A 230,686-nucleotide genomic window follows, 5' to 3' on the forward strand; every position below is an offset into this window, starting at 1 on the left:
CGATGGTGGTCGACGAGAATGTGTTGGTTTCCAGAATGTCAGCACCGGCCATAGCATAGGCATAATGAATTTCTTCAATCGCCTTTGGCTGGGTCAGTGTGAGAAGGTCGTTGTTGCCCTGAAGCTGGCAATCGCAGGAACCGAAACGCTCGCCGCGAAAATGCTCTTCGTGAAAGCCCAGGCCCTGGATCTGCGTACCCATGGCCCCGTCGAGAATCAGAATGCGCTCACTTGCGGCTTTGGTCAGTGCTGCAAGCACTTCCGAACCGTCCGGCTTTGCTGCCGTTGAACCAAAAAGATTATCGAGGGAAGACGTCATAGGGGATTACCGCCTGTATTATAGAGCATTCCCAGTTTATTTTGGGTCGTTGGAAAGCTCTATCTATTTGTTCAACGCACATCTTGTTCCGAAAACCGTTTCACACTTCTCGGGATGCACTCCAATACGCTTCATCGCTACAGCACCGCCCGAAATCCGCAAAGGATTTTCTGAAAATGCGATGCGCAGATTGCCTTATTGAGCGCACGTTTGATCGCTCTTAGCGAACGCGTAGCGCACAAGACCCGCTTAATGACATAAACATATCTTTATGTCAATTCTGATAGAGTAATTTCGATCGCTGTTCGCGCCTTCACCCAACTGTTGCCAGCGCGAAGAAAAAGTGAGCTTTCCCAGCCACCTACCCGCCACAATGCGGGATCAAAATCGCCTCAGGGACGTTGATAACAAAGCTACTTTATTAGGGAGAAACCAATGAAGAGATTTGCATCTTCCTTCTTCGCAGCGTGTCTGTCACTTGGCATAGGCGTACCTGCCATAACTGCTAGCGCCAATGCAGCGCAACCGACAGCACTGATAGCCCCCGCCGTCAGCCATGGTGCACAGGCACCGGTCGAAAATGTTCAATATTACGACTATCGTGGAGACAGACGTGGCTGGCGTCACCATCATCCACGATATCGCGATGGCTATAGGCACTACAGGCCGCACTACCGGAATTGGGGGCCACCACCACGCTATCGTCATCACCCACCGCGTTATCGCCCTGCCCCGATATATCGCGGCGGTGGCAATGCGCATGTACGCTGGTGCTATAACCGTTATCGGTCATATCGTGCTTACGACAATACGTTCCAGCCCAATTACGGCCCACGTCGCCAGTGCTATTCGCCCTATATTTAAAGCATGTCTCCCAAACGGTGATACCGGTTTTGGGATGAAGACATGCAATAAAATAATAAAGCCCCGGAAATCCGGGGCTTTTTCATAACGATATGTCGCGAAAATCAGGTCACGAAAGCGCCGATCGAAGCTGCGACCAGGCCAATGGCTACAGCGATCATCACGCCATAAACGCGAGGCTTGTCGAAAAGCACGGCAAAAGCAGAGAACCAGCCCACCACCGCCGCACCCAACGCGAAAAGGAAACCGGGCTTGTCGCCGTGGTAAAGATTGGCCGCCATCAGCGCACCGACAATCAGCGCACCAAAAACGATCATCAGCCCTGTGGCATAGCGTTCGTAATCGTCCATCTAAATTTCCTCGTTCCGATCACATCAAATACGCGACGGAAGATATCTCTCAATCATTTGGCCATTTGAAGACATGACCAGCTGTCATGTTCCATGGCGGGTTGTTCTCACACAATCACTATTTTCGCCGTTCTTCAACCATTTCGCTGCAATTGTTGCGACTGATCACAGAGTCGTTGCCGCAAAGCCGCGAAGATGGTGCTATATTACCGCTCATGGATTCGACCGGTATCAGCACCTTCGACACAGCTATTGGCCCCTGCGGGATCGCCTGGCATGCCGGTAAAATTATCGGCGTGGAGATCGGTGATGCCGACGAAAACGAAACGCGCTATCGGCTTCAGTCACGTTTTTCGGATACGGAAGCATTGAACCCACCCACCTATGTCAGCGAAGCGATAGACAAGGTTCGCGTGCTGCTTGATGGTGGCGATCCGGATTTCTCGCAAACACCGCTGGCGCTTGATTCGGTGCCAGACCTCAACAGACAGGTCTATGAAATCCTTCTCGAGTTGAAAGCGGGCGAGACCATCACTTATGGCGCAATCGCGCGCAGGCTTGGCGATGTCAGTCTTTCTCAGGCAGTGGGCTACGCGCTTGGCAAAAATCCATTTCCGATCATTGTCCCCTGCCATCGGGTTTTGGGCTCCAATGGCAAGGTTGGCGGTTTTTCGGCTGCGGGTGGCACGGCGACCAAGCTACGCCTGCTCAACATCGAACGCGCGAGAACATCGCTAGAGCCGGATTTGTTCGGCGGTCTGCCTTTGCAGGCACGACCAGAGGCTGAATAATCAGCCCTTGTCGGTCACGACATCAGCGGAGAAGCGCAGCTCACGCATAGGACGCACATATTGCGTGGACGCGTCATAGGTCGGATGATTTTTGTAAGCGAAAAGCGCTTCTTCATCCTTGAACTCCGCATAGACAACAAGATCAATCGCGTTGCCCATCGGGTCGACCTTGGAATTCGGCAGAACTTCAAACACGTCGGAATAAGGAATGGTGCCCAACTGCTCCAAGCCCTTGCGGACGACATCGATGTCCTGATCTGGCTTGACGCTGAAGAAAACAATGTGGCGGATCACGTCTCGTCTCCAAATCCAGAGCGGTTCGGGTCACTATGAAACCTTTAGCCGCTCTATCTTTTTTTGTGACGCATTATCCGACGCAAAACCGCTTCGCACTTTTGCTGGAAATGCTTTGACGCGTATCTACCCCATCAAGCGAACAAGCAAAACCACAAAAAGGTGATTGCTAAGAATTAGCCCGCCTTTACCCGACGCCAGGCGAACCCACCATCCTGCTGCACCGAACCACGGCCGGGCTGATAATAACCGGGCGTATCCACAAGACGCTGCTCGCCAAGGCGGCTTTGGGCCACCTTGTTTGTCACCTGAAGGCTGTCAAAACCAGTGCGCAGCATAAGCGCTGCCTGATCGATCAGCACGTCGCCTGTTGCACGCAATTCGCCTTCAAAACCTGCACGACGCAGAACTTCGGCTTTTGAATAAGAGCGGCCATCGTTGAACGCCGGAAACTCTAAGGCAATGACTGGCAAGCCTGCCAGATGATCAAGCAGTGGCTCGATCTTCTCACCCGGCGTTACCGACACGCCGATACGGCGATTGGAAGAACGGCGCTTCTCCTCATCAAGCCCCAGCCAGACGGCCAAAGGAATGATGATTGCGGGCGCATCACCTGCAATTTCCAGATCGTCCGCAAAAATATAGTCGTCTTCACGAAAGCCTTGCTCAGACCAGAGCTTCGTTTCAGGTGTTGTCTCACTCATTTCTGGTCCCAAACCCCTATATTACTTTTTTCACGCGCATCTTACCCGAAAACCGCTACACACTTTTCGGGATGCGCTTTAGGCTATCGGCAAGGCCCGTCAGATGGATGCCGCACTCGGTCTTTTCCGATCCGGCCCAACGTCCGGCACGCTGATCTTCGTCATCGCTTACAGGTCGTGTGCAGGGCATACAGCCGATTGACCGATATCCCTGCTCTGTCAGCGGGTGGACGGGGAGATCGTGCGCGCGCGCGTAGGCACGCAAATCTTCCGCACTCATATGCGCTAGCGGATTGATGCGAATACGCGGGCCGACCGATTCAAAAACCGGCAAAGCATTGCGGGTCGAAGCCTGAAACTGCTTCCGGCCGGTCATCCACGCACGATAGGGGGCGACAGCGCGCGCCATCGGTTCCACCTTGCGAATGAAGCAACAGCGGTCCTTGTCGGTCATCGACAAAGCGCCGAACGGATCATCGGCTTTCACGTTTTCCTCAAGCGGCAAGATATCCTGCACATCGAGAAGACCCAACCGATCCACGAGATCATGCCGATAATTGAGCGTTGCGCGGAAATGCTTGCCCGTGTCGAGGAACAGAACCGGCGTTGCCGGATCGATCTCGGAAATCATGTGCAGCAGCACAGCCGATTCAGCACCGAATGATGAAACGACTGCAATTCCCCCATCAAAGAGTTCGCGCGTGCTGAGCGCAATCACCTCTTGCGGAGAGGAAGCCCCATGGCTTCCCTCCAAAAGACGGGCTTGCGCCTCTGCCCTCTGATCTGCACTCAGATCTGAATTGAGATCAAGGACAGGCCGCACGGCTCACTTCTCCATAAAGCGCACGTTTGAACGGCTCCATGCCAACCCGACGATAGGCAGCAAGGAAAGTCTCTTCGTTGTTTGCGCGCAAACCGAGATAGGTATCGACCACGGTTTCAATCGCATCGACCACTTCTTCGGAAGAAAATCCGCGTCCGGTGATGTCGCCAATCGACGAATGCTCGTCACCCGAACCACCAAGCGTGATCTGGTAAAGCTCTTCGCCCTTTTTCTCGACGCCCAGAATACCGATATGGCCAACATGATGATGACCGCAGGCATTGATGCAGCCGGAAATCTTGATCTTGAGATCGCCGATTTCAAGCTGGCGCTGCTGATCGCCGAAACGCTCAGAAATGCGCTGCGCAACCGGGATCGAACGCGCATTGGCAAGCGCGCAATAGTCAAGGCCGGGACATGCGATGATGTCGGTAATCAGACCGGCATTGGCCGTAACCAGACCATCTGATTGAAGCAGATCATAGACTGCTGGAAGATCGGCCTTGGCTACATGCGGCAGAACCAGATTCTGCTCATGGCTGACGCGGATTTCATCGAAAGAATAAGTCTCGGCAATATCCGCCACCAGTTCCATCTGCTCCGCACTTGCATCGCCCGGGATACCGCCGATGGGTTTCAGCGAAATCGTGACAACGGCATAATCCGGGTTCTTGTGTGGCGTAACATTGCGCTTGGTCCATGCCGCAAAATCAGCGTCGGATTTCTGCGTGACCGCCAAGATTTCCCAGCCTTCGGGACGCTGCGGCAGATCCGGCATCCGGAAATAACTTTCAATCGCATCGATATCGCGCTGCGGCAGTTTCAGATCACCGTAACGGATCTGTTCCCACTCAGCATCAATCTCTTGCACCAGCGGCTCAACACCAGTTTCATGAACGAGGATTTTGATGCGTGCCTTGTATTTGTTATCGCGGCGTCCATAGAGATTATAGACGCGGACGATAGCCGTCACATAGGTCAGCATGTCCTCAAGCGGCAGAAAATCGCGGATTTTCTTGGCGATCATCGGCGTGCGCCCCTGACCACCACCGATATAGACGGCGAGACCGAGTTCGCCAGCTTCGTTCTTCTTCAGCTGCAGGCCAATGTCGTGCACCTGAATGGCCGCACGATCATGCTCGGAACCGACAATCGCAATCTTGAACTTGCGTGGGAGATAGGAAAACTCCGGATGCAGCGACGACCACTGACGCAGAATTTCTGCCAGCGGGCGCGGATCGGCTACTTCATCATGCGCAGCGCCGGCAAAATGATCAGCCGTCACATTGCGAATACAATTTCCCGACGTCTGGATTGCATGCATTTCGACTCCCGCAAGCTCTTCGAGAATTTGCGGCACGTCTTTCAGTGCTGGCCAGTTGTACTGGATGTTCTGGCGCGTCGTGAAATGCGCGAAGCCACGGTCATAATCCCGCGCAATGGAGCCAAGCCTGCGAAGCTGGCGGCTCGACAATGTGCCATAAGGGATCGCAACACGCAGCATATAGGCATGTAATTGCAGATAAAGGCCGTTCATCAGCCGCAAAGGCTTGAACTGGTCTTCCGTCAATTCGCCAGAAAGGCGACGCCCAACCTGATCCTTGAACTGTGCAACGCGGGCCGCAACAAAGTCGCGGTCAAATTCATCATAACGATACATATTTACTTCCGATATTCAGATCAGGAGGCTTTTTTCAGGGGCGGTTGACCAAGCGTAATGATGGTGGGCCCGGAGAGTCGGATACGTTCGCGGAGGCGAATGGGATAAAGCCCTTCGTCGCGCTCTTCGACATCGATGACATTCACGTCGACAACCAGATTGGCTTTTGCTGCCACCTTGCCAGCTTCTTCAAGTGCGCTGACGGCTTCTGCGTGACGGGCAACCAACGCACCATCGATGGTTTCCTGCCATGATCCGTCAGCGCCAAGCCACACAGCCTGTCCATCGATGAGCCGGTTTGCAGTGAGAACTTTTACAACCATTTTTCCGACTCCTGATTTAAGCAGCGACTGCAACGGGTCTAACCGCCAGCGCCTGCGCTTTGTCGATAGCGGCGCCTGCAACAGCATCGCCGATGATGACCATGACCGGACCGGAGAGTTCTTTGCGCTCTTCCAGAGACGGCAGATCTTTCAATGTTCCATGAAACAGCCGCTTATCCTTGCGGCTGGCATTCTCAACAACCGCGACAGCCGTATCTTCATGCAGACCAGCAGAGATCAGACGGCTGGCAACCGAGGCTGCAACGCTTGAGCCCATATAGACGGCAATCGTTGCCCCGGAGACGGCAAGCTTGGCCCAGCCCGGCAGCACATCGCCTGCCATGTCGTGGCCCGTCGTGAATACCAGCGAGGAGGCCACACCACGCAAGGTGAGCGGCAGTTCCATATCGGCAGCAGCAGCGAAAGCAGAGGTAATGCCCGGCACGATTTCAAAGCCGATACCAGCTGAACGCAATGCTGCCATTTCTTCGCCCGCACGGCCAAAGACCAGCGGATCGCCCGCTTTCAGACGCACCACACGCTTGCCCTCGCGACCAAGGCTGACGAGCAGATCATTGATCTCGTTCTGGCTCTTGGAATGGCATCCCTTGCGCTTGCCGACCGAAAGACGCTCCGCATCACGACGCCCCATGGCAATCACGCCTTCCGGCACCAGTGCGTCATGCACAATCACGTCAGCTTCCATCAGAACGCGATGTGCGCGCAGGGTCAGCAGATCTTCTGCATCCGGACCGGCACCAACGAGCCAGACATAACCGGCAGCATGTTCTCTTTGCTCGATTAATTCATTTGCAGCTTTGTATGCTTCTTCGCGATCACCGTTTTCAACAGCACGCGCTACGGAGCCGGAGAAGAACCCACGCCAGAAACTGCGGCGCGCCAAACCTTTTGGCAAAAGCTTTTCGACCAGCGGACGCCAACTTTCGGCATAATGTGCAAGCTCACCAAGGCGTGGCGAGAAGGCCGCATCAATGCGCGCACGCACCATCTGTGCCAGCACAGGGGCCGAGCCTTCGGTGCCAATCGCAATTGCAATCGGCGCTCGGTTCACAATGGCAGGGGTCAGGAAATCGCAGAGTGCAGGACGGTCGACAACGTTGACTGGAATTTTCAGCGCTTTGGCCGATGCTGCAATGGCGCGATCCTGATCTTCATCACCCGTGGCGACAAAAACCAGCTTCGCACCTTCAAGAAGATCGGCGCTAAAAGCTTGAGAAACATGTTCCGAACTGTGGCTTTCGATGAAGCTCGCCAAGGCTGGTTCAAGCTCTTGCGCAATGATGCGCAAACGAGCGGACGTCTGTGCCACGAGCCGCGCTTTGTTGAGCGCTTCTTCGCCGCCGCCAACAATAACCACTACCTCTTCCGAAACACGGAAGAAGGCAGGAAAATCAGCAAGAAGTCGTTGGGACGCGAGAGCCACAGCAGTATCCTTTTTAAGACTGCTGGCATTATCCCCGGGCTGGCGAAATTTTATAAGAAACGGGCTTGCGTGCGCAAATCGCGCGGAGCATCACTTTTTCTCTGAAAAGGCATTATGAGGATTTTAATTCCTGTTGGCCTCAAATTATATCCCATAATTTTTGTAGGATTAGCATTTGAGCGCCGTGCGCCCTATTGGACGCACAAAGGACGCTCAAACACTAAAAATGCGCATCGAGCTTTCCAAAAATCGATTTCGATTTTTGGGCCGATGCGTGACTAGCTATAATTGCCCGACGTAAAAAATGCTGGCAAGTGCTTTGGCCAGCGACGTGGCAGAACAGCTACGAGGTCAAAGCGCAGCGATAATTGTGCGTAGTCTTTTTGGCGTTGCAGCCACATATCGGCAGCCGCCTCGATACGACGCATGGCCTGCGGCGTGACGGCAAGTTGCGCTGCTTCAACGCTTGTCCGTGCTTTGACTTCAACAATGAGAACAAGATTGCCGCGCCGGGCGATCAGATCAATTTCGCCAAGCCGCGTGCGGTAGCGGCGTGCCACGATGCGAAAACCTTTGAGCATAAGCGCAAACGCTGCCAGTCGCTCGGCGCTGTGTCCGCGAAAGAAAGCAACACGCTTTTTCTCGCGGAGTTCACTCATCAGTCCTGCGCCTTCAATTGCATCAGGCGCTGATACAGCACTGATTTCTGCCCACCAGTCATCTTTGCTGCCTCGCCTGCAGCTTTTGATGGCGGCAATTCCTGCGACAATGACAGCAACAGCTTGTCGATATCCTCTTCGCTCTGCGGACCGGCTTCTCCTGTTGGCGGACCAACCAGCAACACGACTTCACCGCGAATACGATCTTCGCCATCAAATTGCTGCTTCAACTCACCCAGAGGTGCAGTCACGATGGTTTCATAGGCTTTGGTCAGCTCGCGGCAAAGGGCTGCTTCACGCCCATCGCCAAAGACCTCCGCCATATCGGCGAGCGTTGTCGCCGTGCGGTTGGGCGATTCATAGAATACAAGCGTTGCTTCGATATTCTTGAGGCTTTCGAGCTTGGATGTCTTCTGGCCGTGTTTGACCGGCAAAAAGCCGCAAAACATGAATGCATCAGTCGGAAGTCCGGAAGCAGCCAGTGCCGCAAGGAGTGCTGAAGCACCAGGCACCGGCACCACACGAATGCCTGCCTCACGGGCCTCGCCCACAAGGCGGAAGCCCGGATCGGACACAAGTGGCGTGCCTGCATCTGAAACGAGCGCAACACTCTTGCCGCTTTCAAGGGCTGCGATCAGCTTTGCGCCTGCCTCAGCAGCATTATGTTCGTGATAGCTGATCGGGCGGCGCGAAATGCCATAGCGATCGAGCAATACACGGGTCACGCGCGTATCTTCACAGGCCACAATGTCGGCACTCGCAAGCACTTCCAGTCCGCGAAGCGTCATGTCGCCGAGATTGCCAATCGGGGTCGAGACGATATAGAGCGCAGGTTCAATCGGACGTGCACGCTGGGCGGTGCCACCGACAACAAATTCGCGTTTCTGTTCGTCCAAAAATTCACTCATCACCAGTCCTTATGCAGCCAGATCAGCCACGAGCGCATCAAGCACCAGCGCGCCATCTGGCGTTGCACGGATGAAGCTTCCATCCATTTTTTCGATCATGCCCGATGCGACCAGCCGTTCAAGGCGCTTGCGATCGATATCGTGGCCGGTCAGACGCTGATAACGCGCAAGATCAATGCCTTCGCGCAACCGCAAGCCCATCATCAGAAATTCATCGCCCTGCGGTTCGCCATCGAGATGTTCTTCCTCGATAATACCGTGACCGTGGCTTGCCACTTTTTCCAGCCATGTTTCCGGATGCTTTTCGGTCATTGTAACGGTGCGCAAGTCGTTTTCGACAAAACGTCCATGCGCGCCGGGGCCGATGCCGACATATTGCCCATAACGCCAGTAAACCAGATTGTGCTGGGATTCACGTCCCGGCACCGCATGGTTTGAAATCTCATAGGCTGGAAGACCATGTTCCGCGGTGATCTTTTGCGTTTCTTCATAAAGAGCGGCGGCATGATCCGGATCCGGCGTGGTGAGCTTGCCCGCCTTCCAGAGATTATAGAACTGTGTGCCTTCTTCAATCGTCAGCTGGTAAAGCGAGAGATGATCGGCAGCAAGGCCGATGGCTTCTTTCAGCTCTTCACGCCAGGCTTCAATAGTCTGATTTGGTCGCGCATAGATGAGATCGAAAGACAGACGCGGGAAAATTTCACGCGCAAGCCGGATTGCGGCCTTGGCTTCTTCAACCGAATGCATACGCCCAAGACGGCGCAGATCAGGATCGTTAAGCGCCTGGATGCCAAGCGAAACGCGATTGACGCCCGCTGCACGATAGCCGCGGAAACGTTCGGCTTCCACGCTTGTCGGATTGGCTTCCAGTGTCACTTCAATATCGGACGCGACAGTCCAGCGCGACGCAATACCATCAAGCAGGCTCCCAACCGTCGAGGGCTGCATCAGCGACGGCGTACCGCCGCCCAAAAAGATGCTGGTGACGGTGCGCGGACCTGTGCGGGCACGCAAAGTGTCCATCTCACGGTTGAACGCTTCCGCAAAGCGTGGCTGGTCAACCGGCTGATGGCGCACATGGCTGTTGAAGTCGCAATACGGACATTTTGCCAGACAGAACGGCCAGTGCAAATAAACACCAAACGCCGTTTCTCCATCTGCGCGCGCAATTGGTAGAATATTCGCTGAAGCGTCAGGTGGAGAAAAATGATGGTTCATTCGGGCATATCCGAAACAACACCGAGCGCCTTTTCCGCAAACAGCTTGAAGGCACGCGCACGATGCGAAAGCGCGGACGCGTCGCCCGGCGTCCAGCCGTGCTTCTCGTCAGCAGTCATTTCGCCGAAGGTCTTTTCATAGCCTTCCGGCTTGAATACCGGATCATAACCGAAGCCAATATCGCCGCGCGGAGGCCAGATCAGTGTGCCTTCCACTTCACCGCGGTAATATTGTGCTTCACCATCCGGCCATGCAAGGCAGATAACCGAAACAAAGCGCGCCTTACGCTCGGCAGGGGTGAGAGCACCCTTTTCCTGCAGAAGATCTTCAACCTTCTGCATCGCCATATTGAAATCGCGCGTGCCGTCTTCGGTCTCCGCCCAGTCAGCAGTGTAAACGCCGGGATTGCCATCAAGCGCGTCAACCATCATGCCAGAATCATCAGACAATGACGGCAGGCCCGTGGCTTCGGCTGCGGCCAGTGCCTTAATATAGGCATTCTGCTCAAACGTCGTTCCGGTTTCTTCCGGCTCCGGCAGGCCGAGAGCCGCAACAGAACTGACCTCGAAGCCAAATGGGGCGATCAGCCCATCGAATTCGCGCAATTTGCCTGCATTGTGCGATGCAACGATCAGTTTGCCTTTTTCAAGCACCCGCATTTTTTAACTCCAAAGTTTCGGCTCAGCGAATTCCAGCGAATTGCCGGAAGGATCGCGAAAATAAATCGAACGTGCGCCATTGGGCCATTCGAAATCAGACTCGATAGCAATCCCGTGCTTTTCGAGATAGCTGCGCCAGTCATCAATCTCATGACGTGTGGCTGCAAAGCAGACATGCCCTGCACCGATCGTCCCATGCGGTGGCACCGGCAGCGATCCGGGCGCGGGTGGCTTCAAAGTTTCTTCCGCCTTAAACAACAGTAAAATACCGTCGCCACAGCGGAAGAATGCATTGCGTTCACTGACCTTGCCCACCGGCTCAAGCCCGATAATGTCGCGATAAAACGAAATCGCCTCAGCAACATCACGGACATAGAGCGCGGTTTCAAGAATGCGGGATGCCTGCATTTTCGGCCACCTCTTTCATGGAGATGGCCTTAACTATCAGGCAAGTGCTGCCTTCTGCAACTCGACGAGCTGATTGATGCCGCCGCGTGCAAGCTTCATAAGCGCTGCAAACTCTTCTTCCGAGAATGGTGCGCCTTCAGCTGTACCCTGAATTTCGACAATGCCGCCCTTGCCGGTCATCACGAAATTGCTGTCGGTTTCTGCCGCCGAATCCTCGACATAATCGAGATCAAGCACAGGCTGACCTTCGTGGATGCCGCAGGAAATGGCTGCGATATGATCTTTAAGCACCTTCTCAAAGCGGATCATCTGGCGCGCTTCCATCCAGCGCAGGCAATCATAAAGGGCAACCCAGCCGCCGGTGATCGCAGCTGTACGGGTGCCGCCATCAGCCTGAATGACATCGCAGTCAACCGTGATCTGGAATTCGCCAAGCGCCTGAAGATCAACCACTGCGCGCAGCGAACGACCAATAAGACGCTGGATTTCCTGCGTACGACCACCCTGCTTTCCAGCGGCTGCTTCACGGCGCATACGGTCGCCGGTCGAACGTGGCAACATGCCATATTCTGCAGTGACCCAGCCCTTACCTGAATTGCGCATCCAGCCCGGCACCTTTTCTTCAAGGCTTGCCGTGCACAGAACATGAGTATCGCCGAACTTAACGAGGCACGAGCCTTCCGCATGTTTGGAGACGCCGCGCTCAAAAGAGACGGCACGCATTTCATCAGCAGCGCGCTTGGATGGACGCATCGTATTTCCTCAATTCGTTTTTCGTTGCGGCTTTTTAGGCTTGTCGCGCTCGAATGAAAAGGAATTTCGCAGTATCTTACAACAGAGGTGTTGAGAGAGGTGAAACTGTAAACCCAAACCCTTTGACGCATCGGGTTGCTCGCTTATATTTATAGTCTGCAATTCAAAGGGTTCGCATTGAGACCATGATCAAGTCACCGGAACATCAGCTGCTTAATGCACTCGACCAGCGGTCGCGCGATATTTTCCGGCTGATCGTCGACAGTTACCTCAATGATGGCGATCCGGTCGGGTCGCGCAACCTGTCGCGCCTGCTGCCGCATAGTCTTTCGCCGGCCACCATTCGCAATGTGATGAGCGACCTTGAGCATCTTGGCCTCATCTATGCACCGCATATTTCCGCCGGGCGTCTGCCAACCCAGATCGGTCTGCGCTTCTTTGTCGATGCTTTCATGGAAGTGGGCGACCTGCCGCCTGATGAACGCTCCTCCATTGAGGCACAGGTGCGTTCGGCAGGCATGAACAATTCGGTAGAGAGCGTGCTGACAGAAGCCAGTCAGGTTCTTTCGGGCCTTTCGCGTGGTGCTGGCCTTGTGCTTGCAACCAAGGCCGAAGGCGCGCTTAAACATATCGAATTCGTGCGTCTTGAACCAACCCGCGCGCTTGCCGTGCTGGTGATGCAGAATGGCGATGTCGAGAATCGCGTTGTGAACCTGCCTGCTGGAATCTCCGCTTCGCAGCTGGTGGAGGCTTCCAACTTTCTCAACGCGCATATTCATGGCCATACGCTGTCGGAAGCGAAATCGGAGTTGGAGAAGCTGTCGGAAGAAACCAGACAGGAACTTGATCAGCTCTCGCAGGAACTTGTTGCACAGGGACTGGCTGTGTGGAGCGGTGCAGGTTCTGACCAGCCTGCACGCCTCATCGTGCGCGGTCGTGCCAACCTGCTTGAGAACATTCATGCACAGGAAGATATTGAACGCCTGCGCCACCTGTTTGACGACCTCGAAACCAAGGACGGCATGATCCAGCTCCTCGATCTGGCTGAATCGGGTTCTGGAGTGCGGATTTTCATCGGCTCGGAGAACAAGCTGTTCTCGCTCTCCGGTTCATCGCTAGTGGTGGCCCCTTATCGTGACAGCGAACAGCGTGTTGTTGGCGCTCTGGGCGTCATTGGACCAACCCGGCTCAACTATGCCCGCATCGTGCCGATGGTCGACTACACCGCGCAGATTGTCTCCCGATTGCTGCGCTAATTTCTGATATGAAGTGTCAGACTTGCCAAGGCTAAGAAATTAGACCTTGATTTTAACGCCGCGAAACTCGATATCCGGCCCAAACACTATTCAAGACGGAAGAAGCATTATGGCTGATGAAAAGAATACACCCGAAAACCCCGATCTTGAGCAGCGCGATATCAACAATCCTCGTGATCGTGATGCGCTGAAGCGTGCTGCCGACGATTTTCTGAAAAGCCGCAAGGCTGAGACACGCGCCGAGGTCGAAGAAGAAGCTGTTGACACCGAGAGCCTGGCTGCAAACACCATTGCAGCACTTGAAGCCGACAATGCAGAACTGAAAGATCAGATGCTGCGTCTCGTTGCAGAGATGGAAAACCTGCGCAAGCGCACACAGCGCGACGTGCAGGACGCACGCACCTATGCTGTGACAAACTTTGCCCGCGACATGCTCTCGGTTTCCGACAATCTGAGCCGCGCACACGAAGCCATTCCTGCCGACGCGCTGGAAAGCGACGCCAACCTCAAGTCGCTTGCCGAAGGTGTGGAAATGACCGAACGCGCCATGCTTCAGGCTTTGGAGCGTCACGGCGTGACTAAGCTTAACCCTGAAGGCGAAAAGTTCGACCCGAACTTCCATCAGGCTATTTTTGAAGTGCCTAACCCTGATCTGCCAGCCAATACGGTCGTGCAGGTCATGCAGGCAGGATACGCCATCGGTGACCGCGTGCTGCGCCCGGCGATGGTTGGGGTTTCCAAGGGCGGTCCAAAGGCTGCCGCCGAGACGGCACCTGAAAGCAATGCTTGATTAGCATTTCCAGCAAAAGCGCGAAGCGCCTCCGCAGGGAAATCAGTTCGCCGGACTGATTTCTTTTCCTGCTGCGATGCGTGGGATAATGCGATAAAAACAAAAAGAAAGAGCGGCGTGTTCATCGCCGCTCTTTCTTTTTGTCGCTATCCATTGGACTATCGACACACTAGAGCGTGTCGTTGTTAATTGTATCCGCTGCACCCGCTCTATTTCTTTATTTTGCGCATGTCGTTATCGGATCGTAGCGGGAACAGAAATCAGTCCAGTGGACTGATTTCCCTGCGAAGGCGGTCCCCACTTTTCCGCGACATGCTTTATCAGCTGGGAGGCCGTGCGTGACGATCTTTGATTTTGCAAACTTTGCAGGGGTTTTCGTCTTCGCTGCCACCGGCGCTCTCGCCGCATCACGCCGTCAGCTCGATATTATCGGCTTTATCTTTCTCGCCAACGTGACTGGCATCGGCGGCGGCACGATGCGCGATCTGGTACTGGGCGCACCCGTTTTCTGGGTCGTTGAGCCGTTTTATCTGCTGGCAGGAACGTCTGCCGCCATCATCGTCTATTTCACGGCACATCTGGTCGAATCACGCTATCGGCTTTTGCTGTGGTTCGACGCCATCGGTTTGTCAGCCTATACGGTTGTGGGTGCGGCCAAAGGCTTGGCACTCGGCTTTGGGCCATCCGTTGCCATCGTCACCGGCATTTTTACGGCAACGCTTGGCGGCATTTTGCGCGACATGGTGGCAGGCGAGCCATCCGTGCTTATGCGGCGCGAAATCTACGTCAGCGCAGCTCTTGCCGGTGCATGTCTTTATGTGGTGCTGGAACGCTTGGGGATTGATCCGATTTTTGCAGCGCTTGCTGCCGCACTCACAGCCTTTATCGTGCGCGGCGGTGCGCTTTATTTCGGCTGGAATCTACCGGTCTATAAAAGCCGTCCCGGCCGCACAGAGGAGGAACTCAAGCGCGACCGGATTGTCCGGATTGATCAGTAGAGCGGTTCCAGGTCACACTGAACATTGAAACCGCTCTATCTATTTGTTTTTATAGACTATCCCAAAAAAGGCAGCTTCGCACTTTTACTGGGATTGCTCTAATCAAATAAGCTTGGCCTGCGTCGCTACAGCCTTCAGATCGACCAGCGGACGTGGTCCCATCTGCTGAATAATCATACCGGCTGCAAGCGAGCCTAAGCGTGCGCAATCTTCAAGCGAACGGTCCTTGGTGTAGCCATAAAGGAAACCGGCGGCATAAAGATCACCCGCACCTGTGGTATCGATCAGCTCTTCGATCTCAATTGCTGGCACATGCAGCGTCTGATCGGCAGTGATGACGATCGCGCCCTTTTCCGAGCGTGTGACGACTGCCAGCGGGCAATCCTTGCGGATGGCTTCAACAGCTTCATCAAGCGACTTGGTTTGATAGAGCGACTTGGCTTCGTCTTCATTGGCGAAAACGATATCGACCGTGCGGCTGCGCATAAGATCAAGAAACTCATCGCGATAGCGATCAACGCAGAATGGGTCGGACAGGGTCATGGCAACCTGACGGCCGTGCTCATGCGCAATCTTGGAAGCCAGAACAATGGCTTCCTTGGCGCGTGGCGGATCCCACAGGTAACCTTCGAAATAGGTAACGCGGGCATCGGCAACTTTGGAGGTTTCGACATCTTCCGGCCCAAGCTCGACGCAGGCACCCAGATAGGTGTTCATCGAACGCTCGCCATCCGCGGTTACGAAAATCATGGAACGGGCAGTCGGTGAGCCTTTTTCCAGTGCACGCGTATCGAAGGCTACGCCCTGTGCGCGAATATCATGGGAAAAAACCCGGCCAAGATGGTCTGTTGCAACCTTACCAAAAAAGGCGGAACGCCCACCGAGGCTCGCGACGCCTGCAGCGGTATTACCAGCACTGCCACCCGACATTTCCGTGACCTGACCTTTGATGCGGCCATAGAGCAGTTCTGCCCGGTCGCCATCAATCAGGTTCATGGCGCCTTTGATGATGCCATTTGTTTCAAGGAATGCATCTTCCGTGCGCGAGATAATATCGACAATGGCGTTGCCAATGCAAAGAACGTCGAATGTAGCCATGAGCTGATCTGGGGCTCCCCTTTTTGTCTGTTGCCCGCCTCTGTACAAGGCATTCAGGCAACGGTACGGCGGCAGTCATGTGGGGCCGGTTTAGCCTTTTGCAAGTGCTTTGACCACCCTGTTAAGCCTGCCTCCTGTGGGTAGCGCATATTGTACCGATCCATCGGCCTTCCTATTTTGATCGCATAAGATCACCGAAAGTGAGCCTGAATGATCATTGAAGCGGCAATAAAAGCCCTTAAACGCCTTCCAACGCCGGAGTTTCGTTCGGTTTTGTGGAAAACACTGGGTTTGACGCTCTTGTTGCTGATCGGGCTCTGGGTCGGAATTCGTCAATTATTTTTTACTTTAGCCTGGCCGTGGATGGCGCAATTGCTGCCCGGAATGCCCGAATGGGCTGGCTGGCTCGGTATTGCTGCAGCCATTGTTGCAGGTCTGGGGCTGGCGCTCGTGCTCGCTTTAATGATTGCACCCGTCACCGCACTTGTAGCCGGTATCTTCCTTGATGATGTCGCGGACGTCGTTGAACGTGAGGACTATCCCGGTGAGCCCGCAGGCACGCCCCTGCCGCTGGGCCGTTCCGTTGTGGTGTCACTTAAGTTTCTGGGCGTGGTCGTTCTCGGCAATATCGCAGCACTTTTTCTGCTCTTCGTACCCGGCATCAATCTGATCGCCTTTTTTGTGATCAACGCCTATTTGCTGGGGCGGGAATTCTTTGAATTTGCAGCGATGCGTTATCGGTCCGAGAGCGAGGCCAAGGCACTACGCTCGCAATATGGGGTGACAGTTTTCCTCGCGGGTCTGGTCATTGCGGGATTTCTCGCGATCCCGATCGTCAATCTGCTGACGCCGCTGTTTGCGGCTGCGATGATGATTCATCTGCACAAGGCAATTTCGCAGCGAGAAATTTTAAAACTGCGGCGGTAACGGAATGAGCGCTGCGGGTACGTCACAGGTCTTTCCGGGATATTTGCAGATATCAGCGATCACGCAATTCTCGCATTCAGGCTTGCGCGCCTTACAGGTGTAACGCCCGTGCAGGATGAGCCAGTGATGCGCGTGAAACAGATATTCTGTCGGAATAACCCGCATCAGAATAGCTTCTATCGCATCCGGCGTCTTGGCTGGTGCAAGACCAATCCGATTGCCGATGCGCAGGATATGCGTGTCCACAGCCATGGTTGAGTGGCCAAAAGCCATGCTCAATACGACGTTGGCGGTCTTTCGGCCAACGCCCGGCAACTTCACCAACTCGTCGCGATCATCCGGGACTTCACCACCATAATCGCGGATAAGCGCTTCGGACAATAGAATGACGTTTTTCGCCTTGTTGCGCCAAAGACCGATGGTGCGGATATAATTGCCAACCGTGTCTTCGCCCAGCGCCAGCATTTTTTGCGGCGTGTCGGCAACCGCAAAAAGCGCACGGGTAGCCTTGTTCACTCCCACGTCTGTTGCCTGTGCCGACAAGACGACGGCGACGAGAAGCGTGAAGGCATTCACATGTTCGAGCTCACCCTTTGGTTCGGGGCGCAAAATGGAAAAGCGGCGGAAAATCTCGTGGATTTCATCAGCCGTGTAGAGCGTGCCTGCAACCCGACGCGGGCGACGAACCTGAGTTGTCGCTGCGTCATTCACGGGCGATTTGATTTTGGCGTTTTCCATTTTGTCTCTATACTTGGCTCCATCCGCGGAAAACAGTTCACAGCTTGACGCAGCCCGGAGCAAATGTGCATGCAGCATCCAGACGGCGCAAATCCAGACAGATTTGATACCCCAATTTTTGAAGCTCTGCTGACGCCTTATCGCTCATTGGGGCGAACGGGTTTTCGTGTGTTGATGGGCGCCATGATCTGCTGCTGGCTGTTTGTCTGCATATTGTTCTGGTCAATAGGCGCATGGCCGATCATCGGCTTTTTTGGCCTTGATGTGCTGGCAATCTATCTGGCTTTTCGCTGGAACTACCACGCGGCCAAGGCACGCGAGGAAATATCCGTTTCACGGTCAGAACTCTCCATCCGAAAATACGAAGCCTCCGGCAAAATGACCAGCCACCTGTTTCATCCGTTCTGGACACGATTTAATGTCGCCAGAAAACCAGATATCGGTATCACGACGATGCATATTGAAAGTCGTCAGAACAGTGTTCTCGTCGGTGGTTTTCTCAATCCCGATGATCGCGAGAGCTTTGCCACGGCTTTCGGCAATGCGTTAAGCGAAGCGCGACGCTGACATCGGCACACAGTTTTCCACATATGTTGACGGCTTTTGCTTCCAGGGCATCAGTTTTAGGATGCTTTGAGGGGAATCCACTTTCGGCCCTTGAAGTCCGGCTTTTCACAAGCCATATCAGTTGAGTGAAAGATACGCCGAAAGGGTACTTTCCATAACGGTCGCTTCTTACCAAGGACTGATGCAATGACAAGAATGACTCCGTTTTCGAGCCCTCTGTTGCTGGGCTTCGACACAATGGAAAAGACGCTGGAACGGATTGCCAAATCCGGCGACGGCTACCCGCCCTATAACATTGAACGTCTGCGTGGCGAGACGGGATCTGAACGGTTGCGCATTACGCTTGCGGTAGCAGGCTTCGCCAGTGACGATCTTGAGGTAATGACTGAAGACAATCAGCTCGTGATCCGTGGACGCCAGAGCGACGATACCGAACGCGAGTTTCTGCACCGTGGCATTGCTGCCCGTCAGTTTCAGCGCGTCTTTGTTCTGGCAGATGGGATGCGGGTCGTCGGTTGTGATCTGAAAAATGGCCTGCTTGCCATTGATCTCGACAGACCTGAACCAGAACGCCTTATCAAACGTATAAATATAGCAGTGAAGGAATGATCCCGGTTCAGACTGGGTTCATGCTGAAATCGCTATAATGGAATTGTTAAGCTCTTAAGCAGTATGATCGCAAATGATGTGCTGCGAAATTGGAGGCTAAGACCATGGACAGACACATTCTCACTGAACATGAATTCGCTCATCTGGGTGAAGGTGAATTGGCTTACGTGCGCAAGATTCGTTCCGACGATCTTACCCGCAGCTTCCCTGCCCTTCCCCCAATCGCTCCAGGTCTTGAACTCTGGGCGCTGTTTGGAGCCACCGGCGAACCCATCGTTCTTTCCGATGTACGCGCCACCGCGTTGCAGGGCGCGCATGAACACGAATTGCGCACCGTAATGCTGCATTAAGAAGTTTCGCGACCGAAACCGCTGCTATTTCGGGCTTTGCTCCGAAGCAAATTCGGTCGGATAAAATGCATAAGGCCGCCGTTCTCTAAAGAATGGCGGCCTTGCTTGCTTAAACGGGACAGTATCAGGCAGCGTTGGTCGCAGGCTGTGCTGTCAGGAATGAATAAAGTGCCTGGGCATCATGGGTGCCGCGCAGCTTGGCAACGGTATCTGCATCGCGCAACATGCGCGCAATACGCGACAATGCTTTCAGGTGATCAGCGCCAGCATTTTCCGGTGCAAGGAGCAAGAAGACGAGATCGACTGGCTGATCGTCCAGTGCTTCAAAATCCACTGGCGTTTCAAGGCGCGCAAAAATTCCTGCAATCTTGTCAATGCTTGCCAGCTTGCCGTGAGGAATGGCGACGCCATTGCCAACCCCGGTAGAACCGAGGCGTTCACGCTGGAGAATTGTTTCGAAAACTTCACGCTCAGGGAGACCGGTCAGTTCCGCGGCCTTTTCAGACAAAATCTGCAAAAGCTGCTTTTTGGAGCTGGCTTTCAGCGCAGGGATAATCGCCCCTGGCTGAATCAGATCACTAAGATCCATTCTCTCCGTTCCTTCTTCAATCAGGCCATCGAAGGCCCGGTTTAGGGAAGCGCACGACAGCGGAAAACTGCGTGCGCTTCAGGTTTGCCGTCAAGCGCGGGGAGCGGCCTGGCGGGTAACCGTCGATGGGTCCACCCAGCCGATATTGCCGTCCGCACGACGGTACACGATATTCACTTCATCATTGCCTGCATTGCGGAATACCAGGACCGGGTTTTCGATCAGGTCAAGTTCCACAACCGCCGACGCTACCGAGAGGGTGCGAAGGGCAACAGACGATTCCGCAACGATAGTCGGTGCGTAATCAACCGGAAGGTCCTCCTCTTCTTCCGGCAGCGGTGCCATAACACGATATGCCACATCATCATAGATCGCATTTGGTGCGGTCGCAGGACGCGATTTCAAACGGCGCTTGTAACGACGCAAGCGTGTTTCAATCTTGTCTGCAGCCGCATCGAAAGCCAGTTGCGGATCCTGCGCATCTCCGGTGCTCTGCAAAGTGGCACCGCTATCAAGATGCAAGGTACAATCCGCGCTGAATCGCGATCCGGACTTGGTGACCGTTACCTGCCCGGAAAAGCCATGATCAAAATATTTGCCGACCGCTTCGTTAACCCGATCAATAATCCGGGTCGTGAAAGCTTCACCGACGTCCATATGCTTTCCAGATACACGCAGAGTCATTTGGTACACCTCATTTGCGTTACACAACAGGACGTAGTCTAACCATAAGGCGAGCGAAGCGCAAAGCGAACCAGCATCAAATCTGCTTTTCGTCCTGTGCTTATTTTAGCCCCGTTTCCTGCAGTCTGAAAAAGCGCCAAAGCCCCATTCCCGATCATTGCCATCCACGCGGCCAGTCGAATAATTTTCCGTCATATGTTTTCAACCACATGCCGGAAGGATCGCTGCACATCGTTCTCTTATGTAACGCTGAAAACGCCGAAGCGTTTCCCGAAATATTACCTTGCCTTTCGTTTAAACAATCGGACACCGGTTAACGGTCTTTACGGGTGCATATCGCAATGCGAGCGGGGCTTCTATTGACTGAAACGTAAATTGTCAATCGCAGCTTTTACCAGCCGGATCCTCGCGCGTTGCTCATCCCCCTCCAGTCGAAAATGAATTACCCTGTCTTCGCGAATTAGAATTCACTAAAATTCAGAACAGTTTCATCACGTTAATTCAGATTGGCATTCTTGTAATGCGTGGCGGCAATCTTACGGATAGTCTTTTTCAACCTGCAGACGATCTAGCTTTCTTTTCGCGTCTGCGCTGAACAGATGAAGCAATATTCATCGATTCACGATATTTCGCGACTGTTCTTCGCGCGATATCCACACCGTCCTTTTTCAAGGCATCTACGATGGAGTCATCAGACAACACGTCATCGGGCTTCTCGGCATCAATCATCTGACGGATGCGATGGCGCACACTTTCAGATGAATGCGCATCACCACCTTCCGACGACGCGATGGAAGCGGTGAAGAAATAGCGCAATTCGAACACGCCACGCGGTGTCGCCATGAATTTGTTTGCGGTGACACGGCTGATGGTGGATTCATGCATCCCCACAGCATCTGCGACGATACGCAGGTTCAAAGGCTTGAGATGGGTCACGCCGTGGCGCAGAAAGCCGTCCTGCTGGCGAATTATTTCCTGTGTCACTTTCAGGATTGTGCGAGCGCGCTGATCGAGGCTGCGTACCAACCAGCTGGCCGACTGCATGCAATCGGACAGGAATGTCTTTTCCTCAGCTTTTACCGAGGTGCTGACTTCCGCATAATATTCATTGTTGACGATCAGACGCGGCATTGCTTCGGGGTTGAGTTCAATCGCCCAGCCATCGTCGCTTGATCGTGATACCAGTACATCAGGAACGATGACATCTGCGACCGACACTTCAAACTGTGTGCCGGGCTTGGGATCAAGCGCCCGGATCTCGCCAAGCATATCCAGGAGATCAGCCTGATCGACGCCGCAGAGTTTTTTCAGCGTTGCAAAATCTCGCCGCGCAAGCAGTTCAAGATTATTGATCAGCGCCTCCATGGCCGGATCAAACCGGTCCTTGAGGCGCAGCTGGATCGCCAGGCATTCACGCAGATCACGCGCGAAAATCCCCGCAGGATCAAAGCTTTGCATCTCGTGAAGCACGCGCTCGACATGGGCCGTTTCAACGCCGAGATTTTGCGCAAGCAGTGAAGTGTCGGCACGCAGATAGCCGCTTTCATCCAAAGCATCGGCAAGTGCGGTTGCGATGAAACGATCAGCAGCAGTGGCGAAAGACAAGGTGATCTGTTCGGCTACATGGGTGCTTAACGAAGGGCGGCTCGCTGTGACCTGATCAATGTCGTAGCTGCCGCCAGCGCCGAAGCTTTCGCCACCGGTCGTTTTCCATTGCGGGTCGAGTGTACTGCTCGCGTCGTCACTGCGACCGGGGTCATCGGGGAAGATGTTTTCGAGCGAACTGTCAAAGGTCGACGAGAGATTTTGCGCGTCATCAACCGTATCGGTCTTGAACCAGTCTTCATCGGATGAGGTTTCCGCCGAAGCTCCGTCATCGCTGTCACGAGGAGGTTCGGCGTCTGCAAAATCATCATTCGCTGCCTCAATTCTGTCCAGCAGCGGATTTTTCTCGATCTCCAGATCGATGAACTGCTCCAGCTCGATATGCGTCATCTGCAACAACTTGATGGACTGCATCAACTGCGGAGTCATCACCAGCGATTGCGATTGACGAAAATCTAGCTTCGGCGAGAGTGCCATTCGTTGTTTTATTTCCCCGTTTTTGCCCGTGCCAGCCTGTTAGAGCGCCGCTCGCCCTTTTGGGCGCGCAAAGTTCGTTCTAACACTTTATATTTACAGCACAATTTACCTCAAACTGATTCAAGTTTGAGGAATTATGCTGTAGCCGCTAGCAAAGTCGCCTTTATATGAATTGTTTTCGACCAAGGCGTTCCAATTATCAAAACTGGTATGAACCTTGCTTGTCAATTCAGAATGTGCGTTTTTCGGACAAAAGGGGAAAATAGTCGCAAGAATGCCGCGCTTTGCAAAAGCAGCGCGGCAAGCTTCACTCGAAAATGAGAATATGCTCCGGCAAACAATACCGGAACTGTAATTTACAGCGTGAACTGATCGCCGAGATAGAGCCTGCGCACGTCGGGGTTGGCGACGATTTCAGCAGGACGACCATGTGTCAGCACCTGACCGGCATGGATAATATAAGCACGATCAATAAGACCAAGCGTTTCACGGACATTGTGGTCCGTGATGAGCACGCCGATGCCACGGCTGGTCAGGTGACGCACGAGCTGCTGGATGTCCGACACCGCAATCGGGTCAACACCAGCGAAAGGTTCGTCGAGCAGCATGAAATTCGGACGTGAAGCAAGGGCGCGCGCAATTTCCAGACGACGACGTTCACCACCCGACAGGGAAATGGCAGGCGCCTTGCGCAGATGCGAAATATGAAACTCTTCGAGCAGAGCGTCGAGCTCCGTCGCGCGCTTCTTGCGGTCCTTCTCGACCACTTCCAGCACGGCCTTGATATTGTTTTCGACCGACAGGCCACGGAAAATCGAGGCTTCCTGCGGTAGATAGCCAATCCCAAGACGCGAACGGCGATACATCGGCATCGACGTCACATCGTAACCGTCGATTTCAATGGCACCAGCATCAGCCGGGACAAGACCCGTCACCATATAGAAGCATGTGGTCTTACCGGCACCGTTAGGGCCGAGAATGCCAACCGCTTCACCTGCACGTACGCCAAAAGACACACCGTTGACGACCTGTCGCCCGCGATAGCTCTTGCAAAGTCCACGAGCGACCAGCGTCCCTTTGAGACGCGTCGTCTTGCCAGGCTGAGATGGCATCACACCATCCGCACCCTCAGTAGCGGCTGCATTTTCAGAAATGGCCTGCTGCTCGTCGGCTTTCTTGTTCCAGAACAATCCCACGCGCGCTCCGGTTAGTTGGACTTGGGCGCGCCACCGCCCTGCTGTTGATCCTTGGGAGCCATGATGATCGATACACGACCCTTGCTCTGGCCCTTGCAGCTTTCCAGGAAAGCCTTGCCCGTACCCATATTGGCCGTCAGCTTGCAACCGGTCGCAACATTGTCGCCATCGGTCAGCACGACTTTCTGGCCCTGAAGCACCATGACCTGGCTCTTGCCGTCATAAGTACCAGTGTCGCCAGTGGCGACCTGCGTGCCGGACTTGAGGTAAACCTTGCCGCTGATTTCAAGACGATCAATGCCTGAACCGCTCAGACCAGCGGTACCGCCAGCTGGCTGGCCACCTTGGCCCTGCGAGTCTTTGTTATAGAAGACGATCATTTTGCCGGACTTAAGAAGTGCGTCGCCCTGAACCACCGAAACATTGCCGGTAAAAATGGCTTTGCCTTCCTTGTCGAGCATTTCGAGCTTGTCAGCATCGATCTTGATTGGGCTCTTGCCGCCGGAAAGCTGGAGGCTGCCAAACGGCACCTGCTGGCCTTCCTGAGCCAGAGCAGAAACCGGCGCAACAACAAGGCCCAGCGCCAAAGCTGCAAATCCCATCCGCAATGTGCGGGTCTTCATGCTCTTGTTCATGTTGCCGGTCTCGCGTTCCATCATTCTCGAGCTCCCCTACAAATCCCATTCCCTGGAATCAGGTCGAGCGTATCAAATCCCTGCTCGACGCATAAACCTGTCCTAAAAGCGTATCAACCTTTCAGGCCAGCACCTCAAGCTATAATTAATCAGCCCCGATCTTAAACTTAACGCAGCCAGATAGAAATATCTGACTGCGCAGAAAAGAAACCAGAACCCGCAGAAACCTGCGTTAAACGATATCTGCTAAGCGCAGACTCTTTAAATTTTTGCCTTCAACACGCCCTGACGGAAAACCAGTTCCCGCTTTTCCGCGACATGCCATCGGTCTTTACCTCCAGTATGTCGTTGTCGGAAAACCGGTTCCCACTTTTCCGCGACATACTTTAAGGCGTGTTGTTGCCCGAAACTGCACCGCCGTCAATGACAACACGCACCTTGTTTTCAAAGATCACGACTTTGCCGCTCTCTTTGATCTGCATGGTGTCGGCACTGATCTGCGTACTACCATTACGAATTTCAACCGGCTTGTCTGTCGTCACCTGACCGCTTTTGAGATTAACATCAGCGGATCGCATGACAGCATGCAGGCCTTCATTTGTCGTAACAGTAAAATCCTTATCAAGTTGCAAACGACCGTTCGCATTATCGTAAACGCCAGAAGCAGCTTCGACTTTTGCATTGCCATTATCGCCCACCGGCAGCTCCGCAGAAATGCCTTCCAGCGCGATTGCGCCGCTATTCTTGGCATCCTGAATGGCCTTGGCCGCAATCATGGAATAAGGACGATTATCCTTGGTATAACCGTTGAGCTGTGGATTGCTCATGACGAGCTTGCCGCTCTCCCCGCCATTGTTCACTTCCACCTTCACAGGCGCGGCAGGCGTTGCGAGAAATGTGTACCAGGAGAAAACAGCTGCAAGCGCAATGGCCGCAACAGGCAGAGCGGTTTTGAGCACGCGTACGCGGATCGAATGACGCTGGGCAGCCTTAAACAGCGAAGCTGCCTTTTCAGACGCTCCAAAATGCATGCCACCGCCACTCGGTGCTGTTGTGGCAGCTCCCTGCGAAACATGAATATGTGGTGTGTCGGCGCTCATGGTCTTTTTCGATTACTCAATCTGTTAACGCAGCTTTTAGTGCCGCTTTATTGCTCAACTGTTTACAGAAACATCGAGAATGAATTTTTCACCCGACGCTATCTTAGATCAATACGGTTTATTTGGGGTGCATTAGCCTGTCACTCAAGACTAATACACGGCACAAAACACCGCACCTGCCATGCAAAAATGACATGAACATTGCGGAACTGCAGCAAAACTGGCGTTTACAGGCCTCTTAACAATGGTAAAAAGCCGATCACTTCATTGTTAACATATAATAAGCTTATATTACAGCAGCGCTCTCCGGCGAGCAAACTCCTTGCGACAAAATTATTGATAGACCTTGTCGCTTTGCCTATTGCGGGACATAGATAGTAAAAACATCGACAGCACTTCGCTTGAATTATGGATGGATGAGTATGGCTCAGGACGCCGAGGCACTGATCGAAAGACGCAAGCTGCGTAGAAAGCTGACCGTATGGCGCATCGCCTTTCTGCTTCTGCTGGCAGTACTCATTGCAGCCATTGCGTCCTACTCCATGCGCGGCCCTAATTTTGCGACCCCTCACGTTGCAAAGGTCCGCATCGAAGGCACGATTTTTGAGAATGAAGAGCTTATCAAGCGCCTCAACAAGATTGCCGATGACGATGCGGTCAAAGGCGTGATCCTTATTCTCGATTCACCGGGCGGCACCACCGTTGGCGGCGAATCAATCTATGAAGCCGTGCGCAAAATCGCCAAGAAGAAGCCTGTTGTAACGCAGGTTGGTACACTTGCAGCATCGGCTGGCTATATGATTGCCAGCGCGTCCGACCACATTATTGCGCGCCAGACCTCCATCGTCGGGTCAATCGGCGTGCTGTTCCAATATCCCGACCTTTCCAAGCTTCTCGATACAATTGGCGTGAAGGTCGAGACGATCAAATCTTCGCCACTCAAGGCAGAACCGAATTATTTCAGCCCTGCAAGCGATGAAGCCAAAAACATGATCCGCAATATGATCATGGATTCTTATGACTGGTTTGTCGGAATTGTTCAGGAACGCCGCTCTTTCACGCATGAGGAAGCGCTGGCTCTGGCCAATGGCGCGGTCTTTACCGGCCGTCAGGCACTGGACAAGAAGCTGATTGACGGACTTGGCGGCGAGGAAGAGGCTGTTGCGTGGCTCACCAGCAAGGGCGTATCCAAGGATTTGCCCAAGCTTGAATGGAAAGCAGTCAGCAATGACACCGGTTTTTCGCTGCGTGATCTGATAATTCATGCCGGTGCGCGCCTACTAGGCGTGCCACAGGAAGCCAATGGTATGTTAAAGGAAATTGCCAAAGACCGTATCTTCCTTGACGGACTTCTTTCGGTTTGGCACGTTGACGGAACGCCGGGTGTCACTCCGGCAAATAAATGAGTCCTTTCACCGGACAAGAGAAACACAGGGGTTTAAAGCCGTGATCAAATCGGAACTCGTTCAGGTTATCGCCAGCCGTAATCCGCATCTTTTCCAGCGCGATGTCGAAAACATCGTCGGCGCGGTTTTTGAAGAGATCACAAATGCCCTTGCTGATGGCAACCGCGTCGAATTGCGCGGCTTTGGCGCTTTCTCGGTAAAAAACCGCCCGGCCCGCAGCGGCCGCAATCCACGTACCGGCGATACGGTGGATGTTGAAGAAAAGTGGGTGCCATTCTTCAAGACTGGCAAGGAACTGCGTGACCGCCTCAACGGCGCCATCTGATCCATCATGGTGGCAAAGCGCGTCATAACGATTGTTATTCTGGTGCCGTTGGCGGTCATTCTGATCGCCCTTTCGGTGGCCAATCGCGAAACGATTGGCCTGACAATTGATCCGTTCAACCCCGGAAATCCAGCACTGACCTATCAGGCTCCGCTGTTTATCTGGCTGTTTGGTGCGCTTATCCTCGGTGCTTTGATCGGCGCTGCCGTCACCTGGCTTACGCAGGGCAAGCATCGCCGTCGCGAGCGACGCTACAAAAAAGAAGCCTCACAGCTTCTGGAACGTGCGGAATCTGCTGAAAAGCGCCATGTGGCCAACACGGTTTCCAACGTCTGATAGCGACCGTTTTTCTTTTTCACTTTCGTTCTGGCGTCATTTGCCCTACCTAAACCCAAAATAAATCACGGAGTTTCGGGTGAAGGCGCCAAAAGGAAAAGGCAAAAAGCCAACGGGCGGTAAAGAGCAGCGCGGTTTTGGTCGCGCAAAGCACGACGAACCGCGCTCAGCTGCCAAACATGAGAGCAAGCCAGACAACAAGGCTTCGTTCTTCAAGAAGCCGCGTCCGCAATTTGCAAAAGCCACACCAAAGCCTGCTGAAGAAAAGCACATCGCAGCGCCTCAGCGCGAGATCAAAGCTTATCAGGGCAAGCGCCCGGGTGAACGCGCACCCGTCATCCTCGAAACAGAACCGTCCAACGATTATGCATTGCTCGACAGCGGTGATGGCCTCAAGCTTGAGCAATATGGTCCTTATCGCATTGTACGCCCGGAAGGTCAGGCGATCTGGCTCCCAAGCCTGCCGAAAAGCGAATGGGACAAGGCCGATGCTGTCTTTACCGGCAACACCGATGAAGAAGGCATGGGACGCTGGGCATTCCCGAAACTGCCGCTTGGTGACACTCTGGGTGAAACATGGCCTATGCGGCATGACGGCATATCGTTTCATGGCCGCTTCACGTCGTTCCGCCATGTTGGCGTATTCCCGGAACAGGCCGCGCACTGGTCCTATATGGACAATCTGATCCGCGATGCCGCCAAGTCGGGCCGCACGGTGAAAGTGCTCAATCTGTTTGGTTATACCGGCGTTGCATCGCTCGTTGCAGCACGCGCTGGTGCCGAAGTCACCCATGTTGACGCTTCCAAAAAGGCGATCGTCTGGGCACGCGAAAATCAGGAGATGGCCGATCTTTCCGACAAGCCGATCCGCTGGATCTGCGAAGACGCTATGAAGTTTGTGCAGCGCGAAGAACGCCGCGGCAGCTTCTACGACATCATCCTGCTTGATCCGCCAGCCTATGGTCGTGGTCCGAACGGCGAAGTCTGGCAGTTGTTCGAACATCTGCCTGCAATGGTCGATACCTGTCGTTCCATTCTCACGCCAAACGCGCTGGCCGTCATTCTGACCGCCTATTCGATCCGCGCTTCCTTCTTCGCCATTCACGAGCTGGTGCGCGACCGTTTCACCGGTCTTGGCGGAACAGTCGAATCGGGCGAACTTATTCTTCGCGAACGTGCGAGCCAACGCGCACTTTCCACATCCATGTTCAGCCGCTGGGTAGCAAAATGAGCCGAAACGACGATTTCTCCAGAAGCGGCAATAATCAGACCGGATCACGCGTGGGCCAGGTGAAAGAAGTCACCAGCCTCACCAATCCGATTGTCAAAGATTTGCGCTCGCTGGCGCTGAAAAAATTCCGCGATCAGCAGGGCGTGTTTCTGGCAGAAGGCCTAAAGCTCGTCATCGATGCCTTTGAACAGGACTGGCGCATCAAGACGCTTGTGTTTGCCAAATCCGGTAAAGGCAACAAGATGGTCGAGCAGGTTGCAGCACGCACCTTCGCTAAGGGCGGACTGGTGCTGGAAGTGACCGAAAAGATCATGGCTGCGATCACCCGCCGCGATAATCCGCAGATGGTGGTTGGCGTTTTCGAGCAGCAGTATCAGCAGCTTGCAAACCTCAAGCCAAAAGGCAACGATGTTTACATAGCGCTTGATCGTGTGCGTGATCCCGGCAATCTCGGCACTGTTATCCGCACCGCCGATGCAGTTGGCGCCAAGGGCATCATCCTGATCGGCGACACCACCGATCCTTATTCGCTGGAAACTGTGCGCGCCACCATGGGCTCGGTGTTCTCGATGCCGCTCTATAAGACAACGGAAACCGAGTTTCTAAACTGGCGCAAAGGCTTTTCGGGTCTTCTCGTTGGCACGCATCTCAAAGGCGCTGTCGACTATCGCACGATCCCTTACGCCAAAAAGCCGGTCATTCTGATGATGGGCAATGAGCAGCAGGGTCTGCCGGAAACGCTTGCTGAAAGCTGCGACAAGCTCGCACGCATCCCGCAGGCAGGCCGTGCGGATTCGCTTAATCTGGCGATTGCCACCGGTGTCATGCTTTATGAAATCCGCCGCGAGGCACTCACTCTCGATGAAAGGTCCAGCGGATGAAGCGTCATGCGGTTTTGTCGTCGTTTCTCGTTGTCATTATCGCAGTCCTGATCGATCAGGGCGTTAAATATCTGGTCGAAACCCGCATGGGCTACGGGCAGCAGATTGATCTGTTGCCCTTCCTGGCACTCTTCCGCACGCATAATGAAGGCATCGCTTTTTCGATGTTGGCATGGCTGCACGATTGGGGACTGGTCGCAATCACCGCTGCCGTTATTCTTTTCGTGCTGTACCTCTGGTGGACCAATCCGGCCAATCGCGTCTTCGCCCGCTATGGTTTTGCGCTTGTCGTGGGTGGTGCCATCGGCAATCTGATTGATCGCGTGATGCATGGCTATGTGGTCGATTATATCCTTTTCCACCTGCCGACATGGTCGTTTGCGGTCTTCAATCTCGCCGACACGTTTATCACCATCGGAGCGGCGCTAATCATTCTGGAAGAGTTTCTTGGCTGGCGGCGCGAGAAGAAGGCGGCGCGCTAAATCGCCAATCATTATTGGGATGCGCGTCGAAGCCGTCCCTATTTCATGCTCGCCGATAGGCGGCTTGAACAGTTTCGGCCTTTCGCATAATTTGTAGCCGAGAATTTAAAAGCGATTTTAAGGGGATAAGGTTCGACAGCCTGAATTGACACATTGGTGACACGGTTCTGTCATCGTCGCGTAGCACTGAATCTGTACTGCTTCGGTTAGAATGGACGTCATGTCCACGCAACCAGGCCGTGGAAAAAGCGGAAACGGTTAGAATTTGCTGAAATACCAGCAAGCACACCGTTCAGGATTGCGTGAACAACAGGATCAGGAGCGAATCATCATGTCAGTACTGCTTGGAATGGACCAGCAAATCATTGATGATACGATCATGTCGGGCATAGAAGCACAACCATCGCTTTTCGCATCTGGAAGCGACCCTATCATTCTGGGACGCATCGGATCGCTGGAAGTAAGACTAGCAAACTCCCGCGACGCAATCGAAGCGGCGCAGGAATTGCGCTTTCGCGTCTTCTTCGAAGAAATGGGTGCCCGCAAGGAAACCATCGAAGAAGTTGAATTAAGAGACGCCGACCGTTTCGACGCCATCTGCGACCATCTTCTCGTTTATGATACTGCATTGCCCGTGCCTGAACATCAGCAGATCGTCGGCACCTATCGCTTGATGCGTAGTGATCAGGCCGAAAAGGCACTCGGTTTCTATTCAGCAGACGAATATGATGTGCAGCGTCTCGCACTTTCGCGCCCAAACCTCAAACTTCTTGAGCTTGGCCGTTCCTGTGTGAAGGCTGAATATCGCTCCAAGCGCACGGTCGAGCTGCTGTGGCAGGGTGCATGGGCTTATTGCCGTCGTCATTCGATTGACGTGATGTTTGGCTGTGCATCGTTCCATGGTGCCGTGCCAGCCGCACATGCGCTGGGACTGTCGTTCCTGCATCAGAACTGCCGTGCAACGCCTGACTGGGATGTGCGCGCGCTGCCACATCGCTATCAGCCTATGGATCTGATGCCGAAGGAAGCGATCAACACCAAGGTTGCGTTGTTCTCAATGCCGCCACTGGTGAAGGGTTATTTGCGCCTTGGTGCCATGATTGGTGATGGCGCAGTGATCGATGAAGCTTTCGGCACGACGGATGTTTTCATCATCCTGCCGATTGAGCGCATTTCCAGCCGTTACATTACGTATTATGGCGCGGACGCTAACAGGTTTGTATAAAATAAAAGGCGAAGCTCAGCTTCGCCTTTTCTAATTTCACGCCCTGCCAGCCAATTCCTTCAGCTTATAAACCAGTTCAAGCGCTTCACGCGGCGTCAGCTCATCGGGGCTGATCGCTGCCACAGCCTTTGCCAATTCGCTATCCTTTGCGGCAGCCTGTGGCTTGGGCTTTTCCTGTTGCAACACAACGGAAAACAACGGCAGATCATCAATCAGCTTGTCGGCCTTACCAGAGGTTTCACCGGCTTCCAGCTGATGCAGCACATCGCGCGCACGGTTGACGACAGCTTCCGGCAGACCGGCAAGGCGTGCAACCTGCACGCCATATGAGCGATCAGCTGCCCCCTTTGCCACTTCATGCAGGAAGACGACATCATTGTCCCATTCCTTGACCCGCATGGTGACGTTGAACAGCCGGTCCAGCTTTTCAGAGAGTGCCGTCATTTCATGGAAGTGGGTCGCAAAGAGTGCGCGACAGCGGTTCTTCTCATGCAGATATTCCACTGCCGCCCAGGCAATCGAAAGCCCGTCAAAGGTTGCCGTGCCACGACCAATTTCATCGAGAATGACCAGCGAACGCTCACCCGCCTGATTAAGAATGGCGGCAGTTTCAACCATTTCCACCATGAAGGTCGAACGGCCCCGTGCCAGATCATCCGACGCGCCAACACGGCTGAACAGCCTGTCCACAACACCGATTTGTGCGGAGCCCGCTGGCACAAACGAACCCATCTGCGCCATGATCGCGATCAGCGCATTTTGGCGCAAGAAGGTCGATTTACCGCCCATATTCGGGCCGGTCAGCAACCAGATCGCACCATTTCCACCGTCCTTTTGCGGTGAGAGATCGCAATCATTGGCCACAAACGGATTGGCCGCCTGCCGACGCAATGCCTGCTCAACCACCGGATGACGGCCAGCGACGATGTTGAAAGACAAGCTGTCATCAACCAGCGGACGGCAATAGCCCTGCTCTTCCGCAAGAACTGCCAGCGAAGCTGAAACGTCGAATACCGAAAGGGCTACAGCCGCCGCACGAATACTATCGGCATGGCTGACCGCTTCCGCAGTCAGTTCTTCAAAGATTGCCAGCTCAATGGAGAGCGCACGGTCGGCTGCATTGGCGATCTTGCTTTCCAGCTCTGCCAGTTCCGTGGTGGTGAAACGCATGGCATTGGCCATGGTCTGACGATGGATGAAGCGGCCCTTCGCTTCAACCGTATCGGTCATGGTGCCTGAATTATTAGCTGTGACTTCGATGAAATAACCAAGCACATTGTTATGCTTGATTTTCAGCGTTTTAATGCCGGTTTCCTCGATGTAATCAGCCTGAAGCCCAGCAATCACACGGCGCGACTGATCACGCAGCGCGCGCATTTCATCAAGCTCGGCATTATAGCCCTGACGCACGAAGCCACCGTCGCGCTTCAAAAGAGGCATTTCCTCGGCAAGTGCGCGGTCGATATGGGCAGCAAAGCTGGCAGGCAATGTCTCAATCGCTTCGCGTGCCTGAGCCAGTTCATCAGGCAGAAGTGCGTCTTCAAGAAGCGAACCAATTCCGTTTGCGGCCTCAAAACCCCGCTGCAAGGCGCCAAGATCACGTGGACCACCACGGCCCACCGCCAGACGCGACAAGGCGCGCGGCATATCCGGCACGCCTTTAAGCTCCAGTCGAAGCCCTTCGCAAAGCGTTTGCTCGCTCAGAAACCACGAAACGGCATCAAGGCGCAGCGCAATCGCCTTGGGATCGGTCAAGGGTGCCGTCAAACGTTCTGCCAGAAGCCGTGCACCGCCACCCGTTACCGTGCGGTCGATGGCCTTGAGCAGACTGCCTTCACGATTGCCCGACATAGTGCGAGCGAGTTCGAGGCTTGCGCGGGTGGCGGGATCGATGAAAATCGTACCGCCTTCCTGCTCGCGTTCAGGTCGCATCAACGGCGGACGCTCGGCAATCTGCGTCTTTTCGATATAGGCAATCGCCCCGGAAATGGCGGAAAGCTCGGAACGGCTGAACTGTCCGAAACCATCCAGTGTCGCCACATTGAAATAACGCTGGATACGATTCTCAGCCGCCGCACTGTCAAACAGGGTTGCCGGCTGTGGAATGACAGACTTGCCAATGAGATCAAAAGTCGGACGCAGATCGGCATCGTGAAACGCCGTGTCAGCGACGACCAATTCGCGCGGATCAATGCGTGCAACATCGGCAAAAAGCCGGTCTTCAGTTGTTTCTGACACGCGGAACGTGCCTGTCGAAATATCAATCCATGCAAGCGCCAGCGCGCCGTCGCCTTTGGTGCGGCCAAGCGCCATCAGATAATTGGCTTCCGACGGATCGAGCAGCTTTTCTTCGGTGATTGTGCCGGGGGTTACAAGCCGGATCACATCACGGCGGACCACCGATTTGGAGCCACGCTTTTTAGCTTCTGCCGGGTCTTCGATCTGCTCGCAAACCGCAACGCGATAACCTTTAGCGATCAGCCTCTGCAGATAATCATCGGAGGCATGAACCGGCACACCGCACATCGGAATATCTTCGCCCAGATGCTTGCCACGCTTGGTGAGCGTGATGCCCAGCGCTCTGGAAGCTTCTACCGCATCGTCGAAGAACAGCTCGTAAAAGTCGCCCATACGATAGAAAAGCAGCGAATCAACATTCGCGGCTTTGATCTCAATATACTGTTCCATCATGGGCGTGAGGCGAACAGCGGTTTCCTGCGTGGTATTTCCCCCCGCTTCCAACTGTTTCTCTTCGACCTTCGCTTCCATGCTAAACCTTCATTTATTGCGATTTAAATCCATTTAAAGACATAATAATATCGATATCATGCTTTTTTGGATGAATATCTATTCCAAAATGCGCTGTTTACACTCCCACAGACTGACGCTATCGAATTCGTCCCGCAGAAGAAACCGGAGGGAACATGCCAGTCTCGACGCCGAAGGGCAACACGCCAGAACGCACACCCACAGCCAGTGAGAAGGAAGCGCTCGACTTTCACGCTCAGGGCCGCCCAGGCAAGCTGGAAATCAATCCCACGAAGCCAATGACCACGCAGCGCGATCTGTCGCTGGCCTATTCGCCAGGCGTCGCCGTGCCGGTTAAGGCAATCGCAGAAAACCCTGCCACCGCCTATGATTATACGGCCAAGGGCAATCTGGTTGCGGTCATTTCCAACGGCACCGCCATTCTGGGTCTCGGCAATCTCGGCGCGTTGGCCTCCAAGCCCGTCATGGAAGGCAAGGCAGTCCTCTTCAAGCGCTTTGCGGACGTGGATTCCATCGATTTGGAAGTCGATACCACAAACATTGATGAATTCATCAATGCCGTGCGCTATCTCGGCCCATCCTTCGGCGGCATCAACCTCGAAGACATCAAGGCACCGGATTGCTTCATCATCGAACAGCGCCTGCGCGAAGTGATGGATATTCCGGTTTTCCACGATGACCAGCATGGCACGGCAATTATCGCCGCAGCCGGCATGATCAACGCGCTGGAACTGACTGGCCGCGACATCAAGAATACCAAGCTCGTCTGTAATGGCGCAGGCTCGGCGGGCATTGCCTGTATCGAACTGATCAAGGCCATCGGCTTCCCGTCTGAAAACGTCACGCTCTGCGACACCAAGGGCGTTGTCTATCAGGGCCGCGAAGAAGGCATGAACCAGTGGAAGTCGGCTCATGCCATCAAGACTTCCAAGCGCACGCTCGAAGACGCTATGAAAGATGCCGACATCTTCTTCGGCGTTTCGGCAAAGGGCGCGCTGACCAAGGAAATGGTGCGTTCGATGGCGCCAAATCCGATCATCTTTGCAATGGCCAATCCGGACCCGGAAGTCACGCCGGAAGATGTCGCCGAAGTACGCAGCGATGCAATCGTTGCAACCGGCCGTTCGGACTATCCGAACCAGGTCAACAACGTTCTCGGCTTCCCGTATATTTTCCGCGGCGCACTCGATGTTCGGGCCACCACGATCAATGACGAGATGAAGATTGCAGCCGTCTATGCAATCGCGGAACTGGCACGCGAAGACGTGCCGGATGATGTGGTTGCCGCCTATCAGGGCAGCCGCCCGCGTTTTGGTCCGCAATATATCATTCCGGTACCGTTCGATCCGCGCCTGCTGGCGACCGTTTCGGCAGCTGTTGCAAAAGCTGCAATTGAAACCGGTGTTGCCGGACGTGTGATTGAAGACATTGAGGGCTACAAGCAGGAACTGCTCGCCCGTCGCGATCCGATTGCCTCCACACTGCGTGGCATCTATGAGCGCGTGCGTCGTCAGCCAAAGCGCATCGTCTTTGCCGAAGGCGAAGAAGAACAGGTCATGCGCGCCGCTGTCTCCTACGTCAATCAGGGTCTTGGCACTGCTATTCTGGTTGGCCGCGAAGAGCGTGTTGCAGAAACCGCCAAGGAAGCCGGTCTCGATCTTAACCGTCCGGGCATTGAAGTTATTAATGCGCGTCTGTCGAGCCGCAACTCGGCCTATGCCGACTATCTCTATGAGAAGCTTCAGCGCAAAGGCTATCTGACACGCGATTGCCATCGCCTGATCAACAATGACCGCAATCATTTTGCGGCCTGCATGGTTGCCCTTGGCGATGCTGACGGCATGGTAACGGGGATCACCCGTAACTATGCGACCGGCCTCGAAGATGTGCGCCGCGTGATCGATTCAAAGCCGGGCCATCGTCTGGTCGGTGTTTCCATTGCGCTCTGCCGTGGCCGCACAGTGTTCATCGCCGACACCGCAGTCCATGAAAAGCCAACCGCCGAAGAACTTGCCGATATCGCGGTTGAAGCGGCTGGCATGGCGCGTCGCATGGGCTATGTGCCGCGTGTTGCACTCACCGCATTTTCGACCTTCGGCCATATGGGCGGCGAAAGCGCAACGCGTATTCAGGAAGCCGTGCGCATTCTCAACACGCGTCACGTCGATTTCGAGTTTGACGGCGAAATGAGTGCTGACGTAGCGCTGAACCCGAAGCTGATGGAGCGTTATCCGTTCATCCGTCTGTCGGGCCCGGCCAATGTCATCGTTACGCCCGACAATCACTCGGCATCGATCGCAGCCAATACGCTTCAGGAGCTGGGCGGCGCAACGATCATCGGTCCGCTGCTGGTTGGCCTCGACAAGCCAGCACAGATTGTCAGCATTGGCGCGAAAGATACCGATATCGTCAATATGGCGGCTATTGCAGCTTATAACGCTGGCAACTGAAAAGACGCATCACAATGTGATAAAGGCCGGGCAATGCCCGGCCTTTTCTTTTCAATGTTCACCATATTTAAAACCGGCTATAGGATAGTTCCGTCAGTTCTCTTCTACCTCTCGTGCTTTGCAAAGCACGAGAGGTAGGTTCAACAATGCATAGCGTCCTTTGTGCGTCCAAACGGACGCACGGCGCTATGGCAAGCCGGACATACAAGCCGCATGAGCGCACACGACCTGAAGCTCGATGAAATCGTCAATCCCGAAACACTCCGCCGCAAGATCAATGAGCTCGCGGATTCGGCCGACGAAAACTACACAAGTATGCCCGTTCGCAAGGTTGTGCTGCAGGCGCTCAAGGATGCTCTGGTGCGCGGTCGCGCCAATGCCGAAAATCTGCTGATGAAGGATGGCGGCGGCACGCTTTGCGCGCGGCGCCTGTCTTATCTGATGGATACGCTGATCAGCGTATTGTTCGAATTTGCCAGCACCAAAGCCTATCCGATGCTTAATCCGTCGAAAGCCGAGAACATGGCGGTTGTGGCTGTTGGTGGCTATGGTCGCGGCGGACTGGCCCCGGGTTCAGATATCGATCTGCTGTTTCTGCTGCCCTATAAGCAGACGCCGTGGGGTGAGCAGGTCGCCGAATATATGCTTTACATGCTCTGGGATATGGGGCTGAAAGTCGGCCATTCCACCCGCAATATCGACGAATGCATTCGTCTTTCGCGCGAAGATATGACAATCCGCACCGCCATTCTGGATGCGCGTTTTATCATCGGCAATCGCGATCTGTTCAGCTCTCTCGTCACTCGTTTTGACGAAGAAGTGGTCAAGGATACAGGTCCGGAGTTTATTCAGGCCAAACTTGCCGAGCGTGACAATCGCCACAAGAAGGCGGGCGAAACCCGCTATCTGGTTGAGCCAAACGTCAAGGAAGGCAAAGGCGGCCAGCGCGATCTGCATACGCTGTTCTGGATTGCCAAATATTTTTATCGCGTCAAAAGCAAGGAAGAGCTGATCAAGCTCGGCGTGCTGTCACGAGCCGAATTGCGCCTGTTCAACAAGGCCGAAGATTTTCTCTGGGCCGTGCGCTGCCATATGCATTTTGCAACGCTGAAGGCAGAAGAGCGCCTTTCCTTCGACATTCAGCCGGAAATTGCTCAGCGTCTGGGTTATACGGCGCATCCCGGCCAGAACTATGTCGAACGCTTCATGAAGCACTACTTCCTCGTCGCCAAGGACGTCGGCGATCTGACGCGCATTCTCTGTGCGGCGCTGGAAGAAGAACAGGCAAAGCATGTGCCGGGCTTCAACCGCATCTTCCTCACCTTCTCGCGCCGCAAGCGCAAGCTTGCCGGAAGCAATGATTTCGTTTCCGAAAACCATCGCATCAACATTGCCGATGCAGATGTGTTCAAACGCGATCCGGTCAATATCATCCGTATCTTCCATCTTGCCGACAAGCTCGGGCTGGAATTTCATCCCGATGCCATGCAGCAGCTCACCCGCTCGCTGAAACTCATCAATTCGGAACTGCGCGAGAACCCGGAAGCCAACAGGCTGTTTCTGGAAGTGCTGACCTCGCCCCGCAATCCTGAGCTCATTTTACGCCGCATGAATGAATCCGGCGTGCTCGGTAAATTCATTCCGGATTTCGGCAAGATCGTCGCGATGATGCAGTTCAACATGTATCATCACTATACGGTGGATGAGCATCTGCTGCGTTGCATTGCCGTGCTTTCCGAGATTGAGCATGGTGAGCTGGAAAACGAGCACCCGCTTTCAAACCATTTGATCACCACCATCAAACGTGATCGCAATCTGCTTTATGTGGCGATGCTTTTGCACGATATCGCCAAGGGGCGGCCCGAAGATCATTCGGTTGCAGGCGCACGCATTGCCAAAAAACTTTGCCCGCGTTTCGGCCTTTCGCCGTCGGAAACCGAAACCGTCGAATGGCTGGTACGCGAACACCTGACCATGAGCATGGTTGCACAGTCACGCGATCTCAACGACCGCAAAACAATCGTCGATTTCGCCGATACGGTGCAGACGATGGAGCGGCTGAAGCTTCTGCTGATCCTGACGGTCTGTGATATCAAAGGCGTCGGTCCCGGCGTGTGGAACGGCTGGAAAGGCCAGCTGCTGCGCACGCTTTTCTATGAAACCGAGCTGGTTCTGACCGGCGGCTTCTCCAAATTGCCACGCGCCGATCGCGACCGGCAGGCACGCGCAGCCCTTGCCGAAAAGCTTGCCGATTGGCCGGAAGCAGAGCGCGAAGCTTATCTCAGCCTGCATTACACCAATTACTTCCTCACCGTCAGCCTTGACGATCAGGTGCGTCATGCGCATTTCATCCGCGATGCCGACCAGAATGGCCGTGCGCTGGCGACGCTTGCAAAGCCGCATACATTCGAGGCAGTGACGGAAATCACCGTGCTTGCACCCGATCATCCGCGCCTTTTGTCGATCATCACAGGCGCTTGTGCTGCGGCTGGCGGCAATATTGTCGATGCGCAGATTTTCACCACCGGCGACGGGCGTGCGCTCGATACGATCCTGATCAGCCGCGAATTCGACACAGATGAAGACGAACGCCGCCGTGCAGAACGCGTGGGCAAGGTGATCGAAGACGTGCTGTCGGGCAAAGCGCATCTGCCGGATGTACTTGCCAAGCGGACAAAGCCCAAGCGCGGTGCAAAGGCTTTCAAAGTCGAGCCGCGTGTCGAGATCAACAACGCTCTTTCCGACAAGTTTACGGTGATTGAAGTGGAAGGTCTTGACCGGCCTGGCCTTTTGTCTGAACTGACGGGCCTTATTTCTGACCTTTCGCTGGATATTGCTTCGGCGCATATCACCACCTTCGGCGAGAAGGTGATCGACAGTTTTTATGTTACCGATCTGGTAGGACACAAGATTTCAAATGCAACCCGACAGGGCAATATCAGGCGTAAGCTTCTTGCCGTGCTGGGCGGTGAAAACGGCGCCAAAACCAACGGTCGCGCAGCAGCATAGGTTTTTCAGTAAATGAGTTTGGTCAAAAAGTTCGCAACCGTTGCGTCTGGAACGCTGATGAGCCGCATTTTCGGCTTCACGCGCGAAATGTTCATGGCGGCGGCACTTGGCACCGGCCCGGTTGCCGATGCGTTCAATGCCGCTTTCCGTTTCCCGAACACGTTCCGCAGACTATTTGCCGAAGGCGCGTTCAACGCAGCTTTTGTGCCACTTTTCGCCAAGGAAATTGAAAAGAACGGTATGGAAGGCGCTCGTCGCTTTTCTGAAGAAGTGTTTGGCGTTCTTTTCACTGTGCTGCTTTTCATCACCATCGCGATGGAACTCTCCATGCCGTTTATCGTGCGCACGGTCATTGCGCCGGGCTTCACCGACGATCCGGTGAAGTTCGACAATACGGTGCGGCTCGCGATCATCATGTTCCCCTATCTGGCCTGTATGTCGCTTGCGGCCATGATGGGCGGGATGCTGAATTCCCTGCATCGCTATTTCGCAGCGGCCATTGCACCGATCTTTCTCAACATCATCCTGATCGGCGTTCTGGCCTTTGCATGGTGGAAGGGTTATGACGCGCTGGCTGTTGGTTATGGGCTGTCCTGGGGTGTGATGGCGGCAGGTCTTGTGCAACTGGCAATCGTCTGGATCGCCGTGCGCAATGCAGGCATCAAAATCGGCTTTCGCCGTCCGCGTCTTACTACCAATGTCAAACGCCTGCTGATACTGGCGCTGCCTGCGGCGATCACCGGCGGCATCACGCAGATCAACCTGCTGATCAACACCAACATCGCATCGGGTATGGAGGGCGCGGTGTCCTCGCTCGTTTATGCCGACCGCATCTACCAGCTGCCACTTGGCGTCGTGGGTATTGCTGTTGCAACCGTGCTTCTGCCGGAATTGTCGCGCGCACTGCGCGGTGGGCATATGAAGGAAGCCTCAAACCTGCAAAACCGTTCGGTCGAGTTCACGCTATTCCTCACGCTTCCTGCAGCAGCGGCCCTTCTGGTGATGTCGGAACCGATTGTGCGGCTTCTGTTTGAACGCGGTCAGTTCAGTGCCGAGTCAACACTTGTGGTTTCAAACATTCTGGCGATCTACGGCATCGGCCTGCCAGCTTTCGTGCTGATCAAAGCCTTCATTCCGGGTTTCTTCGCGCGCGAAGACACACGCACACCGATGATTTTCGCTGCAATTTCCGTGGTTGTGAATGTCTCACTGGCCATCACATTATTTCAGCGCATGGGACCAAGCGGTATTGCGATTGCAGAAATCACCGCTGGCTGGGTCAATGCAGCGTTGCTTTTTGCAACTCTGGTGAAGCGTGGTCATTGGGGAAATGATATTCCTTTGCTCACCCGTATTCCGCGTCTGCTGATTGCAGCCGGTGTCATGGCCATCGGCATTCATTTTGCTATCGGCTATTTTGCGCACGAGCTTTCATCGGCATCGTCCTTTGGCGTGCGTGCTGGAACCGTCACGGCCATGGTTGTGGCAGCAATGGTCGTCTATTTCGGACTGGCCTTTGGTCTGGGTGGTGCAAATACCGGCATGATCCGCCGCAACATCAAGCGTGGCGCTGTGAAGAAAGAGCCTGAGAGCGAAGTATAATTCACTCTTGAAAGGCCGCTATGCCTCTGCGAAAAGACGTCCATTAAAAACACCTTCGCTCTCCACCGGCGAAGGCCAACATCAGGATTACATCATGAGCACGTTCAAACCGCTTGTCTTCTCCGGCGTTCAACCGACCGGAAACCTTCACCTTGGTAATTATCTGGGTGCCATCAAGCGGTGGGTAGAGGTTCAGGAGACGCAGGAATGCATCTACTGTGTGGTAGACATGCATGCCTTGACCGTCTCGCCCGATCCAGCCGAGTTGATCCAATCAACCCGCGAAGTGACGGCCGCGTTCCTCGCCTCCGGTATCGACCCCAAGCGAAGCATTGTCTTCAACCAGAGCCGCGTGATGCAGCACGCCGAACTGGCATGGGTGTTCAACTGTGTGGCACGCATCGGCTGGATGAGCCGCATGACGCAGTTCAAGGACAAGGCTGGCAAGGACCGTGAAAATGCGTCGCTTGGTCTCTTCGCTTATCCAAGCCTGATGGCTGCCGACATTCTGCTTTATCGCGCAACCCATGTGCCTGTTGGCGAAGACCAGAAGCAGCATCTGGAACTTACCCGCGACATCGCACAGAAGTTCAACAACGACTATTCCGACCGCATTGCTTCACTCGGCATCGGTGTGGACATGCAAGTTGGTGACGAACAGGTTTCAGGCTTCTTCCCGCTGACCGAACCGATGATTTCGGGTCCGGCCATGCGCATCATGTCGCTGCGTGACGGCACCAAGAAAATGTCAAAATCCGACCCGTCGGATCTGTCGCGCATCAACCTGATTGATGATGAAGAAACCATCAACAAGAAGATCCGTAAGGCCAAGACCGATTCCGACGGTCTGCCTTCGGAACTGGATGGTCTGAGTGGTCGCCCTGAAGCAGATAACCTCGTCGGCATCTATGCAGCGCTTTCATCGAAATCGAAGCAGGATATTCTGGGCGAATTTGGTGGGCGTCAGTTCTCCGAATTCAAGGCAGCACTTGCCGATCTGGCCGTTGCGAAACTATCGCCAATCACCCATGAAATGCGTCGTCTGGTGGCTGATCCAGCCTATATCGACAGCGTTCTGAAAGATGGCGGAGAACGTGCAGGCGTGATTGCTGAAGCAAACATGCGCAATGTGCGGGACATCATCGGCTGGCTGCAGAACTGATAATAACCGCTTGTAATATTCTGGCGCTGCCTGCTTGCGGGCGGCGCTTTGCAATGCCACATTATCGCCATGGTATCAAAACGACTTAGCCGGGAAGCCGGCCACCGCCGCAAGTTTCTTGCCGTGATTGACGAGACGCCCGAATGCGGGCGTGCCGTTGCCTATGCTGCGCGCCGCGCGAAAAACTCAAACGGCGCGCTTGTCATGCTTTTCGTCATCGACAATTCAGATTTTCAGCAAATCCTGGGCGTGGGTGAAATCATGCGCGCCGAAGCTGAAGAGCGCGCGCGTTCAACGCTGGAAAAATTCGCCGCCAAAGTGCGCGAAGAACAGGGCATCGAGCCTGAGCTGATCATCCGTGAAGGTCGCATCTCCGACGAGCTGCCGAACCTCATTGAAGAAGATCAGGACATTGCAATTCTGGTGCTGGCAGCGGGATCAGGTAACGAAGGCCCCGGTCCTCTCGTGCAGTCTCTGGCCAATCGCGCCCAATTCCAGATTCCCGTCACCGTCATTCCAGCCGGTCTTTCGGATGAAGACATTGATGCGGTGACATAATCACCCTATATTGATCGTAACGCGCATGCGCCCTTTGAGATGAGGCTTGCCTTAATGCGCATCCATGCTTACGAAAAGCTTCTGATATTGAAAGCGGAGAACTGATATGTTCATCCAGACCGAGACCACGCCAAACCCGGCGACCCTGAAGTTTCTGCCCGGAAAGGTCGTGATGCCTGAAGGCACAGCGGATTTCCGCGATGCGGCAAGTGCTGGCAATACATCGCAGCTTGCTGCCAAGCTCTTTGCAGTTCCTGGCGTGACCGGCGTTTTCTTCGGCTATGATTTCATCACCGTTACCAAGGAAGATGGCGAGTGGCAGCACTTGAAGCCGGCAATCCTCGGCACGATCATGGAACATTTCATGTCCGGTGCGCCTGCAATGACTGGCAACGCTGCCGCCAATGCCGGTGACGATCATGGCGAAGAAGAATTCTTCGATGAAGCCGATGTTGAGATCGTTGAAACCATCAAGGAACTGATCGAAACCCGCGTGCGCCCTGCAGTTGCTCAGGACGGCGGCGACATCACCTTCCGCGGCTTTGAAAACGGCACCGTATTCCTGCACATGAAAGGCGCCTGCTCGGGCTGCCCTTCTTCGACAGCGACACTCAAGCATGGCATCCAGAACCTTCTGCGCCACTTCGTGCCGGAAGTTCAGCAGGTCGAGCAAATCTAAGCTGCTATAATTCCTAACAAAAAGGCCGCTTTTCAGCGGCCTTTTTGTTTGTGGAGGCTTTATACCAAAACTCCATGAGTATGACTCATGGAGTTTTGGTTAAGCCCGAGTGGCGATTGAACTTTTTCAAGGCGTGATGCGTCAGCATCTTCGCGCCTTGGTATTACTGCCTCACGATAACCTTTGCGCCCTGCTCTGCGCGCTCATAAAGATCGATGATGTCCTGATTCATCATGCGAACGCAGCCTGAAGACATGGCTTTACCGATCGACCACCATTCTGGCGTGCCATGGATGCGGTAGCCGGTATCGCCGCCCTTGTTGAAGAGATAAAGCGCGCGCGCACCAAGAGGGTTTCTAAGGCCCGGTTCCATACCATTGCGGTATTTAGCCAGTTCAGGCTGGCGCTTGATCATAGCCGATGGAGGAGTCCAGGTTGGCCATTCGCGTTTCATGGCAACACGCGCCGTTCCTGACCAGCCGAAGCCTTCACGGCCCACACCAATGCCATAACGCATGGCCTTGCCGTCTGGCTGCACCAGATAAAGGAACTTCTCGCGCGTCTCGACAATGATCGTGCCCGGCGCTTCATCGGTCTGATACTTCACGATCTGGCGGCGATATTGCTGTGGGATCTTTTCGTTCGGGATGGCTGGAATAGTATAGCCAGCATCACTGATCGACGAATAGGACGCAGTATAAAAAGTGCCACCCACCGTGGAGCAGCCCGCAAGTGCACCACCAAGAAGAAGTGCTGCGGCCAGCTTCAAAACACGAGACTTCATGAATTTCCCCCAGATTGAGATTTTCCATCATCAGGAGCGAATCGCTCATTCATGTGCAAAGTTGCGTCAGTATTGTTAACCAGCCGTTAACCGTAAATTGAAAAATCCTGTTTTAGCCATTTTCTTGCCATCTTTTCCAAATTTTCGCCACTCGAATGCCGCCGGAAATCAGCGTTCTTCGATTGCTCAACGCGATTTGAGGGCGCAAAATGCGTAAATGCCGATCGTGATTCCCAACAAAACACACCCACTTTCTGACGGACGACAATCCGAAAACGCAATGCTCGTGCGTCGTGGTGTTCAGCGTCTATTCCTGGAAATGGGGCTGGCGACTTTGCCGGAGCTGCCACTGGCATCTGGCAGGCGCGCCGATCTGATCGCCGTCAGCCGCAAGAGCGAAATCTGGATCGTGGAGATCAAATCTTCTATCGAAGACTGGAAGGCTGATCGGAAATGGCCAGACTATCGCGCGTTTTGTGATCGGCTGTTTTTTGCGACGCATCCGAGCGTGCCGCGCGAAATCTTTCCGGAAGATTGCGGCTTCATTTTATCGGATGGTTATGGCGCGGAAATTCTGCGCGATGCGCCAGAACACAAGCTCTCAGGCGCTACACGCAAAGCACTGATGCTGCGTTTTGCAAGAGCAGGTGCTGCTCGTCTGACGATTGCAGAGCTTGCAGGTCTCGATGTACCCGAGACCGATATAGATTAAAGCCTGAAATGCTTGTGAGGCTTGGTTTTAGCGCGGCGCGCGCTTGGCCAGAATGCGCTGCAAAGTACGGCGATGCATGTTGAGACGACGCGCCGTTTCGGAAACATTGCGCTCGCACATCTCGTAAACGCGCTGAATATGCTCCCAGCGAACACGATCAGCGGACATCGGATTTTCCGGCGGTGCAACCTTTTCGCCCGGACGACGGGTCAGAGCTGCAAAAACCTCATCAGCATCAGCTGGCTTGGAAAGATAATCAATCGCGCCAAGCTTCACAGCATTCACCGCGGTAGCGATGTTGCCATAGCCGGTGAGCACAATCGCACGCGTATCGGTGCGGCGGGTGCGGATGGCTTCAATGACGTCGAGGCCATTTCCATCGCCAAGGCGCATATCGACAACGGCATAAGCGGGTGCGGAAGCTTTTGCGGCAGCGATGCCTTCCTCGACTGATTCAGCCGTGGTCACCTGAAAGCCCCTTCCTTCCATTGCGCGTGCAAGGCGCTGCAAGAACGGCTTATCGTCATCAACCAGAAGGAGGGTCGGATCGTTGCCTATGGCTTCGGTGTCTTCCTGCTTCAAGTCGTCCATCGGGATTCTTCCTGCCTGTATTTTTGTTTCCTTATTGATATCCCTGCGGCAAAAAGTCAAATAGCCATTGAATTATTGAAGCAATCTCAGCAAAATTTAAATTGCAACAGAGCGTAAAGCATTGTGATTAAATGCAATTTCTAATCGCGCGCACGAAAATTTGATGAAATTGAAGCGCCGTGCGTAAAGCGACAGCACTTCAACCCAAGATTAATTGTGCAATATATTCATTAGCTTACAATGAAAGCGGATCGAGGCCATGTGACTTTTACTTCTGCACCCTGCCCCGGATTCTTGCGATTTTTAAAGCTAATCTGCGCTCCAGAGCGTTCCAGCAGTGTTTTTGCGATAAAAAGTCCCAATCCAAGACCGCCGCCACCGTTATGTGCACTGTCACGACTGGTCATATAGGGCTCACCGATTCGGTCCAGAATTTCTGGTTTGAATCCTTCACCATCATCCTGAATGGTCACGCTGACGGTGTTTTCAGTCCAGCCCCAGGTGACGCTGACCTTATCGCGCGCAAAGTCGACAGCATTCTCCACCAGATTGCCTAGACCATAAAGAAGACCCGGATTGCGACGCACCACTGGCTCAGGCTTCGGACCTTCCTGCTTTTCCACTTCAAGCAAAATGCCGAAATCACGATGCGGCTCGATCACTTCCTCAATCAGCGATGAGAACGGCAGCCTCGACATATGCTCTTCGTTTTCGGAAGAGAGGCTGGTGAGCCGCTGAAGGATTTCACGGCAGCGCGCAGCCTGCGATTGCAGCAGGGCAATGTCTTCAGCAAGGCCCGGATCGCTGTCCGGCTTCTTGGCATAGGTACGCTGCATTTCCTTGACGACCAAAGTGATGGTGGCAAGCGGCGTACCGAGTTCGTGCGCGGCGGCGGCGGCCAGTCCATCAAGCGCCGTCAGGTGCTGCTCGCGTTGCAGGATGAGTTCGGTTGCAGCAAGAGCATCGCCCAGCTGGCGTGTTTCTTCCGCAATGCGATAGGCATAGACACCGGTAAAGCCCAGTGCAGCGATGATCGCACACCAGATGCCTGAGACAAACAAAATCGGCAAATCGAGATGTTCGCCCGGATACCAAGGCAGAGGCCTGTAATAAAGCATCAACACGGAGGTGCTGAGCACCACCAGCAATGCGAGCGCCAGCGTATGACGCACGGAAAGCGACGTTGCTGAAATGATGACTGGAGCAATCATCAGGATAACGAAGGGGTTCTGAACGCCGCCCGTCAGATAAAGCAATCCTGCCAGTTGCAGAATATCGAACGCCAGCACGATACTTGCCGCCGTCGGGCTTAAACGGTGATTGGTGGGGAAGCGAAATGCCAGATAGAGATTGAGCCATGCGGAACATGCAATCAGCGCAAAACAGATACCGACTGCAAAATTGAATTGCAGATAGAGCGCCACGAACATGACCGTCGCGGTTTGCCCAGCAATTGCCAGCCAGCGCAGACGCACCAACGTGGTCAGGCGCGGCTTTCGCGAAAGATTTGAAGCCCGATTGTCGAATTCTGCGTGCATGATCACCCCTATCCGCCCCTTATGCGGCAAGGCGCATATTCACGCAAGCAGAACTGTGTCATCCAGTCGCAGGCTTTGGCGTACATGACACGCAACGCCCTATTATGTGGGGAATTTTCAAGTTTTCCCTCATGGGCAAAACCTGCCAATCCGCAATTGTGTCAATTTTGTGAAGGAATTATAACAGGGCCGTCTGCAAAGCGATGGAGGGCGCCGCGTGATTGTCTTCAGGGGGAAGATATCGTCCGGGCTTGGAAAACATTCCGAGCTCGTCATTCCTGGAAAACAACATCTGGATAATTCACCAAAGGACTGGCCGGATCACTTTGCATCCGGCTCGCTGAATGTGCAGATCATGGAATACCCATCCATTCTGCAAAGCCGTCGCAAGCAGCTAAAGGCGCTGGATCGCGGCCTCGTTCCACCGAGCATCACTATCCCGCAGCACGAAATTCTGAACAACAGTCTGCGTCGCAAATTCTTCAAGCCACGCCGCGGCATTGGCCAGGCATGGCGAGCGACTCTTTATGCGCATTCCCGTTCCATGAATGTATGGATTTTCCGGCGTATCGGATCGCATATGCACGACTGCATTGAGCTGATCTCGGACAAGCGCATCCGTGAAAATCTCAACATCCGCGATCAGGATGAGGTCCACGTCGTTCTGCATTCCTGATCGGTATCAGGTGCCGCGTGGTTTTGCCCTGCGGGTGGCTTCTGCATTGGCTGGATCTTCCGGCCAGACATGGCGCGGATAGCGGCCACGCATATCAGAGCGCACATCGGCCCATGAGCCCTGCCAAAAACCCGGCAGATCCCGCGTGATCTGGATCGGGCGATGAGCGGGGGAAAGCAATTCCAGCAAAAGCGGTACTTTGCCATTGGCAATGGCCGGATGAATGCCAAGGCCGAACAGCTCTTGCACGCGGACGGCGAGAACCGGCTCCTCCGTGTCATAGCGGATCGGGATACTTGAGCCAGTCGGAACTTCAAAATGCGTGGGTGCTAGTTGATCGACAAGGCGTTGCAGATCGAACGGCACAAGGCTCATCAAACCGTTTTTCAACACATGTGCCGGGATACGATCGAGCTGCGCTTCGCCTGTGAGGAAAGGCAGCAGCCAGTCATCAAGACGCTCAACAAGATTGTCGTCATCCATAGACGGCCACGGATCGCCGAGACCGCGATAAAGCCAGCCAAGACGACGACGCAGAATTTCAGCCTCTTTGCCCCACGGCAGGATTTGCAGTCCATGCTCACGCACGGCAGCGATCACGCCTTCATCGGCACTCACGCCGGAAGGGGCGGCAAGCGGCTTTTCCGACAAAGCAATAGCGCCAATGCGAACTGCTTCACGCGCACGCAATGCGTTTTTTTCTGCGTCATAGACGACTTGTCGCCCGCTCTCTATCCTGCTGCCAAGAGCTGTGCGGATTTCAGTTTCAGAGACTTCAGCCGCAGAAAGAACGCGCGCGCGGCCTGCTTTGCCCGACATATCGGCCACCACCAGCCATTGCGCACGGCTAAGGCTGATAGCGGGATCGACTTCGCCGCCACGACCATTGGCCAGCAGAAATTGCCCGGTTTGGCCGCGCGCCTTACCGATGCGGTCGGGATAGGCGTCTATCAGTATGCGGCCAACGCTTGAACCTGCTGCTTCGCCTTTGTTCGGCACATTTGCAGCCAGACGTTTCGCCAGTCCTTTGGCGCGCTGGGCGCGATCAGAACGGTCATTGCGAAACCGCGACATGCGGGTGTCGAGGTCGGTTTCATTGCCGCCAAGACCGCGCTCGGTCAGAAGAACGGCAAGCTCCGCCGCCCGCAAAGCCTCGCCGCGTTTGCCCGCTTCCGCCACCATATGTGCAAGGCGTGCAGGCAGGGCGAGTGAGCGCATAGCCTCACCATCTGCGGTCAGGCGTCCAGCCTCATCAAGCGCACCAAGCCGGCTAAGCAATGCCTTGGCTTCTTTGAGCGCGGGTAGCGGTGGCTTGTCGAGCAGCGAAAGCGTTGCCGGATCGGTAACGCCCCATGCAGCCGCATCAAGCACAAGGCCGGAAAGATCTGCCTCCAGAATTTCAGGCGGAGAGAACGCAGGGAGTGACGCCGTTTGACCCTGATGCCAGAGGCGGATGGCGATGCCCGGTTCGGTACGACCGGCACGACCAGCGCGCTGATCAGCACTCGCACGCGAAGTACGCACGGTTTCAAGGCGGGTCAGGCCGGTGGCGGGTTCGTATTTTGGCAGGCGGGCAAGGCCAGAATCGATCACCACCCGAACACCATCGATGGTGATGGAAGTTTCGGCAATCGATGTCGCCAGCACAACCTTGCGATGGCCTGCGAGAGCTGGCTTGATTGCCGCATCCTGATCACGGCCTTCCATCGCGCCATAAAGCGGGGCGAGAATGATATTGGCAGGCAGAAACTTTTCCAGAATGCCACCCGTGCGTTCGATTTCGCCCTGACCGGGAAGAAAGGCAAGAATGCTGCCCGTTTCATCGGCCAGCGCTTCGCGAATGGCTTTCACCATCGCATCTTCGATGCGCTCGTCAGGCTTGCGGTCGCGGTGGCGAATATCGACGGGGAAAGCCCGGCCTTCGCTCTCAATAATGGGCGCATCGCCCAAAAGTGAGGCCACACGCGCACCATCAAGTGTTGCCGACATGACAAGGATTTTGAGATCGTCGCGCAAAGCGGCCTGCACATCAAGCGCCAGCGCCAGACCGAAATCGGCATCAAGGCTGCGTTCGTGAAACTCATCGAACAGAACCGCCGCTATGCCCTTGAGATCGGGATCGTCAAGGATCATGCGCGCAAAAACGCCCTCAGTGACGACGAGGATTTTGGTCTTCGCCGAGACCTTACTTTCAAGGCGCATACGATAGCCGACTGTTTCGCCCGGCTCTTCACCGAGCAACTGCGCCAGGCGGCGGGCGGCTGCACGCGCTGCCAAGCGACGCGGTTCGAGCAGCACAATCATGCCGTCACCGCGCCAGCTTGCATTCAAAAAATGCAGCGGCACCAGCGTGGTTTTACCCGCGCCTGGAGGAGCAACCAGAACCGCGCTTGCATGGGTGGCAAACGCGGCGTCAAGTTGCGGCAGAATGCGGGTAACGGGAAGATCGGGCAGACTCGTCAAATGAAATTCCGTATTATAAAGGCGTTGCTTTGGTGCTTATCCCACAAGGAACGACGATGATCCATATCCGAAAATCTAATCCGGCGGATGCCCCCGCCCTCACCGCTATCTGGCGCGCAAGCGTGCTGGCAACGCATGAGTTTCTAAGTCGCGAAGATTTCGCTGAAATCGAAAAGCTGGTCGGTGAGCAATATCTGCCGAATGTAGAAGTCGATGTCATTGAGGATGATGGCAAGCCAGTTGGCTTCATGGGCATGACCGATAACAATATCGACAGCCTGTTCATTTCACCCGCCGAGCGCGGCAAGGGTATTGGCAAACATATGATTGCGCGTGCGAAAAAGCGCGGCACCCTGACCGTGGATGTGAACGAGCAGAATACGCAAGGCGTCGGCTTTTATCGCCATGTGGGGTTTGTTGAGACGGGTCGCTCGGAAACGGATGATCAGGGACGCCCTTATCCGCTGCTGCATCTCAAACTTGAGGCTTAAAATCCGGGCTATGCCAATTGTGCGGAAAACCATTCTCGCAAAAGGCATTTCCGGAGTAATTGACATACTCCCCTATAGTATATAGGCTTCGTGAAAATCGGGAGATTCCATGCCGCATTCACCGGAAGACAAAAAGCGCGCTTTGACGCGCCTGCGCCGCATCAAAGGCCAGGCCGAAGGCTTGGAGCGCGCGGTGGAAGCAGGCACGGAATGTGCTGCACTCTTGCAGCAGATTGCAGCCTTGCGTGGCGCGACCAATGGCTTGATGGCAGAAGTGCTGGAAAGCCATTTTCGCGAGACATTCGGCCAGGCTCGTGAGACGATAGCGCGCGATGCTGTGGCAGATCCCGATGCAGAGATCGACGAAATCATGCGGATTTTGCGCACCTATCTGAAATAGGCGCATAAACGAACACTGAAATTGAAGGGAATATCGTCATGAAGTCACGCGCAGCCGTTGCCTGGGAGGCAAAAAAGCCGCTCACCATCGAAACCGTTGAAATCGGCGGTCCACGCGCTGGCGAAGTGCTGGTCGAAATCATGGCGACCGGCGTTTGCCACACCGATGCCTACACGCTTTCCGGCCTTGATTCCGAAGGCAAGTTCCCGGCCATTCTCGGCCATGAAGGTGCGGGCATTGTGCGCGAAGTGGGCGCAGGTGTTACGTCGGTCAAGCCGGGCGATCATGTGATCCCGCTTTACACGCCGGAATGCCGCCAGTGCAAAACCTGCCTGTCGCAGCGCTCAAACCTCTGCACCTCGATCCGCTCAACGCAGGGTCAGGGCCTGATGCCGGACAAAACCTCGCGCTTTTCGTGCGATGGCGGCGAAGTGTTCCATTATATGGGCTGCTCGACCTTCTCGAACTTCACCGTTCTGCCAGAAATCGCAGTCGCCAAGGTGCGCGAAGACGCGCCTTTCGACAAGATCTGCTATATCGGCTGCGGCGTAACCACCGGTATTGGCGCAGTTATTTACACGGCTAAGGTTCGTCCGGGCTCCAATGTTGTTGTGTTTGGTCTTGGCGGCATTGGTCTCAATGTCATTCAGGGTGCGCGCATGGTTGGCGCGGATAAGATCATCGGCGTGGATATCAATCCATCCAAGGTGGAAATGGCGAAGAAATTCGGCATGACCGACTTCATCAATCCGCGCGAAATCGGCAATGACAAGGTTGTGCAGGCCATTCAGGATCTGACTGATGGCGGTGCGGATTATTCGTTCGATGCGACCGGCAACACCGATGTCATGCGTCAGGCGCTGGAATGCTGCCATCGCGGCTGGGGTGAATCGATCATCATCGGCGTTGCTGAAGCGGGCAAGGAAATTGCCACACGCCCATTCCAGCTCGTCACCGGACGCGTCTGGAAGGGTACCGCCTTTGGTGGCGCACGCGGTCGTACCGATGTGCCAAAAATCGTTGACTGGTATATGGAAGGCAAGATCGACATCGACAGCCTCATCACCCACACCATGCCGCTTGATGAAATCAACACGGCTTTCGATCTGATGCATGAAGGCAAGTCGATCCGCTCGGTGATTGTCTACTGATGCGTGAAAAGCTTTTCACCTCCCATTGGGATGAAATCGATGGTCTAACCCCGCGCGCGCTTTATGCGATGCTGAAGCTGCGCGTGGATGTTTTCGTGGTGGAGCAGAAATGCCCCTACCCCGAAATCGACGGCAACGACTATGATGCACTGCATCTTCGTATTCTGGATGGTGAAGAACTTGCAGCAAGTCTGCGGGTTCTGCCACCGGAACAGGATGGTAAGCCGGTGAAGATCGGCCGCGTTGTCGTGGCAGCCGATTATCGTGGTTACAAGCTTGGTCAGCGTCTCATGAAAGAGGCTGTCGCCTTTGCTCAGACACGTTTTCCGGGCATTGCCATTGAGCTTGGCGGACAGAGCCATTTGCAGAAATTCTATGGCTCGTTCGGCTTCGTCGCGATTTCGGAAAAATATCTTGAAGATGGTATTCCGCATGTCGACATGCGGCTGGCACCACAGGAAAGTGCGGCCTGATGTTTCTGCTGCGCCGCCATATGTCCTTTTATCTTGCAGCCATTGGTGGCGCTGCAACCTTCATTATCGCATGGCTTCTTAAGAGCCCGCTTGCCCCGGTCATCGGGGCAAACTGCTTCTTTGTGCTCTATCTCGTTCTGGCGCTTACGGCTTTACCTAAGCTCACCGCGCCCTATCTCAGAAAACATGCGGCAACGGCAGATGAGCCGATCTGGATCATCTTTCTGGTGACATTTGCCACCGTTGTTGTGGCTGTGGTGTCGCTGTTCATCCTGATAAACCAGCAACCCAAAGCCGACCTGTTTTCGCTCGTCATGACGCTTGCGGCTGTGCCTCTCGGCTGGTTTACAATCCACATGATGACGGCGATCCATTACGCACACATGTATTGGCAGCCACGCGAACCCGCAGGCGACGATTCAGCCCATGCCAGCAGGTATAGAGGCGGCTTCAACTTTCCTGAAACGCCACAGCCCTCCGGCTGGGATTTCGCCTATTACGCCTTCATCATCGGCATGACGGCACAGACGTCCGATACCAATGTCACGACCACCGCGATGCGAAAAGTAACGCTTCTGCACAGCGTCGTGTCATTCTTTTTCAATACGGTCCTTGTTGCAGCGACAGTGAATGTCGTGGTCGCACTCGGAAGCGGATAAAAATCAGGAACTCTCATGGAAACGATTTCGACTGCAAAATGCTTTGGTGGAACGCAGGGCGTCTATCGCCATAAGAGCGAGACCAACCAGTGCGATATGACCTTTGCCGTTTTCCTGCCACCACAGGCAAAAGATGGTCGTGTACCGGTACTCTGGTATCTTTCCGGCCTCACCTGCACTCATCAGAATGTGATGGATAAAGGAGAATATCGGCAAATGGCCGCAGAATTGGGAATTGCCGTTATTTGCCCGGATACAAGCCCGCGCGGTGATGACGTGCCGGATGAACCGGATAACTGGAAATTCGGCAAAGGTGCTGGCTTCTATGTCGATGCTACACAGGAACCATTTGCCAAGAACTACCAGATGTATAGCTACATCACAAAGGAACTGACTGATCTGGTGGCGGCTGAGTTTCCGCTTGATATGTCACGTCAGGGCATCACCGGCCATTCGATGGGCGGACATGGCGCACTTACGATTGCGCTCAAAAATCCCGACCGCTTCAAATCGGCATCGGCTTTCGCACCGATTGTGCAGCCTTCAACAGCCGACTGGTCGAAGCCTGCACTGGAAAAATATCTGGGCACAGAAGAACGCGCATGGCGTGCTTATGATGCGACGCAGCTCATTGAAGACGGCTACCGCTTTCCAGAATTTCTGGTCGATCAGGGAGAAGCCGATGTTTTCCTTGATGAAGGATTATGTCCTTGGTTGCTGGATGAGGCCTGCCACAAAGCTGGAATCCCGCTCACGCTCAATATGCGTGAAGGCTATGACCATTCCTATTTCTTCATCTCGACCTTCATGGATGACCATCTCAAATGGCATTCAGAACGTCTTGCTAAGTAGAAGCCTTACCCACTAAAAAATGGTGATGTGCGTTTGTGATTTAGCCAGTAATCTGAGTTCATAGATAGCGCTATAACAGGAACGCCATGGCCAAGAAAAAGAAAGTTGTCACCGTCGGCGCTTTGCTGGTGAGCGGTGACAAAAAAGTTCTGATGGGACTGCGCTCACCATGGAAAAAGGCGTGGCCCAATCATTGGGACACGCCCGGTGGGCATGTCGAGCGTGGTGAAACACTTGAAGATGCGTTGGTGCGGGAAATGGGTGAAGAACTCGGCATTCGCCCGATCAAGTTTCGTGAGATCGGCGCAATCGATGAGAAAAAGCCGGATCTCTATGGCGATTCCATCTGCCATATTTTTCAGGTCACTTCATGGAGCGGCGGCGAGCCGCGCAATGTCTGCGATGAACATTCTGAGCTTGCATGGTACAGCCCCGAAGACCTTGAAAGCATCAGCAATCTGGCCGACCCCGAATATCCGCATCTTGCCCGGATCGCCATTGGTGCACCAACTAATTAGCGCCTCACCACCTTCATCGGCAAACCGCCCTGCGGCTGGGTGGTGAGCTTCTGCACAGGCCATGGCTTTGTGGTTTCCAACACGTCGAAGCGACGGCCATCAAGCAAGGTTGCAAGTGCAATCACCGCTTCCTGAAGCGCGAAGCTCGCACCGATGCAGACACGCGGACCGGCACCAAATGGCAGATATTGAAAGCGGTCGAGCTTGTCGCGATTTTCGGGCCAGAAGCGCTCAGGCATGAAGGCATCCGGCTGATCCCAATAAAGCCTGTGACGGTGAATCACCCAAGGCATGACCAGAACAGCCGTTCCCTTGGCAATTTTCAGATCACCATAGGTATCATCCGTCGCGGCCTCGCGATTGATTGACGGTGCTGGCGGATAAAGCCGCATCGCCTCCTCAAAAGCTGCACGCGTGAAGGGCAGTTTTGCCAGCCATTCCTGCGGCGGCAGGTCATTGCCGCCATCAGCAAAGAACGCATCGATCTCAGCTTCAACACGCTCGCGTTCCTGCGGTGCCTTGGCAAGCAGATAGAGCGTCCAGCCGAGCGCACGAGCCGTTGTTTCATGCCCCGCACCGATGAAGGTGATGATGTTATCTTCAATCTCGGCACGGCTCAAACCATCCGGTCCTTCGGCGCGCAAAAGCAAGGTCAGAAAATCATTGGGCACATCTTCGCCCTTATCCATGCGCGCTTTTCGCAACGCAATGGTATCGGAGACAAGTTCACGGAAGAAGCCAAGCGACTGGTTACCACGAAGGCGCGTGAAGCGCGGCAGCCAGTCCGGCAGGCCAAGCAGATCAAACGGATCAACGCGGCCCATCGTTTCAAAAAGCTTGTCGATCTGGTGCGCAAAATCATTGGGATCACCGGCAATTTCGCCAGAGAACAGCGTTTCAGCCAGAATGTCATAGGTGAGCAGCGTCATGTCGTGGGCGACATCGGTGATGATGCCATTGGTCTTGTATCGCTCGACAAACTGCAGCGACCGGTTTCGCATGGCGCTCGCAAAGCCGCCGATATGACGAGGAGTGAAAACCGGCGCCATCGCCTTGCGTGAACGCTTCCAGACTTGGCCCTCAGCGGTCAGCAATCCATCACGCAAAATGGGGCGCAGCACGCGCTGACGAATGGCAGACATGGGATAATTGGCGGCATTATCGACCAGCACATGACGGATAAGGCCCGGATCATTGGCAATAATGGTTTTGATGCCAAGCCAGCTTACAGAAACCCAGCGCTCGTTATAGGAAGGCTCTCCCCACAATTCGAGCGGGTTCTTGTAAACCACCCGCATCATCTCGAAGCGACCAACCGGCTTTTCGCGCGGGCGTGGAGCAGGGGGCACAAAGGGTTGAGTTGCATCTTTCATGGCAATTGTGGTTTCCATCAAGTGCTCCTTTTGATCGAGAACACCCCCGTCAAAAAAGATATAAGCTTCAATTGTGGCGGTTCCAGAGATTGCACGCCACCCCAATTCTTCAACTGGTGCCAAAAGAGCTGAATCCCCGGTAAATTTGGCCCCAAAATTTGGAAAAATCGCCGTTAACGCCTATATTAAAGCCATGTTTGTCGTGTGATTCGACAGGGTTTTTATTGCTGCAATTGCGGCAGACTTTAAGGTTGCCTTCGCGGCGCATTTTCGAAAGATTTTCATGAGCGAGACACCAGAGATGAATTCCGCAGCCGCCGCCGAATATGGCGCGGATTCCATTCGTGTTCTGAAAGGCCTCGACGCAGTTCGCAAGCGTCCGGGCATGTATATCGGTGACACGGATGACGGCTCGGGCCTGCATCATATGGTCTACGAAGTCGTGGACAATGCCATCGACGAAGCGCTGGCCGGACATGCAACGCTTGTCACTGTTACGCTTAACGCCGACGGCTCCTGCACCGTGACCGATAATGGTCGTGGCATCCCGACCGACATCCACAAGGAAGAAGGCGTCTCGGCGGCTGAGGTCATCATGACCCAGCTCCATGCCGGCGGTAAGTTCGACCAGAACTCCTATAAGGTTTCCGGCGGTCTGCACGGCGTGGGCGTGTCGGTTGTGAACGCGTTGTCGATCTGGCTGAAGCTGAAGATCCGTCGCGCCGGCAAAATCCATGAAATGGCCTTCACGCACGGCGTGGCCGACGCTCCGCTGGTTATAACCGGCGATGCAGGCAGCGATACGGGCACAGAAGTCAGCTTCCTGCCTTCGCCTGAAACTTTCTCTATGGTCGAATTTGATTACGACACGCTGGAACGTCGCCTGCGCGAACTGGCGTTCCTGAATTCAGGCGTCCGCATCAAGCTTACAGACCGTCGCCATGCCGATATTCGCGAACAGGAACTCCACTATGATGGCGGCGTTGTCGAATTCGTGAAGTATATCGACCAGAGCAAGAAGTCGCTTCTGGAAACACCGATTTATATCAAGAGCGAAAAAGACGGTATGACCGTTGAAGTCGCGATGTGGTGGAACGATTCCTACCACGAGAAAGTGCTGTGCTTCACCAACAACATTCCACAGCGCGATGGTGGCACGCATCTGGCCGGTTTCCGTGGCGCGCTAACGCGTCAGGTGACGGGCTATGCCGATGCATCCGGCATGACCAAGAAGGAAAAGGTCAGCCTGACCGGCGATGATTGCCGCGAAGGTCTGACTGCTGTTCTCTCGGTCAAGGTTCCTGATCCCAAGTTCTCGTCGCAGACCAAGGACAAGCTGGTTTCCTCGGAAGTCCGCCCTGTCGTTGAAAGCCTCGTCAATGAAGCGCTTTCGACCTGGCTGGAAGAACATCCTGCTGGCGGCAAGACCATTGTCGAAAAGGTCATTCAGGCAGCCGCAGCCCGCGAAGCAGCCCGCAAGGCACGCGATATCACCCGCAAGAGCAATCTGAGCGTGACGTCGCTTCCCGGCAAGTTGGCTGACTGTCAGGAACGCGATCCGGCGAAATCAGAAATCTTCATCGTCGAGGGTGACTCTGCAGGTGGCTCGGCCAAAAGCGGTCGTTCGCGCCAGAACCAGGCTATTCTGCCGCTGCGCGGTAAGATCCTCAACGTGGAACGCGTCCGCTTTGACCGCATGATCTCATCCGATCAGGTCGGAACGCTGATCACTGCTCTTGGCACGTCGATCGGCAAGGATGAGTCACACGGCTTCAATCCTGACAAGCTGCGCTACCACAAGATCATCATCATGACGGATGCTGACGTCGACGGCGCGCATATTCGTACGCTGCTGTTGACCTTCTTCTTCCGTCAGATGCCGGAACTGATTGAACGCGGCCATATCTATATCGCGCAGCCGCCGCTCTATAAGGTATCGCGCGGCAAGTCCTCGCAATACATCAAGAACGAAGCTGCTTTCGAAGACTTCCTTATCGAAACCGGTCTTGAAGAAGCTGCCCTTGAAATGGGCAGCGGTGAAGTGCGCGCCGGTCCTGACCTTCGGTCGGTCGTCGACGATGCACGCACGCTGCGTCAGCTTCTTTCGGGCCTTCATACACGCTACGATCGTCGCGTTGTTGAACAGGCTGCGATTGCAGGCCTGCTCAATCCGAATGCGACAGCAAACGATGCCGCGTCGCAGGCTTCCGCCGATATCGTTGCCAAGCGTCTCGACATGATCTCGGAAGAAACCGAGCGTGGCTGGACCTCCCATGTGACGGAAGACGGCGGCTATCGCTTCGAGCGCATGGTGCGTGGCGTGAAGGACGTTGCCATTCTCGACATGGCCCTGCTCGGCTCTGCCGATGCGCGCCAGATCGACCGTGTGGCATCGCGCCTGACGGAAGTTTTCGCCGAACCGCCGATTCTGCGTCGCAAGGACAAGGTCGAAACGCTTTCCGGACCGATGGCGCTGCTTGATGCGATTTTCGCAACAGGCCGCAAGGGTCTGACGCTGCAGCGTTACAAAGGCTTGGGCGAAATGAACGCCGAACAGCTTTGGGAAACCACGCTCGATCCGAATGTGCGTTCGCTGCTGCAAGTTAAGGTCAATGACGCGACCGACGCGGATTCGCTATTCTCACGCCTGATGGGTGATGAGGTGGAACCGCGCCGCGAGTTCATTCAGGAAAACGCACTGAGCGTCGCCAATCTGGACGTTTAGAGCATTTCCCGTTTTGATTGAGTCAATCGAAATGCTCTATCCATTTGTTTTTACGCGCATCTTGTTCCGAAAACCGCTTCGCACTTTTCGGGATGCGCTCTAATAAAAAAGCCCCGGAAATCCGGGGCTTTTTCTTAAAGTATATAAAAGTGGCTGACCGCCATCCCCCCAGTCCGGCTATGACGCTCAACTCTGACAAACCATCACTGCAGGACCACCCAGTGTCAGACATTCGTATCTTGTCCGCTCGTGCGATCATCGTGCCGTTTCAGCCAAGTGATGCGAGCGAAGTGTTTTCCTGTATCTCTCTCGAGATTACGCGGTTTATGTCGTGGGAGCCGCCATCAACTGCAGCCGACTTTGCAGAAATATGGCGGGCTTGGCTGCCCGCTATTGAAGAACGCTCAGAGCTTCATCTGGTGGCGCGAGACCGAGTTAATGGCAGGTTTCTTGGAATCGTTAGCCTGCACGCGATGAAATCAGGCAAGCCGGAGCTTGGAATATGGCTCCGAAGCGAAGTTCATGGAAACGGATTTGGCCGGGAATTTGTTGGAGCAGTAGCCACATGGGCAAGCAAAAACGTCCCGGTCGAGTATTTCGAATATCCGGTTGCGGAAGAGAACCTTCCCAGCAGGCGGATTGCCGAGGCGCTTGGTGGACATATCGCTGAGCGGCGGGAAAATCCAAAGTATCGCTCGGTCGTTTATCACATACCACCGATCACATAAGAGAAAGGGCCGTAGTTGCTTGCAACCCGGCCCCTCCAAAGAATTTCTGACTAGTTGGCGTGTTTATTCGCCGCGACGTTTCTTGCTGAAGCCGCCGTCACCAAACTTCTTGCCGTCCTTCTTGAAACCATCTTTCTTGAAGTCGCCCTTCGGCTTCGACCAGCTGCCCTTTGCGCCGTCACGGGCATTATCACGGTTGCCATCGCGCGGGCCATCACGGAAATCGCTCTTGAACTTGTCGCCGCGTGGCTTGAAGTTGCCCTTGCCTTCGCGTGGAGAAGCATCGCCACCAGCGCCTGCAACAGCGTTACGGATCACAAGACCCTTTTCTCCGGTGCCGCGTTCTTCGACCGAGCGGCGGAACTCATCAGCCTTGGCTGCTGTGATTTCGAAACGGGTTTCGTTGTCGAAAATCTTGATCGAACCGACATCACGCTTCGATACGTCACCTGCCTTGCAGATGAGCGGCAGAAGCCATTTTGGATCGGCGCGATGCTTGCGACCGGCGGAAACGGAGAACCACACGCCATCAAACGACGAATTACGATCAAAGCGTTCACCTGGTTCGCCACGTTCACGGCGATCACTGCGTTCAAAGCGGTCGCCGTGATCACCACGGTCAGAACGTTCGCGTGGCTTCTTGCCGCCAACCGGATGCACAGGTGCATCGGAAACTTCTTCTGCTGCCGGATAGGAAGCGACTTCGCGGTTCAAAAACGCAGCTGCGATCTGTTCCGGCGTGTAACGCTCGGTGAGAGCTTTCAGCAGATCCTGATATTCTTCTTCAACCGGCTGGCTGAAAACGTCTGCATTCAAAATGCGTTCATTGGTCTTCGCCTGAACAGCAGCGATGCTTGGTGCAGAAATGGTCTGCGCATCAAGCTTGGCCATATGCAGAAGACGTTCTGCAGTGCGGCGACGCGAGAACGGAACAACCAGAACACAGGTGCCCTTACGGCCTGCACGACCGGTACGGCCCGAACGATGCAGCATGGTTTCCGGGTTATTCGGAAGATCGGCATGGATAACCAGATCAAGGTTCGGCAGATCGATACCGCGTGCAGCAACGTCGGTAGCAACGCAAACACGGGCACGGCCATCACGCATTGCCTGCAATGCATTGTTGCGTTCTGCCTGGCTCAGTTCACCCGACAGCGCCACAACCGCAAAACCGCGATTGGAAAGGCGGCTTGCCATGTGCTTTACCGCTTCGCGGGTCGAGCAGAAGATGATCGAATTCTGTGAATCGTAATAGAGCAGCGCGTTGATGATCGCGTGGTCGCGCTCATGTGGCGGCACCGGCATAGCGACATAGTCGATGTCAGCGTGCTGGCTGGTTTCGCTCTGAACAGTCAGACGCAGAGCGTCATTCTGGAAGCGCTTGGCAAGCTGGGCAATTGGCTTAGGCACCGTTGCCGAGAACATCAATGTACGACGATCTTCCGGCGCTTCACCGAGAATAAATTCAAGGTCTTCACGGAAGCCCATGTCGAGCATTTCGTCCGCTTCATCGAGCACGACGACGCGCAGTTGCGACATATCAAGCGCATTGCGGGTGATATGGTCGCGAAGGCGACCTGGGGTGCCGACAACGATGTGCGATCCGCGTTCAAGCACACGGCGTTCGGAACGGATATCCATGCCACCAACGCAGGATGCGATGGTTGCGCCGGTGTCTGCATAAAGCCATTCCAGTTCGCGACGAACCTGCAATGCCAGTTCACGCGTAGGTGCAATAATCATGGCAAGAGGTGCTTCTGGACGGCTAAAGCGCAGTTCACCTTCGAGAAGCGTATTAGCCATAGCAAGGCCAAACGCTACCGTCTTGCCCGATCCGGTCTGTGCGGAAACGAGAAGATCGGCATCCAGCGTTTCTGGAGCCAGAACGGCTTCCTGAACAGCAGTGAGTGTAGTGTAACCACGAGCGGCTAATGCTCCGGAAAGAGCCGGAGCGATTGTATCAGGCAGGGACATGAATAACTTTCACGAAAAAAGCTTCTCAAGCCGCATACCCAACGGTCGTGAACCTATCTGTCCACAACTCTCCTGACGACTAACGAAGCACCATAATTAGCGCCTACCTATAGGCTTGCGCCTCTCAGGTCAACAGGGTGAGCGCTCTAGAGCGCAATTCGATCCGATCAAACCGGAACGGCGCTCTAGTCTTTTTTGACGCGCATTTGACCCAAAAAACGTTTCACAATTTTTGGAATGCGCTTTTAATGCGCCTCATCCCAGTTATGTGCAGCCCTTGCATCCACCTGTAATGGTACAGAAAGCGCCACTGCAGGCATGGCCGCATTTTCCATAACATGGCGCACGACAGGAATTGTCTTTTCGACCTCGCCTTCAGGTACTTCAAAGATCAATTCATCGTGGACTTGTAACAGCATACGGGCTGCAAGCTTCTCATCCGCCAGTGCATTTTCCATACGGATCATGGCGCGGCGAATGACATCGGCAGCCGAACCCTGAATAGGTGCATTGATTGCCGCACGTTCATTGAAGGCGCGCACCTGCGGATTGGAAGCCCGAATATCAGGATAGTGCGCCCGACGGCCGAAAATCGTTTCGACATAGCCATGTTCGCGCGCGAAAGCCTTGGTCGCTTCCATATAGTCTTTGATGCCGGGGAAGCGTTCGAAATAGGTACGGATATATTGCCCTGCTTCTTCACGCGGAATGGAAAGCTGGTTGGCAAGACCAAAAGCCGAAATGCCGTAGATGATACCGAAATTGATCGCCTTGGCACGGCGGCGCACTTCGGACGGCATACCTTCAACGGGTACACCGAACATTTCAGAAGCGGTCATGGCATGAATATCAATGCCATCGGCAAAAGCTTGTTTCAGCTGCGGAATATCAGCGACGTGTGCCAGCACACGCAATTCGATCTGGCTGTAATCGGCAGAGATAAGCTTGTTGCCCGGTTCTGCAATAAAAGCCGTTCTGATCTTGCGGCCTTCAGCTGTACGAACTGGAATATTCTGCAGGTTCGGCTCAGATGAAGACAGGCGTCCGGTCGAGGTGGACGCCATGGCATAAGACGTATGCACGCGCTTTGTCTGCGGATGAATATATCCCGGCAGCGCATCCGTGTAGGTGGATTTAAGCTTCGTCAGCTGGCGCCAATCGACGATCTTGCGCGGCAGAGGCAAACCTTCAGCAGCCAGATCTTCCAGAACTTGCGCAGAGGTCGACCATTGACCGGTTTTGGTCTTGGATGCACCCGGCAAACCCATCTTGCCAAAAAGAATATCGCCAAGCTGCTTGGGCGATCCGATATTGAATTTTTCACCGGCAAGTTCGTAAATTTCGTCTTCATAGCGTGCAGCAGATTGTGCGAGATCACCCGACAGGCGCGAAAGAACCTGACGGTCAACCGAGATGCCGCGCTCTTCCATGCGAGCAAGCACATCGACCAACGGACGCTCTAAACGTTCATAAACCGAGGCCAAACCTTCTGCCGCAAGACGCGGCTTCAGCACTTGCCAAAGACGCAGCGTGACATCGGCATCTTCTGCGGCATAAGCGGTTGCGCGATCAATATCGACCATATCAAAGGTAACAGCGCTTTTGCCGCTGCCCGCCACATCCTTATAAGCGATTGGCGTATGGCCCAGCCAGCGCTCGGACAACGGATCCATGCCATGACCGCCGGTGCCCGCATCCAACACATAGGAAATCAGCATTGTGTCATCGAAAGACACGGTGTTGATCCCGTGACGGCGCATGACCAGCCAGTCATATTTCATGTTCTGTGCGATTTTGAGAACGGATTTGTCCTCAAGAACGGCCTTCAAAGCATTAAGCGCTGCGTCTAAAGGAATTTGCCCCTCGATCATGCCGCCACCAAGCAGATCGCCTGCGCCGGATTTGTGCTGGAGCGGGATATAGGCAGCTCTGCCCGGAGCCAAAGCCAATGAGAAACCAATGAGTTCGGCCTGCATCGGATCAAGCGAATTGGTTTCGGTATCGAAAGCGACAAGGCCAGTCTCGACAGCCTCTGCGAGCCACTTATTCAGCGCCGGAAGATCGCGAATGCAGGTATAGGCCGTGGTGTCGATCTTCTGTGCAAGCGCCGTCGCTGCTCGGCTTTCAGCCAGTGCTTTCGGCGTGTAGCCACTTGCATCAGATGCTTCGGCAGCAACAGAAATATCCGATGAAGCAGCTTCTGACTTTGCAGGTACATCGACATCGGGACCGTGCGCATCTGCACCCCACTCGGTTTCAATGTGGCAAGGCTCAACAGCCGAGGCATCCGTATCCGTTGCTTCTGCCACGCGACGGGTGAGCGTTGTGAAATCCAGCGCTTTCAGGAAGCCAATGAGCTTCGGCCCGTTCTGCGGTTCCAGCACCAAACCATCGAGATCAACTTCGAGCGGCACATCGGTCTTGAGCGTGACGAGTTCACGCGCAATCTTGGTCTGATCGGCAAAGGCGATGATGTTTTCGCGGCGTTTGTTCTGCTTAATCTCGGAAGCGCGCGCGAGCAGCGTATCAAGATCGCCAAACTCTTCCAGCAATTGCGCAGCGGTCTTCGGGCCGATGCCCGGAATGCCCGGAACATTATCGGTGCTGTCGCCGGTCAGCGATTGCAGGTCGATCATTTTTTCAGGCGGGACACCCCATTTTTCGATCACTTCCGGGATCGAAATCTGCTTGTCCTTCATGCCATCATACATCGACACCTGTGGCGTCACGAGCTGCATCAAGTCTTTGTCGGAAGAAACAATGGTAACATCGCCACCCGCGGCCTCGGCCAGACGCGCATAGGTCGCGATCAGATCGTCGGCTTCAAAACCTTCTTTTTCGATGCAAGGCAGATTGAAAGCACGCGTTGCCTGACGGATCAGGCCGAATTGCGGGATCAGGTCTTCCGGCGGCGCGGTGCGATTGGCCTTATATTCGGGGTAGATTTCCTTGCGGAAGGTCTGCGACGAATAATCGAAAATGACCGCAAAATGCGTTGGCACCACACCGACATCGGTGCTGCGCGCATCCTTCAACAGCTTCCACAGCATGTTGCAGAAACCAGACACGGCCCCGACCGGCAAGCCGTCCGTCTTACGGGTCAGCGGTGGCAGGGCATGATAGGCACGGAAAATATAGCCCGAGCCGTCAACGAGGAAGAGATGATCGCCTTTTTTCATGGCTTAGAATTAAAGGAAACCAAGCGTAATGAAAACCGGCCTTGTGTCAGGAGAAACAAGTGTCCACCGTTGGATTGCTGACAAGCCGGTTTTCTTGCACGAAGCTATTCCAAATCTTCCTGAATGAACGTGCCAGACACATGAATGTCTATCATCTCCAGCAGACCGGGACCGACATTCACATATTTGTGCGGAATATTGGCTCCGCCAAATACGACACTGCCTTCATCGGCCTCGAATTGCTCTTCGCCAACCGTAAATAGAGCCCGGCCTTTGCGGACGATAAAAATCTCATCATAGGGATGACGATGCAGTCTTGGTCCCCGTCCTGCCTCTTCTGTCGCATAGAACATGACCGAAGCGCCTGCACCGAACACATTGCCTTCAAACTCACCGTGCCACTTGCCCGGCGTCTTCTCCCAGTCCTTCTTGCTGAGCATTGTAATCTTGGTCATAAGTGCCTCCATCCTCACGCAATTTCCGATTAATACGGATAACGGATTACACACGACAAGGTAACGTTTATGTTACGAATTTGTAATCTTTAATGCCCTTGAATAGCCACAGTTGAAGGGCCAAATCTCGCTCATCGACAGTACGTCGGTCGCCGGTTTTCTGACCCGTCCCCCGTTGGATACCGGTTGTTGGCTACAGCCTCATTCCCCTCTCCGGGCTGTAGCTTTTGAGTGTAGTGATATGGCCGTTGTGGTAACCCCCTCACCACAACGGCCAATTCATTTTCAGCTCTCAGTTTTGCGTTCAAATTGGGTTTCTTCTTCGGGTTGCTGGTTGTAGTGTGCGATCAGTTTTACGACTCGTCAGGAAGTATCCATGTCCGCGCAATCACTCGATAAAGTCCTCAATTATCTCGACACAAATCTCGACAAAAGCATCGATCATCTGTTCGATCTTCTGCGTATCAAGTCGATTTCGACCGATCCAGCTTACAAGGCCGATTGCCGTAAGGCTGCCGAATGGCTGGTCGAGGACCTCAAGTCCATTGGTTTTGATGCGAGTGTACGCGACACGCCGGGCCATCCAATGGTTGTTGCTCATCACGAAGGCGCTACGGCTGATGCGCCGCATGTGCTCTTTTACGGCCATTATGATGTGCAGCCGGTTGATCCGCTCAACCTTTGGGAAAACGATCCGTTTGAGCCAGCCATCAAAGATGTCGGTAATGGTCGCAAAATCCTGACCGGTCGTGGCACATCCGACGACAAGGGTCAGTTGATGACCTTTGTTGAAGCCTGCCGCGCCTATAAGGCCGTCAACGGCAACCTGCCTGTAAAAGTGACCCTGCTGTTTGAAGGCGAAGAAGAATCCGGTTCGCCTTCGCTCAAGCCGTTCCTTGACGCTCATAAAGAAGAGTTAAAGGCCGATGTGGCGCTCGTCTGCGACACCGCCATGTGGAACGAAGAAACACCAGCTATCAGCGTCGGCCTTCGCGGTCTGGTTGGCGAGGAAATCGTCATCAAGGCCGCTGACCGCGATCTGCATTCGGGTTTCTTCGGCGGCGCTGCTGCCAACCCGATCCATATTCTCGCAAAAATCCTTGCTGATCTGCATGATGAAACCGGCCGCGTCACGGTGCCTGATTTTTATGAAGGTGTTGAAGAAACGCCGTCGCAGATTTTGCAGTCATGGGAAAGCCTTGGCCGCACGGCTGAAAACTTCCTTGGCCCAATTGGTCTTTCGGTCCCTTCGGGCGAAAAAGGCCGCAGCGTTCTCGAACTGACCTGGGCGCGCCCAACTGCGGAAGTCAACGGCATCACCGGCGGCTATACCGGCGAAGGTTTCAAGACGGTAATCGCGGCAGAGGCTTCGGCCAAGGTTTCGTTCCGTCTCGTCCACAAGCAGGATCCGGTGAAAATCCGCGAAGCGTTCCGAGCTTTCGTGCAGGAACGTCTGCCAGCCGATTGCTCGGTCGAGTTCCACCCGCATGGTGGCTCGCCAGCCATTCAGCTGCCTTATGACTCGCCACTGGTTTCCAAAGCCAAGGATGCGCTTTCCGATGAATGGCCGAAGCCAGCCGTACTGATCGCCATGGGCGGATCGATCCCGATTGTCGGTGACTTCGATAAGTTCCTCGGCATGGAATCTTTGCTCGTTGGCTTTGGTCTTGAAGATGACCGTATTCATTCGCCGAACGAAAAATATGAGCTGAATTCTTTCCATAAGGGCCAGCGCTCTTGGGCAAGAATTATGGCGGCTATCGCTGCCAAGTAAGACAGATGCTTATGGCGGCGAAAGCCGCCAAATAAGGAAGACCAAATGACCATCCGTTTTCACAAGAACGACCTGCCCAACCTAGAAAATTATCAGGTTGATGCTGTTGCTATCGATACTGAAACGCTCGGTCTTAATCCGCATCGCGACAGACTTTGCGTGGTTCAGATTTCACCCGGTGACGGAACAGCAGACGTGATCCAGATTGAAGCTGGTCAGAAGAAGGCACCTAATCTGGTCAAGCTTCTGAAAGATCGCTCGATCACCAAGATCTTTCACTATGGACGCTTCGATCTGGCGGTATTGGCACATACGTTCGGCACCATGCCGCAGCCGGTTTTCTGCACAAAGATCGCGTCGAAACTGACACGCACCTATACGGATCGCCATGGTCTGAAAGAAATCTGCAACGAACTTCTCGATGTTTCGATTTCCAAGCAGCAACAATCATCCGACTGGGCAGCGGAAGTGCTTTCGCAGGCCCAGCTGGATTATGCAGCCTCTGACGTGCTTTATCTGCATCGATTAAAAGCCGTCTTTGAAAAGCGTCTGGAACGCGATGGGCGTGCAAAGCAGGCTGAAGCCTGTTTCAAATTCCTGCCAACGCGGGCCGAACTCGATCTGATGGGCTGGCCAGAGCAGGATATCTTCGCTCACTCATAAAGCATCAGACAGTGGCATGAGAGATAGCTCTCTCATGCCATTTTCTTTAACGCGCATCCTGCCCGAAAGCCGTTTCACACTTTTCGGGATGCGCTTGAGCCGCCGTTTTCTTCTGCGGGGCGCGATCAATATAAGCCCATGCCGGACGCCGGAACAGGAACTGACCGTAGCCAGTCCATTGAATGAGCCCATAAAGAATAACCGGGCCAATCACACCGCTTGCCGTTGTCAGCAGCGAAACGGTTCCCACATCAAGAAAGCCGATCTTCAGAAGAACAGTGCGCGCAATCGCCATAGGCAAGAAGAAGGCCAGATAAACGACAATTGAATGCGCTCCGAGCCAGCTCAATCCACGATGCAGCCAGTTTTGACCGGAAAGCAGGCTTAGAAGCGATGAAGTCGAAATAATCGCCAGCGCTCCTATCAAACCAAGCAGGAGCGAAACAATGGGAAGATCACTGACCGCTCCTCGCTCGTTCAAAAGATCACCAGCAGGTGTGATAAGCGATGCGAGGCTTTCCGGCACAGGCATGAAGACCAGCTTATATTCTATGAGCGCCCAGATCAGCAGCCCAACCAAGCCCACGAGGGGGCGCTGACGCAGCCAGTCGGCAATGCGAAAAATCCAAGGTGCGAAAGCATAGCCCGCAAAAAAATAGACAAATCGAGAGCAAAACTCGTCAATCATCACCCAGCCAGTGTGAATTGGTAAAATCTCCAAGGCCGCCAGAATTGCAAATGTCACGCCGATAGGGACCCGCTTTAACAGACGCGTTCCGATGAAGAACACTGGCAGAATATAAATGAACCAAAGCGTTCCGAACGGCTCGATGAAAGCCATCAGATAGGCTTCGATGACGCCGGAAGCCCCCGCCTCACTCGCAATAGCTGGTGCCTTGAATGCAAACTGGATCGAGAGCCAAAGAACATAGAAATAAAGGAAATGCACGACCTTGCGGTCAAGATAGCGCATCCATGGTCTGTCGATGACGAGGCTCAGAAACAAACCGGATATCATGAAAAAGTCGGGCATTCTGAACGGCTTAGCGAATGCTACGACGTAATGCATCCAGCCCTGCTCCGCTGCTGCCTTTTCAACACCCAGCGTTGAATGCATCATGACAACGAAGATGATGCATATGCCCTTGGCTATATCGACCCAATCGATCCGCTGCCCTGCACCCATAGCCCCACCCATTCTATTCTCTGCACCCTGGAATGCTGCAGCCGATAATCAGATATCACGACTTTAAACACAGTTGCGAAACCGTAAGATTTTGATAACCTTAATACGCAGCTTTTCATAGCAATCACGTTTATGTGCGCAACTTTTGCGACAATTAAGCGACTGTGGCCTTCTTGCTACAGACTCTTGTGAGCAATGGCTTATATTAAATTCAACAGATTTTAGAACTCCCCGTTCTCCATTGGAGGTTTATTATGAAGCTCAAGTCTCTTCTTCTCGCATCAACTGTTGCTCTGCTTGCTGCAACTGGCGCAAAGGCAGCTGACGCTATCATCGCCGAAGAACCAGCTCCGGTTATCGTCGCTCCGACCTTTACCTGGAACGGTGCATATATTGGTGGCCAGATTGGTTATGGCTGGGGTAAGTCGCGCTTCGACACTGATGGCTTCGACCTCGGCAACGTCAAGCCAGATGGTTTCCTCGGCGGCCTGTATGCTGGCTACAACTTCGATCTGGGCAACAGTGTTGTTCTCGGTATCGACGGTGACGTGACCTACAACAACCTCAAGGATAGCGCATCAATCTTTGATGCAGCTGGCGTAGATACTGGTGTTAGCCTTGAAAGCAAGCTTCGCTGGTCGGGTGCCGTTCGTGCTCGCGCTGGTTACGCAGTTGACCGCTTCCTGCCTTATATCGCAGGTGGTGTTGCATTCGGTAGTGTCAAGAACAGCCTCGACAATGGCATTGATAGCGTTTCGCAGAGCAAGACCCTCACCGGCTGGACCGCTGGCGCAGGTATCGACTATGCAGCGACTGACAATGTCATCGTTCGTCTCGAATATCGTTATACCGATTACGGCCACAAGGATTTCGACTTCGGCGTTCCTGATGCTGGCGTTCGCGACAAGTTCAAGACCAACGAAGTTCGTCTCGGCGTCGCGTACAAGTTCTAATCTGATTTATTCAGATCGACTTCTCTGGAAAGGCTCCGCAATGCGGGGCCTTTTCTTTTTGCGCTCAATTCAGTGCTTTTTTGTTAATGACAAATTTACCCCCCTTTAAACTGCCGCATTTACCCTTCAGGCGATAAACGTCCTCGATATATACGGGTTGATGATTTAAGCGGGTTACAAACCAGTACCCGATGAACAGGTGGGCGGATCAAGAACGATATGGCATCGCGAGACGGCAGAAACGGACGCATCGAACCTTCCTTCGGCAAGCCGGAGGAAAAGGAAGAGGACGTGTTTCGCGTCGACGAGGAGGAGCGCATGGCCCGCCCGCAACGGAAAAGCAAGCCATCGAAAGATCGCGAACCACGCGGGTCAAGCCGCAAGCCAAAAAAGCGTGGCGGCTTTTTCGGCTTTGTTCGCCGCGCTTTCTACTGGTGTCTGGTGCTCGGCCTATGGGGTGGCATCGCATTCGCCGGTATGCTTGTCTATTTTGCGGCCAAGATGCCACCGACAACCGACTGGACTATTCCGGATCGTCCGCCGAATGTGCGTATCGTTGATGTCGGAGGCAATCTGATTGCCAATCGTGGCACCACCGGCGGTGAAGCCGTCGGCCTGCATGAAATGTCGCCATTTATTCCGCAAGCCGTCATGGCGATCGAAGATCGCCGTTTCATGTCACATTTCGGTATCGATCCAATCGGTCTGGCGCGTGCAATTGTAACCAACGTGACCTCCGGCCGCGCGGTTCAGGGTGGCTCGACACTGACCCAGCAGCTTGCCAAGAACCTGTTCCTTTCACCGGACCGCACACTGGAACGTAAGGTGCAGGAAGTGATGCTCGCTCTCTGGCTTGAGCATAAATATACCAAAGAGCAGATCTTGGAGATGTATCTGAACCGGGTTTATCTCGGTTCTGGAGCCTATGGCGTCGATGCTGCGTCACGCCGCTATTTCGGAAAGTCCGCCAAGGACGTAAATCTAATGGAAGCGGCAACCCTTGCCGGTCTTCTCAAGGCGCCTTCACGTCTTTCGCCCGCACGCGACCCGGAAGCAGCAAGCGCTCGTGCCAAGCTTGTGCTTGGTGCCATGCGTGAAGAAGGCATGATCGATGACCGTCAGGTGGCGATTGCGGAAAGCGAGCCACCGGCGCGCGCAGCCTCTTACTGGCAGGGTTCTGAAAACTATTTTGCCGACCGCGTTGTAGCCGAAATTCCAGCGCTCATCGGCGAGACTAAAACCGACATCACCGTTGAAACCACCGTTGATCTCAATCTGCAACGCGCCGGTGAAGAAGCAATCAAGGATCAAATTACTGCAAACGGCAAGAAGATGAATGTGAGCCAGGGAGCGCTCGTTTCCATCGATGGTACGGGTGCAGTGCGCGCATTGGTTGGTGGCTATGATTATGCCGCCAGCCAGTTCGACCGCGTTACCGATGCACGTCGTCAGCCCGCCTCTTCATTCAAGCCTTTCGTCTATCTGACTGCGCTGGAGCAGGGCCGCACGCCGGATTCCGTGCGCAATGATGCGCCAGTGCGGATTGGTAAATGGACGCCGAGCAACGACAACGGCAAATATATGGGTGAAGTGACACTGGCGACCGCATTGTCCCACTCGCTTAATTCCGTTTCAGCACAGCTCGTGATGGAAGTCGGCCCGCAGACCGTGATCGACACTGCCCATCGCCTCGGCGTTCAGTCGAAGCTCGAACCCAATGCTTCGCTCGCACTTGGCACTTCGGAAGTCTCTCTGCTTGAGCTGGCCGATGCCTATGTGCCGTTCGCCAATGGTGGCTATCGTGCGCCGGTCTATTTCATCACCAAGATTACGGATTCGGAAGGTAAGGTTCTCTATCAAAGACAGGATGGCGTCGGCCCGCGTGTGATTGATGAGCGCAATGTCGGCATGATGAATGCAATGCTGCGCAAGACAGTGGAAGACGGCACCGCAAAACGCGCCGCTTTTGGCTGGCCAGCTGCGGGCAAAACCGGGACAAGCCAGAATTTCCGCGATGCTTGGTTTGTCGGCTATACCGCCAATCTCACCACAGGTGTCTGGTTCGGCAATGATGACGGCAAGGGCATGAAGCGCGTCTTCGGCTCGACATTGCCTGTCGCCGCATGGAAAACCTTTATGAAGGAAGCCCATAAGGGCGTGCCTGTTGCGGAACTGCCCGGCCATTACGACATTCAGAACATCGTACCGGGCGGCAGCGACGGTATAGATCCGAACAACCCATATGAACCGGGTATGATTCCGCAGGGTGGCTATGGCGACCAGCCAATGGCTGGCAATGGCGATGATGGCTATTGGCCACCAGCACCCGACTCCCCTGCCCGAAACACGGTTCAGCAGGGTCCGCAGCCCGGTACACCGGCCAATTATCCGGTCAATGACAATGGCGCACCATTGCCTCCGGGCGATGTCGGCGGACAGCAGCCGCAACAGAACCGTGACTCAACCACGCTTCTCGATATCATCATGGGCAATTCGCAGTAGTATTTTCTTAGAGAGCCGTGCGCCCTTCCGGGCGCACAAAGGTCGCTCTAAAACTTTATATTTACAGCATAATTTTACCTTAAACTGATCCAGGTTTAAGGAATTATGCTGTAGGGCCAGCTTAACTGTAACCGGCCCTTATCGCGATCAAGTGAAGCAGCCGACAGTCTGATTGTTTAAATCCGCTCGAAATCCTGAGCGGCTTAGTCTATTCAAAGATTGAGAGTGAGGTTGTCATGTCTACAGTTTCCCCAACCGATACGTCCCGGTCTGATACTCCCAAGGCAGATACGGAACGTAAAACCCTTGTTCTGACAGGGGCAAGCCGTGGCATTGGTCATGCGACGGTTAAGCGTTTTTCGCGCGCTGGCTGGCGCGTCATCACCTGCTCGCGTCAGGATTTCGCTGAGAATTGTCCGTGGCCAGCGGGACCGGAAGATCACATCAAGGTTGACCTTGCGGATCAGGAAGACGTGGGCAAAGCCATTGCTGAAATCCGCCGCCGCCTTGAGGCTAATGGCAGCAAGCTGCACGCGCTCGTCAACAATGCAGGTATTTCGCCAAAGGCAGAGGGTGGAAAGCGCCTGAACTCGATTGAAACGCCGATGGCTGTGTGGCGCGACGTGTTTCAGGTGAACTTCATGGCGCCCATCATGCTGGCGCGAGGCCTGTTCAAGGAGCTTGAAGCTGCGCAAGGCTCGGTGGTCAACGTGACGTCGATTGCCGGAAGTCGCGTTCATCCTTTTGCTGGCACGGCTTATGCGACCTCGAAGGCAGCTCTTGCAGCGCTCACGCGTGAAATGGCGTCGGATTTCGGTCCGCATGGCATTCGCGTCAATGCGATTGCTCCGGGTGAGATCGATACCGCCATTCTATCACCCGGTACGGATAAACTTGTCGAACAATTGCCGATGCGTCGTCTTGGCAAGACGTCAGAAGTGGCCGAGACAATCTACTATCTTTGCTCCGAAGCCTCGTCTTATGTGACAGGATCGGAAATCCATATCAATGGCGGCCAGCACGTCTGATGATTTTTCAAAAGCGCGGCGTTGAATAACACCGCGCTTTTGTGCTTACTTTCTCTTCAATCGATTTAACAGCTGAGTTGACCCATGATCCTATGCTGCGGTGAAGCCCTGATCGACATGCTGCCACGCGAAACTGCGGCGGGAGAGACAGCCTTTTTACCACTCGCGGGTGGCTCTGTTTTCAACTCAGCCATCGCGCTCGGTCGATTGAATGTCCCGACGGGTTTCTTTTCCGGGCTTTCGTCGGATTTTTTCGGTGAAGTGCTGCGCGACGCGCTTGCGCGCTCCAACGTTGATTATTCCTATTCCGCCATTTCAGACCGTCCGACGACACTCGCTTTCGTACGACTGGTGGACGGACAGGCCCGCTACGCCTTTTATGATGAGAACACAGCGCTGCGGATGCTTTCCGAGGGCGACATCCCGCTGATCGACGACAATATCAACGCCATGTTGTTCGGCTGTATCAGCCTGATTTCAGAGCCATGCGGGAGTGTCTATGAAGCACTGATGACGCGGGAAGCCAAGAACCGCGTGATGTTCCTCGATCCGAATATCCGCTCCGGCTTTATCACGGACCGTGAAAAGCATCTTGCTCGTATGAAACGAATGATTGCCCTTTCCGATATCGTGAAGCTTTCGGATGAAGATCTCGACTGGTTTGGCGAAAAAGGCAGCCATGACGAGATTGCGTCGCGTTGGCTTGAGCTTGGGCCCAAACTGATCGTCATCACCAAAGGTGCCCATGGTGCGGATGCCTACACGGCAAACGCGACTGTTCGCGTGCCCGGCGTTAAAGTGGATGTGGTGGATACGGTTGGCGCTGGTGACACTGTCAATGCGGGTATTCTCGCAAGCCTCAACGATCAGGGCGTGTTGAGCAAGCAAGCAATCGCAAAACTCGACGAAGATCAGATCCATGCCGCCGTTGCGCTTGGTGTGCGAGCAGCCGCGGTTACGGTTTCTCGCGCAGGTGCCAATCCACCGTGGGCGGCGGAAATGCGGGATTGATTTCCCGATGTTAGGGGCCGATTCTGCATTTCCATAACAGGAAGGCACAACATGGCTCAGAACATTTATGATCGTGCGGACTTTTTCACCGCCTATAGCGAGCTGCCGCGCTCTGTGTATGGTCTGGATGGCGCGCCCGAATGGCCCTATGTGCGATCAATCCTGCCAGATCTTAATGGCCTGGACATTGCCGATCTCGGCTGTGGCTTCGGCTGGTTTTCACGTTTTGCCCGTGAACAGGGTGCCGCGTCTGTCACCGGATATGATCTTTCAGAGAATATGCTTGAACGTGCGCGCAAGGAAACGCGAGACGAGGCTATCCGCTACGTGCAGGCGGATATGGAAGCTTTGGAACTGCCGGAAGGCCGTTTCGATCTTGTTTATAGCTCGCTGGCCTTTCACTATATCCGGGATTTTCCGCGTCTCCTGACCACGATCAGCCGCGCCTTGCGTGCAAACGGCCAATTCATTTTCACAATAGAACATCCGATTTTCATGGCACCCGCTAAACCCGGTTGGATGGAAGGCGAAAATGGGCAGAAACACTGGCCCATCGATCACTATGCCGTTGAAGGTGAACGGCGCACGGATTGGCTTGCTGATGGCGTCATTAAATATCACCGTCGCCTTAGCACGACCGTCAATGCCTTGATAAAGGCTGGCTTTGCAATCGCCAACCTTGAAGAATGGCGCCCGAGCGAAGAGCAGATCGCAGCCTGGCCCGCATTAGTAGACGAGCTGGAAAGACCGATGCTACTCATCGTCTCGGCAAATAAATAGCCGGGCAAGGAAACAACTCAAGGCTCCCCTGCCCTTGACCGGACGCATTTAGCGTCTTCTATTGGACAGGGGCGGGAGCGAATCGAATATAGGCGAAGGACAATTCATTGGACGTCTTGCGCATAGCAGCCTTCTCGCAAGGCAATCAGGGCGGCAATCCTGCCGGTGTCCTGATTTCTGAAAAACTTCCCTCAGCCGAGGAAATGCAAAAAATTGCCAAGGATGTTGGCTTTTCGGAAACGGCCTTTGCCATGCCCGAAGCCGGTAACTGGCGTGTGCGCTATTTTGCGCCTGAAACAGAAATACCCTTCTGCGGCCATGCCACGATTGCACTGGGTGCAGCGCTCGCCATGCGCGAGGGTGACGGACGCTTTTCCTTAAAGCTTAACCACGCCGAAATCAGCGTCGAAGGCCGCAAGGAAGGCGAGCTGTTTGCCGCCAGCCTGCAATCGCCGGGTACGCGCAACCGGGCCGCCACTGAAGTCGAAATCGAGCAGGCACTGGCCCTTTTCAACTATGAGAAGGATGATCTTGCGCCGGGCATTCCGCCGGCGCTGATCCATGCCGGAGCCGACCACATCGTGCTGCCTTTGCGCTCACGCGAAAAGCTCGCCTCGATGCATTACGATCTTTCGCGCGGTCGCGTGCTCATGAACCGTCAGGGCTGGACGACAATCCTGCTGATCATTTCCGAAACGCCGACGCGCTTCCACAGCCGCAATCCTTTTGCCTCGGGCGGGGTTTATGAAGACCCGGCAACGGGTGCTTCAACTGCCGCTTTCGCGGCTTATTTACGCGATCTCGGCTGGCCGCATGGTGGCTCTATTGAAGTCATTCAGGGCGAGGATATGGGTTCGCCATCGCATCTGCGCGCAGATATCGGAAATGAACGCGGCGGCTCAATCCGCCTTTCGGGTACAGCACGCCTGATGGAATAGTGAAACCGCAGCTCGTTACACGCGAACGAGCTGCTCCACCCGCTCTTCGTTTCCGAAGAATTTCAGATAACGCTCGACTTCTTTTGGATCGCCGGTTGCCTTTTGCGGATTGTCCGAAAGTTTAACCGCCGGGCGTCCGTTGGCGTCGATCACCTTACAAACGAGCGATATTGCCTTGAGGCCATGGATCGTTGTCGGCGCGCAACCGGCAAAGTCATTGGTGAGGTTCGTGCCCCAGCCAAAGCTCATGCGGACGCGGCCTTCAAAATGACGATAGGTTTCCTCAATCGTATCGACGTCGAGCGCATCCGAGAAAATCAGCAGTTTTTCGCGCGGGTCTTTGCCGCGCGATTTCCACCATTCAATGATGCGTTCGCCACCTTCAATGGGCGGGGCGCTGTCTGGACGGAAGCCGGTCCAGTCGGCAACCCAATCCGGTGCGTTGCGCAGAAAAGCAGCCGTGCCAAAGGCATCCGGCAGAACTATGAGAAGATTGCCGCCATAATAGCGGTTCCAGTCCTGCAACACGCGATAAGGTGCGGTGCGCAGTTCATCATCGGTGTTGGCAAGCGCTGCCAGCACCATCGGCAATTCATGCGCATTGGTGCCAAGCGCTTCGAGGTCATTGTCCATGGCCAAAAGCACATTGCTGGTTCCGGTAAAGGCATCACCGATACCTTCCTTCAGTGCTTCCACGCACCAGCGCTGCCACAGGAATGAATGGCGGCGACGTGTGCCGAAATCTGAAATCTTGAGGTCAGGCAGTTCGCGCAGTCGCTCGACCTTGCTCCACATCTTGGCTTTGGCGCGGGCATAAAGAACATCGAGCGAGAAAGGCCCGAGGTTTTTCATCGCTGCGCGCGAGCGAAGCTCATTGATGATGGCGAGTGCTGGAATTTCCCACATGGTCGTGTGCGACCACGGACCATGGAAATGCAGTTCATACTGGCCGTCCTTGCGGCGCAAATCATATTCCGGCAGCTGGAAATCATGCAGCCAGTTGAGAAACTCCGGCTGGAAAATCTGCTTGCGACCGTAAAAGCTGTTTCCCGCCAGCCAGATCATCTCTTTCTTGGTAAAGCGCAGCGTGCGTGCATGATCGAGTTGCGCGCGCAATTCGCCTTCATCAATCTCATCGGCAAGGCGCACGGACGTTGTGCGGTTGATGAGCGCGAAGGTTGCATCCACCTTGGGGTAAAGCCCCCAGATCATCTGCAACATCAGAAGTTTGTAGAAATCCGTGTCCAGCAAACTGCGGACAATCGGATCGAGCTTCCATGCGTGGTTAAAGACGCGCCGCGCGATATCGGTTTTGGCCATCACGGCCTCCATTGCATGAGCATGTTCTGCAATCACCCCAAAGCGACTGCAGCAAAAAGAAAGGCGGGTTTTCACCCGCCTTTTTAAATGCTTCATTCAGATTTGGGAAGCTCTACTATGATGTCGTGTTCACCATCGGGCTTGATCGGCACGCCTTCATCCGGCTTGCCCACCTTGCGGCCATTGAGCTTGATTACCTTGTCTTTGGCACCTGCTACGACCTTCACGCGATAGACTGCTTCGCCGAAACGAAGTTCCGCTTCATAGCCATCCCATTCCGGCGGCAAGGCCGGATCAAGATGCAGCCGGTCGCCGCGTTTGGTGACGCCGAGAATGCCTTCCGTTGCAACACGATAGAACCAGCCGGCAGACCCCGTGTACCATGTCCAGCCACCCTGTCCGCGACGCGGCTCGACGGAGTAGATATCGGCTGCGATCACATAAGGTTCAACGCGATAGACATCCGGATTACGGCCATGGCTGACCGGGCTGATCAGCGAGAACAAGCGCCATGCTTCCTTGGCCTTACCCATGCGGGCGAGCGCCAGAATGGCCCATGTTGCACCATGCGTATATTGACCGCCATTCTCACGAACGCCCGGCGGGTAGCCCTTGATGTAACCCGGCTCCTGAACCGTCTTGTCGAAAGGCGGCGTGAAGAGACGCAGCAATTCGCCCTGATCATCGAGCAGATATTTCTCGAGCGAAGCCATGGCCTGTTCCGAACGCTTTGGATCGGCAACGCCAGACAACACGCTCCACGACTGCGCAATCGCATCGATCTGGCATTCGTCGCTGTCTTTTGAGCCAAGCGGCGCGCCGTTATCGAAGAAGCCACGGCGATACCATTCGCCGTCCCAACCATCGCGATCAAGCGCTTTGGTCAGGCTTTCAAGATGCGCGGCCCATGCTTTTGCACGCTTTGCATCCTTGCGGGATTCAGCAATCGGGATGAACTGACGCAATGTGTAGGCCAGGAACCAGCCGAGCCATACGCTTTCGCCCTCACCCTTCACGCCGACAAGATTCATGCCGTCGTTCCAGTCACCACCGAGGATCAGTGGCAGGCCATGCTTGCCGGTACGCTCAATCGCAAGATCAAGCGCCAGCGCGCAATGCTCGTAGAGGCTCACAGTTTGGTCGGAAATCTCCGGCTCAAAGAATGCATCATGTTCACCCTCTTCAAGCGTGCGTCCCTTCAGGAAAGCCAGCTTTTCGTCGAGAATTGCATGATCGCCAGTCGTTTGAACATAAAGCGAGGTGCCATAGCCGAGCCAGACCACATCGTCGGAGATCAGCGTGCGGACACCTGCACCCGTTGCTGGCAACCACCAATGCTGAACATCACCTTCCGGGAACTGACGCGAAGCGGCATTAAGGATCTGCGCACGAGCCAACGATGGATCAATCAGCAGAAGCGACAGCGTATCCTGCAACTGGTCGCGGAAGCCGAAGGCACCGCTGGCCTGATAGAAGGCAGCACGGGCCCAGATGCGGCAGGCAATCGCCTGATATGGCAACCAGCCATTGATCAAGAGATCAAATGCCGGATCGGGTGTCTTGACCTGTACGCGGTTGAAGAGACCTTCCCAATGTTTACGTGCAGCATCGAGCTTTTCTTCAAACGAAGCCTTGCGGCTTTCCGCGACAAGGGCTTTTGCCTGCTGCTGATCGGCAGCATTGCCAAGCAGGAATACCACTTCGCGGCTTTCACCCGGCCCCACTTCGACATCGATAGCGAGAGCGGCACACGGGTCACGCCCAGCTTCAACCGTGTTGGAAAGCGCCTTGCCAGCCAGCACGATTTCAGGACGGTCGACCGAGCCCGTCGAGCCGATAAACTCGCCACGGTCAGCCGTTACCGATTGCGGCTTTTCTGTTGCCGCAAAGAAGGCTACCTGACCGGACTTGTCCGGATGATATGGATTGCCTGCAAAGAGCGCGCCCAGTTCTTCATCCTGCGATGGCACAATGAACGGCACATTCTTAGAGCGGGCATTGCCCAACACCCATTCGACATAACCATAGGCACGCAGCTTGCGCTTCGAACGTCCCTTGTTGGTGATCGTCAGGCGTGAAAGACGAACAGGCTTTTCAGCATCGACGATATGGGTGAGTTCGAGTGCCAGTTCGCCATGTTGAGCCGCAAAAGTGCTGTAGCCGTGGCTGTGACGTGCTTCATATGTCACGGCCTCGTCACGGAGTACGCTTGCTGTTGGGGCAAAGCTGCGTCCCGTCTCGCGGTCGAGAATATAGATCGCCTCGCCCGGACGGTTTGTGACCGGATCATTCGCCCAAGGGGTGAGTTGATAATCGCGACTGTTGCCCGCCCATGTGAAGGCCGAACCTTCTGCCGAAACATGGAAGCCGAAATTCGGATTGGCGATGACGTTGATCCAAGGATGCGGCGTGGTTGTGCGGTTGTTGATGCGCACCACATAGCTGCCATCCTGAGCAAAACCACCGTAACCATTCCAGAACTGGAGATCGTCGCCGGTCGGGAGCGGACGTGCGACTGGTTTTGGCTTCGTCACCAGACGACGTTCTTCCGTACCTCGTTCGATTGGTGCAGGCGCGAGACCGGCAGCACCCAGACCCTGCTGTGCGGTGGCCGGTGTCTTGGCGTCGCTACGTGCAGCCAAATCGACGGTCAGTTCTTCACTGCGACGAAGCTGTTCGGCAAGCGAGCCGTTCTGGGCGTGCATGACGATACGAGCGGAAGCAAGCAGGGTGTTGTAGCTTTCCTCGCTCATCTGATCGCGACGAACTGCAAAGATATGCGGCTGACCGCCACCGCGGGCACGGAAGCCCTCGATAATCCAGTCAATCGCGCGCTGGGTATCCTGCGCATAGGAGAAGGCGCGTTCGTTGACCGCAACCACATCCACGGTGAGCCCCTTGCTGCGCCAGTATTCCTGCGCGCGCAAAACGCCACGAAGCACGTCGAGATCGGCTTCATTGTCGATGCGCAGGGCAAAGATCGGATAATCACCCGAGATCGACATCGGCCAGAGGTCTGACTGTTTGCCAAGCCCTGCCGCAATAGTTTCCGGCGGCTGACGCATGGTCCGCTCCGGATAGAGCAGATAGGCGGCAACCTTCTGATAGTCGGCTGCTTCCGCTGGCTTGATGCCAATATGGTAGAGCTGCACCTGCGAGCTCGTCCATGACAGCGAGTATTCGCGGACGAAGGTTTCCGGATGACGATGGGTCGCCACAGCATGTTCCACCGCATCGCGGCTACCGCCTGCGAAGGTCCAGAAGACCAGGCTTACCTTTTTATGAGCCGGAACGCGGACACGCGTGCGCACCGATGCAATCGGATCAAGCACACAGCCCTGACTGCCGGTGAAAGTTGCACCTTCATCAAAGGCCGCTGCATCGCGCAGCGAACGTCCACGACCGATGAATGCACGACGATCGGTTTCGACTTCCGTTTCGCGGATCGAACCGGAAAGATCGGTTACGAAATGTGCGACGTGGATATCCGGATCGGACGGCGCGCGCTTGCGACGCTTCGCATAGATGGTTGAGCCATTATCCGCGATTTCCGTTTCGACGAACATCTTGGCGAAGGCCGGATGTGCGGCATCACTGTCGCTGTCAGTCAGCACCAGTTCGGAATAGGACGTCACTTCAATGACGCGATCACGCGCAGAGGTGTTGATGATATCGAGCCTGCGGCCTTCACCATCGGATTCCGATGATACGATCACTTCCACGACTGTCTTGAAGTCGCCGGCAGTCTTGTAGAACTCGGCCTTGTCTTCAGTGAAGACGGTCTTGGTTTCTTCTTCCGGATTGCGCACCGGTTCGCCGGTCGCCGACCACCAGTAGCCGCTTTCCATATCGCGCAGGAACAGGAAGCTACCCTGAAGGTCTTCAGACGCATCGGCGTGGAACCGCGTGATGTCCCAATTATGCCAGCGGCTGTAACCGGAACCGTTGGCCGTAACCATCAGCGCATATTGGCCATTGGACATCATATGCGTTGTACGCGGTGCCTTGAAAGGCACATCGATGATGCGCATTGGTGCATCGTCGAAGCCGCCCGAATCCACACGCATCGGATTTTCCGTCTTGGCGTAGATCATCGGGATTTCGCGTGGTGCCTTTTCCTGCAGCAGAAGCTCTGCCGCTTCGATCACCGGATCGGAATGGAAACGCTCACGCATACGGCCTTCGAAAATCACGTTATTGACCGCGATGATCGCCATGCCATGGTGGTGGGCATAGTAGTTTTTCACGACCGCGCAGGTTTCGCCTTCGCGAACACGCGATGGTGTGAAGTCTACCGAATCATGGAAGCCATAGCGGCCAAGCGCACCGAGCTTTGCCAGACGCTTCAAATTCGCGACGGCTGCTGCTGGCTGATATTGCGCGGCAAGCAGGCTTGCATAAGGCGCGATAACAGCATTACGCGACAGGCCGCGCTGAAGGCCCAGATTTGGCACGCCAAAGTTGGAATACTGGTAATTCATATGCGCGTCGCGCGCATTGAAGGCAGCTTCCGAGATACCCCACGGCAGACCGCGCGAGGTGGCATAATCGATCTGTCGCTGCACAACGAGCTTGTTGGTCTGATCAAGCAGCGAGCCAAGCGGCTCGGACATGACCAGCGGCGGCATCAGATATTCAAACATCGAGCCGGACCAGGAGAGCAGAGCGCCCTTCCAGCCCACTGGCACCAGAAGCCGACCGAGCTTGAACCAATGTTCGACCGGCACATCGCCCTTGGCAATTGCAAACAAGCTGGCAAGACGGGCTTCGGAAGCCAGAAGGTCGTAGCAGCTTTCATCCAGCTCGTTTTCCTGCACGCGGAAGCCGATGGAGAGAAGGCGACGCTCTTTGCGTTCAAGGAAGCCGAACTGCATGTCGAACGCCAGCTGACGTGAACGTCCTGCCAGATTGCGCAGACGTTCACGCAGATCGTCCGTGTTGTGTTCACCAACGGAATCGTCGGTATGCGCCTTGCAGGTATCGACCAGAATATTGGCCCATTCCTTGGCCTCGGCGCTTGCCGGTGTTTCGATCTCGCTGTCGAGTTCTTCCATCAGGCGCACAATGTCGGTCGCAAAAAGCGACAGATTGATTGTGCGGAAAGATGCTGTTTCCGGCTCTTCCTTGATGGTGCGGACCGCACGGCGGAAATTGGCAATCCGCTCTTCCAGACGACGGCGAAGCGGACGCAGGATTCGGCGATCATCGGGGATCTGCGCGATGCTTTCTTCAAGGATATCGTTGACATCGAGAATGCCATCGAGATCACCCTGAACATAAACGCTCGGCGCTTCCGCCCATTCTTCCAATGCCGAAGATAGTGTCACGAGATGACCGGCAAGATTGCCGCTATCGACCGCAGAAACATAGAGCGGACGCATCGGCGTCAGCGTGTTTGTTTCATACCAGTTGTAGAGATGGCCCTGATACTTCTCCATCTTTTCAAGCGTGGTGACGGTGGATTCAATGCGGTTCAGCGTTTCGTCAAAGCCAATCCAGCCGAAATCGCGCGCAGCAACAACAGACAAAACATAGACACCAATATTGGTTGGCGAGGTGCGCTGCGCCACAATAGGTGCCGGGTCTTCCTGGAAGTTGTCCGGTGGCAGATGGTTGTTCTCATCATTCGCGAATTCAGCAAAGTAGCGCCATGTGCGGCGCGCATAGCGGCGCAGGTCCGACTTGTCGGAAGACAGCACTTCCAGCGTATCCTGCGGCTTGGCCGAGCGGCTGACGAGCCAGGCAATCAGTGGCGAGGCAAACCAGATCACAGCGAACGGTGCTGCAATCAGCGCTGCATGGCTGTCGGCACCGAGCGGGATAAAGACCGCAAGACCGGCGATGACCATAGCAGGCCACATAAGCTGGAAATAATAGAGGAGCGTATCAGGCGACGATTTTGCCTGGGCTGCTGTTTTCCATTCAAGCAGATCGCGATGCGATACGGACAGACGATAGATCGTGCGTACGATTGCATCGGCCATAAGGAATGCCGAATGGGCGATGAAGGTTGTGCGCAGCGCGACATCAGCCGTGCCAAGTGCGATATCAGTCAGAACCGATTGCGCATGGCCCTTCAGCGAATAGTCCATATTCGACGGAATGAGATTGGTGACGATACCGAAAGTCGGCGCCACGAACATGCTCACGATCAGGAAGGCCTGCCAGACGGCAGCCACACCAAGCGGCAGAATGCTCCAGCCGATCACCGAAGCGAGCAGCCACATGATCGGATTGAGCGAGCGACGCAGATTGTCGATCATCTTCCAGCGCGTAATGGTGCTGACGCCGCGGCTTGCCGAGAACAGCCACGGCAGCAACTGCCAGTCACCACGCGCCCAACGATGATGGCGCGATACGTCGACATTGTATCCGGTCGGGTAATCTTCAACGACTTCAACATCGCTGACGAGCGCTGCACGCGCATAGCCGCCTTCAAGAAGGTCGTGGCTGAGCAACGTGTTTTCAGCCACGCGATCTTTCAGCGCTGCTTCAAAGGCATCGATATCGTAAAGGCCCTTGCCGGTGAATGTGCCTTCGCCCAGCAAGTCCTGATAGGTGTCAGAAACGGCAAAGACGTAAGGATCTATACCGCGATTTACCGAGAAGACGCGCTGCAGGAACGAAGCTTCGTCGCCAGTGGTCAGCGATGGCGTAACGCGTGGCTGCAGAATGCCATAACCACGAACAACGCGACCAGTCTTGTCATCGAAAATAGGGCGGTTCAGCGGATGGCTGAGTTTGCCCACCAGATGCGTGACGGATTCAGGCGTCAGACGCGTATCAGCGTCGAGCGTCATCACATATTTGATGTCTTTTGGCAGGCGAGCGTCGGCAGGGAAATAGCTCGTATCCTGATCGCCGCGCAGCAGCAGATTCAGCTCATGCAGCTTACCGCGCTTGCGCTCCCAGCCCATCCAGCAGCCCTGCTTTTCATTATAAAGGCGGCGGCGGTGAAGCAGGAAGAAACGCGGCTGGTCATTGCCGGTATAGTGCTCATTGAGCTTGGCGATTTCTTCACGCGCATATTCATAGATTTCCATGTCCGCAGGTGTGATTTCCTGCTTGGCATCCGTCCAGTCGCTGACAAGCGAGAAATAGATCTCGCCGCGCGGATTGGTCAGATAATGGACTTCCAGATTGCGGATCTGCTCGTCGATAGAATCTCGAGACGTGATCAGGGTCGGCACGGCAACCAGTGTCCGTGCTTCGGCTGGCAAGCCTTCCTTATATTCAAATCCGATCAGACGTGTTGGCTGCACGAACCACGGCACAAGCGCGTTGAACAGTGAATAGGAAGCGTCCATTGCCGGGAAAAGCGCAAGCAGCGTGAACAGCGTGCGCAGATCGGCAGAAAGACCCGCCTTCATCATGCAGTAATTGACGATTGTCAGGATCAGGATCGTGAAGATGGCGGTCGGAATGAAAAGACCGAGCAAGCCAAGACCACGATAGCAACGCAGGGCTTTCACGCCAAAGGGCGCTTTATATCCACAAAGCTGTTCGAGCTCTTTTCGACCGTCGCCGGAAAGGTAATAGGCAATCGAGCCTTTGCCTTCCGCCTGAGCCTCACCAACCTTGCTGTCTTTTGCAAGCTTGAGTGCGGCCCATGTGATATCGATTTCGCTCATATTCGAGAAACGAGCGAGCTTTTCAATCGTCACGCGATACGCATTGCGCGAGCGGAAATCGAGCAGCTCGAAATCGCTATGATCGCGCAGGATCGCATCGACCTCGTTGACGGTTTCAAACCAGGTTTCCCAGTCGATATCGTCAATTCTTTTGAGGCTGGTGATGACATTGCCCATCGTCACGCCGCCAGTGGACTGGCGGGCATGTTCTTCTACTATGGCGTCTTCTGCATTGCTGCCTTCCTGATCGAGAATACGTTCAAGCCAGCCTGAAGCTGCCGACGTATCGGTTGAGGCGCTGCGCAGGCGATAAAGCAGATGCGTGGCAAAGGTACTGTCGCGTGCGGCTTGATTGTACTGCGCAAGAACCGTTTCCAGTTCTGCCTCATTTGCAGCAATCACAATGCGGTCGGCAGCAGTGTTAGCGAGATTGCGCATGTTGCGTGCGCGATCAACGCGCAGCGCCAGACGGCGCGCATTTTCAATCAGAAAATAGCGCACAGCTGATGGCAGCGCCCACAATTCACCAATCTTCAGCGGCTCGACGGTCTGGAAACCCTGCACAAGCGCAGTCAGAGACTTAAGAGAAAAGTTGCTGTCCGTATGCGCCACGTAAAGCCAGGCGAGCGCGAAAATACGCGGCATGTCCTTCATGGCTGCGTAAGTCGGCAGCTGGCGGATAAACTTGCGTGGCAAATCCCGGCGGGTCTGCTGAACGGTTTTGTCGATCTGATAGTGGTTGTCGAGAAGCCACTGTGCAGCAGGCGTGATGGTCTCGCCCGCGCGAGACGCAGCGTCAGAAGAGCGGTAGGCGTGAAGGATTAGCTTACCGTTTTCAGACAATCGCTCATCATATTCGAAAGGCAAATAGCCTGGCAAAGCCAGCTCATCTCCGCGCGCAACGGATGCCGCAAGCTCGCGCAGCTCGTCCTCTGTTTTGTAAAGAGCACGTATCGGAGAAGGTTGTTCGGGCGGAATCTGATCCGAAGTCTTGCGATCGGCAATGGACGAATTAGACGGCGAAGAAGACAATTCCGGCATGTGCCTTAACAGCCTTTCCGAAGGGAATGAGTTGAATGCGGCGGGTGAATACTAAATAGAGTTTCAATTCAGAAAAACGACAGTATCCGTAATTCGTTCCCTGAATGTCGATATCATTTGGCCAAAATGCGACGACGGGCTGTGCTGATATTCAAACCGTTTAAATCGCAACGCACAATTCTTTCCGAACATTAATGTTGCGTTATGAAATATCCGGCTTTTACAACCCTAACATACTGAAAATAAGAATAATACTACTCTGCGTAATAGTTTGCGAAAATGCCTTGCGGGACTTTTCTGCCCCTTGAATGAAAAAAGACATCCGCATCTCGGAAAAGATGCGGATGTCTTCATAATAGTGCAGGACTGAACCGGTCCTGACGACAGATTTTACTCTGCCAAAGCCGGTGCTTGTTCAGCGGCGTTTTTAGCATCCTCGTTTCCAAAAACCTGCCAATAGCGAGGGCGGAAAGCGATGCGGCTTTTCTCTGCCGCCGGATGTTCAGCGGGAATCTCGATCTCGACACGCTCGCGAGAACCGCCGATCTCAAGTTCTACCCGCCGTTTGCCGCCGGATCTGCGGCTTGCAATGACCGTTCCGGCAATACAGCCACCACATCCCTCAAGCAGTTCGACATCATGGGGACGGAAGAAAAGCTGCGCTTCACCATCCGCAGCGCCATTCGCCGTCAGTCCGATATTGCGATCCGCGAGCCAAACTTCACCATTCTCGACACGGACAGGAAGAGTGCTGGATTCGCCGATAAAGCCATAGACGAAGGGAGAATTAGGGGTGTCATAAACCTCGTCCGGTGTACCGATCTGCTCGATTCGTCCCTGACTCATGACCACGACACGATCCGCCAATTCCAGCGCTTCATCCTGATCGTGCGTCACAAAAACGGTCGTGTGACCGGTCTTGTCATGAATTTCGCGCAACCAACGACGCAGCTCTTTGCGTACCTGTGCATCAAGAGCGCCGAATGGTTCATCGAGAAGAAGAACCTTTGGCTCGATTGCCATGGCGCGTGCAAGTGCAACACGCTGGCGCTGACCGCCTGAAAGCTGCGAAGGATAGCGATTTTCAAGCCCCTTCAGTTGCACCAGATCAAGCAGTTCGAGCGCGCGGCGTCTGATTTCAGCGCTGGCCGGACGCGTGCTGCCTGGGCGAACCTTCAGACCAAAGCCAATATTCTCTGCGACCGTCATATGACGAAACAATGCATAGTGCTGGAACACGAAGCCGACGTTGCGCTCCTGGACACTTTTGTGCGAGGCGTCTTCCTCACCAAAATAAATTGCACCTTCCGTTGGCTTTTCCAACCCGGCTATCAAGCGCAGCAAGGTCGTCTTGCCTGAGCCAGATGGTCCAAGCAAAGCAATCAACTCGCTCGAACGGATGTCCAGCGACACATTATGCAATGCCGGAAAGCGAGCAAACTCTTTACGCACACCGGCGACACGAACTTCCATTCCCAATCCTTTCCCCTACCGCCAACGCTAAGCTAAAGCTTGGGCGGCTTATTCTCATCTATAGGTTATTAGTGCCCGTTACCGCCAGCAAGTTCATCGCCGTAACGCAGTTCAAGGAAAGCTTTGATCGCCAAGGTGACAAGGGCGAGCAACGCCAAAAGAGACGCAACTGCAAAGGCCGCGACGAAATTATACTCGTTATAAAGGATTTCGACATGCAGTGGCATTGTGTTTGTGAGCCCACGAATGTGGCCAGACACCACAGACACGGCGCCAAACTCACCCATCGCGCGGGCATTGCAAAGCAGAACGCCGTAGAGAAGGCCCCATTTGATATTGGGCAAGGTAACATAGCGGAACGTCTGCCATCCATTGGCTCCCAGCGAGATTGCAGCCTCCTCATCACCGCTTCCCTGCTCCTGCATCAGCGGAATAAGCTCACGGGCCACGAATGGGAACGTCACAAATAACGTTGCCAGAACAATCCCGGGAACTGCAAACAGGATATCGATGCCATGACTTGAGAGCCAAGGCCCCAAAACGCTGTGACTTGCAAACAACAGCACAAAAACCAGACCGGAAATAACCGGTGATACTGAGAATGGCAGATCTATAAGCGTGGTGAGAAGTGCCTTGCCTTTAAACTCAAACTTGGCGATGGCCCATGCTGCTGCAACACCGAACACGAGGTTAAGCGGCACCGCAATGACAGTGACCAGCAGCGTCAGTTTGATAGCTGCCCAGGCATCCGGTTCAACCAAAGCTGCAAAATATTCGCCCGCGCCTTTGCGGAAAGCTTCGACGAAAACCGCTATCACCGGCAAGATGAGAAACAGCGCCAGAAATACAAGTGCGATCGCGATCAACAAGATCCGTGTCGGCAGGCTTTCCGTTACGGCGCTTTGCGTGGAAGCTGACACATTATTCGACATGGCCGTACTTCCTTCTTGTCCAGGACTGGATCAGATTGATGAACAGCAACATGGCAAACGACAGCGCCAACATCACAGTCGCAAGCGCGGTGGCACCGGCATAATCATACTCTTCAAGCCGGATAACGATCAGCAAGGGCGCTATTTCAGACACATAGGGTGTGTTGCCCGCAATGAAGATCACCGAACCGTATTCGCCAACTCCACGCGCAAAAGCGAGCGCAAAGCCGGTCAGAACGGCAGGTTGCAAGCTGGGCAGAAGCACACGCCAGATTGTCTGAAAGCGTGATGCACCCAATGTTGCAGCGGCCTCCTCAACCTCACGGCTGATTTCCTCCATGATCGGCTGAACAGTGCGCACCACAAACGGGAGGCCTATAAAAATCAGCGCCACCACGATGCCGGCGCGCGAAAACGCGATCCGAATATTGAAAGGTGCAAGCAGACTGCCGATCCATCCATTTGGCGCGTAGATCGAGGCAAGCGCGATGCCGGCGACAGCTGTGGGCAGAGCGAAAGGAATATCGACAATCGCGTCGATAAACCGCCGCCCCGGGAAGCGATAACGCACCAGAACCCATGCCAGGATCACACCAAATACAACATTGATGAGAGCGGCAATGAAAGCAGTGCCGAAGCTCGTTTCAAGAGCTCTGATCGTGCGTTCATCGGTGATGATACGCCAGAAACCTGCAAAGCCGACATCTGTCGAGCGCAGAACCAGAGCTGCCAGCGGGATAAGAATGAGAAGGGTCAAATAGGCGACACTAAAACCGAGTGTCAGTCCGAAGCCCGGAATGACACTCGGTTTTCTAAAATGCCACCCTGCTCTGACCGGTGCAGGGCGCGAAGACATCAATATTTGTTCCCTTTTATTGATTTGTCGGATGGCTGCGTCCTAACTGGATTATTTTGCAGGCTTGTAGATCTGGTCGAAAGTGCCTCCGTCACCGAAATGATAAGGCTGTGCCTTGGCCCAACCGCCAAAGATTGGATCATCAATCGTCACAAGCTGCAACTGAGGGAATTCACGCTTCTGGTCAGCGGGAATGACATCAGGCTTGGACGGACGATAAAAATGCTTGGCTGCGATGGCCTGTCCTTCTGGCGAATAGAGATATTCGAGATAGGCTTCAGCAACTTTGCGGGTGCCGTTGTCGTCTGCGTTCTTGTCAACGAGAGCGACTGGTGGCTCGGCAAGAATGGACTGTGGTGGGACGACGATATCAAAAGCATCGTCGCCAAACTCAGCAATCGAAAGATAGGCTTCGTTTTCCCAAGCCAGCAGCACATCACCGAGCTGACGCTGTACGAACGTCGTTGTTGAACCGCGTGCGCCTGTATCAAGCACCGGAACATGACGGAAAAGTTCGCCGATATATTCTTTTATCTTGGCTTCATCGCCGCCATATTGCTTGTGAGCCCAGGCCCAGGCCGCGAGATAATTCCAGCGCGCACCGCCTGATGTCTTGGGATTCGGCGTAATGACCTCGACGCCATCCTTGACGAGATCGCCCCAGTCCTTGATCGCCTTTGGATTACCCTTGCGAACGAGGAAGACGATTGTTGATGTGTAAGGCGAGGAATTATCAGGCAGGCGCTTGCGCCATTCCTTGTCGATCTTGCCCGTATGCTCGACGATTGCATCGATATCGCTTTCAAGCGCAAGCGTGACAACGTCAGCCTTCACGCCATCGATCACTGAGCGCGCCTGCTTGCCCGACCCACCATGCGAAGCGCGGATGGTGACGGTCTCACCCGTTTCCTCTTTCCAGTGCTTTGCGAAAGCTGCATTATAATCTTTATAAAGCTCACGCGTTGGATCATAGGACACGTTCAACAGTGTCTGATCAGCATGACTTGTCTGGATGCCACCTGCAAGCGTTGCCGTCGCTACAAACGCCGCAAGTGCAAATGAAAATTTCGATAGGTTCTTCGACATGTTCAGGGCCACCTCTCCGCGTTCTATTGATGAAACAGTATCAGAGGTTTTTGCTCACAGGATGCCACAACGTTTCTCTTATTTGAAAGCAGTTCGGAAATTCTAAGCAATCCTAACGAATTACGAGGAATAAAATTCTAGCGCTCATCTCCATAAGCTGGAGCAGAGGTAATAATTATCAATGTGGTGATTGAAGAGATCCCAGTTCTCATATCAATATTCACCCTCAATAGGGTGGGACCCGGATTGGGATTGCGGGGGCAAATTTACTCCGGGCCCCGGCCGATCTAACGACCAGCAGAGCAAGAACGGGCGAAGTTGAATTTCGTTGCATCGCTTTTCAAAAATATTCGGTTTTTAAGTCGGATTTTATTAGTGAATTAAAACCAACAAATCTTCGCCGCGGTTGATCCGCATAAGCGGTTCCAAAAAACTGAAAGAGGTCGATGACAATGAAATATAAAACGTCTGTTTTGCTGACGTCACTGAGCGTTGCAGCCCTCGCCCAAATCCTCCCTGCCCATGCTGAAACCGTGGAACAGAAAACCGTGGAACGTATCGATTATATATGTGAACGCGGCGTCGTCGTGCCTGTAACCTATATCAAAACAGGTGATCTTCCGGCTTTTGCTGTGCTGGATGCTGAGGGAAAAATGGTCGCCCTGCAATGGCACGAAAGTCTCAAGAAATATGTCGCTCTGGACGAGCAGGACAGCTATCGCTGGGCTGAAAAAGACGGTCAGGCTGTACTTAGTCACCTTGAGGCAGATCATACCGCCAAAGAAGTGACGCTGCTTTCAGCCTGCCGCGCCGACGATAGTGAGGAATAAATGTTCCGCTAAATGGGCGATATTAATCAGGGGACGAGATAATGCTTGTCCCACTGATCCTGCGGAACCTCGTCACCAATATCATAGTCGAATGAAACGACATTGATGTGCTCATCATCGGTTTTGCAAACGAAGGCAAGCTTATACCAGTGCTCGCGACTGCGAAAAGCAGCTCCGCCTGCTTTGATCGTATTATTTGAAACTTCTGGATCAGAAAAAGCGTAGGCCAAAACCTTATCAACGGAAAGCTTACGCTCGTCCCGGCTGATCTGTTCCATCGCCTCGACATCGCAGCGCTGTTCAAGACGCGTTGCAGGATCGAGCTTTTCAAGCTGGGCCTTTTCAAGTGCAGTCATGGCCATTGAGGGGGCACTCAATGAAACAGCAACCGACATGGTGACCAGTGACAAAAGGCGGGCGACGACAGGATTGAGCTGAAATTTCATTGGATTCTGGATAACTCGCTTCGCAATAGTTTCAATAGGAAGGCTTACTAACACACTCTTTGGGCCATCTTGTCGACCATCACGGCAATTTTATCGACCTTCGTCCCCATAAGAACGAGTTGAACAGATCACGCACCTGTCTCTTCAAACAAGGTACGATCGCGTCCCGCTTCCTTGGCGGTGTAAAGTACCTTGTCTGCACGTTCCACGGCCTGCCAGAAATCATCCTTGCTGTTGAGCCGCACCACCCCAAAACTACAGCTAATATTCGCACCTTTGGCCAGCCGCGAAAATTCGCGTGTCTTCACGCCCTCCCGAATATGTTCAACAAGAGCAAAGGCTTCATCCGCCGGCATATCATCGATGAAGATGATGAACTCCTCCCCGCCTATGCGCGCCGTCAGATTGCGCGCTCTGGAATGTGCTTGAAGGATTTCTGCGAACTCTTTCAGAACAACGTCACCCGTTGCATGGCCATAAACGTCATTGATCGTTTTGAAATAGTCGATATCGCAAGCGACGATCCAACCCGAAAGATCGTGACGCCCTAAAGCGCTCATACGGGTTTCGAGTCCGCGCCGGTTCAGCAGACCGGTTAATGGATCGCTGTCCCGCTCATGAACAAGCTCGCTGAATCGATCGGCACCGGCTGCGGCAAAAAGCACAAGTCCTGCAATCACGGAGGCAACAGCGGTAGAAAATACCGTCCATTGCCAGAACGGCGTGTAGGCAAAATCGACTTCCGTGTCATTTCCGACGATGGAATGTGCAGTGAGTGACGTTCGCACGAAAATATGTATCGCCACCAGAAACAACATACCGAGGATCAGTTTGTCGGCCTGCGAACCACGCACAAGCCCGCGCAGATACCAGACATAGGCCAGGATCATACAGGCCAAGCCGAAGTTCAGGACGTAAACCCGACCAAGCAAGCTCGGATAGGGATAAAGGAAGAAAACGATCCCGCCAAAGATAAGAGCAAGGCTGACAAGGCCAAACCAGACAGGCAAGCGAAGGCCTGACCTGCGGAGTATGCCCTGTCCACCAGCAAAAGCGCCCAGCACATATATTGTGGCGGTGAGCATTGTATTCTGCCCATCATCTGCAGGTATATCGACAAGCTGGGCAAGCATGGCAATGCCGATGCAGAAGAAGCAGAGAGCACACCATAAAAGATAACTGCGCAGTTGATCGATGGCCCAAACGATTACGAAGGCCAGTGAAAACAGGAGCAGAACGGCGGGCAGTACATAGAGCATCTAATGATTATCTTACTTCAACTTTTAGGGAGTCTTATCGCCTTCCTCTATTAAAAACACAATTCAGTAAATTAGTGCTGATTGTGAAACGGCAGGGACTTGTGTGAAATGCACTTGATTTCACTCCAGTGGCCGTGCTTGAAACCAGCAAACGCGACCGGCAATCCAGTTACTTGTCCGCCGGGCAACTGGTGGCGAAAGGAAGAAATATGAAGCCCGTTTTCCTGCAACTGCAATGTGCCCCTGGCAAGACCTATGAAGTTGCGGATACGCTCTATCAGCGTGAGATCGTATCGGAACTCTATTCGACGAGCGGTGAGTTCGATCTTCTGGCCAAAATCTACGTCAAAGAAGGCGACGATATCGGCAAATTCATCAATGAGAACGTTTTGAACATTCCAAACATCGTGCGTTCTCTGACCACCCTCACCTTCACCGCTTTCTAAAAATTGACGAGGCGAGGCAGGATCAACCCTTTGAAACTTCGCCTTGAGACTTCAGCGAAGTAAAGATTTGATTCACCATTAGTCTAGTATCCTATTCTCTCAGGGAACCTCCCTGTGTCCTTGCGCATTGACTCTGTGATAGCCCGCGCAAATGGGCCTCATGTAAGTTTAAATCGAAAGCGACACTGGAAAGACGATGGATAATCTTGAGCAGAGAAAGGTACTGGTCGTGGAGGACGAAATTTTCGTCGCCCTCGACGTGGCCGCGACTGTAGAAGATGCCAACGGAACCGTTGTCGGCCCCGTCGGCACAGTAAGACAAGCCATAGACCTCATCAGCAAGCAGCCAGTCGATGCTGCGATCCTCGACGTGAACCTTGCTGACGGTGATCTGGAACCCATTTTAGACCGCTTGAAAAGTCAGAATATCTTCGTGGTTATTCATACTGGCGGCGGTCTACCTGCACATCTGGCGGCTCGATACCCGGAAGTTCCGGTATTTCAAAAACCGGTTCCGCCCTATGTGCTGACACGAGCTCTAGCAACGGCACTATCGTCTGAAATTGTGCAGCAGGTTTGATGCGCCAAAACTTTCCCGATTTTGCAACAGTGCTGAAAGAAACTGAAGCGGATGGCGACAGCGACGAGCAAACGCATCGCCCGCATATCGGCCTTGCTTCGGCGGTTTTCTCAGCTGGCTTCAGCCCGATTTCAAGTTCGGGACCCGCTACTCAAACAACCTTTCCTTCTTTCGACACAAATGAAGTCGATGATGAAGCGGAGAATGTGAAACGCGATTTGGTCGAGCGGATGAAGAACCATTCTCCCGCATCAATTCGCAGTGAACTCGATCTTAAACCGGGGATGAAACGCTCCGAGCTACAGCGACTGCGTCGCAGCTTTGCAGCGAACAATCACCCCGATCGTCTGCCGGAAGAGTTTCGTCTGGCGGCAGAACAGCGTATGAAGACAGCCAATGCGCTTCTCGATAGCGCCATGGCTTCTGCGACAAATGAGCTTTAAGAAATTTCCTTACGTTTAAAGCTTTAAATCTTTTGCATTATATCAACGATATGTTAGATTATCGGCGTCGGTGCCTGCAATTGCTGTTGCACGCCTGAACCTTCCGTGGAATGCAACGTGCCTTTTAAAATAGTGCGCCAGTGCAGTCTCTGGGGCAATTTGCGCTTTGCTCTGCGGAAATGATTCTGTCATACCGGCATCAAAGTTAGAACAGTTCCTAAAAGGTTTGAAAATGCCTCCTTATCGTTCGCGTACTACCACCCACGGCCGCAATATGGCTGGCGCGCGCGGCCTATGGCGCGCCACCGGCATGAAAGATGAGGATTTTGGCAAGCCTATTATTGCTGTGGTGAACTCGTTCACGCAGTTCGTGCCGGGCCATGTGCACCTCAAGGATCTGGGTCAGTTGGTTGCGCGCGAAATCGAAAGTGCGGGCGGCGTTGCCAAGGAATTCAACACCATTGCGGTCGATGACGGCATCGCCATGGGTCACGACGGTATGCTCTATTCGCTGCCATCGCGTGAACTGATCTCCGACTCGGTGGAATACATGGTCAATGCCCATTGCGCGGATGCGATGGTCTGCATTTCCAACTGCGACAAGATCACTCCCGGTATGCTGATGGCTGCTCTGCGCCTCAATATCCCGGTCGTGTTCGTTTCCGGTGGTCCTATGGAAGCCGGCAAGGTTATCTGGGACGACCAGGTCAAGAAACTCGACCTCGTTGACGCAATGGTCGCAGCTGCCGACGACAGCTACACCGACGATCAGGTCAAGGCGATTGAACGCTCTGCCTGCCCGACCTGTGGTTCGTGCTCGGGCATGTTCACCGCAAACTCGATGAACTGCCTCACCGAAGCGCTTGGCCTGTCGCTGCCGGGCAATGGTTCGACGCTTGCAACCCATGCCGACCGCAAGCGCCTCTTCGTTGAAGCCGGTCATCTGGTTGTCGATCTTGCTCGCCGTTATTATGAGCAGAACGATGAAAGCGTATTGCCGCGCTCGATAGCGAGCTTCCCGGCCTTTGAAAACGCCATGACGCTCGACATTGCCATGGGCGGCTCGACCAATACGGTTCTGCATCTGCTTGCAGCCGCACAGGAAGCCGAAATCGACTTTACCATGGCCGATATCGACCGCCTGTCGCGTCGCGTGCCGGTTCTCTGCAAGGTCGCACCCGCCAACAACACGGTTCACATGGAAGATGTGCATCGCGCGGGCGGCATCATGGGTATTCTGGGTCAGCTCGACAAGGCAGGCCTCATCAATACCGATCTGCCGACCGTGCACAGTGAAACCATGGGCAAAGCGCTTGATCATTGGGACGTCACCCGTACCAATAGCGAAATGGTGCATAAGTTCTATTCGGCGGCTCCGGGCGGCGTGCCGACACAGGTTGCCTTTTCTCAGGAACGCCGCTTTGACAGCGTCGATGCTGACCGTGAAAAGGGCGTCATCCGTTCCAAGGAACATGCATTCAGTCAGGATGGTGGTCTGGCGGTACTTTACGGCAATCTCGCGGAAGATGGCTGCATCGTGAAGACCGCAGGCGTGGATGATTCCATTCTGAAGTTCTCCGGCCCTGCCCGCATCTTCGAAAGCCAGGATTCCGCCGTGCTCGGCATTCTGAACGGCAAGATCAAGGCTGGCGACATTGTGCTGATCCGCTATGAAGGCCCGCGCGGCGGTCCGGGTATGCAGGAAATGCTCTATCCGACCAGTTACCTCAAGTCGAAGGGTCTGGGTAAGGCTTGCGCGCTGATCACCGACGGACGTTTCTCGGGCGGCTCTTCGGGCCTTTCGATCGGTCACGTTTCGCCGGAAGCAGCCGAAGGCGGCACAATCGGTCTGGTGCGTGAGGGCGATATCATCGATATCGACATTCCAAACCGCAAGATTCATCTGGCTGTTGATGATGCAACGCTGGCAGAACGCCGCGCCGAGCAGAATGAAACAGGCTGGAAGCCGCTTGAAGAGCGCAAGCGCAAGGTTTCAACTGCGCTAAAGGCTTATGCTTCCATGGCAACCAGTGCTGCCAAGGGCGCAGTGCGGAAACTGCCTGATTGATTGAACTAAAAAAGCAAAAGCCCCGCACATGCGGGGCTTTTTCCATTTTATAGACTTTTATTATTGCAGTGCTTTGGCCACCGCTGGCATCAGATCGTTCTTCACAGATTCCGGCGTAAACGGCCCGACATGCTTGTAGACAATCTTGCCGTCTTTATCGACGAGGAAGGTTTCAGGCACGCCATAGACGCCCCATTCAATGGCTGAGCGTCCGGCACGGTCGGCGCCGACGGCAGCAAACGGATTACCGAGATCGCCCAAGAAACGGCGGGCGTTTTCGGGCTGGTCTTTGTAATTGAGGCCAACCACGCGAATGCGCTCATCCTTGGCGATTTCCATCAGCAGCGGATGCTCCTGACGACAAGGAACGCACCACGATCCCCACACATTGACCAGTGTAAGCTTGCCCTTGAAATCTTCGCTGTTGAGCCCCGGAACAGGCGCGCCGTCGCGTGTCAAACCTTCAACGGCTGGCAGACTGGTTTGCGGTGCATCCTTGCCAATAAGTGCCGACGGGATGGTCGAGCTATCCTTGCCCGACAAAAGCTGCACAGCAAAAACCGCAGCCAGTGCCACGAAGATCAGCAGCGGCAGCAATGCCACCCAGGTTGAACGTTTCTTGGATGCGGGTTGCTTTTGCGTTGTCTCAGTCATTTCGCAGAACCGGATGCTTTGGCAGAACGGCGACGCACACCCTGCGCCTCAAGCCGTTTCAGCTCACTTTTCTGGATACGCTGATCAATCAATATCCAGCCGATGGTGACAGCAAGTGCGACAACCGTAATGCCATAAGATGCCAGAACAAAGCCTAGATGATTGCCCATTATGCACGCTCCCCGGCCTGTTTGGCGCGATTGCGATCCACATTGCGGGCTGCGAGCTTTTTCATCGAAGCCACCCGGCGACGCCAGATTTCATTGCGCATCGCCATCATGTGAAGCGCCAGAAACAGCAGTGTGAAGCCGATGGCCATCACGAAAAGCGGACGAAGCATGGAGCCGTCAATGGTCGGGCCATCCATACGGAAGACGGATGCTGGCTGATGCAATGTGTTCCACCAGTCGACCGAGAATTTGATGATCGGAATATTGATGAAGCCGACCAGTGTGAGCACCGCCACAGGCTTGGCGCTTTTGGCCGGATCATCAATTGCACGCGACAGCGCGATAATGCCAAGATACATCAGGAAGAGCACGAAGACGGAGGTAAGACGCGCGTCCCACACCCACCATGTACCCCACATCGGCTTGCCCCAGAGCGAACCGGTTGCAAGTGCAAGTGCTGTGAACACCGCGCCCAAGGGAGCCGCAGCGCGGATCGAAACATCGGCCAGCGGATGACGCCAGACCAGCGTGCCCAGCGCCGAAATTGCCATGATCGAATAACACATCATGGAAAGCCATGCGAAAGGCACATGGATATACATGATACGGACAGTCAGTCCCTGCTGGTAATCATCCGGCGACAGGAAAACCATATAAAGGCCAGTTGCCAGAATGAGCGCAGACAGGCCGCCAAGCCACGGCAATACCTTGCCCACGAAAGCGAGGAAGCGCGTGGGATTTGCCAGATCGAGCCAGCTTGTGGTTTTCACGATGTCTTTCGTCATGACCTTTATTTAACCCGACCCGATTGGGCGTTCAATTGACCGTAATCAACTGCGTCAATCCGCCGACGTTTTAAGAACAGCCGCCGCAGAGATCGGCCCCAAAACTGCAAAAAACAAAGTCAATGCGCAGAGAATAAGAAACGGTGCAAAGAAAGGCGCCACCATATCAGTCGCGCCATAAGAAGCAGATACGCCGAAAATCAGCACTGGAATGGTCAGCGGCAGCACGATCACCGAAACCAGCAGGCCGCCCCGCGGCAAAGCCACAGCAAGTGCAGCGCCGACAGCGCCGATAAAGGCAATTGCGGGGGTTCCGACCAGAAGTGTGAGCGCTGTTGCAGCGGTTGCCGTCGTATCCATATTCATGAAAAGCCCAAGCATCGGCGAGGCAATGACCAGCGGCAGAACACTCGCGACCCAATGAGCGACGCATTTCACAAACACTGTAAAAGCCAGCATATGGCGGTCTGCGCCGATCAGTAGCAGATCAAGCGAGCCATCTTCGCGATCCGCCTGAAACAGCCGGTCGAGGCCGAGAAGTGTTGCCAGCAAAGCGCCGATCCACAGCATGGCGGGCCCAATGCGCGCCAGCAGATTGAGATCGGGACCGACGCCAAATGGCATCACTGAAATGACTGCCAGAAAGAACAGAATACCGATCAGCGCGCCGCCGCCGGCACGGAAACTCAGACGCAAATCTCGCAGAAACAGTGCCAGCATCACACGACCTCGTGCGAATATTGCGCCATGTCGAGCGTCCGCACGCCTTCGAGGCCGAGCGGAATATGCGTTGCGGCAATCACCATGCCGCCCTCTCCCATATGGTCTCGCATCAATTCAGCAAAACGCGCTTCGGATGCCTTGTCGAGACCAGCGGTCGGTTCATCGACAATCCAGAGCGGACGGTGGCTGATCAGTAGCTTGGCGATGGAAACGCGGCGCTTTTGCCCTGTCGAGAGATAGCCGAAAGGCAGATGATCAACGCCCGGCAGATCAACCGCTTCCAGTGCTTCATCGATGTCAAATCGTGCGGAACCGTTAAATTTCTGCCAGAATAAAAGGTTCTCACGCACGCTTAAAGCTGGCTTCATTGCATTCTGGTGGCCGAGATAATGGCAGGCAGCTCGAACGGGCAACGCGGCTCTGTCTTCCAACAGCTCGATCTTACCAACTTCAGGGGCAAGCAGACCGCAGATAATGCGCAGTAAAGTAGACTTTCCGGAGCCGTTCGGGCCAGTGACAATCAGCGCTTCGCCGGACAATACTTCAAATGAAAGACCTGCAAAGATCGTTTCGCCGCCGCGCTCGCCCGCCAGATTTTCGGCCCCAAGCCGCATATTCTCTCCTTACCACATTTGGCATACGCCAAATGGGATATCGCAACATTTTGCCGCAAGGGATGACGTTCACGATAATCTGTCTGGAATCGTTATAAGAAACTCCCTATATCTGAGTTACCATGCCAGCGGTCGGTGTGGAAACAAATTTTGGCCGATCTCAAACACTTGGCGCTCGTGAGAGCACAGGTTTCGGGACGGACAGCGGAAATGACTGCACCCGCACCTTGGCGCGTCCTTGAAACGCAAGCCTAGGCGTTCGTCCTGGTTTTCCGGCCAGTAGCATGAGGACGAACTAACGTGTCAAACATTGATAGTTTCAAAAGCCGCAAAACGCTTACCGTCAACGGTAAGGACTATGTCTATTACAGCCTGACCGAAGCCGAAAAGAACGGTCTTACTGGCATTTCCAAACTTCCATTTTCCATGAAGGTTCTGCTTGAGAACCTGCTTCGCTTTGAAGATGACCGCTCCGTCAAGAAGTCGGATATCGAAGCTGTTGCCGCATGGCTCACAGATCGCGGTTCGGCAGGTGCAGAAATCGCCTATCGCCCGGCACGCGTGCTCATGCAGGACTTCACCGGCGTTCCTGCCGTTGTTGACCTTGCAGCCATGCGCGATGGCCTCAAGGCACTCGGCGGCGATCCTGAAAAAATCAACCCACTGGTTCCTGTCGATCTCGTCATCGACCACTCAGTCATCGTCGATGAATTCGGCAATCCCAGCGCATTCAAGGCCAATGTGGATCTTGAATATCAGCGCAATGGCGAACGCTACCGCTTCCTGAAATGGGGCCAGCAGGCATTCAAGAACTTCCGCGTCGTTCCTCCGGGCACAGGCATCTGCCATCAGGTGAACCTCGAATATCTGGCACAGGCAGTATGGACCAAGGAAGAGGACGGCGTGACCGTTGCTTATCCTGACACCTGCGTCGGCACCGATTCCCACACCACCATGGTCAATGGCCTTGGCGTTCTTGGCTGGGGTGTTGGTGGCATCGAAGCGGAAGCTGCGATGCTCGGCCAGCCGGTTTCCATGCTGCTGCCGGAAGTCATCGGCTTCCGCCTGACCGGCAAGGTCAAAGAAGGCGTGACCGCAACAGATCTCGTGCTCACCGTCACGCAGATGCTGCGCAAGAAGGGCGTCGTCGGCAAGTTCGTCGAGTTCTTCGGCGAAGGCCTCGAAAACATGACGCTCGCTGATCGCGCGACTATTGCGAACATGGGCCCGGAATATGGCGCAACCTGCGGCTTCTTCCCGATCGACAAGGAAACGCTCAACTATATGAACACGACCGGTCGCGCAGAAGACCGTCTCGCGCTTGTTGAAGCCTATTCCCGTGCGCAGGGCATGTGGCGTGAAAAGGGTTCCGAAGACCCGGTCTTCACCGACATTCTTGAACTCGACATGGGTGACGTGGTTCCATCGATGGCTGGTCCAAAGCGTCCTGAAGGCCGCATTGCGCTGGAAAACATCGGATCGGGTTTCGCAACTTCGCTTGAAACCGAATACAAGAAGACCACCGGCCAGACCACGCGTTATGCCGTTGAAGGCGAAGACTATGATCTTGGTCATGGCGATGTGGCAATTGCCGCTATCACATCGTGCACCAACACCTCGAACCCAAGCGTTCTGATTGCTGCCGGTCTTCTGGCACGCAACGCCGTTGCCAAGGGGCTTAAGACCAAGCCTTGGGTCAAGACCTCGCTCGCTCCTGGTTCCCAGGTGGTTGCCGCTTATCTTGAGTCGGCTGGCCTGCAAAAAGACCTTGATGCGCTCGGCTTCAACCTTGTTGGTTTCGGTTGCACGACCTGTATCGGTAACTCCGGTCCATTGCCTGCTCCGATCTCCAAGACCATCAATGAAAAGGGTCTGATTGCGGCAGCCGTTCTTTCCGGCAACCGTAACTTTGAAGGTCGTGTTTCGCCTGACGTCCAGGCAAACTATCTGGCTTCGCCGCCTTTGGTTGTTGCTCATGCGCTTGCTGGCACGGTCACCAAGGACCTGACCAAAGAGCCACTTGGCGAAGATCAGAACGGTAATCCGGTGTTCCTGCGTGACATCTGGCCTTCATCGGCTGAAATCCAGGAATTCATCGCCAAGAATGTCACCCGCAAAGTCTTCTCGGAGAAATATGCGGATGTGTTCAAGGGCGACGAAAACTGGCAGGCCGTGCAGGTTCCTGCTGGCCAGACCTATGCATGGGACGACAATTCAACCTATGTACAGAACCCGCCTTACTTCGTGGGCATGGGCAAGTCGGCTGGTACGATTGCAGACGTCAAGGGCGCCCGCGTTTTGGGCCTCTTCGGCGACAAGATCACGACCGACCACATCTCGCCTGCAGGTTCCATCAAGGCACAGTCGCCTGCTGGTAAGTATCTCATCGACCATGGCGTCGGCATTGCTGACTTCAACCAGTACGGCACGCGTCGTGGCAACCATGAAGTGATGATGCGCGGCACCTTCGCCAATATCCGTATTCGTAACCACATGCTGGGCGAAAACGGTCGTGAAGGCGGCTACACCATCCATTACCCGTCGAAGGAAGAAACCTCGATCTACGACGCGGCAATGGAGTATAAGGCAGAAGGTGTTCCACTCGTCGTCTTCGCAGGCGTCGAATATGGCAATGGCTCGTCGCGTGACTGGGCTGCAAAGGGCACCAACCTGCTTGGCGTCAAGGCCGTGATTGCGCAGTCGTTTGAGCGTATTCACCGCTCCAACCTCGTTGGCATGGGCATTGTGCCTTTCGTCTTCGAGGAAGGCACAAGCTGGCAGACGCTCGGTCTGAAGGGCGATGAAATCGTCTCCATCGAAGGCCTTGCCGATGTACGCCCGCGCCAGAAGGTTGAAGCTTCCATCACCTATGCCGATGGCACGGTGAAGAAGGTTCCGCTCATCTGCCGTATCGATACGCTGGACGAGCTCGACTACATGAAGAATGGTGGCATTCTGCAGACCGTTCTGCGCGATCTCGCTGCTTAATCAGCGAAATCGTCGAAATAAAAAGCCGCCGGAGCAATTCGGCGGCTTTTCCATAGATTGTGACAGTGAGATAAAAGAAACACATTGCCTGCAAATCTCACTGCAACGTGAATTCCTATTGATCGTCGTAATTCCTACATAATAGATGTCAGCGTCAATTATTGCAGGATGAACCCAAAGTGACCTTCCATTCGCCCTTCCAAGGGACAAATACATGGCTTTCCGGTGAATACGTTCCCGGCTTGCGCGGTGTTTGTGCCGCGCTGGGTTTGGCCTTCACCGGGTGTCTATCCATGCATGGGGTGGCAAAGGCCCAAGATAGCAGCACGCGAACTTCGGTTCTTGAGCTTTATACCAGTCAGGGCTGTAAATCCTGCCCACAGGCTGACAAGAATTTGGCGAAATACGCCGATGATGCGAACGTGCTCGCACTGTCATTCCACGTCAATTACTGGGATTATATGGGCTGGCGCGATACGCTAGCTTCTCAGGACAATACAGATCGCCAGAATGCCTATCGCAATTCGTTCAATGCGAAGATGGTCTACACGCCTCAAGCGATCGTAAATGGCGCATCGGAAATGAATGGCGGCGATGCCGAGGTTGTTAAGCAGCATATTGCGGCCAGCAAGCTCAATGTTCCTGTTAGTATCAAGAAGCTTGATGACGGTCGTCTGTCTATAGAGATAGCGGCAGGCAAAAAGCCTGCAAAGCCCGTTCATGTGGTAATGTTTTACCTGCGCGATTCAGTGACAATCCCGATTGATAAGGGTGAGAACGCCGGGCAGTCAGTCACCTATCGCAACACCGTGACTGACATCAATACAATCGGCATGTGGGATGGCAAAGCTCTGAAGATTGAGCTGCCTGCCTCAGAACTCACGCGCAAAGACGTGACCGGCTGTGCGGTCGTACTGCAGGAAAGCAAAAGCGACAATGCTCTTGGCCAGATTCACGGTGCAGCTATTTTCAAACAGGAAGATCGGCTAGGTCTCTAGACTTCCTAGGCAGACACAATCCATGCTTGGTGAATACGTAAAATCTTTGATTTTTAGGAAGCGTTGCATCTGTCTGAGTGGCTAACGCGCAGTGCGCCCTTTTGGACGCACAAAGGTCGCTCTAACACTTTATATTTATGGTAATCTTTTACCTTAAACTGGTTCAAGTTTAAGGAATTACGCTGTAGGCCAGTAAAGGTTGGTTCGGTTCGGGCAGTCCTTTGGGCGGGGGGCTTGGGGTCGGACATACCCGAACCGAACCGTCTCAGGCAACGTGTAGATGCTGACGTTATAATCAGGCCGGAATGCGAAGTTGACAAGGCCAAAATGTGGCTAACAATCACCATTGAGAACAAGCATTCTCTTTTCGTGATCAACTAATATACAATAAATTGGGACCTATTTTTATAGGATAAGCTTGGCAGAAGCTGCCATAGAAGCTTCATGGTCTTGCAATCATTTTACAAAAGCATCACCTTACTGTCATGAGCTGATTTGATCGGTGTTCCCGCGTTTCCTTTACAATCAATGTCGGCGACGAAAGGAAGGACATGGATAGACCAAGCGCTGCGAACGAGGATGCGTCCTCTCATTCGCTTTCCCATCCTTCGGCATCGCCCAAGGTTGTACCTCTAGGGCAGATAAAACCGCCTGCTCCGACCGTCAGCTTCGACCGACACGAGCTTGGCAAAATCCTCAATATTTATGGCCGCATGGTCGCGACAGGTGCATGGCGCGATTATGCGATTGACCATCTCGCAGACAGAGCGGTGTTCTCTATTTTCCGCCGTGCGAGCGAGGTCCCGCTTTTCCGCGTCGAGAAAAATCCAAAGCTTGCCCAGAAGCAGGGTGCCTATTCTGTGATATCTGCAAGCGGTCTCATTATGAAACGCGGACACGAGCTTGAACGTGTGCTCCGCGTTTTCGATAAGAGCCTGAAGCTGGTTGATAATTAAGCCAGCGGCATCTCGCCAGGGTCAACAGTGCAGCCTCCATTGAGCGACAGCTGCATGAGGACCGTATCAAGCCAGCGCCCATGCTTGAAGCCTGAGCCCTGGATTCGTCCGCAATGGATAAATCCCAAGCTCTCATGCAGCTTCACAGAGCCGATATTGTGCTCACCATCACCAACCACCGCCAGCAACTGCCTGAAGCCTAATGCTGTCGCACGCTGGATGAGTTCGCCAAGCAGAAGCTTGCCGACGCCCTTCCCCTTGGCATCGGGTGCGATATAGATCGAATCTTCCGCAAGCCAGCGATAGGCCGGGCGGGTGCGGAAATAGCTGATATAGGCATAGCCCAAGACCAGTCCATTTTCTTCCGCAACAAGAATTGGAAAGCCCTGCTCGACAAAGATGTCGAAGCGCCGTGCCATTTCCTCAATGGTGGGCGGCTCGATCTCGTAAGAACCGGAACCGTTCAGCACAGCTTCCGTGTAGATCATCGTGATGGCTTCAATATCAGTGGGCTTGAAATCGCGGATATGGGGCATGTTGGAGGCCAAGACTCAGTTAAAATTGCCCGTCCAGCATGACTCCGGGCTGCCCGCTTGAAAAGCAAAAAGGGCAGCGTTGCCGCTGCCCTCACGTATTCTTCGTTTAGTATCTTCTCAGCAGGTCTTTATCCCAAAACTGGTTCCCACTTTTGGGAGACATGCTCTTAGTCACGGTTGCCCACGAACTGAAGCAGGAACATGAACATGTTGATGAAGTCGAGGTACAGACGCAGCGCGCCCATAACAACCTTACGGCCCTGCGAATCCGCAGAATCACCTTCAAAGTACATTTCCTTGATCGACTGCGTGTCATAAGCGGTCAAACCTGCGAAGATCAGAACGCCGATCACCGAGATTGCAAACTGCAGCGCGGTGGAGCCGAGGAAGATGTTAACGACCGAAGCGATGATCAGGCCGAACAGACCCATCATCAGGAACGAGCCCATTGCGGACAGGTCGCGCTTGGTCGTGTAACCATAGAGCGACAATGCGCCGAACGAAGCAGCCGTTACGAAGAAGGTGCGAACGATGCTCTGGCCGGTAAAGACCAGGAAGACCGACGACAGCGACAGACCGACGAGAGCTGCATAGCCCCAGAACACGGCGTTAGCAGTCGAAACCGACAGACGCTCGATGCGGAAGCTCAGGAAGAATACAGCTGCGAGCGGAGCGAGCATAACCACCCAGCGCAGCGGCGATGTATAAAGTGCTGCACCAAGTGAGGTGAGCATTTTGCCGTTTGCAAGCTGTGCAACAGCTGCCGACGGATCGGTTGTGGTTGCCAGCGATGAGACAGCCAAAGCAGCAAGGCCTGTAACAACCAGACCAATTGCCATCATGTTGTAGACGCCGAGCATATAGCTGCGGAGGCCCTGATCGATGTCAGCACCAACGCGAGCGCCACCTACCGGCCTCTGCTGTGCCTGAATATTGCGAAAGTCAGCCATGACTTAAATCCTTTTGCGTTGTCCCGTCCGGTGTCGGGGTCAGGCTCATTTCGAGCCGCTCCCAGGCGCCGCTGGCGGGACCCCAGCATGCCTGCGTTTTATTATGGGGATTTTAGCGTTCTCACACAAGTACCAGCTGTAAAAAATCGTGATAAACGACTTGAAAACTGGATCGCATTATCCATGCGGTCCAAGGGCTTAAGCGAATTTAAGCTGCAAGGCTACAAATGCTTCATATGGTTCGGAGCACGGTTGCAGGCTTCTGACCCAACACGCGCCATGTGCCGGCCAGACCGAATCCAACGGTTAGAACGAGTGCCACAACCACCGTCATCAGCGCGACGTCCGGCAAGAACTGCGCCTTCAGCTTCATGACTTCAACCACCACATACCAGCCAGCAACGCCGCCTGCGACCAGCGCAAATACCGCTGTTGCAAGGCCCAGAAGCATATATTCAACAATATAGGCTGCAATCAGCGTGCCGCGCGTGGCACCCAGCGTTTTCAGCACAACCGCATCGTGAACGCGGGCGCGGTTGCCTGCAGCCAGAGCACCGCCCAATACCAGAACAGAAGCCGCAAGAGCGATGGATGCAGCAGCCCGAATTGCCGTTGCAAGCTGGCTGATCAGATCATTCGCCACATCCAGCGCATCAGTCACGCTGACGGTCGTAACCGCTGGCCATGTTTTTGTAACCTGTCGCAGGACATCGGGCGCCAGGTTCTTCTGACCATCAGGAATTGTAAGCGTTGCTAGCCATGTGGCAGGCGCACCGGCAAAAGTGTTCGGCGAAAACACCATGACGAAATTCATCGCCAGTGTTTCCCATTGTAACTGCCGGAAGCTTGCAATCTTGGCATTGATGTTACGGCCAAGCACATTGACCGTAACCGTATCGCCAAGCTTCAACCCAAGCTCCTTGCCTTCACGTTCTGCGAAAGAAACAAGCGGCTCGCCGGAGTAATTTTCGGGCCACCATTCGCCTTCGGTCAGCGTCGAATTTTCTGGAACTTTGTCAGCAAAGGTAATGCCACGGTCGCCACGCAGGACCCAGGCTGCTTCCGGTGGAATGGTCATGTCACGAACATTCGTGCCGTTAAAAGCGACGATACGACCGCGCAGCATCGGACCGGAGGTGAGTTTGCCATCCGGGACAATGCCGCTCACAAGCTTGGTGAAATCACCGATGTCATTGTTCTGAATATCGACAAAGAAAAAGTCCGGAGCCTGTGCCGGAATATTCTCCGTCACCTGACGCCGCAGATTACCATCAATGAGCGCAATCGCCACTATCAGCGTGAGGCCAAGTCCAAGCGAAAGCACCACGGATGGTGTCAGCGCGCCAGGTCGATAGATATTGCCAACAGCAAGCCGAACTGCTGTCGAACGCGTGCGCGGCGCGCGACGCGCCAGCCAACGGATACCGTCCGCGACCAGCCGCAAAACACCAAACGCAGCAATCGATGATACGATGAAGATCGCAGCAATCCGTCGATCATAAGCGACGTAAAGTGCCAAGCCTGCCAAAGCAGCAATCAGCAAAACAGCAAGCGTTAGATAAAGAAGTGGCGGTAATCCGCGTTGTTCAAAGCCCTGTTCGCGAAATAGCGCGGTTGCCGGAATTTCACGCGCACGACCAAGCGGGATAATCGCAAAAGCAAGCGTCGTGATGAGACCGAAGACTGCCGCCAAAGCAAGCGCTTGCGGGAAGAAGCCGCCGCCACCTGCAACGGGCAGATAATTGGCGAGCGCCAAAGCGGCTGCATATGGAATGATCGCGGCAAGCACCAAACCTAAAACGATGCCGATAAGGCCAATCACCATGATCTGCACAAGATAGACCAGCACTGCAAAACGTGCAGGCGCACCCAATGATTTAAACGTCGCAATCACGCCGCGCTTGCCATCAAGATAGGCACGCACAGCATTTGCGACACCAACGCCACCAACAATAAGCGCCGTCAGGCCCACCAGTGTGAGAAACTGCGAGAAGCGTTCGATATTTGCGGTCAGCGCCGGGGCTGCGTTGTTGCGTGAGCGGATATTCCAGCCTGCATCCGGAAAATCTGTAGCTGCACGGGTGCGAAGCTCAGCAATTGCGGAATCGGGTGCACCATCCGGCAATGCCACCTTATAAATATGATCGACAAGGCTTCCGGGCTGGATCAACCCAGACGCTCGAAGCCCATCCATCGAAACCAGAAAACGCGGCGCAAAATTAAAGCCCGACGACAGAAGATCGGGTTCGCTTTCGATCAATGCACGCAGCTCAAAAGTTTCAGAACCAAGCAAAACTTTCGTTCCAAGCTGGACGCCCATGCGGTTGAGAAAATCCTGACTGACAGCGGCGCCATAGGCACCATTCTGCTGTTTCGTCATGTCATCAAGCGAAAGCTCAGGTGCTACTTTCAATGCGCCATAAAGCGGATAGGCGGCATCAACCGCCTTCACTTCAACCAGCGACTGATCGGAGCCATCCGGCAGACGTGCCATGGAGCGCATCGTGGCACTTTCGGCAACCTTGCCCTGCTGGTCTATGAAAGCGCGCTCGTCGGCACTTGCCTCGCGCTGATTAAGCGCAAAGCTGACATCGCCGCCAAGAATACTCTGGCCTTCGGCTGCAATCCCTGTGCTGACCGAACGTGCAACTGAATTCACGCCACCAATCGCTGCGACACCCAAGGCGATACAGGCCAGAAAGATATAAAATCCGGAGAGCCCGCCACGCATTTCACGCAATGCAAAGCGGAGAGCGAGAGAGAAGGAAGCAAACTTGCTCATCGGCCTGCTCATTCGCCAGCCACCGCTGTTTCAAGCGCTGGCTCTTTTCGTGCAGGCTCCTCAATACGGCCGGAACGCACCGGAATTTCCTGATCGCATCGTGCAGCCAATGATGGATCATGCGTGACAAGGACCATGGTCAGTCCGTTTTCGCGCTGCTTGGAAAACAGCAAATCGGCAATCTGACGACCTGTAGCCGTGTCGAGATTGCCTGTCGGCTCATCGGCAATCAGGATTTTCGGGCTTGGCGCAAGCGCACGGGCAATGGCCACGCGCTGCTGTTCACCACCCGACAGTTCTGACGGATAATGCGTGAGGCGTTCGCCAAGACCAACAGCGCGCAATTCACGTTCGGCCACCTCAAAAGCATCCTTGCGCCCGGCAAGCTCCAGAGGGACGGCGACATTTTCCAATGCGGTCATATTCGGGATGAGGTGGAAGGACTGGAAAACGATACCGATATTGGCGCCACGAAAAGCGGCAGCCTGATCCTCGGTCATTTGGCTGATGGTTTCACCGGCAATCTTGACCGTTCCCTGATCAATATGCTCAAGACCGGCCAGCACCATCAAAAGTGTGGACTTGCCCGATCCTGACGGACCAACGATACCAACAGACTTCCCTTGGGCAATTGAAAGCGAGACGCCTTTGAGCACATGTACGGATGATGCCGCATGTCCCAGTGTCAGATGAACATTCTCAAGCTCGATGATCGGGCCATGATTTAGCGAAGTCACCTGTTCCGTCACGCTTTTTTCTTCCTATATGATTATTCAAGGCCAGAGCGCGCCACAAATTTGAACTTGTTTTGCGCCAGAAATTGAAGAGAAGTCCTCTGGGCGATTTGCCCGCCTTTGCTAGATATGGGTTGCTAACGATGCGTTTCAAACTCTCGATCCCGGTATGGCTATCGATTTTTGTCATAGCTGCGTCTTTTATTGCTACCGGTGCGCGTGCGCAGGAAGATCCGACCGGTCTTGAAGATGCTTTGCCGACCGAACAGCTTGCACAGGTCAAGATCGTTGGCTTTGGCGACAGTCTGATGGCGGGCTATCTTCTGCCTTCTAACGCCGCCTTCCCGCAGCAGCTTGAAAAAGCGCTGGACGCCAAAGGTTATGAAGTCAGCATCGAAAATGCCGGCGTATCGGGCGACACCACAACTGGCGGGCTAGCACGCATTGACTGGTCGATCCCTGATGGCACCAATCTGGTCATCCTGGAACTGGGTGCCAATGATGCGCTGCGCGGTATTTCCCCCGACATTACCGAGAAAAATCTCGATGAAATGCTGTCGCGCCTCAAGACACGCGGCATTTCCGTTATCCTTGCAGGCATGATGGCACCACCCAATATGGGCAAGGATTACGCCGAGAAATTCAACCCGATTTACCCGAAGCTTGCACAGAAATATGGCGTGCCGCTTTATCCATTCTTCCTCGACGGCGTTGCCACGCAAAAGGGGCTGCTGCTCGAAGACGGAATGCATCCGAATGAAAAGGGCGTTGAAACAATGGTCACCAATTTCATGCCGGTGATCGAGAAAACCCTGAAAGCTGAACAAAAGACGGGGACATCGGGCGGCTGACACAATCAGGAGGCATAAACAGCTTGCTCAAAACAGCGAAGAATGATTCGCTGAGAGTTGCATCGGTAAGGGAAGAAGATTCGTTTTTCTGATGATCGATGCATAGGCACTCTAACTCAGAGCGTCCTCCCGTGGCTTAGACCACACGACGCTCTGGCGCAGAACGATTCGAGGAGGATGCTTTATGCCGCGTCTCTTTACTGCCCTCGAAATCCCGCGCGACGCCGCGCTTTCGCTCTCGTTATTACGAGGCGGCCTCCCCGGCGCACGCTGGATTGATGTCGAAAATTACCACATAACCCTGCGTTTTATCGGAGATGTGGAAGGCCATGTGGCCGACGAGGTTGCCAATGCGCTTGATCGCGTGCGGCGCCCCGAATTCATGCTCAACCTGTCAGGTGTCGATGCGTTCGGTTCCAAGAAGCCGCACAGCATCTATGCGGGCGTATCCCCCTCGCCTGAACTCAACGCATTGCAAGGCGAAATCGAACGCATTTGCCAGCGGCTTCGCATTCCCGCCGATCCGCGTAAATTCACACCCCATGTGACTTTGGCACGGCTGCGAAATCCGCACATTGCGGATGTCGTGCATTATCTCTCATCAAGAGGTAATTTCTCAACAATGCCGTTCAAGGTAGGCCGCTTCGTGCTGATGTCCTCACGCGATTCTGTCGGCGGCGGACCTTATGTCGTCGAGGAAGCCTGGCCTTTGATGGCCGTTTCACGCCAGAACTGGTCGGCAAGCGCCTTTGATGAGGCTAGAACCATCCGGTAAACCTGTTCGAAATCCCCGATATCTCCATAGTAAGGATCGGGGATTTCAACGGCTTTTCCTTCTGCAATTTCGGTGAAAAGCCCGATACGAGCGCTTGCATTTGCAGGCTGTCTTTGAGCGATCATGCGCATATTATAGCGATCCATCCCTAGGATGAGATCAAAACGCGTAAAGTCGCCCGGCGTCAGTTGGCGGCAGCGCTGCTCGGAAATATCGAGGCCATGTTTCGCTGCAACACGGATCGAACGATCATCCGGTTCTTCGCCAGTGTGGTAGCCATTTGTGCCCGCCGAATCGATCAGCACATGATCAATGCGACGCTCAGCCAGAACCTGAGCCATCACGCCTTCCGCAAGCGGCGAACGGCAGATATTGCCTGCACAGACAAATAGAATACTGGTCGGGGCTGATCGGGTCACGGAACTCTCGCGGCTATGATAAGTTAGAGCTGAATAGCCAACAACATAGGCAAAAGACAATGGCACGCAACAGGCTGACTGATGACGAACTGAAACAGGCACTTGGCGAGCTTAATGGCTGGCAGAAGGTCGATGACCGCGAAGCAATCAGCAAAAGTTTTAAATTCAAGGACTTTAACGCGGCGTTCGGCTTCATGGCCCGAGCAGCACTTTATGCCGAAAAGCTTGACCATCACCCCGAATGGTTCAATGTCTATAATCGTGTCGATGTCACGCTCTCGACCCACAGCGAGAACGGAATCACCGAGTTGGACATCAAGCTTGCTCGCAAGATGAATGCGCTGGTTTAGAACGATCAAACTTTTGAAATATAAACGATTATCGGCTTTTTCTGATGCGTGAAATTGCCTTCGCGATTTCGTCCCATATAAGGGAGCGCTTTGGTTAGATCGATACGATCACTCCAGTTCTGACCGAGCGTTCCGCCATTGATGCTGCGAATATAGATGTCACCGACCGCAACGGCTGAATGAAAAATGTGCCCCGCTTTCACGTCGTAGAAGCCAATCGCCCGCCCGTATGGAAGCGCCGAATAGCCGTTCCACAGTTCACCGGCTTTGAAATTCAGCAGCGGAATCCAGTTTTGGCCCGATGTGCCGCGTAACGTGTGCTCGGAAATACCTGCCCCCAGCAGAAAACGCATATAGGCGGTGATGTCGTAGCAAATGCCATCCTTCACATCGATGGTGACATGATCGCTAATGTCCTGAGCTGCCGCCAGCTGATGGCCGCGATAGAACTGGCTTGACCGGTCACTGCGCACAAAATTTTCGCCATAGCCGGTGAAATGCATCAAGGTTCTCCAATCAACCAGAGCATGTCGCGCTTAATCCTAGTTACCGCGCTCGCTCTATATCTTTATTTTTATGCATGTCTTTATCGGAAAACCGGTTCCCACTTTTCCGCGACATGCTTTAAGCTCGTTCACGCAGGCAAATCAGGCCGAAACCCGATTTTTCTGGAATCCATATTTTGTTGATTTCAGAGGCTTTTTGTAGCTGACGGTTCATGCAGGAAATGCGTTCCGACTTGAAAGCTGGATGCAATATTCCCATTTCCAATGCTATTGTGGCCTTGCATTCGGCTTACTGGAGATTGCCCAAACATGGATAGCGTCAAGATTGATGAAATCCTGGAGCCCGGCAATGAAGGCGATTTCAATGATCGCAGCGAACGGGTGAAAAAAGGATTCTGGAAGACCGCACGTCGTGCCGGTCGTATGGTTCCGTTTATGGATGAGGTTGTGGCCGCCTATTATTGCGCGCTCGACCAGAACACGCCGACTCGTGTGCGCATGACACTGATGGCAGCTCTTGCCTATTTCGTTCTGCCCTTCGATGTCATCCCCGATATGCTGGTTGGCATTGGTTTCACCGATGACATTGCAGTGCTTATGGCGGCATTGACTGCTGTTCGCACACATATAACGCCCGCCCATAGAATCGCAGCCCGTGAGGCTCTTCGCGACGACGGTGAGGCTGCTTAAAGCGGCCTCTCCCCTTCACAGCTTTGTTATGGGGCGACATCACGATCATCGTGCATTGACGCAATATGACAAACTCTTGCCGCTTTCTTTTGGATGAAGTTGGCAACGGGATCGCGGGGACTTAGGTCTACTCGTTCAAGTTTTCTTTCAAAACTTCACCGTTTGGTAACCCAGATTAAGGCACATTAAGGGTCACTAAACGGGACGGCGTGATGAACGGCGACATCCCGATATTCGACTTTGAAGCAAACGAAAGAGAACCGGTAAAAAACCATGCTTGGAAAATCGATCGTCGCGGCTTCGGTGTTTACGATTGCAATGGCGGGTTCGGCACTCGCCCAGACACCGACCCAGATTAAGCAGTTCGACGCCTGGGGCGCCTATAGCTATCAGTCAGGCAATGGCAAGGTTTGCTATGTCCTGTCCGTTCCGACGCAGAAAGCGCCTGCTAACGTTGATCATGGCGATAACTTCTTCCTCGTGAGCCAGAAGCCAGGACAGAACGTCAGCTTTGAACCACAGTTCATGGCCGGTTATGAGCTGAATACCAATGCGAATGCCAAGGTTATCGTGACTATCGGCAACCGCAATTTCACGATGTTCGTCAATGGCAAATCCGGCTGGATGGAAAATGCAGCGGAAGAGCCACAGCTGATCGCAGCAATGCGCGGCGGTTCGGACATGAAGGTGCAGGCACAGTCCAAGCGCGGCACCAAGACCAATTACACCTATTCGCTAAAGGGCATTTCGGCAGCGCTCGCAGCCATTCAGAAGTGCAAATAAGCCAATCGGTTCGAGTTAAATTATTAAGCCGGGGCTCCGCTCCGGCTTTTCTTTTTGACGTTGTATTGTCACTTATGCATGCCTGCCGCGACAGACTGCGGGATGACGGATCACATATTGTGTGCTATGAGCGCGCGCAACAGGCTCGCATTTCAGATGAACGAGCCCATATATCCATGCAACAGATCGTGTTTACAGGCGCGCTTTATGCGGCGCCCTCAACAGTTGAAAACATATGTCCATTTCGTTCGACCTAACCATTGATGATACGCGCGACCAGCTTGCCCGCCATGTGCGCGCAAACATGGAGCAGAAGCCGTCGCTCATAGGCATGTCGCGCGAGGAAATGGCTGATGAACTGATCAAGGTTGGCGTTCTGCCAAAGCAGGTCAAGATGCGCATTGCGCAGCTCTGGCACTGGCTGTACGTGCGCGGCGTTTCCGACTTTGCCGATATGCGCAACATTTCCAAGGATCTGCGCGCGCTTCTGGCGCAGCATTTCACTATTGCGCGCCCGGAAGTGGTTGAAGAACAAATCTCGCAGGATGGAACGCGCAAATGGCTGTTCCGCTTCCCACCACGCGGTGCCGGACGCCCTGTCGAAATCGAATGCGTTTATATTCCTGAAGAAGGCCGTGGCACGCTTTGCATTTCTTCTCAGGTTGGTTGCACGCTTACCTGCTCCTTTTGCCACACCGGCACACAAAAGCTGGTTCGCAATCTGACATCAGAAGAAATTCTGGCGCAGCTGTTGACCGCGCGTGATCGTCTTGGTGATTTCCCGGATACCGACACACCGGATGGCGCTATCGTGCCTGCTGAAGGGCGCAAGGTCACCAACATTGTCATGATGGGTATGGGTGAGCCGCTTTATAACTTCGAGGAAGTGAAGAAGGCTCTCCTGATTGCATCCGATGGTGATGGGCTGGCACTTTCCAAGCGTCGTATCACGCTTTCGACCTCTGGTGTTGTGCCGGAAATCTATCGCACCGGCGAAGAAATCGGCGTGATGCTGGCGATCTCGCTGCATGCCGTGCGCGACGAACTGCGCGATCTTCTGGTGCCGATCAACAAGAAATATCCGCTGGAACAGCTGATCAAGGCTTGCCGTGAATATCCCGGCTTGTCGAATGCCAAGCGCATCACCTTTGAATATGTGATGCTCAAGGACATCAATGACAGCATGGAAGACGCCAAGCTGCTGGTGAAGCTGCTGCGCGGTATTCCGGCCAAGATCAATCTCATTCCGTTCAACCCATGGCCGGGCACCAACTACCAGTGCTCCGACTGGGAACATATTGAACGCTTCGCCGATTATGTGAATGCGGCAGGCTACGCTTCACCGATCCGCACGCCACGCGGCCGCGATATTCTGGCGGCCTGTGGTCAGTTGAAGTCGGAATCAGAACGTATGCGCAAGACAGAACGTCTGGCGCTTGAAGCGATGATGATCGCCGGACACGGTGAGTAATTTACGAGGACTAAGCGCGGTTGACTGATACGTTCGATTATATCTCGCGTTTTGTTGTTATTGTTTTCGGCTATTGCGTAGCCGTTCTGGCCGCCGGATTCTTTCTGGCGGCCATTCTGTATAGCCAGATCGATGTGCTCGGTTATGCGCTTTCCGATCCGTTCTTTCAGGATGTTTTCAACGAGATTCGCGACGCCTGGGATATGACCGGCTTTTATGCGGCGGTTCTGATAGGTGGCCCTGTACTGGCCACAATGGCGGGTGGTTTCAGCTTTTTCCCGGCAGTGGTGCTGATCGTGATCAGCGAAGTGCGTGGCTGGAAATCATCCCTGCCCTATTGCATTGGCGGACTTGTGATTGGCCTGCTGGGAGTGGGCGCTGGATCGCTACTTGCTGTCGCTGATCAACGGATTGCTGCAAGTATCGCTCTTCTGACCGGCGCCTTTGCATGTTCAGGCATCGTCGGCGGCTTCGTCTACTGGCTGATTGCCGGTCGCAACGCCGGGCGATTTTTAGAGCGCATCCCGAAAAGTGTGAAACGGTTTTCGGACAAAGATGCGCGGTAAAAAAATAAGTTAGAGCGCTGATCTGATCCAATCAGATCAAAACGCACTCTAACGGACCGGCTGCGTAATTTCACTTTGCCTGTGCGGTGATAATTTTCAGCGCAAAAGCCGAGAAGACGCCCGCAAAAAGCCAATCGACAATTCGCGTAACAGTTGGGTTCTTCTTGAGAAGACCGGCGAACTTGTCGGCTGCAACCACCATTGGAATGGTGAAAGGCAGTGCCAGCGTAATGAAGGACAATCCCAGAAAGAACAGCTTTCCCATCGCATGAGGATCATGTGCCGAAACGAACTGCGGCAGGAAGGTCATGTTGAACAGGATGATCTTCGGATTGAGCAGGTTGATGCCAAGTCCGGTCGCCCAGTTCTGAACCAACGTGTGCTTCTTGCCGCCATTCTTTTCCGGTGAAAATGCCGAACCTTTGCGGATGGCCTGTACTGCAAGCCAAACGAGATATACCGCACCCACCACCTTCAATGCGGTGAAGGCTGCAGGCGAAGCGAGGATGAGCGCTGAAAGTCCAAGTGCTACCATGCTCGTATGCACAACAATGCCGGTGCTTGCGCCTGCCATACAGGCAAAGCCAGCGGCCTTGCCTTCAGAAAGCGCACGACCGACGAAAAGCGTCATGTCTGGGCCGGGGGTGATGGATAAAATTGCAGTAGCGATCACGAACTGGACGAAGATAGTCCATTCGGGAATGAAGGTCAGGTTTGTCAGAAAAGACATCGAAAGGCACTCCGAGAATTCGCGGCAAGCTAACGCGAATTCAATTGCGCCGCCATAGGATTCTTTTACCCGCCTCAGCGTCCCTTATTTATGCGTAGGCAACCCATCCGCGATAGGTGAAAGATGCATAAAAAAGGCTCAGATCCTTGAAGCCCGCACCACGCATCAGCGCCTCATCCTGTTGCGGCGTAAGAATATGCAAACGCTCATTGATCGCTGTACCGGCTTTTACTGCACTTGCCATATCGACACCGGAATCATTCAAAAAGGCAGAATAGCGTGAAAGCCACAAAGCGCGCTCATCAGCGCTGGCCTGCTCAAAACTGAAATGTGCCATGATAAATGGTGCGCCGGGTTTCAAGCGGCAATGGATGTCGGAAAGAGTTTGTTTGCGCGTTCTCTCATCCAGAAAATGCATAGTCAGCAAACAGACCGCTCCATCAAATAGCCCGAGAGCTGCGCTATCGATATAGCCTTCATGGAAGTTCACACGAGCTGCATTGGTGCCAAGGTTTTGCCGCGCCAATTGAAGCATTTCTGCGGAAGGGTCGACACCTTCAAAGGTCCAATGCGGGTGATTTTCCGCAAAGAGCTTGAGTTCAAGACCACCGCCCGCACCCAACACCAGAATGCTTGCAGTATCGGACACGATTTCGGCAAGCAGCAAACGCGTCATGCGCTGCATATCCCGAAAGCCCGGCACAGCTTTCGGCGGCCCTTCTGCGTAACGTGCTACGAGCTGCGGGTCGGTAAATGGATTGTCAGACTTAATCATGTAACTTTTATAGTTACAAATCAAAGTGACAGTCAAGACTGTCCAAAATGGCAGATGACGCTTTCTTTTCGCTGACAGAGTGCCATCCGGCTTGCGCGCCGCTTAGCAACTGATAAAAGAACTGCAACATCCTGTTCTACGGCCCTTTGGGCCACAATCGCATCTCAGACGGAAGTGAACTATGAGCAAGCTGAAAGACGTTAAAAAGGTCGTTCTCGCCTATTCTGGCGGTCTCGACACCTCGATCATCCTGAAATGGTTGCAGACTGAGCTTAACGCAGAAGTCGTCACCTTTACCGCCGATCTCGGCCAGGGCGAAGAACTTGAACCAGCACGCAAGAAGGCCGAAATGCTGGGCATCAAGGAAATCTTCGTTGAGGATGTGCGCGAAGAGTTCGTGCGCGATTTCGTCTTCCCGATGTTCCGCGCCAATGCCGTCTATGAAGGCGTCTACCTTCTCGGTACCTCGATTGCCCGTCCGCTGATCTCCAAGCACCTCATTGAAATCGCCAAGAAAACCGGCGCTGACGCAATTGCGCACGGCGCGACCGGCAAGGGCAATGATCAGGTTCGCTTCGAGCTTTCCGCATATGCGCTGAACCCGGACATCAAGATCATCGCTCCATGGCGCGACTGGTCGTTCAAGAGCCGCACGCATCTGCTCGAATTTGCTGAACAGCACCAGATTCCGGTTGCGAAAGACAAGAAGGGCGAAGCGCCATTCTCGGTTGACGCAAATCTGCTGCACTCTTCGTCCGAAGGCAAGGTTCTGGAAGATCCGGCGATCGAAGCGCCTGAATATGTGCATATGCGCACGATTTCGCCAGAAACCGCCCCGGATACACCAACCATCATCAAGATTGGCTTTGAAAAGGGTGATGCTGTTTCGATCAATGGCGAACGTCTGTCGCCTGCAACACTGCTTGCCAAGCTCAACGATTATGGCCGTGACAACGGCATTGGTCGTCTTGACCTCGTTGAAAACCGCTTCGTCGGCATGAAATCGCGCGGCGTCTACGAAACGCCAGGTGGCACGATCCTGTTGGCAGCACACCGCGCCATCGAATCGATCACGCTCGATCGTGGTGCGGCGCACCTCAAGGATGAGCTGATGCCACGCTATGCGGAACTCATCTATTACGGTTTCTGGTTCTCGCCAGAACGCGAAATGCTGCAGGCTGCTATCGATCTCAGCCAGCGTCACGTCGAAGGTGAAGTCACGCTCAAGCTCTATAAGGGCAATGTGATCGTAACTGGCCGTGAATCGGACAAGTCGCTTTATTCCGACAAGCTCGTGACGTTTGAAGACGATCAGGGCGCCTATGACCAGAAGGACGCAGCAGGTTTCATCAAGCTCAATGCACTTCGTCTGCGCACATTGGCTGCACGCGACCGTCGCTAAACTTTTTAGAATACGGCAAAAGCCCGCCTTCCGGCGGGTTTTTTATTTTAAAACCCAAATGGAGCCCGAGCTGTGTTTCTCTATCTGGCAGCACCTCTTTGCATTGTGCTCGGGATTTATCTGCTGACCCGCGGCATTCCCATTCTGTGGGGTGTGATGATGCCAGCGATTCGTCATCGCTTTAGAGTCGACAGCCGGCCACATGTCTTTCACTTGCCAAAAGCGGGACAGTACACAGTCAGCATCGTCTTTCCACCACTGACTGTTCTGACGGGAACCGCTTATTTCTCGACGCTGTTTGCGATCAGGTCACATCCAACCAACACGCCAATCGCCTATCGTACTACAAGCCGTTCTCTGTTCAGCGTCAGACGGACGGACATGCAGGGCTATGCTTCTCATGCCCTTGGTAATTTTGAATGCACGATACCCGGCGATTACGAAATTACCTGTCTTACGCCTGAAAAAATCCGGCCAAATTTTCAGCTGGAAATATCGCCCTATATTTCCTTTCTGAAACTCGCGCCTGTCATCATAGGAGTCATTCTGGCAAGCGGATTGAGCATTGGCGGAACGATTATCTTCGTGCTCTTGCTGGCAGACAAAATTTGATAATGTCAGACAGCGTTTCTGATTGCTGCGAGCATCTTTTCTTCACCAGGACGTAAGGTCAGCACCCGCACGCCATTCGACGTGACAGCGACGGTATGTTCAAACTGCGCTGACAATTTTCCATCGCGCGTCACAACTGTCCAACCGTCTTTTTCGGTCTTTACCTTGGCTGTGCCCTGATTGAGCATCGGCTCGATGGTGAACACCATGCCTTCACGCAGACGCTCACCCGTGCCCGGCTTGCCGAAATGCAGAACCTGCGGCTCCTCATGCATTTCACGACCAATGCCATGGCCGCAATATTCACGCACCACGCTGTAATCATGACGCTTTGCGTGACGCTCGATAGCATAGCCAATATCGCCTAGCGTAGCGCCGGGACGCACGGCAGCAATGCCCTTCCATAGCGCCTCATAGGTCACACGCACCAGACGCGAAGCAAAGGGAGCCACTTCACCGACCATATAGGTTTTGCTGGAATCAGCGATATAGCCGTCCTTCTCAAGGGTAATGTCGAAATTGATAATCTCACCATTTTCGATGACTTCGCTATCCGATGGCATTCCATGGCAGACGACTTCATTCCTTGAGGCATTGAGCACATAAGGAAAATCATACTGCCCTTTACTTGCAGGCCGCGCCTGTAATTCGCGGGTGATATAATCCTCAACCAGATCATTGACCTGCATCGTAGTCAGGCCAGCAAGCGGTGTATGATCGAGAAGTGTAAAAACGGACGCCAGTAGCGCGCCTGAAGCCGCCATTTTTTCCACCTCGGCAGGTGTCTTTGTCATGATGACTGCACCACCAGAACGGGAAGCACGACTTGTGCCGCGCGCAACTGCATCTGCACGATCTCATTGAAGGACAGTTCCGGATTTGCCTGCGCCAACATACCGATTTTCATCCAGTATTCAGCCTGCGCATTGATCGAACGGCACATGACATCACTTGCCTTGCGCAATTCCTCATGCAGTTCATCGCTGATTTTTACGATACCCATAATACTTTCCAGTTCAATATATATGAAACATATATAAACCGTATATGGAAGCCTATCAAGATGATCCAATCTCAGTCAGACGATCTAAACCATTTGCTTTTAGTATGGCGCCATACTATATGGCGACGTATGGAAATTATCGAGCAAAAACATCACGCGCTTTTGGGTGAACTGGAACGCCTCAGCAGCCCGTCTGCTGACGCGCTGAAAACCTGTTTTGAAATCCTGTCGCTTGCCGCTGCAATTGACCACGATTGTGCCAACAGGCTTGCCCCCCACAAGCTTTCCGAAGGCAAGTTTGTTCTGTTGTTTCTTTTGCAGAATGCGCCTGATGGCCTTTCACCACACGAGCTTTCAGAGCGTGCTGGCGTGACACGCGCGACCATTACCGGCCTGCTTGATGGCTTGGAACGCGATGGCTTTCTCAAGCGCCATGCGGACACGCAGGATCGCCGCAAACTGACGATCAGGCTGACATCCGAAGGAGCGCGATTGGCGCAACAGCTTTTCGTTGAACATACAACATGGATTGCGAGCCTGATGAGCGATCTTTCCGCCGATGAACAAGCAGTGCTCAGCACATTGCTGCGCCGTATTTTCAGCCGCACGGATGCGGGACGAAAGTCATGAGCAAATCGCCGCTGAAAATTTCCGATATCTCGGCCGAACGACTTTCTGCATTACACAGCGGAGCGGTTGAAACGACCGTACTGACCGAATGTCTGGCGATTGACTTTGCGAGCCTCATGCAAAACGTATTTCCGGCCATTGATCGGGACGCCTTGCAGGCAATGCATGAAGCCAAAGATCTTGGCATTTCACGCCGCATGATGCTGGCAGCACAGCTTTTGCTCTCACGCTCTGGCGGTCAAGTAATCAATTCTCTGAGTATCCATCCGTCAGATACCGTGCGCGGCTGGGCCTGTTTTGCCATCGGTCAGTTAGAAAGCCTTTCTCTTGCAGAACGTCTGAAGCTCATACGCCCGCTCGCAGATGATCTACATTTTGGCGTGCGCGAATGGGCATGGCTCGGTCTTCGCGAGCATATTTCTTCTGAGATTAACCAGACGATCCAACTGCTTACGCCATGGACTGCCGACCCGTCCCCCTATATCCGGCGATTTGCCTGCGAAGCCACCCGTCCGCGTGGCGTTTGGTCGGCACATATCAAAAGCCTGAAAGAAGCCCCAGAAAAGGCTTTGTCAATTCTGACACCACTTCGCGCCGATCCCGCACCTTATGTGCACGATTCGGTCGCCAACTGGCTCAATGATGCAGCCAAAAGCCGACCCGAATGGGTCAAGGCGCTTTGCGCTGACTGGCTTGAAGCAAGCACAAATCCCGCGACTGCACGTATCTGCAAACGCGCACTCCGTTCCTTTTCTAAATAACCTCCCGGAAACGACATGACCCATTATCTCGCAGAACTCTATTCTCCCAAGACAAGCTGGCTTGAACTTGATGCGCAAGGCGGGCAGGTTTTCTTTGAAAAGGTCGGTGCCGGCATGGGCAGTCTGGCCGAACATGGTATCGAGGCTCTGGCCCTCGGCCCTATTGACCCAACCAAACCTTATGCGCCGAAGCAAAGCTTTTTTGCGATTTGGCGCTTCCCGGATGAGATGGCTCTCGACATGCTGATTGCCGGAATCACCGCCACCGGTTGGCATGATTATTTTGATACCGTCAATGCGGCAGGTGCTGGCACCGATCTTGGTGGCCATCTCGCCCAACTGGCGGGAGTGCCTTTCAAAGAAGCCGCCTGATCTGATCAACCACCACCGTAGATGCTTCCTTTCAGAGTGCTATCTGAGAGGAAGCATTTTTCTTATCCACACGTCCTCACAGCTGATCCCGCTTGACTCTTTGCGGACTCGATTCAATACTAGAACATAAAGTGAACAAATAGCATTCCAATAAAAGCGTGAAACAGTTTACGTCTGGAATTGCATCCTTACAAACACAGGGTTTTGAACGTGAGCGGCATCGACATCACGGCGTTGCGGCGCATGGTTACGGCCATCGAAGGCAATGCCTCACAGGCGAGTTTTACAGACGAGACCGGAACAGGCTGCGGGCGTTCAGGCAGTTTCACGCTCGGCCTTACCGGAGCTGATGATGCTTTTCCGCATGGCCTGAGAGGCGATGCACTGCATGAGGTTTTTGCTGAAAACCCCGGTGCACATATGGCCGCTACCGGTTTCGCGCTAGCAATGGCTTTGCGTGCATCCCCTTCAAGAAGACCAGTCATCTGGATTGAGGAAGAAAGCGCCTCAAGCGAATATGGCGGGCTTTATCCGCCGGGACTTCATGCCTTCGGAATCAATCCATCACGCCTGCTGATCGTGCGCTGCCCCACCGCTCAAGATGTTTTAAAAGCAGCGAATGATGCGCTTGAAGAGGCCAGTGGCAAGGCTTCGAACCTCATTTCCGGCGTGGTCGCCTCGGTGAGTGGCCAGCCGAAATGTCTCGACCTGACCGCCTCGCGTCGCCTGCTTCTGGCAACCGAAACCGCACACTTGCCTGTCATCCTGCTCAGAAGCCACCGAACAGGCGTGCAGAGCGCTGCCGTCAGCCGCTGGCGGGTGGCACCTGCATCCTCCCGCTCCAGCGGCGCGAATGCACCCGGAAAACCGGTTTTTTCCGCAATTCTGGAACGCAATCGACACGGCACCTGTGGGCAATGGATCATGGAATGGAACAATGAAACCCTCGAATTTGGAACAGCCGAACAGAACGGCAGATCGCGTGTTCCTCGCCCTCTGGTTTCCGTTTCTGCCGACCGACCGGCTTCGCAACAACATTCAGCATGATGGCACAGAAAAAATGCCGCTTGTCGTCACCGAGCGCACGGCCAATGCGCTGCGCCTGACGGCAGTGGATGCTACAGCTGCAAAGCTCGGTCTTTTCCCCGGCATGGCGCTGACCGATGCGCGAGCGCGGGTGGAAAGGCTTGATGTTGCAACAGCCGCACCGGAACGCGATGCAGCGTTGCTCAAGCGTCTTGCCCATTGGTGCGAACGCTACACGCCGCTTATAGCCTTTGACGAGCCGCATGGGCTGATGCTCGACATCACCGGCTGCGCACATCTTTTTGGCGGGCTTGCTGCCATGCGTGAGGACGCAATCATGCGGATTGAACGGGCTGGCCTGAACATACAGGCGGCAATGGCTGACAACAGCTTTGCCGCACGGCTGCTGGCACGCGGAACGCGCGGCGGCGTTTTCAGCAAGGCTGGTGCCGACCATTTTTTACCACGCCTGCCGATCAGTTCTCTTGAACTGAACGAGACTGCTGAGACGGGCCTTAAACGCGCCGGGCTAAAGCGCATTGGCGATGTGATGGCGCTGCCCCGCGCAGCCTTGACTGCGCGTTTTGGAACCGACCTTGCCACCAAGCTTGACCGGCTGGTACGACAGGAGCGCGCACCGATTTCGCCCATGCGTATCGTGCCGCTCAACATTGCCGAACGTCGCATGTCCGAACCGGTCACGGTGATGGAGCTTGTTGAGCAAATTTTGCAGGAGCTGGCGCAGGAGCTGTTTGCACTTCTTGAAGTCGAGGGAAAAGGCGCGCTTCTGATCGAAGCATCCTTCTTCCGTGTCGACGGCGAGGTGCGCCATATCCGTATCGAAACTGGCCAGCCTTTGCGTGAAGATCGGGTATTTCTCAGGCTGGCACGGGAGCGGCTCAAGGCTCTCACCGATCCGCTTGATGCCGGTTTTGGCTTCGACATGATCCGTCTGGCAGCACTTCGCAGCGGAGCAATCGCCCAGCGCCAGACAGGGCTTGATCAGCATGAAGAAGATGAAGCTGGCTTCAGCCAGTTGATCGACCGGCTTTCGGCGCGACTGGGGCAGGAGCGTGTACTGGTTTCCTTCTCGCGCAACACGCATATTCCAGAACGTGCTTTTGGCCTGCGCCCTGCCCTGCAAATCCGCAAAAGCGAAGACTATTATGAAAGCAGCCCAACACTTCCCGATGATCCGCCCGCGCGACCAATCAAACTGTTTCGTCCGCCGCAGCCAATAGAGAGTATTGCAGAAGTACCCGACAGTCCGCCGTCGTTTTTCCTGTGGCGGCGTGTGCGTCATCATGTGCGCCTTGCCGAAGGCCCAGAACGGATCGAACCGGAATGGTGGCTTTCCATCGGTCATGATGTGCCGAAGCTGCGCGATTATTACCGCGTGGAGGATGATAACGGCCAGCGCTTCTGGATTTTCCGCGAAGGGCTTTTTGACGGCTTTAATCATCCGCGCTGGTTTTTGCATGGGCTGTTTGCGTGATGCCCCGCTATTTTGAAATGGCTGTGGCCAGCAACTTTTCTTTCCTGAGTGGCGCATCGCATCCGCAGGAGCTGGTCTTGCAAGCCCACGCACTCGGGCTGTCCGGTATAGGCATTGCTGACCGCAACACGCTGGCCGGTGTGGTTCGCGCTCATGCTGCATGGAAAGATATTCGCGACACATGCGACTTCCGTCTGTTCATCGGCTGCCGCCTTTCCTTCATCGACGGCACGCCAGACATGGTCGTCTATCCGCGTGATCGCGCGGCCTATGGACAATTGTGCCGCCTGCTGACGGATGGCAAACACCGCGCTGTCGCCAAGGGAGAATGCCATCTTGAATGGGGTGATCTGCTATTTCGGGCGCGGCAGTTTCAGATCGCAGTCTTTGCTCCCGATGAAGATGATCCTGATTTTGCTGCACGTCTGACGGAGATCGCACAAGCCGCTCCCGGCTCTGTCTGGCTGGCGCTGACCATGCCGCATCAGGGTCATGACGGACGCCGCGCAGAGCGCATCGCACGCTTTGCAGTGGAAGCGAATGTGCCGTTGCTTGCCACCAATGATGTGCTTTATCACCATACGGATCGCCGTGCGCTGCAAGATGTGCTGACGGCAACACGGCATTACACAACGGTTTTCGCGGCAGGGCGATTGCTTGAAAAGAACGCCGAGCGCCACCTCAAACCACCGCATGAAATGGTGCGCCTGTTCCGCAATTACCCGGCAGCGATTGAGACAACCGCCGATTTTGTAACGCCTATCACATTCAGGCTTGATGAGCTGAGTTATGATTATCCTGATGAGCCAGTGCCACCGGGCAAGACACCACAACAGCATTTGCATGATCTGACATGGGACGGCGCTGCCCAGCATTATGGCGCGGATAGCATACCGCTGAAGGTGCAAGGACTGATCCGTAAGGAACTGGCACTGATCGAACAACTGCAATATGCGGCTTACTTTCTCACCGTCCATGACATTGTGAGCTTTGCCCGCGAGCAAAAAATCCTGTGTCAGGGGCGAGGATCAGCAGCCAATTCTGTTGTGTGTTTCTGTCTGGGCATAACGGGCGTAGACCCGGCAGAAGTGGATCTTCTGTTTGAGCGTTTCATCTCCGTCGAGCGCAAAGAGCCGCCGGACATTGACGTCGATTTCGAGCATGAGCGGCGCGAAGAGGTGATGCAATATGTCTATGATCGCTACACGAGAGACCGCGCGGCGATTGTCGCGACCGTTATCAGCTATCGCTCGCGCAGTGCCATACGCGATGTCGGCAAGGCGCTGGGCCTGACTGAAGATGTGACGGCTGCACTTGCCAACACGGTCTGGGGCATATCTGGCGGTGGTATCGACAAGGAACATATCCGACAGGCAGGGCTTGATCCCGATAATCCCATCATCCGGCGTGCAGTCGAACTGGCGCTGGAGCTGATCGGTTTTCCACGGCATCTGTCGCAGCATGTGGGCGGGTTTGTGCTGACGCGTGACCGTCTGGACGAGACAGTGCCAATCGGCCCGGCTGCAATGGACAAACGTTCGTTCATTGAATGGGACAAGGACGACATCGACGAAGTCGGTCTGATGAAAGTCGATGTGTTGTCGCTCGGTATGCTCACCTGCATCCGTAAGGCTTTCGACCTCATTCATACGCACAAACCGCAGCTTTATGGTGGCAAGAAGCTGACGCTCGCGACAGTAGAGCGAAAAGATGACGCTGTTTACGACATGCTTTGCAAAGGCGATTCGGTCGGCGTGTTTCAGGTTGAAAGCCGCGCACAGATGAACATGCTGCCGCGCCTGCGCCCACGAAAATATTATGATCTTGTCATTCAGGTCGCCATTGTACGCCCCGGCCCTATTCAGGGCGACATGGTGCATCCTTATCTGAGGCGGCGAAGCGGACAGGAAAATGTCACCTATCCCTCGCCTTCCCCCGAACATGGCGAGCCGGACGAGCTGCGAAAAATTCTGGAAAAGACCAAAGGCGTGCCGCTGTTTCAGGAACAGGCCATGCGCATTGCCATTGAGGCCGCGAAATTCACGCCAGATGAAGCCAACCTGTTGCGACGTGCCATGGCGACCTTCCGCAAGATGGGCACCATCCACACCATGGAAACGAAGATGATCGATGGCATGGTCAATCGAGGCTATGATCGGACCTTTGCCGAGAATTGCTTCAACCAGATCAAAGGCTTCGGTGAATATGGCTTTCCGGAAAGCCATGCCGCAAGCTTTGCGCATCTGGTCTATATTTCCGCATGGATCAAATGCCATCATCCAGAGGTGTTTGCGGCAGCGCTCCTCAATTCACAGCCAATGGGGTTTTATGCGCCAGCGCAGATCGTGCGCGATGCCTGTGAGCATGATGTGAGGGCATTGCCTGTCGATGTGAACTTTAGTCAGTGGGACAATATTCTGGCAGAAACGCAGGACGGGAAACTTGCGCTTCGGCTCGGCTTTCGTCAGATCGACGGGTTTTCCAAGCGCAATGCCAAGCTCCTTATGGCAGGCCAACATGATCCTTATCGCAGCATTGAAGACATGCACCACCGCCTGCGACTAGACCGGCGCGCATTCACTCTCCTCGCTGATGCCGACGCTTTCGGCTCACTCGACATTGACCGCCGTGCCGCATTATGGGCCGTGCGGCGTTTGCCCAATGATGAAACATTGCCGCTGTTCCGCGCCGCCGAAACAAGCGAACTGGCGGAAGAACCGCGCACGAAACTTCCTGAAATGGCTGCTTCCGAACATGTGATTGCCGACTATGAAACAACCCGGCTCTCGCTTAAAGGCCATCCGCTGCAATATCTGCGTGAAGGATTTTCTGCGGAAGGTGTTTCAACCTGTCGGGCCGTGCAGGAAAGCAAACAGGGAAGCCGCATGAAGGTTGCGGGCATTGTCACCGTGCGTCAGCGTCCCGGCAGCGCCAAGGGTGTGGTGTTTCTAACCATCGAAGATGAAACGGGCATTGCCAATATCGTCGTCTGGCCAAAGATCATGAAGACCTTCCGCCGCGAAGTGATGGGGGCACGGCTTATTCTTATTGATGGGCAGGTTCAGCGCAGCCCGGAGGGCGTCGTGCATCTGGTGGCGGCAAAAATTCAGGATCGTTCCGCGACACTCATTGAGATGAGCGGGCGCGAACCGCAAAGGCTCATTGCGCCCTCACAGACGACCGCACGTCATCCGCGAAATGTGAAGATTATGCCGAACTCACGCGACTTTCATTAAGACTGAAATCACGTCCCGACAACAAACACAGCACAATAATGAAGTGCTGCGCCGACCACGACAAAGCCATGCCAGATGGCATTTTGAAAACGCAAGCGTTCCCAGACGTGGAAGATCACGCCCAGCGAATAAACCATACCGCCTGCAGCGATCAGCCAGAAGACGGCAGGCGGTAGTGATTGCACCATGGTGTCATAGACCATGACGCCACTCCAGCCGAGCGCCAGATAAAGCAGGATCGATAGACGATCAAAGCGTCCGGGCATGAAGAGTTTGAGAAAGATACCGACAACCGCCACGCTCCAGACAAAGAGAAGCAGCGGCAAGGCGCGATCACCCATATGCATGGCAAAAGGCGTATAAGTGCCAGCAATCAAGAGATAAATGGCCGAATGATCGAAACGGCGCAGAAACCATTTTGTCGGCGAAACCGGCCAGATATTATAAACTGCTGAAATCCCGAGCGCACCCAGAAGACTTGCCAGATAAACGCTCGAAGAAATCGACGTGGCTGCCGACATATTCGGTAGAAAATAGAGCAACATGGCAATTGCACCGGCAAGCGCCAGAGCAACACCCAGCACATGGATGACGCCATCGGCCCAAAGCTCAGCCCGATCATATTTCCATTTAATTGGATAAGGCAGTTTTACATCCATCTCACGCGCTCTTGTCTTCTAAAGGTGGGAACCGGTTTTGGGATAAACCGCGACACGCTTTTGTTAAGACAGCAAACTGCCATCGCTTTGCAGCGTCAAGATGACAGTTTGTCGGATGAACTTATTGCGCGGAAGGCGTATAGGAAGCCTGAATCGGTGCGACACCCGGCAACGGAGCGGCAGCTGCATCTGGCAGAGTTGTCGTTTCGGATGACACCGCTGCGGCATCGCGGGTTGGACCACTACGCTTCCAGCTGCCATCAAGTCCGGTTTCCTGCAATAATCCCTTGCGCTTGGCATCATAGTAATAACCGCGCGCATAGAAACGAACAGCCTGGCTTTCGTCTCCACCTGCAACCTTATAGGCGCCGGAGAGGTAACGAACCGCATATTTCAGGTTCGTCTCAGCATCGAGAAGGCCCTTGGCATTGCCCTTGTAGCCCATACCGCGCGCGGTTGGATGACTGATCTGCATCAGACCCCAATACGGTCCATTACGCGCACCCGGATTAAAACGGCTTTCGCGATGCACAACGCGGCGTACCAGACGCTCCGGCACATCATAGGCAACAGAATATTTGGTAATCAGCGCGTCGAGTTCTTCCGGTGCGTGATCAGGTGTTTCAAATGCCATATTGGCAGCCATGGAGGCTGGGGAGGCTTCCGCCTGCGCACCGGCATAAGCCATCATCGGCTCAGACTGACCGCGAATGCCCGGAATCGGTACATTGGTAGGAAGAACCGGGCTTTCGAGCGATGCAACTGCCTGCGTTCCATCAGCAGGAGCAGTAGCGTCAGCAACTGCGGTGGCGCCTGCGGCTGGAGTTGCCGTGTCGCCCGTTGCAGATACGGTTGCGGTCGTCGTTGAATTTTCAGTCGGCGAAATCAGCGCGGTCTTTGCAGGCTTTCCGTCACTTGTCGTGTTGCAGGCGCTGAGAGCAATTGCACAACCGAGGAGGAGAGCACCTTTAAGAAAGGTCTGAGAAAGCGGCTTTGATGGAGCTTGTGTACGCATGAGTGACCGATCCTATGAATCGAAATCTTGTTCGATGCGTTTTTCGAGTTCAACCAGATCAGCTGGCAGAGGCATACCTGTGGCTTTGAGCGTGTTAAGCTTCTCACGAACCGTTTCACGAATCTCATGAACGTCCTGCGGCTGATTTACCATCTGCTCAAAAAGCAGGGCGATTTCCGCTTTGATGTCCTCGAATGCCATAAGACCCTCTTGGCTTGAGCGGTCCGTTTTGCGGCCCGGTTCAGACAATATTCTTTCAATCGATGACAGTCATGTACCACGCAAAATACGCAAAGCGGAAGCCCAGAACGTCAAAGGCGCGTCAAAATGAATATTTCAAAGCGTAATAGAACGATTTTAAGCCTCACAGAATGCGAGGCAGCATCGTATCTATCGCATTGAATTCATGTGCAAAAATTCCGAAGTCGTCAAAACCGAGACCACCATCGGGATCAAACAGATAAATGCTCATCCAGATGAGCGCACATGTCAGCAAAATCGCCAAAATCGTCAGAAGCAGAAGGCGGCGACCGAGAGCTGCCTTCTGGCCCGCTCCCTCAGGTGGGTTCTTATTCATATTCAATCGTCATTCGTGGCATTCAAATCTTCTGGCGGTGTACCATGTTCTGGCTCTGCTGCAAGATAGCCCTGATGCACGAGCGCCTTTCGGAGAATGAGAATAATTGCCTCAGTCTGATTGAGGCCCGGATGCGTCTCATGAATGAAACGTTCGAGAGCGTCATGCACGTCAGTGGGGAGATAGGTGCTCATCGTTCCTCCGTTATCAGAGCGCTTTCCAATGAGGCCAGCGCCCTGTCTTTCATTCTTATCATTACCCTGCACAAAACTAATGCGCAGTTTTCACCCAAATGCTCGGAGCCCCCTAAGCCAGCTTAGGCGACCTTTACAGAAATAGACCCAACGCCGCCCACAGACCCTTCGAGAAGATCACCACGCTGGACAGGTCCGACGCCTGCCGGTGTACCAGTGTAAATAAGGTCACCCGGTTGAAGCTCAAACAGAGACGAAAGATAAGAAATCGTTTCGGCAACCTTCCAGATCATCTGATTAAGATCGCCCGACTGGCGGGTTTCTCCATTAATTTTCAGAGAAATTTCAGCCGATTCGGGATGGCCGATTTCCGATACGGGCACAATGGCTGAGCATGGCGCGGAATGCTCAAAAGCTTTCGCCACTTCCCAAGGACGACCCGCCTTCTTTGCAACGGCCTGCAAGTCACGGCGCGTCATGTCGATGCCGACTGCATAACCATAAACATGATCCAGTGCCTGTTCGACTGCAATGTCCTTGCCACCTGTTTTGAGAGCCACGACCAGCTCAATCTCATGATGCACGTCTTCGGTCTTCGGCGGGTATGGAAAATCACCGCCTTCAATCACAAGGCTATCCGGGTTTTTCTGGAAGAAGAAAGGCGGATTGCGCGTTGGATCACCACCCATTTCAATCGCGTGATCGGCATAGTTCTGACCGACGCAATAAATGCGATGCACGGGAAAACGCGCTTCGGTTCCCTTAACCGGCACGAATGGCTGCGGAGAAGGCGCGAAAACATAGTTTGTCATGAAAGGCTGATCCCGTGAGAATATAACTGATATTGAATATCATGCAGGCAGGAATCATCTGCGGCAAGCCTTGGCGGTGCAATTTTCCGTCATGCGTTATTATGCCGTTGTGACGATGTAATTCGCATCGCGTGAGGATGAGACCACGAGTTCGGCATTAGGAATATCATTGGAAAGTGCGCGCTGACGTGCTGCGTCTTCTGTGTGTCCATGATCAAGCCAACGCTGGATGAGGCGACGTTCAAGCTCGGAAAAAGGCACTTCCAGAAAGATCGTCATATCGAAAAACGATGCGAGTTCCGTCCAGGGCTCCTGATCGAGCAACAGATAATTGCCTTCGACCAGCAGAATTTTATGATCGGCGCGCACAATTGCTGCGCCAGCGCGTGCAAGATCAAGCGTACGATCAAAGGCCGGAATCACGACGTCTTCCGAAGCATTTTTCAAACGCCCCAGCAGAGCTGCAAAGCCTGCGCAGTCAAAAGTTGGCGGCGACCCTTTGCGGCTCCGAAGGCCGCGCTCTTCAAGGATTGCATTGTCCAGATGAAAGCCGTCCATCGGCACGATAACGGCCGGCCCTACTCCGCCATTATTGATCGCATCCCTCAGATACTCAGAGATCGTCGACTTACCTGCTCCGGGTGGACCAGCAATCGCAATAATCAAACGGCCGTCTGTATTCGAAAACTTTGAGAGAATTTCTGCCGGCAGATTTTCCGTTGGGCAAGGCTTCATATGAGGGCACCAGAAATGAAAAATAGACGTGTTTCTGCAGAACAGCACACAGTTTGTTATTTTCAAACAATAAGTTTGATCTATCTTGTCTTGCAATGACCGCAAAGACTGATCACTTGCTAGTTCAAATCATTGAATCGAACGGGAAAAATATGACCGTCAAGACAGTTGCAACCACGCCCTTTCAGGATCAGCAACCCGGAACATCCGGTCTGCGCAAGAAGGTCCCGGTTTTCCAGCAGCCCAATTATGCTGAAAACTTCATCCAATCGGTTTTCGATGTGCTGGACGGCTTTGCGGGCAAGACGCTCGTGGTTGGTGGTGATGGTCGCTTCTATAATCGCGAAGTGATCCAGAAAGTCATCAAGATTGCAGCTGCCAATGGTTTCGGTCGGATCATGGTTGGTCAGGGTGGTATTCTCTCCACACCTGCAGCTTCCAACATGATCCGCAAATACAAGGCTTTTGGTGGTCTCATTCTCTCCGCCAGCCACAATCCCGGCGGCCCGACCGAAGATTTCGGTATCAAATACAATATCGGCAATGGCGGTCCTGCGCCTGAAAAGATCACCGAAGCGATCTTTGCGCGCTCGAAGGTGATCGATCAGTACAAGATCATAGAAGCAGCTGATATTGACCTCAACACGCTTGGAACCGCCAAAGTTGGCGACACAGAAATCGTGGTCTTTGATCCAGTCACAGACTACGCCGAACTGATGGAAAGCCTTTTCGACTTTGATGCTATACGCGCCATGATCAAGGGCGGCTTCGGGTTGAAGTTCGATGCCATGCATGCTGTTACCGGCCCATATGCCAAGGAAATTTTTGAGCACCGTCTTGGTGCGCCGGAAGGCAGCGTGATGAACTTCGTTCCGCTGCCAGATTTTGGCGGACATCATCCCGATCCAAATCTCGTTTATGCCAAAGAGCTTTACGACCTTCTTATGTCGGATAATGCACCGGATTTTGGCGCGGCATCGGACGGCGACGGCGACCGCAATCTCATCATCGGACGCGGCATTTTCGTAACCCCATCCGATTCTTTGGCAATGCTTGCGGCCAATGCGCATCTGGCACCCGGTTATAAGGGCGGTATCAAGGGAATCGCCCGCTCCATGCCAACCAGCGCCGCGGCTGACCGCGTTGCGGAAAAACTCGGCATTGGCATTTACGAGACACCAACCGGCTGGAAATTCTTCGGTAATCTGCTCGACCACGGCAAGGTAACGATCTGCGGTGAAGAAAGCTCCGGCACTGGCTCTGACCATGTGCGCGAGAAAGACGGGCTTTGGGCGGTTCTGCTTTGGCTCAACATTCTGGCCGTGCGCAAGGAAAGCGTGAAAGCCATTGTCGAAGAGCATTGGGCGCGTTTTGGCCGCAACTATTACACCCGTCACGATTATGAAGCTGTTGATTCCGACATCGCAAAACAGCTGGTTGCTGATCTGCGTGGCAAGCTTGCAAGCCTGCCCGGCACCAGCGTCAACGGTCTGAAGATCGAAAAGGCCGATGATTTCGCCTATCATGATCCGATCGACCATTCGGTAAGCGAACATCAGGGCATCCGTATCTATTTTGAAGGCGGTGCGCGTGTCGTTCTGCGTCTTTCCGGCACTGGCACATCGGGTGCCACCATCCGCATCTATATCGAGCGATATGAGGCAGATCAGGCCAAGCATGATCTCGACACGCAGGAAACACTGGCAACGCTGATTGATGCAGCAGAACAAGTTGCCGAGGTAAAAAAGCGTAGTGGACGGACTGAGCCAAGCGTGATCACATAATAAAAAGGGCCCTTACGGGCCCTTCTTTTTTACTCAAACACAATCGCCGGAGCGGGCTTTCCAGCTCCCTCACCCGACTTCATATTCGCCCAAACCTTGGCTGCAATATCGCGATAGATTTTCGCATGTTCGCTGTCTGGTTCAACGACTGTGATCGGTGTGCCGTTGTCGGAATGCGCGCGCACATCCATATGCAGCGGCACTTCCCCAAGGAATGGCACGTTTAGGCGCTCAGCTTCCTTGCGCGCGCCACCATGTCCGAAAATATCATAGCGCTTGCCAGTGTCGGGCGCGATGAAATAGCTCATATTCTCGACAATGCCCAAAAGCGGCACATCGACCTTGCGGAACATGGCCAATCCCTTGCGCGCATCAATCAAAGCCAAATCCTGCGGTGTGGAAACAACGACTGCACCCGCCAGCGGCACCTGCTGCGCCATGGTGAGCTGTGCATCACCTGTGCCGGGCGGCATATCGACGACCAGAACGTCGAGATTGCCCCATGCCACTTCGCGCAGCATCTGTGTCAGCGCCGACATGACCATCGGTCCGCGCCAAATCATCGGCGTGTCTTCATCCACCATGAAACCCATCGACATCACCTTGACGCCGTAGTTTTCCATTGGCTTGAGAATGCGGCCTTCAACCGTTTCCGGGCGACCGGAAAGGCCGAGCAGACGTGGCATGGATGGGCCATAAATATCGGCATCAAGAATGCCAACTTTCAGGCCATTTGCGGCCATACCGAGCGCCAAATTGACCGCAGTCGTGGATTTACCGACGCCGCCCTTGCCGGATGCAACAGCAATGATTGCGCCCACGCCGGGAATACCAGGCTTGGCTGCCGGACGTGGTTGCGGTGGTTGGCGATTTGGCGCTGCCGCAGCCTGTGCAGGACGAGGCTGTGGTTTTGGTGGAGGAGGCGCATCATCACTTGTGCGACCGCCCTTCTTTTCCGCAGTCAACGTGACCAGCGCACCAGACACACCCGGGATTTCCTTAACCGCCTTTTCAGCAGCCAAACGCATCGGTTCAAGCCCGTTTGCGCGATCCGCAGGAACCGTGATGGAAAAGAAGACCTTGCCGTCGGCAATGAAAATATCCGACACCAGACCGAGCGACACAACATCGCTTTCGAAATCTGGTCCTGTCACAGCTTTCAGCCGTTCGAGAACCTGTTCACGCGTTACGCCTGACATTATTCCAACCTCGTCTGCGGCAAGCTCTCGGCTTGCCCGCTTTGCATGTCTTGAGATAATGCAGTTTTAGCCAAAAGGCCAATAGAACCAAGCAAAGAGTTTTGAGAGACAGGTGACATAATGGCCAAAGCCATCCACACGATGATACGCGTTCTTGATGAGGGAAAGTCTGTTTCCTTCTATGATCAGGCTTTCGGTCTGAAGATCGCCGAGCGCATTGATTTCGAAAGCTTTACGCTTGTTTATCTGCGCAATGACGAAGCCGACTTCGAAGTAGAGTTGACCATCAACAAGGGGCGTACAGAGCCATATAACCTCGGCGACGGTTATGGCCATTTAGCTTTTGTGGTCGATGCCCTTGATGCAGAACATGCCCGTTTCACAGAACTGGGCTTCAAGGTCGGCAAGCTGGTGGACTTTAAGAATGGTGACGTGCAGGTCGCACGTTTCTTCTTTGTTGAAGATCCCGACGGCTACAAGATCGAAGTCATTCAACGCGGTGGGCGCTATGTTTAAGTAAGAGAGTAACGGAGCGCAGGCATTCTTTGAGCGCAAGCAAAAATTCCTGGCACTGAGCTCCCGCCCTTTTTCTACTGCCTTAAGAACGCTTCTATTTGACGCTTGGCAAAGACAGCCACGTTGGAATAGATAAGGTCGATCCTGAAGGAGAATTTTGGGTTGAACACGCGCGCAGTCCAGTTACGGGCAACATTGGCGATACGCATTCTGAGCGTATTGGCACTGATGCTTGTCGCTTTTGGGCACAAGCCTGTTACGCTCGCTTCTCCTGAACAATTGCTGCTTGCAGAATATGTTCTGCCTGATGGCAGTTATCCCGTTCTCTGTATCACCGATCACGCAGTCGATCAGGACGGACATGACCGGGATCAACATCTGCATAACAGTAATATCTGTGATGCCTGCCGTATTTCGTCGGCATTCCTTTGCCCTACCCCCGCACCATCAACTGGTGCTGCACCGAATGTTGCCGCTGCTGACATTGTCGTACCGTCAGAGCCAATCTTACGGCAAACAGCCTATCCACCGTCCGCGCCACCACAAGCGCCGCCCTTTGCCTGAAATCAATTTCCTGCGCACGCTTAACAGCGCTGTGTCCCTAAATTTGATTATTCAGGTTTCTTACGATGAAAAACACTCGTTTTCTTACATCCGCTATTTCGGTTCTCGCACTTTGCGCTTCAGCCGGCTTTGCCAGTGCCCACTCGTCACTTGAACAGAGCGAAGCCAAGGCGGGCGGTTTCTACAAGGCGGTTGTCCGCATCCCGCACGGCTGCGAGGGCAAAGCCACGACCGCTGTAAAGATTGAACTGCCAGAAGGTTTTGTTTCAGCGCAGCCACAGCCAAAGGCTGGCTGGAAAGTCGAAACAGCCAAGGGTGACTATGCGCAGAGCTATAAGATCCACGGCAAAGACGTGACCTCCGGCGTAAAGCAGGTCACATGGAGCCAAGGCGAGTTGCCAAGCGACTTCTATGATGAGTTTGTCGTGGTTGGCCAGCTTGCCAAGTTCGATAAGGACACGACCCTCTCCTTCCCAGTCACGCAGTTCTGCGGCACAGATGATTCCGTCGCATGGACCGAAATTGCAGCCGAAGGCCAAAACCCCCATGATCTGGAACATCCGGCACCACAGCTTCGCGTGATGGCTGCGTCTGGTGCCGATGAACATGCGGGCCACGGTGGGCATGGCGACCACGGAAACCACGGCGATCATGCTATGATCCCAACCAAGGTCGGCGATCTTAGCATCAGCGCTCAATCAATCCGCGCCATGGTTCCGGGTGCAAAAGTTGCTGGTGGCTTCCTTACCATCAAAAACGAGGGCAAGGATGCAGACAAGCTGGTCAGCGTCACAACAACCGGTGTCAAGCGCGTTGAAATCCATGAAATGAGCATGGAAAATCAGGTCATGAAGATGCGCAAGCTCGACAGCGGCTTGGATATTCCAGCTGGCGAAACGGTTGAGCTGAAATCCGGTGGCTATCACCTGATGTTCATTCAGCCAGACCAGCCTTACAAGGAAGGCGACAAGGTTTCCGCGACGCTGGAATTCGAAAAGGCTGGTAAGGTCGATCTCGAATTTCCTGTGACGCCGCAGAGCGGCAAGTCCGACGATCATTCAAACCACTGATATCGTAAGACACCACAGCATAATTCCTTAAATCTGAATCGGATTGAGGTAAAATTATGCCGTAAATATAGAGTGTTAGAGCCATTTTTTGCGCCCAAAAGGGCGCACGGCGCTCTAGAGCAAAGGGTGGTAACGCGCTTCTCTCCGTGCATTATGCGCCCGTTTGCCGCAACCGCTACCCAATTGTAGCGGTTGCGTTCTTCGTTTATTGCTATAAACATGACTTTAATAGTCTAGAATAATTCTACACTGTTGAAATAATTCACTTTTCTAAAAGCTGAGTAATTGACTCCAGATCAATTTAGGGCTTTTATGCGCGAGAGTTATTTTGTGCAGCCTTTGATGTTTGGGCCTTGAACCCGTTCGATTGGAGGACCTATGATCGGTCTCAGTGAGTGCCGGTCCGCAAATGTGGATGGGTTGCCTTGGCAACTTCATCTTATGCCGACCGGATATTGCAATGCGCGAGGGGAAACAGAGCGCCTCGCGAAGCAAAAGCAGCAAAGCTGCGCGTCAGTTCGTACCTCTGAGTGGAGGCGAACATGAATATGCGCATAACAGAGCTGAACGGCGCCAACAGCGTGGGCTATTATGATCGCCTGCCTGAGAAGCTGGTGCTGGAAGGCTATCGCCGCTGGACAGCCGGTTTTGAAACCGGATCGATCATTCCTTGGGAAATGACCTGGGGCCTCTATTCGGAATTGCTTGGACCATCGGAAGCAAAGCGTGCTGTGGGGGAGCTCTCGCAGTTCATTCGCGTCCTGCGTCATTGTGCAACCTGCCAGCTACGCGCCTTTCCATTCGATTCACAGCATGTCTGCCGCGAAGAGTGCCTGACGCTCGGTCTGATTTCAGGCTTGCAGAATCAGGATGGCTTACTGCTCCAAACATGCCTTGAAGCAATCGCCTGCAAACGACGTTGCGACGATGTGGCAGATGCAGCCCGCAGTTTTGCCGATACTTTGGCCGATTTCGGACAGACTTTGTTGCCAATACCGATTCACGCCATCGACAGTGCTTTGAACATAAACCGGCGCGCGACCTTTCACTGATTTCAGGAACGCTGCGTAGGAAATGAATTTGATTTAGGCCGCAGAAAGCGGCGCGAGGAGAACGAAAATGCAAGCCAGAACCGAACGACGCCTCGGCTTTGTTGCTGCTATCGCACTTACGACGGCAGCCTTTGCCATGCCAGCAATATCAACCCAGATGGCGCAGGATACGACTGCACCAACCACCCTTCATGCATCGGTCGACAGCATGAAGATCGAGCTTTCTCGCCTTGTTGCTTTTGCCGACACCGCGACCAAGCCGGTTCATTACGAATAAGCAAAAGCAACGATCAGCCGGGCGAAACGCCTCCAGTCCGTCCGGTAAAAACGAGAGCGCGTACATAGATCATATGTGCGCGCTCTATTTTTTGCCCATCGGTGAACCGATCATCCAACGATGATCGGTGCCTGTCCCTGGACACGATTATAAAGATCGATGATGTCCTGATTCATCAAACGGATACAGCCCGAGGACATTGACTGACCAATCGACCACCATTCCGGTGACCCATGGATGCGGTAGCCCGTGTCGCGGCCATTCTGAAAGATATAAAGCGCACGCGCGCCCAGCGGATTTTGCGGCCCAGGCTCCTGACCATTGCGGTATTTTTCAAGCTCCGGCTTGCGCTGAATCATTTCCGGCGGAGGCGTCCAGCGCGGCCATTGCTTCTTGTATTGAACATTGGCGCGGCCCTGCCATTCAAAGCCAGCCTTACCGATGCCGACGCCATAGCGCAGCGCTTCGCCACCCGGGAGAACGTAATACAGGAAGTGATCCTTGGTGCTAACCACGATGGTTCCAGGCGCCTCACCTGTCGGATCGGGCACGATCTGACGGCGAAATTCTTTCGGCACTTTCTGATATGGAATGGCTGGAAGTGCATAAGGCCCTTCCTGCACCGAAGCATACATCACATCCGGCGTCGTAATGTTCTTATCGACACTGATCTGCGGACGCATCGGCGAAATGCCGCTTGTGGACATCGGGTCGATGTTCATCTGAAAAGCAGACATGTCCATGGTTTGCGAACAGCCCGCGACACCGCCAAGCATGGCAGCGCCGGTGCCCAGCAGAAAATGACGACGGCTTAATTTCTCACTCAACTTAGACATACAAATCGTCCAACTCGAAACAATCGGCAAAATGCCCTTTTATCGTCCCAACAATTTGCGTCCTTATGGTTGAGGAAGCGTTAAATCACTCGCGTAAACGTTAAGAAAAATGGTTACTGTGAGGTCGATAAATAAAGGCCGGGGAGATACCCGGCCTTTTTGATCAAGCTTTGCTGATCGATCAGTAATCTTTTTCGTAGAAGATACCGCCGCTGGAATCGCCTTCTGATCCAAGCGCACCCTTGACCTTCAGGTTCCGGGAAATATCCAGATTGACGGTGCCCTTGGTCGATCCGCCAGAACCGGCTTCAACGCCAAGATAGATATTGTCCCGAATATAGCGCCCCGCACGGACGGCAGTTTCGCCCTTGCTGTCAGTCACAACATCAATATCGTCGAGACCTGTTCCCTGACGCAGTTTACCCATCAGCGAGTTATTGGAACCGCCTGCCAGTTCCGCCGCTGCTGCAGCAAGCTGCGCAATCTGAAACGCCGACAATTCTCCGATTGAGCGCTTGAAGATCAGATGCGCCAGCACTTCGTCCTGCGGCAATTCCGGTGAAGACGAGAACACGATATTGAGATTATCGACGGTGCCGGTAACCGTAACAATTGCTGTGATGTCATCGCCTTCACTGCGTGCAACGAAGTTGATCTGCGGATTAAGGTCGCCAACGAGCGTGACATGTCCTTCATCGAAGGTGATGCGCTGGCCGAGAATGGCGATACGACCGCGAATAAGATCAAACGAACCAACGGGCTGGATGCCGGTCACGGGACCTGTCAGCCGTACGCGACCGCCTAGTTCCGTATCAAGACCACGACCACGCACAAAGATCTGGTTTGGCGCGTTCACAACGACATCGAGACGCGGAACCGTTGGGCGTGCAGTGGGTGTCGGCACCTTGCTGCGGCGCGTTTCGACCTTAGCGCGATCGAGCGTCGCCTGAACGTTCTTGGGGGTATTGATATGACGCACCGGAACATAGGTTGCACCCCCGCCAAGATTTTCCGGCACAGTAATTTCGGCACGATCCACATCGATGCGGCCTGCAATCAGCGGATCACGCATCAGCGGCCCGGAGATCGTAATGCCACCATTCACCGTTGCCACCACCAGCTTGCCGTCGGCATAGCGTGCACGATCAAGCTTGATATCGATATTGGCCGGGAAGTTTGCTGCAGCATTGGTCGAGATCGTACCGGTTGCAGAAATCGCGCCGCCGCTGCCAAAGGCTGCATTGACCTGACGGAGCGTGATGGTTTCACCCTCCATCGCGCCCATAATATTGATGTTGTTCAGACGAACATTGGTTTCAGGATCGATAAACTGAGCACCTGATGCCGAGAACATGCCGCGAAGCTGTGGCTTATCAAATCCACCTGAAACACTTGCTGTCAACGAGAGCGTGCCGCTTGCCTGCGCACCACGATCCGCAAGGAAGCGGTTGGCGAGCGCCAGCGGAAGACTGCCAGAAACATTGACACCAAGGCCCTGTCCCGAGAATGGAACCTTGCCGTTGGCTGTGACATTGAGGCCCTGCGGACCATCAACAGTCAGCGAAGAAATATCGACCGCCTTTGCCGCATAGTTACCAGCGGCCTGCAGGCTCAGCGGCGCAAGGCCGTTGTCGCGCAGAGGCTTTGCCGCCAGTCCTGTGCCACGTAGATTGAAGCTTGCAGCAGGATTGGTCACAGGTCCGGTGACACGCGCTGTACCCGTGACATTACCCGCAAGGTCCTGCCCTTTCACAGCACCATTCAGTGCAGTCAGTGGCAGATTGGCGAGATTGATATCGACCGCCATATCGCCCTGTCCGAGCGGAACACCACCCTTTGCGGTCACATCAATGCCACCACCACCAGTGACATGAGCATCCACATTCAGACGATTATTATCCGAGCTACCCTTGGCATCAGCATTGAGCGGCGCGATGCCCTGATCTTTTAGCTGTGCCGCCGTGACGCCCCGCGCGGCAATATCGAAAGCAGCATTCGGGTTCTCACGCGTTCCTGTGACGCGAGCCGTGCCATTGAGCGTGCCGCCAAGACCAAGATCAGGTTTGAAGGTATTAGCGAGCGCCAAAGGCAGATTGGAAAGTGCAACCGAAAGATCGAGACGTTCTCCGATCGCGCCATTGACCTTTACCTGACCGTCACCGGTATTGACGATGATATCGCCAAACGAAATGTCACTGTCTTTCATGGCGATGGTTGCAGGCGCTGCTAGTACCGCTGAAAGTGAACCCTGCTTCACATCGGCAGATGACAGCCCCAACTCAAAACCACCATCCTTCGGTTCCAGCGAACCGGATGCGTTGGCCAAAGTGCCAATCTTGAGCTTGGTGCTCGCAGTGAAGTCGGTCTTTGTTCCCGTTGCATTGGCCTTTGCATCAAAATTGTCGATGCCGAAAGTGCCAACGAGAATATCGCGCGCTGCCGCTGTGCCATCGACGACCGGCACTCCAAACAGATCCTGTACCGTTATCGCAATATCAGCCGAAGCAATGTGATTACCATTGATCTTGAGACCATTGGCCTTGGCATTAACAGTTGCATTCTGGCGTTCGCCATTGGCATCGAGCGTAATGTCGGCATTCGCAGCACCCGTTGCATCGGCGAGGAAAAGTGCCGCGGCGGTCGAGATATCCGGTGCATCCACATTGAGCTGGCCAGCAAGAAGGCCTTTGGCATTCTGTGTAACATTGCCGGAAAGATGCGCGCCGCCTGCATTGAATACAAGGTTGGTCAGGCGCTTCTCATCATTGACGATATCGATTAGTGACCCGAGATCAATCTTCTCGCCATTGAGGAACGCACTGCCTGCAAGCTTGCCCGAAAGCGATGCACCCGTCGTTGCATTGCCGTCCAGAAGCGCGTTGAAGTCAAGAGCACCATCGGCGAGCTTGCGGTCGGCAAGCGTTCCCTGTGGTGCATCGGCACGAAGGGCCAAAGCAATAAGCTTATCATCGCCACGCGCGCTACCCTTGATCGTCATGCGACCGGAAGCTTTGTCGGACAGAAGCTTGAGATCAGACAGCATGACGCCAAAATCGAAATCGGCTTTATCGGATGCAAATGAGCCATTGGCAGTGATTTCACTCAGCTCATTACCGATGCGGAAATCACGAGCGGAAAATCCTTCCGCGCTGCGCCCCAGAGCCCCACTCAGGCGGACTTCACCGTCGAGGATATTATCCACGGCTTCGGTGCCGGTACGCATGTTCTGCGCCGTACCATCAAGATTGAGCTGGAATGCACCGCTGATCGGCCTGACAATGCCGGATACTTTCACGTCAATGCTGCCAGCCAGATCACGTCCGGCAAGCTCGGCATAAGGAGCAAGGCTCGCAACCTTGGCAAGGATATCGCCGTTGAATGCAAAGTCATCAATGTTGCCCTGAAGCTCAAGGCTCAGACCATTACCCTCGATGCTTGCCTTGGCGAGCTCAACGGCCGAACCGGCGCGCCAGCCGCCCTCAATCGCCAGATCGATTTTCTGACCCAGCGCTTCGGCAACTTTTGCATCCGTTGCATCAATACCGCTGATGCCGCCATTCACATTGAAAGTGACATGGCGATTTGTAATATCAGCAAGATTTTCAGCAACTCCGCCCATATCCAGCGCTATGCTGGAAGCTGATACGGTCGCATTCTTGAAGCCTGAAACCGCAAGCTTACCCGTCCAGTCATTGTTTGGACGATCGCCATAAGAGATTTGCAGCGTCGCGTTGTTAATGGTCGTATCACCACCCTTGACTGGCAGGAGCACCTCGCCCTTGCTGTCATCCTGAATGGCCGCATCAACGCGAAGCTTGTTCAGGAAGCCATCATTTCCGGATTCAGCTGAAGCTTTTATCTTCAAAGCAGCGGTATTCAACGCCAGATCATCAAGGCGGAAGCCACCGCCGTCTTTCAGCAAACCATTGGCGACAAGTGCAGTCTCTGCACCAAAGAAGTCGCGAAATGCTGGCGGAACCAGAACCGCGATAGGTCCATCGACACGCGTTGCAAAAACGCGTCCATCAGCCTGACGAACCAGCGTAAAGCCGCCGGTGAGCGTACGGCTGCCATTGGTATCAAGAGCCAGATCGATCTTGAGGTCGTCGAGCGTGCCATTGCCGGTCAGCGTTAGATCAACAGGCGGACGGCCATCAATATTGAGCACATTGGCAACAATACCATTGGCAGGTTCCGCAACCTTCAGATCGAGATCAAGTTTCTGATCGGCATTGGCATAAGCTGCCCGGAGAGAAAAATTGCCACCCGGACCATCAAGGCGTTTGATATTGAAAGCGGAATTCAGCGATCCATCGGCCAGCGACAGATTACCGTTGAGCGAAACTTCCGATTGCAGACCGAAAATATCCTGACCAAAGTGCAGGCTTGAGACGTCGAGGCTGTCGATATTGATCGAAAGCGGCAGTTCCGGCAGGCTGAAGCTTGATGATTCAGGCGAAGGCAGACTGTTATCCGGCAACGGCTTGCGGATCAGGTCAATACGCTCTGCCACCAGCGACTGAATGCTGAGGCGGCCAGTGAACAGCGCCGTGCGGCTCCAGTTGAGTTTTGCATTTTCAATTCGCAGCCATACACCTTCACGGTCGGCAATAGTAATTGCGCCAACACTCGCTTCAGATGACAGAAGACCACTCAGACCCGAAAACTGGATACGACGGTTTGGCGCGGAAAGCTTGCTCTCCACGAATGAAATGAAATACGATTTTTCCTCTTCCGCCTGCTCCTGCGCGACCACAGGAATAGCGAATAGAATGAAGGCTAAGAGTGCAAGAAATCTGGTCAAAACGCCTGTCCTATGCCTACGTAGAACGCATAGCTCGGATCGCCCGAGCGGCGGTTAAGCGGGAGTGCGACGTCGAGACGGATCGGCCCAAGCCCCGTCAGATAGCGTAAGCCGAGACCCGCGCCGACACGCATTTCTTCCGAAAAATCTGGATAGGATTGCTCACCCACATAGCCCGCATCGACAAAGCCGACGACACCGATGGAATCGGTGACACGTGCGCGCACTTCACCCGATGTCTCAACCAGCGAACGGCCACCGATGACATCGCCCGTCGATGTTTCAACACCGACACCGCGATAGGAATAGCCACGGATGGATCCACCGCCACCCGCAAGGAACAGCTGGTTGGGCGGCAGATCTGCAATATCGGCACCAACAACCGAACCGACCTTTACGCGACCTGCGAGAATCACGCGGTTTGTTGCACCAAAGCCGTAATAGGCACGGCCTTCAGCAGTGAAACGGGTTGCAAAATTGCCGCGTTGAAACTCGTAGAATGGCTGAATATTGCCTTCGAGATAGACACCGGAACTTGGGTCGGGCTTGTTGTTACGGCCATCATAAAGAAGATTGCCTTCAAGCCCGCCTGTCGTGAATTCACGCGTTCCGAAATAATCATCATCGAAGCGGCCATGGCTGGCCTTGGCATAAAGCGCCCCCGAAAGCTCATCACTGAAAATCTGCGTAAAGCCCGTTTTCGCATTGATCGATGTTTCGGTATAAGCGTCGAGCACTTCACGCTTTGCATCGAGTGCTGCAACGAAATCCGTGTCTGGCGTATAAACCCCAGGCTTTGTGAAGCTCGTGCCAAGCGTATAGGTAAAGTTGGCCGGATCGAACGAGTTGTCTTGTGAGCCACCTACACCACTTACCTTGGCATCAAAGCGCAAACGTTCGCCTCTGCCGAACAGGTTGCGGTGCATCCAGTATCCGGTGACGCCGAAGCCATCAAGCGTTGAATATTCTGCACCAAAACCAAAGCGGCGTGGCTTGCGCTCCTGAACATTGAGCGTCATTGGCAGACTGCCATCCGCCTCAATTTTCTCGGCTTCCTCGAAATTCATCGCACGGAAGACTTCCATGCGACCAAGCCGCTTTTTAGCCTTCTCTATATCGTCAGGATCGTATTCCTGTCCCGGCTTCAAACCCGTCATCCAGGCCACGAATTGCGGGTCCATACGAGCGGTACCAACCACACTCACAGGACCGTAATGCGCCTTACGACCCGGATCGAGTGAGACATCGGCGGCAAGTGTATTGCCGTCGTGATCCGCAACAATGTCTTCACCGGTTACTTTTGCCTTCGCATAGCCCTGCTGACGCCAGGCCTCGACTGCCAGACGCTCTGCCTTCAGGATCGTACCTGAACGGGCAACCTGACCGGGTGCAAAGCCAGCTTCTTCCGGCGACTGCACTTTATCGCGCTTGTCGACAGGCGGCGGCGCAATGTTGGAAATTGCTGTGCGCGAGAACAAAAACTGAGGACCGGGATCAACTGAAATGTCGATCTTGGCATTGTCTGGGATATCGGCATCAACGGGAATATCATTGGCTTCACGACCATCAACCTTGATGGAGATCGTGCCACCATATCGACCTTCGCCATATAGCGCTGATAGAATGCGGCGATAATCGCCACGCGCCTTGGCCAAAAGCCCTGCTGAACCTGATGCTGGCTTATCTTCATCCGATACGAGGCCAGAAGCGCCTTCGATAACGGATTTCACGTCAGCATCGCTACCGTCAGCATTTTTGCGACTACCCGTTGCCTCGACGTTGACTGAATAATGTTTGGGATCGGAGATAACCGCATCGGCATCCTCCGTCTTATCCTTACCCCAGAGACGGACGCCAAAAATCTCAAACGCCAATGCAGGCGACACCGTCATCGAAGCAAATTGCACCGCAAGCGCGAGTACAATAAGACTTCTTCCCTGTATCGTCCTGTTACTCCAAGTCATACACGTTACTGTCCGGTTTCTGTTTTACGACCGCTCGGGTAGCGCTTCGTCCTCCCCCAAATCCCAGGACGATTCAGGGATTAACATAGAGTAGTGGGAAGGCCAAGCTTCAACCCAGATGCGTTAAGACATTTCAGGCCCGGACGAGATTTTATCTAAGCAAAACCGAAAATACACATCGGCTCGATCAGAATCTCAAAATGCTTCCAAAACCCAAACATTCTTTATTCCCTATTTTGAATAGATTGAGTCAATGGAGGGTTAATATGCAAAGCGAACATTGCAAAATGATTGCGGCCCGCTGGAGGGAGGAGTTTCCAGTGAGCCGCGGATCAGGCCATCAGGAGGGGAGGATAACGACCTGATATCGAGTGAATTACAGCGGCTCCAGCTAAGAATGAACCGTTGGATTCGCTGTAACTGTTTGTTTTTACGCATTATCCGACGCAAAACCGCTTCGCACTTTTGCTGGAAATGCTGTAAGTGATTATTGCTACCGTCCGGCATGCATGGGACGCATGTTCCCAAAATGCATACCGCCACCGCTAAAGCCACCACCAAAACCGCGATTACCAAATGCTGGGCGGTTAAACCCGCCGAAGTGACCCTGACCAGATGTGAAGCGCGGCCCCACAACCGGACCGGGGCCCCAGTTACCGCGAACCTGGCCCCGCGGCCATCCACGGCCACCCCATTGTGGACCATGGCCCCAGCGAGGGTTCCAGCCATTGCGCCCACCGCCACGATTGGATTGGCAATTGCGGCCAATACAACCGTTGTAATAGTTTGGCCCGCCTCGCCAACCTGGACCGCCCCAACCCGGCCCCCAATAGCCGCCACCTGTTGCCCAGCCGAGACCTAGACCTAGACCTAGACCGAAACCAGGGGCCCAACCGTCGTTGTAGCCATCATTGCCGACAATTACAGTCGTGTTAGACGGAGCAGCATAAGCGTTGCCGTTATAGGAGCCAAAGCGAACATAACGTGCAGAAACAAACCCAACTCTGTTGCCATTATAGATCTGGCACCAGCTTCCACGACATGACCCCACATTCACGCTAACACCTGCGGGCAGAGCAGCCAAACGCGCATAATTTGCGCCGGGTCCACTGCGAACATTTACGTTTGCAGTCACAGTTGCAGAGGCTGCAAACGCCAATGCCGGAACGGCAACAGCCATAGCAAAAGTCAATCCCCCAACAAACTTATTATTAAGTACTCTCTTAAATAAAAACATCGATACTTCTCCAAATATGCAACTACACAAATGCAATGCGAAGAAATTAACGAAGCAACACATACAACATTAAATAGATTAAATCAAATAAGTCTATTTATGATGGTAAATATCACTATTGTTGATGCGGAATTATAAACATAAGAGTCGTATTACGGATATCATCCAGCAATAAGAATCGAAATTTTATTAAAATTTTATACAAGATAAACTTGGAATAAATGCCTCATCTTCTTACCAAGTAAAATGAAAGCGCCCCGGAGGGAACCGGGGCGCCACGCGGCTTTTAAGGGGGAGAGGGAGGAAAAAAGCCGCGGAACCGGGCCGTCAGGCCAGGTATCTGATATCAAAAGGCCTGCAGAAACAGGCCCTTCGAAGTTTAATTATGGCAGATTACGTGCATCATCCGGCGTCATATACATCGGCATCATATTGGTATCGAGGTGATGCATGACCCAGATGGAGCCAGCAAGCACGATGGCCAGAATGATGACCGTGAAAATGAGCGCGAGGATGTTCCAGCCATTTTCCGACTTCGGATCAAGATGCAGGAAGTAAACCAGATGCACCAGGATCTGAACGACGGCGATACCGAGCACGATGGCTGCGGTAGTCGCAGGCGTGAAGTAACCGTTCATGGCCAGCATGAAGGGAACGACGGTGAGAATAACCGCCAGCACAAAGCCAATCAGATAAGACTTCAGGCTGCCATGTGCGGCTTGATCATGTGTTTCGTGTCCAGAGCTCATCACAATACACCCAGCAGATAGACAAGGGTAAAGACGCCAATCCAGATGATGTCCAGGAAGTGCCAGAAGAGGCTCAAGCACATCACGCGCGTCCGGTTCTTTTCAGTCAGGCCATCGCGCAGAAGCTGGGCCGAAAGCACCAGAATCCAGACCAGACCCGAAGTAATGTGGAGACCATGCGTTCCGACCAGTGCAAAGAATGCCGAAAGGAATGCTGAGCGGTCAGGACCTGCGCCTTCCACGATCAGGTGATGGAATTCATAGATTTCCATAACCAAGAACGCCGCACCAAGCAGGAAGGTTACGCCCAACCAGAACAGAACGCCTGCACGGTTATTCCTGTACATCGACAGCGTCGCCAGACCATAGGTCAGGGACGACACCAGAAGCAGCATGGTTTCAGTCAACACAAACTGCAGGTCGAAGAGTTCACGGCCGGTTGGACCGCCCGCGAACTGATGTGCCAGAACAGCATAGGTTGCAAAGAGACCCGAGAAGAGAACGCAGTCGCTCATCAGGTAGATCCAGAAGCCGACCAGTGTGGTCGACCCTGCATCATGATGGTCTTCGTGAGCGGGATGCTCGTTTCCTCCCTTGAAGGGGCCGGTAGTCGTAACAGTCGCGCTCATGGATCAGGCCTCCTGAGCATTCAGTTGCCGAGTATAGGCGTCTTCGACGCGCTGTACTTCATCGGCCGAGACATAGAAGTCCCTGTCATTGTTGAAGGAGTGGGCGATAGCAACTGCGAAGACAGCGATGAACGATGCAATTGCCAACCACCAGATATGCCACACCATGGCAAAGCCAAATGGAATGCACAGGATACCGATGATGAAGCCCGTTCCGGTGTTCTTTGGCATATGAATGCGCGCGAACTTTTCGGTACGACGAACATAATCGTTCTGCTTCATATCCCACCAGCTGTCGTGATCGCGGACATGCGGCACTTCAGCGAAGTTGTAGAATGGCGGCGGCGACGAAATCGACCACTCGAGTGTACGACCTGTGCCCCATGAGTCGCCATCGACAACGCGCAGCTTTTCGCGATCGCGGATGGAGATCATGATCTGCAGAACCTGGAACACAATACCGCAAAGGATAATCGCGACACCGATAGCAGCAACGATCAGATAGATGTGCCATGCCGGGTTTTCGGTGTGGTTCAGACGACGGGTCATACCCATCAGGCCGAGCACATAGAGCGGCATGAAGGCGAGAATGAAGCCAACGAGCCAGCACCAGAATGCCTTGCGGCCAAGACCTTCATGCAGCTTGAAACCAAATGCTTTTGGCCACCAGTAGATGAGACCGGCAAAGCAGCCGAACAGAACGCCCGAGATGATCACATTGTGGAAGTGGGCGATCAGGAACACGGAGTTGTGCAGTACGAAGTCTGCAGGCGGAACAGCAAGAAGAACGCCCGTCATACCACCAACAACGAAGGTACACATGAAGCCGATGGTCCACATGACCGGCGTTTCCATGCGAACCCGCCCCTTATACATGGTGAAGAGCCAGTTGAAGACTTTTGCACCGGTCGGGATCGAGATGATCATCGTTGCAACGCCGAAGAAGGCGTTTACGCTTGCACCGCCACCCATTGTGAAGAAGTGGTGCACCCAGACAAGGAATGACAGAATGGTAATGGCAACGGTCGCATAAACCATCGATGCATAACCAAACAGACGCTTGCCAGAGAAGGTCGCAATGATTTCAGAGAAAACGCCAAAGCAAGGCAGAACCAGAATATAGACTTCTGGGTGACCCCAGATCCAGATCAGGTTCACATACATCATCGGATTACCGCCACCATCATTGGTGAAGAAGTGGAAATCCAGATAACGGTCAAGCGACAGCAGAGCGAGCGTGACGGTCAGGATCGGGAACGCAGCCACGATCAGGACGTTCGAGCAGAGTGCGGTCCAGGTGAAAACCGGAACCTGCATCATGCCCATGCCGGGTGCGCGCATCTTGATGATGGTTGTGATCAGGTTGACGCCCGAAAGAAGCGTACCCATACCTGAAATCTGCAAGGCCCAGATATAATAGTCGACCCCGACATCTGGACTGAACTCCTTGCCGGAAAGCGGTGGATAGGCCAGCCAGCCGGTCTTGGCGAATTCGCCAACGCCGAGCGAAACGTTGATCAGAATCGCACCAGCAACTGTCAGCCAAAAGCTGAGTGAGTTGAGGTACGGGAACGCAACGTCGCGCGCACCGATCTGAAGCGGTACGGCAAAGTTCATCAGACCGACGATGAAAGGCATTGCCACGAAGAAGATCATGATCACGCCATGGGCGGTGAAAATCTGATCGTAGTGATGTGGCGGCAGAAAGCCTTCATTAGCGCCAGAAGCAAGAGCCTGCTGGGCACGCATCATGACAGCGTCCGAGAAGCCGCGGAACAGCATCACGAAAGCCAGAATAATGTACATAATGCCGATGCGTTTATGATCGACAGAGGTCAGCCAGTCGTTCCATAGTGGACCCCACTTTTTATAGTAGGTAATGGCTGCGAGAATAGCGAGCGCCCCACCAGCTATCGCGGTCAATGTGACCATGATGATAGGCTCGTGATACGGGATCGCTTCGAGCGTAAGTTTTCCGAACATTTCTATTCTTACTTCGATTGGAGTGCGATCAGCGGCTTAGCCCCGTACAATTTCCGGGGCTAAGCCGCATCGGCAAATCAGTTTTCAAGCTGCGACAGGCGCTGCGGCTGAATGGCGCAAATGATGTCATTTGCCCAAAGGCTGAAATCGACTGGCGAAGACTTGCGTAGATTTGCGCGAGCTTCACGAACCATCTGAGCCTGATGCATCTGATCATCCAGGCAGACCGACTTGCCATCCCAGCAACGGTTTACGATGTTATGAAACAGTGCCTTGTCGTTATAAGCAAAATGCTGAACCGGAGCTTTTTCACTTGGCTGAACCAGCGAAGCATAACGCTCACGCGACAGTTCCTGACCAGAAGCCTTTGCATCAGCAACCCACTTGTCAAAGCCGGCCTGATCCAGCGAATGCGCCTTGAAACGCATCTGGGCAAAGCCCTGGCCGCTATAGTTTGCGGAAATGCCGTCGAACACACCTTCGTGGTCAGCAATTAGGTGAAGCTTGGTCTGCATGCTAGGCATGGAATAGACCTGGCTACCGAGTACCGGAATGAAGAAGGAGTTCATGATATTGCTGGAAGTCAGCTTGAAATTGACAGGCACGCCAACAGGCATTGCCATTTCGTTGACAGAGGCAACACCCTGATCCGGATAGATAAACAGCCACTTCCAGTCGAGCGCTACGACTTCGACATTGATTGGCGGAATATTTGATTCCAGCGGACGATAAGGATCGAGCTTATGCGTGCTGATCCAAGTTACCGTTCCGAGAACCACAATAATGGCGCACGGAATAAGCCAGACTGCGGCTTCAATCTTTGTAGAATGATGCCAGTCAGGTTTGTATTCTGCTTTATCGTTGTCGGCGCGATACTTCCACGCGAAGTACAAAGTCATAAAGATGACCGGCAGCACGACGAGAAGCATCAAACCAGTTGCGAAAAGCATAAGATCGCGCTCAGCCACACCGACCTCTCCTTTCGGAGAGAGCAGGACTTGGTTCTCGCAGCCGGCGAGAAACGCCGTGAGGGCCAAGACGGCGAACGAAACGATCGTCCGGGGGGTGCCGTGTTTCATTTGTCTTTCCATCCTGCGCGCAGAGCTTCAGCTCCGGCGCATGCGTCATTTCCTAGTTTTCGGTAAATTCTGAAAATTCCAAAGGAACCGTTATAACGAATAATTCCGTTTGTCACCTGCCTGGAGCAAAATGTACTGGTTCGAAATGTCGCGGCCGGACACGCCACATGAGTCAGAAATGACTCGGAGAACGACAAAATTGATATAGTTTGCCGTAAGTTAGCCATAAATCATGATCTTTTCTAAAACAGATAAATAAAAAAAGAAAAATAACCTAATCGTGATAGAAATTTACTAACGTAAATAGAAATCAATAATTAAAAATTCGACACTAGTACGCATCTAAATTTTAATTTACTTAAATAAAAAAATAAAAACTAATAATAAATCCGACCTGATAGAGACGTATATTTTGTTAAATGTCAACGCAACCGCGCGGAAAGACTCTCAACCCACATCAGCTTTACAGCTTCTATCTGGGAAAATATTCGTTTTCTGAAAGAGATAAACTCCATCGTTGCGAATACCGGTCGTTTCTTAACGATCTCATTTTAGATAAGAGTTCTGACATTACCGGGCAACTTTCATGAAATAGCGACCAAGAGATACGTTCATGATTTTCGCTGAGTGGGCGATTGACGAGGCAGAGGGTGCAATACTGGCTTATACGCTGGTGACGAAGGCGGAGAGTGTTCGCAAAGGCACCTTGCTGACCGAAAATCACATCGAAGCTTTGAAACGGGCGGGAATCAACCGCGTTGTTGCCGCTCGGCTGGAACCCAATGATATTGGCGAAGATGAAGCAGCCCTCATAATAGGACAAAGCCTGATTGGGGATATGATTGAAGCGGGCCCAGCCACAACCGGTCGTGTCAATCTCTTTGCCCGCAGCAACGGTTTGTTTCGTGTTGATGTTGCTGGCATCGATACAATTAATTTGCTCGACCCGCGGATATCAGTGGCGACGTTGAACAATCTTAGCCGTGTTGAACGCGGGCAAATGGTTGCAACCGTCAAAATCATTCCGTTTGCCGTTCCCGGCGCTCTTATTGGAAATATTCGCACAGTCCTCGAGACAGAACAGGTTCTCAAGGTTCATTCGTTTGAGAAAACGAGACTCGGCGTCATTCAGTCACGACTTCCTTCCGTTCGCGAAACAGTACTCGATAAAACCCACGAATTGATCACGAAGCGCGTGCAACACAATTGCGGCTCGGTGATAGCGGAGACGCGTGTAGCCCACGAAACAGCTCCCCTGTCTAAGGCCATAAGTGAGCTGAGCACCAGTTGCGATCTGCTGATTATTTTCAGTGCTTCAGCAGTTGCGGACGAGATCGATATTGTGCCGAGGTCCATCGTTCAGGCCGGAGGAGAAATCCTCCGTATCGGCATTCCCGTTGATCCCGGCAATCTACTCTCGCTCGGAAAGCTCAACGGAAAGTACATCATCGTGGCGCCGGGAACAGCTCGAAGTGCGCGTGAGAATAGTCTCGACCAAGTGCTAGACAGATTAATGGCTGGCTTAGCACTTGATTCAGACGCCCTTGCACGAATGGGCGTCGGTGGACTTCTGCTTTAAAACGATCAAAAGGTGTAATCGAAAACCAAAATCCCACCGAGGCCGCCTTCTGCGGCTTCGACCAGCGCTTTTCCGACTTTTGCGTGCTCTGGGTGGGGCAGATAAGCGTCGCGCGCAGCCGAGTCCACAAAGTCCACAACAAAGCCGTGGCGAAAGCCTTTTTCCAGATTTTCCGGACTGTTGTTATCACCAACACTTACGGCAATGATTCCCTCAATTTTATCTTTCAGAGCGACAACTGCATTCAAAGCCGCGTCAATGCTCGCGCTATCGAGTTCGGCTTTGAATTTAACAAGAACTATATGGCGTATCATGATGAAAATCCGTGCTGTGATAACGTCGAATTAATACTAGCTTGGGTGAACACCCGCGCCAAACCGGTCTTCCGAAACTTATAGCATTTCCAGCAAAGGTGCGAAGCGCCTCCGCAGGGAAATCAGTTCGCCGGACTGATTTCTTTTCCTGCTACGATGCGTCGAAAAATGCGTAAAACCAAACAGTTACAGCAGCCCGAACGATTCAGTCTTAACTGGAGCCGCTGCAGGATAAATATTGCATGTCGGGAATAATTATCATCGCAAAAGTTCATTAACAGCTAAAACGAAAAAGGCCGGGGTGAACCCGACCTTCCGCTCTCATTTAGGTTGCGCCAGTACATCCGTGGTCGCATCACCAAATGAATTCCCGATACAATATGGATATAGCAGCCGAGCATTTCAAGATTGTGACACTCTCAGGAAAACCTTATCGCCGGTACACCAAGAGTGGATTTCACAATCAAAGATGCCGATTAAGCCGCCATCGGTGTTTCGATCGGTTCTGGATGGTTATAATTCCAGACTTCGATCAGGCATTGCTGCATGAGATCAAGATCAACCGGACCAATACGGCTTAATACAAGATCAAGCTCATCCGGCTCCACGCCTCTATTGAGAAGCTCAACGATTGCTTCGATCAGAACTCTTTTATCGTCAAATCTATAGCGCTGCATAAACCTGCTCCGCTAATTGCCCCATTTTGATACATATACACTAAACGCTTATGGTTAACCGAAGCTTACCTGTTGACGATCATTTGAGCTAAAACTGAAATTCTTCAAGCTATAGCGAGCAAATGTCCGATCGGGTCAACCCTGATAACTCAGACAAAAATCAAACATATATTCTCAACGAACAATATTAAGCCTCAATATAACTACATAAAAATCTAATTCAAAGAATAAATGAAAAACTGCTTCATTCAACAATCCTCTTTTAAAGAAAAACATGAACTTCTTCAAAAGATACGCCAATTTCTCGCTCAACCACGTCCAAATATTAAGTCTCAGCGGCTTAATCGGCGCTAGCTTCTTGGGCGGCTATCTTTTTGCGATTCAATACAAAGGTAATATCCATACGATTGTAGCGGGGCAGGCATATCGATCCAACCAACCCGATCCGTCTCGCATCGCTAAATTAAAAGAGCTTTATGGTATTAAAACAATCATCAACCTGCGCGGCGCAGAGCCTGGCGCGAAATGGTATGACGACGAAGTTACAACTTCCAGTGCTCTTGGCATCAAGCTTACGAACTATGCGATGTCATCCAGTCGCCAGCTGACGCCAGAACGGACACGCGAGCTGATTGCACTCATGCAGACTGCTGAAAAGCCAATTCTCATTCATTGCAAAGCTGGATCAGACCGAACTGGTCTTGCCGCAGCACTTTATGTCGCCGCCGTAGCCAAAGGTGGCGAACGCAAGGCCGAAGGGCAAATGTCAATCGCCTATGGTCATTTCGGAATTCCCTTCAGCCCAACCTATGCGATGGAAGAAACTTTTGAGGCCATCGAAGCAGAGCTTGGCTTTCCGAACTCGTAATTCTGCAGCAATTCTTTCGTCTGAAACAAAAACGCCGGGGATAGAACCCCGGCGTTTTCACTTATTTTAAATCAGCAATTAATCGAGACCGACGATCTTGCCATCCGACCACTTGAACACGTCGAAGCTTGGTGACGACAGATCACCCGTTTCGCCGTATGTCAGCTTACCAATAACGGTATCGATTGGCTGACCGTCGCGGAGGGTCTTCGCAACTGCGGCAGAATCATCCGTCGTACCAGCGCGTTCAATACCACTCGCGAGAACTTGGACAGCGGCATATGCATTCATGGTGAATGCTTCGACCGGGATTTTCTTAGCCGTCAGTGCATCGACGGCTTCCTTGGAAGCTGGGTTCTTCGTCGCGTCAACAGCGTTGGTGAAGAGCGTGCCTTCAGCATTGGTGCCGCCGATTGCCCAATATTCGGTGTTGGACAAGCCTTCGCCGCCGAGGATGAGAGCCTTGAGGCCCGCATCATGCAGCTGGCGGGAAAGAAGACCACCTTCACCATGATAGCCACCGAAATAAACGATTTCAGTGCCTGCGGCTTTCAGCTTGGAAACGAGCGCGCTGAAATCCTTGTCACCAGGTGTAACCGAATCATATTGAACTTCGGTGATGCCGTCTTTGTTGATTGCAGCCTTGAAGGAATCTGCAAGACCTTTGCCGTATGCGCCCTTGTCATGAACGATTGCGACTTTCTTGTCTTTGAAGTTCTTCAAGAAGTAAGCAGCCATGACGTCAGCCTGCTGGTCATCGCGGCCGCAGGTGCGGAACACATTTTCCAGACCGCGCGCGGTCAGATCTGGACCGGTTGCGGTTGGCGTAACCATCAGAACGCCATTTTCCGAAAGAACATCAGAAACTGGAATTGCAACGCCGGTCGTAACCGGACCAACCACGAACTTGATGCCATCGCCAACGATCTGGTTCGCTGCCGAAACACCCTGCTTTGGTTCACCTGCATCGTCAGCAAACTTCAAGACGATCTTTTCGCCCTTGATCCCGCCCTTTGCATTGATGACTTCAACGGCGGTTTCCGCGCCCTTCTTAACCTGATCACCATAGGCCGCAACCGGACCTGTCAGCGGTGCAATAACACCGATCGTGATATCTGCATAAGCGGCACCGGCAAAGCCAAGTGTTGCGGCAAAAGCCACGCTGGAAAGCAGTTTCAGATTCATTCTTTTTCTCCTTTGGCGAGGTCTCGCTTTTTCATCGATGACCTCAGACAACCCATGCCGGTCAAATCTCAGCGCGATTGCGCTGCCGAAATGCCGGGCCCTCCCTTTTTTCCATCGTATGATCTCAAAGGGTTAATCTAAAAGCACGCCGCGCCATCATCCATTTAAGGTGCCAGAGCCATAATATTATCCGAAATTGCATCTGCTCTTTCGGAATCATGCTCCAGAACGGGAGCGAGCTTTCATGATGTAATAAGAATGCATTTCCGGCTTCCGATTGCAAGGGGCCAAGTGCCCGCAACTACAACGAAAATCGGCCTCCCATTAAATGCCTATCCTCCTCTTCTCCATGATGGTGATTGCTTTGCAAAAAAGGCCGCAATTCCCTCTGCGGCCTCTGGCGTTTCCCATGTATCCGCAAGGCGGATAAGCGTCATTTCGATGACGGCCTCGTCTATCGGACTTCCCAGCGCATGAACCAACCGCTTTGAGGCAGCAACCGCTGCCGGGGCAGTTGAAAAATACGGCCTGATCTCGGACTCAACTGCCGCATCAAGCTGCTCTGCTTCGACCACCTGATGCAGCAATCCGATATGCTTTGCTTCGTTTGCACCAAACAATCGTGCCGAGGTGAAAGTTCTGAGTGCATGAGCCTGACCGATACGCGCCACCACATAGGGGCTGATCGTTGCCGGGATCAGGCCGAGCTTGGTTTCCGTCAGCCCAAAACGCGCATTAGAAACACCAACTGCCGCATCACAAACGCTAATCAGTCCAACACCACCGCCATATGCCTGCCCATTCACGCGCCCGATCAAAGGTTTCGGCAAGTCGCGCAGCGCCTTCAACATCAGCGCAAGCTTGCGCGCCGCTTCGATACGGTCAGAGCGCGTCGCGTTCACTTGGCTCTGCATCCAGCCAAGATCACCGCCTGCACAAAAACTGGCACCGCTGCCAGTCAACACGACAACCCGTACAGCATCGTCATTGGCAAGCCGAAGCGTGGCAGTCAGAAGCTCATCGATCATCAGACCGGAAAGCGCATTGTGCTGCTCAGGCCGGTTGAGCGTTAGCGTAGCAACGCCACGCTCGTCAGTAGCAAGCTGGATGGTTTCAAACTCTGTCATGCGGCTTTGTCCTGCCGAAGTGCCTGCGCAAACGAAGCTGCTGATCTCAGCTTTTCAATATCAAGACCTGTTTCAAAGCCAAGGCGCTGCAGCATTTCTGCGACTGCCACAGTATCGACATTGCCTTTGGCACCCGGTGCAAATGGACAGCCACCAAGCCCGCCGACTGATGCATCGAACACCCTCAAACCTCTTTCAAGGCTGATCTGAATATTGTCGAGCGCCCGTCCATTGGTATCGTGATAATGGCCCGCAAGACTATGCGCTGGTGCCACATTCAACACCCCATCCAGCATGGCGCTCACAGTTTCGGGCGTGCCGCGCCCAATCGTGTCGCCAAGGCTCACCTCATGGCAACCAAGCGAAAAGAGCTGCTCCGTCACATCGGCAACCGCCTGCGGCGCGGTCGATCCATCATAGGGGCATTCGACAACGCAGCTGACATAGCCGCGAATGGCCAGCCCATCATTGATGGCCGCACCAATCACTGGCGCAAGCCGCTCAATGCTCTCCGCAATCGTGCAGTTGATATTGGCTTTGGAAAAACCTTCGGATGCTGAAATGAAGACGGCAATCTCATCGACATTGGCGCTCGCCGCGAGCTCATAACCCTTCATATTAGGCACGAGCACTGAATAGCGCACGCTGTCGGCACGGCGGATACCGGCCATAACTTCCATAGCATCGGAAAGTTGTGGCACCCATCGTGGGCTGACAAAACTCGTTGCCTCGATGCGGGAATAGCCACAATCGGACAGGCGGTCGATCAACGCAATCTTGTCGGCTGTCGGCACAAAACGCTTCTCGTTTTGCAGGCCGTCACGCGCAGCCATTTCGACGATTTCAACGTGTTCAGCCATGTTCTTCCTCCAATTGGACTAACAGTGCGCCTTCATTGACCTGATCGCCAGCCGCGACGTTCACAGTTGCGACCTTGCCATCTCGCGGCGCAGTCAGTGAAAGCTCCATTTTCATCGCTTCCATCGTCACAAGCCTGTCGCCTTTGGCGACGCTGGCACCTTCAGCGACAGAAACCAGTCGTACCAGTCCTGGCATCGGCGACAGAATACGGCTTTCGCTCGAAGCCTCGTCCTCTGCGCCGATAGACTCGACATAATGAAATATGGTGTCGCGGCCTTCAAACTGCACGGTCACGTCATGGCCGTTGCACGAGACTGTCGCCTCCGCAACGCGGCCATCAACGGCAAAGCGAACGAGAGCATTTTCATAATTGCGGACTTCAACACCGCCAAAAGCAAAACCGAAATGCCTGTCGCCCGTGGTGGTGAAGCTCACCGTATGGCGTTCGCCATGATGATCAAGCAGAACCGAACGCGATCCCTCGTCCCAAAGGCGGAACCCACGCAGGCTGCCCCATGGGTCGCCTTCTTGTGGCAAATCCAGAAGCTCGAGCGCACCCAATGAGGCGAGCGCAAAAGCGATATCTGACGGTTGTTCATCCCTGAACAACACAGCCGACTCGCGGGCAATAAGCCCCGTATCAACATCGCCCGAGCGAAACGCTTCAAGCTTGCAAAGGTCGGACAGGAACTGGCGATTGGTGACAAGTCCGGCGATACGGGTCTTGTTCAAGGCGCTTTCAAGCCGGTTCATCGCCTCGTCGCGGGTAGCGCCATGCGTGATAATCTTGGCAATCATCGGATCGTAGAACGGTGTGATGGTGTCGCCGCTACGCACGCCGGAATCCACCCGCGCATTTTCAGGCGCTGCAAACAACGCAAGCTTACCGGTCGCGGGAAGAAAATCACGCGCCGGGTCTTCGGCATAAAGCCGCGCCTCAAAAGCCCAGCCATGAATGGCAAGCTCGTCCTGACGCTTCGGCAGGGCCTCGCCGGATGCCACGCGCAATTGCCATTCGACCAGATCAAGACCGGTGATCGCTTCCGTCACCGGATGTTCAACCTGTAGCCGCGTGTTCATTTCCATGAAGAAGAAGCGGTCGGATCGCAGCCCTTCCGAGACGTCGGCGATAAACTCCACCGTGCCTGCGCCGGAATAACCAATGGCTTGTGCGGCCCTCACCGCTGCATCGCCCATGACAGCGCGCATGTCAGCGGTCATGCCAGGGGCGGGTGCTTCCTCAATCACCTTTTGATGGCGGCGCTGCAACGAGCAATCGCGCTCAAAAAGATGCACAGCATTACCAAAACTATCGCCAAAGACCTGCACCTCGATATGGCGCGGCTTGGTCATGTATTTTTCCACCAGCACGGCGCTATCGCCAAACGAGGCTTCCGCCTCGCGTCGCGCACTTTCAAGTGCCGCTGCAAAGTCGTCAGAATTATCGACCCGGCGCATACCTTTGCCGCCGCCGCCGGCGCGGGCCTTGATCAGCACGGGGTAGCCGATGCGGTCCGCCTCGCTTTTGAGGAAGGCTTCATCCTGATTGTCGCCATGATAACCGGGCACGACTGGCACACCCGCCTTTTCCATCAGTGCTTTGGCGGCATCCTTTAACCCCATGGCGCGAATGGCTTTCGCCGACGGGCCAATGAAGGTTAGCCCTGCCGCTTCGACCGCATCCACAAAACCGGCATTTTCCGAGAGAAAGCCGTAGCCCGGATGGATCGCCTCTGCGCCCGTATCCATCGCCGCTTTTATGATCGCTTCAATGTTAAGATAGCTTTGCGCAGAAACGGCAGGACCGACGCGCACAGCCTCGTCGGCCATCTCCACATGTAGCGCGTTGGCATCCGCATCGGAATAGATCGCGACTGTGGCAATGCCCATTTTGCGCGCCGTACGAATGATCCGACAGGCAATTTCTCCACGATTGGCAATCAGTATTTTTTGAAACATCTGATCGCCCTCTTTACATTCTGAAGATGCCGAAGCGCGTCGGCTCGACTGGAGCATTCAGCGTTGCAGAAAGCGACAGGCCAAGCACTTCGCGGCTCTTGCGTGGATCGACAATGCCATCATCCCAAAGCCGCGCCGAGGCATAAAGCGGATGGCTCTGGCGCTCGAACATTTCCAGCGTCGGGCGCTTGAACTCCGCCTCCTCTTCCGCAGACCATTTGCCGCCGGTGCGCTCGATCCCCTCACGCTTGACGGTGGCCAGCACACCCGCCGCCTGTTCGCCGCCCATCACCGCAATGCGGCTGTTGGGCCATGTCCACAGGAAGCGCGGCGAATAGGCCCGCCCGGCCATGCCGTAATTGCCTGCGCCATAGGATGCGCCGATCAGCATGGTGATCTTTGGTACATTGGCTGTCGCCACCGCCGTCACCAGCTTGGCACCATGTTTGGCGATGCCTTCGGCCTCATATTTGCGACCGACCATGAAACCAGTGATATTTTGCAGGAAGATCAGCGGAATATTGCGTTGGCAGCAAAGCTCTATGAAATGCGCACCCTTGAGTGCAGCTTCCGAAAACAACACGCCATTATTGGCGATAATGCCCACCGGCATCTCGTAAAGGCTCGCAAAACCGCAAACCAGCGTGGGACCAAATCGCGCCTTGAACTCATCGAAGTCAGAGCCATCGACCAGCCGCGCAATCAGCTCGCGCACGTCGTAGGGAATGCGGGTGTCAGCCGAGACAATCCCGAGAATTTCTTCCGCGTCATAAAGCGGCGCAGCACCTTCGCCCCTCGGAATAAAACCGCGCTTTTGGCTGTTGAGATTGGCGGCGATGGCGCGTGCGATTTGCAGCGCATGGGCATCGTCATTGGCGAGATGATCGGCGACACCGGAAAGCCTTGTATGCGTATCGCCGCCGCCAAGATCTTCCGCGCTCACCACTTCGCCCGTCGCAGCCTTCACCAGCGGCGGACCAGCAAGAAAGATCGTACCCTGATTGCGCACGATGACTGTCTCGTCACTCATAGCAGGCACGTAAGCGCCGCCTGCGGTGCACGATCCCATGACGACCGCGATTTGCGGAATGCCAGCCGCCGACATTTGTGCCTGATTATAAAATATGCGCCCGAAATGGTCGCGATCCGGAAAAACCTCATCCTGATTGGGCAGGTTCGCTCCACCAGAATCAACCAGATAAATGCACGGCAAGCGATTCTCGCCTGCGATCTCCTGCGCACGAAGATGCTTTTTCACGGTGATCGGATAATAGGTGCCGCCCTTTACCGTCGCATCATTGCAGACGATCATGCATTCGCGGCCCGATACGCGGCCAATGCCGGTGATCATACCGCCGGAAGGTGCTGCACCATCATACATGCTATGTGCTGCCGTCAGCCCCACTTCCAGAAACGGCGAACCCGGATCGAGTAGTTGCGCCACACGATCGCGCGGCAGAAGCTTTCCGCGTGCAAGGTGGCGTTCCCGCGCCTTCTCGCCACCGCCATCAATGGCAGTGCGTGATGCTTCCGCCACCAGATCAATCGCTGCAAGCATGGCTTTGCGGTTGGCTTCAAAGGCGGCGCTGCGTGTTGAGATTTCAGATTTCAGAACCGGCATCAGCGGGTCTCCTGAAAGAGTTCCCGTCCGATCAGCATCCGCCGGATTTCCGACGTACCCGCACCGATTTCATAAAGCTTCGCATCCCGCAGAAGACGACCTGTCGGATAATCATTTATATAGCCGTTGCCGCCCAGCGCCTGTATCGCCTGCAACGCCATCTGCGTGGCGTTTTCAGCTGCATAGAGAATGCAGCCTGCCGCATCCTTGCGCGTCGTCTCGCCACGATCACACGCAGCTGCCACCGCATAGACATAGGCGCGCGAAGCGTTGAACAGCACATACATATCGGCAAGCTTGCCCTGCATGAGCTGGAACTCGCCAATCGGCTGGTCGAACTGCTTGCGCTCATGCACATAAGGCATAACCACATCGAGACAGGCCGCCATGATGCCGAGCGGACCGCCCGCCAGCACCACCCGCTCATAATCAAGCCCGGACATCAGCACATTGACGCCCTTGCCTTCCGCTCCAAGCAGATTTTCGGCTGGCACTTCGCAATTCTCAAACACCAGTTCGCAGGTGTTGGAGCCGCGCATACCGAGCTTGTCCAATTTCTGCGCGGTGGAGAAACCTTTGAAACCTTTTTCGACGATAAAGGCACTGATCCCACGCGGACCAGCAGACGGGTCAGTCTTGGCATAAACCACCAGCACTTCGGCATCAGGACCGTTGGTGATCCACATCTTGTTGCCGTTGAGAACGTAACTCTCGCCGCGCTTTTCAGCCGTGAGTTTCATCGAAACGACGTCGGACCCAGCCCCTGGTTCGGACATGGCGAGCGCGCCAACATGCGCGCCGGATATGAGCTTGGGCAGGTATTTTGCACGCTGCTCGAGAGAACCATTACGCTTGATCTGATTGACGCAAAGATTGGAATGCGCACCATAGCTCAGGCCAATCGAGGCCGATGCACGACTGATTTCTTCCATCGCCACGCAATGGGCAAGATAGCCCATGCCTGCGCCACCGTAATCTTCAGATGCGGTGATGCCCAGCACACCGAGATCACCCAGTTCACGCCAGAGATGCATAGGAAATGCGTTATTGCGATCGGTATCAGCGGCAAGCGGCGCAATGCGGCTTTCCGCAAAACGGCGTACCGTATCACGAAGGGCTTCGATCTCCTCGCCAAGACCGAAATTCATGCCCGAAGCAAACATACTCGTCCTCCACAAGTTATGCCCGGCTGCTGTTTTTGAAAACAGCTATGTTCCGGTCAGAGTGTCCCGTGGCGGACGATTAGGCAATGGCTTTGCGCGGCGTTCTGTGGCTATTTATTACCCTATTACGAAATTTTATTTCGCATCAATTTTCCTGAAGCTCGGCAATCTCGCGATAAAGCTCCAGCGCTTGCGGGTTTGCTAGTGCTTCACGGTTTTTCACCTCCCGCCCATGCACGATATCACGCACGGCAAGTTCGACAATTTTTCCAGACTTGGTACGCGGAATATCGCTGACAGCGACTATCTTCGCAGGTACATGGCGCGGTGTGGCACCGGTGCGGATCTTGGTCTTGATACGTGCTTTGAGATCGTCATTGAGCGATGCACCTTCAGCAAGCCGCACAAAGAGCACCACACGCACGTCATTGTCCCAATCCTGCCCGATGCAAAGTGCTTCTGCGATTTCTGCCATCTGCTCTACCTGATTGTAGATTTCCGCCGTACCGATACGCACACCACCCGGATTAAGCGTCGCATCCGAACGGCCATGAATGACGATGCCATCATGTTCGGTCCATTCAGCAAAATCACCATGGCACCAGATATTGTCGAAGCGCTCGAAATAGGCAGCTTGATATTTCGCGCCCTCTGGGTCATTCCAGAATTGCAGCGGCATGCAAGGGAAAGCTTTGGTGCAAACCAGTTCACCTTTTTGCCCGCGCACCGGCTTGCCATCGTCGTCCCAGACATCGACCGCCATACCAAGACCCGCGCCCTGAATTTCGCCTTGCCAGACAGGTTCGGTCGGCACGCCCAGCACAAAACACGAAACGATGTCCGTTCCGCCCGAGATGGATGCCAGATGCACATCCCTCTTGATTGCCTCATATACAAAAGCAAAACCTTCCGGCGACAGCGGCGAGCCGGTCGAGGAAATGGTGCGAAGTGCGGACAGATCGTGGGTTTCACCGGGACGCAGCCCGGCTTTCAAAACGGCGTCGATGAATTTTGCCGACGTGCCGAAATAGGTCATGCCTTCGGATGCCGCATAATCGAACAGTACATTGCCATCGGGATAGAAGGGCGAACCGTCATAGAGCAGAAGTGTCGCGCCTGATGCGATGCCTGACGCCAACCAGTTCCACATCATCCAGCCGCAGGTGGTGAAATAGAAAAATCGGTCGCCTTCGCGAATATCCGCATGCAGGCTATGTTCCTTAAGATGCTGCAACAGCACGCCACCAGCACGATGCACAATGCATTTCGGAATGCCGGTGGTACCTGACGAAAAGAGAATATAGAGCGGGTGGTCGAATGGCAGTCGCGTGAATTCGACAGCTTTTGCAGTGAACGAGGCGAGTGCTGTATCGAGCGTGATACCGTTTGCAGCCTTGCCGCCGACCGCTTCCGCTTCGCCGAGATAGGTAACGAGAACCGAACGCTTGCTGCTCGGTAGCTTGGCTGTGACTTCGGCAATCTTGTCGCTCACATCAATACGTTTGCCGTTGTACCAATAACCGTCGCAGGCAAAGAACAGCTTGGGTTCGATCTGACCAAAGCGATCCAGCACGCCTTGCGCACCAAAATCCGGCGAGCACGAAGACCACACCGCACCAATAGACGAAGCTGCCAGCATCAGCGCAACCGCTTCCGGCATATTGGGCATCATGCCTGCAATGCGATCTCCAGGCTTCACCCCTTCTGCCAGCATGAATTGCTGGAGCTTCGAGACTAGCGCGTGCAGATCATCCCATGTCAGGCGGCGCTCGACTTTGTCTTCGCCACGAAAGATGATCGCCTCGCCATCGCCTTTATAGCGCAGGAGGTTTTCAGCAAAATTGAGTTTGGCATCGGGGAAGAATTTTGCCTCACGCATATGACCTTTATCGATCAGCGCTGTTTCCCCACGTTCACCGATGATCTCGCAAAAGTCCCAGATGAGTGTCCAGAAAGCTGCACGATCTTCAATCGACCAGCGATGCAGGGCCTGATAATCAGCCAGACCTTGCCCCGTAAGCTTTTCTGCACGCAAACGGAATTGCTCCAGATTACTTGCCGCAATGCGTTTTGCATCAGGTTGCCACAATGGCTGGCTGTCAGCGGAAACGGCCTCGATACTCATCATTCCTCCCAGAATCATGCTCGATCACTTGCAGCGCAAATCATCAATGTGTGGGCAAATTTCTATGGGAGTGTTGAGGAAACGTCCACGGGTTTTAATGAAGGAAACGAAGCAGTACTCAAACTGAGCCTTGCTTACTTGTTCCGTCATCTCCCCGAAAAATCAGTAGTTTTGGTACCTGATCAATAACTTATAATGAAATCCATATTGCAGGTGCATCGTTTTGGGTTGCCGATAAATACCGGGTCAGCGATGACTGATAATAATGAAACTTCTGAAAAGCAGTTCAATTAGGATATCGAACGGCAGCTATTCGCCCATCTGGAGCATTTCCTGTTCTGATTGAGTCATTGGAAATGCTCTATACGTTTGTTTTTACGCGCATCTTTTTCCGAAAACCGCTTCGCACTTTTCGGGATGCGCTCTAAATTAACTCTATCTGGGGTTGGCGTTCTGTCAGGCTGACTGTGTGGGAGAAGCCGTTTCCACAACGATATCAGGCGTCCGGTTCTCCCAAGTATTAATCTTTGCCACCAGCCAGCGATTAACCGGGTTTTCGAAAAAATGATAAGCGACGATGGCTGCCCCGATGCTTACCAGAACACCTGCACCGATCAAAAGAACTGCTTCGAGCGTATTCTGCCCCCAGCTTTTAGGCAGTGCATTGAAGAAAAATAGTCCGATCAGCGGATGCAGAATGAAAATTCCAAAGCTGTAGCGGGCGAGCTGGACAAAGCCGCTCCATCGCAACGGCGTATAGAGTTGCTGTGTACTGGCGGCATAAAGCATGTACATGCAGAAATAGAGGAAGAGGAGCCGTTTTGGCCCTTCCAGCGTTGCAGTATCAGTATCACTGCCCGACGGGTGATAGAACAGAAACACGATCATGCAGGCTGCAAGCGCGATCTTGATAAGCCACTTTGGCAAAGCGCTCTGCTCGCGTCTCGCAAGCCACATACCGAAAAGGAATGACGGCAGAGCACGGAACACACCAACATCGGCAAACTGGATTCGGGTGAGCGATGATGCGCCAAGTAATCGCGCCAGATAATCACCGCCAATGATTGCAGCGACAATAATAACGAGAAGCCAGCCTCCCAGCCGCTTGCATAGAAGATCAAACAAGGGGAAGCACAAATACATCATGAAAAGCGCACTGAGCGACCAACTGACATAATTATAGGAGAAGGTCTGCCCCATTCCCCAATTGTGAATCAGCAGCAATTGCGCAAACCCAGTCCACCAGCTCATGTTCGGCTGTGTAGAGGGATGCAACATGCCCCAGGCAGTCAGAACGGATATGAGAGCGAAGCAGGAAAACACCACGGCATGAAGCGGATAGATGCGCGCCAAGCGCCTTCCTACAAAGCTCACATAATGGCGAGCACCCCAAACATAATTGCGACGCCGCCCGAGGAAAAGACCGGATACAATGAAAAAGATATCCGTAAAATAAGCAAATGTTAATATAACATTTTGGATAGCGTCGTTCTTTACGGAAATCCGAAAAGAATAATGAAAGAGCGCGATTCCGATACACAATAAAAATCGCATACCGTCGAAATCAGAAAGTCTTTTCATTCAACGTATCGCAGAGTTTTACTTCATTGATATGTCAGTAGCAACTTTTTGGGAAAAGTCGAGATGCGTTACAACCCCTGCGACCATTCGGTCGTGTGCAATGATCTATCGTAAATCTCGATATAAATGATTTGGAAAATTTGGTGGAGCCAAGCGGGATCGAACCGCTGACCTCTTGCATGCCATGCAAGCGCTCTCCCAGCTGAGCTATGGCCCCATCAGACCTCTTTCGAGGTGGGCCAGACAGGAATTTCTGTCCGGTGTGGCGGCTTATTAAATGGCTCGTTACAGAAGATCAAGAGCTAAATCGCAACTCTTTTCGTATCGGGCAAATTAATTTGCCCGTTGTGCAGATTCGCCCCGCAATCTGGAACAGAACATTGCCGTTAACCCGCCTAAATGCATAAGGGCGGCCCACTGGACCGCCCTGCAAAAAAGCTTGGTGAAGAAGACGATCAGCCTTCTTCGTCTTCACCACCGACGCCGCCGCCGAGAATGCCCGACATGTCGTCGTCTTCATCTTCCTCTTCTTCAAGGAAGGTGTCTTCATCGTCGTCGCCCAGATCGACATCGTCGTCGATATCCGGAAGATCTTCGCCACCCTTCGATTCGTCGTCCGCGTCCTCAAGGGAAACGAATTCCGGCTTTTCGAGTGCCGTATCCAGTTCTTCCTCTTCGGTTTCCTCTTCGACCGCACGGCTTTCTGCTACGGTCGCTTCGAAATACGAACGCGGGTAGGAAATGCCGGTGTAAGGCGAAACAATCGGATCACGATTGAGGTCGTAAAACTTCTTGCCCGTTTCCGGGTCAATGCGCTTGGTACCAAGTTCAGTTTTTGCCACGTTTAGCCTCGTGAGTTTTTATCCCTGTCGTGCCTGTGGCACTCCACGCCTGATGTTTCCCGCGTAGCACTCGCAGCATTTCTGCCACTTGTTCACCCGGGGACACAAATTCATTCAACCGCGCCTGCCATGACTACATACATGTTGCTCGCCATCATACTCAATAACCGTAAACGGTCGAGAGAAGGCGTAAGGCGCGCCTTACGGTGTTGTTCGGTGCATAAACGCAATTTGCAGCTTTTGTCAAAGCTAAAGACTCGTTGCAGCCCCGATAGTCTTAAAGAGAGCTCTCTTTAAAGACGTATTCGCGGATGACCCCGCCCCGTTCATGTGCTAGGAAGCTGCCGCTTTGATTAATCCAGCGTGAATAACGCCAAAATGAGACAGTGAAGAATCCATGTCCCATTCCGCTACCCCGAAACCTGCAACCGCCCGCCGCTCGGAGGCTTTAACGGGCGAAATCCGCATTCCGGGTGACAAATCCATCTCGCATCGTTCCTTCATGTTCGGCGGCCTTGCTTCGGGTGAAACCCGCATCACCGGCCTGCTCGAAGGCGAAGACGTCATCAATACCGGCCGCGCCATGCAGGCGATGGGCGCCAAGATTCGCAAAGACGGCGATATCTGGGTCATCAACGGTGTCGGCAATGGCTGCCTGTTGCAACCTGAAGCACCGCTCGATTTCGGCAATGCCGGAACCGGCGCCCGCCTGACCATGGGCCTTGTCGGCACTTACGACATGACGACAACCTTTATCGGTGATGCATCACTGACATCGCGTCCGATGGGCCGTGTGCTCAATCCGCTGCGTGAAATGGGCGTACAGGTGAAGGCCGCAGAAGGCGACCGTCTGCCGCTGACATTGACCGGCCCAAAGACTGCAAACCCGATCAGCTATCGCGTGCCTATGGCATCTGCTCAGGTGAAGTCGGCAGTTCTGCTCGCTGGTCTCAATACGCCAGGTGTCACAACCGTCATTGAACCTGTCATGACGCGCGATCACACCGAAAAGATGCTTCAGGGCTTCGGTGCCGATCTTACTGTCGAAACCGACAAGGATGGCGTGCGCCATATCCGTATCGTCGGACAGGGCAAGCTTACGGGCCAGACCATCGACGTACCGGGTGATCCATCCTCGACAGCCTTCCCGCTGGTTGCAGCTCTGCTGGTCGAAGGTTCGGATGTTACCATCCGTAACGTGCTGATGAACCCGACCCGCACCGGCCTTATCCTGACGTTGCAGGAAATGGGCGCAGACATCGAAATCATCGATCCACGCCTTGCTGGCGGTGAAGATGTTGCCGATCTGCGCGTTAAATCATCGAAGCTCAAGGGTGTCACGGTTCCTCCGGAACGCGCACCATCGATGATCGATGAATATCCGGTCCTGGCGATTGCGGCTTCTTTTGCCGAAGGCGAAACCGTCATGGACGGCCTCGACGAGCTGCGTGTGAAGGAATCAGATCGTCTGGCAGCTGTTGCGCGCGGCCTTGAAGCCAATGGTGTCGATTGCACCGAAGGCGAGATGTCGCTGACGGTTCGCGGTCGTCCAGACGGCAAAGGCCTTGGTGGCGGTACAGTGGCAACGCATCTCGATCACCGCATTGCGATGAGCTTCCTCGTCATGGGGCTGACCGCTGAAAAGCCAGTCACGGTCGATGACAGCACGATGATTGCAACCTCGTTCCCGGAATTCATGACCATGATGCCCGGCCTTGGTGCAAAAATCGAAGTCAGCGAGCAGCAATGACAAGTTTCGTCGTAGCCATCGACGGACCAGCAGCTTCGGGCAAGGGAACCCTTGCCCGGCGCATTGCCATTCATTACGGCATGCCGCATCTCGATACCGGCCTCACCTATCGTGCAGTGGCGAAAGCGCTGCTCGATCAGGGGCTGCCGCTCGATGATGAGGCGATTGCCGCAGATGTGGCGCTTCATCTTGACCTTCATCAGATGGACAAGGCTGTTCTTTCAGCCCATGCCATTGGTGAGGCGGCATCGAAAGTAGCAGTGATGCCTGCCGTGCGACGCGCTCTTGTTGAAGCCCAGCGCGGTTTCGCCAATGCATTGCCGTCAAGCGTACTTGATGGCCGCGATATTGGAACGGTGGTCTGCCCGGAGGCTGAGATAAAGCTTTTTGTGACGGCATCGCCTGAAGTGCGCGCACAACGCCGCTTTGAGGAAATCGTTGCAAAAGGCGGAACGGCTGATCTCGATGAAATTCTGGCCGATCTCAGGAAGCGCGATGAGCGTGACATGAACCGCACCGATTCTCCGCTCAGGCCCGCTGAAGACGCGCACTTGCTAGATACGAGCGAAATGAGTATAGAAGCGGCATTTCTTGCAGCAAAAAAGCTGATTGATCACGCTTTCGCGCAGCACAAGGCATAATATCGGGACAGTTTAACGACTTTCTGATAAGATAGGCCTTGGAAATGCTGGATAATTCCGGGTTTGTTCCTATATAGGTCTCACCCATATTTATAACCTGACTTCGCGTTCCATGCGCCGGTTGTCTCAAAGAGACGGAGCCGAAGGACAGGCCTAACGCAACTCTAACCCCCGGCGCCGCATCCGATGTTGTTTCAAACCGGATGCATCAGGAGTATTTATGTCTGAATTCAATCCCTCCCTCGCAGACTTCGAGTCGCTGCTGGCCGAATCCTTTGCCAACAATGACCTTGCAGAAGGTTATGTTGTAAAGGGTCGCATCGTTGCCATCGAAAAAGACATGGCAATCATCGATGCTGGCCTCAAGGTCGAAGGTCGCGTACCGCTGAAGGAATTCGGCGCGAAGGGCAAAGACGGCTCGATGAAGCCGGGCGACGAAGTTGAAGTTTACGTTGAGCGCATCGAAAACGCACTCGGCGAAGCTGTTCTGTCGCGCGAAAAAGCACGTCGTGAAGAAAGCTGGGGCAAGCTCGAGCAGAAGTTCGCCAATGGCGAGCGCGTCGACGGCGTCATCTTCAATCAGGTCAAGGGTGGTTTCACCGTCGATCTGGACGGTGCAGTTGCATTCCTTCCACGTTCGCAGGTCGACATTCGTCCGATCCGCGACGTTACCCCGCTTATGCACGTCCCACAGCCTTTCGAAATCCTCAAGATGGACAAGCGTCGCGGCAACATCGTTGTCTCGCGTCGTACCGTTCTTGAAGAAAGCCGTGCGGAACAGCGTTCGGAAATCGTTCAGAACCTTGAAGAAGGTCAGGTTGTTGAAGGCGTTGTCAAGAACATCACCGATTACGGTGCGTTCGTTGACCTCGGCGGCATCGACGGCCTCCTGCACGTTACCGACATGGCATGGCGCCGCGTCAACCATCCATCGGAAATCCTCACCATCGGCCAGACCGTTAAGGTGCAGATCATCCGTATCAACCAGGATACCCATCGTATCTCGCTCGGCATGAAGCAGCTCGAGAACGATCCTTGGGATGGCATCGGCGCGAAGTACCCGATCGGCAAAAAGATCACCGGTACTGTCACGAACATCACCGACTACGGTGCATTCGTCGAAATCGAGCCAGGCATCGAAGGTCTGATCCACGTTTCGGAAATGTCGTGGACCAAGAAGAACGTGCATCCAGGCAAGATCCTGTCGACCACTCAGGAAGTCGAAGTTGTTGTGCTCGAAGTTGATCCGGTCAAGCGCCGTATCTCCCTCGGTCTCAAGCAGACCCTCGACAACCCATGGACGACCTTCGCTCAGAAGTACCCTCAGGGCACGATCGTTGAAGGTGAAGTTAAGAACAAGACCGAATTCGGCCTGTTCATTGGTCTCGACGGCGACGTCGACGGCATGGTTCACCTCTCCGACCTCGACTGGAACCGTCCAGGCGAACAGGTCATCGAAGAGTACAACAAGGGTGAAGTCGTTAAGGCTGTCGTTCTCGACGTTGACGTTGAGAAGGAACGCATCTCGCTCGGCATCAAGCAGCTTTCCGGCGACAAGGTCGGTGAAGCAGCAGCTTCGGGTGATCTGCGCAAGAACGCCGTTGTAACCTGTGAAGTAACCGCTGTTACCGATGGCGGTCTTGAAGTTCGCCTGGTCGATCACGACCTCGAAAGCTTCATCAAGCGCTCGGATCTGTCGCGTGATCGTGACGAACAGCGCCCAGAACGCTTCACGGTTGGTCAGAAGGTTGACGCTCGCGTCATCGCTTTCGACAAGAAGACCCGCAAGTTGCAGGTCTCGATCAAGGCGCTCGAAATCGCTGAAGAAAAAGAAGCAGTTGCTCAGTACGGTTCGTCCGACTCAGGCGCTTCGCTCGGCGATATTCTTGCTGCAGCAATGAAGAAGTCGGAAAACAACTAAGTTTTCCGTCCCTTCGACTGAACATGAGAAAGCCCGCCAAATGGCGGGCTTTTTCTTTATCCTGATCGCGGACAAGCATTGGAAATGCGCCGACCTGCATTTTCCATAGACATCAGGCTACAGACGTTTGTTCCGCAGCCACCTGATCCAGAATTTCCTGACGCTGCTCTTTGGTCAGATGATCGAAAAACAACACACCGTCCATATGGTCGATTTCGTGCTGAAAACATGTTGCCAGAATACCATCAGCTTCGATCTGGTGTTTCTCACCCTCAAGATCGGTATAGCTGACAGTAATACGCGCTGGACGTGATACAGAACTCCGATAAGGCCCGACCGAAAGGCAACCTTCATCGTAGCTGCTTTGTTCCTCGGAGGAAGCAACGATCTCTGGATTGATCGCAATCAGCGGCTTGCGTTCGCCATCCCGGTAATTCACGTCAATGGCCGTGATACGCAGGAGCTTTCCCACCTGAACTGCGGCAATGCCGACACCACCCGAATTATACATCGTATCAAGCATATCCTGCGCAAAACCGCGAATATCGCCGTCGATGGTTTCGACAGGCAGAGAGACCTCGCGCAAAAACGGATCTGGGATTTTGGTAAGCGGTAATACTGCCATTTCTAATCTCGCAAGTCGTTGATCAGCTATGACTTATCGCAGCATTTTTCCGCAGCCCGGACAATCGCAAATCTATTCTGGTGAAGTCCGACAATAGGCGTCAGACAATGTTCAGCATATGGATCAAGCCCAGACTGATAGCGCCAAGCGCCAGCAGCGACAGAATAGCTGTCAGTGTCACCCGCCCGCCAGCGGAAGCCACAGAGCGCACATCGACGCCCAGACCAAGTGCCGCCATGGAAATGATCGTCAGTGCGGTGGACGCAAACTGAATACCGGGAAGAATGGCTTCGGGGATCAGGTGCAGCGAACGCAGTGCCATCATCACCAGAAAGCCGATGATGAACCACGGCACTAATTGCAGGAAGCCGGGTTTTACTTCCGCGTCCTTGTTGCCAGCCAGCACGGAGAGCGCCAGAATAACAGGGCCGAGCATCAGCACGCGGACGAGCTTGACCAATGTGCCAAGCTGCACGCTGATTGTGGCGATTGGAGCGGTGGCAGCCAGAACCTGCGGCACGGCATAGACCGTCAGCCCGGCAAGAACGCCATATTGTGTGAAATTCAATCCCAGCAACGGCACCAGCAGCGGCAGAAGCAACACTACGACAACGCCCAGAATGGCAGTGAATGCGATGGAAGCCGCAACATCTTCACTGTCTGCACCAATGACGGGAGCCGTTGCCGCAATCGCCGAGTTACCGCAGATGGAATTGCCACAAGCAACCAGAACAGCCATGCGATGCGGCAGCTTCAGTAATCGTCCAATCCCGTAGCTGAATGTAATGGCCATCACCACAACACAGGCAATGCCAAATATAAGGCCGGGACCAGCGTCAATGACGGCACTGGCACTGATCGAAGCGCCAAGCAGCACGACCGCAATTTCCAGCAGAAGTTTTGCGGAAAAGCTGATGCCTTTGGAAAACTGCTTGCCGGGGCGGAAAATGGTCCGGACTGCGGTGCCAATCAGAATTGCCAGCACCAGTGCTTCCAGCCAAGCTTTTCCGGTATAATGCTCTTCAATCCTTTCAAGCCCGATCGCCACAGCCGAAACAGCAAGGCTAAGTGCAAGCCCGGGGAGAATGTTCTGAAATTTTGTGGCAGTTGCGGTGGTCATCGGAATCAGCATTCAAATCTTGAGAAATATTTTCCAATGAGATGCGCTAATTCTTCTGTTCATTCCATCGCATAATATGGCACAATTCATTCGATAAAATCGAACGATTAAAGCTATGACACTGGAACAACTGCGTATTTTCATCGAAGTGGCCGAGCGGGAACACCTTACCCGTGCCTCAGAAGCACTTAATCTCACGCCATCGGCGGTGAGTTCGGCGATTCGCACGCTCGAAGAACGCTATGGCGCGATGCTTTTCAATCGCATCGGTCGTCGTATCGAGCTGACAGGCGATGGCCGCATATTTCTGGATGAAGCGCGCGCGACGCTGGCCCGTGCGCAATCGGCAGAGCGTATGCTTTCAGAACTTGGCGGCGGCAAACGCGGTACTCTTACGATCCATGCCAGCCAGACCATCGCTAGTTACTGGCTACCGCCTTATCTGGCGCGGTTTCATGCGACGCATCCGATGATCGACTTGCGCCTGACGCTCGGGAACACCGAGAGTGTCACGCAGGCCACGCAAGAAGGACTGGCGGATATCGGTCTCGTGGAAGGCGCTGTGCAAGCTCCCGCCCTCACGAAGCGCAAGGTTGGAACGGATCAGCTTATTGTTGTCACAGGCCCTGCCCATGAATGGCGCACTGCCGCTAAACTCACATGGGATACGTTGTTCAGCGGCCAATGGATATTGCGTGAACATGGGTCAGGCACTCGCAGCGTGTTTGAAGATGCGATGCGGGTTGCGGGTTACAATCCTGAACGCCTCAAAATAGCTCTGGAACTTCCATCCAACGAAGCGATCTGTTCGGCCGTCCTGTCAGGCAATTACGTGACTGCAATTTCGGAACTCGTCGCAGCACCGCATCTTGCAGCAGGCACACTCGTCAAGGCCGATTTTACTCTCCCACAACGCCAGTTTCTGATGCTGTCGCATAATGACCGCTATCAGTCAAAGGCGCTTAAATCTTTCGCTGACATGCTGATGAGAGAACCGGACATGTCGCGCGCAGAACAACTCCCCGACCGATAACCACTGTACGCTTCTTCCACGGGTATATCCCCGCACATCCCGGCCCACTATGTGCGGATCGGGAATGATCCGCACGTCGATCTGGAGGAGGTAGACATGAGCAGGAATAGAGGCGTTGTTTATATGCGCCCGGGTAAAGTCGAAGTTCGTGATATTGATGATCCGGTGTTGAGCGCTCCCGATGGGCGCAAGCTGGACCACGCCGTCATCCTGAAAGTGATCACCACCAATATTTGCGGCTCAGACCAGCACATGGTGCGTGGTCGTACCACCGCAATGCCCGGCCTTGTGCTCGGTCATGAGATCACCGGCGAAGTGATTGAAAAAGGCAGCGATGTCGAAATGCTCGAAGTGGGCGACATCGTATCCGTACCGTTCAATGTCGCCTGCGGGCGCTGCCGTTGCTGCAAGTCGCAGGACACCGGCGTTTGCCTTACCGTCAATCCATCACGCGCTGGCGGCGCTTATGGCTACGTCGATATGGGCGGCTGGATCGGCGGGCAGGCACGCTATGTCATGGTGCCTTATGCCGACTTCAATCTGCTGAAATTCCCAGACCGCGAACAGGCCATTGAGAAAATTCGCGATCTGACCATGCTGTCCGATATTCTGCCCACCGGTTTCCACGGGGCGGTGAAGGCAGGCGTCGGCGTAGGCTCCATTGTCTATGTGGCTGGTGCTGGTCCTGTTGGGCTTGCCGCGGCCGCATCTGCTCGCATCTTAGGTGCTGCGGTCGTCATGGTCGGCGACTTCAACAAGGAGCGACTGGAACATGCCCGCAAGGTCGGTTTCGAGCCGATTGACCTTTCAGCCAGTGATCGCCTTGGCGATATGATTGCCGAAGTGACTGGCAGCAACGAAGTGGACAGCGCCATTGACGCGGTTGGCTTTGAGGCCCGCGGCCATAGTGGTGGCGAACAACCGGCCATTGTTCTGAACCAGATGATGGAAATCACCCGCCCGGCAGGCTCCATTGGCATTCCGGGTCTTTACGTGACCGAAGATCCGGGCGCTGTCGACAGTGCTGCCAAGCAGGGAAGCCTGTCTCTGCGCTTTGGCCTCGGCTGGGCAAAGGCACAATCTTTCCATACCGGTCAGACTCCGGTGGTTAAATATAACCGCCAACTCATGCAGGCTATTCTGCATGGCCGTCTGAACATTGCCGATATCGTCAATGCGCAGGTGATTTCATTGGAAGAAGCGCCGCAAGGCTATGAAAGCTTTGATCACGGGGTGGCGAAGAAATTCGTACTCGACCCGCACGGTATGCTGACAAAGGCTGCTTAAAAGATTGATGCCGGGAGCTTTGGCTCCCGGCAATTCACTTTAGCGAATGGATTTAACCAGTTCAGGCTGGGTAAAGCAGGTTGGTGCCAGCCCATTCTTTGACTGCCAAAGACCAATCGAACGACGGGTTTTGAAGCCCGGAAGACCATCGGCCTTACCAACATCGTAACCCTGCGCCTGCATACGCTTCTGCATCGCCAGAATGTCGGAGCGATACATGGTGCCGACATTGCCCCATTGCGTCTGGAAATCACCCGCGCCATAGGCAATACGGTCGCCAACATGACCGATGAAGAGCGCATAGAGATCGCTCATATTGTAATCTTTGATGACGTAGAAATTCGGCGTCACGATAAAGGCCGGTCCATAACGACCAGCGGGCATGAGCAGAAAGCCCTCGCCGCGCATTTCATTGGCCGGAAACGCCTTGCCGTTGGTGCGGGAGATACCAAGCTTTGCCCATTCGGCAAATGTCTTACCCTGGTCTGGCCCTTCCAGAGAACACGAAATATTCTGAGGCACATTGACTTCATAGCCCCAGTCACGTCCGGCCTGCCAGCCATGGATTTTTAGATAATTGGCGATGGAGCCAAGCGTATCGGGCACCGAATTCCAGATGTCTCGCTTGCCATCACCATCAAAATCAACAGCATGTTTGAGATAGGATGTCGGCATGAATTGCGGCTGACCCAGCGCACCCGCCCACGAGCTTTTCATCGAACCATTGGAGATGTAGCCGCGTGAGGTGATCTGGAGTGCTGCAATCAGCTCTTTGCGGAACATTTCCTTGCGCGTTGCCATGAAGGCCTTGGTGCCTAGTACTTCAAAGGCATTGTACGGAATTTTGACCGTGCCAAAGCCCGATTCGCGCCCCCAGATTGCCACAACGATGCGGCCCGGCACGCCATATTGCTGCTCAATGCTTTTAAGCAGGCTTGCATTCTGACCAAGCCGCGCTTTGCCGCCGCTTGTGACAGAACCAATCGTTTTGGCATTGAAATATTTGCCCGGCGCGCCGAACTCCGCCTGTTTCTGCTCTTTCGGCGTTGTTGGCTTTTCGCCCGGAATGACAAGATCAGGCAGCTTCCAGTTGATCGTAACACCTGCAAAAGCCTGCTCAAAAACAGGGCGTGAAACACCTGCCGCCTTTGCTTCGGGCCAGAGGTCTTTTTCAATCCAGTTGCGATACTGGCTCTCAACCTGCGCTTTAGAGGGAGCTGCAAAAGAAGGCGCTGCAGATAGGGACGCAGCCACACAAAGAGCCGTGGTCAGGCCTCGCTTCCAGAATGCAGCCTTCATACACGTCTCCCAAAACAGAATAATTGAAGATTAAAGGGTCGTTCGCGCTCGCAATGCAGCCGCTAGCGTTCCTTCATCGAGGTAATCAAGCTCACCGCCAACAGGAACGCCATGCGCAAGCCGTGTTACACGGACTTCAAAATTCATCAGCTGATCGGTGATGTAATGCGCTGTCGTTTGGCCTTCGACTGTGGCATTCACTGCGAGAATCACTTCCTTGATGTCGCCCGTTGCAACGCGCTCGACCAGCCCTTTGATGTTGAGATCATCCGGGCCAATGCCATCCAGAGGCGACAAGCGACCGCCCAGCACATGATAGCGCACATTCATGGTGCCCGCGCGTTCAAGCGCCCAGAGGTCGGACACATCTTCCACGACGATCAGCGTTGTCGGATCACGACGAGCATCAGTGCAAATGGTGCAGGGGTCAGAAGTATCAACATTGCCGCAACACGAGCAGATGCGCACTTTTTCAGCTGCCTCTTGCATGGCACCGCCAAGCGGCACCAGAAGCGCCTCTTTTTTCTTGATCAAGTGCAACGCCGCACGACGCGCAGAACGCGGCCCCAATCCCGGCACACGGGCCAGAAGTTGGATCAGACGTTCAATCTCGGGACCAGCTATACGTTTGGACATGATTTAAGGCAGTAAGGCAATAGGGGAGTAAGGCAATAGGGAAAATGCAGGCAGCAGGGCTTTTAGCAAATAAAACTTACTGCCCTACTGCCTTATTCACTTACTGCCTTAAAACGGCAGTTTGAAGCCCGGAGGAATTGGCAGACCGGCGGTGAGCGACTGGGTCTTTTCAGCCATTTCAGCTTCGAGCTTCGCCTTGGCATCATTATGAGCTGCAATGATCAGGTCTTCGAGGATTTCGACCTCGTCTTCCTTGGCAAGTGAAGGATCGATGCGCAGAGCCGACAAGGTGCCCTTGCCCGAAAGCGTGACAGTAACCAGACCGCCACCCGAAGAAGCGGTTGCTTCAAGATTGGCAATCTCGTCTTGCATGACCTTCATCTTGGCCTGCAGTTCCTTTGCCTGTTTCATCATGCCCATCATGTCACGCATGGGTTCACTCCATCATTTTTTGAACGCGCATCTTACTCCGAAAACCGCTTCGCACTTTTCGGGATGCGCTCTAAAATTCAATCATCGTCAGAAGGCGCGCCGGGCACGTCTTCGACAGTATCAAGGTCTATATCGTCATCATCGCCCTGTTCTGCAACGGCAATGCGGACATCTGTTATCTTCGCACCCGGAAAAGCTGCAAGAATGGCGGCAACATCGGGATCAGCGCGCGCATCGGTCACGAGGTTATCGCGACGCTCGGTTTCAGCTTCTGCAACCGTTTGCCCAGAAACGTCACGCGCAACTGTCACGACCCAGCGAATGCCGGTCCAGTTGTGCAGGCGCTGCGAAATATCGCTTGGCAGCGATTTCGGTGCATCGTCGGTCAGGCCGATCTCAAGCCTTCCGGCAGCGATGGAGGACAGGCGCACGCAGTTCTTGACCAGAATCTTGAACTGCATGTCGCGGAACTTATCAGCCAGCGCGACGATATCATTGAGGCTGTTGATCTGAACCGAAGGCTGTGGTGTGCTATCGACAAACTGCTGTGGAGCAGGCGGTTGAACCGGCTGCGGCTGTGATTCCACCAGACGCATGGCTGTTGCAGGACCACCCGATGCAGGCATCATAGTTGAGGCGGAAACCGCATCGACACTGCCGCGCGCTTCTGGCTGCGAACCGCCATTTGGCCTTGCGCCGCTTGGAGATTGCGGACGAGTAACCGAAGCAGAACCGTTTTCAAGCCCACGCAGTGCTTCATCAAGTGTTGGCAGATCAGCGGCATGGGCCAGACGGATCAACAGCATTTCTGCGGCCTGCACAGGCCGCGTTGCCGTATCGACTTCGGCAATGCCCTTAAGCAGCATTTGCCATGTCTGCGACAGCACGCGCACCGACAGCTTCTGCGAAAAATCGCGACCGCGAACGCGCTCATCTTCCGAGAGCGATACATCTTCCGCCACATCCGGCGTAAAGCGCAGACGTGTCACCAGATGATTGAAATCGGCAAGATCCGTCAGCACGACCGATGGGTCGGCTCCGACATCATATTGCGCACGAAATTCGGTCAAAGCGCCAGCAACGTCGCCACGCATAATCATCTCAAAAAGATCGATAATGCGTGCACGGTCGGCAAGACCGAGCATCGAGCGCACGGCTTCCGCCGAAACATGACCTGCGCCATGCGCGATGGCCTGATCGAAAATGGAGAGCGAATCGCGTGCCGACCCCTCACCCGCACGCGCAATCATCGCAAGCGATGTGTCATCGACTTCGATTGCTTCTGCTTCGGCAATCCGACGCAGATGTGCAGCCAGCGTACCCGATTCGATGCGGCGCAGATCAAAACGCTGACAGCGCGACAGAACCGTGATCGGAACTTTGCGGATTTCGGTGGTGGCGAAGATGAATTTCACATGTGGCGGCGGCTCTTCAAGCGTCTTCAACAGGCCATTGAAGGCCTGATTGGACAGCATGTGCACTTCGTCGATGATATAGACTTTGTAGCGTGCCGAAACAGGTCGATAGCGCACCTGCTCGATGATTTCGCGAATATCATCGATACCTGTATGCGAAGCCGCATCCATTTCGATTACATCGACATGGCGGCCTTCCATGATCGCCTGACAATGCTCACCCATTACGGAGAGATCAATCGTCGGCTGATCGACAGAATCAGTCTTGTAATTAAGCGCGCGCGCCAGAATACGCGCCGTTGTGGTCTTGCCCACACCGCGAACACCAGTCAGCATCCACGCCTGCGCGATACGACCAGTCTCGAACGCGTTTTTCAGCGTGCGGACCATCGGCTCCTGGCCGATCAGATCATTGAAATTCTGGGGGCGATACTTGCGGGCGAGAACGCGATAAGCGCCAGTTTCGGATTTTGTGTCCATTGCGACCCTTCCGTTCCCTGTTCGCTTGTTCCGATCAACAAACTCTAAACAGTTTGGACCGCAGACGAAAGTGACTTCGACGCTGGCTTAGCAACCATCAACAGCCATAATCGTCATGAAAGAAAGGTGGGAGGCTGGCACGATGACCCGTGCCGTGCTCGTTGGGGCTGCTTCCTTCCGGACCTGACCCGGTTGGCGAGTGGCTCGTCCACCACCAACCTCCCACGCTGCATATCGTCAATTATGAAGCAAAAAGCAAGAAGGGCATGGCGCAAAAAACAAGCGCAGAGACGAAAAAACTGATAAGAATTCTATTATGGAACAGTTTGAACTCGATAAACGGCTTTCCGCCGACACTTTTTCAGTGGTCCCGCTCGGCCTTTGCGAGCTGCGGCTCATGAATGACAAGCGCTGGACATGGCTTATCCTCGTTCCGCGCCGTGGCTCTTTGAGCGAAATTCACGACATGACCCCGCTTGATCAGACCATGCTGACCTTTGAAACCGGCATTGTTGCGCAGGCGGTCAAGAAGCTGACCAATTGCGAGAAAATCAACAGCGGTGCACTTGGCAACATCGTACGCCAGCTGCACATCCATGTCATTGCGCGCAATGAAGGCGATGCAGGCTGGCCCGGCCCTGTCTGGGGGCACGGCACCCGCGAACCCTATAGCGATGCTGACGCACAAAAGCTGATTGAAGAAATCCGCGAAGCACTCTGATCCCCTCCCAAACATTTCCCGAGAACATCATGGCTTTTCGCCTTTACGACCTGCCGGAGACAGAACCGAGCCGTCTTGTCGGCTTTGCAGGCAACCGCATTGATCGCCTTTCCGAAAAACGACAGGACGATTCCGCTTTTACAGCGCTGGAGTTGCCTGAAACCCGAGTGATGGTTTTAGGCGGCAATAAGCTTCTTCTTGATTATACGCAAGAAAACGCGCCCCGCGCCCTGTTCTCACTGGAACAAGCACAGGCATTTTCGCCTGATCTCAATGAGCCGGTACTGCTGGGACTTCAAGATGGCGCACCGATTGTGGCACTCATGGCACCGCTCGATCCGGATGCTCTTGCAGAGCCGTTTCGGGCGCAGGACTATCGCAGCATCTACATGGAAGGGCTCGTACCTGCAGATATCGTCGGTGCTTTGGCACAAGCCGCAGCACTGACCGCATGGCACAGCAACCACCGTTTTTGCGGGCGTTGTGGCACAAAAAGCGAAATGCGTGCAGGTGGTGGCAAACGTGTCTGCCCGAATTGCGGTGCCGAGCATTTTCCGCGCACTGATCCCGTGGCTATCATGCTGCCTGTTCGCGGTGAGAAATGTATTCTCGCGCGCAGCCCACATTTTACCGCAGGGTCTTACTCCTGCCTTGCTGGCTTTATCGAGCATGGCGAGACAATCGAAGCTGCTGTGCGCCGTGAGAGTTTTGAGGAAATGGGGCTCAAAATCGGCCGCGTCGCCTATCATGCGAGCCAGCCATGGCCATTCCCCTATTCACTGATGATCGGCTGCCATGCCGAAGTACTGTCTGACGACTTCACTATTGATCGTTCGGAACTGGAAGATGGTCGCTGGTTCGACAAGGTGGAAGTGCGTGCCATGCTTGCAGGTAAACATGAAAATGGGCTGCGTGTACCGGCATCCGGTGCCATCGCAACCCACCTGATCAAAGCCTGGGCGAGTAGTTAACTATTCAGCCGCCAACAACTGCGTGCCGCGCGTATCAGCCCCCTTATAGACGCCGAGAATGCGCACTTCCTTGGTGAAGAAGCGCAGTTCTTCCAATGCGAGCTGAAGGTTCTGGTCTTCCGGATGGCCTTCGACATCAGCATAGAACTGAGTCGCAATGAAACGGCCACCGATCTGATAGCTTTCCAGCTTGGTCATGTTGATGCCGTTAGTAGCAAAGCCACCGAGCGCCTTATAAAGCGCGGCTGGCACGTTGCGAACACGGAAGACAAAAGTTGTGACAATGCGCTCGCCGTTTTCTGGACGTGGCTCCCATTTTTTGTTCTTGGACAGAACGACGAAGCGGGTCACGTTGTCTTCCGAATCCTCAACATTCTCCTCGAGAATATCAAGACCGTAGAGTTCAGCCGCAAGACTTGGCGCAAGCGCCGCCATTGAGCGATCTTTCATGTCGGCAACGAGGCGTGCAGCGCCCGCAGTATCGCCTGCAATCACTGGCTTCCAGCCATTGCTACGAATGACATTGCGGCACTGACCAAGCGCATGAATATGGCTGTGAACAGTCTTGATTTCTTCGCGCTTGACGCCCGGAAGCACCATAAGCTGGAAGTGGATCGGCAGGAAATATTCACCAACGATATGCATATCAGCAAGCGGCAGCAAATAGTGAATATCGGCAACGCGGCCTGCGAGCGTGTTTTCGATTGGGATCATGGCAAGATCCGCAACACCGCTTTCGACCGCATTAAAGGCATCCTCAAAAGTCGGGCACGGCAAAGGCTCCATATCGGGAAACATGTTGCGGCAAGCCGTATCGGAATTGGCGCCCGCTTCACCCTGAAAGGAAATCCGGTTGGTCTTCATCGTGTCCGTACTTTCTGAAATGTTTCGCAACAATCGAAACTAGAGCATTTCTGAATTAAGCTAAATCAGAGGAAATGCTCTACTCTTTTGTTTTCCGCACATCTTGTACCGAAAACCGGTTCCCACTTTTCGGGATGTGCTCTCTCTATCACAATCCCTTTGCGATAATTTCCCGTGCCCGGTCAAGATCAGCTTGCGTATCAACGCCAAGCGGAACGGTCCGGACAATCTCGGCTTCAATGCGCATACCATCTTCAAGTGCGCGCAATTGCTCAAGTTTTTCGCGCTTTTCGAGCGGCGAAGGACCGATCTTCACAAAACGCTCCAGCGCCGCACGGCGATAGGCATAAAGACCGATGTGATGATAAAGCGGACCATCACCATAAGGGGCGGTGGCGCGCGTGAAGTAGAGCGCGCGCAGGCGTTCGCCATCATTCATCGGCGAACCAACGATCTTGACCACATTGGGATTGATCTTTTCTTCATCCACGGTGATCTCGACGCCAAGCGTTGCGATATCGGCAGGTCCATCGACCAGCGGCAATAATGCACGGCGGATTGTTTCAGGGTCGATTGTCGGCAGATCACCCTGCACATTGACGATCGCCTCCATCTCGCCATTCGGATCGACTTTCTGCAGCGCCTCATAAATGCGATCCGAGCCCGACTCATGATCGCTGCGCGTCATAATGACCTCATGACCATGTGCCTGAACGGCTGCAAAAATCTCTTCGCTGTCAGTCGCCACGACAGTACGACCGAGCTTGGCTGCCGCAGCACGGTCGGCCACATGCACGATCATCGGCTTGCCGCAAATGTCGGCGAGAGGCTTGTTTGGCAGGCGTGTGGAGGCCATTCGCGCCGGAATGAGTGTTAGTGTTTTCAATGTCTGAAGCATGATCGCCTCTTGGTGTTTAATGTGGCCTTAAAAGGTCTGATGTTGCTTCCTGGCGACCTTTATCTGCATAGCAAATGCAGCAAAAGTGTCAAAAAGTCACGGGGGTAGCACCCCTTATAGGTGTTGCACCCCCCCTGTAAAAGACCTAGTTTCCGCCCAATGCCGGGGAGAGACTTGCTAGCCTTTTACACAGGTTCTGCATGCCGGCTTTGGAGGCGTTGAGTAGAGGGAGCGCTGACCGGCGATGAATTCAACCCGGACTAATAAGTTTATCATGGCTTTTCTGGCAACGGTTTTCGTTGTCATGACAACGGGCATTCTGTCCGATACGCTGTTTCATGCACCCGCACCTGAAAAGCCAGGTTTCATAATCGAAGCGGCAGAAGCTTCGACTGGTGGTGAAGCTGCACCTGCCAAGGAAGAAGTGTCGATTGCAACTTTGCTGCAATCCGCTGATCCTGCACGCGGCGAAACCGTCTTCAAGCGTTGCGCGGCATGTCATACCGGTGAAAAGGGTGGCGCCAATAAGGTTGGACCACATCTTTGGGATGTGCTGGACCGTCCAGCTGCCTCTGTTGAAGGTTTCGGCTATTCGGCTGCGATGAAAGAATTTGGTGCTGCTGGCAACAAGTGGGATTACGAACATCTCAACAAATTCCTCACCTCGCCAAAGGGCTTCATCAAGGGCACAGCCATGGGCTTTGCTGGCGATAAGAAGGACAATGAGCGCGCCGATCTGATTGCTTATCTGCGCACGCTTTCCGACAATCCTGCCCCGCTTCCGACTGCCGATGCAGCCCCTGCGGAAGGTGGCGAAGCAAAACCTGAAGGCGCGGCGCCTGCAGGTGAAGCTGAAAAGCCTGCAGAACAGGCTCCAGCGGGCGGCGGTGAAGCACCTGCGCCGGCACAGCCAGCGCCAGCGAACTAAGCTGATTGAAATATCGAGAAAAAGCCGGGTTTCGACCCGGCTTTTTTATTGCCTGCATGTTTTTTCAACTTGTGCCTTTCTTCCTCCGCAAAAACCCATAAAAATCGCTCCCAAAATATCCGAAGCAGAAACGGAGATGCTGGATGAGAGGTTTTTGGGCGGGAGCGTTCGCAGTAGCCATGCTGGCGAGCACGGTATCGTTTGGTCATGCCACGGATGCCGAGCCTCAATGGAGATATGCTTCCAGCCTTATCGGCGAGCCCAAATATCAGGCAGACTTCAAACACTACGACTATGTGAACCCTGATGCGCCGAAAGGCGGCTCACTCAATCAAGTGGCAGTCGGCACATTTGATAGCCTCAATCCGTTTGTGGTTCAGGGCGTGCCCGCAGCAGGACTCGCCGATTTTGGCGGCGGAATGCTTTACGATACACTGATGACGGACTCGCTGGATCAGGGATCGACACAGTATCCGCTGATTGCGGAGGCTTTGCAGTATCCCGATGATTTTTCCTGGGTGAAGTTCAAACTCAATCCCAACGCCAAATGGCATGATGGCAAACCGATCACTGTCGATGACGTTATCTGGTCTTTCGATATCCTCAAGAAGCAGTCGCCGCTTTACAACAAATATTATAGCGATGTGGAAAAAGCCGAGAAGACCGGCGACCATGAGGTGAAATTCACCTTCTCGCAGACCGGCAATCGCGAGTTGCCACAGATTGTTGGTCAGCTTGCCATTCTGCCAAAGCATTGGTGGGAAGGTAAAGATGCGCAGGGCAAGCAGCGCGATATCAGCCGCCCCACATTGGAAATTCCGCTCGGCTCCGCCGCTTACAAGATCAAGAGTATCGTGCCCGGCCGCTCCATCATCTGGGAACGTGTAGCCGATTATTGGGGCACAGACTTGCCTGTAAATGTCGGACGCAATAATTTCGATGAAGTGCGCTACGAATATTACTTCAACGAAGATGCGACATGGGAAGCCTTCAAGAAGGGCGGTCAGTACGATTACCGCAATGAGAATCGCGCACAGCGTTGGGCCGAGCAGTATAATTTCCCGGCGGTGCAACGTGGCGATGTTGTAAAAAAATCATTCCCGTTCAATGCGGTCGGTCGAATGCAGGGATATTTTCTGAATACCCGCAAGGATAAGTTCAAAGACCCGAAAGTACGTGAAGCGCTGACCTATGCTTTCGACTTTGAATCGATGAACCGCCTTCTGTTCTTCAATCAGTACACCCGCATCAACAGCTATTTTGCTGGCAACGAACTGCAGCTGAGCGGAGCGCCAACGCCGGAAGAAAAGGCAATTCTTGAAACCGTAAAGGACGCGCTACCAGCCGAGGCTCTGACCGAAGAGTTCAAGCTTCCGGTTTACGATACGCCACAGGCAACACGCGATAATCTGCGCAAGGCGTTGCAGCTTTTTGGCGAAGCGGGCTGGAAATTGCAGGGCAACAAGCTTGTTGATGCCAACGGCAATCAGTTCACGATTGAATTTCTGGGGAAAGACCCAACCGACGAACGTATCTATAATCCGTTTGCAGCAAGCCTGCGCAAGATTGGTATCAATGCGACCGTTCGCATAGTTGATACCGCGCAGTATCAAGCCCGCGTTAATGACTTTGATTACGACGTAATCACCTCCGTCACCGCACAGACCGCCTCGCCAGGCAACGAGCAGCGCGATATGTGGGGTTCGAAAGCCGCGGACTTCAAAGGTAGCCGCAACTATGCGGGCATCAAGAATCCGGCCATCGACAAACTGATCGACCGAATCATCTATGCGAAGGATCGCGAGGAGCTGGTCGCGGCATCTCATGCCCTCGACCGCGCATTGCTGTGGAATTATTACGTCATTCCGCAATGGTATTCCGACCACATCAACGTGGCCTACTGGAACAAATTCAGTATGCCGGAAGAGCAGCCTGAATATATGGGGATTGACCCATTTTCCTGGTGGATAGACCCTGCGAAGGAAACCAAGATCAAGACTGGCACTGAATAAGGACGGCGAAAATGACCATCCTACTTATGGACCGTCGCCATTTTCTAGGTCTTTCAGGCAGTGCCGCCATTGCGGCCTGCCTTCCAGAAATGGCCTTTGCCAAATTGCCAATCCAAAAAGCATTGCATGGATTATCGGCATTTGGCGAACTCAAATATCCGGCAGATTTTACGCATTTCGACTATGTGAATCCCGATGCGCCAAAGGGCGGAACATTCACTCTGGCACCGAACACATGGTTCTGGAACCAGAACACACAGACCTTCAACACGCTCAACACTCTGACGTTTAAAGGCGATGCGCCGCCGCGCATGGAACTCACTTTCGACAGCCTGATGGCCTCAGCACTCGATGAACCTGATTCCATGTATGGTCTGCTGGCGAAGAGCGTAACTCTGTCTGAAGACCGCCGGTCTTTCCTGTTTGATCTTCGTAAAGAAGCACGCTTTCACGACGGCTCACCCATTGAAGCGAAGGACGTGGTCTTCAGCTATGTGACGGTCAAGGAAAAGGGGCATCCGCTCCTTCGACAATCGCTGGCGGCTATTGAAAAAGTGGATGCAGTCGGAACGTATCAGGTGCGTTTGCGCCTTGCAGAAGGTCGAAATCCGCAGGCAGTTCTTGATTCTCTTGAACTCCCTATCCTTTCTGCAAACTGGTTCAAAGATCGCAATTTTGACTCGGCCAGCATGGAAGCCGTTCTTGGATCTGGCGCTTACCGGGTCGGAAAAGTGTCTGCTGGGCAGGCAATCGAATATGAGCGTGTAGAGGATTATTGGGCGAAAGATTTGCCCGTAAGGCGCGGCACCAGCAATTTTGATCGCATTCGGATTGAGTTCTATCAGGATCGCCAGCCGGAGTTTGAAGCCTTCAAGAAAGGTGCCATAGACTTTCGCGAAGAGAATGTCGCAAAGAACTGGGCGACGACCTATGACTTCCCCGCCGTTCAGCAGAAAAAAGTCATCAAGCGCACATTTCCGAGAGAGAAGCGTCCACTGATGCAGGCATGGGCGCTCAACCAGCGCCGCGAACGTTTCCGCGATCCGCTCATACGTGAAGCCATCAATCTTTGCTTTGACTTCGAGTGGACCAACGCAAACCTGTTCTACAATACTTATGAGCGCTCGCAATCATGCTTCAACGGCTCGGATTTCGAGGCGACGGGAGCGCCGGGATCAGACGAGTTGAAGATCCTCGAACGCTACCGTGACAAGCTTCCGCAGGAGATTTTTGCGGAAGTTCCGGTCATGCCGGTTTCCGACGGCACCGGACGAGATCGCAAACTTTTCTCGCGTGCCGTTGATCTGATGCAGCAGGCAGGTTTTGAACGCAAGAACGGTCAGTTCCATGACAAGAGCGGGACGAAATTCTCGCTGGAAATTCTCAGCAACTCAGATGCCTTTGGACGCATTTACAATCCCTTTGTACAGAAGCTGCGGGCAATTGGCATTGATGCGAGCCAACGATTGGTCGATGCCAGCCAGTATCAGGCAAGGTTGCAGAATTTTGATTTCGATATGGTCGGCATGGCGATCCAGTTCAGTGCGACGCCAACCAAGGATTCGCTTTCGAGCATGTTCGGATCAGAATCGGCAAAAACACCGGGCACTTACAACTTTCCGGGCACGTCTGATCCCATTATCGACGCATTGATCGAGGATGTGGGCAAGGTTTCCACGCGCGACGAACTAGTCGCAACGATCCGGGTGCTTGATCGGTACTTGCGTATCCGGCGCGAGTGGATTCCAAATTGGACTGTAGCGAATCACCTGGCGGCCTATTGGGACCGTTTTGGTTTCAAGGAGCCAAAGCCCGATTATGGCTTCCCGGTTGAGACGCTTTGGTGGATTAAAACATAACCCCAAAAAGGGGACCCGTTTTCGGGCAAGATCATGATCTTGAAAAACAAAAGGGCAAAAGCTGTTGGCAAGCCATAAGAGCAACCTGAATTTCCGGAGCCGCGAAGGCTGATGGGCGCTTATATTTTACGCCGCCTGCTTTTGATGATCCCGACCATTCTCGGCATCATGGCCATATCCTTCGCCGTTGTTCAGTTTGCTCCCGGCGGACCTGTTGAGCGCGTGATTGCACAGCTTTCCGGTCAGGGCGGCGATGCACTTGACCGTCTTTCGGGCGGTGGCAGCGATTTTGGCCAGAACAACCTAGACAGTGGTTCGTCCAACTCAAAATATCGCGGTGCGCAAGGGCTCGACCCACAGTTCATTGCCGATCTTGAAAAGCAGTTCGGCTTCGATAAGCCGCCCCTTGAGCGCTTCGGACAGATGCTCTGGAACTATATGCGCTTCGATTTTGGTCGCAGCTATTTCCGCGACATCAGCGTGATCGACCTCATCAAAGAGAAAATGCCGGTTTCCATCTCGCTCGGACTGTGGCTCACCTTCCTGTCCTATCTGATCTCGATCCCGCTTGGCATTCGCAAGGCGATCAAAGAAGGCACCCGCTTCGACACATGGACCAGCGCCATCATCATTGTAGGCTATGCTATTCCGAGCTTCCTGTTCGCCATCCTGCTGATCGTGCTTTTTGCCGGTGGTTCGTTTTTTGACTGGTTCCCGCTCCGTGGCCTCACCTCGCCTGATTTTGCGCAAATGTCGGTATTGGGAAAGATCGGCGATTATCTCTGGCACATGGTTCTGCCCGTAACAGCTCTGGTCCTGTCGGCCTTTGCCACCACAACCCTTCTGACCAAGAACTCGTTTCTGGAAGAAATCCGCAAACAATATGTGACCACGGCACGCGCCAAGGGACTGACCGAACATCAGGTGCTTTACCGCCATGTGTTCCGCAATGCCATGCTGATCGTAATTGCTGGTTTTCCGGGCGCCTTCATCTCGGCATTCTTCACTGGCTCACTGCTGATCGAAACGATCTTCTCGCTCGATGGTCTGGGGCTTCTTGGCTATCAGTCGATCATCAACCGCGATTATCCGGTAGTGTTTGCCAGCCTGTTTATTTTCTCGCTGATCGGGCTTTTGGTCGGGCTTTTGTCTGATCTTATGTACACATGGATTGATCCGCGCATCGACTTTGACCGGAGGGACGTGTGATGACAGACGCCACTCTTTCCCCTCAGGCCAAGCCGGTAAAGCGCCCGTTTCTTTCGCCGCTCAATCGTCGTCGCTGGCAGAATTTCAAAGCCAACAAGCGCGGATACTGGTCGCTGTGGATTTTCCTCGTGCTTCTTGTTGCAGCGATCTGTTCCGAGTTTATCGCTAACGACCGCCCGATCCTCGTTTCCTACAAAGGCGAGCTGCTCACGCCGGTTTTTGTCGATTATCCGGAAGAAAAATTCGGAGGCTTTTACGCCGTCACCGATTACCGCGACCCGGTTATTCAGGATGAAATCAAGAATAATGGCTGGGCAATCTGGCCACCCGTTCGGTATTCCTACAACACCGTCAACAACGAGATTCCAGAAGCAGCACCTTCAAAGCCTACATGGCTTTATACGGCAGAACAGCGTTGCCAGCGTTACCCGGACGGTATCAACGACCCGAACTGCATCGTCGGCAACTGGAACTGGCTCGGCACTGATGATCAAGCGCGCGATGTCTTTGCGCGCGCGCTTTATGGCTTCCGCATCTCGGTAATGTTCGGTCTGATCCTCACCTTCTTCTCCGCCATCATCGGCGTGACAGCTGGTGCTGTGCAGGGCTATTTCGGCGGTTGGGTCGATCTTATCTTCCAGCGCGTGATCGAAATCTGGTCTTCGATCCCGGTGCTTTATCTACTGCTGATTATCGCTGCGATATTACCGCCCGGATTCTGGGTATTGCTGGGTATTATGTTGCTGTTTTCATGGGTCGCCTTTGTCGGCGTGGTGCGTGCTGAATTCCTGCGTGCCAGAAACTTTGAATATGTGAATGCAGCCCGTGCACTCGGCGTGAAGAATGGCACAATCATGTGGCGACATCTTTTGCCCAACGCGATGGTCGCAACGCTTACCTTCCTGCCGTTCATTCTCAATGGTTCGATCACGACGCTGACAGCGCTCGACTTCCTTGGCTTCGGTTTGCCGCCAGGCTCGGCCTCGCTTGGCGAATTGCTTGCGCAGGGCAAGAACAATCTTCAAGCCCCATGGCTTGGCATTACAGGCTTTGTGGTTATCTCGGTCATGCTGTCGCTGTTGATCTTCATCGGCGAAGCCACCCGTGACGCATTTGATCCACGAAAGGCATTTCAATGAGCCGGTCAATGAGTGGGTCGATGAATAAGCCTTTGCTTTCCGTCCGCGATCTTTCCGTCGCCTTCCGCCAGAATGGTGAAGAACGCATTTCCGTGGACCGCGTTTCCTTCGATATCGCCGAAGGTGAAACAGTTGCACTGGTTGGTGAGTCTGGTTCCGGCAAGTCCGTTTCAGCACTCTCCATCCTGAAGCTTTTGCCCTATCCGGCTGCGAGCCACCCATCCGGGGAAATTCTCTTCAACGGCAAAGACCTGATGAAGGCTTCCGAACCGGAGTTGCGGCGCGTGCGTGGCAATGATGTCACCATGATCTTTCAGGAGCCGATGACCTCGCTTAATCCGTTGCATACGGTGGAGCGACAGATCGGTGAAATTCTGAAGATGCATCAGGGCATGAGCGATCAGGCAGCGCGCAAGCGGACGCTGGAATTGCTGGAAGAAGTGGGCATCCGTGAGCCGGAAAAACGCCTGCAATCCTTTCCACATCAGCTTTCGGGTGGCCAGCGCCAGCGCGTGATGATTGCCATGGCGCTTGCCAACAAGCCAAAGCTGCTGATCGCTGATGAGCCAACCACAGCACTCGACGTCACGGTGCAGGCGCAAATCCTGAAGCTTCTTGCAGACCTAAAAGAAGCACAGGGCATGTCGATGCTATTCATCACCCATGACCTCGGCATCGTTCGCAAAATCGCCGACCGGGTTTGCGTGATGAGCAAGGGCAAGATTGTCGAGACCGGGCCGACCAAGGAAATCTTCGATAATCCGCAACACGAATATACCAAGCATCTGCTTGCCGCAGAGCCAAAGGGCGAGCCGCCACTGGCCGATCTCTCTGCCAAGACGGTGATGGAAGGCAAGGATATACGCGTCTGGTTCCCGATCAAGAAGGGGTTCCTGCGTAAGACAGTCGATCATGTGAAGGCCGTAGATGGCATTGATGTGGAACTGCGCGCGGGACAGACGCTGGGTGTCGTGGGTGAGTCCGGTTCTGGCAAGACAACGCTTGGGCTGGCCCTGTCGCGCATGATTTCATCGAAGGGCGAAATCCGCTTCGACGGACGCGATATTGCGAAATTCAGCTTTAAGGATATGCGCCCGCTCCGCCGTGAAATGCAGATCGTCTTTCAGGACCCGTTCGGCTCATTAAGCCCGCGTATGACCATCGCAGATATCATCGCTGAAGGTCTGCTGGTGCATGAGCCGAAGCTTTCCGCTGATGATCGCGACGAACGCGTTGTGTCCGCACTCAAAGAAGTGAACCTTGATCCTGAAAGTCGCTTTCGTTACCCGCACGAGTTTTCCGGCGGTCAGCGCCAACGCATTGCCATCGCACGCGCCATGGTGCTCAATCCGAAATTCGTGATGCTAGATGAGCCAACTTCGGCGCTCGACATGAGCGTACAGGCGCAGGTGGTTGATCTTTTGCGCGCATTGCAGAAGAAGCATGATCTCGCTTATCTTTTCATAAGCCACGATCTGAAAGTGGTGCGGGCACTGGCCAATGATGTGCTGGTGATGCGCAATGGCAAGGCAGTCGAATATGGAACGTCAAAGGAAGTCTTTGCCAATCCAAAAACGGAATATACCAAGGCATTGATGGCAGCAGCCTTTCACATGGAGGCAACCACTTTGGGAGGAGTGAAACAATGAGCAAAAGCGGCAATATCTTACTCTCCGTGACCAATTGGGACCCGGCCATCTGGATCGACAGCTTCAAGGCACATGCGCCTGAACGCAATGTCGTGACAGAACGTACAGAAAATGATCCAAGCATCGAATACGCGCTTGTCTGGAAGCAAAAGCCCGGTTCGCTGACCAATCTTCCAAATCTCAAAGTGATATTCTCACTGGGGGCTGGCGTCGATCATGTCTTTCATGATCCGCATATTCCGGACGTACCATTGGTACGGGTCATTTCAGATGATCTCACCATGCGCATGACCGAATATGTGGTCTGGCAGGTGCTTGATCATCATCGCCTTGGCGCAAGCTACCGCAAGCAGCAGAAGAATCGCGTCTGGCATGAAGACCCACGCCAGCCAGCAGCCCATGAAGTGACTGTTGGCATTATGGGGTTGGGTGTCTTGGGCCGTGATGCAGCAGAAAAGCTCAAAGCGATTGGTTTCGATGTTACCGGATGGAGTCGCCGTCCGCAGGAGATCGACAGCGTTCAGACCTTCAACGGCAAGGAAGGCTTTACACGCTTCCTCAAGACCGCCGATATCTTCGTCTGTCTTCTGCCTTTGACGCCAGACACCAAGGGCATTCTGTCCATGACGATGTTTGCGCAATTGAAAAGCGACGGTCCGCTGGGCGCGCCTGTGCTGATCAACGCAGGTCGTGGTGGTTTGCAGAACGAAGCTGATATTCTTGCAGCTCTTGATCGTGGCCTGCTTTCGGCAGTCACGCTCGATGTGTTCAACCAGGAACCGCTGCCCACTGATAGCCCGCTCTGGACGCATCCGAAGTTAACGATCACGCCACATGCGGCTGCAAGCTCCTCGGCAACCGCAATTGTTCCGCAGATTATCCGCCAGATCGAAGCGTTTGAACGCGACGGAACGCTCGAAAACGTGGTTGACCGCGCCACGCAATATTAGGCGCTGATCGAAATATTCCCATTCTCGCCGACCGTCACCCGATGGCCGGCGAGTTTCTTTTGCTTCTCCCGGTCAAACTCGACTGCAATTGGCACATCATGTCCCATCTCGCGTGCAACAATAAGCCCGAGAAGCAGGATCGCATCGGGTTCATGCAATATTATTGCGGCCGGTGCCAAACCGGCATGAACCAGCTCCAGCAGCACTGCTGCAGCTGATGACGAGCCGATCGTTCCCGGTAAACACAACACATAGCCCGAAATACTCTGCCCGTGTTCCGGATGGCGGACATCGGCAATCCGTCCGGTTTTGGGGTCAACTCCGCCCCAGAAGCTGATAGGAGCCGACAAAACCAGTGCGTGAGCTTCTGTTGCCTTCCCCGCGACCAGAACCGATGACATATAATTGGAGGTAATCATGCGGCCTGCCTCACAAATATAGGTCGACCAGCGACAGCACTTTCGACGCATTCCTCAAGTGAACCATACAGCACGTCATAGCCGGTATTACCCGGCGCATAATGCGCGAACTTGCCGGAATTGGTCATCAGAACCGCATCATCCTTTGTTGGCATGATCGGCGTCACCACGACACAAGTATCCGCTACGATGACAACGCCTGCCTTTTCAAGCAGCGCTCTGCGTCCGTTCTTTTCCAGCTCAACAAGGGCATGTCGCCCGGTACAGGCATAAAGCGGCACGGCAAGCTTCCGACCCGCGATTGCACGTTCGAGCCTGTCAAATTCAGTGATCGACAGATGCGGGCTGCCAATCGCCACCGCATCTATTGAATCCGCATGATCGACCGTCGACAGACGTTTGCGGGTGGCTTCGATCATTTCCTGTGTCACATGAATGATGCCGTCTGGCTTTTGATGCTGCATGGCTGTTTCAAGGTCGGGAGCTTCGGGGGTCACACCCGCGACGTGGAAAAGGCCAACAGACCCCACCGAGGCTGCCGCAGCTCCAAAGGCCTTCAGCGCATCTTCATCCGGACGCATTCCCGCACCAGCCACAACACCGATACTTGTGCCAACGCTCCGGCCAAACAGATTGCCAAGAATCGGCCACGCGACCTCTGATTGAAGGAAAGCAGGATTAATTGCGGAAATATCGAGAATAACCGTCGCTCGACGATTCTCGTTTCGATGGAGACCATAATCAGGTGCGCGACCGGCAATAGCGCAAGCTATATCCAGAAAATCGCCGTAGCGGTTTGTCCTGGCACCAAGCACGGAATTGCAGAATACGACGGCGTTCGACTCGCCCCATGCAACGTCTGTTCCCTTTGCGGGACGATGTCCGGCCTGATAGGGCGCGCAGGTCCATGTCGGCTCGCATCCGAGCTTGATATAAGCCCGCATCATGCGTCTGGCCATGTCGGCCTCATGCTGCGGCAACAGATTGCGGGAACAGCCGGTGAGATCAATGGATCCCACATTAAGGGTGGCACGCACTTTGGTTGTGGCGCCGCCATCAACTAGTCGTTCAGCGAACAGCGTACCGCTATCGCCGTGATAAAGCGCACCATCAATATGTGCAGACGCGATCGGGATGAGGCGTGGTGCCCCCATCAAACGCGCTGTTTCGGCTACGATGCGCATGGCCATCGCAGCCCCTTGTCCCTGTTCCCCGGCAGCTATCGACTGCTCTTCATGGGTTAATGTCAGTGCCACGCGAGATCTCCTTACGCATGGTTATCGATGTCGTTCTTGTAAACCCGGGATGGCATGTCTCGGCTACTTTGCGATAGCCGAGCCTACCGAAAACAATGTGATTGCGTTCAAGCTCGATACGCACTTGCAGTTCCATTACAGGTTTGCCGCGCGTGACTGCCTGCTGCTCGGCCTTCGCCATGAGCTGACGTGCAATACCCCGGCCTTCAAAGGCGGGTGCTACAGCAAGCTTGCCGAGATAAAAATGATCTTCCTTCTCAGCGATGAACACACAACCAGCCAAAGCATCACCGATGAACGCTGCAAAGCCGGTTTCTACGGCTGCCTTCCCTTGAAGAGCCTCTATCGTCAGATGATGCGCAGACGATGGCGGATCGATAATGCCATCCATGTAAGCGAAACTGTCCTGAATGAGCTTCAAAAGTTCGTCCCAGTGACCAAAATCCGCGTCGATGGATGTCATGCGAAATTCTGTCATTTGGGTTTGCGTGCCTTGTATCGGATGGTTTCAAAACGCACGTTCAATGCGTTGTAAAGCAGGAGCCTTCCGACTAGCGGTTCGCCAATGCCCGTTATGAGCTTGATGACTTCCATGGCCTGCAAACTGCCGATCACGCCCGGCAATACACCGAGAACTCCGGCCTCAGCACAGGTCGGCACGGCACCCGGTGGCGGCATATCCGGAAACAGATCACGATAGGAAGGATTAGGCGCTCCATCTGCGCCCTTTGCATAGGGCATAAGCACAGTGACCGTGCCGTCAAAACGCCCCATTGCGCCAGTGACCAGGGGTCGCTCTGCCAAAGCGCTTGCGTCTGCGAGTGCATAACGTGTCGTAAAGTTATCAGAACCATCAACAACAACATCATATTGGCTGATCAGGGCTTGCGCATTGTCATTGTTGAGGCGCAATGCATGGCCTTCGATCTTCACATGCGGATTGATACGAGCAATCGAAGCCGTCGCACTCGCAACCTTGTCCTGACCGACACTCTCAGTGTCGTGGATTACCTGTCTCTGCAGGTTCGACAACGACACCGTATCGTCATCGACAAGGCCAAGTGTTCCGATACCAGCTGCGGCCAGATATTGCAGAACCGGCGCACCGAGTCCGCCAGCCCCCACCACGAGCACGCGGGCAGCTTTCAGCTGCTGCTGTCCCGGCCCGCCGATTTCCGGCAGCACGATATGGCGCGCATAGCGCTCTAATTCTTCAGATGAAAAAGGCTTTGATGGTGCGTTCATGATGCATAAACATAGGCCCGTTAAGGCCATCTGTCAGCGGATATTTTGTCTCAAAGTCTGGTGAGTTCGCCCGCAGCAACATTGAAAAACTGCGCATCCCCTTCAAGAGCTTCAAACAGTGAACGGTCGGTGCCGGTCATAAAAGCTTGTCCGCCAAGATCATCGAGAATACCAAATAAAGCCGCGCGGCGTCCGGTATCGAGATGGGCCGCTATTTCATCAAGCAACAGAATCGGTGCCATGCCCGAAAGCTCGCCCGTCAGCCTTGCGTGAGCCAGAATAAGCCCGATCAGCAGTGCTTTCTGCTCGCCGGTGGAACAAAGGGCAGCGGGCATGGATTTTGGCCGGTGCTGCACAATCAAATCCGTGCGATGCGGACCTTCAAGCGTGCGTCCTGCAGCGCGATCCCGCGCACGACCGTCTCGCATTGTACGACGAAAATCTTCTTCAAGATCAAGCGCTGCTTCGAGACCAATGCGCTGCTCAAGCGTTCCTTCAAGAAAGCAGTCTGCCTTGGGAAAAGGACCTTCGGCAGGCAAGCGTTCAATCATCGCAGCGATCAGCCGCATGGCCTCTGAGCGGGCCGCCGCTATGGCAATGCCAAGCTCAGCCATCTGGCTTTCAATCGCATCAAGCCACTGATTGTCGTTGTTACCGTCGCTCAGCAGCCGATTGCGCGAGCGCATGGCTTTTTCATAATCCAGCACGCGCTTGCCGTGGCCGGTATCGATTGCCAGCACCATGCGGTCAAGAAAGCGCCGCCTGTCCGATGCGCCACCGGTAAATAGACCGTCCATCGACGGCACCACCCAGAGAATGCGCGCATAATCGAGAAGTTCGTCACCGGATGCAGCATTGCTGTTGATGCGGACTTTGCGACCACCTTCACCACCGCCCGCTGTGCCAGTGCCGATTTCAGCATCACCATAGATCATACAATCAAGCGAAGCATGAATGGCAAACCCATCATGGCCGCTGGTACGAGCCACGTCATCATAGGAAGCACGGCGCAGCCCCCTGCCCGGCGACAGAAAGGAAACGGCTTCAATGAGATTGGTTTTGCCTGAACCGTTTTCACCTGTCAGCACCACATGGCCGGGACCAAGCGGGAGCGTGAGTTCCGTGTAGTTACGGAAATCAGAAAGTTTAAGCCGCCCGACCGAGACTCGATCCGGACGGCTTATAATGGGTTCAGAAATGCTCACGGTCGGTTTTCAGATCCTAGACGCGCATCGGCATCAGAACATAGAGCACATCTTCATCGCCCGTATCGCGCACCAGCGTAGGAGAACCGGCATCAGCCAGCATGAAGACGGCATCGGAACCGGAAAGCTGGCTGGTGATGTCGAGCAGATATTTCGAGTTGAAACCGATATCGATCGGATCAGCATCGTAATCGGCTGCCAGTTCATCGGTCGCACTTCCCGAATCGGGATTGTTGACCGTAAGCGTCAACTGACCATCGGCGATCGAAAGCTTGACCGCACGGCCACGCTCACTGGAAATCGTGGAAACACGATCAACAGAAGCAGCAAATTCCTGACGGCTGATAGTGAGCTTCTTGTCATTGCCCGAAGGAATCACGCGCTGGTAATCCGGGAATGTACCATCGATGAGCTTGGAGGTCAGGACCACCGAGCCAACAGTGAAGCGGATCTTTGCGTCAGAAAGTTCAACCGAAACAACCGTATCCGGAGCATCAACGAGCTTCTGAAGTTCAGCGACCGTCTTGCGCGGAATAATGATGCCCGGCATACCTTCAGTGCCAGATGGGGCTTCGAGTTCGGCGCGTGCCAGACGATGGCCATCGGTTGCAACGGCACGCAACTTCAAAGCACCATCGCTTTCAATGGCGTGGAAATAAATGCCGTTGAGGTAATAACGGGTTTCTTCCGTCGAGATCGCAAACTGGGTGCGATCAATCAGGCGTTTCAGAGCCTGTGCATCGATGCGGAATGAATGGGTGAAAGCGCCGGCAGTCAGTTCCGGAAAATCGGACTGTGGCAGCGACTGCAGACGGAAAGAGGATTTGCCGGAAATCACCGAAATCGAGCCGCCATCCGGATTGGTGGACAGCATCACTTCAGCGCCATCCGGCAGCTTGCGCACGATATCATAAAGAAGATGTGCCGGAACCGTGGTGGCACCAGCCTGCTCGACCATGGCTGCGGTTGCTTCATTGACCTCAAGATCAAGGTCGGTGGCCTTCAGCGCGAGGCTTGCGCCCTCGGCCTGTAAAAGCACGTTCGACAGGATAGGAATCGTGTTTCGGCGTTCGACAACGCGATGCACATGATTGAGGGATTTAAGAAGGTTCGACCGTTCCAGGGTTACACGCATATTGAAACGCACTCGCTCTCTAGGACTGGGCAACCGCGCAACGGGCAGACGCCCCTATCAGTAAGGCGCTTGTGGCGCCCGAAGGTTTGCTAAAGTGGCAGATTTTTGAGACGAAAAGCAAGCCCGCGCCACGTCGCAAATCGACACGGCGCGGGCTTTTTAACTAATTTCTGTCGATCAGGCTGCCTGATCGTTGATCAGACGCTTGAGAAGCTCAAGTTCCTGCGCCAGCTTGGTGTCAGCACCGACCAGATCTTCGATCTTGCGAACCGCATGAAGAACCGTCGTATGGTCGCGACCGCCAAAACGACGACCGATTTCCGGCAGCGAACGTGGCGTCAGCATCTTGGCAAGATACATTGCAACCTGACGTGGCTTCACGATGGTACGTGTGCGGCGATTGGAAAGCAGGTCCTGCTTCGACACATTGTAGTGACGAGCAACGATGCGCTGAATTTCTTCAATGCGGATGCGCTTTGGTTCGCCTACGCGTGTCAGGTGGCCAAGCAGTTCGTCAACGCGATCAATTGAGAGATTAGGCTCGAACGACTGGCGGAACAGAAGCTGGTTGAAGGCACCTTCCAGCTCACGACCCGATCCAGTGACCGTACGGGCGACATGAGCGAGGATATCGTCATCGATATTAAGGCTTGGATCTTCGACCTGAGCAGCTGTCAGACGGCGGCGCAGCATCTCGACGCGCATTTCGTAGTCTGGTGCAACAACTTCCAGAGCGACACCGCCCTGAAGACGCGAGCGCACGCGGACATCAAGCGATTCCAGTTCCGAAGGTGCGCGGTCGGCGGCAACAACAACTTGCTTAGCGCTATCGAGCAGCGTGTTGAGCAGATGGCAGAATTCATGCTGAATCGACTTACCCTGCAGGAACTGCATGTCATCGATGACGAGCAGGTCGATATCACGAAGCTGTTCCTTGAAGGAAAGAGCATTGTTGTCACGAATCGCTGTTGCAAAGCGCCACATGAAGTATTCAGCGGTCAGATAAACGACTCGGGCCTTTTCCTGACGCTGCAGCGCTGCTGCGGCAATTGCCTGCAGAAGGTGCGTCTTACCAAGGCCGACAGATGCATGGATGAAAAGCGGATTGAAGCGAACAGCGCTAGAACCTGCTTCTGCGATAGTGCGGGCGGCGGCAAGGGCTACACGGTTGGATGCACCATCAATGAAAGAATCAAATGTATAACGCGGGTCGAGCGGTGAGCCGAGAACGGCACCGGAAGCGGCAACCGATTCTGCAACAACTGCGGAACCGCGCTTTTCAGCACTTGGCTGGCCTACAGGGAAAGCCATCTTCTCGCGGGGAGCGACAGACAGTTTTGCTTCAATCGCGTCATTCGTATCCGCTGCTGGTGCTGCAGTACGAACGACTCTGCTCACGCCGCGCACAACAACTTCAACTTTGAGAATCTGCGGATTTTCTTCCTGCCAAAGCTCGGTCAGCAGTTCAGAATAATGATTGTTGATCCAAGAGCGGAGGAATGCGGTCGGAACCGACAGACGAACAACGCTTTTGGAGAGGTCATCGAGCTTGAGGCGACCAAACCAGCTTGAATAAATCTCGCTGCCGACGCGTGCCTTGAGCTTTGCAGTCAGACGCTCGAAAACGTCTTCGCCGACGTTGCTTTCAGCACTCACCACGAGGCTGTTTTCTTTTCCAGTAGCAGAAGATCCATGGATACGGTTCGCATGCGCATCATCACCCATCGTTGCCGTCGACTTACCAGTCATCATTGCCATCGTCTCGCCTGCCTTCACATTCCTACGCGCTAGTTTTACAGCGCTTGTCGTTATTTCCTGCATCGTGTCCGGTTTGGGGAACCGGAAACCCAGCTGGTACTCAATTCACACTGGTTCTTTCTAAGAACCGCACACAAACTCAAACCGTCCGCAATCGAACAACTGCTGCGGACAAACACCCAGATAACTCCTGTTGAGCTACTCGTTACGACTCATCAAATCCTTGCTCAAGGCTGATTGCCCGGATCGGAATTTGCCACAACCATTCAATTGCGAAGATGCGCCAAAAACAGCATTCCGGTTAATGAATGGTAAGCAATCACCAAAAGAGACAAACTTAATAAGAACAGGACCTTAAGACCAGAATTCAGCACCCGCGGACAAAGCTGCCCACGCCAATAAGACATCCTATTTAATGCTAACTCCGGGCCATCGGCCCACCCCTCTTATGGCTCTGACTTTAACGAAGCCTTACGGCAAAGAGCAAGCCTAAGATCTGCAGTTTTTTCTTCAAGAAAGACTTGCATGCCCTGTGCCCTCAAGCAGAGAATCGGTCGAGAGAGCAATAACGCCTTTGGATTCAATGCGTTTTGATTGACGGTTTTTTAGACGGGCACGATATGTTCTCCGACAAAATAATTTTTCAAAAAGTGGCTTGACTCAGAGGGGCTTCCGAGTCCTCCGCAGGGGCTGTGGATAACTGTGGATAAACACGCACAAGCTTTTGAAAATAATGAGGAATTCGCCGCATATATCTTTCGATTAGTTCTAAAACTATCTGCCTGATATGAAATATTGCTAAAAAAACATACTCATAGTTTCGAGGGTACGTTTCTTTAAAAAAGTTCCAAAAAAGAAAACCCGGCTAACAATGAGCCGGGTTTCGAAACCTAATTTTATAAATAGGTAGTATTAGGCGTTCAGAGCCTTAACGCGTGCAGCAAGGCGCGAAACCTTACGAGCAGCGGTATTCTTGTGAACGACGCCCTTTGAAGCAGCGCGCATCAGTTCAGGCTCAGCAGCCTTGAATGCAACCGATGCTGCTTCCTTGTCGCCGCTCAGGAGAGCGTCTTCAACCTTGCGGAGGAAGGTGCGAACGCGCGAACGACGGGACTTGTTGATTTCGGTGCGGGCAGCGATCTTGCGCACTGCCTTCTTGGCCGAAGGAGTATTGGCCATAAATGCCTCTCTTTTTTCTGTCAGCAGCCCACTGGATTTAACCGTCGGGCACAAAACCTCTAGGGCAGCCATAATGCCTAGGGCCGCCGATCCGTGGCGGGCTTATAGATCAGCTTTGCCTTCGCGTCAACGAGGATTCTGATCTCAAAGCGCGTCAGAAGGCCGGATATGCGGCCTTCTTGCCGAATTTCAGGCAGTCAAGGCAGCTATAACGCCTCAATTGCCCTTCCCGCCCTCTTCACATCAGCGATTCTTGAACGATGGCGTGCGCTTGTCGATAAACGCAGACATGCCTTCTTTCTGATCTTCCGTGGCAAACAGCGAATGAAACAGGCGTCGCTCAAAACGCAGGCCTTCATCAAGTGTAGTCTCATAAGAACGGTTGACCGATTCTTTGACCATTTGCACGGATGGCTGCGAGAAAGAGGCAATACGCTCGGCAGCTTTCAAAGCTTCTTCAATCAGCTCTTCCGGTGCAACAAGACGCGAAACGAGGCCGCAACGTTCGGCTTCTTCAGCACCCATCATGCGTCCGGTCAAACACATATCCATCGCCTTCGACTTGCCAACAAAGCGCGTGAGGCGCTGAGAGCCGCCCATGCCTGGCATTACACCCAGTGTAATTTCCGGTTGGCCGAATTTGGCATTGGTGGCTGCGATAATGAAATCGCACATCATGGCAAGCTCACAGCCGCCGCCCAACGCATAACCTGACACGGCAGCAATGATCGGCTTGCGGGTACGATCCACTTTCCGCCAATCTGCAAACATGTCCTGCAAATAGGCATCGACGAAGTTGATCGGCTGCATTTCCTTGATGTCGGCACCTGCCGCAAAAGCCTTTTCCGAGCCGGTAAGAACGATCGCACCGATTCTGCCATCGGTATCGAAGGCGGCCAGTGCTTCCGTCAGCTCCTTGAGTACTGTGCTGTTGAGTGCATTGAGCGCCTGCGGTCGGTTGAGACGGATGAGTCCCACGCCACCGCGCGTCTCCACAACGATCGTTTCATAAGCCATGAGAAAGCTTCTCCTCCTTGATCGGTTCATAGTGGCGGCCAAGTTGGACCGCCCGACTCACTTTGGCAAGGTCAGCTCAGAATCAACTTTGGCAGGAAGCGCAGAAAAAGGTCGAACGGCCTGCCTGCACGGCGCGTTCCACAACTCCGGTACAGCCCGGCGTACGGCACGGCTCTGCCTCGCGCCCATAAACGGAGAATGAATGCTGGAAGTAACCAAGCGCACCATCAGCCTGAATGTAGTCCTTCAGACTGGAGCCGCCAGCTGCAATCGCCTCGGCAATCACAGTGCGGATATCTTCAGCCAGCCGGTCAAGAAGTTTCGCATCCTGGACAATTGAACCTGCGGCACGCATCGGGGAAAGACGCGAGCGCCACAGCGCCTCGCAGACATATATATTGCCAAGCCCTGCGATGAGGCGCTGATCAAGCAAAGCCGCTTTCAACGGCGTCTTGCGGCCTTCAAAGAGCGTTCCAAGCAATTCACCTGAAAGGCGATTGCCTGTAGGCTCTACGCCCAGACCTTTCAGAAAGGGATGTTCATCCAATGTGCCCTTCTCCGCAAAGAGCATGAATCCAAACCGGCGCGGGTCGTTATAGATGACGCGTGCGGTTGACCCATTTCCCCTTAAGAGATGGAAAACGACATGGTCATGTTTTGCGATTTTGGATCGCTCGTGATGAAAGCCGCCCGGCATTCCTTCCGCATCATCCGCTTCAATCCGAAACGAACCGGACATGCCAAGATGGCTGATGATCGAAAGCCCATCGTCGAGATGCATCGTGAGATATTTTGCGCGCCGCCCGAGCGCGCCGATGTTGCGTCCGGACAGACGCTCAACAAAGTGATCGGGAAAAGGGAAACGGAGATCAGGCCTGTTCTGCTCGATCCGTTCGATTTTCGCGCCTTCCATGAAAGGCTGCAAACCGCGGCGAACCGTTTCGACCTCAGGTAATTCGGGCATTTTTCATCTTTCAGGCGGGAAAAGAAACAAGCTGTCACGACCATATAATGCCGCTCGGCTGCATTTGCCATCCGTTAACCCAAACCAGATCGAAGTAGGACCCGACCTATATTAACGTTTTATTTTCCTTGTTTCTTAAACTCATCACAATTGCCAGGCACTAAAAAGAACCCCAACGAGACTTCAGCTCAGGGTAAGTAACATGCCGGCTTTGATGACGCGCTTTTTTAAAAACAGATCGGGTGCAGCGATGATCGAATGCACACTCATCGGTGCGCTTGCTGTTATCGCCGTCATTAGTGGCATGGCGCTTTTCGCTGGAAAGCCTGCTTCCGCTTTTGATTACAAGGCCGCACAGATCCAGATGACTGAACGAAACTAAGTTGTCTCTCTTCATGCAGAATTGAATAGCCGCCCTGTTCACGCAGGGTGGCTATTTGTTTATTGATTGAGCCAGAAATTCTAATCGCCGAGGAATGTCATGACCGTTGAGATCGTAGCCGCAAAATCAGCAGACAGCCGCCCAATCTGGTTCATCGGAAAGAATAAGATCGAGCAGACAGCGCTGACATCCGATGTTCAGGCTTGGGCCAAGGCCAATGATTTTAACGGGGAATCCGGTCGTATTCTGGTACTTCCCGGCAAAGACGGCACGATTGCCGGTGCTTTGTTTGGCACAGGTGATGACGACCAGGGCGGTCAATCGCAATTGCTCGCCGGAAAATTGGCGCGCGGCCTCCCCGAAGGCGACTGGCATATCGAAAATAAGCCAGACCACGCAGAGCTGGTAACTCTCGCCTTCTTGATGGGCGGCTATAGCTTCACGCGCTATCGCAAGGGCAGCGACAAAACTATCCGTCTGGCGGTGCCGGCAGGCGTCAACGCCGCTGAAACACAGCATATTGCCGATGCCGTAACGCTTGCACGCGATCTTATCAACACGCCGACCAATGACATGGGACCAGATGCGCTGGAACAGGCTGCGCGCGATCTCGCTTCCAGGAATGGCGCAAAGGTCAGCACGATTGAAGGCGATGCGCTGCTGAAACAAAACTTCCCGATGATCCATGCGGTTGGTCGCGCAGGCAGCATTGCGCCGCGCCTCATTGATCTCACTTGGGGCAAGGATAGTGATCCTAAGATCACCCTTGTCGGCAAGGGTGTATGTTTCGACACTGGCGGTCTCGATATCAAACCCGCGAGCGGCATGTTGCTCATGAAGAAGGATATGGGCGGCGCTGCCAATGTGCTGGGCCTTGCGTCGATCATCATGAATGCAAAACTCCCGGTTCGACTGCGCGTGCTTATCCCGGCAGTTGAAAACTCGATCGCGGGTAATGCATTCCGCCCAAGCGACATCCTACAAAGCCGCAAGGGCTTGAGCGTCGAAATTGGCAATACCGATGCAGAAGGCCGTCTCGTTCTGGCCGATGCACTGACGCTGGCCGACGAAGAAGAGCCGGAGCTCATCATCGATATGGCAACACTGACCGGTGCTGCGCGTGTGGCGCTTGGCCCTGATCTGCCGCCTTTCTATACGCATGACGATGCGCTTGCAGCAGCCATTGCTGAAAAGGCTGACGAGACAGCTGATCCGCTCTGGCGTATGCCGTTGTGGGCGCCCTATGCGCAAAAACTTTCATCGCGCGTGGCGGACATCAACAATGTTACGACTGACGGCTTTGCTGGATCTGTGACCGCTGCACTGTTCCTGAGCCGCTTTGTCGAGAAGGCGAAGAGCTGGGCACATTTCGATATTTATGGTTGGGTGCCGGTCGAAAAGCCTGCCTCGCCTGTCGGTGGTGAAGCGCAGGCCATCCGCGCGCTCTATGCGCTTCTCAAGCATAAATATCCCGCAAAATGAAATAACTTGCCTGCAAAAAGAAAACGTCGTTGAATGATACGGGTCCGAAACAATCGCCTTAAATTCGGTAGGATATGCCCGTTGAACTGAAGCCTTTGCAGGCACTGACATTGCTGAGAACGCTTTCACTGGCACAGGTGAAGGATGAAATGCCTGACCTGACCACGCGGCAAGCGGCTATCCTTCTGACAATTTATCTGGAAACACCCCCGCATACCGTGCGAGGGCTGGCAGCCAAGCTGAATGTCACCAAGCCGGTGATAACGCGTGCGCTCGACACGATGGGAACGCTCGATCTCGTATCCCGGCATCGTGATGAAAAAGATCGTAGAAATGTGCTAGTAAAGAGAACAGTCACTGGCGCACTTTATGTCGAAAGACTAGGCGATCTTGTGATCGCCAGAGCCAGGGAGTTACCATTGTGAGCATACTCGATCGCCGTTTGAACGCCTACCGTCCCGATCTCGCCGATGAACGGCTGAGTGGTCAGGTGGAGGCAGGTCGCTTTACGGCTGGCACGCTGATGCATGTTTCCGATTCGGTTGTCGACCTGCGCGCAGAACCACGCCCCGATAGCGGTCCACAGACACAGATCATCTTTGGCGACACGGTACGCGTTTTTGAAGAGCAGGACGGTTGGTGCTGGGTTCAAGCTGAACGCGACGGCTATACCGGATATGTTTCCGCAGCATCACTGGAGAAGCCGGTTGATAATGCGACGCATATGGTCATCGTTCCGCGCACATTCGTCTATCCCGGTAATGATCTTCGATTCCCGCATACAAAAGCATTGTCACTCGGTTCGCGCGTGCGAATCGTCGGAACCTCTGAAAAACGTGGCACCGAATATGCACTGCTTGAGAGCGGTGAAGCGTTGATTGCCAAGCATCTCGCGCCTTTGAGCGACCATGCCCACGATTTCGTTGCGGTCGCCGAAACACTCCTGCATACGCCTTATCTCTGGGGTGGGACTTCAGGCTTTGGGATCGATTGCTCCGGTCTTGTCCAGCTTTCGATGTGGGTCGCAGGTCGCAAGGTCCTGCGCGATTCGGACATGCAGGAAAACACGCTCGGTGAAATCGTCGAACCCGACGCAGACTATTCCAATCTCAAGCGCGGCGATCTGGTCTTCTGGAAAGGCCATGTCGCGATCTGCGCTGCTCCCGATATGCTGATTCATGCCAGCGGCCATACGATGACCGTAACGCTCGAGCCTCTCAAGGATGCGATCAAGCGCATCGCTTATCTTTATGACCTGCCGACTCTGATCAGAAGGCCCTGAGGACAGGGTATCTATCATGAAGGGAAGAACATCACTCCCACGATCAGCACTCTGGATGACTACACTCGGAATCTCAGCGCTGCTCTTTGGGTTTGTTGCCTTCTTCCCGTCCGCCGTTTCTCTTGAAAGGGCAGCACGTATGACCATCACAGCCACACCAGCCAGCTTTGCCAGCGTTAACGGCATCGAAATGTACTACCGTGTTGTGGGCAAGGGACCGCCAATCCTGCTGATCCATGGCGGGCTTTCTGACCAGCATGTCTGGGATGCGCAGCTGCCTATTCTGGCGCGTGATCATATGGTGATTGTCGCAGACAGTCGTGGTCAGGGCCGCTCGACACGAACGACCGAGCCACTCACCTATGAGCTGATGGCAGATGATTATGTTGCCCTGCTCGACTATCTGCACGTCAACAAGGTCGATCTTGTTGGCTGGAGCGATGGCGGCATTATCGGCATTGATATTGCCATCCGCTATCCTGAGCGACTGAAAAGCCTGTTCGCACAGGCTGCAAACGTCACGCCGGAAGGTTCAACCGGCTATGCGCTGGCGCGCGCCGAAGGAAAGCCAATTCCCGAACTCCGCCACTACAGCAGCATCGATAAGGAAATTCATGCGCTTTGGGCGAATGAGCCGAATTATACCGCAGACGATCTTTCAAAAATCGATGTTCGGACAGCAATCGTCATCGGCGACCGGGATACCGCAATTACCCGCGAACATACTGAGTTTATTGCAGATCATATACCCGGAGCGCAGCTGGTCATATTGCCCGATTCCGGTCATGGCGTTCCGGCCGAAAACCCACGCCTTTATGCGAAAACGGTTCTGAAGTTCATTGCGGGCAATAGGCTGGACGCGCCGCTAACTGCCAGCAAATAATTAGATTCGGTTCGGCAATACACGGTCCGGTGGGCGATGTCCGTCGACAAAAGCCCTGATATTGATGATGACCTTATCACCCATATCCACACGGCCTTCAATCGTTGCCGATCCCATATGCGGCAGAAGCACGACCTTACCTTTTTCAGCAAGCGATAAAAGGCGCGGGTTGGCAGCTGGCTCATGTTCAAACACATCAAGCCCGGCCCCAGCAATTTTGCCCTGCTCGATCAGTTCGACCAGCGCATTTTCATCAATGATCTGGCCGCGCGCCGTGTTCACGAGATACGCGGTCGGCTGCATCAAAGCGATGCGGCGGGCCGAAAGCAGGTGAAAGGTTGCAGGCGTCGACGGGCAATTGACCGAGATAATATCCATGCGAGCCAGCATCTGATCGAGGCTGTCCCAGTAAGTCGCTTCCAGCTCCTCCTCAACCTGTGCGCTAACGCGCTTGCGGTTGTGATAATGGATCGACAGACCGAAAGCCTTGGCGCGGCGGGCAACGGCTGTGCCGATGCGGCCCATACCGACAATCCCCAGACGCTTGCCCCAGATGCGGCGCCCAAGCATCCAAGTCGGCGACCAGCCCGGCCATTCGCCGTCACGCTCATTAAGGACGTTTGCGCCTTCAACCAGACGGCGTGGCACCATCAAAAGCAGTGCCAGCGTCATGTCGGCGGTGTCTTCGGTCAGCACATTGGGCGTGTTGGTGACAGTGATGCCGCGCTTTGCAGCTGCGGCTACATCGATATTGTCAACACCATTGCCGAAATTGGCGATCAGTTTAAGATTGGGGCCGGCCTGCTCAATGGCTGCCGCATCGATCACATCGGTTATGCAAGGAACCAGAACATCGGCTTCTTTCATCGCAGCAATAATTTCCGGCTGCGACATGCGATGATCGTCAATATTCAGACGTGCGTCGAACAGTTCCCGCATTCGGGTTTCCACCGGGTCCGGAAGTTTCCGGGTAAGTACGACCAGCGGCTTTTTCTTGTTCGACATCTCCACCCCTTTTTCTTGAGCAGTGCCACCTGTGCAGGTCCATAAATTTCACAGGAAACCTGGCTCGCCGATTCTCATGTTGAGACCTCCTTAACCAAGAAGGTGCAATATGAGATATTGCTTCGGCTGCTCATCTCTAGCAAGGCGGCGCAGCAAAGACAAAGAAAAACAGAATCGCGAAAGCTGCCCTTGCGTCTCCGACGCCTCTCCGGAAACCTGTGAGAAGACAAGCTTTTGCCTGACTTGTTTGAGAAGCAGAGGCGGAAAAACCGCACAATTTTATTTTTGCAGTTGCAGACGGAAACTCCCCATTCGTTGGAACTGCCGTGAAGTGACAGGACGGCGAGAGGTCAGAATTGTACCGAGTACTTTCGCAACGCTTTTTTATCGCAGCACTTGGCAGCATTGCCTTGCTGCTGGTTGTTGCGCCGCTAGGCGCATCGTATAACCATGCTGCAATGGCTCAAGCATCAGCAGGCACAACGCTGGGCGCAAGTGGCTTGCCTGTACCCCGTTTTGTCAGCCTCAAGCCGGCACGCGTCAATCTGCGCGTGGGTCCGGGGCGTGATTATGCCGTGTCATGGTTATTCATGAAATCCGGCCTGCCTGTCGAAATCATTCAGGAATACGATAACTGGCGCCGCATCCGCGATGCCGACGGCACGGAAGGCTGGGTCTATCAGTCTCTCCTGTCGGGCAAGCGCACGGCGATTACGGCACCATGGCTCAAGAACGATCAGGGCGCGATGATTACCATGCGCCGCGATCCGAGCGAAACATCGGGACTGTCGGCGGAAGTCGAGCCCAATGTTGTCGGCACAGTTCGCGAATGCAATGGCCAGTGGTGCCGGATGGATATTCAGGGTACGCGCGGCTGGATCAGGCAATCGGATCTCTGGGGCGTTTATCCGGATGAAGTGTTCGACTGACCCGGCACAGCGTCAGTCTTGACGTTGCATCATTCGTGAGGTTAGTTCTCACAGAACAAAACCAAGAAGGAGTTTTATGCGCAGAAGTTCAGTGTCTCCGTTTTAACGGATTTGGACCCATCCAACGGATGGGAATTTTGTGCATAGTTAAACTCTGGAATAATCATGAAAAACATGACGGTTATCATCCGCGCCTATCAGGCTGCGGACAAACAGACATTGTCTTCCATCTGGTATCGCGCTTCTTTGGAAGCACATGCGTTTCTAGGAAAAGACCTGCTACGCGATCAGCAGAAGCTTATCGAAGACGTCTATCTCGAAAAGGCAGAGACCTGGGTCGCCGTTATAAATGGTGAGCCGGTCGGGTTTATAGGCCTGTTGGATTGTTTCATCGGCGGACTCTTCGTTGATCCCTCCGCGCAAGGATATGGCATAGGCCGCCGCTTGCTCGACCATGCTCTGGCATTGAAAGGCGAACTCTCTCTCGAAGTCTACGCCGATAATAAAGGTGCCTGCCGTTTCTATCAGCGGCTCGGCTTTCAGGAAATCAGTCGTCGCGAGGAAGATGATAACGGGCTTCCGTTCGCCAATATATGGATGCAGCGAAAAGCTTAGAAAACGCCTCCAATACGCCGTTTCACGCTTTTCAGAACGGGCTCTAATAAATAGCGGGGCGATCGCTCGCCCCGCTTCAAAATCGGCATTCGAATTGAACTATTACCAAGCTGGAATGACTGAGCCTTTGAAAGTTTCAGCAATAAACTGTTTCACTTCCGGGCTGTGATAGCTGCTGACCAGCGTCTTCACCCATTCGGCATCCTTGTCGGCAGTGCGGACGACCAGCACATTGACATAAGGTGCCTTTTCGCCTTCGCGGATAAGTGCGTCACCAGCCGGGTTAAGACCTGCTTCCAGCGCGTAATTGGTATTGATGACGGCAGCGTCCACATCTTCGAGCGAACGCGGCAATTGCGCGGCATCGAGTTCCACGAATTTCAGGTTTTTCGGGTTTTCAGTCACATCAATTGACGTAACCTTCAGGCCCTTCGACGCATCGAGCTTGATCAGGCCGTTATCTGCAAGCACCAGAAGCGCACGACCGCCATTGGTCGGATCGTTCGGGATGGCGATGGTCGCACCGTCAGCCAGTTCCGAGATGTTTTTCATCTTTTTGGAATATACGCCCATCGGGAAGTTGACCGTTGGCGCTACTGTCTCAATCGGAAAGCCACGATCTGCGACCTGATTGTCGAGGTAGGGCTGATGCTGGAAAGAATTAGCATCAAGCGCCTTATCGGCCAGTGCCATGTTCGGAATCACATAATCAGAAAATTCCTGAATATCGATTTCCATACCCTTGGTGGCAGCAACCTCCTTGACCTTTTCCATGATCTGCGCGTGCGGCCCTGGTGTCACGCCAATGCGAATCTTTTCAGCAAAGGCGCTTCCAGTTGAAAAAAGGGCGAATGCAGCGACTGCAATGATCAACTTACGCATAGACGTCTCCAGTCAAATCGTTATCGACGCATTCGTGCTTGGTTGGGAGGCCCGCTTCAAATGCGCCTGTGAAAGGTGATAGACCGGATGAATCACTTTAACCCACTATTCGCAACAAAAAAGCGGCCCTAAAGGCCGCTTTCTAAAAACCAATATCAAACAACTTAACGCGTCTTGCGTCGCAAACGGACGATAATATCCACATTGACGATTTCCATGCCTTCCGGTGCTTCAGGCATGTTGGAAACTGTTGGCTGACCACGTTCGCCATGCGGAATATCGAAAACGACATTCTCGCCTTCAAGGAAGAAGTGCTGGTGATCGGAAATATTGGTGTCGAAATAGGTTTTCGAACCTTCAACGGCGATGATGCGCAGCATACCGGCTTCGGTAAACTGGTGCAGCGTGTTGTAGACGGTTGCTAGCGATACCGGCACATTTGCCAGTACAGCTTCTTCATGAAGGTCTTCAGCGGAAAGATGCCGATCACCCTGCGCGTAAATCAGGCTGGCAAGCGAAACACGCTGACGCGTCGGGCGCAAACCAGCCCCGCGAAGCCGTTCTTCCATTGAAACCATCGAGTGGTTGGCATGATAATTCTGCATATTCACCCTTGGATCCGTCATAAGCTTGTAGCAATTTCGTCAAAGATTAAACGGGCTGTTGCCCATTGCATACTGACATTGATATATGCCGTTGCGAATTAAGTATCAATAGGCATGGTAAAACCCGCCTTTTTTGGGAAAACCCTCTGCACTATTTTACTGACGGAAACACTCTATGTTAGAGGTGTTCCCGAACAGACGACAACCCGACTGCTTCTGGCGACAGAAATGGTCACATCAGAATGATCCTCAAGGGAGGCGTAATGGCAGAACAGAAATCGAGCTACGGGTATGAAGAGCTCCTAAGCTGCGCACGCGGTGAGTTGTTCGGTCCCGGCAATGCACAGCTCCCCCTGCCGCCAATGCTGATGGTGCACCGCATCACCGAAATTTCCGAAACCGGCGGGGAGTTCGACAAGGGCTATATCCGCGCGGAATATGACGTAAGCCCCGACGACTGGTATTTCCCATGCCATTTTCAGGGCAACCCGATCATGCCTGGCTGCCTTGGCCTTGATGGCATGTGGCAGCTGACAGGTTTCTTCCTCGGCTGGCTCGGTGAGCCGGGCCGCGGTATGGCTCTGTCCACTGGTGAAGTGAAGTTCAAGGGCATGGTTCGCCCACACACCAAGCTTCTGCAGTACGGCATCGACTTCAAGCGCGTCATGCGTGGTCGCCTTGTTCTCGGCACAGCAGACGGCTGGCTGAAAGCTGATGGCGAAACCATCTACAAGGCAAGTGACCTGCGCGTCGGCCTGTCAAAAGATGGCGACGGCGCTTAATACATTCATCATTCACGGGCGCGACTGCAGAAAATAATGACTTTTCATGCAGCCGCGCTCAAAACATGCGAAGATCGCACCTATGTAACCGGGAACAAGGGTCAGCCTTCACGGGTTGATCACACGGAACAGGTGTAAAGGAGAACGCGATGCGGCGTGTGGTCGTAACGGGTATGGGGATTGTATCCTCGATTGGAAACAACACCGAAGAGGTAACAACCTCTCTGCGTGAAGCCAAATCCGGCATTTCCCGTGCTGAAGAATATGCCGAACTCGGTTTCCGTTGCCAGGTGCACGGCGCGCCGAAAATCGACGTTGAAGCGCTCGTAGATCGCCGCGCAATGCGTTTTCATGGTCGTGGTACGGCATGGAATCACGTCGCTATGGATCAGGCGATTGCCGATGCAGGTCTTTCGGAGGAGCAGGTCTCCAATGATCGTACCGGCATCATCATGGGTTCTGGTGGTCCTTCGACACGCACGATCGTCGATTCCGCCGATATCACCCGTGAAAAAGGCCCAAAGCGCGTCGGTCCTTTTGCAGTGCCGAAAGCTATGAGCTCGACTGCATCGGCCACGCTCGCAACATTCTTCAAGATCAAGGGTATCAACTACTCGATCTCGTCGGCTTGTGCGACGTCGAACCATTGTATCGGCAATGCGTTTGAAATGATCCAGTACGGCAAGCAGGACCGCATGTTTGCGGGCGGCTGTGAAGACCTCGACTGGACGCTTTCGGTGCTGTTCGACGCAATGGGTGCCATGTCATCCAAGTATAATGAAACGCCATCAACCGCCTCGCGCGCTTACGACAAAAACCGTGACGGTTTTGTTATTGCTGGCGGTGCAGGCGTTCTCGTGCTGGAAGATCTTGAAACAGCCCTTGCTCGCGGTGCGAAGATTTACGGCGAAATCGTCGGCTACGGTGCAACGTCTGACGGCTACGACATGGTAGCACCATCAGGCGAAGGCGCGGTCCGCTGCATGAAGATGGCGCTCTCGACCGTCACAAGCAAGATCGATTACATCAACCCACACGCAACCTCGACGCCAGCAGGCGATGCTCCGGAAATCGAAGCGATTCGTCAGGTCTTTGGCTCAGGCGATGCCTGCCCGCCAATCGCAGCGACCAAGTCGCTGACCGGCCATTCGCTCGGTGCAACCGGCGTTCAGGAAGCAATCTACTCGCTTTTGATGATGCAGAATAACTTCATCTGCGAAAGCGCTCATATCGAAGAACTGGATCCTGCCTTCGCGGACATGCCTATCGTTCGCAAGCGCATCGACAATGCTCAGCTCAATACCGTGCTCTCCAACTCCTTCGGATTTGGCGGCACCAATGCCACGCTGGTGTTCCAGCGTTATCAGGGCTGACGGAGAGGGACAATATGGAAGGTCTGATGCAAGGTAAACGCGGCCTCATTATGGGGGTCGCGAATAACCACTCACTCGCATGGGGAATTTCTAAGCAGCTCGCAGCGCAGGGTGCCGAACTCGCATTCACTTATCAGGGCGATGCACTCGGTAAACGCGTCAAGCCGCTGGCCGAACAGGTCGGTTCGGATATGGTGCTGCCTTGCGATGTGGAAGACATTGCTTCGGTCGACGCAGTTTTCGCTGAAATCGAGAAGAAATGGGGAAAGCTCGATTTCATCGTTCACGCCATTGGCTTTTCGGACAAGACGGAGCTGAAGGGACGTTACGCAGACGTCACCACGCGCGATAATTTCAGCCGCACTATGGTGATCTCTGCCTATTCCTTCACGGAAATGGCACAGCGTGCAGAAAAGCTCATGAAGGACGGCGGCTCGATCCTGACGCTGACCTATGGCGGTTCCACGCGCACTATCCCGAACTACAACGTCATGGGCGTCGCCAAGGCAGCTCTTGAAGCGATGGTTCGTTATCTCGCTGCCGATTACGGTCCGCAGGGTATCCGCGTCAACGCGATCTCGGCTGGTCCGGTTCGCACGCTGGCCGGTGCCGGCATTGGCGATGCACGCGCAATCTTCAGCTATCAGCGCCGTAACTCACCGCTTCGCCGCACTGTCGATATCGATGATGTGGGCAAATCGGCTGTTTATCTGCTGTCGGATCTTTCGAGTGGTGTAACCGGCGAAATCCACTATGTGGATTCGGGCTACAACATCGTTTCGATGCCAACGCTGGAAGAACTGAAGAGTTCGGCTGACACACGCGGCGAATAAGTCTCAGAAGCTTGATAAAAAACGGCCGCCTTTCGAGGCGGCCTTTTTTGTCTCATTTCTTAGCATCGAATATTTTGAAGCCGTTCGCTTCCTCAAGAACAGTCACGTTCTTAAACAAGCTTTTAAGCGTCGCCTCATAAGGCAATTGCCTGTTCGCTACCATCAGCAGACGTCCGCCGGTTTTCAGCCGTGAAGCGGCGGCTGCGATAAAGGTTTGACCGAGCGACACTTCGGTTGCCCGTCCCTCGTGAAAAGGCGGGTTCATAATCACCGTGTCGTAAATGCCGGTCAGTTTTTCACTCGTCACATCAAACCAATTAAACGAAATCGGCACGGATGCACCAAGACGCTCCAGATTGCCGCGCGCGGCCTCCAGTGCTTCGTAATCAGCTTCAAAAAGATCGATACCCTTAAGACGATCAGCATATTTGAGGCTTTGCGCCGCCAAATAACCCCAGCCAGCACCAAGATCGGCGACCTGACCAAAGACGATCTTTTCCATATGCGGCACCAGCAGAGCTGAGCCTTTATCGATCGCGCCATGCGAGAACATACCCGGCTCTGTGCGGAACATATCATCAATATCTGTCGCCAGCGGCTTCAGAGCATCGATAAAATCATTTGTCAGGTCAGCAGGGCGTTGCAGCCAAAAGGCCACCGCATGGTTCTTTGACAGGCGATCGCTGATTTCAGCGATATTGCCGACCCATTTGCGAAAACTATCGACACCAAGCTTCTTGTCGCCACACACGACGATCCACCCACCCGGTTCAACACGCGCCAGAAGCTCCGCAAACCATGCCTCATTGCGTCCGCGATGTTTTCCGAGCAGAAGTAGCCCCCCAGAATAACGGCTCTCCTCGTCTAATTCTGGTGCCAATCTGGGAATTGCGTTGAAGCCTTCCTTGTTGAGTGCCAGCCAGTCGGGACGCCAGGGCTGCAGGAAAGTCAGTGCCTGCTTCCATTCGGCCTCAAGATTCCGATCTGCAGACAAGCCGCAGGCAAGGTACGATTGACCCTCTGCAGGCATATCCAGAATGTCCTGATAGAAGGGGAGAAAGAGTGTCTGTTGTGCCGGTGTCATCATGCTTCACCCATGCCGATCAATCGCTCTACGCGCAACAAAAAAGCGCGCCACATGGACGCGCTTTCTCGATTAAAAGAAGATGCGACGCTTACTCAGCGTCAGCTTCTGCCTTCTTTTCTGCAACGACTTCCTTGCCAGTTTCCTGATCGACGACCTTCATCGACAGGCGAACCTTGCCACGCTCGTCAAAGCCCATGAGCTTGACCCAGACCTTCTGGCCTTCCTTGACCACATCAGTGGTCTTGGCAACGCGGTCGGCAGCGAGCTGCGAGATGTGAACCAGACCATCGCGTGGACCAAAGAAGTTTACGAATGCGCCGAAGTCAGCGGTCTTAACAACTGTACCTTCGTAGATTTCGCCAACTTCCGGTTCAGCAACAATCGAGTGAATCCACTTCTTAGCGGCTTCGATTTCCTTGCCGTTCGACGAAGCGATCTTGACCGTACCATCGTCTTCGATGTTGATCTTGGCGCCAGTCTTTTCAACGATTTCGCGGATAACCTTACCGCCCGAACCGATAACATCACGGATCTTGTCGGTCGGAATGTTCATCACTTCGATGCGTGGAGCAAATTCACCGAGTTCTTCACGCGAGGTCGAAAGAGCCTTAGCCATTTCGCCAAGAATGTGAACGCGACCGCCCTTAGCCTGTTCCAGAGCAACCTTCATGATCTCTTCGGTGATACCGTCGATCTTAATGTCCATCTGAAGCGCGGTGATGCCGTTTTCAGTACCGGCTACCTTGAAATCCATGTCGCCGAGGTGATCTTCATCACCGAGAATGTCGGAAAGAACAGCGTAACGCTCATCTTCCTTGATCAGGCCCATGGCGATACCGGCAACTGGACGTGCCAGCGGAACGCCTGCATCCATCAGCGCCAGCGAGGTGCCGCAAACGGTTGCCATCGAAGACGAACCATTCGATTCGGTGATCTCGGAAACCGAACGGATCGTGTAAGGGAACTGTTCAGCAGCTGGCAGCATTGGGTGGATTGCGCGCCATGCGAGCTTACCATGACCGATTTCACGACGGCCTGGCGAACCCATACGGCCAGTTTCACCAACCGAATATGGTGGGAAGTTGTAGTGCAGCATGAAGGATTCCTTATAGGTACCCGTCAATGCATCAATCATCTGTTCGTCTTCGCCGGTGCCGAGCGTGGCAACAACGATAGCCTGCGTTTCACCGCGGGTGAAGAGCGCCGAACCGTGCGTGCGTGGCAGAAGGCCAACTTCCGAAACGATCGAACGAACGGTCGAAAGGTCACGACCGTCAATGCGGCTACCGGTGTCAAGAATGTTCCAGCGAACAATCTTAGCCTGCAGGTGCTTGAACACGGTTGCAAATTTTTCAGCCGAGAATTCTGGCTCTTCAACGCCCTCAGGGAAGAAGTGAGCCTTCGCCTTGGCCTTGGCAGCGTCAACAGCTGTGTAACGAGCCTGCTTTTCGGTGATCTTGTAGGCATCACGCAGATCGTTTTCAACGACTGCAAGCATCTTGGCTTCAAGGTCCGACAGATCTTCCGGCTGGAAGTCGCGTGGTTCCTTGGCAGCAACTTCAGCGAGCTTGATGATCGCATCGATAACTGGCTGGAAGCCCTTCTGGCCGAAAATAACGGCGCCGAGCATGACTTCTTCGGAGAGTTCCTGTGCTTCCGATTCAACCATCAGAACGGCGTCAGAAGTACCGGCAACAACCAGATCAAGCTTCGATTCTGGCATTTCGTCGATGTTCGGGTTCAGAACATATTCGCCGTTGATGTAGCCAACGCGTGCACCACCGATCGGGCCCATGAAAGGAACGCCGGAAATGGTGAGTGCTGCCGAAGCTGCAACCATCGACAGGACATCTGGGTTGTTTTCGAGGTCGTGCTGAACGACAGTCAGAACAACCTGTGTGTCGTTCTTGTAGCCATCAACGAAAAGCGGACGGATCGGACGGTCGATCAGGCGCGAAACCAACGTTTCGTTTTCGCTCGGACGGCCTTCACGCTTGAAGTAACCACCAGGGATCTTGCCAGCGGCATAGGTCTTTTCCTGATAGTTGACGGTGAGCGGGAAGAAATCCTGGCCTGGCTTTGGTTCCTTGGCAGAAACCACAGTCGCGAGAACGACGGTTTCACCATAGGTTGCCAGAACTGCACCGTCGGCCTGACGTGCGATCTTACCGGTTTCGAGTGTGAGCGGACGACCGCCCCATTCGATTTCTACTTTGTGGGTATTGAACATATCTTGTCCTCTTGTGGCGATGCCGCGCAAAAGCGCCTGAAGACATCACCTCGGTTGGCGGACAGGCCACGGGCAAGACAACGGGAAGTTCGTTACGTGTCGGAACATTCATTTGCGAATATTCTCTGGCACGAACTACCTGCAATCCTGCCCCATGACTGGTCCAGGTCATGAGCCTTATGGCTCGTCATCGGCATGACGGAATGCACCCGGTGCGCCGTCTCATGCCAGTGGGCATACGCCCAATATAATCGTATTCACTATTGGAAAGCGGCTATCCGCTCATCCTTGGAATACACTTTGCGCATCTTGTCCGAAAATCGCTTCGCACTTTTCGGGAGGCGCTTTAAATCAAAAGGGCGACGTTTTGAGACGTCGCCCGATTTTACCGTTAACGGCGCAGACCCAGACGGGAAACCAGCGCCTGGTAACGTGCCTGGTCGATGCCCTTGACATAGTCAAGAAGACGACGACGCTGCGAAACCAGCTTCAGAAGGCCGCGACGCGAATGATTGTCATTCTTGTGACCCTTGAAGTGTTCGGTGAGGTTGGCAATACGCTCGGAAAGAACGGCAACCTGTACTTCAGGAGAACCGGTATCGCCTTCCTTGGTGGCGTATTCCTTGATAAGTGCTTGCTTGCGCTCAGCAGTAATCGACATCGTACACCCTTTCTTGATGAGAGGAAAAACAGACGCCCAGGCCGGGATGTCGTCCAGCGCGGGCCATTTACACGATCTGACGTACATTATGTACGATCGCTGAAGGGGCATATAGTTCAAATTTGGCAGAAATACCAGTCCGAAATATGCCCCAACTTTTGAGAGACCAGTTTAGCCCGCTGTAAACACGCGCTTTGGCTTGAACTGACCATGCTCAATGTAGCCAATGGCAAGCAGTTTGCCATGCGACGTCACGCAAGCCTCATCCGCTTCAAGTGGCGCATCGCGGCCACGAATGATCACGGGATTACCGAGACGAACGCGCTGTGCCTGATCGTCAGACAGGGCAACCTGTGGCAGGCAATCTAGTGCGGCACCGGTATCGATGATCAGGGCATCCATTGCCGAGAAGTCGCGACGTGCTGCTGGCTGCTCAACAATCTCGGCATCGGCCTCGCCTTCTTCCTTTTTCGGCGGCAGCGGAGGCCACGCTTCTTCGAGCTCTGCCAGAGTTAGCAGATCATCATCGGTGAAAGGAGCAACTTCGATGCGACGCAAATCCGAAATATGGCCATAGCAGCCGAGATCACGGCCCATATCGCGCGCAAGCGAGCGAACATAGGTGCCCTTGGAGCATTCGACTTCGAATTCGGTGCGATTTGCGTCCGGAAACTCGACAATTTCGAGGCGATCAATTTCGACTTCACGCGCCGGAATTTCTACCGTTTCACCTTCACGCGCCAGATCATAGGCGCGTTCGCCTGCAATCTTGATAGCCGAAAACTGCGGCGGAATCTGCGAGATAACGCCTGTATAATTAGGCAGCAGCGCTTCGACATCCGCACGCGATGGGCGGTTATCTGAGTTTTTGGTGGCAACACCTTCAAGATCGTCGGTCGACCGTTCCTCGCCCCATGTCACTGTGAAACGATAAACCTTGGTTCCATCCATGACGTAAGGTACGGTTTTGGTGGCTTCACCCAGAGCAATAGGCAACATGCCCGAGGCAAGAGGATCAAGCGTACCGGCATGGCCGGCCTTTTCGGCATTGAACAACCACTTGATCTTCGAGACCGCTTCGGTCGATCCCATGCCCTTCGGCTTGTCAAAAATGACCCAGCCGGAAACCGGACGACCTTTTTTCTTGCCTCGTCTTGCCATGCTTTATTCGTCTCCATTGCGGGAGGTTGCGTCCTCGCCGTCATCTTCATCATGCCCAAGGTCACGCGCCACTTCCGGCGAACGGAGAAGCGCATCAATCTTGGAAAAATTGTCAAAGCTGGTATCTGCTCGGAAACGGAATTCCGGCATATATTTCATCTGGCTGAGGCTTGGAGCCATGCGACCGCGAATGAATTTCGCGTTTGCAGCCAATGCTTTGATCACAGCCTGTACATCAGTGCTGCCCAGCGGTGTGATGAAGCAGGTCGCGATCTTAAGATCAGGCGACATGCGAACTTCCGACACCGAAATAACCGTACGCTCGATTACGTCATCGCGAATTTCTCCACGCTGAAGAACCTGAGCCAATGCGTGACGCACCTGTTCGCCTACACGAAGCTGGCGCTGGGAAAGGCCACCTGAGCCTTTTGGATCTGGAGAACGTGCCATAGCTGTATCCTCGATAAACAGCCACCAATCGGCGCTCAGTCCCGAAAGGCTGGCCGACAAAATGGCTACAAACTGGTAAGCGCAATAAAGCGCAATCTACCACAATTCAGATGGGAGTCAGACCCTCGGAACCGGGCAACGGAAATGTAAGAAGGCCGTGCCGCCCATGATAGGGCGACACGGCATAATGCTATTAAAGCGTACGGGTAATGTGTTCGACGCGGAACGCTTCGATCGTATCGCCAGCGCGGATATCGTCGTAGTTTTCGAACGCCATACCGCATTCCTGGCCCATAGGCACTTCCGACACTTCGTCCTTGAAGCGCTTGAGCGTCTTGAGCTTGCCTTCGTGGATAACCACGTTGTCACGGATGAGGCGGACGCCTGCACCACGTTCAACCTTACCGTCAACCACACGGCAACCAGCAACCTTACCGACCTTGGTGATGTTGAAGACTTCGAGAATCTCAGCATTACCGATGAAGGTTTCACGGCGTTCTGGCGACAGAAGACCGGACATTGCTGCTTTAACATCTTCGATCAGATCGTAAATGATGTTGTAGTAGCGGATTTCAGTACCCTGCTGATCAGCTGCATCACGCGCCTGCTTGTTGGCACGAACGTTGAAGCCGATGATCGCAGCATTGGAGGCTTCGGCCAGCGACACGTCGCTTTCCGTGATACCACCTGCGCCCGAATGAACGATGCGTGCACGCACTTCGTCTGTGCCGAGCTTGTCGAGAGCGGTAATAATCGCTTCGACCGAACCCTGCACGTCACCCTTGATGACGAGCGGGAATTCCTTAGTACCCGAAGACTGAAGCTGGCTCATCATATGCTCGAGCGAGCCACGCTGGCCTGTCTGACGTGCAACAGCCTTATCGCGGGCAAGACGCTGGCGATAATCGGCAATTTCACGAGCCTTGGCTTCATTGGCAACAACTGCGAAGCGATCACCTGCCTGCGGCGTACCCTGGAGACCGAGGATCTCGACCGGCATAGCAGGTCCAGCTTCCTTCACATGATCGCCATGGTCGTTTACCAGAGCGCGTACACGGCCCCATTCGTTACCGGCAGCGATGATGTCGCCCGGATGCAGCGTACCCTTCTGAACCAGAACGGTTGCAACCGAACCACGACCGCGGTCGAGCTGGGCTTCGATAACCACACCTTCAGCCGTACGTGTCGGATCAGCCTTGAGATCAAGGATTTCAGCCTGCAACAGAACTGCTTCAAGCAGCTTGTCGAGGTTGATCTTGTTCTTGGCCGAAACTTCGACGTCGAGCACTTCACCGCCCATGGTTTCCACAAAAACATCGTGTTGGAGCAGCTGTGTACGAACCTTCTGCGCATCGGCTTCAGGCTTGTCGATCTTGTTAATTGCAACAATGATCGGAACGCCAGCTGCCTTGGCATGATTGATCGATTCAATGGTCTGCGGCATGACGCTATCGTCTGCTGCAACCACCAGGATCGCAATATCGGTCGCCTGAGCACCACGAGCACGCATTGCCGTAAAGGCTGCGTGGCCTGGCGTATCGATGAAGGTGATCTTCTGGCCGTTCTGTTCGACCTGATAAGCACCGATATGCTGCGTGATGCCACCAGCTTCGCCCGAAACGACGTTTGCGTGACGGATAGCATCGAGGAGCGAGGTCTTGCCGTGATCGACGTGACCCATAATGGTTACGACCGGAGGACGTGAAACCAATGCGCCTTCGTTATCAGCAACATCGAAGATGCCTTCTTCAACGTCCGATTCAGCAACGCGCTTGACGGTGTGGCCAAATTCTTCAGCGATCAGCTGCGCCATATCCGCATCGATGACGTCGCCTGGCTTCATCATCTGGCCCTGCTTCATCAGGTACTTGATGATGTCAACCGAACGCTCGGTCATACGCTGTGCTAGTTCCTGCAGCGTAATGGTTTCAGGAATGGTCACTTCACGCGAAATCTTTTCGCGTGTTTCCTGCATCTGCGAACGCTTGAACTTTTCCTGACGACGACGCATCGCCGACAGCGAACGCGAACGGCCTTCATCTTCCAGATTGCTGGAGATCGTCAGCTTGCCACGACGGCGGTCATCTTCACCCTTAACAACCTTCGGTGCGCGCACTTCAGGCTTTGCTGGAGTGCTGCGACGTGCGCCGGCTGGACCACGACGATCATCGTCATCGACGGAACCGCCCGGCTTGCGCTGCTGGCTCTGAGGCAAAGGTTTATTGGCTGTTGGAATAACGTCGGCAATCGCTGGCGATGCCGGACGCTGTCCCTGGCCTTGACCCTGACCGGGACGACCGCCCTGTTGTGGACGACCGGAATGCTGCGGACGCCCGCCCTGCGGCGCAGGACGCGCATCGTCACGACGCTCGGTGCGTGCTTCGGTCTGTGGAGCGCGCTTGGCAGCTTCAGCTTCGGCACGAGCCTTGGCTTCTGCTTCTGCCTTGATACGAGCTTCTTCGTCTGCCTGACGGCGAGCGGATTCTTCACGTTCCTTGGCGCGGCGTGCATCTTCTTCAGCGCGGCGCTTGGCTTCTTCAGCTGCGCGAACGCGATCTTCTGCATCGCGAACCAACGCGCCTTCGAGCGCACGACGGCGTGCGTCCATTTCGGAGCGAGACAGCGTGTTCAGCACCATGCCCGAGCGATCAGACTGGCGAGGCCGCTGTTGCTGCTGGCCAGGGCGCTGCTGATGACGTGGCTGCTGCTGTGTTGATTGTGGGCGCGGAGCCGCCGGTGCGGCAACAGCAGGCTTTGGCTGCGGTGCTGCAGGAGCAGCCGGGGCCGATGCCTTGGCTACTGGCTGAGCAGGCGCGGCTTGTACCGGTGCAGCAACGGGAGCCGTTGTTGCAGCTGGTGCTGGCGCGGCCGCAGGTGCTGGAGCTGCCGGAGCAGGCGCTGCTGGCTTCGGTGCCAGTGCTTCCGCTTCAGGCTTCTCATCAGGCCGTGAGAACTTGCGCTTCTTGGTTTCAACGACGACAGCCTTTGTGCGGCCGTGGCTGAAATTCTGGCGCACGGTGCTCTGCTCAACGCCTGGCCGCTTAATGGTCAGCGTCTTCTTGGAGTTGACGCTCAGCGTCTTGTCGTCGTTTGTTTTATCGCTCATTACGTTTCCGTTTCCTTCGCGGCTTCAGCCGCTTTACCCGAGCATTATCCAACGCGATCAGATCATTTTGAATAATGCTCCGGTCATCCACTTTAGCGCACAATCCGGTTAGGCCAACCAGGCCGATTATCCGGTTCATGCTCCAGAGCGGATCCCGTCTCGTCGGGATTAAGAGAACCGCTCTACCAATTTATAACTCAGCAGTGTCGGACTGCCGTTTCAACTCAATGGGCTTTCGCCACGATATCGATGCAATAAAAGCAACCGTTGCACGACCCCGGCTGCTGCCTTTCCGTCGAGCACGGCTGCATGTATCACATTTCCACCCCCAAATGCCAAATCCATTTCTTCTCCCTTAAAAAGAGTGAAGGCCGGGATTTCGGGGCCATCCATACGAACCACCACACGGCGGGCTTGATCCAGTTTACGCACGCCATCAGAAGCGGCTTCCTGCGCATGTAAAACCAATGCCGCAGCACCAGAACGAATTGCCTGATCCACCTTAGTGGAACCAGATACAACTGCACCGGATTTACGAGCCAGCGCGAGACTACCGAGTGCAGACTTCGTCAACAGCTGGTCAACCAGCGCGCCAAGATCTGCTTGCGGCTTCACATCGTCTTTCAGCGCCCGCGCAAAAAGCTTGCGCTTGACGGCTTCGTCTACAAGACGACGTTCCGCCTTGACCCAACAACCTCTGCCCGGCAAATTCCGCTTCAGGTCAGGCACAACCGAACCATCAGGCCCAGCAACGAACCGGATCAGATCATCTGCCGATCCGCTTTCCCGCGTGACGATACAGGTTCTATCATTCATATCCTGCTCCGCACGCAAACTCGGTTTTACCATCGATGCCTGTTACTTATTACCAAACTGGCAGCGACCTAGCAGAGCTGACGCCACTTCTCAATACGAAACTCTAAAACGCCATAAATTGCGCCCGAATTGCTCCGGGCGCAACCGTAATGCCGTCTCTTGTCTTTTTACGAAGCGACTTCTTCTTCGCCAGCTTCGCTTTCGTCGTTGGTTTCAACCGCAACGAGCTCTTCTTCAGTGATCCAGCCAGCCTTCAAGCGAGCAGTCAGGATCATCTGTTCAGCATCAACGCGTGAAACATCGAAGGAAGAGAGGATACCGCTGTGATTAACGGTTTCTCCGTCCTTGCGTTCACGCCAGCCGACGAGATCGTCAACAGCATAACCAGCAAAGTCTTCGATATTCTTCACTCCGTCCTCGCCGACGGCAACCAACATGGCTGTTGTCAGACCTGGAAGCTCGCGAAGTTCGTCTTCAACACCCAGTTCCTTGCGGCGGGCATCCTGTTCGCCTTCAATGCGCTCCAGGAATTCGCGGGCGCGTTCCTGAATTTCACCAGCGGTATCTTCATCAAAGCCGTCGATCGAGGCAATTTCGCCCGGCTCGACATATGCCAGTTCTTCAACTGAGGCAAAGCCTTCAGAAGCCAGAACCTGACCAACCATCTCATCAACGTTGAGGGCTTCCATGAACAGGTTTGAACGCTCGGCAAATTCCTTCTGACGACGTTCGGATTCTTCGTCTTCCGTCAGGATGTCGATATCCCAGCCTGTCAACTGCGAAGCAAGGCGCACGTTTTGACCGCGACGACCGATTGCTAGTGATAGTTGGTCATTCGGAACGACAACTTCAATACGTTCTGCGTCTTCATCAAGAACAACCTTGGCAACTTCAGCAGGCTGAAGCGCGTTGACGATGAAGGAAGCTGCATCTGGCGACCAAGGAATAATGTCGATCTTTTCGCCCTGCAGTTCGGCAACAACAGCCTGAACACGAGAGCCGCGCATACCGACACAGGCACCAACCGGATCAATCGATGCGTCGCGTGAAACCACAGCGATCTTGGCGCGCGAACCTGGGTCACGAGCAACCGACTTGATTTCAATGATGCCGTCGTAGATTTCCGGCACTTCCATGGTGAAAAGCTTCGCCATGAAAGAAGGATGCGTACGCGACAGGAAAATCTGCGGGCCGCGCTGTTCGCGACGAACGTCGTAAACATAAGCGCGGATACGATCGCCATAACGGAAAGCTTCACGCGGGATCAGTTCGTCACGACGAACGATTGCTTCACCTCGACCAAGATCAACGATCACATTGCCATATTCAACACGCTTGACGGTGCCGTTAGCGATTTCGCCGACGCGATCCTTGAATTCGTCATACTGGCGGTCGCGCTCGGCTTCGCGCACCTTCTGCACGATAACCTGCTTGGCAGACTGGGCGGCAATACGGCCGAAATCCATTGGCGGCAGCTGGTCGGCGATGAAATCACCAACCTGCGCATCTGGATTGCGATCGCGCGCAGTGAACAGCGAAATCTGCGTGGAATAGTCTTCAACAGTCTCGACCACTTCGAGCAGACGCTGAAGCTTGATCTCACCGGACTTTGCATTGATGTCGGCGCGGATGTTGCTTTCCTGACCGTAACGCGAACGCGCAGCCTTCTGGATCGCATCGGCCATGGCCGCAAGAACGATCTCACGGTCAATCGACTTCTCGCGTGCAACCGCATCAGCGATCTGCAGAAGTTCCAGCCTGTTTGCACTGACTGCCATAGGTCTCTCCTTGGTGACGCATCCGTTCGCCTTTAGGAACCGGACGCCTGAAACTCACTTTGAAACTTACTTCTCTTCGGATTCCGTCGAAGCGGCTTCCTGATTGTCTTCGGTCGACTCGTCTCCGCGCCCATCACCCAGATCATCTCCGGGAATGCGGCCTTCCCGCAGGGCCTTGTCCTTGCGCAGCGCATCGCGAATGAGTTCATCGGTCAGAACCAGACGCGCATCGGAGATCAGATCGAACGGGATGCGAACAACCGGTTCATTACCGTATGAAATCTGATCACTTTCGATCACGATAGAATCGGCATCACCGACCACGATGCGACCGCGAAACTTCTTTCGTCCTTCATGAACGATCGAGGTCTCGACCTTTGCGATATGTCCCGCCCAATCGCTGAAATCGGACTTACGAACCATCGGACGATCAATACCCGGCGACGAGATTTCAAGATGGTACTTGCCGCTGATCGGATCTTCGACATCGAGAACCGGAGCCACGGTGCGGCTCAACAATTCGCAATCCTCAACTGTCATCGTGCCATCTGGACGCTCGGCCATGATCTGCAGCGTCTGACCATTGAGGCCGGAAAGGCGCACGCGCACAAGGCGGAAACCCAGCGTATTGATCACCGGCTCCACAATGCCTGCTACTTTTGCATCGACGCCCGTTTCGCGAATGATACGCTCATCTGCGTTTACGGCCTCAATTGCCTGTTCCTGTTCCGTCACTCGATAAACCTTTTTCACAGAGCCGTAGTTAACAAAAAAGAGCGGGTCCGGGAGGGCCCACTCTTGTTCAAACGACCAAGAATTTGAAACTTATATACCAGCTGATGCGGATTTTTTCAAGGCCGCAATTGAGGCCGCAATTCAACCAACCATCAAAGCCTGATGAATGTCAGATAGGCAGCAACGCGTCCTTCACGGAAAGCCTTTGCTTCATAGCGCGTGCCTGGCCAGCCTTCATAGGCGTTATTCCAGTCATCCGGGCCTTCCGCCTGCCATTCGAACGCCGGGTGCCTGCGGCAGTGCTGCAGCGTCCAGTTGACGTAATGTTCGATATCGGAAGCGAAGCGGAACTTCGTGCCTGGCTTCAGCAGACGCGCGAAACGATCAAGATTTGCATCACTGACAAAGCGCCGTTTCCAGTGGCGACGCTTATGCCAAGGATCAGGATAGAAAAGATCGATGCCAGAAAGCGATGCATCAGGCAGCCAATCCAGCACATCGGTCGCATCTTCATCATAGAGACGAAGATTGGCGCGCGGCGCTTCATGAAGGGCCGCCAGCATCTTGGCCATACCATTAACGAAAGGCTCGACACCAATGAAGCCCGACTGCGGATAGCGCCCACTCTCATGATAGAGATGTTCGCCACCACCAAAGCCTATTTCCATGCGCACATTCTCAACCGGCGCTTCAAACAATGTCCTCAAATCCTGCAGCGCAGGTGTATCGAGGTCCAGTTTCAGACGCGGCAGCAAATCTTCGAAAAGATTATTCTGATGTGGGCGGAGTGGCTTGCCATGACGGCGGCCGAAAAAGTTTCCGGCCGCGCGTACTGGATGGGATTCATCGGTCATTTATCGCTGTTCCAGTTAAAGCGGTATCGTGGGAACCGCTCTAACTCTTTTTTACGCATTATCCTATGCAAAACCGCTGCGCAGTGTTGCTGGAAATGTAATCAATCAGGCTGAGAGTGCTGCCTTCAATGCCTTGGTAAGATCGGTCTTCTCCCAGGAGAAGGAACCATCACGACCAGCCTTGCGACCAAAATGGCCGTAAGAAGAGGTCTTGGCATAGATAGGCTTGTTGAGATCTAGATGCTTGCGGATGCCGGTTGGCGACAGGTCCATGACCTTGCGCAGCGCTTCTTCAACAGCCGATTCGTCAACCTTGCCGGTGCCGTGCAGGTCAACATAGACCGAAAGCGGCTGGGCAACGCCAATGGCATAGGAAAGCTGGATCGTGCAACGGTCTGCGAGATTGGCCGCAACTACGTTCTTGGCAAGATAACGCGCAGCATAAGCCGCCGAACGATCAACCTTGGTCGTGTCCTTGCCGGAGAATGCACCGCCGCCGTGCGGTGCTGCGCCGCCATAAGTGTCGACGATGATCTTGCGACCGGTCAGACCGGCGTCACCATCCGGACCGCCAATGACAAACTTACCGGTTGGATTGATGTACCAGTTGCAGTTTGCGGCAACCGGCAGATCGCCAAGCGCTTCGCGAATGTAAGGCTCGACAACCGAACGCACCTTCTTCGAATCCCAACTCGCATCAAGATGCTGCGTCGAAAGAACGATCTGCGTGACTTCAGCGGCCTTGCCGTTCTCGTAACGAACCGTCACCTGGCTCTTGGCGTCAGGGCCGAGCTTACCTGGATCGCCTTCACCTTTGTGGCGGGCTTCGGCAAGCTTTTCAAGAATCTTGTGCGAATAGTAGATCGGTGCCGGCATGAGATCTGGGGTTTCACGGCAGGCATAGCCGAACATGATGCCCTGATCGCCTGCACCTTCTTCGCCCTGACGATCAGATGCGTTGTCCACGCCCTGCGCGATGTCGGCAGATTGTGGATGCAGAAGCACATCGATTTTCACCGTACGCCAGTTAAAGCCGTCCTGCTCATAACCGATTTCACGGATCGCCTTGCGCGCTGCTGAGCGGAAACGGGAAGGATTAATCAGCGGATGCCCCGCCGCGTCGTGCGCGATGGTGCCGTCCTTATTCTTCTTCAGGAAAGTGTCAGGCACGCGTACTTCGCCAGCGATGACCACGCGATTGGTGGTGGCAAGCGTTTCACATGCAACGCGAACAGACCAGGGATCGACGCCGGTGCGGCGCGCTTCCTTATAGATCATGTCTACGATTTCATCGGAAATACGGTCGCAAACCTTGTCTGGATGACCTTCAGACACGGATTCGCTGGTGAAGAGATAAGAACTGCGCGACACGGGTAACCCCTCTTGAAAATCCAACGGAACGAATGTCCGCCATGGAAACACAGTAGCGCCCGGAACTGTTTCATTACGTTCCGGGCACATCAATGTGTTAGCGAAGTTGGGATTGGACCGTCAATGCATATTCTTGTTGCAACACCGCGATGCCGGAAAAAATCCTCCCGGCATACGCTTTTGTGAACAAATTACGCCTTATTCGCCTTCTGCAGCGAGAGACTTCACAAGATCAATGATTTTACGACGTACTTTAGGATCCGAAATCTTGGTAAATGCGCGCGTTAGCTGCACACCTTCGTTCGAATTGAGAAAATCAACGACGTAAGTCGCTTCATTGTCCTCGGCAAAACCAGCGGGCGTTGTCGCACTGGAACCAGGCGCGTCTTCAAAAAAGAAAGAAACAGGAACGGTAAGGATAGAAGAAATAGCCTGAAGTCTGCTTGCACCGACGCGATTGGTGCCTTTTTCGTATTTCTGGATCTGCTGGAAAGTGATGCCGAGGCTTTCGCCTAATTTTTCCTGACTGAGACCCAGCATATTGCGGCGAAGGCGGATGCGGCTGCCAACATGCACGTCGATGGGGTTGGGTTTCTTTTTATTCTCAATCATACAGCTTTCACTCCTCGCAACTGCGAGCTTTCATTCATGTCCTGTTCATCTGAACAGCGATAAAATTCATTGTGGGAGGTAGTCTGACAGGTTTGCGCAAGAAACCGTCACCGCGCGACCATAACAGCTTAACAAAATTGTCGTGTCAATGAAAACGCCTGCCAATTGGCAGCCGCATGCACACGCATACGGCGAGTAAGGTTAACAGGATAGAAAGAGCCTGCTTACCACCGGGTGCATTGCCCCAAAATGGGACACGTTCTTCGGGAAGATAAGCATCTATGACGCCAACGGCGTCGAGTGGAAGTTGCTCTATGATTCGACCATAGGCATCGACGACTGCTGAAATACCATTATTTGCTGCACGCACCAACGGAAGGCCTTGTTCAACCGAACGCACCTGTGCCTGTCGGAAATGCTGGTAAGGTCCCGGCGTGTCACCGTACCAGGCATCATTGGTAACATTGACGATCGCAGTCACCTTGCGTCCAGTATAGGAAAGCTCGTCAGGGAAAATTGCTTCATAACAAATGAGCGGCAGGAAGGTCTGGCCTTCCATTACGTTGATGGCGTGGCGCGCCTTTGCGGCAGTAAAGCCGCCTGGCATCTCCACGATTTCCTGAAGACCTAAACTGCGCAAAATCTGCTCAAATGGCAAATATTCACCAAATGGAACAAGATGCACTTTGTCAGTGTAATCGATGATTTTTCCGTCGCCGTTGATCGTCAGGATCGAATTATAATAACGCGGGTCGCGGCGCGGCACGAGTTCTTCGCGCACGGCACCCGTCAGCAAAACCTGATCGTCACCGACCACATCGGCAATACGCGCGAGCGCCTCTGGTGTCGATGACAGAATATAGGGAACCGCAGTTT

The 230,686-nt window shown here is 54.0% G+C and carries 212 protein-coding genes, 1 tRNA gene and 1 other RNA gene (2 of these 214 cut by a window edge); 96 read left to right on the forward strand and 118 right to left on the reverse strand.

The window, feature by feature from the left end:
• A protein-coding gene (metH, locus tag ABWV94_RS04995; protein ID WP_312470201.1) for a methionine synthase crosses the window boundary here: on the reverse strand, positions 1-319 show its beginning. It extends 3,464 nt beyond the left edge of the window; the window shows 319 of its 3,783 coding nt (coding positions 1-319); the start codon lies at positions 317-319; the stop codon falls past the left edge of the window.
• 435 nt (positions 320-754) lie between these two features.
• Between metH and ABWV94_RS05000 the strand changes: the two genes are divergently transcribed.
• Positions 755-1,183: a BA14K family protein gene (locus ABWV94_RS05000; RefSeq protein WP_007873336.1), complete on the forward strand. Its 429-nt coding sequence runs from the start codon at positions 755-757 to the stop codon at positions 1,181-1,183.
• Positions 1,184-1,287: 104 nt separating this feature from the next.
• On the opposite strand, the gene ABWV94_RS05005 is transcribed toward ABWV94_RS05000, so the two are convergent.
• Positions 1,288-1,533, reverse strand: coding sequence for a hypothetical protein (locus ABWV94_RS05005; RefSeq protein WP_007873334.1), 246 nt, complete (start codon positions 1,531-1,533; stop codon positions 1,288-1,290).
• Between the two features lie 215 nt (positions 1,534-1,748).
• On the opposite strand from ABWV94_RS05005, the gene ABWV94_RS05010 reads away from it, so the two are divergent.
• A complete protein-coding gene (locus tag ABWV94_RS05010) occupies positions 1,749-2,324 on the forward strand; it encodes a methylated-DNA--[protein]-cysteine S-methyltransferase (RefSeq protein WP_007873332.1) in 576 nt (191 codons plus the stop codon).
• On the opposite strand, the gene ABWV94_RS05015 is transcribed toward ABWV94_RS05010, so the two are convergent.
• The 12 genes from ABWV94_RS05015 to rph all read right to left on the reverse strand — a co-directional run bounded on the left by ABWV94_RS05015 (position 2,325) and on the right by rph (position 12,177).
• Positions 2,325-2,618: a Dabb family protein gene (locus tag ABWV94_RS05015; RefSeq protein WP_007873331.1), complete on the reverse strand. Its 294-nt coding sequence runs from the start codon at positions 2,616-2,618 to the stop codon at positions 2,325-2,327.
• A gap of 176 nt (positions 2,619-2,794) precedes the next feature.
• Entirely contained in the window at positions 2,795-3,322 is a 528-nt protein-coding gene (locus ABWV94_RS05020) for a DUF934 domain-containing protein (RefSeq protein WP_113496040.1), read from the reverse strand.
• 55 nt (positions 3,323-3,377) lie between these two features.
• Positions 3,378-4,145, reverse strand: coding sequence for a phosphoadenylyl-sulfate reductase (locus tag ABWV94_RS05025; RefSeq protein WP_502905151.1), 768 nt, complete (start codon positions 4,143-4,145; stop codon positions 3,378-3,380).
• Positions 4,129-5,805 carry a nitrite/sulfite reductase gene (locus tag ABWV94_RS05030; protein ID WP_113496041.1) on the reverse strand — a complete coding sequence of 559 codons (1,677 nt, stop codon included), beginning with the start codon at positions 5,803-5,805 and terminating at the stop codon, positions 4,129-4,131. Before ABWV94_RS05030 ends, ABWV94_RS05025 begins: the two co-directional genes overlap by 17 nt.
• A 20-nt stretch (positions 5,806-5,825) precedes the next feature.
• The gene (locus tag ABWV94_RS05035; protein ID WP_064320082.1) at positions 5,826-6,128 is read right to left on the reverse strand and encodes a DUF2849 domain-containing protein; all 303 of its coding nucleotides are present in this window, start codon (positions 6,126-6,128) and stop codon (positions 5,826-5,828) included.
• 16 nt (positions 6,129-6,144) lie between these two features.
• Entirely contained in the window at positions 6,145-7,572 is a 1,428-nt protein-coding gene (gene cysG / locus ABWV94_RS05040) for a siroheme synthase CysG (protein WP_353412750.1), read from the reverse strand.
• A 278-nt stretch (positions 7,573-7,850) separates the two neighbouring features.
• A complete protein-coding gene (locus ABWV94_RS05045) occupies positions 7,851-8,231 on the reverse strand; it encodes a YraN family protein (protein ID WP_113496043.1) in 381 nt (126 codons plus the stop codon).
• On the reverse strand, positions 8,231-9,139 hold the full coding sequence (gene rsmI, locus ABWV94_RS05050; protein WP_007873317.1) for a 16S rRNA (cytidine(1402)-2'-O)-methyltransferase: 909 nt from the start codon (positions 9,137-9,139) through the stop codon (positions 8,231-8,233). The genes ABWV94_RS05045 and rsmI overlap by 1 nt, the downstream gene beginning before the upstream one ends.
• 9 nt (positions 9,140-9,148) lie before the next feature.
• Positions 9,149-10,357, reverse strand: a complete 1,209-nt coding sequence (hemW, locus tag ABWV94_RS05055) for a radical SAM family heme chaperone HemW (RefSeq protein ID WP_113496044.1) — start codon at positions 10,355-10,357, stop codon at positions 9,149-9,151.
• The gene (gene rdgB / locus ABWV94_RS05060; RefSeq protein WP_113496045.1) at positions 10,354-11,016 is read right to left on the reverse strand and encodes an RdgB/HAM1 family non-canonical purine NTP pyrophosphatase; all 663 of its coding nucleotides are present in this window, start codon (positions 11,014-11,016) and stop codon (positions 10,354-10,356) included. Before rdgB ends, hemW begins: the two co-directional genes overlap by 4 nt.
• A 3-nt stretch (positions 11,017-11,019) precedes the next feature.
• Positions 11,020-11,424, reverse strand: a complete 405-nt coding sequence (locus tag ABWV94_RS05065) for a VOC family protein (protein ID WP_113496046.1) — start codon at positions 11,422-11,424, stop codon at positions 11,020-11,022.
• 36 nt (positions 11,425-11,460) lie between these two features.
• Positions 11,461-12,177 (reverse strand): ribonuclease PH, encoded by a 717-nt coding sequence (gene rph / locus ABWV94_RS05070; protein ID WP_007873310.1) that lies wholly within the window; start codon positions 12,175-12,177, stop codon positions 11,461-11,463.
• 185 nt (positions 12,178-12,362) lie between these two features.
• On the opposite strand from rph, the gene hrcA reads away from it, so the two are divergent.
• The 3 genes from hrcA to ABWV94_RS05085 all read left to right on the forward strand — a co-directional run bounded on the left by hrcA (position 12,363) and on the right by ABWV94_RS05085 (position 15,221).
• Complete coding sequence (gene hrcA / locus ABWV94_RS05075; RefSeq protein ID WP_007873309.1) at positions 12,363-13,433, forward strand: heat-inducible transcriptional repressor HrcA; 1,071 nt, start codon at positions 12,363-12,365, stop codon at positions 13,431-13,433.
• A gap of 109 nt (positions 13,434-13,542) precedes the next feature.
• The gene (gene grpE / locus ABWV94_RS05080; RefSeq protein ID WP_113496047.1) at positions 13,543-14,223 is read left to right on the forward strand and encodes a nucleotide exchange factor GrpE; all 681 of its coding nucleotides are present in this window, start codon (positions 13,543-13,545) and stop codon (positions 14,221-14,223) included.
• A 338-nt stretch (positions 14,224-14,561) separates the two neighbouring features.
• Positions 14,562-15,221, forward strand: coding sequence for a trimeric intracellular cation channel family protein (locus tag ABWV94_RS05085; protein ID WP_007873306.1), 660 nt, complete (start codon positions 14,562-14,564; stop codon positions 15,219-15,221).
• A 102-nt stretch (positions 15,222-15,323) separates the two neighbouring features.
• On the opposite strand, the gene ABWV94_RS05090 is transcribed toward ABWV94_RS05085, so the two are convergent.
• Positions 15,324-16,319: an adenosine kinase gene (locus tag ABWV94_RS05090; RefSeq protein WP_007873304.1), complete on the reverse strand. Its 996-nt coding sequence runs from the start codon at positions 16,317-16,319 to the stop codon at positions 15,324-15,326.
• 210 nt (positions 16,320-16,529) lie between these two features.
• On the opposite strand from ABWV94_RS05090, the gene ABWV94_RS05095 reads away from it, so the two are divergent.
• Positions 16,530-17,246: a sulfate transporter family protein gene (locus ABWV94_RS05095; protein WP_007873303.1), complete on the forward strand. Its 717-nt coding sequence runs from the start codon at positions 16,530-16,532 to the stop codon at positions 17,244-17,246.
• Here ABWV94_RS05095 and nth read toward each other — a convergent pair.
• On the reverse strand, positions 17,229-17,984 hold the full coding sequence (gene nth, locus ABWV94_RS05100; protein WP_113496048.1) for an endonuclease III: 756 nt from the start codon (positions 17,982-17,984) through the stop codon (positions 17,229-17,231). The two genes, ABWV94_RS05095 and nth, sit on opposite strands and share 18 nt — an antisense overlap.
• A gap of 69 nt (positions 17,985-18,053) precedes the next feature.
• Between nth and ABWV94_RS05105 the strand changes: the two genes are divergently transcribed.
• From ABWV94_RS05105 to ABWV94_RS05115, 3 genes are all read left to right on the forward strand, one after another.
• Positions 18,054-18,551 carry a DUF2244 domain-containing protein gene (locus ABWV94_RS05105; protein ID WP_113496049.1) on the forward strand — a complete coding sequence of 166 codons (498 nt, stop codon included), beginning with the start codon at positions 18,054-18,056 and terminating at the stop codon, positions 18,549-18,551.
• 186 nt (positions 18,552-18,737) lie between these two features.
• Positions 18,738-19,160: an Hsp20 family protein gene (locus ABWV94_RS05110; protein WP_007873293.1), complete on the forward strand. Its 423-nt coding sequence runs from the start codon at positions 18,738-18,740 to the stop codon at positions 19,158-19,160.
• A gap of 104 nt (positions 19,161-19,264) precedes the next feature.
• The gene (locus ABWV94_RS05115; protein WP_007873282.1) at positions 19,265-19,510 is read left to right on the forward strand and encodes a BQ00720 family protein; all 246 of its coding nucleotides are present in this window, start codon (positions 19,265-19,267) and stop codon (positions 19,508-19,510) included.
• 124 nt (positions 19,511-19,634) lie between these two features.
• Here ABWV94_RS05115 and ptsN read toward each other — a convergent pair whose 3' ends face one another.
• The 6 genes from ptsN to lptC form a co-directional block, all read right to left on the reverse strand.
• Positions 19,635-20,099 carry a PTS IIA-like nitrogen regulatory protein PtsN gene (gene ptsN / locus ABWV94_RS05120; protein WP_007873280.1) on the reverse strand — a complete coding sequence of 155 codons (465 nt, stop codon included), beginning with the start codon at positions 20,097-20,099 and terminating at the stop codon, positions 19,635-19,637.
• Between the two features lie 90 nt (positions 20,100-20,189).
• A complete protein-coding gene (gene hpf, locus ABWV94_RS05125; RefSeq protein WP_007873278.1) occupies positions 20,190-20,783 on the reverse strand; it encodes a ribosome hibernation-promoting factor, HPF/YfiA family in 594 nt (197 codons plus the stop codon).
• 552 nt (positions 20,784-21,335) lie between these two features.
• Positions 21,336-22,865, reverse strand: coding sequence for an RNA polymerase factor sigma-54 (gene rpoN, locus ABWV94_RS05130; RefSeq protein ID WP_113496050.1), 1,530 nt, complete (start codon positions 22,863-22,865; stop codon positions 21,336-21,338).
• Between the two features lie 356 nt (positions 22,866-23,221).
• Complete coding sequence (lptB, locus tag ABWV94_RS05135) at positions 23,222-24,061, reverse strand: LPS export ABC transporter ATP-binding protein (RefSeq protein ID WP_007873267.1); 840 nt, start codon at positions 24,059-24,061, stop codon at positions 23,222-23,224.
• An 11-nt stretch (positions 24,062-24,072) separates the two neighbouring features.
• A complete protein-coding gene (locus ABWV94_RS05140) occupies positions 24,073-24,717 on the reverse strand; it encodes an LptA/OstA family protein (RefSeq protein WP_039859483.1) in 645 nt (214 codons plus the stop codon).
• Positions 24,718-25,082: 365 nt separating this feature from the next.
• Positions 25,083-25,796 carry an LPS export ABC transporter periplasmic protein LptC gene (lptC, locus tag ABWV94_RS05145; RefSeq protein WP_039859444.1) on the reverse strand — a complete coding sequence of 238 codons (714 nt, stop codon included), beginning with the start codon at positions 25,794-25,796 and terminating at the stop codon, positions 25,083-25,085.
• Positions 25,797-26,218: 422 nt separating this feature from the next.
• Here lptC and sppA point away from each other — a divergent pair, with 422 nt between their 5' ends.
• The 7 genes from sppA to olsB all read left to right on the forward strand — a co-directional run bounded on the left by sppA (position 26,219) and on the right by olsB (position 31,682).
• Positions 26,219-27,202 carry a signal peptide peptidase SppA gene (gene sppA, locus ABWV94_RS05150; RefSeq protein ID WP_007873254.1) on the forward strand — a complete coding sequence of 328 codons (984 nt, stop codon included), beginning with the start codon at positions 26,219-26,221 and terminating at the stop codon, positions 27,200-27,202.
• A gap of 40 nt (positions 27,203-27,242) precedes the next feature.
• Positions 27,243-27,527 (forward strand): integration host factor subunit beta, encoded by a 285-nt coding sequence (locus ABWV94_RS05155; protein WP_007873253.1) that lies wholly within the window; start codon positions 27,243-27,245, stop codon positions 27,525-27,527.
• Between the two features lie 6 nt (positions 27,528-27,533).
• Entirely contained in the window at positions 27,534-27,863 is a 330-nt protein-coding gene (locus tag ABWV94_RS05160; RefSeq protein ID WP_007873251.1) for a lipopolysaccharide assembly protein LapA domain-containing protein, read from the forward strand.
• 79 nt (positions 27,864-27,942) lie between these two features.
• Positions 27,943-29,094: an RsmD family RNA methyltransferase gene (locus tag ABWV94_RS05165; RefSeq protein ID WP_112804617.1), complete on the forward strand. Its 1,152-nt coding sequence runs from the start codon at positions 27,943-27,945 to the stop codon at positions 29,092-29,094.
• Positions 29,091-29,975, forward strand: a complete 885-nt coding sequence (locus ABWV94_RS05170) for a TrmH family RNA methyltransferase (protein WP_064320067.1) — start codon at positions 29,091-29,093, stop codon at positions 29,973-29,975. Before ABWV94_RS05165 ends, ABWV94_RS05170 begins: the two co-directional genes overlap by 4 nt.
• Positions 29,972-30,457, forward strand: a complete 486-nt coding sequence (lspA, locus tag ABWV94_RS05175) for a signal peptidase II (RefSeq protein WP_007873245.1) — start codon at positions 29,972-29,974, stop codon at positions 30,455-30,457. Before ABWV94_RS05170 ends, lspA begins: the two co-directional genes overlap by 4 nt.
• Positions 30,458-30,788: 331 nt before the next feature.
• Entirely contained in the window at positions 30,789-31,682 is an 894-nt protein-coding gene (gene olsB / locus ABWV94_RS05180; RefSeq protein WP_167377088.1) for a l-ornithine N(alpha)-acyltransferase, read from the forward strand.
• Between the two features lie 36 nt (positions 31,683-31,718).
• Here the strand turns inward: olsB and mutS are convergent, their stop codons facing one another.
• Positions 31,719-34,451 (reverse strand): DNA mismatch repair protein MutS, encoded by a 2,733-nt coding sequence (gene mutS, locus ABWV94_RS05185; RefSeq protein ID WP_353412756.1) that lies wholly within the window; start codon positions 34,449-34,451, stop codon positions 31,719-31,721.
• Positions 34,452-34,606: 155 nt separating this feature from the next.
• On the opposite strand from mutS, the gene ABWV94_RS05190 reads away from it, so the two are divergent.
• The 6 genes from ABWV94_RS05190 to ABWV94_RS05215 all read left to right on the forward strand — a co-directional run bounded on the left by ABWV94_RS05190 (position 34,607) and on the right by ABWV94_RS05215 (position 43,911).
• Positions 34,607-36,901 carry an NADP-dependent malic enzyme gene (locus ABWV94_RS05190; RefSeq protein ID WP_113496053.1) on the forward strand — a complete coding sequence of 765 codons (2,295 nt, stop codon included), beginning with the start codon at positions 34,607-34,609 and terminating at the stop codon, positions 36,899-36,901.
• Positions 36,902-37,114: 213 nt separating this feature from the next.
• Positions 37,115-39,910 carry a [protein-PII] uridylyltransferase gene (locus tag ABWV94_RS05195; protein ID WP_113496054.1) on the forward strand — a complete coding sequence of 932 codons (2,796 nt, stop codon included), beginning with the start codon at positions 37,115-37,117 and terminating at the stop codon, positions 39,908-39,910.
• Between the two features lie 12 nt (positions 39,911-39,922).
• Entirely contained in the window at positions 39,923-41,512 is a 1,590-nt protein-coding gene (murJ, locus tag ABWV94_RS05200; protein WP_007873233.1) for a murein biosynthesis integral membrane protein MurJ, read from the forward strand.
• 94 nt (positions 41,513-41,606) lie between these two features.
• The gene (gene trpS / locus ABWV94_RS05205; protein WP_105519122.1) at positions 41,607-42,674 is read left to right on the forward strand and encodes a tryptophan--tRNA ligase; all 1,068 of its coding nucleotides are present in this window, start codon (positions 41,607-41,609) and stop codon (positions 42,672-42,674) included.
• Between the two features lie 69 nt (positions 42,675-42,743).
• The gene (locus ABWV94_RS05210) at positions 42,744-43,232 is read left to right on the forward strand and encodes a universal stress protein (RefSeq protein ID WP_007873229.1); all 489 of its coding nucleotides are present in this window, start codon (positions 42,744-42,746) and stop codon (positions 43,230-43,232) included.
• A gap of 106 nt (positions 43,233-43,338) precedes the next feature.
• Entirely contained in the window at positions 43,339-43,911 is a 573-nt protein-coding gene (locus ABWV94_RS05215) for a NifU family protein (RefSeq protein ID WP_007873227.1), read from the forward strand.
• Between the two features lie 163 nt (positions 43,912-44,074).
• On the opposite strand, the gene ABWV94_RS05220 is transcribed toward ABWV94_RS05215, so the two are convergent.
• Entirely contained in the window at positions 44,075-44,695 is a 621-nt protein-coding gene (locus ABWV94_RS05220) for a L,D-transpeptidase (protein ID WP_007873225.1), read from the reverse strand.
• 217 nt (positions 44,696-44,912) lie between these two features.
• Between ABWV94_RS05220 and ABWV94_RS05225 the strand changes: the two genes are divergently transcribed.
• Positions 44,913-45,407 (forward strand): MmcB family DNA repair protein, encoded by a 495-nt coding sequence (locus ABWV94_RS05225; protein WP_007873222.1) that lies wholly within the window; start codon positions 44,913-44,915, stop codon positions 45,405-45,407.
• Between the two features lie 27 nt (positions 45,408-45,434).
• On the opposite strand, the gene regA is transcribed toward ABWV94_RS05225, so the two are convergent.
• Both regA and ABWV94_RS05235 read right to left on the reverse strand, forming a co-directional pair.
• On the reverse strand, positions 45,435-45,998 hold the full coding sequence (gene regA / locus ABWV94_RS05230) for a global response regulator transcription factor RegA (protein ID WP_007873219.1): 564 nt from the start codon (positions 45,996-45,998) through the stop codon (positions 45,435-45,437).
• Positions 45,999-46,228: 230 nt separating this feature from the next.
• Positions 46,229-47,536 (reverse strand): ActS/PrrB/RegB family redox-sensitive histidine kinase, encoded by a 1,308-nt coding sequence (locus ABWV94_RS05235; protein ID WP_007873216.1) that lies wholly within the window; start codon positions 47,534-47,536, stop codon positions 46,229-46,231.
• A 217-nt stretch (positions 47,537-47,753) separates the two neighbouring features.
• Between ABWV94_RS05235 and ABWV94_RS05240 the strand changes: the two genes are divergently transcribed.
• Positions 47,754-48,212 (forward strand): DUF120 domain-containing protein, encoded by a 459-nt coding sequence (locus tag ABWV94_RS05240; RefSeq protein WP_064320063.1) that lies wholly within the window; start codon positions 47,754-47,756, stop codon positions 48,210-48,212.
• A 6-nt stretch (positions 48,213-48,218) separates the two neighbouring features.
• Here ABWV94_RS05240 and hrpB read toward each other — a convergent pair whose 3' ends face one another.
• On the reverse strand, positions 48,219-50,675 hold the full coding sequence (hrpB, locus tag ABWV94_RS05245; protein WP_353412760.1) for an ATP-dependent helicase HrpB: 2,457 nt from the start codon (positions 50,673-50,675) through the stop codon (positions 48,219-48,221).
• A 56-nt stretch (positions 50,676-50,731) separates the two neighbouring features.
• On the opposite strand from hrpB, the gene ABWV94_RS05250 reads away from it, so the two are divergent.
• The 7 genes from ABWV94_RS05250 (at position 50,732) to ABWV94_RS05280 (ending at position 55,219) form a co-directional block, all read left to right on the forward strand.
• The gene (locus ABWV94_RS05250; RefSeq protein ID WP_113496057.1) at positions 50,732-51,166 is read left to right on the forward strand and encodes an acetyltransferase; all 435 of its coding nucleotides are present in this window, start codon (positions 50,732-50,734) and stop codon (positions 51,164-51,166) included.
• A gap of 109 nt (positions 51,167-51,275) precedes the next feature.
• Positions 51,276-51,566 carry a metal/formaldehyde-sensitive transcriptional repressor gene (locus ABWV94_RS05255; protein WP_113496058.1) on the forward strand — a complete coding sequence of 97 codons (291 nt, stop codon included), beginning with the start codon at positions 51,276-51,278 and terminating at the stop codon, positions 51,564-51,566.
• A gap of 38 nt (positions 51,567-51,604) precedes the next feature.
• The gene (locus ABWV94_RS05260) at positions 51,605-52,717 is read left to right on the forward strand and encodes an S-(hydroxymethyl)glutathione dehydrogenase/class III alcohol dehydrogenase (RefSeq protein WP_113158841.1); all 1,113 of its coding nucleotides are present in this window, start codon (positions 51,605-51,607) and stop codon (positions 52,715-52,717) included.
• On the forward strand, positions 52,717-53,190 hold the full coding sequence (locus ABWV94_RS05265; RefSeq protein WP_113496059.1) for a GNAT family N-acetyltransferase: 474 nt from the start codon (positions 52,717-52,719) through the stop codon (positions 53,188-53,190). The genes ABWV94_RS05260 and ABWV94_RS05265 overlap by 1 nt, the downstream gene beginning before the upstream one ends.
• Positions 53,190-53,849 carry a DUF1345 domain-containing protein gene (locus ABWV94_RS05270; RefSeq protein WP_105518069.1) on the forward strand — a complete coding sequence of 220 codons (660 nt, stop codon included), beginning with the start codon at positions 53,190-53,192 and terminating at the stop codon, positions 53,847-53,849. Before ABWV94_RS05265 ends, ABWV94_RS05270 begins: the two co-directional genes overlap by 1 nt.
• 15 nt (positions 53,850-53,864) lie before the next feature.
• Positions 53,865-54,701, forward strand: coding sequence for an S-formylglutathione hydrolase (fghA, locus tag ABWV94_RS05275; protein ID WP_113496060.1), 837 nt, complete (start codon positions 53,865-53,867; stop codon positions 54,699-54,701).
• Positions 54,702-54,787: 86 nt separating this feature from the next.
• Positions 54,788-55,219, forward strand: coding sequence for an NUDIX hydrolase (locus ABWV94_RS05280; protein ID WP_064320057.1), 432 nt, complete (start codon positions 54,788-54,790; stop codon positions 55,217-55,219).
• Here the strand turns inward: ABWV94_RS05280 and ABWV94_RS05285 are convergent.
• Positions 55,216-56,592 (reverse strand): cytochrome P450, encoded by a 1,377-nt coding sequence (locus ABWV94_RS05285; RefSeq protein ID WP_502905153.1) that lies wholly within the window; start codon positions 56,590-56,592, stop codon positions 55,216-55,218. The two genes, ABWV94_RS05280 and ABWV94_RS05285, sit on opposite strands and share 4 nt — an antisense overlap.
• Before the next feature lie 283 nt (positions 56,593-56,875).
• On the opposite strand from ABWV94_RS05285, the gene gyrB reads away from it, so the two are divergent.
• Both gyrB and ABWV94_RS05295 read left to right on the forward strand, forming a co-directional pair.
• The gene (gene gyrB / locus ABWV94_RS05290) at positions 56,876-59,317 is read left to right on the forward strand and encodes a DNA topoisomerase (ATP-hydrolyzing) subunit B (RefSeq protein ID WP_007873185.1); all 2,442 of its coding nucleotides are present in this window, start codon (positions 56,876-56,878) and stop codon (positions 59,315-59,317) included.
• Positions 59,318-59,409: 92 nt separating this feature from the next.
• Complete coding sequence (locus ABWV94_RS05295) at positions 59,410-60,045, forward strand: GNAT family N-acetyltransferase (protein WP_353412766.1); 636 nt, start codon at positions 59,410-59,412, stop codon at positions 60,043-60,045.
• Positions 60,046-60,108: 63 nt separating this feature from the next.
• Here ABWV94_RS05295 and ABWV94_RS05300 read toward each other — a convergent pair whose 3' ends face one another.
• From ABWV94_RS05300 to ABWV94_RS05310, 3 genes are all read right to left on the reverse strand, one after another.
• Positions 60,109-62,019: a DEAD/DEAH box helicase gene (locus ABWV94_RS05300; RefSeq protein WP_113496061.1), complete on the reverse strand. Its 1,911-nt coding sequence runs from the start codon at positions 62,017-62,019 to the stop codon at positions 60,109-60,111.
• A 245-nt stretch (positions 62,020-62,264) separates the two neighbouring features.
• Positions 62,265-65,198: a DNA polymerase I gene (gene polA, locus ABWV94_RS05305; RefSeq protein ID WP_113496062.1), complete on the reverse strand. Its 2,934-nt coding sequence runs from the start codon at positions 65,196-65,198 to the stop codon at positions 62,265-62,267.
• Positions 65,199-65,302: 104 nt separating this feature from the next.
• The gene (locus tag ABWV94_RS05310) at positions 65,303-65,653 is read right to left on the reverse strand and encodes a cupin domain-containing protein (RefSeq protein WP_039859479.1); all 351 of its coding nucleotides are present in this window, start codon (positions 65,651-65,653) and stop codon (positions 65,303-65,305) included.
• Between the two features lie 376 nt (positions 65,654-66,029).
• Between ABWV94_RS05310 and ABWV94_RS05315 the strand changes: the two genes are divergently transcribed.
• Together ABWV94_RS05315 and ABWV94_RS05320 are read left to right on the forward strand one after the other, a co-directional pair.
• Positions 66,030-67,427, forward strand: a complete 1,398-nt coding sequence (locus ABWV94_RS05315) for a dipeptidase (protein WP_113496063.1) — start codon at positions 66,030-66,032, stop codon at positions 67,425-67,427.
• 45 nt (positions 67,428-67,472) lie between these two features.
• Positions 67,473-68,090 carry a ribonuclease D gene (locus ABWV94_RS05320; RefSeq protein WP_113496064.1) on the forward strand — a complete coding sequence of 206 codons (618 nt, stop codon included), beginning with the start codon at positions 67,473-67,475 and terminating at the stop codon, positions 68,088-68,090.
• Positions 68,091-68,136: 46 nt separating this feature from the next.
• Here ABWV94_RS05320 and ABWV94_RS05325 read toward each other — a convergent pair whose 3' ends face one another.
• Complete coding sequence (locus ABWV94_RS05325) at positions 68,137-69,288, reverse strand: acyltransferase family protein (protein ID WP_353412770.1); 1,152 nt, start codon at positions 69,286-69,288, stop codon at positions 68,137-68,139.
• Positions 69,289-69,530: 242 nt separating this feature from the next.
• Between ABWV94_RS05325 and ABWV94_RS05330 the strand changes: the two genes are divergently transcribed.
• The 6 genes from ABWV94_RS05330 to ABWV94_RS05355 all read left to right on the forward strand — a co-directional run bounded on the left by ABWV94_RS05330 (position 69,531) and on the right by ABWV94_RS05355 (position 76,488).
• Positions 69,531-70,229: an outer membrane protein gene (locus ABWV94_RS05330; RefSeq protein ID WP_064320050.1), complete on the forward strand. Its 699-nt coding sequence runs from the start codon at positions 69,531-69,533 to the stop codon at positions 70,227-70,229.
• Positions 70,230-70,448: 219 nt separating this feature from the next.
• Positions 70,449-72,731, forward strand: a complete 2,283-nt coding sequence (locus ABWV94_RS05335) for a transglycosylase domain-containing protein (RefSeq protein ID WP_113496066.1) — start codon at positions 70,449-70,451, stop codon at positions 72,729-72,731.
• 236 nt (positions 72,732-72,967) lie between these two features.
• Entirely contained in the window at positions 72,968-73,759 is a 792-nt protein-coding gene (locus ABWV94_RS05340; protein ID WP_007873153.1) for an SDR family NAD(P)-dependent oxidoreductase, read from the forward strand.
• Between the two features lie 84 nt (positions 73,760-73,843).
• Positions 73,844-74,770, forward strand: a complete 927-nt coding sequence (locus ABWV94_RS05345) for a carbohydrate kinase family protein (protein WP_113496067.1) — start codon at positions 73,844-73,846, stop codon at positions 74,768-74,770.
• Between the two features lie 51 nt (positions 74,771-74,821).
• Positions 74,822-75,550: a class I SAM-dependent methyltransferase gene (locus tag ABWV94_RS05350; protein ID WP_007873149.1), complete on the forward strand. Its 729-nt coding sequence runs from the start codon at positions 74,822-74,824 to the stop codon at positions 75,548-75,550.
• Positions 75,551-75,657: 107 nt separating this feature from the next.
• Positions 75,658-76,488, forward strand: a complete 831-nt coding sequence (locus ABWV94_RS05355; protein WP_353412773.1) for a PhzF family phenazine biosynthesis protein — start codon at positions 75,658-75,660, stop codon at positions 76,486-76,488.
• Between the two features lie 15 nt (positions 76,489-76,503).
• Here ABWV94_RS05355 and pncB read toward each other — a convergent pair whose 3' ends face one another.
• The 6 genes from pncB to ABWV94_RS05385 form a co-directional block, all read right to left on the reverse strand.
• A complete protein-coding gene (pncB, locus tag ABWV94_RS05360; RefSeq protein WP_007873146.1) occupies positions 76,504-77,808 on the reverse strand; it encodes a nicotinate phosphoribosyltransferase in 1,305 nt (434 codons plus the stop codon).
• 92 nt (positions 77,809-77,900) lie between these two features.
• Positions 77,901-86,480 carry a glycoside hydrolase family 94 protein gene (locus tag ABWV94_RS05365; RefSeq protein ID WP_113496068.1) on the reverse strand — a complete coding sequence of 2,860 codons (8,580 nt, stop codon included), beginning with the start codon at positions 86,478-86,480 and terminating at the stop codon, positions 77,901-77,903.
• A gap of 390 nt (positions 86,481-86,870) precedes the next feature.
• Positions 86,871-87,953, reverse strand: a complete 1,083-nt coding sequence (locus ABWV94_RS05370; protein ID WP_007873143.1) for a sulfate/molybdate ABC transporter ATP-binding protein — start codon at positions 87,951-87,953, stop codon at positions 86,871-86,873.
• 68 nt (positions 87,954-88,021) lie between these two features.
• Positions 88,022-88,885: a sulfate ABC transporter permease subunit CysW gene (gene cysW, locus ABWV94_RS05375; protein WP_007873141.1), complete on the reverse strand. Its 864-nt coding sequence runs from the start codon at positions 88,883-88,885 to the stop codon at positions 88,022-88,024.
• Entirely contained in the window at positions 88,875-89,741 is an 867-nt protein-coding gene (gene cysT / locus ABWV94_RS05380; RefSeq protein ID WP_007873138.1) for a sulfate ABC transporter permease subunit CysT, read from the reverse strand. The genes cysW and cysT overlap by 11 nt, the downstream gene beginning before the upstream one ends.
• A gap of 51 nt (positions 89,742-89,792) precedes the next feature.
• Positions 89,793-90,827, reverse strand: a complete 1,035-nt coding sequence (locus ABWV94_RS05385; protein WP_007873135.1) for a sulfate ABC transporter substrate-binding protein — start codon at positions 90,825-90,827, stop codon at positions 89,793-89,795.
• A 452-nt stretch (positions 90,828-91,279) separates the two neighbouring features.
• On the opposite strand from ABWV94_RS05385, the gene ABWV94_RS05390 reads away from it, so the two are divergent.
• Complete coding sequence (locus ABWV94_RS05390) at positions 91,280-91,657, forward strand: hypothetical protein (RefSeq protein WP_039859478.1); 378 nt, start codon at positions 91,280-91,282, stop codon at positions 91,655-91,657.
• A 26-nt stretch (positions 91,658-91,683) separates the two neighbouring features.
• Here the strand turns inward: ABWV94_RS05390 and ABWV94_RS05395 are convergent, their stop codons facing one another.
• Together ABWV94_RS05395 and ABWV94_RS05400 are read right to left on the reverse strand one after the other, a co-directional pair.
• Positions 91,684-92,103 carry a DUF930 domain-containing protein gene (locus ABWV94_RS05395; RefSeq protein WP_007873130.1) on the reverse strand — a complete coding sequence of 140 codons (420 nt, stop codon included), beginning with the start codon at positions 92,101-92,103 and terminating at the stop codon, positions 91,684-91,686.
• 128 nt (positions 92,104-92,231) lie between these two features.
• Entirely contained in the window at positions 92,232-93,362 is a 1,131-nt protein-coding gene (locus tag ABWV94_RS05400) for a GGDEF domain-containing protein (protein WP_007873127.1), read from the reverse strand.
• Between the two features lie 209 nt (positions 93,363-93,571).
• Between ABWV94_RS05400 and ABWV94_RS05405 the strand changes: the two genes are divergently transcribed.
• The 4 genes from ABWV94_RS05405 (at position 93,572) to ilvD (ending at position 96,899) form a co-directional block, all read left to right on the forward strand.
• Complete coding sequence (locus ABWV94_RS05405; RefSeq protein ID WP_007873124.1) at positions 93,572-93,808, forward strand: Lrp/AsnC ligand binding domain-containing protein; 237 nt, start codon at positions 93,572-93,574, stop codon at positions 93,806-93,808.
• Positions 93,809-94,004: 196 nt separating this feature from the next.
• Positions 94,005-94,388 carry a response regulator gene (locus ABWV94_RS05410; protein ID WP_007873120.1) on the forward strand — a complete coding sequence of 128 codons (384 nt, stop codon included), beginning with the start codon at positions 94,005-94,007 and terminating at the stop codon, positions 94,386-94,388.
• The gene (locus tag ABWV94_RS05415; protein WP_113496069.1) at positions 94,388-94,831 is read left to right on the forward strand and encodes a hypothetical protein; all 444 of its coding nucleotides are present in this window, start codon (positions 94,388-94,390) and stop codon (positions 94,829-94,831) included. Before ABWV94_RS05410 ends, ABWV94_RS05415 begins: the two co-directional genes overlap by 1 nt.
• Before the next feature lie 232 nt (positions 94,832-95,063).
• Positions 95,064-96,899, forward strand: coding sequence for a dihydroxy-acid dehydratase (ilvD, locus tag ABWV94_RS05420; protein WP_064320042.1), 1,836 nt, complete (start codon positions 95,064-95,066; stop codon positions 96,897-96,899).
• A gap of 60 nt (positions 96,900-96,959) precedes the next feature.
• On the opposite strand, the gene ABWV94_RS05425 is transcribed toward ilvD, so the two are convergent.
• From ABWV94_RS05425 to ccmA, 5 genes are read right to left on the reverse strand one after another with little or no spacing between them, the layout of a single operon-like run.
• A complete protein-coding gene (locus ABWV94_RS05425) occupies positions 96,960-97,553 on the reverse strand; it encodes a DsbE family thiol:disulfide interchange protein (protein ID WP_007873112.1) in 594 nt (197 codons plus the stop codon).
• On the reverse strand, positions 97,550-97,723 hold the full coding sequence (gene ccmD / locus ABWV94_RS05430) for a heme exporter protein CcmD (protein ID WP_105518052.1): 174 nt from the start codon (positions 97,721-97,723) through the stop codon (positions 97,550-97,552). Before ccmD ends, ABWV94_RS05425 begins: the two co-directional genes overlap by 4 nt.
• Positions 97,723-98,508, reverse strand: a complete 786-nt coding sequence (locus ABWV94_RS05435) for a heme ABC transporter permease (protein WP_353412777.1) — start codon at positions 98,506-98,508, stop codon at positions 97,723-97,725. Before ABWV94_RS05435 ends, ccmD begins: the two co-directional genes overlap by 1 nt.
• 54 nt (positions 98,509-98,562) lie before the next feature.
• On the reverse strand, positions 98,563-99,228 hold the full coding sequence (gene ccmB / locus ABWV94_RS05440) for a heme exporter protein CcmB (protein WP_113496071.1): 666 nt from the start codon (positions 99,226-99,228) through the stop codon (positions 98,563-98,565).
• A complete protein-coding gene (gene ccmA, locus ABWV94_RS05445) occupies positions 99,228-99,845 on the reverse strand; it encodes a heme ABC exporter ATP-binding protein CcmA (protein ID WP_113496072.1) in 618 nt (205 codons plus the stop codon). The genes ccmB and ccmA overlap by 1 nt, the downstream gene beginning before the upstream one ends.
• A 300-nt stretch (positions 99,846-100,145) precedes the next feature.
• Between ccmA and acnA the strand changes: the two genes are divergently transcribed.
• From acnA to ABWV94_RS05460, 3 genes are all read left to right on the forward strand, one after another.
• Positions 100,146-102,833 (forward strand): aconitate hydratase AcnA, encoded by a 2,688-nt coding sequence (gene acnA / locus ABWV94_RS05450; RefSeq protein WP_113496073.1) that lies wholly within the window; start codon positions 100,146-100,148, stop codon positions 102,831-102,833.
• 263 nt (positions 102,834-103,096) lie between these two features.
• Complete coding sequence (locus tag ABWV94_RS05455) at positions 103,097-103,831, forward strand: DUF1223 domain-containing protein (protein ID WP_039859477.1); 735 nt, start codon at positions 103,097-103,099, stop codon at positions 103,829-103,831.
• A 551-nt stretch (positions 103,832-104,382) separates the two neighbouring features.
• Complete coding sequence (locus ABWV94_RS05460) at positions 104,383-104,787, forward strand: DUF2794 domain-containing protein (protein ID WP_064320035.1); 405 nt, start codon at positions 104,383-104,385, stop codon at positions 104,785-104,787.
• Here the strand turns inward: ABWV94_RS05460 and ABWV94_RS05465 are convergent.
• From ABWV94_RS05465 to ABWV94_RS05480, 4 genes are all read right to left on the reverse strand, one after another.
• A complete protein-coding gene (locus tag ABWV94_RS05465) occupies positions 104,784-105,323 on the reverse strand; it encodes a GNAT family N-acetyltransferase (RefSeq protein WP_064320034.1) in 540 nt (179 codons plus the stop codon). The genes ABWV94_RS05460 and ABWV94_RS05465 overlap by 4 nt on opposite strands.
• A gap of 167 nt (positions 105,324-105,490) precedes the next feature.
• Entirely contained in the window at positions 105,491-106,273 is a 783-nt protein-coding gene (locus tag ABWV94_RS05470; RefSeq protein ID WP_353412781.1) for a Bax inhibitor-1/YccA family protein, read from the reverse strand.
• A gap of 232 nt (positions 106,274-106,505) precedes the next feature.
• On the reverse strand, positions 106,506-109,055 hold the full coding sequence (locus ABWV94_RS05475) for an ABC transporter permease (protein WP_353412783.1): 2,550 nt from the start codon (positions 109,053-109,055) through the stop codon (positions 106,506-106,508).
• Between the two features lie 8 nt (positions 109,056-109,063).
• A complete protein-coding gene (locus tag ABWV94_RS05480) occupies positions 109,064-109,792 on the reverse strand; it encodes an ABC transporter ATP-binding protein (protein WP_502905154.1) in 729 nt (242 codons plus the stop codon).
• A 140-nt stretch (positions 109,793-109,932) separates the two neighbouring features.
• On the opposite strand from ABWV94_RS05480, the gene ABWV94_RS05485 reads away from it, so the two are divergent.
• Positions 109,933-110,640, forward strand: coding sequence for an arylesterase (locus ABWV94_RS05485; RefSeq protein ID WP_064320031.1), 708 nt, complete (start codon positions 109,933-109,935; stop codon positions 110,638-110,640).
• 184 nt (positions 110,641-110,824) lie between these two features.
• On the forward strand, positions 110,825-111,415 hold the full coding sequence (thpR, locus tag ABWV94_RS05490; RefSeq protein WP_079211375.1) for an RNA 2',3'-cyclic phosphodiesterase: 591 nt from the start codon (positions 110,825-110,827) through the stop codon (positions 111,413-111,415).
• Here the strand turns inward: thpR and ABWV94_RS05495 are convergent.
• Positions 111,325-111,834 (reverse strand): low molecular weight protein-tyrosine-phosphatase, encoded by a 510-nt coding sequence (locus ABWV94_RS05495; RefSeq protein WP_194779095.1) that lies wholly within the window; start codon positions 111,832-111,834, stop codon positions 111,325-111,327. The genes thpR and ABWV94_RS05495 overlap by 91 nt on opposite strands.
• Before the next feature lie 59 nt (positions 111,835-111,893).
• On the opposite strand from ABWV94_RS05495, the gene ABWV94_RS05500 reads away from it, so the two are divergent.
• Positions 111,894-112,184: a 4a-hydroxytetrahydrobiopterin dehydratase gene (locus tag ABWV94_RS05500; RefSeq protein ID WP_113496077.1), complete on the forward strand. Its 291-nt coding sequence runs from the start codon at positions 111,894-111,896 to the stop codon at positions 112,182-112,184.
• A 5-nt stretch (positions 112,185-112,189) separates the two neighbouring features.
• Here ABWV94_RS05500 and ABWV94_RS05505 read toward each other — a convergent pair whose 3' ends face one another.
• On the reverse strand, positions 112,190-112,687 hold the full coding sequence (locus ABWV94_RS05505; RefSeq protein WP_064320028.1) for a hypothetical protein: 498 nt from the start codon (positions 112,685-112,687) through the stop codon (positions 112,190-112,192).
• A gap of 312 nt (positions 112,688-112,999) precedes the next feature.
• Between ABWV94_RS05505 and ABWV94_RS05510 the strand changes: the two genes are divergently transcribed.
• From ABWV94_RS05510 to ABWV94_RS05525, 4 genes are all read left to right on the forward strand, one after another.
• The gene (locus ABWV94_RS05510; protein WP_064320027.1) at positions 113,000-113,380 is read left to right on the forward strand and encodes a YkvA family protein; all 381 of its coding nucleotides are present in this window, start codon (positions 113,000-113,002) and stop codon (positions 113,378-113,380) included.
• A 273-nt stretch (positions 113,381-113,653) separates the two neighbouring features.
• Positions 113,654-114,163, forward strand: a complete 510-nt coding sequence (locus tag ABWV94_RS05515) for an invasion associated locus B family protein (RefSeq protein WP_064320026.1) — start codon at positions 113,654-113,656, stop codon at positions 114,161-114,163.
• Between the two features lie 235 nt (positions 114,164-114,398).
• Positions 114,399-115,634, forward strand: coding sequence for a dual-specificity RNA methyltransferase RlmN (rlmN, locus tag ABWV94_RS05520; protein WP_064320025.1), 1,236 nt, complete (start codon positions 114,399-114,401; stop codon positions 115,632-115,634).
• A gap of 20 nt (positions 115,635-115,654) precedes the next feature.
• Positions 115,655-116,200 carry a hypothetical protein gene (locus tag ABWV94_RS05525; protein WP_112804588.1) on the forward strand — a complete coding sequence of 182 codons (546 nt, stop codon included), beginning with the start codon at positions 115,655-115,657 and terminating at the stop codon, positions 116,198-116,200.
• Positions 116,201-116,270: 70 nt separating this feature from the next.
• On the opposite strand, the gene ABWV94_RS05530 is transcribed toward ABWV94_RS05525, so the two are convergent.
• Together ABWV94_RS05530 and ABWV94_RS05535 are read right to left on the reverse strand one after the other, a co-directional pair.
• Positions 116,271-116,930, reverse strand: a complete 660-nt coding sequence (locus ABWV94_RS05530) for a LysE family translocator (protein ID WP_353412790.1) — start codon at positions 116,928-116,930, stop codon at positions 116,271-116,273.
• A gap of 88 nt (positions 116,931-117,018) precedes the next feature.
• The gene (locus tag ABWV94_RS05535; RefSeq protein WP_113496078.1) at positions 117,019-117,705 is read right to left on the reverse strand and encodes a class I SAM-dependent methyltransferase; all 687 of its coding nucleotides are present in this window, start codon (positions 117,703-117,705) and stop codon (positions 117,019-117,021) included.
• A 181-nt stretch (positions 117,706-117,886) separates the two neighbouring features.
• Between ABWV94_RS05535 and ABWV94_RS05540 the strand changes: the two genes are divergently transcribed.
• Together ABWV94_RS05540 and ABWV94_RS05545 are read left to right on the forward strand one after the other, a co-directional pair.
• The gene (locus ABWV94_RS05540) at positions 117,887-119,107 is read left to right on the forward strand and encodes an argininosuccinate synthase (protein WP_007873048.1); all 1,221 of its coding nucleotides are present in this window, start codon (positions 117,887-117,889) and stop codon (positions 119,105-119,107) included.
• Positions 119,108-119,179: 72 nt separating this feature from the next.
• On the forward strand, positions 119,180-119,719 hold the full coding sequence (locus ABWV94_RS05545) for a hypothetical protein (protein ID WP_353412792.1): 540 nt from the start codon (positions 119,180-119,182) through the stop codon (positions 119,717-119,719).
• Positions 119,720-119,724: 5 nt separating this feature from the next.
• On the opposite strand, the gene map is transcribed toward ABWV94_RS05545, so the two are convergent.
• On the reverse strand, positions 119,725-120,513 hold the full coding sequence (map, locus tag ABWV94_RS05550) for a type I methionyl aminopeptidase (RefSeq protein ID WP_113496079.1): 789 nt from the start codon (positions 120,511-120,513) through the stop codon (positions 119,725-119,727).
• Positions 120,510-120,722 (reverse strand): ParD-like family protein, encoded by a 213-nt coding sequence (locus ABWV94_RS05555; protein WP_112804586.1) that lies wholly within the window; start codon positions 120,720-120,722, stop codon positions 120,510-120,512. The genes map and ABWV94_RS05555 overlap by 4 nt, the downstream gene beginning before the upstream one ends.
• A gap of 129 nt (positions 120,723-120,851) precedes the next feature.
• Between ABWV94_RS05555 and ABWV94_RS05560 the strand changes: the two genes are divergently transcribed.
• The 6 genes from ABWV94_RS05560 to ABWV94_RS05585 all read left to right on the forward strand — a co-directional run bounded on the left by ABWV94_RS05560 (position 120,852) and on the right by ABWV94_RS05585 (position 128,242).
• The gene (locus ABWV94_RS05560; protein WP_113496080.1) at positions 120,852-121,352 is read left to right on the forward strand and encodes a MarR family winged helix-turn-helix transcriptional regulator; all 501 of its coding nucleotides are present in this window, start codon (positions 120,852-120,854) and stop codon (positions 121,350-121,352) included.
• Positions 121,349-122,113 carry a DNA alkylation repair protein gene (locus ABWV94_RS05565; RefSeq protein WP_113496081.1) on the forward strand — a complete coding sequence of 255 codons (765 nt, stop codon included), beginning with the start codon at positions 121,349-121,351 and terminating at the stop codon, positions 122,111-122,113. The genes ABWV94_RS05560 and ABWV94_RS05565 overlap by 4 nt, the downstream gene beginning before the upstream one ends.
• A gap of 15 nt (positions 122,114-122,128) precedes the next feature.
• On the forward strand, positions 122,129-122,485 hold the full coding sequence (locus ABWV94_RS05570; RefSeq protein ID WP_113496082.1) for a DUF6616 family protein: 357 nt from the start codon (positions 122,129-122,131) through the stop codon (positions 122,483-122,485).
• Between the two features lie 210 nt (positions 122,486-122,695).
• Complete coding sequence (locus ABWV94_RS05575) at positions 122,696-123,532, forward strand: ImuA family protein (protein WP_113496211.1); 837 nt, start codon at positions 122,696-122,698, stop codon at positions 123,530-123,532.
• 13 nt (positions 123,533-123,545) lie between these two features.
• Positions 123,546-125,006: a Y-family DNA polymerase gene (locus tag ABWV94_RS05580; RefSeq protein WP_113496210.1), complete on the forward strand. Its 1,461-nt coding sequence runs from the start codon at positions 123,546-123,548 to the stop codon at positions 125,004-125,006.
• A complete protein-coding gene (locus tag ABWV94_RS05585; protein WP_353412796.1) occupies positions 125,006-128,242 on the forward strand; it encodes an error-prone DNA polymerase in 3,237 nt (1,078 codons plus the stop codon). Before ABWV94_RS05580 ends, ABWV94_RS05585 begins: the two co-directional genes overlap by 1 nt.
• Before the next feature lie 8 nt (positions 128,243-128,250).
• On the opposite strand, the gene trhA is transcribed toward ABWV94_RS05585, so the two are convergent.
• From trhA to ABWV94_RS05620, 7 genes are all read right to left on the reverse strand, one after another.
• Positions 128,251-128,901, reverse strand: coding sequence for a PAQR family membrane homeostasis protein TrhA (trhA, locus tag ABWV94_RS05590; protein ID WP_113496084.1), 651 nt, complete (start codon positions 128,899-128,901; stop codon positions 128,251-128,253).
• Between the two features lie 121 nt (positions 128,902-129,022).
• A complete protein-coding gene (locus ABWV94_RS05595; protein ID WP_113496085.1) occupies positions 129,023-129,916 on the reverse strand; it encodes a transglycosylase SLT domain-containing protein in 894 nt (297 codons plus the stop codon).
• Positions 129,917-129,928: 12 nt separating this feature from the next.
• Positions 129,929-130,117, reverse strand: coding sequence for a hypothetical protein (locus tag ABWV94_RS05600; protein ID WP_007873027.1), 189 nt, complete (start codon positions 130,115-130,117; stop codon positions 129,929-129,931).
• A gap of 163 nt (positions 130,118-130,280) precedes the next feature.
• A complete protein-coding gene (locus ABWV94_RS05605) occupies positions 130,281-130,493 on the reverse strand; it encodes a hypothetical protein (RefSeq protein ID WP_039859432.1) in 213 nt (70 codons plus the stop codon).
• A 2-nt stretch (positions 130,494-130,495) separates the two neighbouring features.
• Positions 130,496-130,687 carry a hypothetical protein gene (locus ABWV94_RS05610; RefSeq protein WP_007873025.1) on the reverse strand — a complete coding sequence of 64 codons (192 nt, stop codon included), beginning with the start codon at positions 130,685-130,687 and terminating at the stop codon, positions 130,496-130,498.
• A 122-nt stretch (positions 130,688-130,809) separates the two neighbouring features.
• Positions 130,810-131,499: a fumarylacetoacetate hydrolase family protein gene (locus ABWV94_RS05615; RefSeq protein ID WP_113496086.1), complete on the reverse strand. Its 690-nt coding sequence runs from the start codon at positions 131,497-131,499 to the stop codon at positions 130,810-130,812.
• Positions 131,500-131,598: 99 nt separating this feature from the next.
• Complete coding sequence (locus tag ABWV94_RS05620; protein ID WP_113496087.1) at positions 131,599-132,234, reverse strand: nucleoside/nucleotide kinase family protein; 636 nt, start codon at positions 132,232-132,234, stop codon at positions 131,599-131,601.
• Positions 132,235-132,386: 152 nt separating this feature from the next.
• On the opposite strand from ABWV94_RS05620, the gene ABWV94_RS05625 reads away from it, so the two are divergent.
• Positions 132,387-134,018, forward strand: coding sequence for an alpha-D-glucose phosphate-specific phosphoglucomutase (locus tag ABWV94_RS05625; RefSeq protein ID WP_113496088.1), 1,632 nt, complete (start codon positions 132,387-132,389; stop codon positions 134,016-134,018).
• Between the two features lie 29 nt (positions 134,019-134,047).
• On the opposite strand, the gene apbC is transcribed toward ABWV94_RS05625, so the two are convergent.
• Positions 134,048-135,217 (reverse strand): iron-sulfur cluster carrier protein ApbC, encoded by a 1,170-nt coding sequence (apbC, locus tag ABWV94_RS05630; protein WP_113496089.1) that lies wholly within the window; start codon positions 135,215-135,217, stop codon positions 134,048-134,050.
• Between the two features lie 120 nt (positions 135,218-135,337).
• Here apbC and ABWV94_RS05635 point away from each other — a divergent pair, with 120 nt between their 5' ends.
• The 5 genes from ABWV94_RS05635 to ABWV94_RS05655 all read left to right on the forward strand — a co-directional run bounded on the left by ABWV94_RS05635 (position 135,338) and on the right by ABWV94_RS05655 (position 138,696).
• Positions 135,338-135,733 (forward strand): VOC family protein, encoded by a 396-nt coding sequence (locus ABWV94_RS05635; protein ID WP_064320011.1) that lies wholly within the window; start codon positions 135,338-135,340, stop codon positions 135,731-135,733.
• Between the two features lie 162 nt (positions 135,734-135,895).
• A complete protein-coding gene (locus tag ABWV94_RS05640; protein ID WP_007873017.1) occupies positions 135,896-136,297 on the forward strand; it encodes a hypothetical protein in 402 nt (133 codons plus the stop codon).
• Between the two features lie 65 nt (positions 136,298-136,362).
• Positions 136,363-137,367 (forward strand): DUF1775 domain-containing protein, encoded by a 1,005-nt coding sequence (locus tag ABWV94_RS05645; RefSeq protein WP_113496090.1) that lies wholly within the window; start codon positions 136,363-136,365, stop codon positions 137,365-137,367.
• 542 nt (positions 137,368-137,909) lie between these two features.
• Positions 137,910-138,419, forward strand: coding sequence for a hypothetical protein (locus ABWV94_RS05650; protein WP_312467674.1), 510 nt, complete (start codon positions 137,910-137,912; stop codon positions 138,417-138,419).
• A 67-nt stretch (positions 138,420-138,486) separates the two neighbouring features.
• Positions 138,487-138,696 (forward strand): hypothetical protein, encoded by a 210-nt coding sequence (locus ABWV94_RS05655; protein WP_064320009.1) that lies wholly within the window; start codon positions 138,487-138,489, stop codon positions 138,694-138,696.
• A gap of 110 nt (positions 138,697-138,806) precedes the next feature.
• Here ABWV94_RS05655 and ABWV94_RS05660 read toward each other — a convergent pair whose 3' ends face one another.
• The 8 genes from ABWV94_RS05660 to cyoA all read right to left on the reverse strand — a co-directional run bounded on the left by ABWV94_RS05660 (position 138,807) and on the right by cyoA (position 151,977).
• Complete coding sequence (locus ABWV94_RS05660) at positions 138,807-139,532, reverse strand: L,D-transpeptidase (RefSeq protein ID WP_007873013.1); 726 nt, start codon at positions 139,530-139,532, stop codon at positions 138,807-138,809.
• 181 nt (positions 139,533-139,713) lie between these two features.
• Positions 139,714-144,336, reverse strand: coding sequence for a translocation/assembly module TamB domain-containing protein (locus ABWV94_RS05665; protein WP_113496091.1), 4,623 nt, complete (start codon positions 144,334-144,336; stop codon positions 139,714-139,716).
• Positions 144,333-146,300: an autotransporter assembly complex protein TamA gene (locus tag ABWV94_RS05670; protein WP_051063900.1), complete on the reverse strand. Its 1,968-nt coding sequence runs from the start codon at positions 146,298-146,300 to the stop codon at positions 144,333-144,335. Before ABWV94_RS05670 ends, ABWV94_RS05665 begins: the two co-directional genes overlap by 4 nt.
• Before the next feature lie 493 nt (positions 146,301-146,793).
• A complete protein-coding gene (locus tag ABWV94_RS05675) occupies positions 146,794-147,537 on the reverse strand; it encodes an SH3 domain-containing protein (RefSeq protein WP_353412802.1) in 744 nt (247 codons plus the stop codon).
• Positions 147,538-147,920: 383 nt separating this feature from the next.
• Entirely contained in the window at positions 147,921-148,286 is a 366-nt protein-coding gene (cyoD, locus tag ABWV94_RS05680) for a cytochrome o ubiquinol oxidase subunit IV (RefSeq protein ID WP_007873008.1), read from the reverse strand.
• Positions 148,286-148,915, reverse strand: coding sequence for a cytochrome o ubiquinol oxidase subunit III (cyoC, locus tag ABWV94_RS05685; RefSeq protein ID WP_007873006.1), 630 nt, complete (start codon positions 148,913-148,915; stop codon positions 148,286-148,288). The genes cyoD and cyoC overlap by 1 nt, the downstream gene beginning before the upstream one ends.
• Before the next feature lie 3 nt (positions 148,916-148,918).
• Positions 148,919-150,898, reverse strand: coding sequence for a cytochrome o ubiquinol oxidase subunit I (gene cyoB, locus ABWV94_RS05690; RefSeq protein WP_007873004.1), 1,980 nt, complete (start codon positions 150,896-150,898; stop codon positions 148,919-148,921).
• Positions 150,899-150,975: 77 nt separating this feature from the next.
• Positions 150,976-151,977, reverse strand: coding sequence for a ubiquinol oxidase subunit II (gene cyoA, locus ABWV94_RS05695; RefSeq protein WP_064322346.1), 1,002 nt, complete (start codon positions 151,975-151,977; stop codon positions 150,976-150,978).
• A 613-nt stretch (positions 151,978-152,590) separates the two neighbouring features.
• On the opposite strand from cyoA, the gene ABWV94_RS05700 reads away from it, so the two are divergent.
• Positions 152,591-153,556 carry a molybdopterin-binding protein gene (locus tag ABWV94_RS05700; protein WP_113496094.1) on the forward strand — a complete coding sequence of 322 codons (966 nt, stop codon included), beginning with the start codon at positions 152,591-152,593 and terminating at the stop codon, positions 153,554-153,556.
• A 5-nt stretch (positions 153,557-153,561) separates the two neighbouring features.
• Here ABWV94_RS05700 and ABWV94_RS05705 read toward each other — a convergent pair whose 3' ends face one another.
• Together ABWV94_RS05705 and ABWV94_RS05710 are read right to left on the reverse strand one after the other, a co-directional pair.
• Positions 153,562-153,870, reverse strand: coding sequence for a Dabb family protein (locus ABWV94_RS05705; protein ID WP_113496095.1), 309 nt, complete (start codon positions 153,868-153,870; stop codon positions 153,562-153,564).
• A gap of 476 nt (positions 153,871-154,346) precedes the next feature.
• Positions 154,347-154,547 (reverse strand): hypothetical protein, encoded by a 201-nt coding sequence (locus ABWV94_RS05710; RefSeq protein ID WP_007873000.1) that lies wholly within the window; start codon positions 154,545-154,547, stop codon positions 154,347-154,349.
• 274 nt (positions 154,548-154,821) lie between these two features.
• On the opposite strand from ABWV94_RS05710, the gene ABWV94_RS05715 reads away from it, so the two are divergent.
• The gene (locus ABWV94_RS05715; protein ID WP_007872999.1) at positions 154,822-155,415 is read left to right on the forward strand and encodes a tyrosine-protein phosphatase; all 594 of its coding nucleotides are present in this window, start codon (positions 154,822-154,824) and stop codon (positions 155,413-155,415) included.
• A 78-nt stretch (positions 155,416-155,493) separates the two neighbouring features.
• Here ABWV94_RS05715 and ABWV94_RS05720 read toward each other — a convergent pair whose 3' ends face one another.
• From ABWV94_RS05720 to ABWV94_RS05765, 10 genes are all read right to left on the reverse strand, one after another.
• A complete protein-coding gene (locus ABWV94_RS05720; RefSeq protein ID WP_007872998.1) occupies positions 155,494-156,600 on the reverse strand; it encodes an ABC transporter substrate-binding protein in 1,107 nt (368 codons plus the stop codon).
• A 332-nt stretch (positions 156,601-156,932) separates the two neighbouring features.
• Entirely contained in the window at positions 156,933-157,727 is a 795-nt protein-coding gene (locus tag ABWV94_RS05725) for a crotonase/enoyl-CoA hydratase family protein (protein WP_113496096.1), read from the reverse strand.
• Entirely contained in the window at positions 157,724-158,587 is an 864-nt protein-coding gene (locus tag ABWV94_RS05730; protein WP_113496097.1) for a hydroxymethylglutaryl-CoA lyase, read from the reverse strand. Before ABWV94_RS05730 ends, ABWV94_RS05725 begins: the two co-directional genes overlap by 4 nt.
• Positions 158,580-160,547: an acetyl/propionyl/methylcrotonyl-CoA carboxylase subunit alpha gene (locus tag ABWV94_RS05735; RefSeq protein ID WP_113496098.1), complete on the reverse strand. Its 1,968-nt coding sequence runs from the start codon at positions 160,545-160,547 to the stop codon at positions 158,580-158,582. The genes ABWV94_RS05730 and ABWV94_RS05735 overlap by 8 nt, the downstream gene beginning before the upstream one ends.
• 13 nt (positions 160,548-160,560) lie before the next feature.
• The gene (locus tag ABWV94_RS05740) at positions 160,561-162,168 is read right to left on the reverse strand and encodes a carboxyl transferase domain-containing protein (protein WP_113496099.1); all 1,608 of its coding nucleotides are present in this window, start codon (positions 162,166-162,168) and stop codon (positions 160,561-160,563) included.
• Positions 162,168-163,316, reverse strand: a complete 1,149-nt coding sequence (locus ABWV94_RS05745) for an isovaleryl-CoA dehydrogenase (RefSeq protein WP_353412936.1) — start codon at positions 163,314-163,316, stop codon at positions 162,168-162,170. The genes ABWV94_RS05740 and ABWV94_RS05745 overlap by 1 nt, the downstream gene beginning before the upstream one ends.
• A 160-nt stretch (positions 163,317-163,476) precedes the next feature.
• Positions 163,477-165,456 (reverse strand): acetoacetate--CoA ligase, encoded by a 1,980-nt coding sequence (locus ABWV94_RS05750; protein WP_113496101.1) that lies wholly within the window; start codon positions 165,454-165,456, stop codon positions 163,477-163,479.
• A gap of 456 nt (positions 165,457-165,912) precedes the next feature.
• On the reverse strand, positions 165,913-167,037 hold the full coding sequence (locus ABWV94_RS05755; protein WP_113496102.1) for an acyltransferase family protein: 1,125 nt from the start codon (positions 167,035-167,037) through the stop codon (positions 165,913-165,915).
• A gap of 141 nt (positions 167,038-167,178) precedes the next feature.
• Positions 167,179-167,254, reverse strand: a tRNA-Ala gene (locus tag ABWV94_RS05760).
• Between the two features lie 238 nt (positions 167,255-167,492).
• On the reverse strand, positions 167,493-167,879 hold the full coding sequence (locus ABWV94_RS05765) for a TIGR02300 family protein (RefSeq protein ID WP_007872981.1): 387 nt from the start codon (positions 167,877-167,879) through the stop codon (positions 167,493-167,495).
• Positions 167,880-168,276: 397 nt separating this feature from the next.
• Between ABWV94_RS05765 and aroA the strand changes: the two genes are divergently transcribed.
• The 3 genes from aroA (at position 168,277) to rpsA (ending at position 172,191) form a co-directional block, all read left to right on the forward strand.
• Positions 168,277-169,629, forward strand: coding sequence for a 3-phosphoshikimate 1-carboxyvinyltransferase (gene aroA / locus ABWV94_RS05770; protein ID WP_064322336.1), 1,353 nt, complete (start codon positions 168,277-168,279; stop codon positions 169,627-169,629).
• Positions 169,626-170,270 (forward strand): (d)CMP kinase, encoded by a 645-nt coding sequence (gene cmk / locus ABWV94_RS05775; RefSeq protein ID WP_079211343.1) that lies wholly within the window; start codon positions 169,626-169,628, stop codon positions 170,268-170,270. The genes aroA and cmk overlap by 4 nt, the downstream gene beginning before the upstream one ends.
• 220 nt (positions 170,271-170,490) lie before the next feature.
• Positions 170,491-172,191, forward strand: a complete 1,701-nt coding sequence (gene rpsA / locus ABWV94_RS05780) for a 30S ribosomal protein S1 (RefSeq protein WP_007872977.1) — start codon at positions 170,491-170,493, stop codon at positions 172,189-172,191.
• Positions 172,192-172,303: 112 nt separating this feature from the next.
• On the opposite strand, the gene def is transcribed toward rpsA, so the two are convergent.
• Positions 172,304-172,816 (reverse strand): peptide deformylase, encoded by a 513-nt coding sequence (gene def / locus ABWV94_RS05785; protein WP_113496103.1) that lies wholly within the window; start codon positions 172,814-172,816, stop codon positions 172,304-172,306.
• A gap of 100 nt (positions 172,817-172,916) precedes the next feature.
• Positions 172,917-173,936: a YeiH family protein gene (locus tag ABWV94_RS05790; RefSeq protein ID WP_353412808.1), complete on the reverse strand. Its 1,020-nt coding sequence runs from the start codon at positions 173,934-173,936 to the stop codon at positions 172,917-172,919.
• A gap of 115 nt (positions 173,937-174,051) precedes the next feature.
• On the opposite strand from ABWV94_RS05790, the gene ABWV94_RS05795 reads away from it, so the two are divergent.
• Both ABWV94_RS05795 and fdhA read left to right on the forward strand, forming a co-directional pair.
• Positions 174,052-174,969, forward strand: coding sequence for a LysR family transcriptional regulator (locus tag ABWV94_RS05795; protein ID WP_113496104.1), 918 nt, complete (start codon positions 174,052-174,054; stop codon positions 174,967-174,969).
• Positions 174,970-175,065: 96 nt separating this feature from the next.
• A complete protein-coding gene (fdhA, locus tag ABWV94_RS05800) occupies positions 175,066-176,256 on the forward strand; it encodes a formaldehyde dehydrogenase, glutathione-independent (protein ID WP_007872961.1) in 1,191 nt (396 codons plus the stop codon).
• A gap of 39 nt (positions 176,257-176,295) precedes the next feature.
• Here fdhA and ABWV94_RS05805 read toward each other — a convergent pair whose 3' ends face one another.
• From ABWV94_RS05805 to ffs, 5 genes are all read right to left on the reverse strand, one after another.
• Positions 176,296-177,555, reverse strand: coding sequence for a lytic murein transglycosylase (locus tag ABWV94_RS05805; RefSeq protein WP_007872959.1), 1,260 nt, complete (start codon positions 177,553-177,555; stop codon positions 176,296-176,298).
• 30 nt (positions 177,556-177,585) lie between these two features.
• The gene (gene recR, locus ABWV94_RS05810; protein ID WP_007872956.1) at positions 177,586-178,191 is read right to left on the reverse strand and encodes a recombination mediator RecR; all 606 of its coding nucleotides are present in this window, start codon (positions 178,189-178,191) and stop codon (positions 177,586-177,588) included.
• A 108-nt stretch (positions 178,192-178,299) separates the two neighbouring features.
• Positions 178,300-178,623 (reverse strand): YbaB/EbfC family nucleoid-associated protein, encoded by a 324-nt coding sequence (locus ABWV94_RS05815; RefSeq protein WP_113496106.1) that lies wholly within the window; start codon positions 178,621-178,623, stop codon positions 178,300-178,302.
• Positions 178,624-178,700: 77 nt separating this feature from the next.
• Complete coding sequence (locus ABWV94_RS05820; protein WP_113496107.1) at positions 178,701-180,518, reverse strand: DNA polymerase III subunit gamma/tau; 1,818 nt, start codon at positions 180,516-180,518, stop codon at positions 178,701-178,703.
• 126 nt (positions 180,519-180,644) lie between these two features.
• Positions 180,645-180,741, reverse strand: an RNA gene (gene ffs, locus ABWV94_RS05825) — signal recognition particle sRNA small type.
• Positions 180,742-180,834: 93 nt separating this feature from the next.
• On the opposite strand from ffs, the gene ABWV94_RS05830 reads away from it, so the two are divergent.
• Positions 180,835-181,239, forward strand: coding sequence for an HIT domain-containing protein (locus ABWV94_RS05830; RefSeq protein ID WP_064322327.1), 405 nt, complete (start codon positions 180,835-180,837; stop codon positions 181,237-181,239).
• 29 nt (positions 181,240-181,268) lie between these two features.
• Positions 181,269-182,210: an NAD(+) diphosphatase gene (nudC, locus tag ABWV94_RS05835; protein WP_007872948.1), complete on the forward strand. Its 942-nt coding sequence runs from the start codon at positions 181,269-181,271 to the stop codon at positions 182,208-182,210.
• On the opposite strand, the gene ABWV94_RS05840 is transcribed toward nudC, so the two are convergent.
• Together ABWV94_RS05840 and ABWV94_RS05845 are read right to left on the reverse strand one after the other, a co-directional pair.
• A complete protein-coding gene (locus ABWV94_RS05840) occupies positions 182,211-183,074 on the reverse strand; it encodes a prephenate dehydratase (RefSeq protein ID WP_007872946.1) in 864 nt (287 codons plus the stop codon).
• Between the two features lie 148 nt (positions 183,075-183,222).
• Complete coding sequence (locus tag ABWV94_RS05845; protein ID WP_079211334.1) at positions 183,223-183,972, reverse strand: 3-deoxy-manno-octulosonate cytidylyltransferase; 750 nt, start codon at positions 183,970-183,972, stop codon at positions 183,223-183,225.
• A gap of 244 nt (positions 183,973-184,216) precedes the next feature.
• Between ABWV94_RS05845 and ABWV94_RS05850 the strand changes: the two genes are divergently transcribed.
• The 7 genes from ABWV94_RS05850 to ABWV94_RS05880 all read left to right on the forward strand — a co-directional run bounded on the left by ABWV94_RS05850 (position 184,217) and on the right by ABWV94_RS05880 (position 193,718).
• Positions 184,217-184,900, forward strand: coding sequence for a c-type cytochrome (locus tag ABWV94_RS05850; protein WP_007872941.1), 684 nt, complete (start codon positions 184,217-184,219; stop codon positions 184,898-184,900).
• A gap of 143 nt (positions 184,901-185,043) precedes the next feature.
• Positions 185,044-186,912: an extracellular solute-binding protein gene (locus ABWV94_RS05855; RefSeq protein ID WP_113496109.1), complete on the forward strand. Its 1,869-nt coding sequence runs from the start codon at positions 185,044-185,046 to the stop codon at positions 186,910-186,912.
• Between the two features lie 11 nt (positions 186,913-186,923).
• Positions 186,924-188,771, forward strand: coding sequence for an extracellular solute-binding protein (locus ABWV94_RS05860; protein ID WP_113496110.1), 1,848 nt, complete (start codon positions 186,924-186,926; stop codon positions 188,769-188,771).
• Between the two features lie 111 nt (positions 188,772-188,882).
• Positions 188,883-189,980 (forward strand): microcin C ABC transporter permease YejB, encoded by a 1,098-nt coding sequence (locus tag ABWV94_RS05865; RefSeq protein ID WP_079211331.1) that lies wholly within the window; start codon positions 188,883-188,885, stop codon positions 189,978-189,980.
• The gene (locus ABWV94_RS05870) at positions 189,980-191,119 is read left to right on the forward strand and encodes an ABC transporter permease (protein ID WP_112804555.1); all 1,140 of its coding nucleotides are present in this window, start codon (positions 189,980-189,982) and stop codon (positions 191,117-191,119) included. The genes ABWV94_RS05865 and ABWV94_RS05870 overlap by 1 nt, the downstream gene beginning before the upstream one ends.
• A 20-nt stretch (positions 191,120-191,139) precedes the next feature.
• The gene (locus ABWV94_RS05875) at positions 191,140-192,768 is read left to right on the forward strand and encodes an ABC transporter ATP-binding protein (protein ID WP_113496111.1); all 1,629 of its coding nucleotides are present in this window, start codon (positions 191,140-191,142) and stop codon (positions 192,766-192,768) included.
• The gene (locus ABWV94_RS05880; protein ID WP_113496112.1) at positions 192,765-193,718 is read left to right on the forward strand and encodes a 2-hydroxyacid dehydrogenase; all 954 of its coding nucleotides are present in this window, start codon (positions 192,765-192,767) and stop codon (positions 193,716-193,718) included. Before ABWV94_RS05875 ends, ABWV94_RS05880 begins: the two co-directional genes overlap by 4 nt.
• On the opposite strand, the gene ABWV94_RS05885 is transcribed toward ABWV94_RS05880, so the two are convergent.
• The 10 genes from ABWV94_RS05885 to mutM form a co-directional block, all read right to left on the reverse strand.
• A complete protein-coding gene (locus ABWV94_RS05885; protein WP_113496113.1) occupies positions 193,715-194,137 on the reverse strand; it encodes an aconitase X swivel domain-containing protein in 423 nt (140 codons plus the stop codon). The genes ABWV94_RS05880 and ABWV94_RS05885 overlap by 4 nt on opposite strands.
• Positions 194,134-195,393, reverse strand: a complete 1,260-nt coding sequence (locus ABWV94_RS05890; protein ID WP_353412815.1) for an aconitase X — start codon at positions 195,391-195,393, stop codon at positions 194,134-194,136. Before ABWV94_RS05890 ends, ABWV94_RS05885 begins: the two co-directional genes overlap by 4 nt.
• Positions 195,371-195,871, reverse strand: coding sequence for a GNAT family N-acetyltransferase (locus ABWV94_RS05895; RefSeq protein WP_113496114.1), 501 nt, complete (start codon positions 195,869-195,871; stop codon positions 195,371-195,373). The genes ABWV94_RS05890 and ABWV94_RS05895 overlap by 23 nt, the downstream gene beginning before the upstream one ends.
• Positions 195,868-196,638: a molybdopterin-synthase adenylyltransferase MoeB gene (locus ABWV94_RS05900; protein WP_113496115.1), complete on the reverse strand. Its 771-nt coding sequence runs from the start codon at positions 196,636-196,638 to the stop codon at positions 195,868-195,870. The genes ABWV94_RS05895 and ABWV94_RS05900 overlap by 4 nt, the downstream gene beginning before the upstream one ends.
• Positions 196,639-196,688: 50 nt before the next feature.
• Positions 196,689-197,843: a DNA replication/repair protein RecF gene (gene recF, locus ABWV94_RS05905; RefSeq protein ID WP_353412818.1), complete on the reverse strand. Its 1,155-nt coding sequence runs from the start codon at positions 197,841-197,843 to the stop codon at positions 196,689-196,691.
• A gap of 16 nt (positions 197,844-197,859) precedes the next feature.
• The gene (dnaN, locus tag ABWV94_RS05910) at positions 197,860-198,978 is read right to left on the reverse strand and encodes a DNA polymerase III subunit beta (RefSeq protein WP_007872890.1); all 1,119 of its coding nucleotides are present in this window, start codon (positions 198,976-198,978) and stop codon (positions 197,860-197,862) included.
• A gap of 177 nt (positions 198,979-199,155) precedes the next feature.
• Positions 199,156-200,730 (reverse strand): chromosomal replication initiator protein DnaA, encoded by a 1,575-nt coding sequence (gene dnaA / locus ABWV94_RS05915; RefSeq protein ID WP_105518001.1) that lies wholly within the window; start codon positions 200,728-200,730, stop codon positions 199,156-199,158.
• A 918-nt stretch (positions 200,731-201,648) separates the two neighbouring features.
• Positions 201,649-201,915, reverse strand: coding sequence for a 30S ribosomal protein S20 (gene rpsT / locus ABWV94_RS05920; protein ID WP_007872888.1), 267 nt, complete (start codon positions 201,913-201,915; stop codon positions 201,649-201,651).
• A gap of 243 nt (positions 201,916-202,158) precedes the next feature.
• Positions 202,159-202,932, reverse strand: coding sequence for an enoyl-CoA hydratase (locus ABWV94_RS05925; RefSeq protein WP_007872887.1), 774 nt, complete (start codon positions 202,930-202,932; stop codon positions 202,159-202,161).
• Between the two features lie 82 nt (positions 202,933-203,014).
• Complete coding sequence (gene mutM / locus ABWV94_RS05930) at positions 203,015-203,896, reverse strand: bifunctional DNA-formamidopyrimidine glycosylase/DNA-(apurinic or apyrimidinic site) lyase (protein WP_113496117.1); 882 nt, start codon at positions 203,894-203,896, stop codon at positions 203,015-203,017.
• Positions 203,897-204,098: 202 nt separating this feature from the next.
• On the opposite strand from mutM, the gene ABWV94_RS05935 reads away from it, so the two are divergent.
• The 5 genes from ABWV94_RS05935 to ABWV94_RS05955 all read left to right on the forward strand — a co-directional run bounded on the left by ABWV94_RS05935 (position 204,099) and on the right by ABWV94_RS05955 (position 207,925).
• Positions 204,099-204,278, forward strand: coding sequence for a Flp family type IVb pilin (locus ABWV94_RS05935; protein ID WP_007872884.1), 180 nt, complete (start codon positions 204,099-204,101; stop codon positions 204,276-204,278).
• Positions 204,279-204,377: 99 nt separating this feature from the next.
• Positions 204,378-205,760: a leucyl aminopeptidase family protein gene (locus tag ABWV94_RS05940; protein WP_113496118.1), complete on the forward strand. Its 1,383-nt coding sequence runs from the start codon at positions 204,378-204,380 to the stop codon at positions 205,758-205,760.
• A 74-nt stretch (positions 205,761-205,834) separates the two neighbouring features.
• A complete protein-coding gene (locus tag ABWV94_RS05945) occupies positions 205,835-206,185 on the forward strand; it encodes a MarR family winged helix-turn-helix transcriptional regulator (protein ID WP_113496119.1) in 351 nt (116 codons plus the stop codon).
• On the forward strand, positions 206,182-207,042 hold the full coding sequence (locus ABWV94_RS05950; protein ID WP_105519111.1) for a C40 family peptidase: 861 nt from the start codon (positions 206,182-206,184) through the stop codon (positions 207,040-207,042). The genes ABWV94_RS05945 and ABWV94_RS05950 overlap by 4 nt, the downstream gene beginning before the upstream one ends.
• Positions 207,043-207,097: 55 nt before the next feature.
• Positions 207,098-207,925, forward strand: coding sequence for an alpha/beta fold hydrolase (locus ABWV94_RS05955; protein WP_113496120.1), 828 nt, complete (start codon positions 207,098-207,100; stop codon positions 207,923-207,925).
• Here the strand turns inward: ABWV94_RS05955 and ABWV94_RS05960 are convergent, their stop codons facing one another.
• A complete protein-coding gene (locus ABWV94_RS05960) occupies positions 207,926-208,930 on the reverse strand; it encodes a 2-hydroxyacid dehydrogenase (protein ID WP_007872868.1) in 1,005 nt (334 codons plus the stop codon).
• A gap of 356 nt (positions 208,931-209,286) precedes the next feature.
• On the opposite strand from ABWV94_RS05960, the gene ABWV94_RS05965 reads away from it, so the two are divergent.
• Positions 209,287-209,859 carry an SH3 domain-containing protein gene (locus ABWV94_RS05965; protein WP_007872866.1) on the forward strand — a complete coding sequence of 191 codons (573 nt, stop codon included), beginning with the start codon at positions 209,287-209,289 and terminating at the stop codon, positions 209,857-209,859.
• A gap of 165 nt (positions 209,860-210,024) precedes the next feature.
• The gene (locus tag ABWV94_RS05970; RefSeq protein WP_007872863.1) at positions 210,025-210,474 is read left to right on the forward strand and encodes a GNAT family N-acetyltransferase; all 450 of its coding nucleotides are present in this window, start codon (positions 210,025-210,027) and stop codon (positions 210,472-210,474) included.
• Between the two features lie 102 nt (positions 210,475-210,576).
• On the opposite strand, the gene ABWV94_RS05975 is transcribed toward ABWV94_RS05970, so the two are convergent.
• Entirely contained in the window at positions 210,577-211,356 is a 780-nt protein-coding gene (locus tag ABWV94_RS05975; protein ID WP_079211321.1) for a MetQ/NlpA family ABC transporter substrate-binding protein, read from the reverse strand.
• Between the two features lie 164 nt (positions 211,357-211,520).
• Entirely contained in the window at positions 211,521-211,961 is a 441-nt protein-coding gene (irrA, locus tag ABWV94_RS05980; RefSeq protein WP_007872859.1) for an iron response transcriptional regulator IrrA, read from the reverse strand.
• Positions 211,962-212,224: 263 nt separating this feature from the next.
• Here irrA and fabA point away from each other — a divergent pair, with 263 nt between their 5' ends.
• The 3 genes from fabA to fabI all read left to right on the forward strand — a co-directional run bounded on the left by fabA (position 212,225) and on the right by fabI (position 214,949).
• Positions 212,225-212,743: a 3-hydroxyacyl-[acyl-carrier-protein] dehydratase FabA gene (gene fabA, locus ABWV94_RS05985; protein ID WP_007872855.1), complete on the forward strand. Its 519-nt coding sequence runs from the start codon at positions 212,225-212,227 to the stop codon at positions 212,741-212,743.
• Positions 212,744-212,892: 149 nt separating this feature from the next.
• Positions 212,893-214,116, forward strand: a complete 1,224-nt coding sequence (gene fabB / locus ABWV94_RS05990; RefSeq protein ID WP_007872853.1) for a beta-ketoacyl-ACP synthase I — start codon at positions 212,893-212,895, stop codon at positions 214,114-214,116.
• Between the two features lie 14 nt (positions 214,117-214,130).
• Entirely contained in the window at positions 214,131-214,949 is an 819-nt protein-coding gene (gene fabI, locus ABWV94_RS05995; RefSeq protein ID WP_064322306.1) for an enoyl-ACP reductase FabI, read from the forward strand.
• Between the two features lie 52 nt (positions 214,950-215,001).
• On the opposite strand, the gene ABWV94_RS06000 is transcribed toward fabI, so the two are convergent.
• From ABWV94_RS06000 to lnt, 13 genes are all read right to left on the reverse strand, one after another.
• Positions 215,002-216,036: a class I SAM-dependent methyltransferase gene (locus ABWV94_RS06000; RefSeq protein ID WP_113496121.1), complete on the reverse strand. Its 1,035-nt coding sequence runs from the start codon at positions 216,034-216,036 to the stop codon at positions 215,002-215,004.
• Between the two features lie 88 nt (positions 216,037-216,124).
• The gene (pnp, locus tag ABWV94_RS06005) at positions 216,125-218,266 is read right to left on the reverse strand and encodes a polyribonucleotide nucleotidyltransferase (protein ID WP_007872843.1); all 2,142 of its coding nucleotides are present in this window, start codon (positions 218,264-218,266) and stop codon (positions 216,125-216,127) included.
• 391 nt (positions 218,267-218,657) lie between these two features.
• Positions 218,658-218,927 (reverse strand): 30S ribosomal protein S15, encoded by a 270-nt coding sequence (gene rpsO / locus ABWV94_RS06010; RefSeq protein ID WP_007872840.1) that lies wholly within the window; start codon positions 218,925-218,927, stop codon positions 218,658-218,660.
• Between the two features lie 171 nt (positions 218,928-219,098).
• Complete coding sequence (gene truB, locus ABWV94_RS06015; protein WP_113496122.1) at positions 219,099-220,088, reverse strand: tRNA pseudouridine(55) synthase TruB; 990 nt, start codon at positions 220,086-220,088, stop codon at positions 219,099-219,101.
• Between the two features lie 3 nt (positions 220,089-220,091).
• Positions 220,092-220,538 (reverse strand): 30S ribosome-binding factor RbfA, encoded by a 447-nt coding sequence (rbfA, locus tag ABWV94_RS06020; RefSeq protein WP_007872832.1) that lies wholly within the window; start codon positions 220,536-220,538, stop codon positions 220,092-220,094.
• A 193-nt stretch (positions 220,539-220,731) separates the two neighbouring features.
• Entirely contained in the window at positions 220,732-223,644 is a 2,913-nt protein-coding gene (infB, locus tag ABWV94_RS06025) for a translation initiation factor IF-2 (protein WP_353412824.1), read from the reverse strand.
• Between the two features lie 219 nt (positions 223,645-223,863).
• Entirely contained in the window at positions 223,864-224,493 is a 630-nt protein-coding gene (locus ABWV94_RS06030; protein ID WP_083898612.1) for an RNA-binding protein, read from the reverse strand.
• Between the two features lie 134 nt (positions 224,494-224,627).
• A complete protein-coding gene (gene nusA / locus ABWV94_RS06035; protein ID WP_007872824.1) occupies positions 224,628-226,238 on the reverse strand; it encodes a transcription termination factor NusA in 1,611 nt (536 codons plus the stop codon).
• A 66-nt stretch (positions 226,239-226,304) separates the two neighbouring features.
• Positions 226,305-226,973 (reverse strand): ribosome maturation factor RimP, encoded by a 669-nt coding sequence (rimP, locus tag ABWV94_RS06040; RefSeq protein WP_064322303.1) that lies wholly within the window; start codon positions 226,971-226,973, stop codon positions 226,305-226,307.
• 152 nt (positions 226,974-227,125) lie between these two features.
• On the reverse strand, positions 227,126-227,827 hold the full coding sequence (gene trmB, locus ABWV94_RS06045; RefSeq protein ID WP_113496124.1) for a tRNA (guanine(46)-N(7))-methyltransferase TrmB: 702 nt from the start codon (positions 227,825-227,827) through the stop codon (positions 227,126-227,128).
• Between the two features lie 105 nt (positions 227,828-227,932).
• A complete protein-coding gene (metK, locus tag ABWV94_RS06050) occupies positions 227,933-229,198 on the reverse strand; it encodes a methionine adenosyltransferase (protein ID WP_079212525.1) in 1,266 nt (421 codons plus the stop codon).
• A 198-nt stretch (positions 229,199-229,396) separates the two neighbouring features.
• On the reverse strand, positions 229,397-229,810 hold the full coding sequence (locus ABWV94_RS06055; protein WP_007872815.1) for a helix-turn-helix domain-containing protein: 414 nt from the start codon (positions 229,808-229,810) through the stop codon (positions 229,397-229,399).
• Positions 229,811-229,955: 145 nt separating this feature from the next.
• Positions 229,956-230,686: the final stretch of an apolipoprotein N-acyltransferase gene (gene lnt / locus ABWV94_RS06060; protein ID WP_113158780.1), read on the reverse strand. 865 nt of this gene lie beyond the right edge of the window; the window shows 731 of its 1,596 coding nt (coding positions 866-1,596); its start codon lies beyond the right edge, outside the window — the gene reads right to left on this strand; its stop codon occupies positions 229,956-229,958.

This window comes from Brucella sp. NBRC 12953 (assembly GCF_040369775.1).
In the GTDB taxonomy this organism is placed as follows: Bacteria; Pseudomonadota; Alphaproteobacteria; order Rhizobiales; family Rhizobiaceae; genus Brucella; species Brucella pseudogrignonensis.

Excerpts from the sequence above, each read along its gene's own strand:
- ABWV94_RS05405 (WP_007873124.1), top strand. The coding sequence starts at position 93,572 with ATGAAGCCCGTTTTCCTGCAACTGCAATGTGCCCCTGGCAAGACCTAT.
- ABWV94_RS05345 (WP_113496067.1), top strand. The coding sequence starts at position 73,844 with ATGATCCTATGCTGCGGTGAAGCCCTGATCGACATGCTGCCACGCGAA.
- infB (WP_353412824.1), bottom strand. The coding sequence starts at position 223,644 with ATGAGCGATAAAACAAACGACGACAAGACGCTGAGCGTCAACTCCAAG.
- ABWV94_RS05705 (WP_113496095.1), bottom strand. The coding sequence starts at position 153,870 with ATGATACGCCATATAGTTCTTGTTAAATTCAAAGCCGAACTCGATAGC.
- ABWV94_RS05260 (WP_113158841.1), top strand. The coding sequence starts at position 51,605 with ATGAAGTCACGCGCAGCCGTTGCCTGGGAGGCAAAAAAGCCGCTCACC.
- ABWV94_RS05735 (WP_113496098.1), bottom strand. The coding sequence starts at position 160,547 with ATGTTTCAAAAAATACTGATTGCCAATCGTGGAGAAATTGCCTGTCGG.
- hpf (WP_007873278.1), bottom strand. The coding sequence starts at position 20,783 with ATGACTCTGCGTGTATCTGGAAAGCATATGGACGTCGGTGAAGCTTTC.
- trmB (WP_113496124.1), bottom strand. The coding sequence starts at position 227,827 with ATGACCGATGAATCCCATCCAGTACGCGCGGCCGGAAACTTTTTCGGC.
- rpoN (WP_113496050.1), bottom strand. The coding sequence starts at position 22,865 with ATGGCACTCTCGCCGAAGCTAGATTTTCGTCAATCGCAATCGCTGGTG.
- mutM (WP_113496117.1), bottom strand. The coding sequence starts at position 203,896 with ATGCCCGAATTACCTGAGGTCGAAACGGTTCGCCGCGGTTTGCAGCCT.
- ABWV94_RS05385 (WP_007873135.1), bottom strand. The coding sequence starts at position 90,827 with ATGTCGAAGAACCTATCGAAATTTTCATTTGCACTTGCGGCGTTTGTA.
- olsB (WP_167377088.1), top strand. The coding sequence starts at position 30,789 with ATGTCAGTACTGCTTGGAATGGACCAGCAAATCATTGATGATACGATC.
- mutS (WP_353412756.1), bottom strand. The coding sequence starts at position 34,451 with ATGGAAGCGAAGGTCGAAGAGAAACAGTTGGAAGCGGGGGGAAATACC.
- ABWV94_RS05210 (WP_007873229.1), top strand. The coding sequence starts at position 42,744 with ATGGTATCAAAACGACTTAGCCGGGAAGCCGGCCACCGCCGCAAGTTT.
- ABWV94_RS05295 (WP_353412766.1), top strand. The coding sequence starts at position 59,410 with ATGCGCTCTAATAAAAAAGCCCCGGAAATCCGGGGCTTTTTCTTAAAG.
- ABWV94_RS05795 (WP_113496104.1), top strand. The coding sequence starts at position 174,052 with ATGACACTGGAACAACTGCGTATTTTCATCGAAGTGGCCGAGCGGGAA.
- lptC (WP_039859444.1), bottom strand. The coding sequence starts at position 25,796 with ATGAGCGCCGACACACCACATATTCATGTTTCGCAGGGAGCTGCCACA.
- recR (WP_007872956.1), bottom strand. The coding sequence starts at position 178,191 with ATGTCCAAACGTATAGCTGGTCCCGAGATTGAACGTCTGATCCAACTT.
- thpR (WP_079211375.1), top strand. The coding sequence starts at position 110,825 with ATGCCGCGTCTCTTTACTGCCCTCGAAATCCCGCGCGACGCCGCGCTT.
- sppA (WP_007873254.1), top strand. The coding sequence starts at position 26,219 with ATGGCTCAGGACGCCGAGGCACTGATCGAAAGACGCAAGCTGCGTAGA.
- ABWV94_RS05190 (WP_113496053.1), top strand. The coding sequence starts at position 34,607 with ATGCCAGTCTCGACGCCGAAGGGCAACACGCCAGAACGCACACCCACA.
- apbC (WP_113496089.1), bottom strand. The coding sequence starts at position 135,217 with ATGTCAGGCGTAACGCGTGAACAGGTTCTCGAACGGCTGAAAGCTGTG.
- ABWV94_RS06030 (WP_083898612.1), bottom strand. The coding sequence starts at position 224,493 with ATGGTAAAACCGAGTTTGCGTGCGGAGCAGGATATGAATGATAGAACC.
- nth (WP_113496048.1), bottom strand. The coding sequence starts at position 17,984 with ATGGAAAACGCCAAAATCAAATCGCCCGTGAATGACGCAGCGACAACT.
- ABWV94_RS05045 (WP_113496043.1), bottom strand. The coding sequence starts at position 8,231 with ATGAGTGAACTCCGCGAGAAAAAGCGTGTTGCTTTCTTTCGCGGACAC.
- dnaN (WP_007872890.1), bottom strand. The coding sequence starts at position 198,978 with ATGCGTGTAACCCTGGAACGGTCGAACCTTCTTAAATCCCTCAATCAT.
- rph (WP_007873310.1), bottom strand. The coding sequence starts at position 12,177 with ATGCGTCCATCCAAGCGCGCTGCTGATGAAATGCGTGCCGTCTCTTTT.
- cyoA (WP_064322346.1), bottom strand. The coding sequence starts at position 151,977 with ATGAAACACGGCACCCCCCGGACGATCGTTTCGTTCGCCGTCTTGGCC.
- pncB (WP_007873146.1), bottom strand. The coding sequence starts at position 77,808 with ATGGCCAAAACCGATATCGCGCGGCGCGTCTTTAACCACGCATGGAAG.
- ABWV94_RS05390 (WP_039859478.1), top strand. The coding sequence starts at position 91,280 with ATGAAATATAAAACGTCTGTTTTGCTGACGTCACTGAGCGTTGCAGCC.
- ABWV94_RS05940 (WP_113496118.1), top strand. The coding sequence starts at position 204,378 with ATGACCGTTGAGATCGTAGCCGCAAAATCAGCAGACAGCCGCCCAATC.
- ABWV94_RS05840 (WP_007872946.1), bottom strand. The coding sequence starts at position 183,074 with ATGAAGACCAACCGGATTTCCTTTCAGGGTGAAGCGGGCGCCAATTCC.
- ABWV94_RS05265 (WP_113496059.1), top strand. The coding sequence starts at position 52,717 with ATGCGTGAAAAGCTTTTCACCTCCCATTGGGATGAAATCGATGGTCTA.
- rlmN (WP_064320025.1), top strand. The coding sequence starts at position 114,399 with ATGTCCATTTCGTTCGACCTAACCATTGATGATACGCGCGACCAGCTT.
- rpsT (WP_007872888.1), bottom strand. The coding sequence starts at position 201,915 with ATGGCCAATACTCCTTCGGCCAAGAAGGCAGTGCGCAAGATCGCTGCC.
- irrA (WP_007872859.1), bottom strand. The coding sequence starts at position 211,961 with ATGCAGAATTATCATGCCAACCACTCGATGGTTTCAATGGAAGAACGG.
- ABWV94_RS05555 (WP_112804586.1), bottom strand. The coding sequence starts at position 120,722 with ATGGGTATCGTAAAAATCAGCGATGAACTGCATGAGGAATTGCGCAAG.
- ABWV94_RS05605 (WP_039859432.1), bottom strand. The coding sequence starts at position 130,493 with ATGAATAAGAACCCACCTGAGGGAGCGGGCCAGAAGGCAGCTCTCGGT.
- ABWV94_RS05350 (WP_007873149.1), top strand. The coding sequence starts at position 74,822 with ATGGCTCAGAACATTTATGATCGTGCGGACTTTTTCACCGCCTATAGC.
- ABWV94_RS05820 (WP_113496107.1), bottom strand. The coding sequence starts at position 180,518 with ATGGACACAAAATCCGAAACTGGCGCTTATCGCGTTCTCGCCCGCAAG.
- rpsO (WP_007872840.1), bottom strand. The coding sequence starts at position 218,927 with ATGTCGATTACTGCTGAGCGCAAGCAAGCACTTATCAAGGAATACGCC.
- ABWV94_RS05750 (WP_113496101.1), bottom strand. The coding sequence starts at position 165,456 with ATGAGTATCGAGGCCGTTTCCGCTGACAGCCAGCCATTGTGGCAACCT.
- ABWV94_RS05900 (WP_113496115.1), bottom strand. The coding sequence starts at position 196,638 with ATGAACGCACCATCAAAGCCTTTTTCATCTGAAGAATTAGAGCGCTAT.
- gyrB (WP_007873185.1), top strand. The coding sequence starts at position 56,876 with ATGAGCGAGACACCAGAGATGAATTCCGCAGCCGCCGCCGAATATGGC.
- cmk (WP_079211343.1), top strand. The coding sequence starts at position 169,626 with ATGACAAGTTTCGTCGTAGCCATCGACGGACCAGCAGCTTCGGGCAAG.
- ABWV94_RS05500 (WP_113496077.1), top strand. The coding sequence starts at position 111,894 with ATGGCACGCAACAGGCTGACTGATGACGAACTGAAACAGGCACTTGGC.
- ABWV94_RS05530 (WP_353412790.1), bottom strand. The coding sequence starts at position 116,930 with ATGTCTTTTCTGACAAACCTGACCTTCATTCCCGAATGGACTATCTTC.
- rsmI (WP_007873317.1), bottom strand. The coding sequence starts at position 9,139 with ATGAGTGAATTTTTGGACGAACAGAAACGCGAATTTGTTGTCGGTGGC.
- ABWV94_RS05720 (WP_007872998.1), bottom strand. The coding sequence starts at position 156,600 with ATGAATCTGAAACTGCTTTCCAGCGTGGCTTTTGCCGCAACACTTGGC.
- ABWV94_RS05875 (WP_113496111.1), top strand. The coding sequence starts at position 191,140 with ATGAATAAGCCTTTGCTTTCCGTCCGCGATCTTTCCGTCGCCTTCCGC.
- ABWV94_RS05460 (WP_064320035.1), top strand. The coding sequence starts at position 104,383 with ATGGATAGACCAAGCGCTGCGAACGAGGATGCGTCCTCTCATTCGCTT.
- ABWV94_RS05580 (WP_113496210.1), top strand. The coding sequence starts at position 123,546 with ATGCCGCTTGTCGTCACCGAGCGCACGGCCAATGCGCTGCGCCTGACG.
- ABWV94_RS05880 (WP_113496112.1), top strand. The coding sequence starts at position 192,765 with ATGAGCAAAAGCGGCAATATCTTACTCTCCGTGACCAATTGGGACCCG.
- ABWV94_RS05570 (WP_113496082.1), top strand. The coding sequence starts at position 122,129 with ATGACCCATTATCTCGCAGAACTCTATTCTCCCAAGACAAGCTGGCTT.
- ABWV94_RS05865 (WP_079211331.1), top strand. The coding sequence starts at position 188,883 with ATGGGCGCTTATATTTTACGCCGCCTGCTTTTGATGATCCCGACCATT.
- trhA (WP_113496084.1), bottom strand. The coding sequence starts at position 128,901 with ATGGATGTAAAACTGCCTTATCCAATTAAATGGAAATATGATCGGGCT.
- ABWV94_RS05115 (WP_007873282.1), top strand. The coding sequence starts at position 19,265 with ATGGACAGACACATTCTCACTGAACATGAATTCGCTCATCTGGGTGAA.
- ABWV94_RS05615 (WP_113496086.1), bottom strand. The coding sequence starts at position 131,499 with ATGACAAACTATGTTTTCGCGCCTTCTCCGCAGCCATTCGTGCCGGTT.
- nudC (WP_007872948.1), top strand. The coding sequence starts at position 181,269 with ATGGCTTTTCGCCTTTACGACCTGCCGGAGACAGAACCGAGCCGTCTT.
- ABWV94_RS05020 (WP_113496040.1), bottom strand. The coding sequence starts at position 3,322 with ATGAGTGAGACAACACCTGAAACGAAGCTCTGGTCTGAGCAAGGCTTT.
- ABWV94_RS05465 (WP_064320034.1), bottom strand. The coding sequence starts at position 105,323 with ATGCCCCATATCCGCGATTTCAAGCCCACTGATATTGAAGCCATCACG.
- ABWV94_RS05250 (WP_113496057.1), top strand. The coding sequence starts at position 50,732 with ATGATCCATATCCGAAAATCTAATCCGGCGGATGCCCCCGCCCTCACC.
- ABWV94_RS05805 (WP_007872959.1), bottom strand. The coding sequence starts at position 177,555 with ATGAAGGCTGCATTCTGGAAGCGAGGCCTGACCACGGCTCTTTGTGTG.
- fabA (WP_007872855.1), top strand. The coding sequence starts at position 212,225 with ATGGCAGAACAGAAATCGAGCTACGGGTATGAAGAGCTCCTAAGCTGC.
- ABWV94_RS05310 (WP_039859479.1), bottom strand. The coding sequence starts at position 65,653 with ATGACCAAGATTACAATGCTCAGCAAGAAGGACTGGGAGAAGACGCCG.
- hrcA (WP_007873309.1), top strand. The coding sequence starts at position 12,363 with ATGATCAAGTCACCGGAACATCAGCTGCTTAATGCACTCGACCAGCGG.
- ABWV94_RS05855 (WP_113496109.1), top strand. The coding sequence starts at position 185,044 with ATGAGAGGTTTTTGGGCGGGAGCGTTCGCAGTAGCCATGCTGGCGAGC.
- ABWV94_RS05700 (WP_113496094.1), top strand. The coding sequence starts at position 152,591 with ATGATTTTCGCTGAGTGGGCGATTGACGAGGCAGAGGGTGCAATACTG.
- aroA (WP_064322336.1), top strand. The coding sequence starts at position 168,277 with ATGTCCCATTCCGCTACCCCGAAACCTGCAACCGCCCGCCGCTCGGAG.
- ABWV94_RS05620 (WP_113496087.1), bottom strand. The coding sequence starts at position 132,234 with ATGAAGCCTTGCCCAACGGAAAATCTGCCGGCAGAAATTCTCTCAAAG.
- ABWV94_RS05140 (WP_039859483.1), bottom strand. The coding sequence starts at position 24,717 with ATGGAACGCGAGACCGGCAACATGAACAAGAGCATGAAGACCCGCACA.
- ABWV94_RS05715 (WP_007872999.1), top strand. The coding sequence starts at position 154,822 with ATGAACTTCTTCAAAAGATACGCCAATTTCTCGCTCAACCACGTCCAA.
- ABWV94_RS05255 (WP_113496058.1), top strand. The coding sequence starts at position 51,276 with ATGCCGCATTCACCGGAAGACAAAAAGCGCGCTTTGACGCGCCTGCGC.
- ABWV94_RS05790 (WP_353412808.1), bottom strand. The coding sequence starts at position 173,936 with ATGACCACCGCAACTGCCACAAAATTTCAGAACATTCTCCCCGGGCTT.
- ABWV94_RS05300 (WP_113496061.1), bottom strand. The coding sequence starts at position 62,019 with ATGTCCCTGCCTGATACAATCGCTCCGGCTCTTTCCGGAGCATTAGCC.
- dnaA (WP_105518001.1), bottom strand. The coding sequence starts at position 200,730 with ATGATGACTGGTAAGTCGACGGCAACGATGGGTGATGATGCGCATGCG.
- ABWV94_RS05335 (WP_113496066.1), top strand. The coding sequence starts at position 70,449 with ATGGCATCGCGAGACGGCAGAAACGGACGCATCGAACCTTCCTTCGGC.
- ABWV94_RS05105 (WP_113496049.1), top strand. The coding sequence starts at position 18,054 with ATGCAGCATCCAGACGGCGCAAATCCAGACAGATTTGATACCCCAATT.
- ABWV94_RS05325 (WP_353412770.1), bottom strand. The coding sequence starts at position 69,288 with ATGGGTGGGGCTATGGGTGCAGGGCAGCGGATCGATTGGGTCGATATA.
- ABWV94_RS05005 (WP_007873334.1), bottom strand. The coding sequence starts at position 1,533 with ATGGACGATTACGAACGCTATGCCACAGGGCTGATGATCGTTTTTGGT.
- ABWV94_RS05395 (WP_007873130.1), bottom strand. The coding sequence starts at position 92,103 with ATGAAATTTCAGCTCAATCCTGTCGTCGCCCGCCTTTTGTCACTGGTC.
- ABWV94_RS05600 (WP_007873027.1), bottom strand. The coding sequence starts at position 130,117 with ATGGCATTCGAGGACATCAAAGCGGAAATCGCCCTGCTTTTTGAGCAG.
- ABWV94_RS05870 (WP_112804555.1), top strand. The coding sequence starts at position 189,980 with ATGACAGACGCCACTCTTTCCCCTCAGGCCAAGCCGGTAAAGCGCCCG.
- ABWV94_RS05815 (WP_113496106.1), bottom strand. The coding sequence starts at position 178,623 with ATGCGTGACATGATGGGCATGATGAAACAGGCAAAGGAACTGCAGGCC.
- ABWV94_RS05935 (WP_007872884.1), top strand. The coding sequence starts at position 204,099 with ATGCCGGCTTTGATGACGCGCTTTTTTAAAAACAGATCGGGTGCAGCG.
- ABWV94_RS05400 (WP_007873127.1), bottom strand. The coding sequence starts at position 93,362 with ATGCTCTATGTACTGCCCGCCGTTCTGCTCCTGTTTTCACTGGCCTTC.
- ABWV94_RS05975 (WP_079211321.1), bottom strand. The coding sequence starts at position 211,356 with ATGCGTAAGTTGATCATTGCAGTCGCTGCATTCGCCCTTTTTTCAACT.
- ABWV94_RS05745 (WP_353412936.1), bottom strand. The coding sequence starts at position 163,316 with ATGAATTTCGGTCTTGGCGAGGAGATCGAAGCCCTTCGTGATACGGTA.
- ccmD (WP_105518052.1), bottom strand. The coding sequence starts at position 97,723 with ATGGGCAATCATCTAGGCTTTGTTCTGGCATCTTATGGCATTACGGTT.
- ABWV94_RS05280 (WP_064320057.1), top strand. The coding sequence starts at position 54,788 with ATGGCCAAGAAAAAGAAAGTTGTCACCGTCGGCGCTTTGCTGGTGAGC.
- ABWV94_RS06055 (WP_007872815.1), bottom strand. The coding sequence starts at position 229,810 with ATGATTGAGAATAAAAAGAAACCCAACCCCATCGACGTGCATGTTGGC.
- rbfA (WP_007872832.1), bottom strand. The coding sequence starts at position 220,538 with ATGGCACGTTCTCCAGATCCAAAAGGCTCAGGTGGCCTTTCCCAGCGC.
- ABWV94_RS05435 (WP_353412777.1), bottom strand. The coding sequence starts at position 98,508 with ATGACGAAAGACATCGTGAAAACCACAAGCTGGCTCGATCTGGCAAAT.
- truB (WP_113496122.1), bottom strand. The coding sequence starts at position 220,088 with ATGGCAAGACGAGGCAAGAAAAAAGGTCGTCCGGTTTCCGGCTGGGTC.
- cyoD (WP_007873008.1), bottom strand. The coding sequence starts at position 148,286 with ATGAGCTCTGGACACGAAACACATGATCAAGCCGCACATGGCAGCCTG.
- ABWV94_RS05035 (WP_064320082.1), bottom strand. The coding sequence starts at position 6,128 with ATGGTTGTAAAAGTTCTCACTGCAAACCGGCTCATCGATGGACAGGCT.
- ABWV94_RS05660 (WP_007873013.1), bottom strand. The coding sequence starts at position 139,532 with ATGTCTAAGTTGAGTGAGAAATTAAGCCGTCGTCATTTTCTGCTGGGC.
- cysT (WP_007873138.1), bottom strand. The coding sequence starts at position 89,741 with ATGTCTTCGCGCCCTGCACCGGTCAGAGCAGGGTGGCATTTTAGAAAA.
- ABWV94_RS05225 (WP_007873222.1), top strand. The coding sequence starts at position 44,913 with ATGCCGATCGTGATTCCCAACAAAACACACCCACTTTCTGACGGACGA.
- ilvD (WP_064320042.1), top strand. The coding sequence starts at position 95,064 with ATGCCTCCTTATCGTTCGCGTACTACCACCCACGGCCGCAATATGGCT.
- ABWV94_RS05065 (WP_113496046.1), bottom strand. The coding sequence starts at position 11,424 with ATGCAGGCATCCCGCATTCTTGAAACCGCGCTCTATGTCCGTGATGTT.
- ABWV94_RS05650 (WP_312467674.1), top strand. The coding sequence starts at position 137,910 with ATGAATATGCGCATAACAGAGCTGAACGGCGCCAACAGCGTGGGCTAT.
- ABWV94_RS05315 (WP_113496063.1), top strand. The coding sequence starts at position 66,030 with ATGTCCGCGCAATCACTCGATAAAGTCCTCAATTATCTCGACACAAAT.
- ABWV94_RS05730 (WP_113496097.1), bottom strand. The coding sequence starts at position 158,587 with ATGGCTGAACACGTTGAAATCGTCGAAATGGCTGCGCGTGACGGCCTG.
- ABWV94_RS05235 (WP_007873216.1), bottom strand. The coding sequence starts at position 47,536 with ATGCACGCAGAATTCGACAATCGGGCTTCAAATCTTTCGCGAAAGCCG.
- ABWV94_RS05475 (WP_353412783.1), bottom strand. The coding sequence starts at position 109,055 with ATGAGCAAGTTTGCTTCCTTCTCTCTCGCTCTCCGCTTTGCATTGCGT.
- ABWV94_RS05110 (WP_007873293.1), top strand. The coding sequence starts at position 18,738 with ATGACAAGAATGACTCCGTTTTCGAGCCCTCTGTTGCTGGGCTTCGAC.
- cyoB (WP_007873004.1), bottom strand. The coding sequence starts at position 150,898 with ATGTTCGGAAAACTTACGCTCGAAGCGATCCCGTATCACGAGCCTATC.
- ABWV94_RS05285 (WP_502905153.1), bottom strand. The coding sequence starts at position 56,592 with ATGAAAGATGCAACTCAACCCTTTGTGCCCCCTGCTCCACGCCCGCGC.
- ABWV94_RS05415 (WP_113496069.1), top strand. The coding sequence starts at position 94,388 with ATGCGCCAAAACTTTCCCGATTTTGCAACAGTGCTGAAAGAAACTGAA.
- ABWV94_RS05945 (WP_113496119.1), top strand. The coding sequence starts at position 205,835 with ATGCCCGTTGAACTGAAGCCTTTGCAGGCACTGACATTGCTGAGAACG.
- ABWV94_RS05215 (WP_007873227.1), top strand. The coding sequence starts at position 43,339 with ATGTTCATCCAGACCGAGACCACGCCAAACCCGGCGACCCTGAAGTTT.
- fabB (WP_007872853.1), top strand. The coding sequence starts at position 212,893 with ATGCGGCGTGTGGTCGTAACGGGTATGGGGATTGTATCCTCGATTGGA.
- ABWV94_RS05585 (WP_353412796.1), top strand. The coding sequence starts at position 125,006 with ATGCCCCGCTATTTTGAAATGGCTGTGGCCAGCAACTTTTCTTTCCTG.
- ABWV94_RS05655 (WP_064320009.1), top strand. The coding sequence starts at position 138,487 with ATGCAAGCCAGAACCGAACGACGCCTCGGCTTTGTTGCTGCTATCGCA.
- ABWV94_RS05595 (WP_113496085.1), bottom strand. The coding sequence starts at position 129,916 with ATGCGTACACAAGCTCCATCAAAGCCGCTTTCTCAGACCTTTCTTAAA.
- ABWV94_RS05635 (WP_064320011.1), top strand. The coding sequence starts at position 135,338 with ATGGCCAAAGCCATCCACACGATGATACGCGTTCTTGATGAGGGAAAG.
- ABWV94_RS05505 (WP_064320028.1), bottom strand. The coding sequence starts at position 112,687 with ATGCATTTCACCGGCTATGGCGAAAATTTTGTGCGCAGTGACCGGTCA.
- ABWV94_RS05220 (WP_007873225.1), bottom strand. The coding sequence starts at position 44,695 with ATGAAGTCTCGTGTTTTGAAGCTGGCCGCAGCACTTCTTCTTGGTGGT.
- ccmB (WP_113496071.1), bottom strand. The coding sequence starts at position 99,228 with ATGCTGGCACTGTTTCTGCGAGATTTGCGTCTGAGTTTCCGTGCCGGC.
- ABWV94_RS05470 (WP_353412781.1), bottom strand. The coding sequence starts at position 106,273 with ATGGCTGACTTTCGCAATATTCAGGCACAGCAGAGGCCGGTAGGTGGC.
- ABWV94_RS05670 (WP_051063900.1), bottom strand. The coding sequence starts at position 146,300 with ATGACTTGGAGTAACAGGACGATACAGGGAAGAAGTCTTATTGTACTC.
- ABWV94_RS05845 (WP_079211334.1), bottom strand. The coding sequence starts at position 183,972 with ATGCTTCAGACATTGAAAACACTAACACTCATTCCGGCGCGAATGGCC.
- ABWV94_RS05895 (WP_113496114.1), bottom strand. The coding sequence starts at position 195,871 with ATGACAGAATTTCGCATGACATCCATCGACGCGGATTTTGGTCACTGG.
- ABWV94_RS05540 (WP_007873048.1), top strand. The coding sequence starts at position 117,887 with ATGAGCAAGCTGAAAGACGTTAAAAAGGTCGTTCTCGCCTATTCTGGC.
- ABWV94_RS05000 (WP_007873336.1), top strand. The coding sequence starts at position 755 with ATGAAGAGATTTGCATCTTCCTTCTTCGCAGCGTGTCTGTCACTTGGC.
- polA (WP_113496062.1), bottom strand. The coding sequence starts at position 65,198 with ATGAAAAAAGGCGATCATCTCTTCCTCGTTGACGGCTCGGGCTATATT.
- lspA (WP_007873245.1), top strand. The coding sequence starts at position 29,972 with ATGAAGCGTCATGCGGTTTTGTCGTCGTTTCTCGTTGTCATTATCGCA.
- ABWV94_RS05330 (WP_064320050.1), top strand. The coding sequence starts at position 69,531 with ATGAAGCTCAAGTCTCTTCTTCTCGCATCAACTGTTGCTCTGCTTGCT.
- ABWV94_RS05960 (WP_007872868.1), bottom strand. The coding sequence starts at position 208,930 with ATGTCGAACAAGAAAAAGCCGCTGGTCGTACTTACCCGGAAACTTCCG.
- fdhA (WP_007872961.1), top strand. The coding sequence starts at position 175,066 with ATGAGCAGGAATAGAGGCGTTGTTTATATGCGCCCGGGTAAAGTCGAA.
- ABWV94_RS05160 (WP_007873251.1), top strand. The coding sequence starts at position 27,534 with ATGGTGGCAAAGCGCGTCATAACGATTGTTATTCTGGTGCCGTTGGCG.
- ABWV94_RS05010 (WP_007873332.1), top strand. The coding sequence starts at position 1,749 with ATGGATTCGACCGGTATCAGCACCTTCGACACAGCTATTGGCCCCTGC.
- rdgB (WP_113496045.1), bottom strand. The coding sequence starts at position 11,016 with ATGCGGGTGCTTGAAAAAGGCAAACTGATCGTTGCATCGCACAATGCA.
- ABWV94_RS05710 (WP_007873000.1), bottom strand. The coding sequence starts at position 154,547 with ATGCAGCGCTATAGATTTGACGATAAAAGAGTTCTGATCGAAGCAATC.
- ABWV94_RS05645 (WP_113496090.1), top strand. The coding sequence starts at position 136,363 with ATGAAAAACACTCGTTTTCTTACATCCGCTATTTCGGTTCTCGCACTT.
- nusA (WP_007872824.1), bottom strand. The coding sequence starts at position 226,238 with ATGGCAGTCAGTGCAAACAGGCTGGAACTTCTGCAGATCGCTGATGCG.
- ABWV94_RS05860 (WP_113496110.1), top strand. The coding sequence starts at position 186,924 with ATGACCATCCTACTTATGGACCGTCGCCATTTTCTAGGTCTTTCAGGC.
- ABWV94_RS05340 (WP_007873153.1), top strand. The coding sequence starts at position 72,968 with ATGTCTACAGTTTCCCCAACCGATACGTCCCGGTCTGATACTCCCAAG.
- ABWV94_RS05030 (WP_113496041.1), bottom strand. The coding sequence starts at position 5,805 with ATGTATCGTTATGATGAATTTGACCGCGACTTTGTTGCGGCCCGCGTT.
- ABWV94_RS05885 (WP_113496113.1), bottom strand. The coding sequence starts at position 194,137 with ATGATTACCTCCAATTATATGTCATCGGTTCTGGTCGCGGGGAAGGCA.
- ABWV94_RS05425 (WP_007873112.1), bottom strand. The coding sequence starts at position 97,553 with ATGACTGAGACAACGCAAAAGCAACCCGCATCCAAGAAACGTTCAACC.
- ABWV94_RS05410 (WP_007873120.1), top strand. The coding sequence starts at position 94,005 with ATGGATAATCTTGAGCAGAGAAAGGTACTGGTCGTGGAGGACGAAATT.
- ABWV94_RS05925 (WP_007872887.1), bottom strand. The coding sequence starts at position 202,932 with ATGGCTTATGAAACGATCGTTGTGGAGACGCGCGGTGGCGTGGGACTC.
- ABWV94_RS05955 (WP_113496120.1), top strand. The coding sequence starts at position 207,098 with ATGACTACACTCGGAATCTCAGCGCTGCTCTTTGGGTTTGTTGCCTTC.
- cyoC (WP_007873006.1), bottom strand. The coding sequence starts at position 148,915 with ATGAGCGCGACTGTTACGACTACCGGCCCCTTCAAGGGAGGAAACGAG.
- grpE (WP_113496047.1), top strand. The coding sequence starts at position 13,543 with ATGGCTGATGAAAAGAATACACCCGAAAACCCCGATCTTGAGCAGCGC.
- ABWV94_RS05270 (WP_105518069.1), top strand. The coding sequence starts at position 53,190 with ATGTTTCTGCTGCGCCGCCATATGTCCTTTTATCTTGCAGCCATTGGT.
- def (WP_113496103.1), bottom strand. The coding sequence starts at position 172,816 with ATGGCAGTATTACCGCTTACCAAAATCCCAGATCCGTTTTTGCGCGAG.
- ABWV94_RS05485 (WP_064320031.1), top strand. The coding sequence starts at position 109,933 with ATGCGTTTCAAACTCTCGATCCCGGTATGGCTATCGATTTTTGTCATA.
- ABWV94_RS05725 (WP_113496096.1), bottom strand. The coding sequence starts at position 157,727 with ATGACAGAGTTTGAAACCATCCAGCTTGCTACTGACGAGCGTGGCGTT.
- ABWV94_RS05740 (WP_113496099.1), bottom strand. The coding sequence starts at position 162,168 with ATGCCGGTTCTGAAATCTGAAATCTCAACACGCAGCGCCGCCTTTGAA.
- rpsA (WP_007872977.1), top strand. The coding sequence starts at position 170,491 with ATGTCTGAATTCAATCCCTCCCTCGCAGACTTCGAGTCGCTGCTGGCC.
- ABWV94_RS05610 (WP_007873025.1), bottom strand. The coding sequence starts at position 130,687 with ATGAGCACCTATCTCCCCACTGACGTGCATGACGCTCTCGAACGTTTC.
- map (WP_113496079.1), bottom strand. The coding sequence starts at position 120,513 with ATGACAAAGACACCTGCCGAGGTGGAAAAAATGGCGGCTTCAGGCGCG.
- ABWV94_RS05320 (WP_113496064.1), top strand. The coding sequence starts at position 67,473 with ATGACCATCCGTTTTCACAAGAACGACCTGCCCAACCTAGAAAATTAT.
- ABWV94_RS05970 (WP_007872863.1), top strand. The coding sequence starts at position 210,025 with ATGAAAAACATGACGGTTATCATCCGCGCCTATCAGGCTGCGGACAAA.
- ABWV94_RS05370 (WP_007873143.1), bottom strand. The coding sequence starts at position 87,953 with ATGGAAGTTCGTGTCGCCGGTGTGCGTAAAGAGTTTGCTCGCTTTCCG.
- cysW (WP_007873141.1), bottom strand. The coding sequence starts at position 88,885 with ATGTCGAATAATGTGTCAGCTTCCACGCAAAGCGCCGTAACGGAAAGC.
- ABWV94_RS05535 (WP_113496078.1), bottom strand. The coding sequence starts at position 117,705 with ATGATTAAGTCTGACAATCCATTTACCGACCCGCAGCTCGTAGCACGT.
- ABWV94_RS05830 (WP_064322327.1), top strand. The coding sequence starts at position 180,835 with ATGGAACAGTTTGAACTCGATAAACGGCTTTCCGCCGACACTTTTTCA.
- ABWV94_RS05195 (WP_113496054.1), top strand. The coding sequence starts at position 37,115 with ATGAGCGCACACGACCTGAAGCTCGATGAAATCGTCAATCCCGAAACA.
- trpS (WP_105519122.1), top strand. The coding sequence starts at position 41,607 with ATGAGCACGTTCAAACCGCTTGTCTTCTCCGGCGTTCAACCGACCGGA.
- ABWV94_RS05365 (WP_113496068.1), bottom strand. The coding sequence starts at position 86,480 with ATGCCGGAATTGTCTTCTTCGCCGTCTAATTCGTCCATTGCCGATCGC.
- ABWV94_RS05170 (WP_064320067.1), top strand. The coding sequence starts at position 29,091 with ATGAGCCGAAACGACGATTTCTCCAGAAGCGGCAATAATCAGACCGGA.
- ABWV94_RS05625 (WP_113496088.1), top strand. The coding sequence starts at position 132,387 with ATGACCGTCAAGACAGTTGCAACCACGCCCTTTCAGGATCAGCAACCC.
- ABWV94_RS05850 (WP_007872941.1), top strand. The coding sequence starts at position 184,217 with ATGAATTCAACCCGGACTAATAAGTTTATCATGGCTTTTCTGGCAACG.
- ABWV94_RS05565 (WP_113496081.1), top strand. The coding sequence starts at position 121,349 with ATGAGCAAATCGCCGCTGAAAATTTCCGATATCTCGGCCGAACGACTT.
- ABWV94_RS05675 (WP_353412802.1), bottom strand. The coding sequence starts at position 147,537 with ATGTTTTTATTTAAGAGAGTACTTAATAATAAGTTTGTTGGGGGATTG.
- ABWV94_RS05560 (WP_113496080.1), top strand. The coding sequence starts at position 120,852 with ATGGAAATTATCGAGCAAAAACATCACGCGCTTTTGGGTGAACTGGAA.
- ptsN (WP_007873280.1), bottom strand. The coding sequence starts at position 20,099 with ATGGATCTTAGTGATCTGATTCAGCCAGGGGCGATTATCCCTGCGCTG.
- regA (WP_007873219.1), bottom strand. The coding sequence starts at position 45,998 with ATGGACGACTTGAAGCAGGAAGACACCGAAGCCATAGGCAACGATCCG.
- ABWV94_RS05095 (WP_007873303.1), top strand. The coding sequence starts at position 16,530 with ATGATCATTGAAGCGGCAATAAAAGCCCTTAAACGCCTTCCAACGCCG.
- fghA (WP_113496060.1), top strand. The coding sequence starts at position 53,865 with ATGGAAACGATTTCGACTGCAAAATGCTTTGGTGGAACGCAGGGCGTC.
- ABWV94_RS05090 (WP_007873304.1), bottom strand. The coding sequence starts at position 16,319 with ATGGCTACATTCGACGTTCTTTGCATTGGCAACGCCATTGTCGATATT.
- murJ (WP_007873233.1), top strand. The coding sequence starts at position 39,923 with ATGAGTTTGGTCAAAAAGTTCGCAACCGTTGCGTCTGGAACGCTGATG.
- ABWV94_RS05510 (WP_064320027.1), top strand. The coding sequence starts at position 113,000 with ATGGATAGCGTCAAGATTGATGAAATCCTGGAGCCCGGCAATGAAGGC.
- fabI (WP_064322306.1), top strand. The coding sequence starts at position 214,131 with ATGGAAGGTCTGATGCAAGGTAAACGCGGCCTCATTATGGGGGTCGCG.
- hemW (WP_113496044.1), bottom strand. The coding sequence starts at position 10,357 with ATGAACCATCATTTTTCTCCACCTGACGCTTCAGCGAATATTCTACCA.
- ABWV94_RS06000 (WP_113496121.1), bottom strand. The coding sequence starts at position 216,036 with ATGATGACACCGGCACAACAGACACTCTTTCTCCCCTTCTATCAGGAC.
- ABWV94_RS05755 (WP_113496102.1), bottom strand. The coding sequence starts at position 167,037 with ATGAAAAGACTTTCTGATTTCGACGGTATGCGATTTTTATTGTGTATC.
- ccmA (WP_113496072.1), bottom strand. The coding sequence starts at position 99,845 with ATGCGGCTTGGGGCCGAAAATCTGGCGGGCGAGCGCGGCGGCGAAACG.
- ABWV94_RS05515 (WP_064320026.1), top strand. The coding sequence starts at position 113,654 with ATGCTTGGAAAATCGATCGTCGCGGCTTCGGTGTTTACGATTGCAATG.
- pnp (WP_007872843.1), bottom strand. The coding sequence starts at position 218,266 with ATGTTCAATACCCACAAAGTAGAAATCGAATGGGGCGGTCGTCCGCTC.